Source organism: Vagococcus fessus (genome assembly GCF_003987565.1).
GTDB classification, from domain to species: domain Bacteria; phylum Bacillota; class Bacilli; order Lactobacillales; family Vagococcaceae; genus Vagococcus_D; species Vagococcus_D fessus.
This window is the reverse complement of sequence record NZ_NGJY01000002.1, coordinates 230686-461371: the sequence shown is the minus strand read 5'-3', so window position 1 is coordinate 461371 and position 230686 is coordinate 230686. Positions and strand designations below refer to the sequence as shown.

The 230686-nt window shown below is 35.6% G+C and carries 215 protein-coding genes, 2 tRNA genes, 1 riboswitch and 1 other annotated feature (2 of these 219 running past the window's edge); of the genes, 164 read left to right on the top strand and 53 right to left on the bottom strand.

What is annotated here, in order from left to right; genetic code table 11:
• The 4 genes from CBF31_RS11205 to pepI all read right to left on the bottom strand — a co-directional run.
• Positions 1–1159: the 5' portion of a hydroxymethylglutaryl-CoA reductase, degradative gene (locus CBF31_RS11205; RefSeq protein WP_126831574.1), read on the bottom strand. 122 nt of this gene lie to the left of the window's left edge; only the first 1159 of its 1281 coding nucleotides appear in the window; its start codon is at positions 1157–1159; its stop codon lies off the left edge, out of view.
• 9 nt (positions 1160–1168) lie between these two features.
• Complete coding sequence (locus tag CBF31_RS11200; protein WP_126831573.1) at positions 1169–2344, bottom strand: thiolase family protein; 1176 nt, start codon at positions 2342–2344, stop codon at positions 1169–1171.
• A gap of 17 nt (positions 2345–2361) precedes the next feature.
• Positions 2362–3534 carry a hydroxymethylglutaryl-CoA synthase gene (locus CBF31_RS06495; protein ID WP_126831572.1) on the bottom strand — a complete coding sequence of 391 codons (1173 nt, stop codon included), beginning with the start codon at positions 3532–3534 and terminating at the stop codon, positions 2362–2364.
• A 182-nt stretch (positions 3535–3716) separates the two neighbouring features.
• Positions 3717–4616, bottom strand: coding sequence for a proline iminopeptidase (pepI, locus tag CBF31_RS06490; RefSeq protein ID WP_126831571.1), 900 nt, complete (start codon positions 4614–4616; stop codon positions 3717–3719).
• 185 nt (positions 4617–4801) lie between these two features.
• On the opposite strand from pepI, the gene CBF31_RS06485 reads away from it, so the two are divergent.
• The 6 genes from CBF31_RS06485 to CBF31_RS06460 all read left to right on the top strand — a co-directional run bounded on the left by CBF31_RS06485 (position 4802) and on the right by CBF31_RS06460 (position 14117).
• Positions 4802–6310: a DUF1846 domain-containing protein gene (locus tag CBF31_RS06485; RefSeq protein ID WP_126831570.1), complete on the top strand. Its 1509-nt coding sequence runs from the start codon at positions 4802–4804 to the stop codon at positions 6308–6310.
• Between the two features lie 125 nt (positions 6311–6435).
• A complete protein-coding gene (locus CBF31_RS06480) occupies positions 6436–8154 on the top strand; it encodes an ABC transporter ATP-binding protein (RefSeq protein ID WP_126831569.1) in 1719 nt (572 codons plus the stop codon).
• Between the two features lie 337 nt (positions 8155–8491).
• Positions 8492–10183 carry a ribonuclease J gene (locus CBF31_RS06475; RefSeq protein ID WP_126831568.1) on the top strand — a complete coding sequence of 564 codons (1692 nt, stop codon included), beginning with the start codon at positions 8492–8494 and terminating at the stop codon, positions 10181–10183.
• A 79-nt stretch (positions 10184–10262) separates the two neighbouring features.
• Positions 10263–11684: an MFS transporter gene (locus CBF31_RS06470; RefSeq protein ID WP_245977936.1), complete on the top strand. Its 1422-nt coding sequence runs from the start codon at positions 10263–10265 to the stop codon at positions 11682–11684.
• 147 nt (positions 11685–11831) lie between these two features.
• A complete protein-coding gene (locus CBF31_RS06465; protein WP_126831567.1) occupies positions 11832–13154 on the top strand; it encodes a DRTGG domain-containing protein in 1323 nt (440 codons plus the stop codon).
• Positions 13155–13169: 15 nt separating this feature from the next.
• Positions 13170–14117 carry a DHH family phosphoesterase gene (locus CBF31_RS06460; RefSeq protein WP_126831566.1) on the top strand — a complete coding sequence of 316 codons (948 nt, stop codon included), beginning with the start codon at positions 13170–13172 and terminating at the stop codon, positions 14115–14117.
• Positions 14118–14149: 32 nt separating this feature from the next.
• Here CBF31_RS06460 and CBF31_RS06455 read toward each other — a convergent pair whose 3' ends face one another.
• Positions 14150–16105 (bottom strand): ABC-F family ATP-binding cassette domain-containing protein, encoded by a 1956-nt coding sequence (locus CBF31_RS06455; protein ID WP_126831565.1) that lies wholly within the window; start codon positions 16103–16105, stop codon positions 14150–14152.
• A 256-nt stretch (positions 16106–16361) separates the two neighbouring features.
• Here CBF31_RS06455 and CBF31_RS06450 point away from each other — a divergent pair, with 256 nt between their 5' ends.
• Positions 16362–17003 carry a redox-sensing transcriptional repressor Rex gene (locus CBF31_RS06450; protein ID WP_126831564.1) on the top strand — a complete coding sequence of 214 codons (642 nt, stop codon included), beginning with the start codon at positions 16362–16364 and terminating at the stop codon, positions 17001–17003.
• A 38-nt stretch (positions 17004–17041) separates the two neighbouring features.
• Here CBF31_RS06450 and CBF31_RS06445 read toward each other — a convergent pair whose 3' ends face one another.
• Positions 17042–17683 carry a CPBP family intramembrane glutamic endopeptidase gene (locus CBF31_RS06445; protein WP_126831563.1) on the bottom strand — a complete coding sequence of 214 codons (642 nt, stop codon included), beginning with the start codon at positions 17681–17683 and terminating at the stop codon, positions 17042–17044.
• 202 nt (positions 17684–17885) lie between these two features.
• Here CBF31_RS06445 and groES point away from each other — a divergent pair, with 202 nt between their 5' ends.
• Positions 17886–18170, top strand: a complete 285-nt coding sequence (gene groES / locus CBF31_RS06440; protein WP_126831562.1) for a co-chaperone GroES — start codon at positions 17886–17888, stop codon at positions 18168–18170.
• 61 nt (positions 18171–18231) lie between these two features.
• Positions 18232–19860: a chaperonin GroEL gene (gene groL, locus CBF31_RS06435; protein WP_126831561.1), complete on the top strand. Its 1629-nt coding sequence runs from the start codon at positions 18232–18234 to the stop codon at positions 19858–19860.
• Between the two features lie 39 nt (positions 19861–19899).
• On the opposite strand, the gene CBF31_RS06430 is transcribed toward groL, so the two are convergent.
• Positions 19900–20793, bottom strand: a complete 894-nt coding sequence (locus CBF31_RS06430) for a LysR family transcriptional regulator (protein WP_126831560.1) — start codon at positions 20791–20793, stop codon at positions 19900–19902.
• Positions 20794–20910: 117 nt separating this feature from the next.
• On the opposite strand from CBF31_RS06430, the gene CBF31_RS06425 reads away from it, so the two are divergent.
• From CBF31_RS06425 to pepF, 4 genes are all read left to right on the top strand, one after another.
• Positions 20911–21918, top strand: coding sequence for a YeiH family protein (locus CBF31_RS06425; RefSeq protein WP_126831559.1), 1008 nt, complete (start codon positions 20911–20913; stop codon positions 21916–21918).
• 169 nt (positions 21919–22087) lie between these two features.
• On the top strand, positions 22088–23353 hold the full coding sequence (locus CBF31_RS06420) for an NCS2 family permease (protein ID WP_342775174.1): 1266 nt from the start codon (positions 22088–22090) through the stop codon (positions 23351–23353).
• Positions 23354–23427: 74 nt separating this feature from the next.
• Positions 23428–24432, top strand: coding sequence for a competence protein CoiA (locus CBF31_RS06415; RefSeq protein ID WP_245977943.1), 1005 nt, complete (start codon positions 23428–23430; stop codon positions 24430–24432).
• Positions 24433–24615: 183 nt separating this feature from the next.
• Positions 24616–26436, top strand: coding sequence for an oligoendopeptidase F (gene pepF / locus CBF31_RS06410; protein WP_126831557.1), 1821 nt, complete (start codon positions 24616–24618; stop codon positions 26434–26436).
• A 38-nt stretch (positions 26437–26474) separates the two neighbouring features.
• Here pepF and CBF31_RS06405 read toward each other — a convergent pair whose 3' ends face one another.
• Together CBF31_RS06405 and CBF31_RS06400 are read right to left on the bottom strand one after the other, a co-directional pair.
• Positions 26475–27125, bottom strand: coding sequence for a DsbA family protein (locus tag CBF31_RS06405; protein WP_126831556.1), 651 nt, complete (start codon positions 27123–27125; stop codon positions 26475–26477).
• A 77-nt stretch (positions 27126–27202) separates the two neighbouring features.
• The gene (locus CBF31_RS06400; protein WP_126831555.1) at positions 27203–27793 is read right to left on the bottom strand and encodes a CYTH domain-containing protein; all 591 of its coding nucleotides are present in this window, start codon (positions 27791–27793) and stop codon (positions 27203–27205) included.
• Between the two features lie 176 nt (positions 27794–27969).
• Between CBF31_RS06400 and yjbM the strand changes: the two genes are divergently transcribed.
• Genes yjbM through mgtE form a run of 4 tightly spaced genes read left to right on the top strand, consistent with a single transcriptional unit; the run spans position 27970 to position 31802 of the window.
• A complete protein-coding gene (gene yjbM / locus CBF31_RS06395) occupies positions 27970–28680 on the top strand; it encodes a GTP diphosphokinase (RefSeq protein WP_126831554.1) in 711 nt (236 codons plus the stop codon).
• Position 28681: 1 nt separating this feature from the next.
• The gene (locus CBF31_RS06390; protein WP_126831553.1) at positions 28682–29506 is read left to right on the top strand and encodes an NAD kinase; all 825 of its coding nucleotides are present in this window, start codon (positions 28682–28684) and stop codon (positions 29504–29506) included.
• 13 nt (positions 29507–29519) lie between these two features.
• A complete protein-coding gene (locus tag CBF31_RS06385; protein ID WP_126831552.1) occupies positions 29520–30419 on the top strand; it encodes an RluA family pseudouridine synthase in 900 nt (299 codons plus the stop codon).
• Between the two features lie 21 nt (positions 30420–30440).
• The gene (gene mgtE, locus CBF31_RS06380; protein ID WP_126831551.1) at positions 30441–31802 is read left to right on the top strand and encodes a magnesium transporter; all 1362 of its coding nucleotides are present in this window, start codon (positions 30441–30443) and stop codon (positions 31800–31802) included.
• A 48-nt stretch (positions 31803–31850) separates the two neighbouring features.
• Here the strand turns inward: mgtE and CBF31_RS06375 are convergent, their stop codons facing one another.
• Positions 31851–32495, bottom strand: a complete 645-nt coding sequence (locus tag CBF31_RS06375) for a copper homeostasis protein CutC (protein WP_126831550.1) — start codon at positions 32493–32495, stop codon at positions 31851–31853.
• A 112-nt stretch (positions 32496–32607) separates the two neighbouring features.
• Here CBF31_RS06375 and CBF31_RS06370 point away from each other — a divergent pair, with 112 nt between their 5' ends.
• Complete coding sequence (locus CBF31_RS06370) at positions 32608–33453, top strand: methyltransferase domain-containing protein (protein ID WP_126831927.1); 846 nt, start codon at positions 32608–32610, stop codon at positions 33451–33453.
• Positions 33454–33669: 216 nt separating this feature from the next.
• Positions 33670–34176, top strand: a complete 507-nt coding sequence (trmL, locus tag CBF31_RS06365) for a tRNA (uridine(34)/cytosine(34)/5-carboxymethylaminomethyluridine(34)-2'-O)-methyltransferase TrmL (protein ID WP_126831549.1) — start codon at positions 33670–33672, stop codon at positions 34174–34176.
• Between the two features lie 24 nt (positions 34177–34200).
• Here the strand turns inward: trmL and CBF31_RS06360 are convergent, their stop codons facing one another.
• Entirely contained in the window at positions 34201–34776 is a 576-nt protein-coding gene (locus CBF31_RS06360) for an HD domain-containing protein (RefSeq protein WP_126831548.1), read from the bottom strand.
• A 151-nt stretch (positions 34777–34927) separates the two neighbouring features.
• On the opposite strand from CBF31_RS06360, the gene CBF31_RS06355 reads away from it, so the two are divergent.
• Positions 34928–35551 carry a CatA-like O-acetyltransferase gene (locus tag CBF31_RS06355; RefSeq protein WP_170167893.1) on the top strand — a complete coding sequence of 208 codons (624 nt, stop codon included), beginning with the start codon at positions 34928–34930 and terminating at the stop codon, positions 35549–35551.
• 31 nt (positions 35552–35582) lie between these two features.
• On the opposite strand, the gene CBF31_RS06350 is transcribed toward CBF31_RS06355, so the two are convergent.
• The 3 genes from CBF31_RS06350 to CBF31_RS06340 all read right to left on the bottom strand — a co-directional run bounded on the left by CBF31_RS06350 (position 35583) and on the right by CBF31_RS06340 (position 38070).
• Complete coding sequence (locus CBF31_RS06350; protein WP_126831546.1) at positions 35583–36389, bottom strand: MurR/RpiR family transcriptional regulator; 807 nt, start codon at positions 36387–36389, stop codon at positions 35583–35585.
• Between the two features lie 61 nt (positions 36390–36450).
• Positions 36451–37194: a sugar phosphate isomerase/epimerase gene (locus CBF31_RS06345; protein ID WP_126831545.1), complete on the bottom strand. Its 744-nt coding sequence runs from the start codon at positions 37192–37194 to the stop codon at positions 36451–36453.
• Between the two features lie 12 nt (positions 37195–37206).
• Positions 37207–38070, bottom strand: a complete 864-nt coding sequence (locus tag CBF31_RS06340) for an ROK family protein (protein WP_126831544.1) — start codon at positions 38068–38070, stop codon at positions 37207–37209.
• A 209-nt stretch (positions 38071–38279) separates the two neighbouring features.
• Between CBF31_RS06340 and CBF31_RS06335 the strand changes: the two genes are divergently transcribed.
• The 7 genes from CBF31_RS06335 (at position 38280) to recD2 (ending at position 46908) form a co-directional block, all read left to right on the top strand.
• On the top strand, positions 38280–38978 hold the full coding sequence (locus tag CBF31_RS06335; RefSeq protein WP_126831543.1) for an N-acetylmannosamine-6-phosphate 2-epimerase: 699 nt from the start codon (positions 38280–38282) through the stop codon (positions 38976–38978).
• 49 nt (positions 38979–39027) lie between these two features.
• Positions 39028–40002, top strand: coding sequence for an acetylxylan esterase (locus tag CBF31_RS06330; protein ID WP_170167892.1), 975 nt, complete (start codon positions 39028–39030; stop codon positions 40000–40002).
• A 70-nt stretch (positions 40003–40072) separates the two neighbouring features.
• The gene (locus CBF31_RS06325) at positions 40073–40957 is read left to right on the top strand and encodes a carbohydrate ABC transporter permease (protein WP_245977935.1); all 885 of its coding nucleotides are present in this window, start codon (positions 40073–40075) and stop codon (positions 40955–40957) included.
• Between the two features lie 11 nt (positions 40958–40968).
• Positions 40969–41811 (top strand): carbohydrate ABC transporter permease, encoded by an 843-nt coding sequence (locus CBF31_RS06320; RefSeq protein WP_245977934.1) that lies wholly within the window; start codon positions 40969–40971, stop codon positions 41809–41811.
• Between the two features lie 18 nt (positions 41812–41829).
• Positions 41830–43197 carry an ABC transporter substrate-binding protein gene (locus tag CBF31_RS06315; protein ID WP_211330823.1) on the top strand — a complete coding sequence of 456 codons (1368 nt, stop codon included), beginning with the start codon at positions 41830–41832 and terminating at the stop codon, positions 43195–43197.
• Between the two features lie 22 nt (positions 43198–43219).
• Positions 43220–44131 (top strand): dihydrodipicolinate synthase family protein, encoded by a 912-nt coding sequence (locus CBF31_RS06310; protein ID WP_170167891.1) that lies wholly within the window; start codon positions 43220–43222, stop codon positions 44129–44131.
• A gap of 161 nt (positions 44132–44292) precedes the next feature.
• Positions 44293–46908: an SF1B family DNA helicase RecD2 gene (gene recD2 / locus CBF31_RS06305; protein WP_126831541.1), complete on the top strand. Its 2616-nt coding sequence runs from the start codon at positions 44293–44295 to the stop codon at positions 46906–46908.
• A 36-nt stretch (positions 46909–46944) separates the two neighbouring features.
• Here recD2 and CBF31_RS06300 read toward each other — a convergent pair whose 3' ends face one another.
• The gene (locus CBF31_RS06300; protein WP_126831540.1) at positions 46945–47910 is read right to left on the bottom strand and encodes a diacylglycerol/lipid kinase family protein; all 966 of its coding nucleotides are present in this window, start codon (positions 47908–47910) and stop codon (positions 46945–46947) included.
• Between the two features lie 221 nt (positions 47911–48131).
• Here CBF31_RS06300 and CBF31_RS06295 point away from each other — a divergent pair, with 221 nt between their 5' ends.
• Positions 48132–48629: a QueT transporter family protein gene (locus tag CBF31_RS06295; protein WP_126831539.1), complete on the top strand. Its 498-nt coding sequence runs from the start codon at positions 48132–48134 to the stop codon at positions 48627–48629.
• A gap of 45 nt (positions 48630–48674) precedes the next feature.
• On the opposite strand, the gene argS is transcribed toward CBF31_RS06295, so the two are convergent.
• Positions 48675–50366, bottom strand: a complete 1692-nt coding sequence (gene argS / locus CBF31_RS06290; protein WP_126831538.1) for an arginine--tRNA ligase — start codon at positions 50364–50366, stop codon at positions 48675–48677.
• Positions 50367–50609: 243 nt separating this feature from the next.
• On the opposite strand from argS, the gene argR reads away from it, so the two are divergent.
• On the top strand, positions 50610–51062 hold the full coding sequence (gene argR / locus CBF31_RS06285) for an arginine repressor (RefSeq protein ID WP_126831537.1): 453 nt from the start codon (positions 50610–50612) through the stop codon (positions 51060–51062).
• 42 nt (positions 51063–51104) lie between these two features.
• On the opposite strand, the gene CBF31_RS06280 is transcribed toward argR, so the two are convergent.
• Positions 51105–51971 carry an RluA family pseudouridine synthase gene (locus CBF31_RS06280; RefSeq protein ID WP_126831536.1) on the bottom strand — a complete coding sequence of 289 codons (867 nt, stop codon included), beginning with the start codon at positions 51969–51971 and terminating at the stop codon, positions 51105–51107.
• A 206-nt stretch (positions 51972–52177) separates the two neighbouring features.
• Here CBF31_RS06280 and CBF31_RS06275 point away from each other — a divergent pair, with 206 nt between their 5' ends.
• From CBF31_RS06275 to CBF31_RS06255, 5 genes are all read left to right on the top strand, one after another.
• The gene (locus CBF31_RS06275) at positions 52178–54322 is read left to right on the top strand and encodes a PBP1A family penicillin-binding protein (RefSeq protein WP_126831535.1); all 2145 of its coding nucleotides are present in this window, start codon (positions 52178–52180) and stop codon (positions 54320–54322) included.
• 81 nt (positions 54323–54403) lie between these two features.
• Entirely contained in the window at positions 54404–54751 is a 348-nt protein-coding gene (locus CBF31_RS06270; protein WP_126831534.1) for a YlbF/YmcA family competence regulator, read from the top strand.
• Positions 54752–54846: 95 nt separating this feature from the next.
• On the top strand, positions 54847–56097 hold the full coding sequence (locus CBF31_RS06265) for a metallophosphoesterase family protein (RefSeq protein WP_126831533.1): 1251 nt from the start codon (positions 54847–54849) through the stop codon (positions 56095–56097).
• Positions 56087–58756: an ATP-binding protein gene (locus CBF31_RS06260; protein ID WP_126831532.1), complete on the top strand. Its 2670-nt coding sequence runs from the start codon at positions 56087–56089 to the stop codon at positions 58754–58756. The genes CBF31_RS06265 and CBF31_RS06260 overlap by 11 nt, the downstream gene beginning before the upstream one ends.
• Positions 58757–58768: 12 nt before the next feature.
• Complete coding sequence (locus tag CBF31_RS06255; protein WP_126831531.1) at positions 58769–59710, top strand: 3'-5' exoribonuclease YhaM family protein; 942 nt, start codon at positions 58769–58771, stop codon at positions 59708–59710.
• 37 nt (positions 59711–59747) lie between these two features.
• On the opposite strand, the gene ytpR is transcribed toward CBF31_RS06255, so the two are convergent.
• Genes ytpR through pepA form a run of 4 tightly spaced genes read right to left on the bottom strand, consistent with a single transcriptional unit; the run spans position 59748 to position 62284 of the window.
• On the bottom strand, positions 59748–60374 hold the full coding sequence (gene ytpR / locus CBF31_RS06250) for a YtpR family tRNA-binding protein (RefSeq protein WP_126831530.1): 627 nt from the start codon (positions 60372–60374) through the stop codon (positions 59748–59750).
• A gap of 28 nt (positions 60375–60402) precedes the next feature.
• Positions 60403–60858: a universal stress protein gene (locus tag CBF31_RS06245; protein ID WP_126831529.1), complete on the bottom strand. Its 456-nt coding sequence runs from the start codon at positions 60856–60858 to the stop codon at positions 60403–60405.
• Between the two features lie 22 nt (positions 60859–60880).
• Entirely contained in the window at positions 60881–61198 is a 318-nt protein-coding gene (locus tag CBF31_RS06240) for a thioredoxin family protein (protein ID WP_126831528.1), read from the bottom strand.
• Positions 61199–61207: 9 nt separating this feature from the next.
• Positions 61208–62284, bottom strand: coding sequence for a glutamyl aminopeptidase (gene pepA, locus CBF31_RS06235; protein WP_126831527.1), 1077 nt, complete (start codon positions 62282–62284; stop codon positions 61208–61210).
• Positions 62285–62418: 134 nt separating this feature from the next.
• On the opposite strand from pepA, the gene CBF31_RS06230 reads away from it, so the two are divergent.
• The gene (locus CBF31_RS06230) at positions 62419–62973 is read left to right on the top strand and encodes an NUDIX hydrolase (protein ID WP_170167890.1); all 555 of its coding nucleotides are present in this window, start codon (positions 62419–62421) and stop codon (positions 62971–62973) included.
• Between the two features lie 22 nt (positions 62974–62995).
• Positions 62996–63328: a PepSY domain-containing protein gene (locus CBF31_RS06225; RefSeq protein ID WP_126831525.1), complete on the top strand. Its 333-nt coding sequence runs from the start codon at positions 62996–62998 to the stop codon at positions 63326–63328.
• Positions 63329–63351: 23 nt separating this feature from the next.
• On the opposite strand, the gene trmB is transcribed toward CBF31_RS06225, so the two are convergent.
• The 4 genes from trmB to CBF31_RS06205 all read right to left on the bottom strand — a co-directional run bounded on the left by trmB (position 63352) and on the right by CBF31_RS06205 (position 66906).
• The gene (gene trmB / locus CBF31_RS06220; protein ID WP_126831524.1) at positions 63352–64005 is read right to left on the bottom strand and encodes a tRNA (guanosine(46)-N7)-methyltransferase TrmB; all 654 of its coding nucleotides are present in this window, start codon (positions 64003–64005) and stop codon (positions 63352–63354) included.
• A 61-nt stretch (positions 64006–64066) separates the two neighbouring features.
• Positions 64067–64849, bottom strand: a complete 783-nt coding sequence (locus tag CBF31_RS06215; RefSeq protein ID WP_126831523.1) for a phosphotransferase family protein — start codon at positions 64847–64849, stop codon at positions 64067–64069.
• A 99-nt stretch (positions 64850–64948) separates the two neighbouring features.
• A complete protein-coding gene (locus CBF31_RS06210) occupies positions 64949–66169 on the bottom strand; it encodes an ABC transporter permease (protein WP_126831522.1) in 1221 nt (406 codons plus the stop codon).
• Positions 66169–66906, bottom strand: coding sequence for an ABC transporter ATP-binding protein (locus CBF31_RS06205; protein ID WP_126831521.1), 738 nt, complete (start codon positions 66904–66906; stop codon positions 66169–66171). The genes CBF31_RS06210 and CBF31_RS06205 overlap by 1 nt, the downstream gene beginning before the upstream one ends.
• A 125-nt stretch (positions 66907–67031) precedes the next feature.
• Here CBF31_RS06205 and CBF31_RS06200 point away from each other — a divergent pair, with 125 nt between their 5' ends.
• The 15 genes from CBF31_RS06200 (at position 67032) to CBF31_RS06130 (ending at position 84003) form a co-directional block, all read left to right on the top strand.
• On the top strand, positions 67032–67457 hold the full coding sequence (locus CBF31_RS06200; protein ID WP_126831520.1) for an HIT family protein: 426 nt from the start codon (positions 67032–67034) through the stop codon (positions 67455–67457).
• A gap of 1 nt (position 67458) precedes the next feature.
• Positions 67459–67803: a YtxH domain-containing protein gene (locus CBF31_RS06195; RefSeq protein WP_126831519.1), complete on the top strand. Its 345-nt coding sequence runs from the start codon at positions 67459–67461 to the stop codon at positions 67801–67803.
• A gap of 135 nt (positions 67804–67938) precedes the next feature.
• Complete coding sequence (locus tag CBF31_RS06190) at positions 67939–68925, top strand: peptidylprolyl isomerase (protein WP_126831518.1); 987 nt, start codon at positions 67939–67941, stop codon at positions 68923–68925.
• Positions 68926–69048: 123 nt separating this feature from the next.
• Positions 69049–69318: an IreB family regulatory phosphoprotein gene (locus CBF31_RS06185; RefSeq protein WP_126831517.1), complete on the top strand. Its 270-nt coding sequence runs from the start codon at positions 69049–69051 to the stop codon at positions 69316–69318.
• Positions 69318–69740: a Holliday junction resolvase RuvX gene (gene ruvX / locus CBF31_RS06180; protein ID WP_126831516.1), complete on the top strand. Its 423-nt coding sequence runs from the start codon at positions 69318–69320 to the stop codon at positions 69738–69740. The genes CBF31_RS06185 and ruvX overlap by 1 nt, the downstream gene beginning before the upstream one ends.
• 31 nt (positions 69741–69771) lie before the next feature.
• On the top strand, positions 69772–70086 hold the full coding sequence (locus CBF31_RS06175) for a DUF1292 domain-containing protein (protein ID WP_126831515.1): 315 nt from the start codon (positions 69772–69774) through the stop codon (positions 70084–70086).
• 135 nt (positions 70087–70221) lie between these two features.
• The gene (locus tag CBF31_RS06170; RefSeq protein WP_126831514.1) at positions 70222–71388 is read left to right on the top strand and encodes an exonuclease SbcCD subunit D; all 1167 of its coding nucleotides are present in this window, start codon (positions 70222–70224) and stop codon (positions 71386–71388) included.
• Positions 71388–74576, top strand: a complete 3189-nt coding sequence (locus tag CBF31_RS06165; protein ID WP_126831513.1) for an AAA family ATPase — start codon at positions 71388–71390, stop codon at positions 74574–74576. Before CBF31_RS06170 ends, CBF31_RS06165 begins: the two co-directional genes overlap by 1 nt.
• Positions 74577–74738: 162 nt before the next feature.
• Positions 74739–76199 carry a catalase gene (locus CBF31_RS06160; RefSeq protein ID WP_126831512.1) on the top strand — a complete coding sequence of 487 codons (1461 nt, stop codon included), beginning with the start codon at positions 74739–74741 and terminating at the stop codon, positions 76197–76199.
• A gap of 134 nt (positions 76200–76333) precedes the next feature.
• Entirely contained in the window at positions 76334–77011 is a 678-nt protein-coding gene (locus tag CBF31_RS06155) for a beta/alpha barrel domain-containing protein (protein ID WP_126831511.1), read from the top strand.
• 76 nt (positions 77012–77087) lie between these two features.
• A riboswitch (Lysine riboswitch) is annotated at positions 77088–77260 on the top strand.
• A 101-nt stretch (positions 77261–77361) separates the two neighbouring features.
• A complete protein-coding gene (locus tag CBF31_RS06150) occupies positions 77362–78792 on the top strand; it encodes an amino acid permease (RefSeq protein ID WP_126831510.1) in 1431 nt (476 codons plus the stop codon).
• Between the two features lie 201 nt (positions 78793–78993).
• Complete coding sequence (locus tag CBF31_RS06145; protein ID WP_126831509.1) at positions 78994–81762, top strand: InlB B-repeat-containing protein; 2769 nt, start codon at positions 78994–78996, stop codon at positions 81760–81762.
• A gap of 13 nt (positions 81763–81775) precedes the next feature.
• Complete coding sequence (locus tag CBF31_RS06140; RefSeq protein ID WP_126831508.1) at positions 81776–82108, top strand: EF2685/EF0750 family sortase-dependent surface protein; 333 nt, start codon at positions 81776–81778, stop codon at positions 82106–82108.
• Positions 82109–82909 (top strand): WxL domain-containing protein, encoded by an 801-nt coding sequence (locus tag CBF31_RS06135; RefSeq protein ID WP_126831507.1) that lies wholly within the window; start codon positions 82109–82111, stop codon positions 82907–82909.
• A 38-nt stretch (positions 82910–82947) separates the two neighbouring features.
• Positions 82948–84003, top strand: a complete 1056-nt coding sequence (locus CBF31_RS06130) for a WxLIP family cell surface protein (RefSeq protein ID WP_170167889.1) — start codon at positions 82948–82950, stop codon at positions 84001–84003.
• Positions 84004–84063: 60 nt separating this feature from the next.
• On the opposite strand, the gene CBF31_RS06125 is transcribed toward CBF31_RS06130, so the two are convergent.
• Positions 84064–86706: a YfhO family protein gene (locus tag CBF31_RS06125; RefSeq protein ID WP_126831505.1), complete on the bottom strand. Its 2643-nt coding sequence runs from the start codon at positions 86704–86706 to the stop codon at positions 84064–84066.
• A gap of 554 nt (positions 86707–87260) precedes the next feature.
• Here CBF31_RS06125 and CBF31_RS06120 point away from each other — a divergent pair.
• The gene (locus tag CBF31_RS06120; RefSeq protein WP_126831504.1) at positions 87261–89330 is read left to right on the top strand and encodes a KUP/HAK/KT family potassium transporter; all 2070 of its coding nucleotides are present in this window, start codon (positions 87261–87263) and stop codon (positions 89328–89330) included.
• Positions 89331–89370: 40 nt separating this feature from the next.
• Here CBF31_RS06120 and atpE read toward each other — a convergent pair whose 3' ends face one another.
• From atpE to CBF31_RS06105, 3 genes are all read right to left on the bottom strand, one after another.
• Positions 89371–89568: an ATP synthase F0 subunit C gene (gene atpE / locus CBF31_RS06115; RefSeq protein WP_126831503.1), complete on the bottom strand. Its 198-nt coding sequence runs from the start codon at positions 89566–89568 to the stop codon at positions 89371–89373.
• Positions 89569–89830: 262 nt separating this feature from the next.
• Positions 89831–90805: a mannose-6-phosphate isomerase, class I gene (manA, locus tag CBF31_RS06110; protein WP_126831502.1), complete on the bottom strand. Its 975-nt coding sequence runs from the start codon at positions 90803–90805 to the stop codon at positions 89831–89833.
• A 40-nt stretch (positions 90806–90845) separates the two neighbouring features.
• Complete coding sequence (locus CBF31_RS06105) at positions 90846–91877, bottom strand: serine hydrolase domain-containing protein (protein ID WP_126831501.1); 1032 nt, start codon at positions 91875–91877, stop codon at positions 90846–90848.
• Between the two features lie 318 nt (positions 91878–92195).
• Here CBF31_RS06105 and CBF31_RS06100 point away from each other — a divergent pair, with 318 nt between their 5' ends.
• The 10 genes from CBF31_RS06100 to CBF31_RS06055 all read left to right on the top strand — a co-directional run bounded on the left by CBF31_RS06100 (position 92196) and on the right by CBF31_RS06055 (position 102991).
• Positions 92196–93368, top strand: a complete 1173-nt coding sequence (locus CBF31_RS06100) for an MFS transporter (protein ID WP_126831500.1) — start codon at positions 92196–92198, stop codon at positions 93366–93368.
• A gap of 162 nt (positions 93369–93530) precedes the next feature.
• Positions 93531–94736: an NAD(P)/FAD-dependent oxidoreductase gene (locus tag CBF31_RS06095; RefSeq protein ID WP_126831499.1), complete on the top strand. Its 1206-nt coding sequence runs from the start codon at positions 93531–93533 to the stop codon at positions 94734–94736.
• Between the two features lie 113 nt (positions 94737–94849).
• Positions 94850–95581 carry a DNA/RNA nuclease SfsA gene (sfsA, locus tag CBF31_RS06090; RefSeq protein WP_126831498.1) on the top strand — a complete coding sequence of 244 codons (732 nt, stop codon included), beginning with the start codon at positions 94850–94852 and terminating at the stop codon, positions 95579–95581.
• Positions 95582–95599: 18 nt separating this feature from the next.
• Entirely contained in the window at positions 95600–96601 is a 1002-nt protein-coding gene (locus tag CBF31_RS06085; RefSeq protein WP_126831497.1) for a Gfo/Idh/MocA family protein, read from the top strand.
• Positions 96602–96645: 44 nt separating this feature from the next.
• Positions 96646–97986, top strand: coding sequence for a DEAD/DEAH box helicase (locus CBF31_RS06080; protein WP_126831496.1), 1341 nt, complete (start codon positions 96646–96648; stop codon positions 97984–97986).
• A gap of 20 nt (positions 97987–98006) precedes the next feature.
• Positions 98007–100700 carry a sigma-54-dependent transcriptional regulator gene (locus tag CBF31_RS06075; protein WP_126831495.1) on the top strand — a complete coding sequence of 898 codons (2694 nt, stop codon included), beginning with the start codon at positions 98007–98009 and terminating at the stop codon, positions 100698–100700.
• A gap of 149 nt (positions 100701–100849) precedes the next feature.
• Positions 100850–101170 (top strand): PTS sugar transporter subunit IIB, encoded by a 321-nt coding sequence (locus CBF31_RS06070; protein ID WP_126831494.1) that lies wholly within the window; start codon positions 100850–100852, stop codon positions 101168–101170.
• 48 nt (positions 101171–101218) lie between these two features.
• Positions 101219–101536, top strand: coding sequence for a PTS lactose/cellobiose transporter subunit IIA (locus CBF31_RS06065; RefSeq protein WP_126831922.1), 318 nt, complete (start codon positions 101219–101221; stop codon positions 101534–101536).
• 19 nt (positions 101537–101555) lie between these two features.
• Positions 101556–102821 carry a PTS sugar transporter subunit IIC gene (locus CBF31_RS06060; protein ID WP_126831493.1) on the top strand — a complete coding sequence of 422 codons (1266 nt, stop codon included), beginning with the start codon at positions 101556–101558 and terminating at the stop codon, positions 102819–102821.
• Between the two features lie 96 nt (positions 102822–102917).
• Positions 102918–102991: transfer RNA gene (locus tag CBF31_RS06055), tRNA-Arg, on the top strand.
• A gap of 297 nt (positions 102992–103288) precedes the next feature.
• Here CBF31_RS06055 and CBF31_RS06050 read toward each other — a convergent pair.
• Positions 103289–104527, bottom strand: a complete 1239-nt coding sequence (locus tag CBF31_RS06050; protein WP_126831492.1) for an aminopeptidase — start codon at positions 104525–104527, stop codon at positions 103289–103291.
• A 218-nt stretch (positions 104528–104745) separates the two neighbouring features.
• Between CBF31_RS06050 and CBF31_RS06045 the strand changes: the two genes are divergently transcribed.
• Positions 104746–105315: a TetR/AcrR family transcriptional regulator gene (locus CBF31_RS06045; RefSeq protein WP_126831491.1), complete on the top strand. Its 570-nt coding sequence runs from the start codon at positions 104746–104748 to the stop codon at positions 105313–105315.
• Between the two features lie 33 nt (positions 105316–105348).
• Here CBF31_RS06045 and CBF31_RS06040 read toward each other — a convergent pair whose 3' ends face one another.
• Complete coding sequence (locus tag CBF31_RS06040) at positions 105349–105792, bottom strand: flavodoxin (RefSeq protein WP_126831490.1); 444 nt, start codon at positions 105790–105792, stop codon at positions 105349–105351.
• A gap of 185 nt (positions 105793–105977) precedes the next feature.
• Here CBF31_RS06040 and map point away from each other — a divergent pair, with 185 nt between their 5' ends.
• Positions 105978–106733, top strand: a complete 756-nt coding sequence (map, locus tag CBF31_RS06035; RefSeq protein ID WP_126831489.1) for a type I methionyl aminopeptidase — start codon at positions 105978–105980, stop codon at positions 106731–106733.
• Between the two features lie 30 nt (positions 106734–106763).
• The gene (locus CBF31_RS06030; protein WP_126831488.1) at positions 106764–107702 is read left to right on the top strand and encodes a YihY/virulence factor BrkB family protein; all 939 of its coding nucleotides are present in this window, start codon (positions 106764–106766) and stop codon (positions 107700–107702) included.
• A 6-nt stretch (positions 107703–107708) separates the two neighbouring features.
• Here the strand turns inward: CBF31_RS06030 and CBF31_RS06025 are convergent, their stop codons facing one another.
• On the bottom strand, positions 107709–108848 hold the full coding sequence (locus CBF31_RS06025; protein WP_126831487.1) for an MraY family glycosyltransferase: 1140 nt from the start codon (positions 108846–108848) through the stop codon (positions 107709–107711).
• Positions 108849–109012: 164 nt separating this feature from the next.
• Here CBF31_RS06025 and CBF31_RS06020 point away from each other — a divergent pair, with 164 nt between their 5' ends.
• From CBF31_RS06020 to CBF31_RS05895, 26 genes are all read left to right on the top strand, one after another.
• Positions 109013–110380, top strand: coding sequence for an LCP family protein (locus CBF31_RS06020; RefSeq protein ID WP_170167888.1), 1368 nt, complete (start codon positions 109013–109015; stop codon positions 110378–110380).
• Positions 110381–110507: 127 nt separating this feature from the next.
• Positions 110508–111620, top strand: coding sequence for an ABC transporter ATP-binding protein (locus tag CBF31_RS06015; protein WP_245977933.1), 1113 nt, complete (start codon positions 110508–110510; stop codon positions 111618–111620).
• Positions 111610–112764, top strand: a complete 1155-nt coding sequence (locus CBF31_RS06010; RefSeq protein WP_126831485.1) for a CDP-glycerol glycerophosphotransferase family protein — start codon at positions 111610–111612, stop codon at positions 112762–112764. The genes CBF31_RS06015 and CBF31_RS06010 overlap by 11 nt, the downstream gene beginning before the upstream one ends.
• A gap of 13 nt (positions 112765–112777) precedes the next feature.
• The gene (locus CBF31_RS06005; protein ID WP_126831484.1) at positions 112778–113509 is read left to right on the top strand and encodes a WecB/TagA/CpsF family glycosyltransferase; all 732 of its coding nucleotides are present in this window, start codon (positions 112778–112780) and stop codon (positions 113507–113509) included.
• A 50-nt stretch (positions 113510–113559) separates the two neighbouring features.
• Positions 113560–114378, top strand: a complete 819-nt coding sequence (locus CBF31_RS06000; RefSeq protein ID WP_126831483.1) for an ABC transporter permease — start codon at positions 113560–113562, stop codon at positions 114376–114378.
• 197 nt (positions 114379–114575) lie between these two features.
• Entirely contained in the window at positions 114576–114980 is a 405-nt protein-coding gene (tagD, locus tag CBF31_RS05995; RefSeq protein ID WP_126831482.1) for a glycerol-3-phosphate cytidylyltransferase, read from the top strand.
• 35 nt (positions 114981–115015) lie between these two features.
• Positions 115016–115957: an NAD-dependent epimerase/dehydratase family protein gene (locus tag CBF31_RS05990; RefSeq protein ID WP_126831481.1), complete on the top strand. Its 942-nt coding sequence runs from the start codon at positions 115016–115018 to the stop codon at positions 115955–115957.
• Between the two features lie 28 nt (positions 115958–115985).
• Positions 115986–116747 (top strand): YveK family protein, encoded by a 762-nt coding sequence (locus CBF31_RS05985; protein ID WP_126831480.1) that lies wholly within the window; start codon positions 115986–115988, stop codon positions 116745–116747.
• 6 nt (positions 116748–116753) lie between these two features.
• Positions 116754–117452, top strand: coding sequence for a CpsD/CapB family tyrosine-protein kinase (locus CBF31_RS05980; RefSeq protein ID WP_126831479.1), 699 nt, complete (start codon positions 116754–116756; stop codon positions 117450–117452).
• Between the two features lie 23 nt (positions 117453–117475).
• Entirely contained in the window at positions 117476–118240 is a 765-nt protein-coding gene (locus CBF31_RS05975) for a tyrosine-protein phosphatase (RefSeq protein WP_126831478.1), read from the top strand.
• Positions 118241–118265: 25 nt separating this feature from the next.
• Positions 118266–120083, top strand: coding sequence for a polysaccharide biosynthesis protein (locus tag CBF31_RS05970; protein WP_126831920.1), 1818 nt, complete (start codon positions 118266–118268; stop codon positions 120081–120083).
• A 12-nt stretch (positions 120084–120095) separates the two neighbouring features.
• Entirely contained in the window at positions 120096–121289 is a 1194-nt protein-coding gene (locus CBF31_RS05965; RefSeq protein ID WP_126831477.1) for a DegT/DnrJ/EryC1/StrS family aminotransferase, read from the top strand.
• 93 nt (positions 121290–121382) lie between these two features.
• Positions 121383–122426 (top strand): ATP-grasp domain-containing protein, encoded by a 1044-nt coding sequence (locus tag CBF31_RS05960; protein WP_211330822.1) that lies wholly within the window; start codon positions 121383–121385, stop codon positions 122424–122426.
• A gap of 10 nt (positions 122427–122436) precedes the next feature.
• Complete coding sequence (locus tag CBF31_RS05955; RefSeq protein WP_126831475.1) at positions 122437–123324, top strand: NAD-dependent epimerase/dehydratase family protein; 888 nt, start codon at positions 122437–122439, stop codon at positions 123322–123324.
• The gene (locus CBF31_RS05950; protein ID WP_126831474.1) at positions 123305–123892 is read left to right on the top strand and encodes a sugar transferase; all 588 of its coding nucleotides are present in this window, start codon (positions 123305–123307) and stop codon (positions 123890–123892) included. The genes CBF31_RS05955 and CBF31_RS05950 overlap by 20 nt, the downstream gene beginning before the upstream one ends.
• A gap of 26 nt (positions 123893–123918) precedes the next feature.
• A complete protein-coding gene (locus tag CBF31_RS05945) occupies positions 123919–125190 on the top strand; it encodes a glycosyltransferase (protein WP_126831473.1) in 1272 nt (423 codons plus the stop codon).
• Entirely contained in the window at positions 125190–126614 is a 1425-nt protein-coding gene (locus CBF31_RS05940) for an O-antigen polysaccharide polymerase Wzy family protein (protein WP_126831472.1), read from the top strand. The genes CBF31_RS05945 and CBF31_RS05940 overlap by 1 nt, the downstream gene beginning before the upstream one ends.
• Positions 126615–126632: 18 nt before the next feature.
• Positions 126633–128036 (top strand): MATE family efflux transporter, encoded by a 1404-nt coding sequence (locus tag CBF31_RS05935; protein WP_126831471.1) that lies wholly within the window; start codon positions 126633–126635, stop codon positions 128034–128036.
• 120 nt (positions 128037–128156) lie between these two features.
• A complete protein-coding gene (locus tag CBF31_RS05930; RefSeq protein WP_126831470.1) occupies positions 128157–129071 on the top strand; it encodes an LCP family glycopolymer transferase in 915 nt (304 codons plus the stop codon).
• A 523-nt stretch (positions 129072–129594) separates the two neighbouring features.
• Complete coding sequence (gene pdxA / locus CBF31_RS05925) at positions 129595–130626, top strand: 4-hydroxythreonine-4-phosphate dehydrogenase PdxA (protein ID WP_126831469.1); 1032 nt, start codon at positions 129595–129597, stop codon at positions 130624–130626.
• 3 nt (positions 130627–130629) lie between these two features.
• Positions 130630–131943, top strand: a complete 1314-nt coding sequence (locus CBF31_RS05920; protein WP_126831468.1) for a four-carbon acid sugar kinase family protein — start codon at positions 130630–130632, stop codon at positions 131941–131943.
• Entirely contained in the window at positions 131943–133304 is a 1362-nt protein-coding gene (locus CBF31_RS05915) for a GntP family permease (protein ID WP_126831467.1), read from the top strand. The genes CBF31_RS05920 and CBF31_RS05915 overlap by 1 nt, the downstream gene beginning before the upstream one ends.
• 608 nt (positions 133305–133912) lie before the next feature.
• Positions 133913–134776 carry an LPXTG cell wall anchor domain-containing protein gene (locus CBF31_RS05910; protein ID WP_126831466.1) on the top strand — a complete coding sequence of 288 codons (864 nt, stop codon included), beginning with the start codon at positions 133913–133915 and terminating at the stop codon, positions 134774–134776.
• A gap of 173 nt (positions 134777–134949) precedes the next feature.
• Positions 134950–136905 (top strand): fructose-1,6-bisphosphatase, encoded by a 1956-nt coding sequence (locus tag CBF31_RS05905; RefSeq protein WP_126831465.1) that lies wholly within the window; start codon positions 134950–134952, stop codon positions 136903–136905.
• A gap of 134 nt (positions 136906–137039) precedes the next feature.
• Complete coding sequence (locus tag CBF31_RS05900) at positions 137040–138983, top strand: PTS fructose transporter subunit IIABC (RefSeq protein WP_126831464.1); 1944 nt, start codon at positions 137040–137042, stop codon at positions 138981–138983.
• Between the two features lie 94 nt (positions 138984–139077).
• Positions 139078–141024 carry a BglG family transcription antiterminator gene (locus CBF31_RS05895; RefSeq protein WP_126831463.1) on the top strand — a complete coding sequence of 649 codons (1947 nt, stop codon included), beginning with the start codon at positions 139078–139080 and terminating at the stop codon, positions 141022–141024.
• A gap of 33 nt (positions 141025–141057) precedes the next feature.
• On the opposite strand, the gene CBF31_RS05890 is transcribed toward CBF31_RS05895, so the two are convergent.
• The 4 genes from CBF31_RS05890 to CBF31_RS05875 form a co-directional block, all read right to left on the bottom strand.
• Positions 141058–142416, bottom strand: a complete 1359-nt coding sequence (locus tag CBF31_RS05890; RefSeq protein WP_126831462.1) for a serine hydrolase domain-containing protein — start codon at positions 142414–142416, stop codon at positions 141058–141060.
• Between the two features lie 135 nt (positions 142417–142551).
• Positions 142552–142764, bottom strand: a complete 213-nt coding sequence (locus CBF31_RS05885) for a DUF2922 domain-containing protein (protein WP_126831461.1) — start codon at positions 142762–142764, stop codon at positions 142552–142554.
• An 18-nt stretch (positions 142765–142782) separates the two neighbouring features.
• Positions 142783–142992, bottom strand: coding sequence for a hypothetical protein (locus CBF31_RS05880; protein WP_126831460.1), 210 nt, complete (start codon positions 142990–142992; stop codon positions 142783–142785).
• 68 nt (positions 142993–143060) lie between these two features.
• Positions 143061–143597: a sigma-70 family RNA polymerase sigma factor gene (locus tag CBF31_RS05875; RefSeq protein ID WP_126831459.1), complete on the bottom strand. Its 537-nt coding sequence runs from the start codon at positions 143595–143597 to the stop codon at positions 143061–143063.
• A gap of 155 nt (positions 143598–143752) precedes the next feature.
• On the opposite strand from CBF31_RS05875, the gene CBF31_RS05870 reads away from it, so the two are divergent.
• Positions 143753–144532, top strand: a complete 780-nt coding sequence (locus CBF31_RS05870; RefSeq protein WP_126831458.1) for a hypothetical protein — start codon at positions 143753–143755, stop codon at positions 144530–144532.
• Between the two features lie 35 nt (positions 144533–144567).
• On the opposite strand, the gene rlmD is transcribed toward CBF31_RS05870, so the two are convergent.
• Complete coding sequence (rlmD, locus tag CBF31_RS05865) at positions 144568–145944, bottom strand: 23S rRNA (uracil(1939)-C(5))-methyltransferase RlmD (protein ID WP_415674430.1); 1377 nt, start codon at positions 145942–145944, stop codon at positions 144568–144570.
• A 176-nt stretch (positions 145945–146120) separates the two neighbouring features.
• On the opposite strand from rlmD, the gene recX reads away from it, so the two are divergent.
• The 7 genes from recX to CBF31_RS05830 all read left to right on the top strand — a co-directional run bounded on the left by recX (position 146121) and on the right by CBF31_RS05830 (position 153346).
• Positions 146121–146924, top strand: a complete 804-nt coding sequence (recX, locus tag CBF31_RS05860) for a recombination regulator RecX (protein WP_126831457.1) — start codon at positions 146121–146123, stop codon at positions 146922–146924.
• Entirely contained in the window at positions 146911–148098 is a 1188-nt protein-coding gene (mutY, locus tag CBF31_RS05855) for an A/G-specific adenine glycosylase (protein WP_126831456.1), read from the top strand. Before recX ends, mutY begins: the two co-directional genes overlap by 14 nt.
• A gap of 155 nt (positions 148099–148253) precedes the next feature.
• A complete protein-coding gene (gene ntdP, locus CBF31_RS05850; protein WP_126831918.1) occupies positions 148254–148790 on the top strand; it encodes a nucleoside tri-diphosphate phosphatase in 537 nt (178 codons plus the stop codon).
• 219 nt (positions 148791–149009) lie between these two features.
• Entirely contained in the window at positions 149010–149528 is a 519-nt protein-coding gene (locus CBF31_RS05845; RefSeq protein ID WP_245977932.1) for an RNA polymerase sigma factor, read from the top strand.
• A complete protein-coding gene (locus CBF31_RS05840) occupies positions 149521–150567 on the top strand; it encodes a DUF4179 domain-containing protein (protein ID WP_126831454.1) in 1047 nt (348 codons plus the stop codon). Before CBF31_RS05845 ends, CBF31_RS05840 begins: the two co-directional genes overlap by 8 nt.
• A gap of 173 nt (positions 150568–150740) precedes the next feature.
• A complete protein-coding gene (locus CBF31_RS05835) occupies positions 150741–151874 on the top strand; it encodes an AI-2E family transporter (RefSeq protein ID WP_126831453.1) in 1134 nt (377 codons plus the stop codon).
• Between the two features lie 92 nt (positions 151875–151966).
• Complete coding sequence (locus CBF31_RS05830; protein ID WP_126831452.1) at positions 151967–153346, top strand: hemolysin family protein; 1380 nt, start codon at positions 151967–151969, stop codon at positions 153344–153346.
• Positions 153347–153376: 30 nt separating this feature from the next.
• On the opposite strand, the gene menC is transcribed toward CBF31_RS05830, so the two are convergent.
• From menC to recQ, 5 genes are all read right to left on the bottom strand, one after another.
• Positions 153377–154486, bottom strand: a complete 1110-nt coding sequence (menC, locus tag CBF31_RS05825) for an o-succinylbenzoate synthase (RefSeq protein ID WP_126831451.1) — start codon at positions 154484–154486, stop codon at positions 153377–153379.
• Positions 154473–155306, bottom strand: a complete 834-nt coding sequence (menH, locus tag CBF31_RS05820) for a 2-succinyl-6-hydroxy-2,4-cyclohexadiene-1-carboxylate synthase (RefSeq protein WP_126831450.1) — start codon at positions 155304–155306, stop codon at positions 154473–154475. Before menH ends, menC begins: the two co-directional genes overlap by 14 nt.
• Positions 155296–157035, bottom strand: a complete 1740-nt coding sequence (menD, locus tag CBF31_RS05815; protein WP_126831449.1) for a 2-succinyl-5-enolpyruvyl-6-hydroxy-3-cyclohexene-1-carboxylic-acid synthase — start codon at positions 157033–157035, stop codon at positions 155296–155298. Before menD ends, menH begins: the two co-directional genes overlap by 11 nt.
• On the bottom strand, positions 157032–158387 hold the full coding sequence (locus tag CBF31_RS05810; protein WP_126831448.1) for an isochorismate synthase: 1356 nt from the start codon (positions 158385–158387) through the stop codon (positions 157032–157034). Before CBF31_RS05810 ends, menD begins: the two co-directional genes overlap by 4 nt.
• Before the next feature lie 160 nt (positions 158388–158547).
• Positions 158548–160374 (bottom strand): DNA helicase RecQ, encoded by a 1827-nt coding sequence (recQ, locus tag CBF31_RS05805; RefSeq protein WP_126831447.1) that lies wholly within the window; start codon positions 160372–160374, stop codon positions 158548–158550.
• 583 nt (positions 160375–160957) lie between these two features.
• Here recQ and CBF31_RS05800 point away from each other — a divergent pair.
• Positions 160958–162535, top strand: a complete 1578-nt coding sequence (locus tag CBF31_RS05800) for a peptide chain release factor 3 (protein ID WP_126831446.1) — start codon at positions 160958–160960, stop codon at positions 162533–162535.
• A gap of 75 nt (positions 162536–162610) precedes the next feature.
• Here the strand turns inward: CBF31_RS05800 and CBF31_RS05795 are convergent, their stop codons facing one another.
• A complete protein-coding gene (locus tag CBF31_RS05795; protein ID WP_342775172.1) occupies positions 162611–162919 on the bottom strand; it encodes a DUF1827 family protein in 309 nt (102 codons plus the stop codon).
• A 224-nt stretch (positions 162920–163143) separates the two neighbouring features.
• Here CBF31_RS05795 and CBF31_RS05790 point away from each other — a divergent pair, with 224 nt between their 5' ends.
• From CBF31_RS05790 to CBF31_RS05725, 14 genes are all read left to right on the top strand, one after another.
• Complete coding sequence (locus tag CBF31_RS05790; RefSeq protein WP_126831445.1) at positions 163144–163335, top strand: hypothetical protein; 192 nt, start codon at positions 163144–163146, stop codon at positions 163333–163335.
• A gap of 167 nt (positions 163336–163502) precedes the next feature.
• Positions 163503–163769 carry a phosphocarrier protein HPr gene (locus tag CBF31_RS05785; RefSeq protein ID WP_126831444.1) on the top strand — a complete coding sequence of 89 codons (267 nt, stop codon included), beginning with the start codon at positions 163503–163505 and terminating at the stop codon, positions 163767–163769.
• A complete protein-coding gene (ptsP, locus tag CBF31_RS05780; RefSeq protein ID WP_126831443.1) occupies positions 163769–165490 on the top strand; it encodes a phosphoenolpyruvate--protein phosphotransferase in 1722 nt (573 codons plus the stop codon). The genes CBF31_RS05785 and ptsP overlap by 1 nt, the downstream gene beginning before the upstream one ends.
• A gap of 123 nt (positions 165491–165613) precedes the next feature.
• Complete coding sequence (locus tag CBF31_RS05775; RefSeq protein WP_342775175.1) at positions 165614–166486, top strand: NAD(P)-dependent oxidoreductase; 873 nt, start codon at positions 165614–165616, stop codon at positions 166484–166486.
• Positions 166487–166623: 137 nt separating this feature from the next.
• The gene (locus CBF31_RS05770; protein ID WP_126831441.1) at positions 166624–166857 is read left to right on the top strand and encodes a YkuJ family protein; all 234 of its coding nucleotides are present in this window, start codon (positions 166624–166626) and stop codon (positions 166855–166857) included.
• A 101-nt stretch (positions 166858–166958) separates the two neighbouring features.
• Complete coding sequence (sppA, locus tag CBF31_RS05765; protein ID WP_126831440.1) at positions 166959–167963, top strand: signal peptide peptidase SppA; 1005 nt, start codon at positions 166959–166961, stop codon at positions 167961–167963.
• A gap of 1 nt (position 167964) precedes the next feature.
• Positions 167965–168762, top strand: a complete 798-nt coding sequence (locus CBF31_RS05760; RefSeq protein ID WP_245977931.1) for an RDD family protein — start codon at positions 167965–167967, stop codon at positions 168760–168762.
• Positions 168763–168785: 23 nt separating this feature from the next.
• Positions 168786–169733 (top strand): hypothetical protein, encoded by a 948-nt coding sequence (locus tag CBF31_RS05755; RefSeq protein WP_126831439.1) that lies wholly within the window; start codon positions 168786–168788, stop codon positions 169731–169733.
• A gap of 124 nt (positions 169734–169857) precedes the next feature.
• Positions 169858–171138 (top strand): trigger factor, encoded by a 1281-nt coding sequence (gene tig / locus CBF31_RS05750; protein WP_126831438.1) that lies wholly within the window; start codon positions 169858–169860, stop codon positions 171136–171138.
• Positions 171139–171288: 150 nt separating this feature from the next.
• On the top strand, positions 171289–172524 hold the full coding sequence (gene clpX / locus CBF31_RS05745; protein ID WP_126831437.1) for an ATP-dependent Clp protease ATP-binding subunit ClpX: 1236 nt from the start codon (positions 171289–171291) through the stop codon (positions 172522–172524).
• A gap of 139 nt (positions 172525–172663) precedes the next feature.
• Positions 172664–173254: a ribosome biogenesis GTP-binding protein YihA/YsxC gene (gene yihA, locus CBF31_RS05740; RefSeq protein ID WP_126831436.1), complete on the top strand. Its 591-nt coding sequence runs from the start codon at positions 172664–172666 to the stop codon at positions 173252–173254.
• Positions 173255–173280: 26 nt separating this feature from the next.
• Positions 173281–173583 carry a nucleoside triphosphate pyrophosphohydrolase family protein gene (locus tag CBF31_RS05735; protein WP_126831435.1) on the top strand — a complete coding sequence of 101 codons (303 nt, stop codon included), beginning with the start codon at positions 173281–173283 and terminating at the stop codon, positions 173581–173583.
• 19 nt (positions 173584–173602) lie between these two features.
• Positions 173603–174286, top strand: coding sequence for an O-methyltransferase (locus tag CBF31_RS05730; protein ID WP_126831434.1), 684 nt, complete (start codon positions 173603–173605; stop codon positions 174284–174286).
• Positions 174287–174439: 153 nt separating this feature from the next.
• Entirely contained in the window at positions 174440–174703 is a 264-nt protein-coding gene (locus tag CBF31_RS05725) for a hypothetical protein (RefSeq protein ID WP_126831433.1), read from the top strand.
• 90 nt (positions 174704–174793) lie between these two features.
• Here CBF31_RS05725 and CBF31_RS05720 read toward each other — a convergent pair.
• Positions 174794–174867 (bottom strand) — tRNA-Arg (locus CBF31_RS05720).
• A 265-nt stretch (positions 174868–175132) separates the two neighbouring features.
• Here CBF31_RS05720 and CBF31_RS05715 point away from each other — a divergent pair.
• The 15 genes from CBF31_RS05715 to recN all read left to right on the top strand — a co-directional run bounded on the left by CBF31_RS05715 (position 175133) and on the right by recN (position 186098).
• On the top strand, positions 175133–175741 hold the full coding sequence (locus tag CBF31_RS05715) for a TetR/AcrR family transcriptional regulator (protein WP_126831432.1): 609 nt from the start codon (positions 175133–175135) through the stop codon (positions 175739–175741).
• A gap of 97 nt (positions 175742–175838) precedes the next feature.
• Positions 175839–175914: a sequence feature (ribosomal protein L21 leader region), on the top strand.
• Between the two features lie 20 nt (positions 175915–175934).
• Positions 175935–176243 carry a 50S ribosomal protein L21 gene (gene rplU, locus CBF31_RS05710; RefSeq protein WP_126831431.1) on the top strand — a complete coding sequence of 103 codons (309 nt, stop codon included), beginning with the start codon at positions 175935–175937 and terminating at the stop codon, positions 176241–176243.
• 27 nt (positions 176244–176270) lie between these two features.
• On the top strand, positions 176271–176612 hold the full coding sequence (locus tag CBF31_RS05705; RefSeq protein ID WP_126831430.1) for a ribosomal-processing cysteine protease Prp: 342 nt from the start codon (positions 176271–176273) through the stop codon (positions 176610–176612).
• Between the two features lie 16 nt (positions 176613–176628).
• The gene (gene rpmA / locus CBF31_RS05700) at positions 176629–176913 is read left to right on the top strand and encodes a 50S ribosomal protein L27 (RefSeq protein WP_126831429.1); all 285 of its coding nucleotides are present in this window, start codon (positions 176629–176631) and stop codon (positions 176911–176913) included.
• A 130-nt stretch (positions 176914–177043) separates the two neighbouring features.
• A complete protein-coding gene (locus tag CBF31_RS05695; RefSeq protein WP_126831428.1) occupies positions 177044–178108 on the top strand; it encodes a M24 family metallopeptidase in 1065 nt (354 codons plus the stop codon).
• Positions 178109–178199: 91 nt separating this feature from the next.
• The gene (gene efp, locus CBF31_RS05690) at positions 178200–178757 is read left to right on the top strand and encodes an elongation factor P (RefSeq protein WP_126831427.1); all 558 of its coding nucleotides are present in this window, start codon (positions 178200–178202) and stop codon (positions 178755–178757) included.
• Between the two features lie 19 nt (positions 178758–178776).
• Entirely contained in the window at positions 178777–179199 is a 423-nt protein-coding gene (locus CBF31_RS05685; RefSeq protein ID WP_126831426.1) for an Asp23/Gls24 family envelope stress response protein, read from the top strand.
• Positions 179192–179641 (top strand): transcription antitermination factor NusB, encoded by a 450-nt coding sequence (gene nusB / locus CBF31_RS05680; protein ID WP_126831425.1) that lies wholly within the window; start codon positions 179192–179194, stop codon positions 179639–179641. Before CBF31_RS05685 ends, nusB begins: the two co-directional genes overlap by 8 nt.
• A 109-nt stretch (positions 179642–179750) precedes the next feature.
• Complete coding sequence (gene folD, locus CBF31_RS05675) at positions 179751–180581, top strand: bifunctional methylenetetrahydrofolate dehydrogenase/methenyltetrahydrofolate cyclohydrolase FolD (protein WP_126831424.1); 831 nt, start codon at positions 179751–179753, stop codon at positions 180579–180581.
• Between the two features lie 23 nt (positions 180582–180604).
• Positions 180605–181960 carry an exodeoxyribonuclease VII large subunit gene (gene xseA / locus CBF31_RS05670; protein ID WP_126831423.1) on the top strand — a complete coding sequence of 452 codons (1356 nt, stop codon included), beginning with the start codon at positions 180605–180607 and terminating at the stop codon, positions 181958–181960.
• The gene (locus tag CBF31_RS05665) at positions 181960–182190 is read left to right on the top strand and encodes an exodeoxyribonuclease VII small subunit (RefSeq protein ID WP_126831422.1); all 231 of its coding nucleotides are present in this window, start codon (positions 181960–181962) and stop codon (positions 182188–182190) included. The genes xseA and CBF31_RS05665 overlap by 1 nt, the downstream gene beginning before the upstream one ends.
• Positions 182191–183078, top strand: a complete 888-nt coding sequence (locus tag CBF31_RS05660; RefSeq protein WP_126831421.1) for a polyprenyl synthetase family protein — start codon at positions 182191–182193, stop codon at positions 183076–183078.
• A 16-nt stretch (positions 183079–183094) separates the two neighbouring features.
• Positions 183095–183934, top strand: a complete 840-nt coding sequence (locus tag CBF31_RS05655) for a TlyA family RNA methyltransferase (protein WP_126831420.1) — start codon at positions 183095–183097, stop codon at positions 183932–183934.
• A gap of 16 nt (positions 183935–183950) precedes the next feature.
• Positions 183951–184406, top strand: coding sequence for an arginine repressor (locus tag CBF31_RS05650; RefSeq protein ID WP_126831419.1), 456 nt, complete (start codon positions 183951–183953; stop codon positions 184404–184406).
• A gap of 15 nt (positions 184407–184421) precedes the next feature.
• On the top strand, positions 184422–186098 hold the full coding sequence (recN, locus tag CBF31_RS05645) for a DNA repair protein RecN (RefSeq protein ID WP_126831418.1): 1677 nt from the start codon (positions 184422–184424) through the stop codon (positions 186096–186098).
• Between the two features lie 31 nt (positions 186099–186129).
• Here the strand turns inward: recN and CBF31_RS05640 are convergent, their stop codons facing one another.
• Positions 186130–186243, bottom strand: coding sequence for a DUF4044 domain-containing protein (locus CBF31_RS05640; protein WP_126831417.1), 114 nt, complete (start codon positions 186241–186243; stop codon positions 186130–186132).
• Positions 186244–186335: 92 nt separating this feature from the next.
• Positions 186336–187289, bottom strand: a complete 954-nt coding sequence (locus tag CBF31_RS05635) for a magnesium transporter CorA family protein (RefSeq protein ID WP_126831416.1) — start codon at positions 187287–187289, stop codon at positions 186336–186338.
• Between the two features lie 232 nt (positions 187290–187521).
• Between CBF31_RS05635 and CBF31_RS05630 the strand changes: the two genes are divergently transcribed.
• From CBF31_RS05630 to ileS, 17 genes are all read left to right on the top strand, one after another.
• Positions 187522–187872 carry a DUF3397 domain-containing protein gene (locus CBF31_RS05630; protein ID WP_415674431.1) on the top strand — a complete coding sequence of 117 codons (351 nt, stop codon included), beginning with the start codon at positions 187522–187524 and terminating at the stop codon, positions 187870–187872.
• A 165-nt stretch (positions 187873–188037) separates the two neighbouring features.
• Positions 188038–188469, top strand: coding sequence for a division/cell wall cluster transcriptional repressor MraZ (gene mraZ, locus CBF31_RS05625; RefSeq protein ID WP_126831415.1), 432 nt, complete (start codon positions 188038–188040; stop codon positions 188467–188469).
• Positions 188470–188494: 25 nt separating this feature from the next.
• Complete coding sequence (gene rsmH / locus CBF31_RS05620; protein ID WP_126831914.1) at positions 188495–189445, top strand: 16S rRNA (cytosine(1402)-N(4))-methyltransferase RsmH; 951 nt, start codon at positions 188495–188497, stop codon at positions 189443–189445.
• An 18-nt stretch (positions 189446–189463) separates the two neighbouring features.
• The gene (locus CBF31_RS05615) at positions 189464–189844 is read left to right on the top strand and encodes a cell division protein FtsL (RefSeq protein WP_126831414.1); all 381 of its coding nucleotides are present in this window, start codon (positions 189464–189466) and stop codon (positions 189842–189844) included.
• Positions 189844–191760 (top strand): penicillin-binding transpeptidase domain-containing protein, encoded by a 1917-nt coding sequence (locus tag CBF31_RS05610; RefSeq protein WP_126831413.1) that lies wholly within the window; start codon positions 189844–189846, stop codon positions 191758–191760. The genes CBF31_RS05615 and CBF31_RS05610 overlap by 1 nt, the downstream gene beginning before the upstream one ends.
• A 5-nt stretch (positions 191761–191765) precedes the next feature.
• Positions 191766–192731 carry a phospho-N-acetylmuramoyl-pentapeptide-transferase gene (gene mraY / locus CBF31_RS05605; protein WP_126831412.1) on the top strand — a complete coding sequence of 322 codons (966 nt, stop codon included), beginning with the start codon at positions 191766–191768 and terminating at the stop codon, positions 192729–192731.
• Positions 192732–192746: 15 nt separating this feature from the next.
• A complete protein-coding gene (gene murD, locus CBF31_RS05600) occupies positions 192747–194123 on the top strand; it encodes a UDP-N-acetylmuramoyl-L-alanine--D-glutamate ligase (protein WP_126831411.1) in 1377 nt (458 codons plus the stop codon).
• Complete coding sequence (gene murG / locus CBF31_RS05595) at positions 194123–195217, top strand: undecaprenyldiphospho-muramoylpentapeptide beta-N-acetylglucosaminyltransferase (protein WP_126831410.1); 1095 nt, start codon at positions 194123–194125, stop codon at positions 195215–195217. The genes murD and murG overlap by 1 nt, the downstream gene beginning before the upstream one ends.
• Positions 195218–195235: 18 nt before the next feature.
• Positions 195236–196615 carry a cell division protein FtsQ/DivIB gene (locus tag CBF31_RS05590; protein WP_126831409.1) on the top strand — a complete coding sequence of 460 codons (1380 nt, stop codon included), beginning with the start codon at positions 195236–195238 and terminating at the stop codon, positions 196613–196615.
• 199 nt (positions 196616–196814) lie between these two features.
• Entirely contained in the window at positions 196815–198188 is a 1374-nt protein-coding gene (gene ftsA, locus CBF31_RS05585; RefSeq protein ID WP_126831408.1) for a cell division protein FtsA, read from the top strand.
• A gap of 20 nt (positions 198189–198208) precedes the next feature.
• Positions 198209–199480 (top strand): cell division protein FtsZ, encoded by a 1272-nt coding sequence (ftsZ, locus tag CBF31_RS05580; protein WP_126831407.1) that lies wholly within the window; start codon positions 198209–198211, stop codon positions 199478–199480.
• 12 nt (positions 199481–199492) lie between these two features.
• Positions 199493–200176 (top strand): YggS family pyridoxal phosphate-dependent enzyme, encoded by a 684-nt coding sequence (locus CBF31_RS05575; protein WP_126831406.1) that lies wholly within the window; start codon positions 199493–199495, stop codon positions 200174–200176.
• Positions 200177–200193: 17 nt separating this feature from the next.
• Positions 200194–200958, top strand: a complete 765-nt coding sequence (locus CBF31_RS05570) for a cell division protein SepF (protein ID WP_245977929.1) — start codon at positions 200194–200196, stop codon at positions 200956–200958.
• A 14-nt stretch (positions 200959–200972) separates the two neighbouring features.
• Complete coding sequence (locus tag CBF31_RS05565; protein ID WP_126831405.1) at positions 200973–201248, top strand: YggT family protein; 276 nt, start codon at positions 200973–200975, stop codon at positions 201246–201248.
• 35 nt (positions 201249–201283) lie between these two features.
• The gene (locus tag CBF31_RS05560) at positions 201284–202066 is read left to right on the top strand and encodes a YlmH family RNA-binding protein (protein ID WP_126831404.1); all 783 of its coding nucleotides are present in this window, start codon (positions 201284–201286) and stop codon (positions 202064–202066) included.
• Positions 202067–202084: 18 nt separating this feature from the next.
• Positions 202085–202924 carry a DivIVA domain-containing protein gene (locus tag CBF31_RS05555; protein ID WP_126831403.1) on the top strand — a complete coding sequence of 280 codons (840 nt, stop codon included), beginning with the start codon at positions 202085–202087 and terminating at the stop codon, positions 202922–202924.
• A gap of 262 nt (positions 202925–203186) precedes the next feature.
• Positions 203187–205973, top strand: coding sequence for an isoleucine--tRNA ligase (gene ileS, locus CBF31_RS05550; protein ID WP_126831402.1), 2787 nt, complete (start codon positions 203187–203189; stop codon positions 205971–205973).
• 47 nt (positions 205974–206020) lie between these two features.
• On the opposite strand, the gene zwf is transcribed toward ileS, so the two are convergent.
• Entirely contained in the window at positions 206021–207541 is a 1521-nt protein-coding gene (gene zwf / locus CBF31_RS05545) for a glucose-6-phosphate dehydrogenase (protein ID WP_126831401.1), read from the bottom strand.
• Positions 207542–207727: 186 nt separating this feature from the next.
• Positions 207728–208378 (bottom strand): metal-dependent transcriptional regulator, encoded by a 651-nt coding sequence (locus CBF31_RS05540; protein WP_126831400.1) that lies wholly within the window; start codon positions 208376–208378, stop codon positions 207728–207730.
• 178 nt (positions 208379–208556) lie between these two features.
• Here CBF31_RS05540 and CBF31_RS05535 point away from each other — a divergent pair, with 178 nt between their 5' ends.
• The 7 genes from CBF31_RS05535 (at position 208557) to nagA (ending at position 215426) form a co-directional block, all read left to right on the top strand.
• The gene (locus CBF31_RS05535) at positions 208557–209288 is read left to right on the top strand and encodes an acyl-[acyl-carrier-protein] thioesterase (RefSeq protein ID WP_126831399.1); all 732 of its coding nucleotides are present in this window, start codon (positions 208557–208559) and stop codon (positions 209286–209288) included.
• A gap of 133 nt (positions 209289–209421) precedes the next feature.
• Positions 209422–210573: a betaine/proline/choline family ABC transporter ATP-binding protein gene (locus CBF31_RS05530; RefSeq protein ID WP_126831398.1), complete on the top strand. Its 1152-nt coding sequence runs from the start codon at positions 209422–209424 to the stop codon at positions 210571–210573.
• Entirely contained in the window at positions 210573–211205 is a 633-nt protein-coding gene (locus CBF31_RS05525; RefSeq protein WP_126831397.1) for an ABC transporter permease, read from the top strand. Before CBF31_RS05530 ends, CBF31_RS05525 begins: the two co-directional genes overlap by 1 nt.
• 1 nt (position 211206) lies before the next feature.
• Complete coding sequence (locus CBF31_RS05520; RefSeq protein WP_126831396.1) at positions 211207–212142, top strand: osmoprotectant ABC transporter substrate-binding protein; 936 nt, start codon at positions 211207–211209, stop codon at positions 212140–212142.
• 3 nt (positions 212143–212145) lie between these two features.
• Entirely contained in the window at positions 212146–212814 is a 669-nt protein-coding gene (locus CBF31_RS05515) for an ABC transporter permease (RefSeq protein ID WP_126831395.1), read from the top strand.
• A 140-nt stretch (positions 212815–212954) separates the two neighbouring features.
• Complete coding sequence (locus CBF31_RS05510; protein ID WP_126831394.1) at positions 212955–214172, top strand: pyridoxal phosphate-dependent aminotransferase; 1218 nt, start codon at positions 212955–212957, stop codon at positions 214170–214172.
• 108 nt (positions 214173–214280) lie between these two features.
• Positions 214281–215426 carry an N-acetylglucosamine-6-phosphate deacetylase gene (gene nagA / locus CBF31_RS05505; protein WP_126831393.1) on the top strand — a complete coding sequence of 382 codons (1146 nt, stop codon included), beginning with the start codon at positions 214281–214283 and terminating at the stop codon, positions 215424–215426.
• 32 nt (positions 215427–215458) lie between these two features.
• On the opposite strand, the gene CBF31_RS05500 is transcribed toward nagA, so the two are convergent.
• Together CBF31_RS05500 and CBF31_RS05495 are read right to left on the bottom strand one after the other, a co-directional pair.
• The gene (locus tag CBF31_RS05500) at positions 215459–215851 is read right to left on the bottom strand and encodes a hypothetical protein (RefSeq protein ID WP_126831392.1); all 393 of its coding nucleotides are present in this window, start codon (positions 215849–215851) and stop codon (positions 215459–215461) included.
• Between the two features lie 10 nt (positions 215852–215861).
• A complete protein-coding gene (locus tag CBF31_RS05495) occupies positions 215862–216728 on the bottom strand; it encodes a DNA/RNA non-specific endonuclease (protein ID WP_170167887.1) in 867 nt (288 codons plus the stop codon).
• A 150-nt stretch (positions 216729–216878) separates the two neighbouring features.
• Here CBF31_RS05495 and CBF31_RS05490 point away from each other — a divergent pair, with 150 nt between their 5' ends.
• Positions 216879–217580, top strand: coding sequence for an ABC transporter ATP-binding protein (locus tag CBF31_RS05490; RefSeq protein ID WP_126831390.1), 702 nt, complete (start codon positions 216879–216881; stop codon positions 217578–217580).
• 10 nt (positions 217581–217590) lie between these two features.
• A complete protein-coding gene (locus CBF31_RS05485; RefSeq protein ID WP_170167886.1) occupies positions 217591–220317 on the top strand; it encodes an ABC transporter permease in 2727 nt (908 codons plus the stop codon).
• Positions 220318–220328: 11 nt separating this feature from the next.
• Here CBF31_RS05485 and CBF31_RS05480 read toward each other — a convergent pair whose 3' ends face one another.
• Together CBF31_RS05480 and CBF31_RS05475 are read right to left on the bottom strand one after the other, a co-directional pair.
• Positions 220329–220925 (bottom strand): FUSC family protein, encoded by a 597-nt coding sequence (locus tag CBF31_RS05480; protein ID WP_126831388.1) that lies wholly within the window; start codon positions 220923–220925, stop codon positions 220329–220331.
• Positions 220915–221556, bottom strand: coding sequence for a hypothetical protein (locus tag CBF31_RS05475; RefSeq protein WP_126831387.1), 642 nt, complete (start codon positions 221554–221556; stop codon positions 220915–220917). The genes CBF31_RS05480 and CBF31_RS05475 overlap by 11 nt, the downstream gene beginning before the upstream one ends.
• A gap of 129 nt (positions 221557–221685) precedes the next feature.
• Between CBF31_RS05475 and CBF31_RS05470 the strand changes: the two genes are divergently transcribed.
• On the top strand, positions 221686–222663 hold the full coding sequence (locus tag CBF31_RS05470) for an aromatic acid exporter family protein (RefSeq protein WP_126831386.1): 978 nt from the start codon (positions 221686–221688) through the stop codon (positions 222661–222663).
• 38 nt (positions 222664–222701) lie between these two features.
• Here the strand turns inward: CBF31_RS05470 and CBF31_RS05465 are convergent, their stop codons facing one another.
• Positions 222702–223661 (bottom strand): Gfo/Idh/MocA family protein, encoded by a 960-nt coding sequence (locus tag CBF31_RS05465; RefSeq protein WP_126831385.1) that lies wholly within the window; start codon positions 223659–223661, stop codon positions 222702–222704.
• 134 nt (positions 223662–223795) lie between these two features.
• Between CBF31_RS05465 and CBF31_RS05460 the strand changes: the two genes are divergently transcribed.
• From CBF31_RS05460 to CBF31_RS05425, 8 genes are all read left to right on the top strand, one after another.
• Positions 223796–224323 carry a hypothetical protein gene (locus CBF31_RS05460; protein ID WP_126831384.1) on the top strand — a complete coding sequence of 176 codons (528 nt, stop codon included), beginning with the start codon at positions 223796–223798 and terminating at the stop codon, positions 224321–224323.
• Positions 224324–224352: 29 nt separating this feature from the next.
• Positions 224353–225189, top strand: coding sequence for a M15 family metallopeptidase (locus CBF31_RS05455; RefSeq protein WP_126831383.1), 837 nt, complete (start codon positions 224353–224355; stop codon positions 225187–225189).
• Between the two features lie 12 nt (positions 225190–225201).
• On the top strand, positions 225202–225810 hold the full coding sequence (locus tag CBF31_RS05450; protein ID WP_126831382.1) for a glycoside hydrolase family 73 protein: 609 nt from the start codon (positions 225202–225204) through the stop codon (positions 225808–225810).
• A 143-nt stretch (positions 225811–225953) separates the two neighbouring features.
• A complete protein-coding gene (locus CBF31_RS05445; RefSeq protein WP_126831381.1) occupies positions 225954–226529 on the top strand; it encodes a xanthine phosphoribosyltransferase in 576 nt (191 codons plus the stop codon).
• A 172-nt stretch (positions 226530–226701) separates the two neighbouring features.
• A complete protein-coding gene (locus tag CBF31_RS05440) occupies positions 226702–227853 on the top strand; it encodes an ATP-grasp domain-containing protein (RefSeq protein WP_126831380.1) in 1152 nt (383 codons plus the stop codon).
• Complete coding sequence (purB, locus tag CBF31_RS05435) at positions 227854–229152, top strand: adenylosuccinate lyase (RefSeq protein ID WP_126831379.1); 1299 nt, start codon at positions 227854–227856, stop codon at positions 229150–229152.
• Between the two features lie 71 nt (positions 229153–229223).
• Positions 229224–229895, top strand: coding sequence for a GntR family transcriptional regulator (locus CBF31_RS05430; protein WP_126831378.1), 672 nt, complete (start codon positions 229224–229226; stop codon positions 229893–229895).
• A gap of 48 nt (positions 229896–229943) precedes the next feature.
• Positions 229944–230686, top strand: partial view of an aldo/keto reductase gene (locus tag CBF31_RS05425; RefSeq protein ID WP_126831377.1) — the 5' portion only. 178 nt of this gene lie beyond the right edge of the window; only the first 743 of its 921 coding nucleotides appear in the window; the start codon lies at positions 229944–229946; its stop codon lies off the right edge, out of view.

The following is a 230686-nucleotide window of genomic DNA, read 5'->3' as shown; positions in this document are numbered from 1 at the left end:
ACTTAGCATGAAGACTCATATGCCCACGTTGAATCCCTTCGCTGACTAAAGCTTTTAGAGCAGAGAAGTTTTGAGCCAATCCAACTGAAACAACCGCTTTAGCTAAATCGACAGCCGACTCAAGTTGTAATAGCTCTTGATTGATTTTAGCAAGTGGTAGAACGCTAATAGCGCCTCCTACAGAGCCGACAGGCATCGGTAGGGTTAATTCGCCGACAAGTTCTCTTTGTTCGTTAATCGTCCAATTAGACATACTTTGATAGCTACCAGTACGAGAAGCAAATGCATGTGCTCCGGCTGCAACAGCACGTGTATCATTACCAGTTGCGATAAGGACAGAGTCGATCCCATTCATTATTCCTTTATTATGAGTAGCTGCCCGGTAAGGATCAAGTTTAGCATAGCGCGTTGCCGCAACGATCCTTTTGGCAATCGTTTCCCCGTCCATATCGGAAGTAGCTAAGTCATCAAAGGATACACGACAATGACTTGTGACAAGTGAGTGGTCGTTATAATTACTTAAAATACTCATTAGGCAGTTGCCACCTAGCCACTCGTTGATTTGATTTTTAGTTCCTTCGAGTAGTGTATTGACGATGTTAGCACCCATTGCATCTTTCACATCCACAATAAGATGGATGGTTAAGAATTCAATGTCGCCAGATTCATTTTTAATAAAACGAGGTTCGATACTTAGTAGGCCACCACCACGAGCAACGATTGAAGGGTGGGCTTCTTTTGCTAATTCAAAAATGTCCTGTTCGTGACTTAAAATAGTAGCTTTAGCTTGTTCGAAATCCTCTAAATCACTAATAATAATTTGACCAATTAGGCCACGTTCCTTGACGGTAGTTTTGAAACCACCAAGAGGACGCATAAATTTAGCCCCGTTACTACATGCCGCAATAACAGAGGGTTCTTCTACAACCATAGGGACGACAATATCTTTACCGTCTACAATAAAATTAAGTGCAACGCCCATAGGTAGTGGGAATTGGCCAATTTGATTTTCGATTAAACTATTTGCGACAGTCTCTTCAAGAACGGTATTTGCTTCAATTAATTTAAGAGAGTCTGAGCTTAAAAAACCTTCTTCGTGGAGTTGGGCTAAACGTTCAGCTCTCGTTTTTTTATAAAATTTTGATAAGTTAGATGTCATGATAGCTCCTTATTTAGTTGGGCGTGAAACAGCAAGTGCTAAACCAATACCACCACCTACACAAAGTGAGGCAATCCCGTTTGTTTTGTTTTCACGTTCCATAGTATAAAGAAGTGTTGTTAAAATTCGAGCGCCAGATGCGCCTAATGGATGTCCTAAAGCTATTGCTCCGCCATTAATATTAACTTTTTCAGTTGGTAAGGCTAAGTCTTTTACGATAGCAAGTGATTGTGAAGCAAAAGCCTCATTAATTTCAAATAAGTCAATATCAGAAATATCACAATCCATTTTAGTCATTAATTGTTTTATAGCATAGTAAGGGGCATAACCCATGTAGTTAGGGTCATTTCCGATTTCTGAATAGGCACCAACTGTAGCCATATACGGAATATTCTTAGCATCCGCAACGTCTTTGGCCATTAGTAATAGAACCGAAGCGCCGTCGTTAATAGTCGATGCATTACCAGCTGTTACGGTGCCATCTTTTTGGAAAGCAGGTTTTAATGTCGCTAATTTTTCTTCCGAACTAGTTGGACGAATGCCTTGATCTTCTGAAATAACAGTTCCATCGGCTAGTGTGACAGGGACAATTTCATTTTCAAAATAACCAGCATCACGTGCTGCAGCAGCCTTTAATTGAGAATTATTTGCATAAGTATCTTGTTCCTGACGAGTAATCTGATACTTTTCCGCAACAGCTTCTGCGGTAGTTCCCATATGTTGGTGACTAAAAGCATCAGTTAAACCATCGCTAATCATTGAATCAACAAGTAAGCTTTCATCAAAGTGTTGGTCAGCTAGAGGACGGTGATGTAAAAGAGGTGAAAGTGACATATTTTCAATTCCTCCAACAATAACAGTATCCGCATCTCCAAGTTGAATGGCTTGCTTCCCTAAAATAACAGATTTTAATCCAGAACCGCAGACTTCATTAATGGTCATAGCGGGTGTCGTAGTAGGGATATCTGAATGAATAGCAACTTGACGAGCAGGATTTTGACCGATACCTGCTTGTAAAACATTTCCTAAAATAACTTGATCGATTGAAGTAGGGTCAACCTGACTGCGATTAAGTAACTCTTTGACTGCGCTCGTACCTAGTGAGACTGCAGAAGTGTTGTTAAAAGCCCCTTTAAATTTTCCAATTGGTGTGCGTACAGCACTAACAATAACAACTTCTCTCATGAGGATCCTCCAATAGTTTATTTTTTATGGTAGTAACGTTGATGATCTGTTATTTTTTCGATACAAATTGACGCAGGGTCTGCTTGAGTATCAAGTCTCATTTCAGAGCCATCTTGTGGTAATTTTTCTTTAAATAATGATTCGTATTCTGGAATAGTTAACGCTTGGCGTTCATTTAATAAGTTACGATGTGCTTCCGTTTGTAAATGGTCAGAGAAGCCAGGTACTAAACGACCTGTAAAGAATTCGCCAACAGCACCAGAACCGTAGCTGAATAAGCCTATCAACTGGTTGTCTTTTAAGTTAGGTTGGTTGTCAAGTAGTGAACATAGTCCTAAGTAAAGTGAACCTGTGTAAATGTTTCCGATAGCTTTAGTATGTAAAATACTGTGCTCGTAGTTGGTTAATAGTTTTTCTTTGATAGCATCAGTTGCCTCATCGTTTTCCAAAACTGGAAGCAATGCTTTTTTACCCATCTTAGAGTAAGGTAAGTGGAAGCATAGTGCTTCGAAATCGTCTAAAGAACGATTGGTACGTCGTTTATATTCTTCCCAAACAGTTGAAAAGAAATTAATGTAGGCTTCGTTTGAAAATTTACCGTCAACTAAGGCATTATCACTGTAAACCGGGCGCCAAAAATCAAAGATGTTGTCAGTATAGACAACAGATTCATCTTCTAATTCTAAGATTTTAGGATTTTCGCTAATGAGCATAGCAACAGCGCCTGCTCCTTGAGTAACTTCACCGCCAGTCGCTAGACCATAGCGGGCAATATCAGATGCAATAACTAATGCTTTTCTTCCAGGATGAGATGTAATGTAATCTTTAGCCATTAAAAGTCCTGCTGTTGCACCGTAGCACGCTTGTTTAATTTCAATGGCTCTAGCAAATGGCTGAACACCAAGAAGTTGGTGGATAACTGTCGCACCAGCTTTTGAATAGTCAATACCTGACTCAGTTCCTAAGATGACTAAATCAATAAGTTCTGCGTCTTCTTTTGAAACGATAGGTAATGCAGCATTAGCTCCCATTGAGATAGTATCTTGCGTAAGAGGTGGGAAGGCCATTTTTTCTTGTCCAATCCCGATCGTATATTTAGCTGGTTCTACCCCACGAGCTGTCGCAAGGTCAACTAGGTCAACGTAAAGATTCGGTGCAAAGAAATTTAATTTATCAATACCAATAGTCATAGTAGTTCCAACTTTCAATGTTATTTTTATAGTATTTCATCAACTCTGTGAAACATATCCTTATTGATTTTAACACACTGACGCAAATATAGTAGGAAGAAGAACGTCAATTTAATGTTTATTTAAAATTTACTACTCAATAGTAGAAAGTAAAAAATAAAAAAGCAGTTAGACGGGGATGTCTAGCTACTTTTTTGAGAGTCAATTTTATTAAGCCAAGTTTTAAGTAAGGCAATATAATCTTCGTTTTCTTCAACAAAAGGCATGTGTCGACTATAAGGGAACAGTGTCCATTCGGCATTAGGAATGCCATCTGCCATTGTCTTAGCAATAAGCGGAGTGGATAAGTCATTTGTCCCACTTGTGACAAGAGTTGGGATAGTGATAGTTGATAGCTTGTCACGGTAGTCCCAGTTGCTTAAATTACCATTAGGATGGAATTCATTTGGCCCCCAGGCTGTTATATAGGCTTCTTCACCGCTCGCTTTTTTACGACGAAGAGGTTCTGGAGACGTTTCATCAGGTGTATCTCCAGCGTGAAGTTGCATGAAAACATCATTTGCTTCAAGATATTCTGGTCGAGTGAAGTCATTATGTTCTTCAGCCCATTTGATTGCAGCTTGGTGTTCGTCGGACATGAGCTTGATTAAACGGTGTTGTTCTTGTGACCAAAGTTCTGATGAAGGGAGTGTGCTTGATAGGATAACACTAGAAATACCTTTTGGCGCATAGTCGCACAGGTATTCAATAGCTAACATGCCTCCCCATGATTGACCTAAGATATGACAGTCTTCAAGGTTTAAGAAATCTCGAAGTGCGATTAATTCTTCTATCCACGTTTTAGAACACCATAAATCAGCACGTGATGGTGTGGCAGAAAGCCCACAGCCGATTTGGTCATACATAACAAGTTGACGATTATCTTCTATTGCAAGTTTGTCTAGTAATTCAAAATAATTATGAGAGGAGCCAGGTCCTCCGTGTAATAAAATTAATGGTTTTTTTGTAGGATTAGGGTCACCTACAATTCGGTAATACGTTTGGTAACCTAAATAAGGCATATAGCCCTCAGAAATTTTCAAGATAAGCCCTCCTTAATTTTTAGGGGTTCGATACTATAATAACACAAAAAAAACGGAAGTTTAAATATATTAAATTGTAAGCCTTTTTTTTGAAAAAAGTGGCGAAAAAGCTTGTCAAATAGCGAATCTGGTCTATAATAAATGAATATGATTTTGAGAGAAAAGAAGATAGCGGAGGGCGAAGAATGAAGAAATTAGGTTTTGACCCACAGAAGTATATTGAAGAGCAAACGAAGTACATTTTAGAGAGAGTGAATAACTACGATAAATTGTATTTAGAGTTTGGTGGTAAGCTAATCGGAGATAAACATGCTAAACGTGTTCTTCCAGGTTTCGATGAAGATGCGAAGATTAAACTGTTGCACCGTTTGAAAGACCAAGCTGAGATTATTATTTGTGTCTATGCTGGCGATATCGAACGAAACAAAATTCGTGGTGATTATGGGATTACTTATGATATGGATATTTTACGCTCAATTGATGAGTTAACAGAATATGGCTTATCAGTAAATAGTGTTGTAATTACACGTTACAGTGGTCAACCGTCAACTAAGTTATTCATCAACAAATTAGAGCGTCGTGGTTTAAAAGTTTACACACATGAAGCGATTGAAGATTACCCATCAAACGTTGAAAAAATCGTAAGTGATGAAGGGTTTGGTAAAAATACATACGTTGAAACAACTAAGCCGATTGTTGTCGTAACAGCACCCGGTGCAGGTAGTGGTAAATTAGCAACGTGTTTAAATCAGTTGTATCATGAAAGTCGTCTAGGACGTTCAGCTGATTATTCAAAATTTGAAACATTCCCAGTATGGAACGTGCCATTAAAACATCCTTTAAATATTGCGTACGAAGCAGCAACAGTGGATCTAAAAGATGTTAATATGATTGATTCATTCCATTATGAAAAATACAAAGAAGTGGCTGTTAACTACAACCGTGATATCGAGACTTTCCCTGTTATTAAACGTATTATTGAGAAAATTACAGGAAAAGAATCAGTCTTCCAATCACCAACAGATATGGGTGTTAATCGTGTTGGTTTTGGGATTACAGATGATGCTGTGGTTCAAGAAGCATCAAAACAAGAGATTATTCGTCGTTACTTTTCAACTGCATGTGACTTTAAAAAAGGGATTGTGGACGAAGAAGTGTTACAACGTATGAAATTAATCATGGAAGAAGTTTTATTAAAACAAGAAGACCGTACAGCAGTTGTGCCTGCTCGTGAGTATGCAGAAAAACTGAAAGAAAATGATAATTCAAATGATAAAGTAGCAGTGATTGCGATTGAATTGCCAAATGGTGAAATTATCACAGGTCGTACAAGTGAGTTAATGGATTCATGTTCAGCAGCTCTATTAAATTCACTTAAGACACTTGCTAATATCTCAGATGAGAACTTCTTGTTATCACCCGTTATTCTTGAAACAATTCAAAAATTAAAAACAGAAGATTTAAATAGTAAATTGACAGCTCTTAATGCAAATGAAGTATTGATTGCTTTATCAATTAGTGCGGTTACTAACCCAACTGCTAAATTAGCTTACGATAAATTAAGTGAGTTGGAAGGTGCGCAAGCTCATTCTACTGTTATGTTAAACAAAGATGATGAACAAATTTTACGTAAACTTGGTATGGATGTAACATGTGATCCTTATTACCCATCATCAAACTTATATTATGTATAAGCTTTAAACTGTAAGGCTCCAAAGATAATTTTATCTTTGGAGCCTTTTATTGTGTGAGTATCTATTTACTTTACTTGCTTCCATAAGTTTGATTTAATTAAATACTTAAGGGAGGTAAGTGTTATATGTTAAAACGATTTTTTAGTTATTATAAGCCATACAAGAACTTATTTATTCTTGATTTTGGTTGTGCGACTATAGCGGCATTGTTGGAGTTAGCCTTTCCAATTGTGGTTAATCAAGTGATTGATAAAATCATGCCACAAAAAAATTGGCGATTAATTATAGTGGCCTGTTTATCGTTATTATTCTTTTATTTAGTCAATACGGTTCTGCAATATATTGTGGTTACATTTGGTCACAGATTAGGTGTTAATATTGAAACAGATATGCGCCGTGATTTATATGCTCATCTTCAAAAGCAATCATTTGAGTATTATGATAATCAAAAAACAGGTAAATTAATCAGTCGATTGACTACCGATTTATTTGAGATTTCAGAAGTAGCACATCATGGTCCAGAAGATATCTTTATTACGATTATGACCTTAGTAGGGGCATTCTTATTGATGATGCAAATTCATGTGAAGTTAGCCATTGCAACATCTATATTAATACCATTTATTACGATAGCTTTGATAGTCTTTAATAAAAAGATGACAAAAGTTAATACTGAAATATATGACAATTTAGGAGAATTCAATGCAGGTATTGAAGCATCTGTCAGTGGTATTCGTGTGGTTCAGTCCTTTACGAATGAAGCTTACGAACGCAAACGCTTTGAACGTTTAAACCAACTATACCGTCAGTCTAAGATTAAATTTTATAGCGTAATGGGAGTAAGTTCATCTTATAATTATTTCTTAATGCGTTTGATTAGTTTATTTGCTTTAATTTTTGGTTCATTTTATACCATTCGTGGTGAGATTACTTATGGACAATTTGTAGGGTTTATTTTATTATCAAATGTCTTTATTCGTCCAATTGAAAAAGTAAATAATATGATAGAGAGTTACCCTAAAGGAATTGCAGGGTTTAAACGTTTCATAACAGAAATAGATACACCGTCTGTTGTTCAAGATAAAGAAAGTGCGACTGAGTTAGCAAACGCTACAGGAACTATTTCTTACGAGAATGTGTCGTTTAATTATAGTGATGGGACACAAGTGTTGGATGATATTTCATTGACAATACCTAAAGGTGAAACGGTTGCTTTTGTTGGTCCGAGTGGAGCAGGGAAAACAACATTGTGTAACTTGTTGCCACGTTTTTATGATATTACTGCAGGTAGTATTAAAATTGGGGAGCAAGATATCAGAGAAGTGACCTTAGAGTCATTAAGAGAAAATATTGGGATCGTGCAGCAGGATGTTTTTCTATTTCCAGGAACGTTACGTGAAAATGTAGCTTATGGTAATTTAAAAGCGACTGATGAGGAAGTAAGAAGAGCGATTGAATTAGCGCACTTAGAAAAAGTTGTCGCTGATATGCCAGAAGGTCTTGAAACAGTAGTTGGCGAACGCGGTGTTAAATTATCAGGTGGTCAAAAACAACGAGTAGCTATTGCCCGTATGTTCTTAAAAAATCCGCCAATTTTAATCTTAGATGAAGCGACATCGGCACTAGATACTGAGACTGAGCAAGTCATTCAAGAATCGTTAGGTTTACTAGCAGAAGGAAGAACAACGTTAATCATTGCTCATAGACTTGCTACTATTCAAAATGCTACACGTATTGTGGTGGTTGATGAACAGGGAATTGTTGAAGAAGGGGCACATGACGAGTTGATGGTTCAAAATGGGGCATATAAAAAATTATATGAGGCACAGTTTAGAGAAGACTAAAAGTAGCGGGGTGTTCCCGTTGCTTTTTTTATTTGCTTTGTTATTTTATTAGAAAAGATAAGTGAACAGCTTAGACAATATTAAAGCAATCTTGTCTTCTTTATGGTAGAATATAGAGTGAATTAATTTAGAGATTATTAGCACGTGTTGAAACTGGTGTGTAAAAAACTACTTGCAACAGAACGAAAGCTATTAGCTAGAACAAATTTTATATTAGTTAAGTAATCGTTACGCAAGTGGCTGTTTAAGTCAGTTCAGGATGGCTAGTCAGATAAATCAATTAATAAGCATCAAGACGATGCTCAGAAAATAGAAAAAATTATAAGAGGTGGAAAATTTGAGTAATATCAAACTAATCCCACTTGGCGGTGTTCGAGAGAATGGTAAAAATTTATACATCGTAGAAGTGGACGAAGAAATATTTGTATTTGATTGTGGGTTAAAATACCCAGAAAATGATTTGTTAGGAATCGATATCGTTATTCCAGATTTCAGTTATTTAATTGAAAATAAAGACAAAGTAGCAGGTGTCTTTTTAACACATGGTCATGCGGATGCTATTGGAGCACTACCGTACTTACTTGAGAACATAGATGTTCCAGTATTTGGTACAGAATTAACAATTGCGTTAGCAAAAATCTATGTTGACGAGTACCCAGGGTCTAAGAAATTTAGTGATTTTCATGAAATTGATGAGTTTACTGAGATTGATTTTGAGGGTGGCACAGTAAGTTTCTTCAGAACAACTCATACTATTCCTGATTCAGTGGGGATTTCTCTTAAAACTAAAGAAGGTAACATCGTTTACACAGGTGACTTTAAATTTGATCATAGTGCTATTCCAATGTATCAAACAGACTTTGCTCGTTTAGCTGAAATTGGTAAAGAAGGCGTCTTAGCATTATTAAGTGACTCTACTAATTCAGAAAACCCGATGCAAGTGGCGTCAGAACGCGAAATTGCTGAGGAAGTTTATGATACATTACGTTACTGGGAAGGTCGCATTATTGTAGCCAGCGTGGCGAGCAATATTCAACGTATCCAACAAGTTTTAGATGCAGCTCACCGTTCACTTAGAAAAGTGGTGTTAACAGGTGAAGATTTAGAAAAAATTGTCCGTACAGCAATTAAAATTGGTAAAATCGAGTTGCCAAGTGAAGACTTAATTATTGATATGAAAGACATGTCTCAGTATCAACCGGAAGAATTACTAGTACTTGAAACAGGTAAAACTGGAGAGCCAATTAAAGCTCTACAACGCATGGCAAGTGCCCGCACAAGAGGCATTAATATTTCAGAAGGCGATTTAGTTTACTTAACAACAACACCGTCAATCGCAATGGAAACAACAGTTGCTAAGACAGAAGATATGATTTACCGTGCTGGTGGAACTGTAAAATCTATTTCAGATAACTTCCGTGTATCTGGTCATGCTAATCCAAATGATTTAAAATTAATGTTAAATCTTATGAAACCTAAGTACTTTATCCCGATTCAAGGGGAATACCGTACGCTAGCGGCACATGCTGATTTAGCTCACGAATTAGGTATAGATTATAAAAATATCTACATCACAGGACGTGGCGATATTCTAGAATATGCTAATGGTCGTATGCATATGGCTGGTTCGACAGATGCTGAGAATATCATGATTGATGGGTTAGGTGTAGGCGATATTGGTAATATCGTATTACGTGACCGTCGTATTTTATCAGAAGATGGTATCTTCATTGCGGTGACAACAATTAACCGTAAGCAACAGAAAATAGTATCTCGTCCACAAATTACGTCAAGAGGATTTGTTTATGTTAAAGAGAGCAAAGACTTGATGAAAGAGAGTGCAGCAATTGTAGAAGATATTATTGCTGAAAACCTTAAGAGTAATGATTTTGAATGGGCGAAGTTGAAACAAGACATTCGTGATCAATTAAGCCGTTATTTATTTGAACAAACAAAACGTAGACCTGTTATTTTACCAGTGATTATGGAGACAAGCCAACGTCAATATCAAAATAAAAAACAATCATAGTAGTGACAAAAAATCTTATTCAGCAGTGCGTGGATAAGATTTTTTGTTATATTATAATTAAAAAAAGGGGAAAGTTAACTTGGAAGAAAAACATAGCTATTATCACCATCGTTGGATTATTTTAACGGCGATTGGTTTATTTACCTTCATGTCTACATTAGACGGAAGTATCGTTAATGTCGCATTGCCGACTATTTCAGATGATTTAGGAGTGAAGATGAATCAATCGGAGTGGGTCGTATCGATTTACCTGATGACTGTTTGTGCGTGTCTGTTATTATTTGGTAAGATTGGTGACAGTAAAGGGAAAGTAAAAATTTTTAAATTAGGAACGGTTATCTTTGTAATAGGGTCGTTACTATGTGGGATTCCAGGTTCGTTAACATTGCTATTGGTTTCACGGATTGTTCAAGCTGTGGGAGCAAGTATGACGATGGCGACAGGAACAGGGATTATTACAGAGGTGTTTCCGCTTAGTGAACGAGGTAAAGCGCTTGGGTTAATGGGCTCATTCGTTTCTTTAGGGTCAATAACAGGGCCAGGTGTAGGTGGCATGATCTTGCATTCGCTACACTGGTCATACATCTTTTGGATCAATGTCCCAATTGGTATTATCACAATTTTAATTGGTCAAAAATATCTTCCTAAAGAATCTATAAAATCAGATAAAAAAATTGACATAGCTGGTTTTACAACATTTGCAACTTTTATCATGGCATTTTTTGGTGGTATTTTCATCGGACAAGAAATAGGGTTTAAGCACGTTTCGGTACTAGGACTAATTGCAATTTCTCTTGTAAGTTTAGGGCTATTTATCAAAATTGAAGGACGTGTAGAAAATCCATTAGTCAAGTTCTCTATATTTAAAAATAAAATGTTTACGATGAGCTTATTAACAGCCTCACTCATTTTTGTGAGTAACTTCTTTGCTAATGTGATAGTGCCCTTTTATTTACAAAATAATAGAGGGTTATCCCCTAGTAAAGCAGGAATGTTGATGATGGTCTTTCCATTGGTAATGGTTATCGTAGCACCGATTAGTGGGATGCTCTCTGATAAAGTAGGACCTATGATTCTGTGTTTAATAGGTTTAGGGATTTTAACAGTTTCGCAATTTTGTTATATGTTAATCGGAGAAACAACACCACTTGCACTTTTTGCGGTAATTCCAGCACTTATGGGCTTAGGAAATGCTCTTTTCCAAGCACCTAATAATGCAATTGTCATGAGTAGTGTTGAGGTGAAGGATTTAGGGATTGCAGGAAGTTTGAATTCACTTGCGCGTAACTTTGGAATGGTGGTAGGTATTTCGGTTTCAACAACGATCTTATATAGCTCGATGAGTTATAAGTATGGCTCTCGTGTGACAACCTATTTAACGGAACGTCCTGATATTTTTATTTATGGCTTGCGTGTAACCTATTTTGTTTCATTTGCGATTTGTTTACTTGCTTTCTTTATGACAGCTTGGCGCTACGTTAAAAATAAGAGGGATGCTTAGTTAATTGACACCTGATATTGTATAAGTGAAACCGATATTTTTTTGTTATTTAAGGCCACAACCTATATAATAGTATTGACGACTAGATAGCCAAATCACATCAAAGAAAGACAGGAACTGATGGCAATATAAAGGAGTGAGCGTCTGATGGCAACAAAGCACGATCAGATTTTAGAGTATATTGAAAGCCTACCTGTAGGAGAACGAATTTCTGTTAGAAGTATCGCTAAAAACTTAAGCGTTAGTGAGGGAACGGCCTACCGTGCCATTAAAGAGGCAGAAAGTACAGGTCTTGTTTCCACGATTCAACGTGTAGGAACGATTCGGATTGAACGCAAAATGAAGGGGAATTTTGAGCGTCTAACCTTTGGTGAAGTCGTAAAAATCATCGAAGGAAAAGTATTAGGCGGTGAAACAGGTTTAGAAAAAACATTATCTAAATTTGTGATAGGTGCCATGACAAAAGAAGCCATGAACCGTTATATAGAACCAGGATCGTTGATGATTGTGGGGAATAGGGAAGAAGTACAGGCTTTAGCATTAGAGAAAGGTTCTGCTGTTCTTATTACAGGTGGGTTTGAAACAACTCCGGAAATAGTAGCCTTAGCTAATGAAGTAGATATGCCGATCCTAAGCACAACCTATGATACATTTACAGTAGCGACAATGATAAATAGAGCGATGAGTGACCAACTTATCAAAAAAGATATTATGTTGGTGGGAGATATTTACACTAACTTAGAAAATACGCGTTACTTATATACAACAGATACCTTATCTGATTATCGTAACTTATCTGATAAAACGAATCATACAAGGTTCCCAGTAGTTAACAAAAGTTTACGCGTTTTAGGTGTTATTACGGCGAAAGATGTGATTGGAAAACAAGACAGTCAAACATTAGATAAAGTTATGACAAAAGAGCCAACTAGTGTAAAAAAACATATGAGTGTGGCCAGTGTGGGGCATTCAATGATTTGGGATGGCTTAGAGATGATGCCGGTTGTAGAAGATGATTTATCTTTACTAGGTATTATTTCACGACAAGATGTGATGAAAGCAATGCAAATGGCTCAACGTCAACCGCAAGTCGCTAATACAATTTCTGATGAAGTGTCTTCAGAAGTAACAACATTATCGACAGATATAACTAATAATAATGTGAGATTTGGCTTTACTGTTACGCCGCAAATGGTAAGTACAGTTGGAACGATTTCCTTTGGCGTATTGAGTGAGATTGTTAGTAATGTGTCACAACGTATGATGTATTTACATCACCGCCGTAATGTTGTAATAGAACAAGTGAATCTTCATTATTTCCGTTTGATTCAAATTGAAAGTGAACTGGATATTCGTCCTAGAATTTTGGAAATAGGACGACGTTCAGCTAAGTTAGATATAGAAGTTTATTTAGAAAATGCCATAGTTGCTAAAGCAATCGTTATATGTCAACTCATGGAAAAATCATAAGAAAAAGGTGCCATTATGACCATTCAAGAAGAAATATTAAAAAAGATAAAAGAGTATCAAAAAATTATTATACATCGTCACCAAAGTCCAGATCCAGACGCATTGGGTTCACAAGGTGGACTAGCTGAAATTTTAAAAGCGAGTTTTCCTGAAAAAACAATCCTAAAGGCCGGTGGCAGTGTTAATGATTTAGGGTTCTTAATTCATATGGATGAGGTACCTAAAGAAGAGTACGAAGGAGCTTTAGTTATCGTCACAGATACAGCCAATGCTCCGAGAATTAGTGGAGAGCTTTACGCTAATGGTGAAAAGTTGATTAAGATAGACCATCATCCTGATGATGAGCCGTATGGTGACTTATCATGGGTTAATACAGGGGCAAGTAGTTGTAGTGAAATTATCTACGATTTTTACGACCAGTTCCAATCAGAATTAACATTAACAGATGAAGGGGCTCGCTTGCTTTATGCAGGTATCGTTGGTGATACGGGACGCTTTATGTACCCTTCGACAACACCGCATACCCTGCAAGTTGCATCTAATCTGAGAGAGTACGATTTTGATGCACCATTATTGAATCGTCAAATTGCAGAGATGCCACTTAAAGTTGCGAAGTTATCTGGGTATGTTTTACAAAACCTTGAGATGGATGAGTCAGGTGCAGCCCGTATTGTTTTACCACAAAGTATTTTATTAGAAAATGATGTTTTAGATAGTGAAACATCTGCTTTGATTCCTTTAGCAGGTCAAATTGATAACGTAGTCGCATGGGGATTGTTCGTGGAACAGCCTGAAGGGAATTATCGTGCACGTTTAAGATCGAAAGGCCCAGTTATTAATACGATTGCTAAAAAGCACAATGGTGGCGGACACCCGTTAGCCAGTGGTGCTAAAGCAGTAGATTTAACTGAAGTAGATGCTATGTATCAAGAAATTATTGAAGCCGTAAAAGAATATAATTAAAAAAATGCTGAGACGCCTGTCTCAGCATTTTTTTAGTTTGTATGTTCTTCTAATTCAAGGCTAGCGTCTTCCCATTTTTCTAATAAACTTTCTTGCTCTGCCTCTAAGGCAGTAAGTTCTCTTTGGAGGTCCATTAGTTTTCCTGGGTCGTTGATGTGTTCAGGTGAACTCATGTTTTCTTGAACGGCTGTTGTTTTGTCTTCAATTGTAGCAAGTTGTGCCTCTATATCATCAATAACGCGTGTGATGCTTCTGATTTTACGTTGTTCTTCTTTTGATTGGTAGAAGGCGTTTTTTGAAGAAGAGGGTATTGAAGCTGTTTCAGGATTTTTTTTCGCTTCTTCAGCTAATTTTAATTGTGCGATTTCTTCTTCTTCTTTTTTCTTTTCAACGTAATAATCGTAGTCACCAAGATATAATTTACTTCCATTTTCTGATAACTCTACGACCTTCGTTGCAATGCGATTAATGAAATAACGGTCATGAGAAACAAAGAGTATGGTTCCTTCATAATCGATAAGTGCATTTTCAAGCACTTCTTTACTGTCGATATCCAGATGATTGGTTGGTTCATCGAGAATTAAGAAGTTTTCTTTATTCATCGCGAGTTTAGCTAGAGCAACACGTGCTTTCTCGCCACCGCTTAATTGAGGGACTGTTTTTTCTACATCTTCTCCTGAGAATAAAAAGCTTCCTAAAATTGAACGAATATCTTTTTCAGGTGTAGTAGGGTGTTCATCCCAAAGTTCTTGAAGAACTGTTTTATTAGAACGTAAATTAGCCTGTTCCTGGTCGTAGTAACCGATTGAGACATTTGTACCTAAGTTAACTTCACCATTAAGTAAGGGAAGTTCTTTAATGAGTGACTTAAGCAGAGTTGATTTTCCAATACCATTAGGTCCGACTAGAGCAATGGCTTCTTGTTTACGAATGTCGAGATTAACAGGTGAGCATAAAACAGTCTCATCGTAGCCGATAGCTACATCTTCGGCTTGTAAGACGATATTACCCGATTGCTTTTCAATAGAAAATAGGAAACGAGCCGATTTTTCATCTCCTAGAGGTTTATCCAATCGGTCCATTTTTTCTAATTGTTTACGACGACTTTGTGCGCGTTTAGTCGTGCTGGCACGCGCTAAGTTACGAGCGACGAAATCTTCTAGCTTATTAATTTCGGTTTGTTGTTTCTCAAATGCTTTTTGGTCAGAAAGAAGTTGTTCTTCTTTTAAGACTAAATAACGAGAATAGTTTCCTTTATAACGTGTTATCTTACGTCGCGATAAGTCATAGATTTCATTAACAATCTTATCTAGGAAATAACGGTCATGAGAGACGATTAAAATAGCACCACGATAATTTTGTAAATAGTTTTCTAACCACGCTAGAGTTTCTATATCTAGATGGTTAGTAGGCTCATCTAAAATCAGTAGTTGTGGTTTTTCTAATAAAAGTTTAGCAAGAGCTAAACGTGTTTTTTGACCACCAGAAAGACTAGCAATATCACGGTCATAGAAAGTTTCATCAAAACGAAAACCATTTAAAACAGCTTTGATTTCAGCTTCATAGCCATAACCATTTTGTTCGTTAAAATCATGTTGCAGTTGGTCATATTCTTTTAAAACACGGTCATAGGCATCGGAATCTTCCATAATGTCTGGATAACCAAGTTGTTCCTCTAAATGATGCAGCCTTTTTTCGACTTTTCTTAGGGCTTCGAAAGCGGTTAGCATCTCGTTCCAAATGGTTTGAGCGCTGTTAAGACCTGTATGTTGATCCAAATAGCCCATGCTTAAATTTTTAATTTTAGAAATGGTTCCTTCATCAGCAGGGTCAATTCCTGCAATGATTTTTAAAAGTGTTGATTTTCCAGCACCATTTCGTCCAACAAGAGCGATTCTGCTATTATCTTGTATTTCCATTTGTATGTTTTCAAAAAGTGTGTCGCCACCAAAATGACGAGCGACTTGATTAGCTTGTAGTAAAATCATAATATCTCCTCTTTGCTTCCTTATATGATATCTAGTCTAGCATATTTATCTGAAAAATTGTTGAATATGTACCACAGCTTAATAAAAAAAAATTCACAAGTTGAGACAACTAAATTGCTTTTATTACTATAATACTGGTATCATATTAAAGTAACAGTGTAGCTGTCACGTTTCTAGTGAAAATAAAGGCTTTGTTTGAAAGCAAACAAAGCATCGGAATATAGCAATAAGTGTTATATATTATAGGGGGATTATTATGAAGAACACAGTAATACCAAAAGCAACAGCAAAACGTTTGCCGCTTTATTATCGTTATTTAAAAGTGTTATTAGATTCAGGTAAAACAAAAGTATCATCTACAGAGTTAAGTGAAGCAGTAAAAGTGGACAGTGCAACAATTCGTCGTGATTTCTCGTATTTTGGAGAATTAGGTAAAAGAGGTTACGGTTATGATGTTGAAAGTTTGTTAGAATTCTTCTCAAAAACATTAAGTGAAGACCGTTTAACTAACGTTGTCTTAGTGGGTGTAGGGAACTTAGGGAATGCCTTATTAAAATATGGTTTCCATCATAATAATAATATTCGTATCAGTGCAGCATTTGATGTACGTGAAGATTTAGTAGGGCGTATTGTTGATGGGATTCCTGTTTATCCAATGAGTGATATGGAAGAGCAAATCAAACAACAGCAAATCGAGATTGCTATTTTAACAATTCCAGCTGAAAGTGCACAAGATACTGCGAATTTATTAATTGATGCGGGGATTAAAGGGATTATGAACTTTACACCTGTCAGATTAAATACACCATCAAATGTTCAAGTCCAAAGTATAGATCTTACTAATGAACTTCAAACATTGATTTATTTCTTAAATCATTATACAAAAGAAGAAGAATAAAAAAATGACTATCCTACAAGGATGGTCATTTTTTTGTATTAAATTAAAGCTAACTGGATAACGATAACAAGTGTATTCATGCAACAATGAGTGATGATAGACGTCCAAATGTTACCAGTCAATTGATACAAGTAGTACAGAGCCATTCCCATTGCAAAATAGACTAAGATATGACCATCTGCATGAGCGATAGCAAATAAAAATGAACTAAAGCAAGCGGCTAATAGTGGCGTGATATAGTTTGACAAGACCCCTGTAATAGCACGTCTGAAAATAAATTCTTCCATAATAGGGCCAGCAATACTAACAGTCAAGATGAAAATAGGAGACATTTTGATCATTTGCATAATGTTTTCTGTATTTTCAGACTCGGGTGTAGCTCCTATGAAGAGTTGTTCAATCATGCCAGCAATTGTTTGTGAAAAGAAGGCTAGGATAATCCCAATTAAACCAATTTTAATGACATGTTTAAGTGGTGTATTTTTGCCACGTTCGATAACAGGTAGTTCTGTTAATCGAGGACTTAAGTAAATCATGATACTTGCACCAATGACATAAGTCGCAGCAGAAAACATAATAACTTGTTGCGGATTAAATTTTAAAGGTAATGCAAGAAGTGGTGCGAAGAAAATTAAACAATACGTCAAAAGGTTGACGGTCAAATATTTTTTTAAACTCATAACTAACTCCTTTATTTCTAGTGATATGGGTTAGTATATCATAAAGGATTTAACGTGCGATTTATTTTTTTAAGATTATGACATAATACTTGCTAAACTTTAAAAAAATAGGTATGATAATAAAGGAGTTAGCACTCATGGGGTGTGAGTGCTAACTCAAAAAGAAAACACTTTAAAATTATTAAAACGGGAGGAATTGACAATGTTAAAACCATTAAGTGATCGCGTTGTAATCGAAGTATTACAAGAGGAAGAAGTGACAGCAGGAGGCTTAGTCTTAACATCTGCGGCAAAAGAAAGACCGCAAACAGGGACTGTTGTAGCAGTTGGCCCAGGACATTTACTTGAAAATGGCACTAGAGCAGCGCTTTCTGTTAAAGAAAATGATAAAGTGTTATTTGAAAAGTACGCAGGGGCTGACGTGAAACACGAAGGTAAAGATTACCTAATCGTTCACGAAAAAGATATCATTGCGATTGTTGACTAATTAAAACAAATTTAAATGAAACACAAACATAACTAAAAAATAATTATTGAGGTGAAGGAAAATGGCTAAAGATATTAAATTTTCAGTAGATGCACGTGCATCAATGGTTAAAGGTGTGGACACATTAGCAGATGTTGTAAAAGTAACTTTAGGACCTAAAGGACGTAACGTTGTTTTAGAGAAAGCATTTGGCTCACCACTTATTACTAACGATGGTGTGACGATTGCTAAAGAAATCGAATTAGAAGACCATTTTGAAAATATGGGTGCAAAACTAGTATCAGAAGTAGCATCTAAAACAAATGATATTGCAGGAGATGGAACAACGACTGCGACTGTCTTAACTCAAGCAATTGTTCGTGAAGGGCTTAAAAACGTAACAGCGGGTGCTAACCCAATCGGTATTCGTCGCGGGATTGAATTAGCAACTAAAGCTGCCGTTGAAGAATTACATGCTATCTCTAAACAAGTGGATTCTAAAGAATCAATTGCACAAGTAGCGGCAGTTTCTTCAGGTTCTGAAAAAATCGGAGAGTTGATCTCTGATGCAATGGACCGTGTTGGAAATGATGGTGTTATTACAATTGAAGAGTCTAAAGGAATTGAAACAGAATTAGATGTTGTAGAAGGTATGCAATTTGATCGTGGTTACTTATCACAATACATGGTGACAGATAATGATAAAATGGAAGCTGTTTTAGAAAATCCATATATCTTAATCACTGACAAAAAAATCTCTAACATTCAAGAGATTGTGCCATTATTAGAACAAATCTTACAACAAAATAAACCATTATTAATCATTGCTGATGATATTGATGGAGAAGCATTACCAACACTTGTCTTAAACAAAATCAGAGGAACATTCAATGTTGCAGCGGTTAAAGCTCCAGGCTTTGGTGACCGTCGTAAAGCAATGTTAGAAGATATCGCTGTTTTAACTGGTGGAACTGTTATTACTGAAGATTTAGGTTTAGAATTAAAAGATACGACACTAGAATCTTTAGGTACAGCTCGTACTGTAGTAGTTGATAAAGATAGCACAACAATCGTTGAAGGCGCTGGAGATAAAGATCAAATCGCGGAGCGCGTTAACTTCATTAAAATTCAAATGGCGGATACAACGTCAGAATTTGACCGTGAGAAATTACAAGAGCGTTTAGCTAAATTATCAGGTGGCGTGGCTGTAGTGAAAGTCGGAGCACCAACTGAAACAGAATTAAAAGAACAAAAATTACGTATTGAAGATGCATTAAATGCCACACGTGCCGCAGTAGAAGAAGGTATCGTATCTGGTGGTGGAACAGCCCTAGTAAATGTGATGAGTCGCGTTGCTTCTATTGAAGCAGATGGCGATGAAATGACAGGGGTTAATATCGTATTACGCGCATTAGAAGAGCCTGTACGCCAAATTGCAAACAATGCTGGACTAGAAGGTTCAGTTGTTGTAGACAAGCTTAAACAAGCTGAATTAGGCCAAGGATTCAATGCTGCGACAGGTGAATGGGTAGATATGATTGAATCAGGTATCGTAGACCCAACTAAAGTGACACGTTCAGCGTTACAAAATGCTGCAAGTGTTGCGTCACTTATCCTAACAACTGAAGCTGTTATTGCTAATAAACCAGCAAGTGACAGTCCAGCTGGCATGGGTATGGGCGGCATGGACCAAATGGGCGGTATGATGTAAGACTAAAAAAGCAAGGACCTCATGAGGCCCTTGCTTTTTTTATGACTTAAAGAGTGGTTTAAGTAGGGTGTAGAGAGAGGTATAGTGGTCATCGAAAAGGCTATCTTTTAAATAAATAAAATAAAAATTATGAGCAGTTTCGAGTGAACGCAGTGGAATACGTCTAAGTTTTTGTTTTTCTAAGTCTTCTCTCACGACCGTTTCATATAAAAAGGTAATACCATGATTTTCAGCAACCAAGTTTTTGGTTGTCGGTAAATCACCTACGGATAAAAGGCGTTTAAAATCATGTACCGTACTATTTTGTTCGGCTAGTAGATGTTCTAAAATAAGTCGAGAACCGGAACCTGTTTCTCTAATAATTAAAGGAAATTGATATAAGTCATCAATAGAGTAAGTTTGTGTAGTATCTAGCGAAAAGGAATTCCCACAAACACCGATAAAAGGTTCTGTACTTAGTTTGTGTGCCGTAAAAAGTTCTTTCGGAAAATTGCCTTCAACAAGCGCAAAATCAATCTCACCAGATTGGAGTTTTTTGATAATATGGTGAGTATTTTCAACATGACAGGCAATATCAGATTCAGGATATTCTGTAGTTAAGGTGGTCATAAGTTGTGGCAGATAGTAGTCACTGATGGAGAGTGTCACTGAAAAATTAAGAGGCACACTCATGGTATCGGATGTCGCAACTTCAAGTTCGATTTTTGAAATCTGTGCTTTAAGGTTAATAAGATAATCATAAAGTTTTTGACCACTTGGCGTTAAAGAGAGTTGTCGTTGGTGATAGCTCACTAATTTAGTGTCATATCGCTCTTCTAGCCATTTGATATGTTGGCTGACCGCAGGTTGTGTAATGAATAATTTTTCTGCTGTTTTAGTGTAATTTTTTTCATGACATAAGGTTAAGAATGTTTCGAATCGAGTATCTAACATAGTTCCTCCATAAGTTTAATTTATAGAACTATTATAATATATAATTTATTTTTATCAATAAATCATGCTAATCTAATAGTAGTTAAATTAACAAGGAGAAAGGTTAGAGGAACTATGATGAAGTTAGCAAAAGAAAATTGGCAAGGTGTAGCAGTTTGCGTGGGACTAGCCCTTGTTGCTCAGGAAATCGGAAAGCTATTTCCAAAAATCGGAGCAGCTTTATTTGCCATTATTTTAGGGATTATTTGTGGGAATACGATATTTAATAAGCCTACATTAGCGAAAGGCGTTAAATTTTCAGAGAGTAAGTTACTAGAAATTTCGATAGCTCTTACAGGGCTAACCTTGAATTTGACTGATGTGATGAGCGTTGGCGTGAGAGGTGTAGCTTTTATTGCCATACAGATGACAGGGACCATCTTTTTTACGTATCAGTTAGGAAAATTACTCGGCTTCAATCGTAAATTCACACTGTTGATGTCTGCGGGAAATGCAGTGTGTGGGTCATCAGCTATTGGGACAGTTAGTCCTATTGTTGGAAGTGATGAGAAGGATAAAGGAATTTCGATTACAATAGTTAACTTGACAGGGACTATTTTGATGGTTGGGCTGCCCGTTTTGACTAGTGTTCTCTATCAACATGATACGTTGCAAACTAGTGCGATGATCGGTGGTGTCTTGCAGTCAATAGGACAAGTTATTGCCTCAGGTAAGTTAGTAAATGATCCAGTGACAGAGATGGCGACTATTTTTAAAATTATTCGTATTATTTTCTTAGTTGTCGTAGCGCTTGTATTTGCTAAAATGAATACAAATGATGATACAGCACCATTATTTAGCAAAAATGAAGCTAAAAATCGGACAGGAAAAGTAGGGATTCCGTGGTTCATCAAAGTCTTTTTCTTAGCGTGTCTTTTAATGTCTTTAGCGGTCGTACCAGAGTCAGTCTCATTCGTTGCCAAAAAAATCAGCAATCAATTTGAAATTATTGCTTTAGCAGGTATTGGGATGCGTGTTAAATTTAAGGACTTAGTTAAAGAAGGACCAAAATCGATGGGCTATGGTTTGTTAGTTGGGACGTCACAAGTGATACTTGCCTATGTTTTAATAAAAATCCTCCTTTAATTATATAAACAAAAAGGAAACGCTTGCATTTTTGTGGGAATGGTGTTAGATTAGGAAGGTGTGAGAGAACTTATATAATTAAATAAAGAGCAGACTATATGTACAGGTGGGTGGGCTATACGCTATCCGTCTGTCTTTTTTTGTTTGTGAGATTAAAGGAGAGATTAGTTTGGAAGAAAAAGCAGTCAACATGAAGCAAGAGATTTTGGCAGGACTTACCGCTTTTTTTGCGGTATCCTATGTGATTATTGTTAATTCAATGATTTTAGCAGAAGCGGGTATTAGACCAGAGCTGAGTGTATTTGGTACTATTTTGATTTCAGTTATTGGGTGTCTAGCTATGGGATTTATTGGAAAAGTTCCGATTGTCTTAACAACAGGGATGGGAGTGAACTCGTTTTTCACCTATACATTGGTTTACTCATTAAAGTTAACATGGCAAGAAGCGCTAGCTGCGAGTTTCTGTGCGAGCTTGATTTACTTAGTAGTAGCTTGTACACCACTTGCTCAGATTTTAATAGAAGCTGTTCCAGAGAGTTTGAAACATGCGATTACAGCAGGGATCGGTATTTTCTTAGTATTAGTCGGCCTTGAAAATGGTGGCATAATTGTTCGTGGTGAGCATACCTTTATGGAGCTTAATTCGTTCCAATCACCGGTGTTACTTTTAACGTTAGCCTCACTTGTGATTACACTTATCTTACTATTGAAAAATGTTCAAGGTAGCTTTTTCATTGGGATTATCATTACAACGATTTTTGCTAATGTCTTTAATTTAGTGCCAAAGGCGGACAGTCTGTTTTCGTTATCAGCGATTAGTGAGTATCCTCAAATTGTTGCTAAAATGGATTTTTCGAGTATTCTTTCTACTAAATTTATTTTAGGGACGTTCTCTTTAGCAATGATTTTAATTTTTGAATCAATGGGATTATTTAATGGGTTATTACCTGATTTAAGCGATAAAGACTTCAAACGTGCCTTTAGAGTGAATGGTTTTGTTATGTTATTATCAAGTGTTCTTGGAACAAGCCCAACTATCCCTGCGGCGGAAAGTTCAACTGGGATTCAACAAGGTGGTAAAACAGGTCGTACTGCTATTACAGTAGGTATTCTGTTCATCGTTGCCTTCTTTGCAATTCCGTTATTAACCTTCATTCCAAGCTCAGCTTTAGCGCCAGTTATCATCATTACAGGTTGCTTGATGATGCAAAATATTCAACATCTTAATCTAAATGATTTATCTGATTGGTTCCCAGCCTTCTTGATGATTGTCTTAATGGCCTTCTCAATGAGTATTTCAGATGGTCTAGCATTTGGTTTTGTGTCTTACCCAATTGTAAAAGTGATTGTTGGCGAGGGTAAAAAGATTTCTAAACCAATGTGGATGATTTCATTCTTCTTCTTATGTTACTTAATTGCTAAAATATGGATTTAAATAAAAGAGTCTGTCTCAAAATGAGATAGACTCTTTTTTCGTATCTAGCTTTAAAGAGGAAAAAGGTGGAGAAGATGTTAAGTGTCGAAACAAAATTAGGTGAAAGAATATCTGTGCTTGATTACTCAAAAAATGAGTTAGAAGAAATGAGAAGGAGAACATTCTATTGTCCAGGTTGCCATCATGCTGTTCGTCTTAAAAATGGTCCAATTTTATCGGCTCACTTTGCTCATATTTCAGGTGAAATCTGTCAGTCCTTTTCAGAAGGAGAAACAGAAGAGCATTTGAAAGGTAAAAAATTAATCGCAGAGTGGTGTGAAAGGTCAAGCATCCCTTATGAGTTAGAGGCTTACTTGCCGGAATTAAAACAACGTCCTGATGTATTAATAAATGAAAAATTAGCGATAGAGTTCCAATGTAGTCCACTTTCTTTAGAGCGGTTTAAAGAACGAACAGAAGGCTACCTAGTAAATGGTTATGAAGTGATTTGGGTATTAGGAAGTCATTATTTTTTAGAAGAGCGCCTCTCTACATTGCAAAAAGCAGCACTGACTTACCGAGAGAAGATAGGTTTAGTTCTATGGCAATTAGATGTTCGTAGGCAAGAGTTACTCTGCCACTATGGTATTCAAAGACAACTGATTACAGGAGCCTTATATTATCAGAAAGAAGTTTTTGGTTTGGAAAAAGTACCACTCCAAAGCGTATTGAAAAGTATGGCTAATTTATCAAAAATTAATTATTACTTAGTTTCAAAATCAGATTTAAATTATGTGAGGTTGGAGCTTATCCGTAAATTAGTCCAAAAAGATGCGAGGTTGCTAAAAATTCAACAGGCATGTTATCGTGATTCTTTTTTACTCCAAACGCTGACAGATGACTATTTTTCTCCACTTGTAAGTTCTGTTGTAATAGGAGATGAGGTTCTTTATCTAAAAGGTATATCAGATGGGGTATTTAACAAAAGTGTTTGGCAGGAATGCATTGTAAATAGGCCAGAACTTTTAAAAAAACTAGAAGCATTTCCTAGCTTAGTCTTGCGTGATTTAAATGAAACCTATGATTATTTGGAATTCTAAAAAAAGTTTTATTAGTAAATGATTAGAAAGGTGGGCTGTTGTAAAAAGTGATGATTGAACTTTTAAAAGGACTAATTCCGTTTGTAATAGGCGATTTATGTAATGGTTATTACTTTAAAAAATAAAATAGTATGGTATGATAGAGTAGAAAAATGAGTAAACGATAAGAAAAGAGGGTGTCATATGGGTGAAATCAAACAATTACCAAAACGTTCAGAAGTAAGTGAAGAGTTAACGTGGGACTTGAGTTCTATTTTTAAGAGTGATGCGGAGTTTGATAAAAGTTATGAGGCATTAGAAGCAGAACTTTCTGAAGTTGCTTCTTTAAAAGGAAAATTAAAAGAAGGTCCATCACAGTTATTAAATACATTACAAAAAATGGATGAAGTATCTTCAAAATTTGAGGATTTATACGTCTATTCACATTTGAAAAATGACCAAGATACGGCTAATGCAACGTATCAAGCAATGCATGCTAAAGCGAGTAGTCTAGCTGCTCAATTAAATGAAGTTTTTTCGTGGTTTGAACCAGAATTATTAGAATTATCGGATGAAGAAATTTGGGCTTATTTTGATCAAGAATCAGACTTAGCCATTTACCGTCATTCTATTGAAGAGTTATTAAGTAGTCGTCCACATATTTTATCGGCAAAAGAAGAAAGTCTACTTGCCAGTGCAGGTGAGATTTTTGGGGCATCAAGCACGACTTTTTCTGTCTTAAATAATGCGGACTTTAAATTTCCAGTGGTTAAAGATGAGGAAGGAAATTCTGTTCAATTGACTCATGGCTCATATGGCCAATTATTAGAAAGTACAGATTCTTCAGTGCGTGAAGCAAGTTTCAAAGGATTGTACAGTGTTTATCAACAATTCCAACACACACTAGCAAGTACGTTGAGTGCGAATGTTAAAGTTCATAATTATAAAGCATCTGTAAGGAACTATAATTCAGCAAGAGAAGCGGCACTGTCAGCTAATCATATTCCGGAGTCAGTACATGATACGTTGATTCAAGTGGTAGACAAGCATTTACCGTTATTACACCGTTATGTAGGGTTAAGAAAAGAGTTACTAGGTGTTGAGAAATTACATATGTATGATATGTACACACCGATTTTAGGTGAAGCACCAATTCGTTATTCCTACGAAGAAGCGGTAGAAAAAGCCCTAGAAGCTTTACAACCGTTAGGTGAAGAATATATGGCAGTCGTGAAAGAAGCTTTCTCAGAACGTTGGATTGATGTGGTAGAAAACCAAGGGAAACGCAGTGGGGCCTATTCATCAGGAGCATATAATACAAAACCATTTATCTTAATGAATTGGCACGATAGCTTGGACCAATTGTATACATTAGTGCATGAAATGGGACACAGTGTTCATAGTTACTTTACACGCAGTAATCAACCGTATGTCTATGGAGATTATTCAATCTTTTTAGCAGAAATTGCCTCAACAACTAACGAAAACTTATTGACAGAGTATCTACTTAAAACGGAAACAAACCCTGAAGTAAGAGCGTATGTGTTGAATCGTTATCTAGATGGTTTTAAAGGAACTATTTTCCGTCAGACTCAGTTTGCGGAATTTGAACATTTTATTCATGAAGAAGATGCTAAGGGAGTACCACTAACAAGTGATTACTTAAATGAGTATTATGCAGACTTAAATAGTCGCTACTATGGTCCTGCGGTTGAAAAAGATGAAGAGATTGCAGTAGAGTGGTCACGTATCCCTCATTTCTATTACAATTACTATGTTTATCAATATTCAACAGGCTTCTCAGCTGCAACAGCTTTAGCAGAGGGAATTTTGACAGGCTCAGAAGAGAAGCTAGAAAATTATCTCGCTTACTTAAAAGCAGGTAACAGTGATTACCCAATCGAAGTGATGAAAAAAGCGGGAGTGGATATGACGGATGGTACATACATTGAAAAAGCAATGGCTGTCTTTGAAGCGCGCTTAGAAGAATTTGAAGAGTTGGTTAAAACATTAGATAAAAAATAAATAAAAAAAGCTTATCACCTGATCAGGTGATAAGCTTTTTAATTTTCTAATAAACGCAAATAGGTATCTGCTAAATTTTGATGTGTAATAACAGTGTTTTCTTTTGCTAGTGGTGCAATCGTTTCAGGTTGATCCATAGCAAGTAAGTCAGCTAAAATCTCATCTGTAGGATGTTCTTCTACTAAGATGCCATAATCCTGGTCACAAGTATAATTGAAATAGACCATGGAAGAAGCAAAGGAAACAGACATTTCTTTTGCTATAATTTGATCTGTTTCAAATGACTCTTTAACATTTTCAGACTGACGATCGTTAACAAACATCTCCCAGTCACCGTGTAAATCAATAACTGTTTGTTTGACAAGGTCTGCACTGTAGCTCTCATTATGTTGGACAGCTTCTTGTAAAGCCATAAGGAACTGTTGTCCTTTTTTCTTTCCTTGTAGTTGCATGGCTTTATAATCAAGAGCTGCGGAATAAGAATCTTGGAATAATTTATTTCTATCATTTAAATTACAGTCATGGTTGCAAGTAGTAGAAAGGTAACGTTGAAATGTTTGTAAGTTCAGTAAAGGCAGGAATTTAAATTGTATCTTTCTTTGCTCATTTTTTACCATCTGTAAAATGCGCTTTTCAGAAGCTAGGCACTCTGGACAGAGTGGGTGTACAAACAAATAGACTTCAATCATAGCAATCCCCCATATCTTTCTTTTTCTTTTCTATATATAATGTATCACTAAATTTCTTTTTTATGAAACAAAAGGGCTTATAAAGCCTTTTTTGCACGTATTGTTCGTGAAATCTTATTTTCAGTAGGAATATAAGTAATGCCATATTCCTTAATGAATTTCACAAAATAATCTTTTCCAGAAACTGCCTCTTTAACTTCCATTTCTAATTCGTAATCATGTTTTCCGTGGTACCAACTTTCATCTAATACTAGCAGATGTGATTCATCAAGTTTGTATTCTAAACGTTTAGTTTTTAGTTCGCCAATCAAATAAACGTCATTAGCATTAATGTTAAACTCTTGTAGTTTTTTAGCTACTTGACCAGTAACTAGGATGTTATTTTCATTAAGTAGTGCTTTCGCTTCTTCGTGAGTTAAGTAATCGGTTGTTTCAAGTAAACCTTCTTGATTTTCTAAAGGTGATTTTAAGGTCAACTCAGCCTTATCATCAAAAGTTCTAATACGAAGACCAAGTCTTTTTTCTTTAAGATCGCCCTGAGGGGTATCGAAGTAATAATTAGTTTGGGTAAAAGAATTAGCGTCAGATAACTCAAAAGTTGCACATAATTTTTTGTAATCTTTTTCGGTTAGTAACGATTTAAATTCAATTTCAATTTCTTGACTCATGGTATGCCCTCTTTCTAAAAAGCTCATTAAGAATATTCTCTCTAAAAAAATAAGAATAGTCAATCTTTTTTTAACAAATAGCCTATGTGCAACGCTAACTTTTTCATCATTTTTGTGATAAAATGAAACGTGAGTTATTGGGCAAGTAAAATAAAGTAAAAAAGAGGTTTGCTGAGATGGATAATTGGGAATTATTTATTGCACCTTATGAACAAGTGGTGTCAGAAATGAAAATCAAGTTAAAAGGGATACGAAAGCAATTTCGTGATAACAACCAACATGCGCCAATAGAGTTTGTTACCGGCCGTGTAAAGCCAGCAGATAGTATTAAAATAAAATCAAAGCTTAGAGGAATACCTTTAGACCGTTTAGAAACAGAAATGCAAGATATTGCAGGACTTAGAATTATGTGCCAATTTACAGATGATATTTATGAAGTGGTACGTCTAATTCGTTCGCGTAAAGACATGCGTGTTGTTCAAGAGCGTGATTATATAACCAATCAAAAAGAGAGTGGTTATCGGTCGTATCACCTAATTATTGAGTACCCGGTTCAATTAGTAACAGGTGAAAAGAAAATTTTTGCAGAAATTCAAATTAGAACCTTAGCGATGAACTTTTGGGCAACGATAGAACATTCACTTAACTATAAATATCAAGGTGAGTTTCCACAAGAAATAAATGAACGTTTGCGTAAAGCATCTGAAGCAGCGAGCTTATTGGATGAAGAAATGTCAGAAATTCGTGAAGAAATTCAAGAAGCCCAACATTTATTCTCTCATGGTCGTGGTAAAAAAGAGGATCATTATTACCAAGCATTCTTGAAAAAACGTGAGTTAGAACAAATAGAATTTGAAAAAAATAATCCAGAAGGTGACGTGACGTAACATGCTAACACCTGATAAGGTAAAAGTATCTATTATTGCAAATGACTCAATGAAGTCGCAAAAAGCACAAATCCGTTTAAAGCAACTATTAGCGGATAAAGAAATAAAGATAGATGAAAAAGAACCTGATATTGTGATTTCTATTGGAGGAGATGGAACGTTGTTGTCAGCGTTCCATCGTTACTCTCATCTGTTATCCAAAGTTAGATTTTTAGGGATTCATACGGGTCATTTAGGTTTTTATACTGATTGGCGTGATTATGAATTAGAAGAGTTAGTAGCAAGCTTATTAGCTGACGAGGGAGAAAGTGTCAGTTATCCACTTTTAGATGTATATATTGAGCATAAAGAAGCAGAGAAATCTCAACACTTCTTAGCTTTAAATGAATGTACCATTCGTCGTGTTAATAAAACGATGGTAGCAGATGTCTTCATTAAGGAAGACTTTTTTGAACGTTTTCGTGGAGATGGCCTTTCTGTTGCAACTCCAACGGGGTCAACTGCGTATAATAAAAGTATGGGTGGGGCGATTATTCATCCTCGAATCAATGCGTTGCAGTTGACGGAAATTGCCTCATTAAACAACCGAGTCTATAGAACGTTAGGCTCACCGCTAGTTATTGCAAGCAATGAGTGGATTTCGATGAAGTTGGATGAAGCGGATGATTATTTATTGTCAGTTGACCAGTTGTCTATTCCACAGTCTAGTGTCAAAGAGTTAACCTTTAGTGTGGCGAATGAACGCATTAAGTTTACGTCATACCGTCATACCCATTTTTGGCGTCGTGTGAAAGATGCCTTTATTGAAGAAAGTACAGAGGAATGAGGAAGTCAAAAAGATGATTTTTAGTTGGACCTATGCTGAGAGTGAACCCCAGCAAATAAAATATTTTTTAAAAGCGCAAGGTATTTCGAGAGGGTTGCTTGCAAAGGTAAAGTTTCAAGGTGGACATATTTCAGTAAATGGCACGACACAAAATGTGTTGTATTACTTACAACCAGATGAGGTCTTAGCTATTGAAATTCCTGATGAGAAAGAGCATGAGACTCTTCTCAGAGATGAAACCCCACTTGAAATCATATTTGAAGATGATCATTACTTGATTGTCAACAAACCCTATGATGTTGCCTCGATTCCAGCGCAATATCACCCAAATGGGACAATGGCCAATCGAGTAAAGCATTATATTTGTGAGCAAGGGTATAAGGACCAAGTTGTGCATGTTGTAACACGTCTTGACCGAGATACAACAGGATTGATGTTATTTGCTAAGCATGGTTTTGCTCATGCGATGCTAGATCAAGAATTACGAAATAAGCGTGTTGTTAAAAAATATCAAGCCCTTGTTGGAGGAGCGGTTGATAGTCTTAAAGAACATGACACGATTACATTAAAAATTGAACGTGAACCAGGTTCGATTTTGAAAAGACAGACAGGTCCGAATGGCTTAGAATCAAAAACAGAGTATTGGTTAATGGAAAAAACTAATAAAAGTGCCTTAGTAGATATTCAATTGCATACAGGAAGAACCCATCAGATTAGAGTTCATTTTGAAGCAATCGGATGTCCGTTACTGGGGGATGACATGTATCATGGTGACTTGTCACAAGGGATTGAACGACAAGCACTACATTGTGGGGAGTTAATTTTTACGCATCCTTTTACAAAAGAAGTGGTACATTGTCAATTGCCGTTAGCACCGGATATGTCAGTTGTTTATAATCAAATGGTAGAGTAAAGCACAAGGGAGAGAAGTAGGATGGATGGCCAAGGAACAATCGAAGAGCAGTATGAGTATTTATTGACCATTCTTCAAGGAGATCAATTAGTTGAATTTAGGGAGCAGTTCTTTGAGCTTCATATTTATGAGCAAGGGCAGTTTTATTTAACCCTTAATGAAGAAGAACGTCAACGTTTATACACGTATTTGTCACCAAAAGAGATGGCGGATATGTTTGATGTTATTGAAGAAGATGAAGAAGATGTTGAAGAGTATTTAAAAGAAATGAAACCAAGCTACGTGGCAGACATGTTATCTGAGATGTACACGGATAATGCAGTTGACACGCTTAATCAATTAGATAAAGCAAGTGTTTCTAAATACTTAAGTTTAATGGATTCAGAAAGTGCAAGCGAGATTAAAGAGCTACTTCATTATGAAGATGAAACAGCGGGTTCTATCATGACAACTGAATATGTTTCGATAGTTGCCAACCAAACGGTTCGTTCAGCAATGTACTTACTTAAAAATGAAGCCAAAGCAGCAGAAACGATTTATTATGTATTCGTAGTTGACAGTGAAAATACCTTGTTAGGTGTTATCTCATTGAGGGATTTAATTATTAATGAAGATGATGTCATGATTGGGGACATTATGAGTGAGCGTGTTATCTCTGTAAAAGTTGGAGATGATCAAGAAGACGTTGCCCGTACAATTCGTGACTATGATTTCTTAGCTGTACCCGTTACAGATTATGATGACCATTTAATGGGGATTGTTACCGTAGATGACATCATCGATGTTATTGATGAAGAAGCAGCTAGCGATTACTCAGGTTTAGCCGGGGTCGATGTTGAGGAATCAAGTGAGAATCCATTTAAAGCAGCATCAAAACGGTTGCCATGGTTGATTACGTTGTTATTCTTAGGGATGTCAACAGCAACTTTAATTGGTCGTTATGAGGAATTAGTAAGTGAAGCCAGCATCTTAGCTGTATTTATCTCGTTAATTACCGGAACAGCCGGTAATGCAGGGACACAGTCACTAGCCGTAGCTGTTCGTCGCCTAGCCATCCAAGATGACAAAGATAGCGGTTTTTTCCGTCTGATATTAAGTGAAGTTCTAACAGGTTTGATTACAGGAGCCATAACAGGTGTTACGATTTTCTTAGTTGTTGGGATTTGGAAACACAACTTCCCATTAGGGTTTGTTATTGGGATAGCAATGCTGTTTGCTATTACGGTTGCCAACTTAGCAGGTAGTTTAATTCCTATGGTGATGGATAAGCTAGGGTTTGATCCTGCGGTTGCCAGTGGACCGTTTATCACTACTTTAAGTGATTTAACTAGTGTCTTGATTTATTTTAATATTGCGAGCCTATTTATGGGTTACTTTGTATAAGAAAAAGCGTACTTTCCTGATTAGGAAGGCACGCTTTTTATCTTGAGTTTAAATGTCTAAAGGCACGATTTTTGTACCGTGGATTTCAGTAACGTTCAAGGCAGTTGCAACAGCCTCACAATTTTCGTGATTAATGCCGCCACCAGGTAAAATGATGACACGACCATCACTATAGTCAACTAATTTAGTAAGATGTTCAATGTTATCCATAATCGGTGTGCCAGCTTTTCCGCCATGAGTTAGAATACGTTGAACACCGTATTTAGCTAACCAATCAATAGCTTTGAACTGGTCGTCAATACTTAATTCATCGAAAGCCATATGAAAAGTAAGTTGTAGACCATCTGACAATTTGATAAATTCTAGCATCGCTTCTTCGTCAATCCAGTTGTCTTCTGTCAAACAACCGATAACGATCCCATCTGTTCCACGCTCTTTTGCCGTTGTTAAATCTTCAGCCATCATTTTTAGTTCAGTATCGTTGTAAACAAAGTTACCGCCACGAGGTCGAATGATACTCATAACTGTAATACCTTTTTCATGACAATAATCATATGTTTCAGACATAACACCTGGGCTGACCGTTGTACCACCGACAGTAAGGTTGTCACATAGTTCAATACGTTTTGCTCCATTATGGATGGCAGCGGGAATGTTTGTAAAGTTTTCTGCGCAAAATTCTTTGATTAACATAAAAAATCCTCTTTTCGTTCGTCATTAGTATTTCTGGCATAATTGTACCATATTCAGAGGTGTTATATGGTATGATTATATAGATAAAATCGGAAGGGAGCATGAGTTTATGCTGCTTAAAAAAATAGATCAAGGGAAACAATTTTTAGAAGAACACGGTGACTTATTCAGTTGCCCAAAATGTCGTAAAGCGATGATAAATAAAGATTACAGCTTAATTTGTCGTAAACAACATCGTTTTGACTTAGCAAAAAAAGGAACAATTAACTTTATTAATCATCAAATTAAAACAGACTATGACAAGGAAATGTTAAGTCATCGCCAAAAAATGATTCAAATTGGGTTATATGAGCCTCTAATCCAACGTATTTTAGAAGCAAGCCAAGACGTATCTGTAGAGAGTGTTGTTGATATTGGATGCGGAGAAGGCAGTTTTTTAAAAGAATTAACAGATAAAGGGTTAGAAGGGACTAAAATTGGTTTTGATATTTCCAAAGATGGGGTTGCGTTGGCAACAAGTCAAGATATTGATGCTTTTTGGTGTGTAGCGGATATTACAACATTGCCATTTGCGACTCATAGTATGACACATCTATTAAATATTTTTTCACCGAGTCATTACGAGGAATTTAGACGCGTCTTGAAACCTGGTGGACGCTTGATAAAAGTAGTACCTGAAGAAAATTATTTAAAAGAGATGAGAGAAGTCTTTTATCAAGACGATAAAGAAAAACAAACGTATAGTAATGAAAAAGTAGTAACGAAATTTAAAGAAGAGATGACCTTAATTTCACAAGAACGCTTAACCTACCAAGTCCCCGTTCCAACAGAACGTCAAGAAGATTTACTAGCGATGTCGCCACTAAAATGGGGAGCCTCTCCTGAGTCATTAAAGAAAGCGCAAGAAACTCCTATTGAGTTTATCACGGTAGATGTTTTAGTATTAATCGGGGAATAAAAACGTTTTCAATGGTAAAGACCTATTGCTTTTACATAGGGGCTTTGGTATAGTTGTTTTAAGATATTTTTCGATAGTTTTTATCAGAGTCCTGTTCTGATAAAAGTTAGTGAAAGATACTTCACTAACGTAGCGACTCGCAGTGAATTGACACCGAGGCGATACGTTCTTTTTTTTGTCAAAATAACGAGGCTATTATATATAGGAGGCAATACTTTGGCTAATCATATTGTATTATACGAACCAGTTATTCCCGCTAATACAGGGAATATCGCAAGAACATGTGCGGCAACAAACACACCTTTACATCTTATTGAACCACTAGGATTTTCAACAGATGACAAGCAGCTTAAACGAGCGGGCTTAGATTATTGGAATGATGTGGCCATCACTTATTATAAAGATTTAGCGGATTTTCTAGAGAAAAATCCTGACATTTCATTGCATTTGGTTACCAAATTTGGTCATGACGTCTATAGCGATGTAGATTATAATGACGGTAAGGATCATTATTTTATGTTCGGTAAAGAAACAACAGGCTTACCGGAAGACTTTATGCGTGAGAATGAAGAAAAGTGTATTCGAATTCCGATGAACGACGAACATGTTCGCTCATTAAATTTATCAAATACAGCAGCTTTGGTTGTTTATGAAGCATTACGCCAACAAAGCTTTCCTAACTTAGAATTAACACATCATTATGAAAATGATAAATTAGATTAAAAAGCAAAGAGACTAGATTATTTTCTAGTCTCTTTTTTTATCAGAATTACTTATTTTTTTAATAGTATCCGTTCTAATCTCTTCTCTTAATTCCGTTAAATAGTTAGAAAATCCTACCTTATCATCGGCGTAGACAAGATTTAAGTCAAATTCATTCTCGCTCCAAGCATCCAAGTCGGACAGATTATGTTGTATTAGGGCTTCTAGTGAGTCGAGAGCTTTATATGTTTTCGCTTCAGGAGTTTCACGTGCATTCATTTCATTAAAAAGTTGAGTTAAAGTTACATTTGTTTTTTGAGGAAGTGAATTGAGCCAGGCACTAAGCTGACGGTGTTCAATGGCTTCATGTTCTGCTGTTTTATCAAATGTCGGAATATCTCCAGTGAAACATTCACCAAGGTCATGTATAAGGCACATCTTGATGACTTTAGCCATGTCGATATCAGTGAGCTCATCTTCTAGTAATAAAGCCATAAGAGTCATCATCCAAGTATGTTCGGCGACACTTTCATGCCGACCTTGTGAGGTATAGCAGTGTCTTGTCGTGTCTTTCAAACGTTCAGCAACCTGTAGTATATCAAGCAATTCTCTGGAATTCATTATACGCCTCATTTCTTTGATCATAAGCGACATTACCTAATTAAAGAGTACTCTTTTAAAATAGTATTGTAAACGTTTTATATTTAACTTGTTATTTTGAGTAGAATTAGGCACAATAAAGGAGAGAGTAATGAGTGGAGGAGAGTGTGATATGAAAATAATCGATAAAGAAAAGTGGGATAGATTGGCTCATTTTAATGTACATTCGCAAAGGGACGTTCCGATTTATGGGATAACGGTGGACGTAGACGTTACCAATTTAAAGAAAGTGACGAAAGAAAAAGACATTTCCTTTTATTATGCGCTGGTTTACTTAGTAACCGAGAGCTTAGATAGTGTTGAAAATTTCAGATATAAAATTCAAGGAGAAGAGGTTGTCCTATATGACCGACTTATTCCTTCGTTTACAGATATGGGGAAAGGAGAGAGCTTGTATAAAGGGGTGACATTGGAAAAAGGAGAGGACGTAGTAGAGTTTTGTAGACGTGCTAAAAAGATGTCAACTGAACAAACCGAGTACTTTCCAGAGATTGATTTTCCTTTAGATCAGTTAATTCATTTTTCGATGGTCCCTTGGTTGAATTTCACTGCTTTTAAAAACCAGTTTTATATTGATAAAGACGATTCGATACCTAAAGTAACAATGGGTAAATACGTCGAGAAAGAAGGACGATTACAACTTCCTCTAAGTATAGAAGTAAATCACCGATTAGTAGATGGGTATCATTTAGGTTTATTTTATGACACGCTAGCCAAAAAAATAGCAGAATTGTAATAAAAAGAAGCTAACAAGAGTTAGCTTCTTTTTAATCGTTTAAATAGTCTTTATTAGTAAGAAGTGCTACCGTTTTATCAAAGGATGCCAGTAATGTTTCATCGGTTAATAATGACTCAGCGATACAGTCAATCAAGAAGATAAGTGATAACTGAAAATTGACAAAATATTTATTATTTAGTCGAATATCTGAAATGATTAGTTGATAGTTTGCTTCTTTGGCCAATTGACTATTAGGGTTTGAAGAAAGTGTCACCGTTGTACAATCTTTGTTTAGCAACGATTTCGCATGAATAATTTCATGTGATGTACCACTAATAGAGATGATAATGACAAGGTCATCTTCTGTTATTTGGGTAGCAGCAACAAGTAGCATATGTGGATCAGTTACTGATTTTACAAGTAAGCCCATCCGTAATAAGGTTTGCTCAAACTCACTAGCTGTACGACCAGAACTACCTAGGCCCCATATGTAGATTGTCTTTTTTGTTTTTATATCTAAAGTAAGTTGTTCTATCTTTTGTGGGTCAATCAATTCAACGGAATGTTGAATATTTTGTTTATAATAAGAAATAACTTTATCAACGACTCCACCAGCGGATGAGCTTTGGTTTACTGAGTTGGGTATAGACAATCTCAAGTCTGTAAAACCTTGGTAATTATTTTTATGACTAAAACGCGTGATAGTAGCAGTACTTACTTTACAATAGTCTGATAGTTCTTGAATAGAAAGACTTTTAACAATTTCTGGAGATTGTAATAAGGCATCTGCAATCTTTTTTTCTGATGTAGTGTAAAGTCCATAATTTTCATGTATTCTTGCATTTAATGATGGCATATAAAACGCTCCTAATTTAAATGATAGTTAATAATAGTTAGTATATCATGAAAATTAAATCTTAGTTTAAATAGGATTTAATAATATGAACTTCATCTTCGATATATTTTGGAGGGATTGGGTATTCTAAAACTACAGGGATTTCTGAGTCCAGTTGAGTTATTAAGTTTTTCCAAATGGAACTAGCATTATCAGAAAGTAAACGGCATTCTTTGTTTAAAATGTTCTTTAAATGAAAGAAGGTTATATAATTTTTCAAACGATACAGAGCTTCTTCAGGATCCTCAGAAATCCAGTGCCAATTTCCTGAATCGAAGGTATAGCCTATGGGAAGATTAGATTCTTTAATTTTCTTTAGAGAGTCTTCTATAAGATGTTGTTTACCAAAAGAGTTAGGTTGATTTTCAATAGTTAAATTAATATGTTCTGTTATTTTGATAAGTTGTGCTTTATCTTCTTTCGTTATTTCATTTAAGTCACCACAACTAACTTTAATTGAATCAAATGAAAGCTCTTGAATTTTTTTTATTTCAGAAAGTAATGATACATTTAAGATATTATTGCTGTATAGCTGTTTAGGAATAGAAAGCATGTAGACATAATTATACTTATTTAAGTAAGTTTTTATTGTGTGTAATTCATTTTTCATTTGGTGATAATCTTGAGGGAAGTACTCCATACGAAATTCAATACCGTTGATTTTTTTTAATATGGAGTTATTTAAATATTTTTTTATGCAGGTGAGTTGGCTTGCACCTTTTTTTATTTCAGATTCAAAAATAGCTGTATTTAGGATAAGTGTCATGAGAATACTCCTTTAATTTTTAGTTATAAAATATGGATACAGGGCACCCAATAAGGCGTTCTGGTTAAAGCTTGACGGTGTTGTAAATGATGTTTTTAAGAAATTAGGAGGTAGTAATACTTCTAATTCTTCTTCTAAAATAGGTATAATATAATCGTTTTGTTTTGATACACCACCACCGATAAGGATTAATGATGGATCAAATAATAAAATAATAGATGATATACCTTTAGCAATCTCATTTATCCATTGTCTTAGCTCAAAAATCATCTCTTTATTATTTTGTCGAGCTAATTCAAAAGCTTCAGGTACTGTGATATCATATTTTTCTTTTAGTTTTTTTTCTAAAGATATAGTAGAGGCTCGTTGTTCCCATGTTTTTCCAGTAGTAGAGTCAAAATTTAAATAACCAATGGAATTTTCAAAATCATTAGCCCCGTGGTAGAGTTGGTCATTAATAAAATATGCTCCACCTATACCCGTGCCGAGTGTAAGACAAAAAGTTTTATCGGGTAAAGTATTTTGAAGTGCTTCACCAAGAAGAGCGGCTTGAACATCATTTATAACATTTACTGGTAGCGAGAATTTTTTTTCAAGGTGCTCTTTTAAAGGAGTACCAATATAGTTAGGTATTAAGTCACTAGCATATCGAATACTGCCTCTTTCAGAATCAACAATCCCTGCGGTGCTGATGCCAATTGCTGTAATATGATGTACTTTTATGAGTTCTTCACAAATTTCTGAAATACTTTCCAGAATCGTTTTGGGTGTTGGGAAAACGTCATGAGTTAAAAACGTCATATCTTTAGTAATTAAAGAGTACTTTATAGTAGTTCCGCCAATATCGAATGCAAGATAAAGTTCTGTATTTGTCATATTAGATCATCCTTTCATGTAGTAATACAGTTTGATAATATCATTTATCTACAGTAGTTGTAAACGGTTACTGTAAAAAACTTTCATAAATAAAAGTATTGTGTAATTTTTTTACGTGTGATAGAATCATATTTGTAAGCGTTACCTATAGGGCGTTTTGAGGCTGGTTTTTCATCAGTGTAATCAGGTAGAAAGTAAAGGTGATAAAGATGTTAGAAGTGTCGGATGTAGAAAATAAAATAAAAAATGGTTTGATAGTTTCTTGTCAAGCTCTTGAAAATGAACCACTACACAGTCCTTATATAATGGGACGTATGGCGGTTGCTGCTGTTGAATCGGGTGCAATTGGTATCAGAGCTAATTCAGTAGTTGATATAAGAGAAATTAAATCAGTTGTTGACGTGCCTGTTATTGGTATTATGAAACAGGTTTATGAAGGAAGTACAGTGTTTATTACTCCTACATTAAAAGAAATGCGTGAGATTGCAGAAACAGGAGTTGAAGTTATAGCTTGTGATGCTACATTGAGAAAAAGACCAAATGGTGAAGATTTAAAAAAAATTATAACTACTATAAAAAATGAATATCCAAACATTTTATTAATGGCTGACTGTTCTACAGTTGAGGATGTGGAAAATGCTTGTAAAATTGGTTTTGATTTTATTGGTACGACATTACATGGATACACAGAAAATACTAAAGGGATGGACATTTCAAATAATGATTTTTCAGTTATGAAAGAAATTATTGAGGTATCAACCTTACCAGTTATAGCTGAAGGTAAAATTGATACCCCGGATAAAGCAAAAAGAGTTTTAGAATTAGGGTGTCATTCAGTAGTAGTTGGAGGAGCTATAACAAGACCACAAGAAATTACTAAAAAATTTATAGAAAAGATTGAGTCTTAAATTATTATCACTATAAAATAAAGAATATTTTTGACAAGGAGTGAATAGCTTGTTAGATAGTATGGATTATTTAGATATGAAGAAATATAAAGGTAAAGATGAGCCTCCAAGTAATTTTAAAATATTTTGGGAAGAACGGTTAAAGGAAGTTAACTCATTAGAATTATCATATAACATGGTTCTAAGAGGCATGAATATACCATTTGCAGAGTGTTATGACTTAACTTACAAAAGTATAGATGACTCAGATATTTATTCAAAAGTAATAATACCAAAGCAACGAGAAAAATGTCCTGTAATGTTTAAATTTCATGGTTATCAAGGTCGGTCATCTGATTGGTCTGAAGTATTTAAGTTCGCAGCGTCTGGAGTTGCAGTTGTAATGATGGATGTTAGAGGACAGGCAGGAAAATCTAATGATTGTGGTCATTATAAGGGCAATACGGTGAAAGGCCACATAGTTCGTGGTCTTCCAGGTGATCCTGAAGGGTTATTTTATACAAAAGTATACCAAGATATAGCCCTGTTGATTAGAATTATAAGTGAGTGCAACAAAATCGATACGTCTAATATGATGAGCTATGGTGAGTCGCAAGGGGGTGCTTTGGCACTAGTTGCAGCTGCCTTACAGCCTAAAATAAAAAAAGTATTTGCGACCTACCCATTTCTTTCTGATTTTAGAAGGGTTTTAGATTTAAAGTATGATACTGAAGCGTACGATGAACTTCATCGTTACTTTAAATTTGTTGATCCGTTTTATGATAACGAAGAGAATGTTTTTAAAAAGCTAGGATATATAGACGTAAAAAACTTTGCTTCAGATATCAATGCAGAAGTAATGATGGTTTGCGGTTTGCTTGATGATGTTTGCCCACCGTCAACTCAATACGCCATATATAATCGTCTGAATGCTAATAAAAAAATGTTAGTATTACCTGAATATGGTCACGAATCTATGAATGTAACATACCAAGATATGGTTTTTGATTGGGCTACAGGTAGTAATATAACCGGTCATAACTAAAATTATTTTTTTACCTCTTTAAGGAAGCGTTTTCTTAAAAGGGAGAACAAGTGATAAAGGAGAAAAGAGAGTGGAAAAGAAAAAGAAGAAGTTTAGAGGGATTGAAAATCCGTATTCGGGTTATTTATTTATTGCACCACAGTTATTATTATTTTTAGTATTTATCTTGTATCCAGTATTTGAAGGTTTTAGGATGAGTTTTTTCCAAAGTTCATATCAAGGTGAAACATTTGTTGGATTTGATAATTACAGACATTTAATAGCAGATCCGGTATTTTTAAAATCTATATTTAATACAGTTATTTTTGTGGTAGCTATAGTATTTTTAACAATCGCATTTGGCTTATTTGTAGCAACTGCAGTCTATGATAAAAGCTCAAAATATATATCGTTTATTAGAGGCAGTTTTTATCTACCCGTAATGGTTTCGATGGTTGTCATGAGTATGGTTTGGAATTTTCTATTAAATCCTGCCAATGGTTTAATTTCATATCTATTATCAAATATGGGAGTATCAGATGTTAATTTACTAGGGAGTAAAGTTTGGGTTATGCCTGTTATTATTTTTGTAACTTTCGTGGGAAATGTAGGTCAATCAATAATACTTTATATTGCATCTATGATTGGAATTCCTGAGGACTATTTCGAGGCAGCACAAATTGATGGTGCAACAAGATGGCAGCGTATTCGCAAAATATTAATCCCTTTAGTGAGACCAACAACACTGTATCTGACAGTTATTAATATTATTGCTGTACTTAAAATATTCGTAGTTATCCAACTGTTAACTGGTGGCGGACCAAATAATGCATCAGTAACAATGATGTATTATTTATATCAAAATGCATTCGTTTATAACAACACTGGTGTTGCTGCTGCTGTGGGTGTAATTATGTTTATTGTGGCTTTAGCATTATCAATGCCACAGTTCAAAACATTCGGAAAAGAAAAATAGGAGGATTGTTCATGAAACTTTTTAAAAGATTAGCTAAAATGGAAAAGGCTGACTTAATTGTTAATATCATTGTAACGCTATTAGCTATTTGTAGTTTACTACCGTTGTTTTGGTTAATTACCAATTCATTGAAATCGTCAACTGATATTTATAAAATGCCCCCAGACATCTTACCTAAAAGCTTATATTTAGATAACTACAAAGAGTTGTTTAAAAATCAACCAGCTTTAAGATGGACCTTTAATAGTTTCTTTGTATCATTTGTAACAACAGCTTTGACTGTTATTTTTTCTTCATTAGCAGCTTATGGCTTTGCTAAATTGAAGTTTAAAGGTAAAAACATTCTCTTTTCATTATTTATAGCATCATTAATGATACCTAAAGAAACATTTATAGTCCCTCTTTTTAAATTGGTTGTAGCATTTGATTGGGTTGATAGTTATCAAGCGTTGATTATTCCTAACTTGGCAACATGTTTTGGAGTATTTATGCTTAAATCGTTCTTTGAATCAATTCCAGATTCAATCAGAGAATCTGCTAAATTAGATGGTGCAAGTGAATGGACTATTTTTTGGAAATTGATGTTACCTATCGCTAAACCAGGAATTGGTGCGTTATTCATATTGAACTTTGTAACATTCTGGAATGATTATCTATGGCAATTGTTAATGGCCAGAAGTAAAGAAATGAATACATTGACAGTCGGCGTCGCTGGTTTAATGCAAGAAATTAATCCAAATATGGGATTAAAAGTTGCAGGAGCTGCGGTTGCTGCATTACCAATGATTGTTATTTTTATTATGTTCCAAAAATATTTCACTAAAGGAATTACAGCGGGAGCTGTTAAAGAATAAAAAATAGGAGTGATACAGATGAAAAAGTTGAACAAGATTATGTTAGGCAGTATGGCAGTTTTGGCATCGGTTGTTGTTTTATCTGGGTGTGGTAAAGGGAAAGAGGAAGCTTCAGGATCTAAATCAGACAAAGTAACCTTAGATATGTGGCTAACCCCTCAATGGAAAGGTATCTTTGATGATAAAGAAGAAGGTGCTGATTATGATAGTTTCTTTAAAGAGGCAGCTAAACGTTTTGAAGAAAAAAATCCAGGTGTAAAAATTAATGTTCAAGTTATTCCAGGAGAACAACGTGCGGATAAATTGAGTGTTGCTGTTCAAACTAAACAACTACCTGATATGTTCTTTGATTCAAGTTTTGCTTTGAGTGAATACGCTCATATGGGAATCTTAGCACCTCTAGATGATATTGTTGATGATGAAACGAAAAAGGATATTCCAGAATCAATTTGGGAAAATGTTCAAATTAAAGATAAAACTTATTTCTATCCATTTGCGCATAATCCAGGAACATTATCATATAATGCTGATATGTTTAAAGAAGCTGGTTTAGACAAATATATTGGAGGAGAACATGAAATAGTGAATTGGTCTCCAGAGGATTTAAAAACTATTGCAAAAACAATCAAAGATAAACAAAAAGATGTTGCGCCTTTTGGCTTATTTGCTAAAAATAATCAAGGGGATACTTGGAATATGTCGTATCTAAGAATGTTCGGTAATGAATTCTTTGATAAAAACGGCAAAATTGTTGTTAACGAAGAAAGTGGAGAAAAAGCTCTAAAATTTATCGATGATATGAGAAAAGATGGGCTAACAACCTCAGGTGCAGAGTCACTATCAAGTAATGATGTAAACGCTATGTTCCAAAACAAACAAACAGCAATCAACTTTACAAATAGCGTACTATTTAATGGTATTCAAAAGGATATGGAAAGCGGTAAAGTAGAGAAGTTTGACATGCGTTTAGCAAATATTCCAGGTGAAAAGAAACCTGTTTCATTTACATATGTAACAAGCTCCGTAGTATTTGATTCAGGTGATTCAGAGCGTGTAAAAGCTGCAAAAGATTTTGTTAAGTTTTATTCTACAGATAAAGAATTAGTAAAAGCTTCAAAAAATGCCTTACCAGTTAGAGATTCTGTAGCAAAAGAGTTTGAAAATGAAATGCCTTACCTTAAAGCATATACTGAGAACTCAGAAAATATAATCAATTTTTCAAATAATACACCAGGTTATGTAGAATTACGTAACGTGTTTTTCCCAGAACTACAAGCAGTGTACACAAATGATAAATCAGCAAAAGAGGCATTAGACTCATTCGCTGAAAATGGTAACCGAATTATTGAAGAGAATAAAAAGAAATCACTATTGTTAAATAAATAAAAACCACTAGGAGTGTTATATTATGAAAAACTTAGATAAATACAAAGGTATTATTCCAGCATTTTACGCATGTTACGATGACGAAGGTAACATTAGCCCAGAACGTATTCAAAAATTAGCATTACATTATTTAGAAAAAGGTGTTAAAGGGTTATATGTTGGCGGTAGTTCAGGTGAGTGTATCTATCAAACCGTTGAAGAACGTAAATTAGTATTAGAAAACGTGATGAAAGCAGTCGGCGGAAAAATGACAATTATTGCTCATATCGCTGCCCCATCTACACGTGATAGCGTTGAATTAGCTAAGCATGCTGAAAGTTTAGGCGTAGATGCTTTAGCAGCTATCCCACCAATTTACTTTGTACTTCCAGAAGCATCAATTGAAGCGTACTGGACAAGTATGATTGAAGCTACATCATTAGACTTCATTATTTACAACATTCCGCAAACAACAGGCTATGCATTATCTGTTGATTTATTCAAAAAAATGATGGAAAAAGATCAAGTTATTGGTGTTAAAAATTCATCTATGCCAGTAATGGATATCAATGTCTTCAAACTTAATTCAGAAAAAGAATCAATCATCTTTAATGGTCCAGATGAGCAATTCGTTGGTGGCCGTGTAATGGGTGCTGATGCAGGTATTGGTGGCACATATGGTGTGATGCCAGAATTATTCCTAGAAGCTGATAAATGCATTAAAGAGAAAAACATGGAAAAAGCATTTGAAATTCAAACAGCGATCAATGAAATTATTTTCAAAATGTTATCATATGGTGGAAACTTATATGATGTAATGAAACTTATTTTAGGTATGAATGGTGTAGAAGTAGGACGCGTACGTGGGCCATTATCACCAGTTGCGAAAGAACGTGAAGAAAGCGTAGTAGAAGCTAAAGAAATGATCGACGCTGCTATCTCAAAATTTTGTTAATTAGTGTTTAAACAAAAAAGAAGCTAACGAAAGTTAGTTTCTTTTTTATTTCTAACAACTCTCTATAATTAAGACTAGTTTACGTCTTTTTTTCTTGTTATTATAGATAGGAGATACTATGATAGTAAGATAGTAATTGGACAAATAAAGGAGGAAATGAAATGATAGATACGCTCGGAGATACTGAATTTAACCACCAAGAGAATTATGTTGTAGGTAAAGTCGCAGCGATCTTCTTTCAGAATCCTAGCAACTTTTATAAAGTAATGCTTATTAAGGTTGTAGATACAAATACATCATTCGAAGAGAGTGAGATAGTTGTTACAGGTAGTTTTGGCCAAATCCAAGAAGAAGAGAGTTACCGTTTTGTGGGTAAGTTGGTTGACCATGCTAAGTATGGTCAACAATTCCAAGTTGATAATTATCAACAAGAAAAACCGACATCTGGTAGTGGCTTAATTGCTTATTTATCGGGAAGTAAATTCCCGGGTATTGGGAAAAAGACGGCTGAAAATATGGTTGATTTACTAGGTGACAACGTGATTGACATTATTTTAGATGACCCGAAACGCTTAGAAGAAGTGACGTCATTAACAAAGAGTAAGCGGGAGATGATTTTAGAAACACTTCGTTTGAATTATGGGATGGAGCAAATCGTTATTGGTTTAAACCAGTATGGTTTTGGGAGTCAATTGGCGATGGCAATCTATCAAACCTATCAAGAGGAAACATTGAATGTGATTCAAGAAAATCCTTATCAGTTGACGGAAGACATTGAAGGGATTGGATTTAAAAAAGCAGATGCTATTGCGGAACAACTGGGTTACGCAGCTGATTCACCAAAACGCATCAGAGCAGCGATTACTCATGAACTGTTGAGTAGTTGTTTAGAGACAGGTGACACTTATATTGACGCTGAAGTATTATTAAAAAAAGCAATACGTACGCTAGAGATGAGTCGATCTTTTACAATTGCTCCTGATTTAGTAGCGCAAGAGATTATCGCTGCTGTGTCTGAAGGAAAGATGCAACAAGAAGGGACACACTTGTATGAGAACACACTATTCTTTTCAGAATGGGGTGTGGGGACGGCTATTCAACGATTATTAAGTCGTAAGAAGACTATTAAATATAACGATGATGATGTTACCTCTAATTTAGAAATGATTGAGAAGAACTTTGACATTAGTTACGGTGATTCTCAAATAAAAGCCATAAAAGAAGCAATCAAATCCCCATTGTTTATTCTAACGGGGGGACCAGGGACGGGTAAGACAACTGTTATTAACGGGATTGTGAACCTATTTGCGGAATTAAACGGGTTATCGCTAGATATTGATGATTATAAAAATGATATTTTTCCAATCTTACTTGCAGCACCAACGGGTCGAGCTGCTAAAAGGATGAATGAAACAACTGGTTTACCAGCAAGCACTATCCACCGTTTACTAGGTTTAAATGGGCGAGAAAAAAATGCTAGTCTAAGTGCGAAGGAATTAGAAGGTGGACTTTTAATTGTGGATGAGATGTCAATGGTTGACACGTGGTTGGCAAATACTTTATTAAAAGCAATACCAACTAATATGCAAGTTATTTTTGTAGGAGATAAAGACCAGTTGCCTTCTGTTGGTCCGGGTCAAGTGTTACATGATTTATTAGCAATTGAAGATATTCCAAGTTGTGAGTTGATTGACATCTACCGTCAAGAAAATGAGTCTAGTATTATTCCACTAGCACATGATATTAAAGATGGTAGGTTGCCAGTTGATTTTGCTCAAAATAAAAGTGACCGTTCATTTATAAGAGCAAGTGCTTATCAGATTGAAGAAGTGATTAGACAAGTAGTAACGAAGGCACAAGCCAAAGGTTTTACACCGACGGATATCCAAGTGCTTGCACCGATGTATCGAGGGGTTGCGGGGATTGATAATATTAATAATATGATGCAAGAGATTTTTAACCCGAACGAAACAGGTCAACGCAAGGAAGTAAAATGGAATGATAAAGTATTCCGCATAGGAGATAAGGTTCTTCATTTGGTCAATAGTCCAGAGTCAAATGTATTTAATGGTGATATGGGGAAAATTGTCGGGATTACTTTGGCGAAAGAATCAGATGATAAAGTTGATGAATTGACTATCGAATTTGATAGTAATGAGGTAACATATAAACGTAATGAGTGGAACAAAATTACACTATCGTACTGTTGTTCTATTCATAAATCTCAGGGTAGTGAGTTTAAAATGGTCATCTTACCTATGGTGAAGCAGTATCAACGTATGTTACAGCGTAATCTCTTTTATACAGGTTTGACGCGAAGTAAGGACTTACTTATTTTAGTTGGGGAACCAGAAGCGTTTGAACGATGTGTTCAAAATGAAGGTGACAACCGTCAGACAACCTTGCAAGAACGTATTATTTCTGCCGGGGATATATCGCTTACCGTTAGAACCCAACTTGAAGCATATGAGTCTGGTTTACTGGCAGAAGCAACTGAGGATATTGATGGCGGATTAGGTTCATATGATCCGATTCCGAAAGAAAAGCTAAAAGAACTGAAAGCTAAAGAATTAAAAAAAGAAAACGAAGTGGTAACTCGAGATGAAAAGCAAGTCAAAGAAGTCTCATTATTTGATGAAGTCATAGAGGATAAAGCTGTCATTTCAGAGCCTACTGAACCTGTTTCACTTGATTCTAAAGTGGAGATTTCAATCCAAGCAGGTAATGTTGATCCGATGATTGGAATGGAAAATGTAACACCTTATGATTTCATGTAAAAAATAACCTAATGCTATATTAGCATTAGGTTATTTTTATAGCCAAAAGAGACGTTTCTGGGTAGTAAAGGTAATATCAAATGGCTGATAACCCATTTCTTCACCATCAACTTGACCGTATTGTAAAGTTTTACTGATAAGTCTAGCCTCAGTTGTATGGTATTGATGCAAGTATTTAGAAGAAAGATGCTTTCTTCTAAGGAGTTGTGTAATCAAGCGAGCCAGTTTAGGAAATGCAATACGTTCGACTATCATGATGGTCATATCTTCTTTTTTAGGGTCAGCTAAGGGAGCAAGAGCAACACCTCCACCAAAATAAGGGTGGTTGGTTGTCGTACATAAAAAAGTGTTTTTGAATTCAGTGGTTTCATCATCAGTTATAAGTGTTAAAGGAAATCCTTTTTGTTTAAAAACGACACTAGTAGCAGCTGTTAGATAACTAAGTGAACCAAGTTTCAGTTTATTTAGTTGCTTCTTTGCAGTAGAATGATTAGCGGTTGCAACAATATTAGCATCAACACCAATTCCAATGTTATTAGAACAATAGTTTATATCACCAGTATTATTATCTTTATAGCAAAGAGTGTTATAAAAATCAGGTTCTTTGATACGTAAAAGGTGTTCAAGTGCTTCAATTGGTTTACGCTCTAAGTTGACACCACGAGCAAAATCATTACCAGAACCACAAGGAATATAGCCAATCGGGATATTCGAATGTGCTGCTAAAGCGTTAATAACTTCATGTAGTGTGCCATCTCCACCTAAAACAACAAGTAGTGGATAAGTTTTACTCTCTTCAGTAAGCGAGCTACTCCAGGATCTAAGAGTTGTAGAGAGGAGTTTTTTAGCAATCTCTATAGCATGTCCATGGTAGTTTGATGTATAGGTATCATAAGAAATATTATGAGTTGTGAGATAATTTTTAATTTGTTCAGCAGCTTTTTTACCAGAACCGCTGCCAGCTTTTTCGTTGATAAGTAAATGCAAGTATAAGTCTGTCATAAAAAACTCCCTTCATAGACGTTTATTATATCAAAAAAATGCGTGAGTTGTGAGTGAAGTTTTAATAAAATAAATTTGTTTAAAAGTTGGGTTGTAAGTTCAGACGTGTTAGCCTATAATGGAAAGCGGTTGCTTTGTTGAGGGGAGCAACCATAGGACAATGACCTCGACGCGGTTCATCAACCATCCCGCGTAATCAAAACTAGGAGGAGGAAAAGTAAATGACAACAACTAATAAAACGAAGTTCCTTGTAATCAATGGTGTGATTGCGGCAATGTATGTGGCGCTTTCAGTCCTATCACCTTTTTCTCAAGGTATCATTCAATTCAGAGTATCTGAAAGTTTAAACCATTTAGTCGTTTTTAATAAAAAACTAATGTGGGGTGTTGTAGGGGGCGTTGTTCTTTATAACTTATTATTTTCAGAACTTGTTTGGTTAGATGTTTTGTTCGGTGGCGGTCAAACCTTTATTGCACTTGGTTTAACGGCATTACTAACAAGATATGTTCCCAATATGCTGATGCGTATGATTTTGAATATCGTGTTCTTTACCATTAGTATGGTATTAATTGCCATTATGATTATCATTACTGCTGACGTACCAATCCCATTTTGGGCAACTTACGGTAGTCTTGCATTAAGTGAGTTAATTATTATGACGATTTCAGCACCGGTTATGTATGCAATCAACAAGTCTTTAAAGTTTGATAAAATGTAAAAAAAGCCAACACCCTTGATTAAGGATGTTGGCTTTTTGAGTGTTTTACATTTCTTCAGGTGCTTCTAAACCTAATAGACGTAAATCTTCTTTTAATACAACTTTAACAGCATGAACTAAAGCTAGACGTGCTTGTTGTTCGCTGTCATCATTGACAATTTTAGTGTGTGCATAATATTTATTGAAAGATTGAGCTAATTGAATCGCATGTTTAGCAATAACAGATGGCTCATATTTTTCAGAAGCACGGACAACTGTAGCAGGAAAAGCTTGAAGTAATTTAATAACTTCCCAACTTTCAGTATCGCCAAGAGAGTAATCAGCATCTTCTTGAGCTTCGAAGTTAGTTTTACGTAAAATAGAAGCACAACGAGTGTGAGTGTATTGTACGTAAGGTCCTGTTTCACCTTCGAATCGAACAACTTCTTCTAACGAGAAGTCAAAGTTATTTAGACGATCATTTTTAAGGTCGTGGAAGATAACAGCGCCAACTCCAACTTGATGAGCCACTTGATCTTTGTTAGCAAGATCAGGATTTTTAGCTTCGATTTGTGCCTTAGCTAAGTTGATTGCTTCATTAAGTACTTCTTCAAGTAAGACGATTTTACCTTTACGAGTTGATAATTTTTTACCATCTTTTGTGATTAAGCCGAAAGGTACGTGATGGATATCATTAGCCCAATCAAAACCTAATTCATTTAAGACTGCTTTTAATTGTTTAAAGTGAATAGATTGTTCATTCCCTACAACGTAGATAGATTGTGCGAAGTCGTAGTTTTCTTTACGGTAGAACGCAGCAGCTAAGTCACGTGTCATGTATAAAGTAGCACCATCAGACTTGCGGATAAGAGCAGGATTTAAGTCATATTTTTCTAAATCAACAATATCAGCACCTTGGCTTGATACTAATAGATTTTTTTCTTGTAAGACATCAATTACAGGTTGCATTTTATCGTTATAGAAAGCTTCACCGTTTAATGAATCAAATGTAATACCTAATAAGTCATAAACATGTTGGAATTCTTTTAATGATTCTTCACGGAACCATGTCCATAAGTTTGTAGCTTCTTCATCGCCATCTTCTAATTTCTTGAACCAAGCACGACCTTCATCTTCTAAACTAGAATCAGTTTCAGCATCTTCATGGAATTTTACATATAAACGCAAAAGTTCTTGAATAGGAGCAGCTTTAACAGCTTCTTCCGAACCCCATTTTTTATAAGCAACCATTAATTTACCAAATTGAGTTCCCCAATCACCTAAGTGATTGATACGGATTGACTCATAGCCAATTTTATCCATAATTTTCGCTAATGAATTCCCAATAACTGTTGAACGTAAGTGTCCCATTGACATTGGTTTAGCAATATTTGGTGAAGACATATCGATAGGGACTTTACGTCCTTCACCGATTGTTGTGTTACCGTAGTTAGCATCTTCTTTTACGATAGCTTGTAAAGTGTCGTTACTTACAAGACGTTTGTCTAAGAAGAAGTTGATATATGGTCCGACTACTTCAACTTTTTCAAATGCTTCAGTAGGGATGTTTTCTACGATTTCTACGGCAATAGCTTGAGGAGCTTTACGCATCACTTTAGCTAATGAGAAAACGGGAAAAGCCACATCCCCATGTTGGGCTGTTTTTGGGTTTTCTAATAAATTTAAAATGTCATCTACTGAAAGATGTTCGGATAGTGCTTGATTAAGGGCTGTTGCTACAACATTTCTTTCATTCATAATAGTAATCCTCCAATTAGTTTCTTCTGTAAACAATCTTCTGATAATAAAAAGCAGAATAAATGGACAGTCTACGAGATATATGTGGCTAATTATATCAAAAAAACAAGTGAAATACTATCAAAATTAAAGAATAGTCAGTGCATAAAAATTAATAAAATTAAGTATTTACACATAAATTATACATAATATTCAAAAAAATTGGTATACTATAAGCAAAGAACAAGGGATGAGGAGGAGACTATGAAGAAGAGCAGCCGCCAAGGAATTATAAAAAAAATCATTCAAGAGCAAGATATTGAGACACAGGAAGACTTACTGGAAGCTTTAATTAGTGAAGGTGTTCAAGCAACACAAGCTACTATCTCTAGAGATATTCGTGAATTGGGCATTGTAAAAGGAAGAAATTCGGAAGGTCGTACGAAATATGTGGTGAACACACAGGTGATTAATGATGGTGAAGAACGCTTGAAAGAAGTTGTTGAAGAGTCAGTTAAATCAATTAGCCAGGTACAATTTATGGTAGTCGTTCAAACTTATTTAGGAGCAGCAAATATCATTGGCGCTATTATAGATGATTTAGGATTAGAAAACGTTGCAGGTACATTGGCAGGAGCTAATACATTATCTATTATCACTACAAGTAATGAGGCTGCGGCAGAACTAGAAAAACAATTACAAGAGTATTTAAAATAAAAAAATCCCTTTCTCATTAGTTGAGAAGGGGATTTTTATTTATTAAGCCCACAATGAAGGTAAGGCTTGAACGGTAATGGCTTCTTGAGTTAGAGGATGTACTAGACTCAATTCATAAGCGTGTAGCATCAAGCGTGCGGCTCTATCTGGTTGTGGATGATAAAGTGGGTCACCCATGATAGGATGTCCCATGCTCGCTAAATGGACGCGTATTTGGTGAGTACGTCCAGTTTCTAATACGCAGTAGACATAAGAACAGTTTTCTCCAATATGGTCACATGTCACATGAGTGATAGCTTCTTGACCTGCTACATCAGAGACCATACGTTTACGACTATCATGTCTGTCTTTTGTAATACGTTTGTTGATGGTCATTTCTTTTTGTGTGATGGCACGACTAGCTACAGCTTGGTATGTACGTTTGATAGCTTTAGCTTCAAGCATACGACTTAAGATAGGAAGAATAAAGGGATTTTTAGCAAATAAAATCGCCCCACTTGTATCTCTATCTAAACGGTGAACAACATAAGGAATCGTATCAGTTTGAGCTAAGTAAGCTGCAACATGGTTGAGAAGTGTGCCTTCTTCGCCAGGGTCATTTGGATGAGTTTTCATGCCAACAGGTTTGTTAACAATAAGAAGGTGCTCATCTTCAAATAGAGGCGTGATTAATCCAGCATCACCGTGTTCAATTGAAGGTGTTGGGTAATTCCCATCATCAAAGGTTAAGCTGATTTTATCGCCACCAGTAGCGGTTTCGTGAAATTTCACTGTTTGATCGTTTACAGCAACATTTTGACCCGTACGCAAGAAATGACGTACTTTCTTTGGTACAAGCCATTGTTTTTCTAAAAGGGTGCTAACTTCTGTTTCTTTAAAATCACTTGGTAGTGTTATTTCAATTTTCATATAGGTCTCCATTATCTATTATCTATTTAAAGTCATAAAATTTACATAATTCTTAAGTATTGTATCATATAAATGAAATAACTTCATGATATGATAAACCTTATAATCAATAAACATCAGACTTTGGACTTAGGGTGTTTTAATGGTTCTGTGATAGAATAACAATAGGATGTAAGATTATAAATCCGACTAATAGAGGTGATGACATGGACTTTCAAAAAATAAAATCAATAGTAGGAACAAAAATAAAAACATTTTGGGCGTGGTTAAAGCCACATCTACAGACATTCCATCAATTTAGGAAGCGAATATGGAAGAAGTATCAAATCAATAAAATTTTAATTTTAATCGTGCTACTTATTTCATTAGGAACAAGTATTTACATGTTCTATTTGGCTAAAAGTGCGAATGTCGAGACGTTAAAGGCGAGTCTTGCACAAGTGACAACATTTTACGATAAGAATGATGAAGAGGCAGGAAATGGTTATGGTCAAAAAGGAACATTTGTTGATTTAAAAGAAATTTCACCAAACATAACAAATGCCTTACTTTCAACCGAGGATAAACGTTTCTATGAACATAAGGGATTTGATGTACGCGGGATTGCTCGTGCGGCAGTAGGTATTGTAACGAGTGGCCGTGTAACTGGTGGTGGGAGTACACTTACGCAACAACTTGCTAAAAATGCGTACCTAACATTAGATCAAACTTTAAATCGTAAAGCGAAAGAGTTATTCTTGGCGATTGAAATTGAGAAAAATTACTCTAAGGATGAAATATTAGAGATGTATTTAAATCACGCTTACTTTGCAAATAATGTGTGGGGTGTAGAAGATGCTTCTCATAAGTATTTTGGTAAAAGTGCAAAAGAAGTAACCATTGATGAAGCAGCAGTACTTGTCGGCATGTTAAAAGGACCATCGCTGTATAACCCGATTGACAACCATGAAAATGCAGTAAATCGAAGAGACACTGTGTTAGAGTTAATGGTAGCAAATGGCAAGTTGGATAGAGAGACAGCAGACAAGTTAGAAGCAGATGAACTTTATATAACAGATGACTATTGGGATACTAAAAAAGGCTACCAATACATGGATTACTTTGATGCAGTAGTCAATGAAGCAAGTAAAAAATATAAAATAAAAGATGATGAATTACTAACAAAAGGCTACAAGATTTATACAACTTTAGATCAACAATCACAGGTTGACATGGATGAAACCTTTAAACGTGATGAGTTGTTCCCACCAGATGCTAGTGATGGTGAAAAAGTTCAAGGTGCTTCAATTGCAATCAACCCTAAAACAGGAGGGGTTGAAGCTGTAATAGGTGGACGTGGTGAACGTACAAGTCGCGGTTTAAATCGTGCGACTCAATCATCATTGTCACCAGGCTCAACAATGAAGCCGCTGGCAGTATACACAACAGCTTTAGAAAATGGTTACAAACCAACAGATATGTTGCAAGATAAAAAATTAGATTTTTATGATGTTGAAAATTACGATCGTGTTTTCCGTGATGAAGTGACCATGTATCAAGCCGTAATTCAAAGTTTAAATGCACCAGCAGTGTGGTTGTTTGATAAGGTTGGCATGGACAACGGCATGAATAAAGTAGAAAAATTTGGCATTGATTTAGATAAAAAAGACCGTTACCCTGGTCTAGTGCTAGGTGGTATGACTAAAGGGACAACCCCTATGAAGATGGCAAGTGCTTATACTGTATTTGCTAATAATGGGAAACGTAAAGAGCCACACTTTATTCGTAAGATTGTAGATGCAACAGGTGCGGTCATTGTTGACAACGAAGAAGCAAAATCAAAACAAGTAACGACACCTGAAGTTTCGAAAAAAATGACAAGTATGTTAATGGGCGTCTTTTCTGAGGGAACAGGTGCTCCTGCAAAACCTGATGGTTACGTGATGGCAGGGAAAACTGGAACAACCGAAAGTGTCAACGTTGACGAACAATCAAAAGATCAGTGGATTATCGGTTACACACCAGATGTTGTTATAGCAACATGGATTGGTTTTGATGAAAGTAGTGACATTCATTACTTAGAAGGTTCAAGTACTCAAGGGATTTCTCCAATATTTAAAGATCAAGCTAATCGAATATTATCACATTCACCGGGAACATCATTTGATGTTGAAAATGAAAACGATGGGTCAATCAATGTAAAAGAAGCGAAAGAACAAGCCTCTAAAATTGGATCTCAAGTTAAAGATGGCTTATCTAAATTTGGTTCTAAAGTCAAAGAAGGTGCTGATTATTGGGGGGATCAAATCGGTGATGGTATGAGGAGCGTTAAGGATTCATTAGGTGCCCTTTGGGGAAAAGTGAGTCAATAAGTATTTGAGGTAGAAAATTAGTAAAAAACAAGGTAGAATGTTATACTGTATAGGACTTTAAAAAGAGAGAGGAAGTTAGTTATGACTGTTAATATTTATGATAGTGCGAACCAAATTGAAAAAGAAATCCGTGAATTACCAGAATTTTTAGCTTTAAGAGAAGCATTTGAAGGTGTTAAAGCTGACGAAGCAACTTTTAAATTATTTAAAGAATTCCAAACATTACAAATGGAATTACAACAAAAACAAATGCAAGGTCAAGAGTTCTCTGAAGACGATGCTAAATTAGCTCAAGAACTAGCTGAAAAAGTTCAAGAGTCTGACTTAATCAACGAATTAATGACAAAAGAACAAGGGTTCAGCATGATTATTAATGATTTAAATCGTGTCATTATGAAACCTATCCAAGAATTATACGCTGAAGTTTAAAACTTTCTCGAAGGCTCCCTGTAAAAGGTGGAGTCCTTCGTTTTTTTTTGTTAAAATAAGAACATACATTTGGTAGTTGGAAAGGAGGCGGTAGCATGAAAATCTTACATGTTGCAGATTTGCATATGGATCAGGCATTTGAAGGACTTGGGAAGTTACCAAGAAAAGTTAGGGAGAAATTAGCAAATGAGAACCTGAATGCTTGGAAAAATACAGTTGCTTTAGCTATAGAGAAAGACGTTGATTTAGTTGTAATAGTAGGTGACACCTTTCATCAATCCGTAATATCAGTTAACAGTCAGCATCACTTCATCAACGGTCTAAAAAGATTGGAACAATACGATATTCCAACTGTTCTTACGTTTGGTAATCATGATTATTACGCTCCTGAAAAGTATTGGTTTGACTTTCCGAATAATGTTCATATCATAATTAGTGAGGAAATTGAAACAGTTGACGTACGTCTAAAAACAGGTGAGTTAGTTTCTGTGAGTGGTTTTTCTTACCAATCAAAGTGGTTGTCGGACAATAAGGGAAAAAAATTCCCTGTAAAGAGTATAGATAGCACGTATCACATTGGTTTATATCATGGTCAACTTCAATCTGGAAATGTTGATACAGATAGATATGCACCGTTTAACTTAGCAGAATTAAAAGAAAAAGGTTATGACTATTGGGCGTTAGGTCACATTCATCAACCTCAATTTATAAGTGAGGAACCATTGATGGTTTACCCCGGATCGCCAATAGGACATACTAGAAAAGAAATAAACAGTCGAGGTGTAGTAATAGTTGGGATGACTGGAAAAGAGGTTTCGCTAGAGTGGTTACCAGTTGCTAAAATTGCTTGGCAGAAAGTTAGCATCAGCTTGAAATATGCAAGAACGCTAAGTGAGTGTTTAGTTGAGACAGAGGAACAATTTAACAACGTGAGTTGGAAAGGTGAGAATATAACCTTCGCACTCCTTGAATGGTGTGATATCCCTGAACAATTACGTCAGGAAATTAGCAAAGAGTTAGAGCAACTAGAAGTGTTAAGTTATTTACAAGAGCAATTATATAAGTTATCTAACGAACAAGTATGGCTTGTTAGCCTATCCCAAGAAACATTAATAGATAGGTTGACACTTCCATTAGGATTATCAGCACAAGCTATACAAGATGAAATTGTAGCATTCAATACAGAAGAGAAGTTTAATCAGACCGTGTTAGATTTATTAAAACAACCAGAGCTAAGACAAATTTTAGAGCAAGATAGTCGCTTTAAAGAAGCCGTTTTTTATGAAACTTATCAACAATTATTAAACGATTTAGGTGGAAGAGGTGCTGCTAAATATGAGAATTAGACGATTAGAAATAGTAGCCTTTGGACATTGGCGCAATAAAACCGTAACTATTTCACCAGACATGATGGTACTATACGGAGATAATGAAGCTGGTAAATCCACTCTGTATCACTTTATAAGAACCATGTTATTTGGCTTTTCTACACGTAATAAAAAGACTCAACTATACAAGCCTCATGATACCGATCAATTTGGAGGACGTTTATGGCTGACAGTGCCAGGGTATGGTGATGTGAAAATAGAACGATTTGAAGGAAGCCATAAAGGGAAAGCTAAGGTTTATTTTGAAGAAGGGATAGAGGGAGATGACCAAACGTTAAAAGAGTTACTTGCCCCTTTGACTTCAACATTATTTGATGAAATTTATAGCCTAGATCCTGAACAACTTTTTCAGTACAAAGGTCTTTCAGAAGAAGCCCTGCAACGGTCTCTACTTTCTATAGGTGCAACTGGGAGTCATCGCTTGATGCAACTAGCAGACGACTATAATAAAGAACGTCAAAAACTTTATAAAGTAAAAGGACGAGTACCAGAGCTTAATCAACAACTCGAAACATATCGAGACTTGAAACGATTGATTGCTCAGAAAGAAGCGAATGAAAAAAACTACCGTACACTGCTTACTAGTGAGAAACAAGCAACTAAAGAACTTCAAGAAAATCAAAAGAAGTGTCAATCTGTTGACGAAAGCCGACAACTTATTTCCAAACAAATAAAATCATACGATTTATATAAGGAATACCAAAGCCTTTTAAAGGATAAACTGCTGATGGGGTTTGATTTTGAAGAGTCTAAAAAGAAAGACCTTCAAGAGTTGTTAGTGAGATATGAGTATCTTCAAGATCAAAAAGAAACCTATCAATCAGCTCAGTTGGCATTGATCAATCAAGCAACAGTGTCACCAGCTGTAACGTTTTATATAGCAAATGAATCGGAATTAGAAGAAGCGAGTTTGCACTTTTCAGAGGTAGAGCAGGTTTTATTAAAAGAGTCGTGGATACGTGAAACTATTACAGAATTGGAACATGATTTGAAGCAAGTAACCGAAAAGTTAAATCAAACGGTAACTATAAACCATGCAGGAACATCGCGCCTTAAAATAACTGAAGATGCTCAAAAAGAAATTGAGCGTGTAGCGGAGCAAGAGCATGATTACGAAAAACTAGAAGTAGAATGGATACAAGCTGTTCAAGAAGAGCGTTCTAAAGAAAATTATTACCTAGCTCATTTGGAAAGTGAAAAAGCTCAGTTGCTAAAATGGTTGGTTGCTCCAATAGGAATACTAGGTATTGGGTTCTTACTCTTAATACTTTCTTACGCCAGTGTAGGGGTTTTTTTTGTACTGTTAGGTATAGTAACAATTGGGTTATGGTCATGGCGCTTTATGACAACTAAACAGTTACTAGCAGTTTCAAAAAAACGACAACTTAAAGAAGTGCTTCCGGAAGAATTAGTTAAAAGAAAAGAAAATCTTGAACAAATAAAGCAAGTACTTCTATATGAGAAGGAACAAGTTGCAAGGAAATATAACCTGAACGTCGATCAACCTGCAGAGAATTGGTGTAATGCTATTCCTTTACTTGTGCAAGAAGAAACTCTTATTCAAAGAATAGAAGACCAACAGATAGAGCTAGCCTCACTTGATGATCAATTTACACGATATCAAGAGAGAATGTCTTTCATGAAAGAATGGTTGCCACCTCATAAGTTCAGTAAAGAGAAGTGGTTGAGTGAGTTGCAACGATTTTATAATGAAGTAGGAGATAAGGCAAAACAACAACTTGAGTTAACCCAAACAGGTGAATCAGTTCATCAGGGGCTGACATTAGCAGAGCTAACCCAGCGTGAAACTGAACTTAAGCAAAACATGTTAGCATTGTCAGATGGACAGCTAAGAACCATAGAAGATGTCAAATTATGGTTAGCGGAATCAGAAGAGAAAAAAGAGAATGACAATCGATTATATTATCTAGAACAACAACTGTCAGGACTTTATGTTGGTGAAATAAACTATTCAGAAGAGAAGCTTAAAGAGAGCTATAGCAAATTGTCACAAGAGTTGGAACAATTGAAATTAGAACAAACGATGCTATCTAATAAGTTGCAGGAATATCGTTTTGATTTAAAACAACAAGAATCAGATGGTAGCTTAGCAGTCCTTTACCAAGAACAATCTGAGTTAGAGTCTGAGTTGACTAGACTGAGTGAACAATGGTCTACCTATAAACTTGGAGAAGAAGTTGTCACACAGTTATTAGAGCGTTTGACATCAGAACGACTAGGGAATTTGTTGGAATATGTTTCAGATATATTATCTGAATTAACAGATGAAAGATATGTGACATGCCTTTTGTCAGAAGGTCATTTAGTTATTTGTAATCAAGAGGGAGTATGTTATCATTTAGATGAATTATCAACAGGGACACGTGATCAGTTGATATTATCAGTAAGATTGGCTTTCATACTTTCTTATCAAGAAGAAATAAAAGCTCCATTAATCATTGATGATGCTTGGTTACATTATGACCAGCAACGTAAAATACAATTGTTTAATGTCTTACAAAAAATGAGCCAAGCTAACCAAGTGATTTGTTTAAGTTCTGATCAAGAACTGATGACTTACGCAGAAGTGAATGAGCTTAAAATGGATTATTTATAAAGGAGAAGAGAGATGAAAAAATTAAGAGAGCTTGCCCTAGATGAAACATTTGAAATTTTTGTATATGTTAAACAAGCAGATGTTCGAGTAGCAAAAAACGGTAAGAAATTTATCGCTTTTACGTTTCAAGATACTTCAGGATCAATTGATGGTAAATTTTGGGGAGCATCAGAAGAAGAAATTAGTCGCTTTGTTGCAGGTAGCGTTGTATCCTTATCAGGTAAGCGTGAGGTTTATCAAGGAAATGCTCAAATTAAAATCTTGCAATTGCGTCTAGCTGTAGAAGGTGAACCTAACGATCCGACTTTATATATGGAAAAATCACCAGTGAAGCAAGAAGAAATGGTTGAAGAAATAACAGAAACTATTTTTGAAATTACAAATGCAACCTGGAATCGTATTGTTCGTCATTTATTAACAGAATATCAAACGGAATTTTACGAGTTTCCAGCAGCTAAACGTAATCACCATGCATTTGCAGGTGGTTTAGCATATCATACGGTAAGTATGCTGCGTATTGCGAAAGCATTGTGTAAAGAGTATCCCGAATTAAATGCCTCATTACTTTACTCAGGTGTTATTTTACATGATTTAGGAAAAGTGATTGAATTATCTGGTCCGGTTTCCACAGAATACACACTAGCTGGAAATTTAATTGGTCATATTGTACTAGTTGACGAAGAAATTAGTAAAGCCTGTGTACAACTAAAAATTGATGAGCGTTCTGAAGATGTTATTTTATTAAAACATATGATTTTATCTCATCATGGTTTACTAGAATATGGTTCACCAGTAAGACCACGTATTATTGAAGCCGAAGTACTTCATCAAATTGACAACATGGATGCATCTATTCAAATGATGTTAGGCTCTGTAAAACAAGTAGGACCGGGTGAGTTTACAGAACGTATATTTGGAATGGACAACCGTAGTTTTTACCGTCCAAACGTATAAAAAAAGAGTTAACCTTCAAGAAGGTTAACTCTTTTTTTTATAGTTTGTATGATGCAGCGTCAAAAACTTCGCCGACTGTCATCGTTTCAGGTAATTCTAATATACCTTTAGCTTCAGGAGCATTTGGTACGTGTAATTCTTTAGCAGAGCAAATCATACCAAGACTTTCAACACCACGTAAAGCACCTGGCCAAATCATCATACCGTCAGGCATCATAGCACCAGGTTTTGCAACCACGACTGTTAAGCCTTGTTTGATGTTTGAAGCACCACATACGATTTGTAAAACCTCACCATTGTCAACTTCTGTTTGGGTAACAGATAGGTGATCTGAATCTGGATGAGCTTCACATTCTTTAACATAGCCAACAACAATCTTAGGACGACCGTCATCTTCTAATGTTTCAGAGAAACCTGCTTCTTTTAAAGCTGAGTTCAAAGCAGCAATCTCTTCAGTTGACGGATAAACTTGACCGTTACCAGTTAAGTTAGGTAGAAGTGAGCTTAGGTTGAAGAAATTCCACCCAACAGTTTCTTTTGTTTCTTCTACGAAAACACGTGTAATGTTTCCTTTTGATTCTGATGCGACAGGATTGCCTGCAGCATTTGCAACAGTGACTAAAAGTGTGTCACCAACATGTTCTTTGTTATAACTAAAAATCATGATAATCTCCTTTAAACCGTGATTAAGCTTATTTTTCTGGACGTACAACTAAAACGTCACATGGGGCATGACGAATGATATAATCACTGACACTTCCCATCATTAATTTTTCAACTGCACTTAGGCCAGACTGCCCAACCATTATTAAATCAGTTTTGTGAGCTGTTGGCAAGTCTTCCGCCATTAAGGTCTTAGGTGAGCCAAATGCTAAAATGGTTTCGACTTCATCGATACCTTTAGAATGAGCGTATTCTTTATATTCTTCTAAGACCTCTTTAGAGCGGTCTGTTTCTTGTTGAATTAAATCCGGGTTGACAAGTGAGTATCCCATGTTGCCATATAATCTGTTTTCAATAATATGAGCAACGAAAATTTTGGCTTTGTTTCTTTCAGCTACTGCAAGAGCTTTATCAAAAGCTTCGCGTGCTTGGTCACTACCATCTATTCCGACTAAAATACGTTGATATTCTTGTGTTTCTAACATGTGACTCACCTTCCTTAAGGGGTTATTTTATGGCATCATTTAAGAATGTAATAACTTGTTCTTTTGTCTTACGTTCTTTATTTACAAGACGGGCCACTTCTTTGCCTTTGCTTGTGACAACAAAACTAGGGATACCGAAGATCGCCCATTCTCCACATAAGTCGATAAATTCATCGCGATCAACTTGAATAAATTTGTAATCAGGGTACATTTCAGAAATTTCTGGCATAACTGGTTTAATAAAAACACAGTCGCCACACCATTCTGCTGTGAAGAAAAAGACGCAATTGTCATTCTCAACATAGTTTGCTAATTCTTCATATGAAGTTGGGATAATCAAAATAAAAGCCTACTTTCCGTAAATAATTTCGTTTACTTTGTCAGCATCTAATGTGTTCATAATTGTAAGAACCATTTCTTTAGCTGATTCGTAATCTTCGATATTAAACATAGTTTGGTGAGTATGGATATAACGTCCAGCCACACCGATAACAGCACTAGGAACACCATCATTAGCTAAGTGAGCCGCACCAGCATCAGTACCGCCTTTAGAAACAAAGTATTGGTGTTTAATATTGTTGCCTTCTGCAACGTCTAAGATAAAGTTACGCATACGACCTAAAGTAATCATGCCTGGATCGAAAATACGAACTAAGAATCCTTCACCTAAGTGACCATAAGTATCTTTTTTACCATTTAAATCATTAGCAGGTGAGCAGTCAACTGCGAAGAATAAATCTGGTTTAAATTTATTTGTAGAAGGTTTAGCTCCACGTAAGCCAACTTCTTCTTGAACGTTTGCTCCTGCGATTAATGTGAAGGGTAGTTCAACATCTTTAAGAGCTTCTAAAACTTCGATAACTAAGCTACAGCCGTAACGGTTATCCCAAGCTTTACTGATGATATTTTTGCCATTAGCAGTTTTAATTGTTGTAGATTCTGGAACAATACTGTCACCAGGACGTACGCCATAGCTTTCAGCTTCTTCTTTAGAATCGAAACCAGCATCGAATAAGATATCAGCAGCTTCAACTTTAGATTGTCCGTCAGTACCTCGTAATAAATGTGGTGGAACTGATGAAGAAATAACAGGGTAGTTACCTTTACGTGTTTTTAATGTGTAACGTTGTGCTGAGACAACGTATGGATTCCATCCGCCCAAAGGAACAACACGGAACATACCGTTATCTTGGATTTGTGCTAACATGAACCCAACTTCATCCATGTGAGCAGCTAACATAACGCGTGGTGCGTTTTCAGCTTTACTTTTTTTAATCCCGAATACGCCACCTAAACCATCGTATTCAATTTTGTCGACAAAAGGAGTCATTTCCTTAGTCATTACTTCACGTACGTCGTCTTCGAAACCGCTTGTGCCTTGAATTTCAGTCATTTTCTTGATTAATTGAAAAGTTTTTTCTTCCATAAATTTCTCTGCAAGTTGCAGAGCCCACCTCGCTTTCGTTTATTACCTACATTATAACGCATGAATTCGCTTTTTTATATGGTTGTTTTGAAAAAAGCTATGATACAATAGAGATTAAGAAGGAGTGAATGCCCATGAAGGAAATTCTGAAACATTACAGTCCGAGATGCGAGCAAGAGAAAGAAGCTCTGAAAAGGATTGACTCATTAGAAAATAATTTTGATAATCTTTTGTATCGAGAAAATGATTATGCTCATTATACAAGTTCAACTTTTATTATAAATAAAGATCGAACAAAAGTTTTATTCATCAACCATAAACTATATGATGCTTGGGGTTGGGTAGGTGGTCATATGGATGGAGAAGATGATTTTAGAGCAGTCGCTTTAAAAGAGGCTCAAGAAGAAACAGGTTTGAAAAATCTTGAGTTTTTATCAGAAGAGGTTGCAAGTGTAGATATACTACCTGTTGTAGGTCATTTAAAAAATAATAAATGGGTATCGCCTCATGTTCACTTGTCTCTATCATTTGTATTAATTGCAGATGAAAATGAAAAATTAGTTAAAAATGAGGAAGAGACTAATGGTGTTCAATGGTTTGAGATAAGCGAGTTAGATAAAGTAGTAAAAGAAGAGCATATGTTACCCATTTATAATAAACTAAAAGAGTTTAGCGAAGGTCAAAAATAAAATTATCGAAAGAGGGGATATAATGAAAAAAGAGTGGGAGAAATTAGGACTAACCGCAGGTGTGGGTTTAGCTTGTGGAATGGTGTTAGGTGGCGGATTAGCTTTAATGATAAACAAAGCTAAGACAAAGAGTGCAAGTGATGTATTAGAAGCTATCAAATTATCATTCTCAGAAGAAGGGCCAATTGAAGGGGCTTGGATTCAGATGAAAAAAGAAGAGCTGAGACGTTATGCAATTAAAACTAAAGTATATACAGGTGGTATTACTCGTCGAGAAGATGAAGTGCTCGTTCAGTATGAATTTATTGCAGATGCCTATACCGGAACTGTTATTGATATTTATAGATTAAATTAAAAAAGCTCGCCTACGCGAGCTTTTTATTTATCTTCTTTTGATGGAAAGTAAGCCTCAACACGATTGATTCTAAATCCTTTAGTTGAGAATTTTTCTTCATATTCCGTTTTGATATTACCTTCGAAGTTTGAGTTATGTAGATCTAACCAAACTTGATTGATAATCATGCCATACTGTGAAAAGCTTGCTAGAGAATATTCAAACAAACCTTGGTTATCAGTTTTAAAATGAATTTCTCCATTAGGAACTAAAATCTTTTCATAAGTTGCTAAAAATGTTTTATAAGTTAAACGACGTTTAGCATGGCGTGTTTTAGGCCAAGGGTCAGAAAAGTTTAAGTAAACCAAATCAACTTCAGCGTCATTGAAATATTCTGTTAAATCACGTCCATCAACTCTTAAAAGTTGCAAATTAGGTAATTCTTCCTCAATTAATTTTTCAAGGGCAGTAACGATAACGCTTGTTTCAATTTCAATCCCAATATAGTTAATCTCAGGATTAGCTTTAGCCATTTGATAAATAAATTGGCCTTTACCTGTTCCAACTTCGATATGAAGAGGTTGTTCTTTTCCAAAACGTTCTTGCCAACGTCCTTTCCAAATTTCAGGTTCATTTACAACGTATTGTGGGTATTCAGCAAGTTTGTCTTTAGCCCACGGCTTATTTTTAACGCGCATAAATCATTCTCCTTATTTTTTCAAATTAAAACTCTCTGACCATCTCGCATCAGAGAGCTTTTTAATAAATATATATTTCTTTTAGCAAAGCTATTTCGTGATTCATTAATTTAAAATTCTCATTTAAGTAAGCTTGCTTAATTCTTAAAAGGAAATTGATACCACAGTACCAATAAATTCGGTCCATATCATCTTTGTCTGGCTCAATGCCATAAACGAGTAACCAGTGATGCCAGTTATGGTGAGCAACATAGCGACCTAAAATAGTTCCTAAGTCACTAGCAGGATCAGCTAACATACTCGAGTCCCAGTCCACTAGATAAAGACGGCCTTCTTCTGATAGAAGCCAGTTATGATGGAGGGGATCTCCGTGACATGCTCTAGGTTCAACTGGTTCAGGTAAGTAGTTTTCTAAATAGCGGAAAACACTTTCGAGGTATTGATTGGTTCGAAGTGCTGTCGGCAAATCATCAACATAGGCACTTAGGAAGTCTAGAGCTGTTTGTTCTTCGCCTCCGACCTTTTTAAGCATACTTTTTAATGAGTCTGACTGATGTAAATGCTTCATGATTGTAATCACTTCGCGGCTGTTTCCGACAACTTCTGGAGAGAGTAAACTTCCTTCTAACCATTCTTGAGCTGTAAGGATATCGCCATTACCCGTTCGTTTGGTCCAAATTAATTTAGGAGCAATCCCTTCCCTTGATAATGCGGCTAGAAAAGGGGATGAGTTGCGTTTTATAAACACTTTTTCATCGCCAGAAATACCTAAATAAGTTTGTCCCGTTTCTCCTTTAATTGGTTGGAGAGTCCATTTTTTATCAAATTGAAAATCTGTAATCATTTCGTCTCCACCTTGTCTTTGGAATACACTTGTACCCTTCATTTTAAAACGTGAGGCTGATGTAGTCAATAGATAGTGACTAAAGGGTGAAAGAATGACTTAGAATCGTGTCATTTTTTGCAGTCGTTTAGGTAAATAAATAAAGTGAAAGACTAGTATTTCAACAATCAGAGCCAGAATAATGAGTCCAACTAATTTTTTATCTGGATAAAAAATTATGAGAGTTATTCCAATGATAACAGTTACAATACTCAGAATTTTTGTAACCAGATTTTTAAAATCTTGATTTTTCATCTGTGGAGTAAGGGGGTAGAGCTGTGTCATTGTCATATAATTAAATTGGTTAAATAACGGTATAAGTTGAAAACCAATTAAAAATAGTGATAATAGAGAAATACCTAATATGAGAGGCCACTCTTTTAATGACGCAATAATTAAAACGGCCACAACAGTGAGTCTGAAAACAAGCCCACTGTATTCTGCACCACGGATAAAGCTGCGAGCATATAAATAACGATAGGTATTAGTGTGAGTTCTAGCAATTCGTTTCAAAATGGGGTCGAATATCCGTCGACGTTTAACTTTACCTGTCATTCCTGGAACGTCTGTGAATAAATTGATAAATTGATAGATAGTCTTCATTCGTTGTTGTTCTAGCTCGACTAAACGTTGCCAATGAAGGGAAGCAGTGTGTAATTTCTTCTTTTCAACCAGTTGATCGTAAGCTGTAAGAACTAAAGCTAGGGCAAGCCCAACTAGTGGAGACACGTAGAGTGTCATAGTTAATGCTGAGAGACTTACAAAGCCCCAGATGATCAAACTACGCTTGAGTTGGCTAACATCAATTTGAAACGCATGTTGCAGCAAACGCATCATATGACTTGTTTTAAGCAACCAAAGAATAAGACAATATAGAATAAAATCAACTACGGTTGAACGGTTAACTGCAATTAACAAAGGCATTAAAACCCCTGTAGTAAGGAGAAGACTAGTAAATGGAAGCACTAAAGAATGCTTAAATGCTTGTTTTAGGTAGTCATGAAGTTGCTTTTCCTTAGGTAATAAAAATAATTGATCAGCTTCCTTTATAAGTGTTGCAAATTTTCCAGACAGTAAGACTAAAAACCAAATTAAGATAACAAAAGGTTTACCAATAAAAAAGTTGGGACTGAGTGTTTTGACAAAATCAGCATAGTAAAAGCCAAAACCACCAATTAAAAAGGTAGAAACTAATACAATGTGATCATTAAAAACATATTTTAAATAACGCATTAATTTAGTTTGGTGTTTGCTTAAACGGTCACGATAAAACTCTCTCATTAGTTCGCTCCTTCTTCTTGTGTTAGAGCAAGATAGATATCATCTAATGAAGAATCAGGAAGGTTAAACTCAGCACGTAATTCTTCGATTGTTCCTTGAGCACGAACTTTACCTTCATGTAAAACAACAAAACGATCACAGTATCTTTCAGCGGTAGCTAGAATGTGGGTGGACATTAAAATAGCAGCCCCTTGTTTTTTCATATCAGCCATTAATTCTAATAAAGCGTGAATCGCAAGTGGGTCTAAACCTAAGAAGGGTTCATCAATAATGTAAAGACTTGGTTCAATTAAAAAGGCACAAAGAACCATTACTTTTTGCTTCATTCCTTTTGAGAAGTGAGCTGGGAACCAGTCTAGACGTGAATCGAGTCTAAATGTTTTAAGAAGACTGTCAGCACGGTCCATTGCTACTTCTACAGGAATGTCATAAGCCATAGCTGTGATTTCAATATGCTCTCTTAATGTTAACTCATCATACAAGACAGGTGTTTCAGGGATATAACCTAATTTTTTGCGGTAAGTTTCAGGATTGGTCTGAATTGTTTCATCGTCGATAGAGATACGACCTTTTGTCGGTGTCAATAAACCGATGATTGATTTGATAGTAGTACTTTTTCCTGCACCATTTAAACCAATTAACCCAACCATTTCACCGTTTTTAACATCAAATGATACATCTTTTAGAACAGGAATATGGCCATAACCACCTGTAATTTTTTCTAGTTGTAAACTCATGATTATTCCTCCGATAATTTATTAGATTTATTATAACATAAGGTGATTTAAGCTGGTGAGTAAGCTTTGACAATCCGGACTTTTTTAGCGTATGATTAGAACAAAAGCGGTAAAGGAGATTTAAGATGGAAAACTGTATTTTTTGTAAGATTATAGAGGGAGATATTCCAAGTTATAAAGTATATGAAGATGAGCATGTTTACGCCTTTTTAGATATTACCCAAGTGACAAAAGGACATACCTTAGTTATTCCTAAAAAACATTTAAAAGATTTATTTGATTATAATGATGAAGACGCAGCACAAGTATTCGCTCGCTTGCCTAAAATAGCTAAAGCCTTAGAGAGAGCTTTTCCAGAGATGGAAGGTTTAAATATGGTCAATAATAATAAGGAATTAGCTTATCAAACGGTCTTTCACTCGCATATCCACTTGATTCCAAGATATTCTAAAGAAGATCAATTTAGTTTGTCATTTGGCAATGTTGAAAATACAAGAACCCCTGAAGAGATGACAGCTATTGCAGAAGCGATTGCAAAGAAGGTGAACTAGTATGTTTAAGAAGTTTGCAAAAGGGTTAGTAGTGGGATCAGTTGTTGGTGGCGGATTAGGCTTATTATTTGCTCCTAAAAAAGGAAAAGAGACACGTCAAGGTGTGATTGATAGCGTAGAGGATGCTACAACTACGACAACAGATTTAACTAAAAGTATCAAACGTTTCAACGAGTCGTTAGTCACACTTAAGAAAACGGCAGCTGAAGTTATTCCTACTTTTACTGAGGATATGACAGAAACAGTTGAGGACTTTAAATTTCAGGCAGAGCCAAGAATAAAAGAAATAACAAAACAAGTTGAAAAAATTCAAAATACTGTAGATAAAAAAACTAATGTCAAATAAGAAGTTTTTTAGATTTTTTCTTGAAATTACAAATAAGAAATAATAGATAGGTTTGTTTCTTGAAGCTAGTATGGTATAGTTATTTAGGAATTATTTCAAATAATTAATATAAAATATGAATGGAAGTGTAACTTAATGAAAAGTAAAAAAATAGCGTTAGCTTTAGTTGGTATGTGTGCGGCTTTCACATTAGCAGCTTGCTCGGGTGGGAAAGAATTAGTCACTATGAAAGGCGACAAAATCACGTTAGAAGAGTTCTTCGATGAAATTAAAACAGATCAACAAGTACAAGGTAAATTACAAAATGCGATTGTCTTTAAACTTGCTGAAAATGCATATGGCGATAAAGTAAACAAAAAAGAAGTTCAAGATATGTTTGACGAACAGAAAAAGAATTTAGGAGATTCTTTCCTACAACAGTTACAAGCATCAGGCTTTACTGAAGCAACATATAAAGAAGCGATTGCTCAAAACTTAGCTTTCAAAAAAATGCAAGAGTCACATGTTAAATTAACAGATAAAGACTTAAAAGAAACTTGGAAAACATTCCATCCAGAAGTTGAAGTTCAATTATTTGGAACAAGTGATGAAGAAAAAGCTAAAGAAGCCTTAAAAGATATTAAAGGCGGAAAAGACTTTGGTAAAATCGCTCGTGAAAAATCAGAAGATATTTCAAGCAAAGATAAAGGTGTTGTAAAATTTGATTCAAGCAGCATGGCTGTACCGAATGAAATTAAAGAAGATATCTACAAATTAAAAGATGGCGAAGTTTCAGAAGTATTAAGTGCTCAACAAATGGGTCAACAAGGTCCAATTACAACATATTACGTTGTGAAAATGGTTAAAAACAAAGAAAAAGGCAATGATATGAAGCCTTTCAAAAAAGAATTAAAACAAATCGCTACAGATGCTAAATTAGCAGATGCAACATTTGTTCAAAAAGTTATTGGCGAAGAAATGAAAAAAGCAAATGTTAAAATGAAAGATAAGAGCTTAGATGGTATTATCGCAAGCTTTATCACTGAACCAGAAAAACCAGTTAAAACAGATAAAAAAGCTGATGACAAAAAGTCAGACAAAAAAGATGACAAAAAAGAAGAGAAAAAAGACGACAAGAAATAGTTAGTGGAGACAAGCTGAAACTTAGTTTCGGCTTGTTTTTTTAAGAATGAATGATATTGTTTGAGGTTTTAACAAATATCTTGTAAAATGAATATGAATACTAGAGGAAAGAGGTGGAGATGAATGTCTTTTACAGATGAAACAGTCCAATTCAATGTGGATGAATTCGCAAAACAAACCGTAGGTGCAACTCTTAAAACGGTCTATCAAGCATTAGAAGAAAAAGGTTACAACCCAATTAATCAAATTGTGGGGTACTTATTATCAGGAGATCCAGCGTACATTCCGCGTTATAAGGATGCACGTAATTTAATTCGTCGCCATGAACGTGATGAGATTATGGAAGAATTAGTTCGTAATTACTTAACTAATAGTGGGTTAGACGTTAAATAATGAGAGCAATGGGATTAGATGTTGGTTCAAAAACAGTTGGTGTTGCAATTAGTGACCCACTAGGTTGGACAGCACAAGGAATTGAAATTATTAGAATTAATGAAGCTGAAGGCAATTTTGGTTATGAGCGTGTTCAAGAATTAGCAAAAGAATACCAAGTGAAACACTTGGTAGTTGGCTTGCCTAAAAATATGAATAACTCGATTGGACCTAGAGCAGAAGCCTCAATGGCATACGGAAAAGCAATTGAAGAATTGTGTCAGTTGCCAGTTACTTATCAAGATGAGCGTTTGACGACAGTTGAAGCAGAGCGTATGCTAGTAGAGCAAGGCAATGTTTCACGAGGTAAACGTAAAAAAGTGATTGATAAAGTAGCAGCAGTAATGATTTTACAAAATTATTTAGATAAACAGTCTAATTAAAATTTTAACTATATGAAAAGAGGCTATTAACATGACAGAAGAACACACACATGATCATGAACATGATTTTATTACATTAGTAGATGACGAAGGAAATGAAGCGTTATTCGAAATCTTGCTTACAATTGATGGCGAAGATGAATTTGCTAACAAACAATATGTATTATTATTCCCTGCTGGTGTAGAAGAAGACGACGAGCAAGTAGATGTTGAGTTATTAGCTTACCAATACATCGAAGGTGAAGATGGTACTGAAGGCGAACTTAAAAATATCGAAACAGATGCAGAGTGGGATATGATTGAAGAAGTATTCAACGCATTTGCTGAAGAAGAAGAACAAGCTTAAGCTTATTTGTAAGACCTCAAGTCTACTGACTTGAGGTCTTTTTCTATGGCAAATGAAAGTCGAGCATATGTTATAATAATAGACAAGAAAATCCTTAAATGAGTTTAAAAATAAGGAGAATAGGAGTGACAACAAATGAAATTTTTACATACAGCTGATTGGCACATTGGTAAAAAAATAAATGGGTTTGATTTGCTTGATGAGCAGTATCATGCTTTCAAAAAAATAGTAGAGATTGCCAAAGAAGAAGCGGTTGACGGGATTATTATTGCGGGAGATTTATATGATAGTGCGATCCCTTCGGTTGCTGCAGTGAAGGCCTTCGATGAGATGCTAATGACACTTAATATAGATGAGGAATTTCCTATATATGCAATTAGTGGAAATCATGATGGTGCCAACCGTTTGAATTTCGGTAACAGTTGGTTAGCTAAAAATGAATTGTATCTGCATACTAAACTATCAGAAGCCTTTACACCAATTGAAACTGAAGATACTCAGATTTTCTTATTACCTTTTTTTGATCCAATTGATGCTCGTATTTATTATGGTGATAAAGACAGCGTAGAGATGCGTTCTATCAATGAAGCTATGGCACGCATAGTCGAAGATATGGAGAAATTATTTAATCCAGCTAAGAAACAGATATTAGTAACTCATTTCCATGTGATTGGTCAAAAAAATCAAGAGTATGAATTGACAAGTGAAACAACCTCTACAGTTGGTGGTTTACGAGCAGTGAGTGGACAGTTGTTTGAGAATTTTGACTATGTGGCATTAGGGCATCTTCATTTATGGCAAGCAAGCCCGGATGAAATGATTCGTTACAGCGGGTCACCAATTAAATTTAATACAAAAGAAGCCAAAAATAAAAAAGGGGTTTACATTGTAGATCTAGATAATAAGGAAGAGCCAACTCGATTTATTGAGATTCCACCACACAAAGATTTAATAGTATTAAAAGGGACCTATGAAGAATTGATAGCTCCAGAATTTTATGAAAAGCAACCAGAGAAAGGGACAGCCTTTTTCAGTATTAAGTTGACAACTCGTCCAACTGAAAAAAATGTTCGCCAAGTCTTAAACTCAATTTATGGTGATATTTTAGAGTTACAGTATCATTTAGAATCTGTAGAAGGAAATTGGTCAGTTGACGCATTAAAAGAGCGCACCGTTATGAATGAAACAGAATTGATTGAGAGTTTTTATCAAGAAACAATGAGAGAAGAAGGGTTAACAGCTCGTCAAATGAAATGGGTGGAAGAGGTATTCACTGATATTAGAAAAGGGGAGGAAAAGTAATGAGACCTTTAAAATTAGAAATGAATTATTTTGGACCACACCGTGATGCGGTAATTGATTTTACTACTTTTACTGAGGGTGACAGTTCTCTTTTCTTAATTAGTGGAGATACAGGTGCAGGAAAGACAACCATTTTTGATGGCATGACTTATGCATTATTTGGCACAGGGACAAGTAGCCGTGAACCGGAAGCCATGCGTAGTGACTTTGCAACAGGTAAAGAAGAAACAAGTGTGAGTTTTACATTTGAGCACAATGGTAAAATTTACCGAGTGATGCGTAAACCAAAACAATGGTTGGAGACGCGTAAAAAGAACAGTGATAAATTGGTTGAAAGTAAAGGCGAGGTCAGTTTTAGTGAATTAGATAGTAGTACTGGTACGGAGATTGGTGAAGGATATAGTAAAAAAACAGAAGTTAACCGTGTCATCAACGAGTTACTTGGGTTGACACCAGAACAATTCAGACAAATTATTTTGTTACCACAAAATGATTTCAGAAAATTCTTGTCGGCTAAAAGCGACAGTAAAGAAGAAATTTTACGTAATTTATTTGGGACCGAACTATATGCCACATTTACAAACCAGTTGAAAGAGCGTCAAAGTCATTCAAAAAAAGAACGCGAAAATGTTGAAAAGAAACTGACAGGTCTATTAGATAATATTGCATGGGGTGAAGACTATGCAAGTAAGTTAGAAGAATGCCGTACGCAACTTGAACAAATTAATCTTTTGGATGAGAAGATAAAAGAAACTGAAATTCAGTTAGATCAGTCTCGTACAAGGTTTACAGAAGTAAAAAAAAGACAAGTCACTTTATCAGAACGTTACCAACAGGCAGAGTTAATAAAAGCTCAAGAAGAAGAATTATGTCAGTTGAAAGATAAGTTAACACGATTGAAGACGGAACAACCTGTTATCGAATCAGAACGTGAAAAATTAGAACAGCTTACTTTTGCACAAGGCATGCAAGAAACTGTTCAGCGAATAGAAGAGAATGGTGTTCGATTAGAAAAAATCAAAAAAGCTGTATCTGAAAAACGAGTGGTTGAAGGACAGTTGCAAGAAAAAAATGGATTATTAACAACCCAAGAAAAAGAACTTGCAACTCAAGAGATAACTAAAAGCAACTGGGAAAAAGAATTAGAAGAGTTAAAAATGAAATTAAAACCTGCAGCTCTTCAGAAAGTAGAATTAACGAATGACGTAACGAATACAACTCAAAAGTCTGCAGAAGTTAAAGATGCTATAGGGAAGTTGGAAGCAAGTTTAACTCACTATCACGATGAAGAAAAAGAGTTAAAAGACAAGCAACTAAACTTAGAAGGATGCCAAGAAAAACTTGTTGTACTGAAAGAACAGGAATTAAAATGGCATGAGGTCAACCAGTTGTTAGTCCAATTAGCTCAAGTTGACGATGAGAGTAAGGCATTAGAAAGTGAAATAAACTTACTTAAATCAGATAAAGAGCAAGCCGGCATTCGTCAAGATAAAGCTAACCAACTATTAAAAGAAAGACAATCTAAGCGCCAAGAGTTGATGATAGCGCAACTTCGCCATGAATTACATGAAGGAGAAGCTTGTTTAGTATGTGGTGCAACTGAACATCCTAATTTAGATAAAAAGGTTACGGAGTTGTCGGATGCAGACTTGAAACAAGCCTTTTTAGAACTTGAAATTGCTCAAGATGACGCTGGAAAGAAAGCGACAGAACTAACGTTATTGGAAACAAAAACATCAGAAAAAATAGCACAATTAGAAGAACTATCAGAAATGTATGCACAGAACATAACTAAATTAAATCAACGTTATGAACAGTTCAAAGAGGTATGGAATAGTCAGTTTAAAGAAGACATATTACCAGAACAAGCAAATGCTGAAAAAGTAAAAGCAATCTTCGAGACAGTGAGAATGAACTTAGAAAAAGATAGACTAGAGCATACAACTATTTCCAAGCGTTTAGATGAGTTGACGCTTAGTATTTCGAAAGTATCAACAGACCTGTCAACACTGAAAGGCGAGAAGAAAGGTATTGATGAAAAACAAGAAGAGCTTTCAACTAAGTTAACCACGCTTACAAAAGAATACCCATCACTACAGAGCTTAGAAGTGATTGAATCAAGAGAAAAAGAACTTGTGACGTTTATTGACAACTATAATCAATCAGTTGAAGAGTTAAAGGTAAAAAAACAAGCGGTATTAACAGAGTTGGCGAATATTTCAGGTGAATTAACATCGTTAGATATACAGTATAAGGAGTGCGAACTTGTAATTGAATCGGATGCTAATACGCTAGAAGAACAGCTTCAACAAAACAAGTTTAAATTAAATCGTGAGCAGCTATTAGAATTGATTCAAGCGCTTAAGCGAGGGGCGTTGACAGAATGTTCATCTCGTATTACTAAATATCAAACAGAATACGATGAAACATTGTCTCGAATAGAGGTGTTGGAAAAAGCGAAAGTTAACCGTGAATCCATTGATTTAGAAGTATTGACAGCACAAAAAGCAGAAGTAGATGCACAAGTTGAACAGTTGCTTAAAGAGACATCGAACTTAGAAACAGCGGTGTCAACGCTAAAAGGGAACCAAGAGAGACTGAATACTTTAATGAAACAATACGCTACTAAAGCAGAAGAGTATCAGGAATTAGATGAATTGGTATTAGCTGTGACGGGGAAAAATAAATTGAACCTGACGTTAGAACGTTATGTCCTACAATCGTTCCTAATGGAAGTACTACACTATGCAAATGACCATTACATTGGTCAACTGACAAATGGGCGTTACCAGTTCCAATTGAAACGAGAAAAAGCGAGTTTTGCTAACCGTACTGGTTTAGAGATTGATGTCTTTGATCAAGATACTAATGAAGCGCGTTCAACGGATACCTTGTCAGGTGGGGAGAGTTTTATTGCTGCATTGTCAATTGCGTTGTCACTAGCAGAAGTCGTTCAAGCTAAGTCTGGTGGGGTTAAAATCGATGCGTTATTTATTGATGAAGGATTTGGGTCACTTGACCAGGAAACTTTAGAAAAATCGATGACAGCATTAGAAGAAATTGGAAATACAGGACGAATGGTTGGTGTAATCTCTCACGTAACTGAAATGAAAACGCGTATACCACAACAGCTTCTTATCCAAAAAGAAGGAAACGGCCGTAGTCGTGTAACAACTAAATTAGCTTAATAGGTTTCCTGATGAGAGTTTTGTGCTCTCGTTAGGATTCTTTTTTTATTTAGAATTAGTGTTATTTAATAATTATTATAAGCATATCGTTCGCTTTAATTAAAATTAATGGGTATACTTAGCTCTTAAATTATAATAATTATAATCTAGGAGGGCAAAGATATGTTAGAAGAAAAAGGTAAGACGTTGACAACTGCTCAAGGTGCACCTGTAGGAGATAATCAAAATTCATTATCGGCTGGAGATTTAGGCCCTGTTTTAATACAAGATGTTCATTTGTTAGAAAAATTAGCTCATTTTAATCGTGAACGTGTACCCGAACGTGTTGTTCATGCGAAAGGTTTTGGAGCGCATGGATATTTCAAGGTAACCCATGATGTGTCTATGTATACAAAAGCTGATTTCTTATCAGAAGTAGGCAAAGAAACACCCATGTTTGCTCGTTTTTCAACAGTAGCGGGTGAAGCTGGTTCATCTGATACATTAAGAGATCCTCGTGGCTTTGCTTTAAAATTTTATACAGACGAAGGTAATTTTGACATGGTGGGGAATAATACGCCTGTTTTCTTCATTCGAGATGCTATAAAATTTCCTGATTTTATACATACACAAAAGCGTGACCCTAAAACACATCGCAAAAATGCGGATGCTGTTTGGGATTTTTGGTCACTTTCTCCTGAGTCGCTTCACCAAGTAACAGTGTTAATGAGTGACCGTGGTATTCCTGCAACTTTCCGTAATATGCACGGTTATGGTAGCCACACTTATATGTGGACGAACGAGAATAATGAGCAATTTTGGATTAAGTATCATTTCAGAACAAATCAAGGGATAAAAAATTTAGGGGCTGAATTAGCTGAAAAATTAGCAGGTGAAAATCCTGATTGTCATGGACAAGACCTATACAATGCTATTGAAGCAGGTGATTTCCCATCATGGACGCTGTCAGTTCAGGTTATTCCTTTTGAAGAGGGACTAAATTATAAGACCAATATCTTTGATGTGACACGTACAGTATCTCAAAAAGATTATCCGCTAATTGAGGTTGGACAAATGGTTCTGAACCGTAATCCTGAAAATTATTTTGCGGAAGTTGAACAAGCAACATTTTCACCAGGTAATTTTGTACCAGGTATCCAAGCTTCACCGGATAAACTATTACAAGGTCGTTTATTTGGGTATGGTGACGCCCATCGTCACCGTGTAGGGACAAATAGTGCTATTCTACCAATTAATAGTCCTAAATCAGGAGCAAATACCTATCAACGAGATGGTGCAATGCGTTCAGACGCTAATGGTGGATCAAGTGTTTATTATGAACCAAATAGTTTCAATGGACCGAAAGAAGAACCTGCGGCTAAGCAAGTTGGACATGATGTTACTGGGCAGATTGGTAACTATTCATATGATGATGATTTTTACAGTCAACCAGGTGATTTATACCGCCTACTACCAGCTGAAGAGCAACAAAATTTAGTAGATAATATCATCGCGAATATGTCAGGTGTGACTCAAGAGGCAATTAAAATTTGTCAGTTGGAACATTTTTACAAAGCTGACCCAAGCTATGGCGAACGAATTGCTAAAGGGTTAGGAATCGATATAGAAAAAATAAAAGACTAATTACTAAAGGACAGAACTTGAAAAAGTACTGTCTTTTTTTATTCAAAATGATAATTAAGTGCTTTTTCTATGGAAGTTGTTTAAAATAGAGATGAGCTACAAGTGATAATATATTGACCGAAAGGAATGATTTTATGACAGAAAAGTACGTGCCTGAAATAACAACAGCATTACGTCAAGATATTGTAAAAGTTCCTAAAGTGATTCAAGAAGCAAGTGGTATTCTTATTTTTGGTAAAAAAATAAGATCGATTATTTTCACAACAGATATTGCGATTATTCGTAATACCGACGCAGATGCAGTAATTGCGGTTTACCCGTTTACACCACACCCAGCTATTACTAAAAGTATTATTGAGTCAGCTGACATTCCTGTTTTTTCTGGTGTAGGGGGAGGACTAACGCAAGGTGAACGCTCAGCTTATATGAGTATGTTTGCAGAGTCCCAAGGTTCAATTGGCGTAGTTTTAAATGCGCCAACACCTGTTGAAACAGTTGAGATGGTAACGAATGTAGTTGATATTCCAGTTGTCAGTACGGTAACATCTATTCATACACAAATTGATGACAAACTTTTAGCCGGCATTAAGATGATTAATATTAGTGCAGGGAAAGATACAGCGAATACAGTTCATTATTTTAGAAAAAAATATCCAGGCTTACCAATTATAGCAACAGGTGGTCCGACTGAGGAAAGTATAAAAGAAACAATTGAGGCAGGGGCGAATGCTATCACCTTTACGCCGCCGTCTAATGGTGAGTTATTTAGCCGTAAAATGGAAAAATATCGTGAAGAAGAGCAAAAAAAGTAGAAAAGACCTATACCACTTGAGTTCGTGAAATGAATGAGGTATAATTAAAATCGTTAAATAATTAAATATAACTCTTTAGAGAGATAGAGGAGCAACATTCACAAGTATTGTAGTCGAGGATTAACGAGTCTGTTAACACTACAAAAAAAGGACTGTTGCCGAAGAGAAAATCTGTCGTTAAGGTTTTTATCTGGGCATACATTGAACAAGTGTATGACTGTCACGATTGTGTGGGGCGCTATCAGATAAAAGTGTGAATTATATAATTATATGCCACTCTTTATGTCCGATAGTATCGACATAAGGAGTGGTTTATTTATTTGATAATAACGAAGAATGTAGGAGAAGTTATGTCACAAGAAAACAATGAAATGAAAAGAAGTTTAGAAACACGTCACCTGTCCATGATCGCCATCGGCGGATCAATCGGTACAGGCTTATTCTTAGCTAGTGGATCAGCAATATCACAAGCAGGACCAGGAGGAGCGCTAGTTGCCTATGCTTTAATGGGAGCGATGGTATTCTTCTTAATGACTTCACTTGGTGAGATGGCAACCTATATGCCAGTATCTGGTTCATTTAGTACATATGCCACAAAATTTGTAGATCCAGCTTTTGGTTTTGCACTAGGTTGGAACTATTGGTTTAATTGGGCCATTACATTAGCAGTAGAAATTAATACAGCAGCTATTATTATGGAATACTGGTTACCAGATGTTCCGAGTTGGATGTTTAGTGTCTTTTTCTTAGCTGTTATTTTTACAATTAATGCCACATCAGGTAAATCCTTTGGAGAATCAGAATATTGGTTATCTATGATAAAAGTGATTACTGTTTTAGTCTTTATTGTAGTGGGACTATTAACTATTTTTGGAATTATGGGTGGACAAGGTCCAGTTGGATTCGAAAACTTTACAGTAGGTGAAGCGCCGTTTGTAGGTGGTATCCCAGCTTTACTAGGTGTGTTCGTTGTTGCAGGATTTTCTTTCCAAGGAACTGAATTAATTGGGATTACAGCAGGAGAGTCTGCTAATCCAGAAGAATCAATTCCTAAAGCAATTAAACAAGTATTCTGGCGTATTATTTTATTCTATATCGTTTCAATCTTTATTATTGCAATGTTAATACCTTATACATCACCAAACTTATTGGGTGGCGATGTTAGTGATGTGTCAACAAGTCCATTTACGCTTGTGTTTGAACGTGCAGGACTTGCTACAGCAGCCAGTGTTTTAAATGCTGTTATTCTTACGGCTGTTTTATCAGCGGGGAATTCAGGCTTATATGCGTCATCAAGAATGTTGCATTCTATGGCTCATAGTGGTCAAGCCCCTAAAGTATTCGGCAAAGTAAATAAACGTGGTGTACCAATCAATGCTGTTATTTTAACAACATTAGTAGGAGCTTTAGCCTTCCTAAGTTCAATCTTTGGAGATGGGTTCTATAATTTACTGTTAGCTGCATCAGGTTTAACAGGATTTATCGCATGGTTAGGGATAGCGATTAGTCACTTTAGATTCAGACGTGCTTTCAAAGCGCAAAATCATGACCTTTCAGAATTGAAATATAAAGCAAGATGGTTCCCATTCGGTCCAATCTTAGCTGTTATCCTATGTGTCTTAGTTATCGTAGGACAAGATATTCAAGCCTTCAAAGACTTTGATTTGAAAGCAATTTTAGTAACGTATATGAGTATTCCATTAGTTTTAGTTTTATATGTTTATTACAAAGTAAAACATAAAACGAAATTAATTCCATTAGAAGAAATTAAATTAAAATAAAGATTAAATAAGCTATAATATCCGTATTTGTCGGATTTTATAGCTTATTTTTTATTTAATAAACAAATGTACGTTAATTAGTAAAAAAAGAACAAAAAACGTTATGATGTTGAATAAAAGTGTGTCATAGTGTATCATTTTAGTTATACTACTAGTTTATATTAATTATAATTTAGTTAAAGGAAGGGAGGTAAAGAGAGGATGAGGGGAAAAAATAAGCGAAGGTTTATTCTTTGGATTAAGTTCTTAATCGTACTTTTCTCTGTTACTGTAAACATGTCTTTTAGTGAGGTGGTTAATGGTGATGAAATTGATAACAAACCATCAGAAGAGAAAAACATAGACCTTTTAAGTAGAGATTTATCGAATGAACCAATCTACTATGAAGTTTTAATAAATGATAAATCAATTCAATTAACTGATAACGAATATGAGTTATTGTTACCCGTTCTTGACGACTTTATTAGTGTTGAAGAGATTCAAGAGTATTTGGTAAAGACAAAATCACTTGATAATAATCAAGTTATAAATGCACTAGCAAGTAGGGCGTCTTTTACGTCAAGTGGTTACTTTAACTGGAATAACTGGCAAAATAACACTCCAGTAAGGATTACTAGTGTTGCTGATAATAATTTTTTTCCTAAAAAAATTTCTGGGACTAGATGGGAGATTAATGTTTCAACAATTACATATGTTGATGAGGTGAGGGATACAGTACCCATTATTGCTATTAAGAGACACGGAATTCATGTAGCGAACGCTACATCAATCTCAAATCCTCAATGGAATCTTAAATTTAATAAAGGAATAAATAAAGGTTACTATGATCTAAGTCGAAAAAAACCAGCACCTTTGGGTAATAGCCAAGGAGAGGCTGAGTATGAAGTGACACCCGTAAATAATATAAATAGACGTATGATTAACATGTACTTATTCAATAAGGAGAATATAAATTTTCAACCGAATGAGGCATCTGAAATTTCTGTAAAATCAACTGTTAGGTATAATACTCCCGCCTTAAATGGCATTAATAATAAACAAGGACAACCAGTATACTTGGTTAATTATGGCGTTCATCATCCGCAGGTAGTGAAAACAGTTCATGTTGATAAAACGACTGGTAAAGTTATACAAGGCGTTCGTGATTTCGGGCGTAAGGGATTTATGCATGATCCAATCAGAGTATCTAAACTTAATTTTTCTGGGTATAATTACGATTCATTTGAATTTTATGTTGATGGTCTACCAGATCATTCCTCATCTGCTGAATATTGGTCAGGAAATTTGTTTGCTAAAAAACAAGGAATCGTCTTTTTTTACACCCCAAAACCTAAGCGATATACGGTACAGTTTCAAACTAATGGAGGAAGTAAGATAGCCAATCAAACGATTGAACATGGTAACAGGTCAAGGAAACCATCAAATCCAACATACACAGGTAAAAATTTTGAAGGTTGGTATGCAGATAGCGGATTAAAAACACCGTTTAATTTCAATCAAGGTATCACTAAAAATACAACAGTGTATGCCAAGTGGAGTCCTAAAAAATACAATGTTAAATTTGAAACAAATGGTGGAACTAATGTAGGAAGTCAGACAGTTGAACATGGTAAAACATCCAGAAAACCATCAAATCCAACCTATACAGGTAAGAATTTTGAGGGTTGGTATGCAGATAGTGGACTAAAAACACGGTTTAATTTTAATCAAGGCATTACTAAAAATACAACAGTATATGCCAAGTGGAGCCCTAAAAAATACAATGTTAAATTTGAAACAAATGGCGGAACTAATGTAGGAAGTCAGACAGTTGAACATGGTAAAACATCCAGAAAACCATCAAATCCAACCTATACAGGTAAGAATTTTGAGGGTTGGTATGCAGATAGCGGACTAAAAACACCATTTAATTTTAATCAAGGTATTACAAAAGATACCACGGTATACGCGAAGTGGAGCGATAAAAAATATACGGTTCGATTTGAAACAAATGGTGGGGATAAAATAGAAAGTCAGACAGTTCAACATGGTAAAACGTCAACGGAACCTGTTCCCCCAACTTATGGTGATAAAGGATTTGAGGGTTGGTATGCAGATAGCAAGTTTGAAACAGTATTTGATTTTACTAAGCCAATTACTAAAGATACTGTCGTTTATGCAAAATGGCGTATACAAAAATATAAAGTTCAATTTGACACGAATGGTGGAAGTAAGGTCGATTCTCAAAGTGTAGAAGAAGGTAAGAAATCTACTAAACCAACAGATCCAACTTATCCTGCTAAGGAATTTAAAGGTTGGTATAAAACTAATGAGTTTATTGAGGAGTTTGATTTTGATCAACCCATAACAGAGGATATAACACTCTACGCGAAATGGAGAAGTAAAATTCTTGATCCTAAAGACGGAAAGACACCCGTTACACCGGTTGAAGGTGACAAGGAGAAACCTCAAAATAATACGTCAAAAGAATTAAGGATTCAGTACGTATCAGATTTTGATTTCGGCAAAGTTAAAAATAGTAGTTTAGCCTCACAAGAGTTATCTGACGGTGATAGTGTACTAACTGATCAAAATGAAAAGAAAGAAGTTCCCTCCTTCATTTCGATTATAGATGATCGTCCTAAAAATAAAGGTTCATGGTCGTTGTATTCTAAAGCTACCTCCTTTGTAAGTCAGACAGGACATGAAATGATGGGTGCAGAACTTATTCTTAAGGATTTGAATTATGCCAAAGAGATATCTAAAACACCATCGATAGAGGGAAACTCTATTAACTTATCCACTTCTGATTCACAATTGATTACGAAAAGTTCGAATGAAACAAGTAATGGCTCGTGGTCATTGGCATTTGGCAGTTTAAATTCAAAAAATAAATCTACGGGAGCTGTTTTAAGTATCCCTAGAAATACTATCAAAGCGAATACGGATTACCACTCAGTAATTGAATGGACATTAGTACCAGAAATCTAAGAGGAGTGAGTATATGAAAAAAATAATAATGGGGTTAACCCTAGTCGTTTTATCTTTTTCGGCGAACACTATCTCACTTGCTCAAGAATATGATGGTGCAGATAGGGCTAGAGGAAATGCTAGTATATCAATTATTGAGTCGAATGATAAAGATAAACCAACTTCTTATGATGGCAGTAGTTATCATGAACCATCTATAGAAAATGAAAGTAAAGGGAACAAAAGTCAACGATTGCCTAAAACGAACGATGTCAAAAATACAACATATGTATTTTTAGGAAGTATAGTCCTCGTCGTTTGTTGTTATATATTAGGAAAAAAACATTTGAAAAAGGAGAAGATTTAAATGAAAAAGAATATTATATTAGGGACAGTATTGGTGTCATCGATGGTATTAGGTTTAACAGCAGGTGCAGCTGAGTATCCAGATAGTACTCATGCGAATTCAAATGGTAAAGTGAAGTTTATTGAAGGGGATCCTGAAATTGTAGATCCAGGAAATCCGGATAAACCAGTTACACCAGAAAAACCAGTAAACCCAAATAAAGGCGATTTAATGATTCAATACGTGTCAGATTTTGATTTTGGTGTTCATAAAAAAACGGTAAATGGTGTCACAGCTAATTCAGTAGCAGATTTAGTAACTTATAACGATGTGAAAGATGGAACAAAAGAAGAAGTAGTACCATTTGTTTCAACATTAGATACTCGAACAGATCGTGAAGGCGGATGGAACTTAAGAGTGTCAGCAACTGAATTTGAAGGAAAAACAGAGAGTAAAAAGGATGTTAAGCTAAAAGGTGCTGAATTAATTTTTAGTAATGTTAATTATGCTAACCCAGTAACAGAAACACCGGTAGTAGAAGAAATCGCAGCTAAAAAATTAGAAGAAGGTGGCTTGAAATTAAATAGCAATCCTCAAAAAATAGCAACAGCAGATGAATCTAAAGTGGTATCTCAGGGGATGGGAACTTATTCATTAGCTCTAGGTTCTACGCTAATAAAACAAACAGATGATAATCCAGATACAGCTAAAGCAACTTACAATGTTACAGATGGCGTGACATTTAACTTACCAAAGAATGCGTCAGTATCAGTAGCAGATTACAATGCTACAATTAACTGGGAATTAGTTCCAGGTATTTAATGACGAGATAATGTTGTATGTAGAAAGGAACGTTGCCTTTGAAAAAGAATATAATAGTTATAGTGTTGAGTATTATGTTCTTGAATACTTTGTCCTTAGTTGAAGCAACTAGTGAGAATGGTAGTAACTTTGGTGTAAGTCCAATTTACCCAAGTACTCAAGATAAAACTGTAGGTGAAAGTGGCTACTTCAAGTTATATTTGAATCCCGGCCAAAAGGAAGAACTTAAAACAGAAATTAAAAATTATAGCGATAAAGATCTAACAATTTTAATGTCCACCGATAGAGCGGTGACGGCTAATTCAGGCCTAATTTTATATGATACCTCATTAAATAAGGGGTCAAAATTAAAAATAGATGACGAGGCCGATTTTGAAAAAATGATTAGTCGTAAGGCTGAAGAAATTAAGTTAGCACCCAAAGAAACTAAAACAGTTTCTTTGATGGTTGAAACACCGAAGAAAGAGTTAAACGGTGAGGTGTTAGGCGGACTTCATTTCAAAGAAAAAAGAGTGGAAACCAAAGAAAATAAAAAGATGGTAACGAATACTTTTTCTTATAGTATCCCTATAATTATCCAAGAAGATGAAAAAGTGATAGAAAATGAGTTGTCTTTATCAACAGTTGAACCAGCGTTAAGAAATTACCATCCCTTTATAGAAGCCAGAATAGAAAATAATACACCGACTATTATAAGAAACATGAGTGTAGATGGTGAGATTTATGAGACTAAGACTGAAGAAAAACGTTACACACATAATTTACAAAAACTTCAAATGGCACCTCATTCAGCCTTTGATTTTGGTTTCGATCTTCACGATACTGAAATCAGACCGGGTGATTATGAAGCTAAATTGGCAGTTAACGCTGATGGAAAAGAGTATCAGTTTAATCAAAAATTTTCAATTTCAAAAGAAGAAGCCGCTAAAAAGAATGAATCTGCAGTTCATATCCCTGATAAAGAAGATAATACGATGAAGTACATCTTGGCGGCAATAGGTGTGTTGGTATTAATTGGGGTTGCGGTTTGGCTTTATATTCGCAAGATGAAAAAGAAGATGAGGTTAGAAATGACCTTAACGAATGATGAGTAGCATGTATTAATGTAGAAGAAAAGAGACCTTAGATTTTTAATCTAAGGTCTCTTTATTTTGTTAGTGGCGTGTTTTTTTAGTACTTATTTTTATCCAATAAAGATAAAGAACGAAAAGACCAACACTAGCAATGAAGCAAATGACACCCATGATAAAGCCATATGGTAGGAATACAAATTCAATCTCATGTTGTCCTGGTTTTAAGTCGAGTGTAATAAAAGCTTTATCTAAAGGTTTTATTTTTGTTTTCTTACCGTCGACATAGGCTTTCCAACCTTTGTCGTATGGGATAGTTGTAAACAGAACTTCGCGGCCTTCTGGAACGTTGACAGTAGCTTTAGCTTTTCGACCTTTAACTTGAAATGGTACTTGGCTAGGTTTCATTTTATTGAATGCGTCGGCATACTCTTTGTTATTTAGGAAAATGACTTTTGGTGTGAAGACATCTAAATTAGCTGTTCCAAAGAAACTAACAGTAAATTCGATTGTTTTTGCTTCATCATAGAAACCTAAATCATAATATTGTCCAGTAGCGCTCATACGAGTTTTTTGTTTATGAGTACCAACCGTAATTTCAGCAGTTCCAGATTTCAAGTCAGCAAAGTTTGTAGGTTGTAAACTAAGATAAGCTTGTTTATTAGCTGGTACGGTCAATTTGTAAGTAATATCTTTTGCTTTATTAAACTCTAATTCTTTAAAGCTTGTTATATTATCTTTCTCTTCTATTTTAGTATTAGTTGTAGATACGACTTCTGGGAAGCTGTGAGTGAATAAATTAAGCTTGTTTCCAGATAGGGTACTTAGTAAAGAGGCTTGATTATCTAAAAAGGCATTCTCTTTTGGTTTATATTTATAAAGAGAACGAGGGGCCATCATGCCTAGTGAATTAGCATAATCATTTTGGTACATTTTTAAAGTGTTATTTTTATCGAATTCTTTAAATCCAAACTTCAAGGTTTTATTCTTGCTGATGTTATAACGAATTCCTAATAACGAATCCATAACTAACGTGTTATTGTCGTAACGAATATTTTGGTTAGTACCACGAGAGCGATAGCCTAATTCATTTAAAAATGAATTGGTATTTCTATTTCGAATAGATGTAAAGGTACTGACACCACTATATCCATAGTTGATACCATCGTTTGCAGTGACAGGTTCCATAGATTCCATACGGTAAAACGAATCTTCTTCCACTTTTTTAGTTTGTTTCACAAGCGAATTAATATCCGAATAAGGCCCACTGTAAAGTACTCTTGAAGCGTAGTTCCAATCTTTACGAATCCCTTCTATCATCCAGCTTGTATTTGCAACAGCTTCACTGAGCATAGCAAGAGCAAGAATAGCCATTATAAGATGTTGACGTCGTACATTTGAATGTTTTCGTGAACTCTTAAAGAAAAAATAGAACGTGATAAGATAGATACCTAAAAATAGCAGTGTTGCAACCAATTGATAAATCGTAATATAAGTATAGGCAGTTGGTCCTTTTGTAAAGTAGAAAACTAATACAAGAGTCATTAAACCAATGATAATCCGATTATAGAGATGGCTATCCGCTTTTGTTAAATGTTCTAGTCCATAGCCAGCTAAGACAATAACCATAAAGGAGAAGGTAAATGCAAAGCGGAACAAGAACATATTGGGTGCATGAAGACCATGCCAGAATAAATTCAGAGGATTAAAATAAAAGCTAATAATAATAAAAATCATGATAGACCCGTAAGCCAATTTATTTCGACGTGGAACTTTCTTGGTAAAGAAGTAGAAAAGACATAGAATAAGTGGAACCAACCCAATATAAATAAAAGGAATAGAGCCATACTTAGTGCCGTCATAAGACCCGACCATATTTTTTGCGATTAAATCCCAAAAAGCAGTGGCTTCAGTTTTGACCCAAGCAATTTTATTTAGTTTTTCACCATTCGATCTAATATCTAGAACAGTCGGTAAAATCATAACCATTGAAGCAATCCCGGCTAAAAAAGAAGTTATCAGATAACGAGGGATACTTTTCTTATAGGTTTTCCAGTTAGTAGAGGCTCTTGCCCAGAAATATAGAAATGATAAAAGGCCGACCATAAACCCAAAGTAGAAATTAGAAACAAATAATAAGAAATAAGAAACAAATAGTAGGGTTGGATTTTTACCCTCCATAATCTTATGAATACCTAAAAAGATAAGTGGTAAGTAGATAAAGGCATCTAACCACATGATTAATTCCGATTGAGCGGTAATGAAGGACATTAGAGCATAGCAATTTGAAAAAGCGACTTTTAAGACAGGATTGAAGCGGTAAGTATGTTTGGCAAAATACCAAAATGAAAGACCGGCTAGACCTATTTTAAGTAGAGTTAAAAAGTATAAGGCATCAGGAATTGCCTCATTTTTGAAAAAGAAAACGAGAGGGGTAAAAATCCCGCTAAGGTAGTATGAAATCAAGGCGTAGTAGTTTAGGCCTAGCGATGAGTTCCATGTATAAAAAATACTCTGTTTTCCATGCAACACATTATTGAAACTAGCATGGAAGTTTGAAAATTGAGCAAAAGCATCACTAGCAAGTAAACTGCGATCACTGCCCCAATAGATCCCTTGAGTGGCGTAAACACCTGCCATCACTGCAATCGGTATTAAAAAAGCGGCTAATGGATAAAGTGTCATTTTATTTTTATAAAATATTTTTTTTGTTTTAATTTCAGTCATATATATTATCTCCTAGTGTTATTAAAAAACTTCCCTTATTACAAATATAAGTATAGCTAATTTTATCATGATTAGAAGTAAATACAAGGGTTCTTCTATTGAGAGAGCGTTTTAATTTCAAAGATAGTTTAATTTATATTTTAATGTTATTTTTTGATGAAAAAATAAAAATCTAATTCTTTTTTTTACAAGAAAGAGATGAAAAGAGATTAAAACACTGTCTTATCAAGGTTAATTTATTGTGTTTTATATAAAAATATGGCCAGTAAGGTGTTTGTCAAAAAAACTTAAAAAATCGTGATTGACTTTTAGTTTTAAAGGAATATAATGAGCTACATCAGTAATTTAATAATGTAAAAAAACATAGGGGAGTAGCTGACATATCAATGGTTAGGCGTTGTTTCAAAAGAACGAAATTGATGTGTTTTTAGATCAACAGTTAGTACGTGTAGGCGTGCTGGTCTAAGATGAAATAGCGAGACTTGTGTATTGGGTGCAAACTCAATATGCAAGTCCATTTTTATGGCAGTAATTTGGTCCTCAGGAGGAAAACAATGAAAAAAGAAAAACAAAACCATCAATTAGACAAATTCAAAATTGGTGGTGCCTTGGTGGCGATGGGGGTTGTGTATGGGGATATTGGAACAAGTCCACTATATGTAATGAAGGCCATAATCGAAGGCAATGGTGGTTTAGCTAAAGTGTCAGAGGATTTTATTATTGGAGCGGTTTCGTTGATTGTTTGGACGCTTACCCTACTGACCACTGTTAAGTATGTGATGATAGCACTCAAAGCCGATAACCACGGCGAAGGTGGGATTTTTTCATTATATACACTGGTTAGAAAATGTAGTCGTTACCTGATTATTCCTGCGATGATAGGAGGGGCGGCCCTGCTTGCAGATGGTGTGTTAACACCAGCTGTTACAATTACCACAGCTATTGAAGGGTTGAGAGGTATACCGTCGTTTTATAACGTTTTTGGAAATAATCAAAATGTTATTATAGTTATTACGATTGCTATTATCTGTGTATTATTTATGATTCAACGTTTTGGAACGGAAAAAGTAGGGAAAGCATTTGGACCGGTGATGTTAGGTTGGTTCACATTTATCGGTGGAGTTGGTGTTTATAACTTCTTAGGTAATATGTCCGTGTTAAGAGCACTTAACCCATACTATGCGATTGAGTTACTATTTAGCCCAGAAAATAAAGCCGGTTTGTTTATCTTAGGAAGTGTTTTTCTTGCAACTACAGGGGCAGAAGCTCTTTATTCAGATATGGGACATGTAGGCCGTAAAAATATTTTAGGCAGCTGGCCATATATTAAAATTTGCTTGCTGTGTAATTATTTTGGACAAGCAGCTTGGATTTTATCTATTAAAGACAGTACGTATTATCAAAGTGTGGACATGTTAAATCCATTCTTCCGTATGATGCCAGCTAGCTTATCAGTTTTTGGTGTTATTTTTGCTACTTTAGCAGCAGTAATCGCATCACAAGCCTTGATTTCAGGTTCATACACATTGGTGTCAGAAGCAGTTAAATTAAAATTATTACCACGTTTCAGAATTATTTATCCGTCTAACCATAAAGGACAGTTATATATTCCAGTTGTAAATACTATTTTATTCGTAACGTGTATTATGATTGTTTTATTATTTAAAACATCAGCTAAAATGGAAGCAGCATATGGCTTAGCGATCACTGTTACCATGTTGATGACAACAGTATTATTGTTATTCTATTTATTACAACGCAATAAAATACCAAAAATCATGTCATTCGCTATTTTCTTATTCTTTGGAGCAATTGAGACAATCTTCTTTATTTCAAGCGCGACTAAGTTTTTCCACGGTGGATTCGTAGCAGTATTTATTGCGCTTGCGATTTTATTAGTTATGGTTATCTGGGAAAAAGGTTCGATGATTCAAGAGCGACACAACGAACGTGTTTCACTTTGCGATTACACGCAACAATTAAGTGATTTAAGTCATGATGAAAGTATTCAACTTTATCAAACGAACGTAGTATTTTTAACAAATAACCTCAAAGGACACAAAATCGGTCGTGAGATTATTTACTCAATCTTAGATAAAAAACCTAAGAGAGCAAAAGTGTACTGGTTTGTAAATGTGTTCGTTACCGATGAACCATTTACGAAAGAATATCATGTAGACATGATGGGAACAGATCATATTGTAAATATTCAATTACGTTTAGGTTTCCGAGTGAACCAAGATGTGAATCTATACCTAAGACGTATTGTTCATGATTTAATGGAACAAGGGAAATTACCAAAACAGCCTCAAAAATATACAATCTATCCAGGTCGTGAAGTAGGCGATTTCTGTTTTGTTCTTATTAAAGAAGAATTATCTCGTAAATCTGATTTAACTAACTTTGAACGTATGATTATGCAAGCAAAATTAGGGATTAAATCAATCACAACGTCACCTGCCCGATGGTTTGGGTTACAATTTAGCGATGTTATTAACGAAAGTGTGCCGTTAAATATTCCAAGTTACAACCAACACTTACAGTGCGACCAACTGAATCAAGTTCAAGTTGATGACTTTTCATCTGAAGACGATGAAGACGATGACGAATTAACTGAAGTATAAAAAAAGAACTTCCTTTGATAAGGAAGTTCTTTTTTTTTGTTTACATAAGCATAAATGAAATAACAATAGCGATAATAGCAAGTGATTCTGTTAAACCAATACCGATAAACATCATCCCTTTTATTGCACTTTCTCTAGCTGGTTGTCTGGCTATATTATTCATCGCAGCTGAAACAATTAAGCCATCGCCTATCGCAGCACCTAAAGCAGCTAAACCTGCAGCAATCCCTGAGCCCATTTGCAAGACCTCCTTTTGTTAATAGAATACTTATCACAAATGTATGATACCAATTAAGTGTAACTATTTTTCTTCAATCAAATGACGTTTGTTTGTTTAAAGTGTGTTTAAAGAACAGGTAAAGCGAACAAGTTTAGCATTTTTTTAGTTAAAAAAGAAGATAAAAGGCTTTTTTTCTTAATGATTTCTGAATAATAAAAACACTTGATTATCTGTAAAAAGATAACCAAGTGTTTGAATAACAGTATAGTTTTAGAGCTAATTAAGCTTCTTCACCAGGTTCTGAAGCGATGATTTGTAGTTCACCTTCAACACGCCAGTTTTTAATAGTGTTTGGTAAGATGAAATGCGTTCCTTTTTTGATAGAATAGTTTTCTTCTTCTTTTGATTCTTCGTCAATAATAACGATATTACCAGAGCCTTCAATGACGCTCACGATTGTATAAAGTGAATTTTGTGTGAAGTCTAGAATTCCTGAAATTTTCCATTCGTAAACGTTGAAGAATGGTGTTTTAACATATTCTGTCACACTAGATTCTCCGAAAGCTGTTTCTTTAATAGCAAGGGTAGGATCAATATGAGGAATAGTTGTCACATCAACTGATTGTTGAATGTGTAATTCTCTCGGTTTACCATCATCACCTTTACGATCATAGTCATAAACACGATAAGTTGTATCGCTACTTTGTTGTGTTTCTAAAATCATAATGCCAGCACCGATAGCATGGATAGTTCCACTTGGTACATGGAAGAAATCACCAGCTTTTACTTTGACACGACGTAATAGGTCATCCCAACGCCCTTCTTCAATCATCGTTTCTAATTCTTCTTTAGATTTAGCATGGTGGCCATAAATGATTTCTGCACCTTCATCAGCGGCAATAACATACCAGCATTCAGTTTTTCCTAATTCGCCTTCATGTTTCATACCATACGCATCATCTGGATGAACTTGTACAGATAAATCATCTGCAGCATCTAAAATTTTAGTAAGAAGTGGGAAGACATCGCCTTTAGCATTACCAAATAATTCACGGTGTTCTGCCCAAAGTGTGTCTAAACGTTGGCCTTTATAAGGGCCGTTTTCAACAGTACATGTCCCATTTGGATGAGCACTTACTGCCCAACATTCGCCTGTTTTGTCACTTGGTAAATCGTAACCGAAAACGGTGTTTAATTTTTCACCACCCCAGATTTTTTCTTGTAATACAGGTGTTAAAAATAATGGTTGTTCCATAAATAAAGTCCTCCTTAGTAATAATATCTTAATTATTATATCAGATTTTTGTTAGTGTGGCCTTCTCGTTTAAATATTCCTCTAATATGTGATCTCTTTTCTCTATATAGTTCGCTCTATTATCAACAGGATGAACCCGATTTGATAAAAAGATAAACGCACTTTTTTCTTTGGGATCAATAAGTAAAAAAGTACCGGTATAACCGGTATGGAAAAGTAGAGGTCGTTTTGAATCGACAGTCGTTTTTAAATCCCAACCTAAGGAACGGTTTAATGTCCCACTAGGAGTCCAATCTTGTAATAAAGAGGTGATGGTTTCTTCTTTTAAATAGGTCGAACCATCAGAAAGATTGCCACGACTAAGTATCATTTGACAAAAAGTAAGACAATCTTCTAACGTAGAGAATAAACCAGCACTTCCGCAATTTTCACCTAAAACAAAAGCTTTAGGATCGTGGACAGCGCCACGAATAACACCTCGTTTAGGATGATTTTCTGTAGCGGCGATAGAATCGGACAGGTCAGGTTTAAAAGTACTTTTATTAAGCCGAAGAGGACGTAAAACGTCTTCCTCTATAACGTGTTGCACGGGTTTGTTATATAATTTTTCAATTAAAAAGCCAAGTAAGAGCGTTCCAGTATCGGTGTAGGCTACTTTTGATCCGATATTAGGCCCTGATTTTAAAAGAAGAAGCGCTGCTCGTAACTCTTCTTTGTTTAAAGTGTCACGATCTTTTATAAAAGGATTGATATCAGAGGTGTGGGTGAGCAAGTGACGACTCGTTACCTTCTTATCGTGAAAAGCAGGTAAATAAAAAGTGATTGGCAAATCAATATCAAGCTGTTCGGTTTCGATTAATTTTAAAATAACACTGTTTGTACCGATTACTTTTGTAAGGGATGCGACATCAAAGAGAGTCGTGTCTAACATTGTTTCACGATTCGGTAAAAGTGAGGCATGACCATAAGAATGTGTCTCAATCGTGTTACCTTCAACAAAGGCAAAATTAGCACCTGGGAATATACCAGACTTTAATTGGGAAAGAATGGTTTGTGTTGTATTAGGATACATAAGTTAGCTCCTTTCAGACATAGGTTTCTTGTTTAAGTATAGCAAAAAACTCAGTATAAAAGCATGATTTTTTAGTGAAAGGTGACACAACCTTCGTTTAGGAATCCGACTTAAAAATTGTTATGAAAAAATTCGTCAGATTGCATATTGCCGACACAAATTTCATGTGATAGTATTAGGAAAAACAGGTGATAACCCTAGCGATTATATCAAAGGACCCTCGTGCATATGAGGGCCCTTTTTCTAAATATTTTTAAGTTGAAAATATAGGTAAAAGTAATGAAATAGGCCGCTATAGGTATCAGATTGGAGGAAAATATGAAAAATAAAGAAACACAAAAAATGATGTTGATTGTTATTGGTAATCTCTTCTTAGTATTCGTAGGGATTGGGTTAGTTATACCAGTAATGCCAACATTTAAAAGCGAGATGCATTTAAGTGGGCAAACAATGGGTTATTTAACCGCAGCCTATGCGATGTCACAATTAATCTGTTCACCAGTAGCAGGACGTTTATCAGATTTATTTGGTCGTAAACGGATGATTGTTATAGGTATGGTTATTTTCTCATTATCAGAATTTCTTTTTGGTATGGGGACAACAGTTCCAGCATTATATGTTTCAAGGATTTTAGGTGGCCTTAGTGCGGCTTTAATTTTCCCTTCAGTCATGGCTTTTGTGGCAGATATTACAACATTAGAAGAACGACCAAAAGCAATGGGCTGGGTATCAGGAGCGATTAGTGGAGGATTTATTATTGGACCTGGAATTGGTGGTTTCTTAGGTGATATCTCTATGCGTTTACCGTTTTATGTAGCGGGTATTTTAGGATTAGTAGGATTTTTGTTTGCATTGGTAATGCTTAAAGAACCGAAACGTATTGAAACAGTGACAGAAGATGGTCCGAAAACGAGCTTAAAAGAAGTTATTTTAATGCCAGCTTTAACATTCCCATTCTTCATTATTTTGATTAATGCATTTGGGTTAGCAGCATTTGAGTCTATTTATAGTATCTATGTGGATATCAACTATGGTTTCTCAGTAAGAGATATCGCGGTGGTTATTACAGTCAGTGGTGTTCTTGCCTTGATCGTTCAAATTGTTTTCTTTGATGCCATTGTTCGTAAGATAGGTGAAATTGGTCTGATTCGTTTATGTCTAGCCGTTAGTGCTGTTTTCGTGCTAGCGATTGTCTTTGCAAAAGGGTATTGGGGTGTCTTGACTAGTACATTCGTTATCTTCTTAGCCTTTGATTTGATTAGACCTGCTATTACGACCTTCTTATCCAAACACGCTGGTGAAAATCAAGGTTCTGTTAGTGGAGTCAACTCTGCACTTACAAGTGTGGGGAATATCGTAGGTCCTATTTTGTCTGGGACATTATTAGATGTTAATTCACATTATCCGTACTATGTTGTGGTTGTTATTTTGACGATCACCTTCATGTTAACGATGATTTGGAATAGCAAAGCAAAAGTAAAAACAAATTAATTCAAAACACGCCTTGGCGTGTTTTTTTATTTCTAAAAAATTAATTAGATTTACAAACAGATAATTTCCTATTTGGCGAAAAAAATGGTTTAATTAGAGATGAGAATAATTACAATTAGCACGGAATGTGCGAGTGTGATAAAAAACGGAGGAATAAAAAACATGACTAAAAAGAAAATTGTTGTCTTAGGGGCAGGATACGCAGGTCTTAGAACAGTAAAAGGCTTACAAAAAAAAGGTCTAGATGCTGAAATCACATTAATCAACAAAAACTCATATCACTATGAAGCGACTCAATTACACGAAGTTGCAGCAGGTACTGAGCCAGCTAAAAAAATTAGCTTTGAAATCAAAGATGTTATTGATGAATCAAAAGTTAACTTTATTCAAGATGAAGTGACAACGATTAATCATGAAGCGCAAGAAGTGTCATTAAAAGAAGGCGAAAAAGTAAGCTATGATTACTTAGTGGTTGCCTTAGGTTTCGAATCAGAATCATTTGGTATCCCAGGTGTTGACGAATTCGGATGGCCATTAGTTGATATCAAGACAGCTGAAGCGGCTAAAGCACAATTAGATAAAAACTTACAAAACTACAAAGTATCAAAAGACCCTAAAGATTTAAGCATTGTAGTTTGTGGTGCTGGTTTCACAAGTATCGAGTATTTAGGCGAAATCTCAAACCGTTTACCAAAATTAGCGGATAAATTTGATTTCCCAATGGATAAAGTGAAAGTAACATGTATCGAAGCAATGCCAAAATTATTACCAATGTTCTCAGAAAAATTAGCATCATACGGTATCGACGTATTAGAAAAACGTGGTGTTGAATTTATCGTAGGAACACCAATTAAAGAAATCAAAGAATCATCAGTTGTTTACGAACAAGATGGCGAATTAAAAGAAATCGAAGCAAGCACAATCATCTGGACTACAGGTGTACGTGGAAGCAGCGTTGTCGGAGCATCAGGCTTTGAAGAACGTCGTGGTCGCGTAATGGTAGAACCAGACTTAACAGTTAAAGGTCAACCAAACGTCTTCATGATTGGTGACGTTAGTGCGGTTATGGATGAAGCGTCAGGCCGTCCTTACCCAACTACAGCTCAAATTGCTCTAGTTCAAGCAGACTACGTTGTTGAAGCAATGGCAAATAAATTTTCTGGAACAGAACCAAATTTATTTGAATTCAAATCAGCAGGTACTGTTGCATCATTAGGTAACAATGATGGTATCGGTCATACAATGAACAAAGATTTCAAAGGCTATATTGCCTCTGTTATGAAAAAAGGAATTGTAGACAAATCATTATTACAAACAGGAACACCTTCTGTTTTACTTAAAAAAGGTCGTTTTGATTTCTACCACTAAGAATTTAACTTTTAAAACCTTGAATCTCTTTAGATTCAGGGTTTTTTATTTTAGCAATCAACCTCCTAAATAGTGTATAATAAATAGACATAGTTAGAAGTGGAGGCGTTAAGATGGTCTGTTATCCGAATATTCAAGTGGCAACATTAATTAATCGAGATAATCGTTTTATAGCAAGATGTTTACTGGAGTCTGGAGAAGAAGTTCGTGTCCATGTGAAAAATACAGGACGTTGTAAAGAATTGTTAATTCCAGGAGTAAATGTATCTCTTAGCTATCAAGCATCGCCGACACGAAAGACTGATTATGACTTAGTAGCTGTTGAGAAAAAAGGCAAGTGGATTAACATCGACAGTCAAGTTCCCAATCAACTGGCAGCAGAAGGAATCCAGTCTGGTGAGATTATCTTGCCATTTTTAAAAGGGAATATCACTGAAGTTAGACGTGAAGTAACATACGGAGCATCGAGGTTTGATATTTGTGTAACGACTGACCAAGATGAGAAAGCCTTTGTTGAAGTAAAAGGGATGACCTTAGAACACAATAAAAAAGCTGCTTTTCCAGATGCACCAAGTGAAAGAGCTCTAAAGCATGTGACTGAATTAAGTACAGCTAGAGCGGAAGGCTACCTAACTGCGGTGTTATTTATTATTCAGTTAGAAGAGGTTGAGTTAGCAACGATTCACGAAGAGCGTCAACCGAAATTGCAACAAGCGATTGAAGAAGGTCAGGGAAAAGGACTTGAAGTTTTAGCATACAATTGTAAAGTCACACCAGAAACAATCGAACTAAAAGAAAGTATACCAGTGGATTTAGCACATGATTTTGTTGAAGCGCTGGTTTAAATAGAGGAGAGAATAGCTATGTTGAATTTAGGAATTATTGGCACAAATTGGATTACAAAACAATTTATCGAAGCGGCAGAAGCATCAAAAGAGTACCGCTTAGCATTGGTTTATTCTAGAAAATTAGAAACAGCTCAGTCATTTGCAGCTGATTTTTCGTGCGAGGGTGTAACGGATAGCTTGGATGAGTTTTATCAGGCTGAGGGAATCGATGTGGTATATATTGCCTCACCAAATAGCTTGCACTTTGAACAAGCAAAAGCGAGTTTAGAAGCGGGTAAACATGTTATTGTTGAAAAACCAGCTGTATCAACATTAGCTGAGTGGCAACACCTATTAGCCGTAGCCAGTGAAAATGATCGCTTTATTTTTGAAGCAGCTCGTAATATTCATGAAGACAGCTTTAAAAAAGTATCAGAGTTATTAAGTAACTGTGAGGATGATGTGATTGGGGCGAATATTAGCTTTATGAAATACTCATCACGTTATGATGCTGTTCTTGCTGGTGAAGAGCCTAATATCTTCTCACTTGATTTTTCAGGTGGAGCGTTAATGGATTTAGGAGTATACGTTTTGTATGCTTCAGTGGCGTGGTTTGGTAAACCCGAATCAGTTCATTACTTTGCTAGAAAAATTAGAACAGGTGTTGATGGGATCGGTACAATGGTTTTACGTTATGAGAACTTTGACGTTAATATGATGACAGGTAAGATTGGCAATAGTTTCTTGCCAACAGAAATCTACACACCAACTCAAACGATTAGTTTAAATGCGATTAATAGCATCGATGATATTTCTGTTATTGATCAAAAAGGTAATGTGGAAAAAGTTTCATGTACAAGTTTAGACAATCCAATGATTGAAGAAGCAGTAGACTTTGCAAGTGTTATTAATAACCCAACATCAGAAACCTCAAAAGAAAATTATAGTAATTGGTGTGAGGTTGCATTAACCGTTCATGACATCATGGAAACATTACGTAAACAAGAAGGCATTTACTTTAAAGCCGATAAAAAATAAAATCAATTAGTTTAGAAACTGATAAAGAATATGAGGGAAAAAGAGTGACGACATTAGTAGAAAAATTACCAGAAGTGTGGCAAGCACAGTGGGGAAAATTAGGATTTACATCAGCTTCACCGATCCAAGATAAAGGGTATGAACCGTTGTTAGCAGGGGAAAACTTAGTAGGAGTATCTCCAACAGGATCAGGAAAAACATTAGCGTATTTATTACCATTACTACAAACGATTGAAAAAGGCGCAGGCAATCAATTGCTTATATTACTGCCTTCTCAAGAATTAGCTGTTCAAGTGGCGAGTGTGACAAAAGAGTGGGCTGATTTATTAGGCCTAAACTCTCAAGCACTTGTAGGTGGAGCTAACGTTAAACGCCAAATTGAAAAACTAAAAACAAAACCAGAAGTCCTAGTAGGGACACCTGGTCGTGTGATTGAATTAATCAAAGGTAAAAAAGTGAAAGCTCATTTGCTAAAAACACTAGTTTTGGATGAAGTGGATCAATTGATTGAAACAAGTGAATTAAATGCCTCAGCAACTATCTTAAAATCATTAGACCGTGACGCACAACTAGTCTGTGTATCAGCGACGGCTGTAGCAATTGAAGAGAAATTAGGCGAGCTAAATAAACGTGAAATGACTATTTTAGACGTAACGGATGAAGACCAATCAGCTGGAACAGTTGAACATGGTTATATCGTGACACCGCCAAGAAAACGTGTTGAAGTTTTACGTAAACTGTCACATATCAAAGGCTTTAAAGCAATTGTCTTCTTTAACGAAGTACAAGAGATGGGCTTTGTGTCAGAAAAATTAGAATTCTTAGGTGTAGCAAATGCAACGTTAGCATCAGATCAAAATAAAATGGAACGTCGTTTAGCGTTATCAGCTTTTGCTGATAATAAATTAAACTTACTGTTAACAACAGATATTGCGGCACGTGGGTTAGACTTTGATGCCCTGCCGTATGTTATTCATTATGACGTGCCTTATACATTAGAAAGTTATGTTCACCGTTCAGGACGTACAGGTCGTATGGGACATGATGGGCATATCTTGTCACTTGTTGATGATTATTCTATTCGCGATCTAAAGAAAATTGCGAAGCAAAAAGAATGGCCATTATCAGAGAAGACCGTTCACAGTAGTCAAATCGTGACACAAGAAAAACGTATTGTAACAGAGGACGAAACGAATGGAACTGATGGTGAGTCAGGAACATCAGATAAACCAGCTAGAAAGCCTAAAGGCGATGGCGAAGTGAAACGTTACAAAAAAATCAAAACACCAGCTGAAAAGAAATCGGCTAAGAAGAAAACCAAGACTAAGACTAAAAATAAAAAGAATGATAAGAATAAAGGGGCTCGTAAAAAGTCCGAGAAATAATGAACTAAAGGGTGGGGAAGATGTCGAATAGAAAAGAACAGATAATGGCAGTCTTGGAGGAAAATCCAACAGGCTTAACAGCAGCAGCTGTAGCCGACTTAATGGAGCTGGACCGAACAAATGTCAGTCGTTATTTAAATGAATTATCAAAAGAAGGACGAGTGGCACGTTCAACCGGCCGCCCTATCATATTTTCTATTTCGACAGCTGAAGAAATAGAAGAAGAGTCGTTTGAAGTGAGTTTTGATAGCTTAGTTGGAGCAGAAGAATCGTTGAAAGTTGTGATTCAGCAAGCGAAAGCGGCGATTCTTTACCCACCTAGAGGCTTACATACTACTATTTTTGGACAGACAGGGACAGGGAAATCACTTTTTGCAGAATGTATGTACCGTTTTGCAATTAGCTCTGAAACTCTTCCTAAAACAGCACCGTTTATTTCGTTTAATTGTGCTGACTATGCTCAAAATCCGCAACTTCTTTTTGCGCATATTTTTGGTGTGAAAAAAGGGGCTTACACGGGTGCGACAGAGGACCGTGAGGGGTTAATGTCTAAAGCAAATGGCGGCATCTTATTCTTAGACGAGATTCACCGCTTGCCACCAGAAGGTCAAGAGATGCTTTTTACCTTTATTGATAAAGGGGTCTACCGTCCGTTAGGTGAGAGTAGTAAGAGTCATGAAGCCAGCGTCCAGATTATCGGCGCGACGACCGAGTCTTCAAGTGCCTTTTTAAGTACTTTTAATCGTCGTATTCCGATGTCGATTACCTTACCATCTTTAACTGAGCGTACAATTGATGAGCGTTATGAAATTGTGACACGTTTTATTAAAGAAGAAGCGAATCGTCTGAATCGTCGAATCATAGTCGAACGTGATGCGATTTTAGCCTACATGCTCTATTATGCAGAAGGTAATATAGGACAAGTGAAGCGTGACTTGAAACTTGTTTGTGCAAAAGCTTTTCTATATAGTCGTACCAATCAGAAAGACTATCTTCAAATTAATCAGCAAGAACTACCGCTACATGTTCAAAAAGGACTACTTAAAGTCAAAGAAGCCCCTGAAAAGGTAGAGCGATTTGTCGATAAAAATAATCAGTACTTAACATTTGATCCAGGCATGAAAGAAGTGGTATGGTCGCTTGATCCAGCTAGAGACATGTCAGTATATAACGAAATAGAAGAGCGCGTATCTAGTATGACATCAGTAGATTTAGAAAATACGGACTTAGCTGAGTTGATTGAGACAGACGTAGATAAATATTTTGAAACCTACGTTGATGAATTGACGAGAAGTGATGTTCATAGAGAATTGATTTCGGATAAAATGTGGGACTTAACAAATAAAGTATATGACTTAGCCGAAGAGCGTTTAGATAGAAGTTATAATCAGAAAGCGCGTTTTACTTTTGCACTTCATCTACAAGGGACATTAGAACGAATTGAAAAGAATAGAAGTATTGTTCACCCGAATCTTAATGAAATCAGAATCAATTATAAAAAAGAATTTCAAGTTGCACTAGATATTTCCTCTTTAATAGAAGAAGAATATCAAATCGAAATACCGTTTGATGAAATAGGATTTATCACAATGTTCTTATCGCTTGATATCAGCGAAAAAGTAGAAAAGGCTGAAAGTAAAGTTTCCGTAGTTGTTTTGATGCATGGAAAATCAACAGCGAGTAGTATGCTAGAAGCAGTTCAAGAATTGTTAGGAACAGATACAGGTAAGGCGTTTAATATGCCACTTACGATGGAAGTGCAAGAGATGTATGACGAACTTAAAACATATGTTATGGATAATCGTGATGAGATGGAAAGTGGTATGCTGCTTTTAACTGATATGGGCTCGCTTAACACTTTTGGAGATATGATCTATGAAGAAACAGGTGTTAGAACAAAAGCTATTTCTATGGTTAGTACGATGATTGTTCTAGAAGCAGTGAGGACTGCTAGTATCGGCAGAAGTTTAAAAGACATCTACCAAAATATCCAACTATCACTAGAAAGTATTGTGAGAAATCAATTCAAACCGAAGCGTAAATTAGATAAGGCAGTTATCGTGACTTGCTTTACAGGTGAAGGTGTCTCTAAAAAACTGTATGAGCGAGTTTTACCAGTAGTCAACACTGAAGTGATTGAGATTATCCAATTACAATTTTTAGAAAAAGAGTCATTCAAAAAGCATATCGATGAACTGATTGAGCAGTATGAGATATTAGCGATTGTAGGGACGGTAGAGATAGATTATCAAAACATCCCATTCTTCTCAGCATTTGATATCTTTAGTAATGAAAAACTAAACGTGTTTAAACGAATTGTAGCAGACGAAGTTCCGATGGAACAGATGGTATCTTCTTTGGAAGGAACTATCAAGAGTGTCCCATCAGTATCAGTGCTATTGATGATGTTACAAAAGATTGTTCATCAGATGCAGACTGATTTACAAATTGTGGTCGAACCTGGCGTTGATGCGGGTGTGCTGATACATTTGGCTTTCTTAGTAGAAGCACTTAATAATGGGCAGGCAGCTAGACAATTCAAAGAGATTGATGAGTTTAAAGCAAGTCATCGTATGGAGATGAAGACAGTCCGTTCTAATCTAATGCCACTTGAAAAGCAATATAATGTTGAATTACCAGAGAGTGAAGTGGCTTATTTAACACAAATGATGATTGAGAACAAAATCGATCAAAATTTCGTAGATACACACTAATTGTAGTGTGTAAGGATATAATCTTTTGTGTAAACGTTATATTGTATGTTCAAAAAGCGTGTTATATCAACAAAAACCGTGCCAATAAAAGTTGGCACGGTTTTTGCTTTATATATAAGTGTAAAATACAAATAAGGGAGACGATAGATATGTCAAAGAAAACAATTATGTTAGTATGTTCAGCAGGAATGAGCACTAGTTTATTAGTAACAAAAATGGAAGCGGCAGCAGAAGCTCAAGGAATTGAATCAGATATCTTCGCAGTATCAGCATCAGATGCAGATTCACATCTAGCGAATAAAGATGTTAACGTTTTATTATTAGGCCCTCAAGTTCGTTTTATGCAAAAACAATTCGAAGAAAAATTAGCACCAATGAACATCCCTTCAGCAGTAATCGATATGAAAGATTACGGTATGATGAACGGTGAAAATGTATTAAAACAAGCGTTAACTTTAATTGGTGAATAAGTAATAAGGAGATCAAATTAATTTATGAGTATGAAAAGAGGAAAACAAATGGATGAAGCAAACTTAGAATCAATCATGGGACTTATCGTTAATGCAGGTAATGCAAAAAGCGATGCAATGGAAGCGATTCAAGCAGCAAAAGAAGGAAACTTCGATGAAGCAGCTGAAAAAATTAAAAGTGCAGAAGCGTCATTAGTAGAAGCGCATCATGCTCAAACAGGACTTTTAACTAAAGAAGCACAAGGTGATCATATGACAGTGACGTTATTAACAGTTCACAGCCAAGATCACTTGATGACAGCTATTGCTTTTACAGATATAGCTAAAGAATTAATCGACTTACACAAAAAGATTGATGAAAAATAATTTTTAGGGGGAAGATGAGATGGACAAATTTATTGCCTTTATGGATGCAAAATTCATCCCAGTAGCTTCAAAAATTGGAGCACAACGTCACTTGGTAGCAATCAGAGATTCATTCGTAGTTACGATGCCTTTAATGATTTTAGGGGCTTTCGCAGTATTAATTAACAACTTACCTATTCCAGCAGTTCAAAACTTTATGAACTCAATTTTCTCAAAACAAGTTGAAGATGGTGTTTACATCTGGACTAAGTTTGGTGGAAACGTATGGAATGGTACATTTGCAATACTTTCAGTATTAATTGCTTTCTTAGTAGCTTATAACTTAGCTAACTCATATGGCAAAAATGGTATCTCAGCTGGTACAACATCATTAGGAGCGTTCTTCGCTTTTGGTGGGGCTACAGGTATGTCTTCAAATGGATTATTTATTGCACTTATCGTTGGGTTAATCTCAGCTGAATTATTCTGTAAATTAGCAGGAAATGATAAATTAGTTATCAAAATGCCTGATGGTGTTCCGCCAGCAGTAGCAAACTCATTTGCAGCTTTAATGCCAGCAATGATTACTATTTCTTTATTCGGTTTAATTAATACATTCTTCATGGCATTCGGTATTATGGACGTAGTAGCATCATTCTACGCAGCAGTACAAGAACCATTCATGAAATTATCTAGCTCTTATCCATCAGCTTTATTATTAGCATTCTTAACACCATTCTTATGGTTCTTCGGTTTACACGGTGCCAACATGTTAGAGCCTTTAATGCAATCTATCAATGCGCCTTCTATTGAAGCGAATATCAAAGCGCTAGAAGCAGGTAAAGAATTACCATATATCGTTAACAAACCATTCTTTGATGCATTCGTAAACTTAGGTGGTACAGGTGCTACTTTAGGTTTAGTTATTGCAATTTTCTTAGTTGGTAAAAAACATAAACAATTCTCAGTTGTAGGTAAATTAGGAGCTGCTCCAAGTTTATTCAACATCAATGAGCCACTTACATTTGGTTTACCAATCGTACTGAATCCAATCTTATTCATTCCGTACATCGTAACACCAATGATTTTAGTAACAGTAGCTTACTTTGCAACATCAATGGGTCTAGTCCCAGCAGCTACAGGAATGCCACCATGGGTAACACCACCAGTAATTGGCGGTATCTTAGCTACAAATAGCCTATCAGGTGGAGTATTATCAGCAGTAAACTTAGTTATTTCAGTAATTATCTATGTTCCATTTATCAAAATGGCAACAATTCAAGAAATGAAAAAAGAAGCAGTTTAATACTAATTAGTAAAAGAAGCCAGATTCATTTGGCTTCTTTTTTTAATCAAATCCCTAGACAATCAAAATAATAAGTGAGAAAATAAGCATGTTGATGTTTCTGTAGCTCAGTAGGATAGAGCAATCGCCTCCTAAGCGATAGGCCGCTGGTTCGATTCCAGTCAGAAACGTAAAGGTGAGACTAAAATCGCTATGCTCCAAAAAACTGGAAGCCAGTTCTATGCCAAAGAGCAAAAAGGACTGGCTGAAGTTTTAAAGAGCAGATTTTAGAACCCGAGAAAAGGTGAGACTAATGGTGACCTGCTTCAAAGGAACTGGAAGATACTCTCAGGAAAAAATCCAGAAAGAGTATCTGAAGTTACAAAGAAGCAACCATTAGAACCCGAGGAAAAGGTGAGACTAATGGTGTCTTACATACAAAAAAAAGAAGCGATTCGTTAGAGTCGCTTCTTTTTTGATACCTATTTTTAAGCCCAGTCACCATTTCTGAATAATGGGACACGAGAACCGTCAGCACGAATGCCATCGATAGTCATCTTGTCTGATCCAATCATAAAGTCAACGTGGGTTGTACTACGGTTAAGACCGGCTTCAAGTAATTCATCTTCACTCATTTCAGTTCCACCTTGTAAGTTAAAGGCATAAGCAGAGCCAAGGGCCACATGATTTGAAGCATTCTCATCAAATAAAGTATTGTAGAATGTGATGCCTGATTGAGAAATAGGAGAAGGGTCTGGAACAAGAGCAACTTCACCTAAACGTTTAGAACCTTCGTCAGTCGCTACTAATTTCTTAAGAACATCTTCGCCTTGCTCAGCGGAGCAGTCAACAACCGCACCATCTTTAAATGTGAATGACATACCAGTAATAGTTGTACCAGCGTAACTTAAAGGTTTAGTACTAACCACTGTCCCATCAACACGATTGCGGTCAGGAGCAGTGAAGACTTCTTCAGTTGGCATGTTTGCCATGAATTTTTCCCCGCGAACGTTAAAGCTTCCAGCACCTTCCCAGCTATGGTTTTTAGGTAAACCGATAACTAAATCAGTTCCAGGAGCTGTATAGTGTAGTGAATCAAATTGTTCAGCATTTAATTCAGCAGCTTTTTTATTTAATAAAGCATCATGTTCTTCCCATGCTTTAATAGGGTCTTCTTGGTCTATGCGAGTCGCTTTGAAGATTGCATTCCATAAAGCTTCGACTTGCTCATCGTTGGTCGCTAAATCTGGGAATACCTTAGCTGCCCAGTCACGTCCAGCAGCAGCAACAACAGTCCAGCTGATTTTATTTGCTTGAGAAGCTTTGCGTAAAGCACCCATAGCTTTACCAGAAGCAGCTTGATAAGTCGCAACACGTTCTGGATCAGTACCAGCTAAGGCATCTGGATTTTGAGAAACAACACTAATACGGCTAGCGCCAGCGGCAACCCAAGCATCCATTTCTGCAACTTTATAATCGGGAATATCTGTTAATAATGACTCATCTGCATGTAAGAAAAACTCTTTTTGGACAACATCATCGCGCCATTGAACCATTACATTTTTTGCGCCATTAGCGTAAGCTTCTTTGACGATTAAACGAGCAAGGTCAACTTGTTCGACATCAATTAGTAAAACAACCGAGTGGCTTTTTTGAACGTTTACACCTGTTTTTACAATTAGTTTTGCATAAGATTCTAAGTTTTCTTGAAACAAAGTATTAGTCATATTTATTCCTCCTGAATATCGATTAGTTAAAAACTATAATACCATATATAATTTGAAATCACTAATTAAATACTATTTATATTTTAATGTTATGAAATAGTCTAAAAAAAAGTAAAAAGTCTGTTGTATCAAGGTTTTAAGACGAACAATTGAATGATACAATAACAGAAATAAGAGAAGTGTTGGGGTTAGGAATTATCAAAAGAAAGGAAAAGAAAATGCCTAGAAAAAAAATGGTGACACGATCAGATATTATTGAGGCGGGATTCATGCAACTGATAACCAAAGGACCAAAAGGATTTTCTTCGCGCAAGATAGCCCATAAATTAAATTGTTCGACTCAGCCTATTTATTTAGAATTTAAAAATATGGATGAGTTGCATGTTGCTGTATTAGGACAATTTGAAAAGATAATCAAACGTATTGATGAAATAGCTGTTGAGCATACTGACCCTTTGATTGCTGCAAATCTTAAAATTTTGAATTTTGCTAAAAATGAAGGCAAGATATTTAAAGCTTTGTTTTTAAGAGAAGATAAAATTGGAGAAGATTTAAAACGATTTTGTCGAAAAATAGTATTGTCACACATTGATGACTCTCAAAAATACAGAGAGGTGAGCAGTGAGATGAAAGAAACCTTATTTTCAAGTACGCTGTTACTTACTATGGGAGTAGCTACAATGAGGCTTAACGGTTCAAGCAATCTCGACAATGACAAAGTAGTTTCTCTTTTAGAAGCGATCGTAGACAATCGATTGGCAGAACCAGGTGAAAAAGTTTTACTATAAAATAAAAAAACGCCTAATGGCGTTTTTTTGTTATTATCCTAATTTAGCAGCGATTTCTTTAGCGAAAGCTTCTAACTTAACGATATCATCTTCTTCAGCAGCAAGGTCAACTTTGACTGCTGTTGCACCTTTTGTTGCACCAGTTTTTTCGAAAGCAGCTTCGAAATCATCAACTGATTGGCAGAATAGGTCGTAGAAAGTATCACCTGATCCAACTACTCCGTAAATCTTACCTTTTAAATCAACTTCTTGTAATTCTTCATAAAAATCGACGATTTCATCTGGTAATTCGCCGTCTCCATATGTATAAGTTGCAATAATACAAATATCAGCATCTGAAAAATCAGAAGCATCTACTTGAGAACACTCTTCTTGTTCCACTTCGATATCTAGATTTTCTAACGCTTCAGCAACGATATCAGCGATTTCTTCTGTATTACCCGTTAAACTTGCGTAAACTATTTTAGCTAATGCCATACTATTCATCCTTTCGCTATAAAACTTTAAATACTACTTAAAATTATAACAGAAAACAAGATTATTGAAACAAAAAAATAGTAACCGCAGTTATTTGGCTAGTGTCGGACATTGTGATAAAATATAGAGTGCAAAGTTACGATTCATAAAGAGAAAACGTGACGATTGAGAAGGGATGAGAAAATATGATTACATTAAAATCAGCAAGAGAAATAGAAGCAATGGATAAATCAGGAGAACTTTTAGCAGATGTTCACCGTCAATTAAGAACATTTATCAAACCGGGTATTACGAGTTGGGATATCGAAAAATTTGTTCACAAGTATATTGTGGACCACGGCGGGATTCCTGCTCAAATCGGATTTGAAGGCTATGAGTATGCGACATGTTGCAGTATTAACGATGAAATTTGTCATGGTTTTCCTCGTAAAGAAAAACTAAAAGATGGCGATTTAATCAAAGTAGATATGTGTATCGATCTTAATGGCGCAATGTCAGATTCATGTTGGACATACGTTGTTGGAGAGTCTAATCCAGAACTTGATAAATTAATGGAAGTGACTAAAAAAGCATTATACTTAGGGATTGAACAAGCGCAAGTTGGTAACCGTATTGGTGATATCGGACATGCTATCCAAACTTATGTTGAATCAGAAAACTTAAGTGTTGTCCGTGACTTTATCGGACATGGTATTGGGCCAACGATTCATGAAGCACCAATGGTTCCTCACTACGGTGAAGCGGGTAAAGGATTACGCCTAAAAGAAGGTATGGTTATCACGATTGAACCGATGGTTAATACCGGTACTTGGAAAATGAAAATGGATGACAACGGTTGGACTGCCCGTACTTTAGATGGTGGATTAAGTTGTCAATATGAGCATACGTTAGCGATTACTAAAGAAGGTCCTCAAATTTTAACCTCTCAAGGAGACCAATAATAGACGTCAAAACGTTATTAAAGGAGTCTTATGAAGTCAGTTGAAAGAATACTAAATAATCAAACGTATCGAAAATTAATAGGAACCATACAAGAGCGTTTTAAAGGAGCAGAAGTGGGTCTTTCAGCTGCTGCGATTGCGTATTATCTATTGTTATCTTTATTTCCATTAACGATAGCAATAGGTAATATTCTGCCTTTTCTAAATCTTGATCCTGAAATGGTTCTTCCTTATATATCTGCGATGGTTCCAGAAAGTATCTTTACTATGTTGGAAGGAACCATTCGTACGTTATTAAGTGTTTCAAATGGTGGTGTCTTATCTGTATCGGCGATAGCAACTTTATGGGCGAGTAGCCGAAGTATCAATGCACTTCAAATTACTCTTAATAAAGTATACGGAGTTGAACGTCGGGCCAATATGATTTTAACGCGTTTATTTTCATTTGGAGCGATTTTCTTATTCTTACTTTCTGTTATAGTTGTTGCTCTGTTGTTTAGTTTTGGTCAGCGAATATTAGACTATATTTTACCCATTTTAAACTTACCTATATCAATAGTAGATATCTTCCAAACGTTAAAATGGCCTGTTACGTTATTGGTTTTATTTGTAACGATGTGTGTTATTTATGCATTTTTACCGAATGCTAAAGTGAGGCTACGTTCGATATTACCAGGAGCTATTTTTGCATCGGTAGGCTGGATGATTTTAACTCAATTTTTTGGATTATATACACATTATTTTTCAAAAGGGTTTACGAGTTATGGGTTGATTGGTGGGTTTGTTGTCTTTATGTTGTGGCTTGATTTTGCGGCAACCGTTATTATTTTAGGCGGGTTGATCAATGCAGTCTTTGAAGAATTTATCAGCGGGTCGATTGAAACACGAAACAGTAGTTTAAATGTTCCGTTAAGAAAAATAGCACGTCAAGGTAAAAAATATACCATAAAAAATAAGCATTCTGAGTAATTAAACTTACTTAGAATGCTTATTTTTTTTCTTACGTTTTTCTAATCGTTCGTTACGATAAGCTCGATTTCCAATAAACTTCAATGTATTCATCAGAGGTTGACGTTCTGTACCGGTTAAGCCGATTAGTTCAACGAAAAGTTCAAGTCCGAATAACAGTGCGATAGTCATAATAATGTTGGCCCACATATCACTAAAGCTATACAGGATAGCGATGAATGAGAAGATAAATGCTAGCGCATAAATCATTAGGACAGCACCTCGATGTGTGAAACCAATCGAGAGTAAACGGTGATGCAAGTGCATTTTATCTGCAGATGAAATGGGCTGCTTATTAAGCAAGCGACGGATGATTGCGAAAAGAGTATCTGTAATTGGCACACCTAAAATAATGAGTGGCGTGATTAATGAAATAACAGTAGTATTCTTTAACCCTTGTAATGAAAGAATCGCTATCATGAAGCCTAAAAACAGTGCGCCGGTATCACCGAGATAGATTTTCGCGGGATAGAAGTTAAATGGTAAAAATCCGACCGTACAAGCTACCAATATAAATATCATGATAGGGACTTGGATAATCACACCATAACTAGCTACCGAAATATACCCAACAATCCCCATGGACATCAGTGCGATAATCGACACGCCAGAAGCAAGACCATCTAAACCATCGATAAGGTTGATCGCATTTGTTAAAGCAATAATCCAAATCAACGTTAAAGGCAAACTTAGAAAGCCTAAATTGATATCAAAGAAGGAGAAAAGACTGACGGTATTCATTCGGATATCAGCAATATAATAGGCCGCTAATGCGCCTAAAGCGATACCTAATAACTTTTGTTTAGGTGATAACTCAAAAATATCGTCTAAAACACCTGTTAGAACGACAATTCCACTAGCTAGGATGATTTTTAAAGCATAAGCTCTAGGAATGACATCGGGAAAAATGAAAAGTGTCGTAATAATGAAGGTCACATAAATAGTTAACCCACCAGCTGATGGCATTGGCTTTTTATTTAATCGACGAGCGTTTGGATAATCAACAGCCTTAATAAAAAGTGAAAAACGTCGACCGATTGGAGTTATTAGGTAAGCAATAGCAGCAACAAGAAGTAGCCGTAGTACTAAACTTACAATAAAATTCATAGTTATAAACCCACTTTCAGTATTCCAATCTATTATACAGTACAAGAGAATAACTGCCAACTTAAATAATATATTATGGAAAGTTTAAGACATATTAGCCGACTAGGTTTGTCATAAAAGATATGGTATAATAATTTGGATATTAATTAAGAAGGATGACACAAATGACTGATAAAAATAAAATTAAAGAGTCAAGTGAAACGAAACAAGTTAATACGAAACAACCAGATGAAACAGTAAAAGATGACGCAATAAAAAAAGACACTTCGAAAGAAGAAGTAGAGAAGATAAAACCTGGAAAAACAGAAGATCTACGAACGATATTATTAGAAGATGATTTAGTAGATGGGGCCATTTTTGATGAGATGCGCGAGAAATTAGAAGTAGCGACCGGTGAATCGGAGCCAGACGTTGACGATACGGATGCTATATTAGAAGAGGCCATCAAAGATTATCAACTCAAGGGTGTAAAACGCAAAGAAATTACGAAGGCAACGACGTTAGAAAAGAGGAAGAAAAGAAATCGGATCTTGATTATTGGGTTTCTCGTGTTACTGTTGGGTATAATTGCTTACAGTGCTAACGTTTTTACCACGGTCAATGGCTTTCTCAATGATTCGTATAAACCGTTGAATAGAAATACCACAATTAATGATAATATTGATCCACTCAAGGATCCCATTTCTATTTTAGTACTTGGGATAGATAACAATGACGAGCGTAATTTAGAAGCAACACGAACGGATGCCATGTTACTTGTAACAGTTAGCCCTAAAAATGGAAAAATTAGTCAGGTAAGCATCCCTCGTGATACCTATACTCAGATTAATTCAGAAAAGTATACAGGTAAAGGAAAGATTAATGCAGCCTATGCTTACGGAGATATCGAAGCAACTGTTGATGCCGTAGAAAATCTGATGAATGTTCCGATTAATCATTATGTGACGATTGACTTCCAAGCGTTCGAGCAGATTATTGATGCGTTTGATGGCGTTGAGGTAGACGTCCCTTATGATTACACAGAGCAAAATGCTAAAGGGAAGTTCAAAGTGAAACTGAAGAAAGGACGTCATGTTTTAAATGGTGAAGAAGCCTTAGCTTTTGCTAGAACACGTAAAGCTGATGATGATGTTAAGCGAGGCAGTCGTCAGCAAGAAGTTATGCAAGCTTTATTGAAAAAAGCAATGGGATTAGGTTCAATTACTAAATTCCAAGATGTGATTAAGGCGTTAAGAGGCCATTTTTGGACGGATATGACGATGCCGACGATGTTAGCTGTGGCTCAATCAGGTCTTACACATAGTTATGATTTTGATTCTTATGTTTTCTCTTGGATGAGTTATACTTATTATGGTGAGAGTATGGTAGGGCTTCACCAAGATAGCTTAGATTATATTAGCCATCGTATGCGTTATAATTTAGGATTAGATGAGCCAGATGAAAGAGATGTGGAAGGCTTTAAGTTGGAATCAAATGGAGTTGTGGCACTAGACACATTCCCTGAAGATGGCATGGCCATAATAGATGATTAATGTTAGGTATCAGGGATAATTGTTTCTTAATTATCCCTATTATTATTTTATAAGTATAAAAAGATATTTTAAGAACCACTGATAAAAAAAGGTGTTCTAAAACAATTAGAGTAAGGTGGCGTTAAGTTTGACTCAAGAAAATAGACAAGTTAAAGTTCGGATGGAAATGATCACAAAAGAATATGACTTATATAAGAAAAAGTCGGATAAAGTGAAGGCCCTTTTCAAGTTTTCACAAAAAGATATCCCTCATTTTTGGGCACTTAAAGGTGTTGACCTTGAGGTGTATTCTGGAGAGGCTATCGGTTTAATCGGGATTAACGGATCAGGGAAATCGACCTTGTCCAATATATTAGCTGGTATTATCCCACAAACGAGTGGTGTTCTTGAAATTAACGGTGAGACCTCTATTATTGCTATCGGTGCAGGGTTAAAAGGACAACTAACCGGTTTAGAAAATATTCGCTTAAAATGTTTGATGACAGGACTAACGAATGAGCAAATTGATGTTATTTTAGATGATATTATTGCCTTTGCTGATTTGGGTGCGTTTATTGACCAGCCTGTAAAAAATTATTCAAGTGGGATGAAGTCACGTTTGGGCTTTGCAATTGCGGTCCATAACAACCCAGATATTTTAATTATTGATGAGGCCTTATCGGTTGGAGATGATACGTTCTATCAAAAATGTGTCGAGCGTATTGAACAATTTAAATCAGAAGGTAAGACCATCTTCTTTGTCAGTCATTCGTTAACTCAAATCGAAAAACTATGTACACGTGTCTTATGGATGCATTACGGTGAAGTGAAAATGTTTGGTGAAACAGCAGAAGTTGTTAAAGAATATAAAGATTTTACTGCATGGTTTAGAAAACAGTCACCAAAAGAAAAAAAAGCTTATCAAGATGGTTACAAGAATCAACAGACAGCTTTCAATGAAGAAAAGTTAGCAGCGGATGCTAAAGAAAAAAATAAAGACCCAGAAGTGCTAAAAGGTCCTCCAATTGGGAAAATGACAGGCTTTACAAAGCTGATGTTAGGTGTGGCAATACTAGCGCTTGTCTTTTTAGGAGCGGTCAATATTAATGGCCGTGCCCTGACTACAGTAATGAAACAACCGACAGTCTTATTTGAAAAGCCGGTTCCGATAAAACAACTTGATCCTAAAACTGGGAAGCCGATTGTACAAAAGAAAAATGTAAAAAAAGTACCAGTTAAAGGTAAAGGCCATGAAGGTTAAAGAGCAACTGAACCAATGGGCTAAATCGGCCTATATGACTTTGGTTAAACTAAAGTCAAAAAGAGCGAAACAGCAAGATAGATGTCAGGGTGTCGCGTACTTACTTAGTTTTCCAGGAAATGATCGCGGTCTGATAGAGCGACTGTCTCAAGAAAAAGAATTAGGTACTGTGACAGTCTATTACACCAAGGCCTGTGAAAATGAGGTAGAAGTCTACCGAAATATGGGGCTTGCATGTTACAACTTAGATGAGCCCTCTTCTTTTTTTAAAGAGTGTATTGCTAGGATTAGTAACGCCCGCTATATTATCTGTGATAATTACTTTGCCTTTATGGGAGCGTTAGAACTATCAGATGAGACGACTGTTTTTCAAATCTGGCATGCCAATGGTGCGATTAAAACATTTGGCTGGCAAGATAAAGCAACAGCTAGTCGGACGAAAGCGGATCATAAGCGATTTCAAGCGGTCTACGAGGCCTGTGATTATTACGTTGTGGGGTCGGATAAGATGGGAAACGTCTTCCAAGAGAGTTATCAGATTGCCGAAACGAAGGTGCTTAAAACAGGGTACCCTCGAACAGATTATTATTTTGAAGAGGGACGTAACGTCCAAGCACAAGAAAAATTTCGTCGTGCATTTCCTGATGTACAAGAGGAACGCGTGGTACTATATGTCCCGACTTATCGTCCATATGAAACCAGTGAGATAGAAACGATGCTTAATCAACTAAGTTTACCCGAGGGAATGCTTGGATTCGGACATTTGCATCCTCATATGGCAGAGTATCGAACTGACGGACCGCTTAATTTTGATCTTAGAGGTCTAACGTTAGAAGAGTTACTCTATAATGTAGACATTTTGATTACGGACTACTCATCGGTCCTTTTTGACTATAGCTTGATTAAGCCAGAAGGACGCCTTGTCTTTTACTGTCCGGACTTAGAAATCTATGAGCAGCAAGTAGGCCTTCAGCCAGGATTTGTGGAAGAAGCAAGTGCTGCGTTAGTCCAGAATATAGACCTGTTACAACAAAAACTAGAAGAGTCTGAAGGGGTTTTAGCTGCTGATTATGGGGCAAGCTGGCAAGAATATAATGATGGACAAGCCAGTGAACGTTTAATTGATTTTATGAAAACGAAATGAAGGGATGACTAACATGGAAAAGGAAGTCATACTAGGTCTACCAGTTACAGTTGCGACCTTAGATGAGATTATCGCTGAATTGCCAGGGCGTTTGCAACAGGAGGACAAAACACTTTATCTAAGTATTAATCCCCAAATTGCCCTGCATGCTCATAAGTATCCTGAGATTGTTGCGTTAGCTAACCATGCGACTTATGGTATTGCAGACGGTATAGGGATTGTCAAAGCCTCAAAACAACAAGGTGGCAAGATAAAAGAGCGGGTAACGGGAATTGATTTGATGTACCGCTTATTAGCTTTTGCTAATGATACAAAGGAGTCGATCTTTTTGTACGGTGCGAAACCAGAAGTGTTAGACGATACGGTTAAAGCCATCACGAGTGATTACCCGAATATTAAGATTGCAGGATCTATCGATGGTTATACGACACTATCAGGTAAGCAAGTAGCAGCCGAGATAAGCAAAGTGAAGCCGACATTTGTTTTCGTAGCATTAGGATTTCCAAGGCAAGAGCAATGGCTAGCAGAACACTATGAAAAATGTGATGCGACGGTCTTTCAAGATGTGGGAGGCAGCTTTGATGTGATAAGTGGTCATGTAAAGCGAGCACCCGATTTCTTTATAAAATGCCGACTGGAGTGGCTATACCGCTCACTAAGTAGTCCTAAACGGTTATATAGAATAGCAGAATTACCACTTTTTATGTTTCAGGCTAAAAAATGGCATAAAGCAAACGTAAAATAGAAATGATGAAGACAAAATAAGCGAGTGAAGTCTTAAAGGAGTTTGACATTATGAATGATGTAAAATTAGTTTTAAAAGAACAACTAGAAAACGTCGGAATTATCCGTCGAATCTCTAAATACGAAGAAAAAGCAACGTATCAAAGTCATTACTTAGGGTTAGTGTGGCAGTTTTTAAATCCAGCCATTCAGATTGGGATTTACTATCTAGTCTTCGGATTAGGTGTTAATCAAGGGAAAAAAGTAGATGGTGTGCCGTTTATCATTTGGATGATTATCGGAATAATCGCTTGGTTCTTTATTAGCAGCTCAATCTTAGGTGCTTCAAATAGTATTTACCGTCAAGTGGGACTAGTGTCCAAAATGAAGTTTCCGGTAAGTATCTTGCCATCAGTTAATATTACGAGTAATTTTGTAAGCTACCGTGCGATGATGGTGCTCTTGCTTATCTCAATGTTAGCAGGTGGTGTTACACCAACGATTTATTGGTTACAGTACATTTATTATTTTATCTGTATGATCGCTTTCCTTTTTTCATTCGGTATATTGAATGCGACGATCAGTGTCTTGGTTCGTGATTATCATATAATGTTACAGTCGATCTTACGCTTACTTTTCTACCTATCAGGGCCAATCTGGAATATCGAAACAGCTGCGCAGTTTGCAGGTAAAGATTTATTAATTCGTATCTTACAACTTAATCCCATCTACTATATTATTAACGGATTTAGAGATTCGTTTTTATCTAAAGAGTGGTTCTGGGAAAAAGGAACGCAAACTTTATTTTTCTGGTTAATTGTAGGTGTCCTATTAACTTTAGGTTCGCACTTACATATGAAGTTCAGAGCTCGTTTTGTGGACTTTATTTAAGTTAAAAAAATAATACTGTAAGAGGTATTATTTTTTTTTTTGAAAAAAAAGACTATTTAATAAAATAAATTAAAAGAATTGTTTAAATGTAAAAAAAAAATCCATTAATATGGTAGAATGTAAAGTATCGTGGCTTATTCTGTATTATATAGGTAGAGAATAAGTACTCAATCAAATAAGAAGAGGGATTAACTATTATGAAAAAAGTAATTACGTATGGCACATTTGATTTGTTACATAAGGGTCATGTGAACATTTTAAAACGTGCGAGAGAGCTGGGAGACCATTTGACTGTTGTCGTGTCTTCTGACGAATTTAACGCGTTAAAGGGCAAGAAAGCGTACACGTCTTATGAAGATCGTAAGTATATCTTAGAGGCCATCAAGTATGTAGATGTAGTCTTACCGGAATTTACTTGGGAACAAAAAGTAGACGATGTTAAAGATAACGACATCGATGTCTTTGTTATGGGGGACGACTGGGAAGGGAAATTTGATTTCCTTAAAGAACACTGTGAGGTTGTATACTTACCGAGAACAGAAGGAGTCTCAACGACGAAGATAAAAGAAGATTTAAAGGATCAGTTGTTAAAAAAACAATAGATTAGTAATAAAGTGATCCTTGGAGGAGACGTAGAATGGAAACATTTCTTATTACAGGTGGAGCGGGGTTTATTGGCTCTAATTTGGTAAACTATTTGTTAAGTGAAAATAAAGTTGTGGTTGTTGATGACCTTTCGATGGGCAAACAAGAAAATTTGAATTCTTCAGCAAACTTAACGTTTATAAAAGGTGATGTAACGGACAGGAAATTGATGAAGGAGATAATTACTACTAATGAGTTTGATTATATTTTTCACTTAGCAGCTATAGCGAGTGTGGCAGATTCTGTTGAGCGACCAATAGAAACGCATCAAGTTAATTTTGATAGTGTTTTAATTCTGCTTGAATTAGTAAGAGAACATCAAAAGAAATTAAAAAGGCTTGTTTTTTCATCATCCGCAGCAGTATACGGTGATGAACCGACTTTACCTAAAACAGAAGAGTCAATTATTAGACCATTAACACCTTATGCGATTGATAAATTCGCTGCAGAGCGTTTTGTTTTAACATATAGTAAACTTTATAATGTTCCAACTAGTGCAGTAAGGTTTTTCAATGTGTTTGGTCCTAATCAAAATCCTAAATCCCCCTATTCAGGTGTTATTTCTATATTGGTGGATCAGTTCAAAAGACAACTCAAAGATGAAGAAACACTTTTTAGTGTGTACGGGGATGGCAAACAATCAAGAGATTTTATTTATGTAGATGATGTGGTTCAAGCGTTATTGTTAGTTTCTAAAAGTATGATATCGGTAGGAGAGGTTTATAATGTCGGTACAGGAACTGAAACTGATTTAAATGACCTCATTATGATGATCTCAGAAATTCTAGAAATAGAGTTGCCAGTGAGTTATGAAAAAGCAAGGGTAGGCGATATTCCTAAATCACTAGCTGATATTACAAAGCTTAAGTCGATAGATTTTAATTCTAATTATAGTGTAAAAGATGGTTTAGAAGACTATTTAAAAAATATATAAAAAAAGTGTTTATAATATGGAGGTTCCAATGGAAGAGACGTTTAGTTTAGAAGAAATTTTTAGTTTAATTAAAAAGAAAATGGCATTAATTTTATCAATGATGTTAGTAGGGATTGGTCTAGCGTCATTAATAACTTTTTTCATAATAACTCCCAAATATAGTTCGTCAGCACAGTTGTTAGCTAAAATGGCTCAGAGTGAAAATAATAGTGTGAATGTAAATGATGTTAATGCTAATCTAATGTTAATTAATACCTATAAAGATGTTATTAAATCAAATGTTGTGATTGATGAGTCTTATGAAAAGTTAGTGAAAGAACTAGATTTTAAAGGCGATGAATCAGAATTAAGAGACATGATAACAGTCGAACAATCTCAAAATTCTCAAATGTTTACTGTAAAGGCTACATCTAAAAATCCAGATGAAGCTCAAGCTATAGCGAATAGTATTTCTAAAGTGTTCCAAAAGAAAGCAAAAGATTTAATTGATGTAGATAAAGTATCAATTATTGCGGAAGCTCCTTTAAACGAAAAACCTGTGTCACCCAACAATAAATTAAATATCCTAATTGGTTCAATTTTGGGATTATTTGTCGGGTTTGTGATAGCGTTACTTAGTCAGTTAATGGATAAAACAATCAAAGAAGATAAATTCATTACGGATCAACTAGGTTTCAGAATTTTAGGGACAGTACCTGAAATGACAGCAAAAGAGTTGAGTGCTAAGGCAGATATGACAGTGACAGAAAATTCAAATGATTTAACAACACGTTCACGTAGGAAAGGGTAGAAAAAAATGGCTAAAAAACCTAAATTAAGTAATGTAACAAAGGCAGTGAGTTTAATATCATTAGCAGATAAAAGTTCACCAGTATCAGAACAGTACCGTACAATTAGAACCAACATTCAATTTGCAATGGTAGATAATGATTTGAAATCATTTGTCGTGACCTCATCGGGACCAGGTGAAGGAAAATCAACTACTTCAGCTAACTTAGCTGTTGTATTTGCAAACTCGGGGTTAAAAACACTAATCGTAGATGCTGATTTAAGAAAGCCAACAGTAGCAAAAACATTTAGCTTGAAAAATACTATTGGATTCAGTAATTTATTAAGTGATAGAAGTTTGAGTGTAACTGAAGTGACTCAATCTTCAGGAGTTCCTGGCTTATCAGTCTTAACAAGTGGTCCTAAACCACCAAACCCATCAGAATTATTGGGGTCAAGACGTATGGAAGAGTTAATAAAAGAGATGGAAGAAGAGTTTGATTTGGTTATTTTCGATATGCCACCTGTAGTTGCGGTAACCGATGCCCAAATTATGTCATCTAAAGTGGATGGTACAATCTTGGTTGTTAGAGAGCAAATTTCAAATAAATCTGCTTTATTAAAAGCTAAGAACTTATTAGAAATGGTTAATGCAAATGTTTTAGGCGTAGTATATAACGGGTCGACACGTACGAAAGACCAAGGTTATTACTATTACGGCGCGTAGTTTATCAGATAAGGAGTAGTGCTATGATTGATTTACATTGTCATATATTACCAGGTATTGATGATGGAGCACAAACGTTAGAGGATTCCTTAGCGATGGCAGAAGTTGCCGTTGCTAATGGAATTACTCATATTTTGTGTACACCTCATCATAATAATGGACGTTTTGAAAATCCTAAATATGAAGTAATGGAACATGTCTCAAGATTACAAGAAGAATTAGATAAACGTGACATTCCTCTGACGCTATTTGAAGGTCAAGAAGTTCGTCTGACTGGAGAAACTATCCCAGATTTATTAAATGATAAATTATTGACGGTTGATAGTGAGGATAGATACTTGCTAATCGAGTTTCCAAGTAGTGATGTGCCGTCTTTTTCAGAACAAGTTGTTTTTGAATTGGTAAGTAAGGGGATTACGCCAATTATTGTTCACCCAGAGCGCAATGCTGTTTTTTTAGAAGATCCTAATTTGTTAATCCCGTTTTTAGAGATGGGTTGTTTAGCTCAGTTAACAGCGCCTAGTTATATAGGCGTCTTTGGTAAGAAAATCCAAAAAATGGCTAAGCTGATGATTAAGCATAATATGGTACATATGATTGCGACAGATGCTCATAATGTAAATAAGCGAACATTTTGTTTGAAAGAGGCTTACAAACGATTGGGGAAAGAGTTTGGCAAAGGAAAAGTTCAATCCTTTCAACAAGTAGCACGTGATTTAATCAATGGGGAGCAAGTCGAAGTGGAGCAATATAGTGAAGTGGAACAGAAGAGAGGTTTATTTTCTTAATTCCACGCTAAATATTGAAAGAAGGTTGTTTTTGTTGAGTAGAAAAGTCAAAGTTTTTACACTAGTTACTATTGATTCGCTATTAATTACGATAGCGAATTTTTTCGCATATCTATATATGGGTCCATTTGTAAGGATAACACAAGAAATGATGGTTAATGCATTAATTCTTCAATTGATTTTGTATCTAATTTTTGGTTTTTTCTTTAAAGTCTTTGTAAGGATTAATCGATATACAAATTTAAAAGAAATGATTGCTATTTTTTCGACAATTATTTTATCGTATCTAATAGAAAGTATTTACTTTTTTATGAACCATGATAGATATAGCCAACGTTATATTTTATTAACTTCATTAATAGCATTACTGTTAATTATTATCAGCAGAATAGCATGGCGCTTAATTGTTGAATATGATGTTAAACGACGAAACGTCGATCCTAAATCGCACCGTATAATTCTTGTTGGAGCCGGAGCAGGGGCTTCGATGTTATTGAATACTTTAAAAAACTCTACAAAAGCACAAGGTGAGATTGTGGGTGTTGTAGACGATGATCGTAACAAACAAGGAACAGTATTTTGTGGTCAAAAAGTATTAGGGACAATTGAAGACTTACCACATCTGATTGAAGAAAAACAGGCTGATATGATTACAGTAGCCATTCCATCTTTACCTGCTAAACAATATGAGGAAATTTTAGATTTAGTAAAAGATAAGAAGGTGAAAATAAATACAGTTCCTTCTTTAGAGGAAATTGTTCATGGTGACGTCAGTGTAAGTAAGTTAAGAGAAGTAGATGTGGTTGATTTACTAGGAAGAGAAGAAGTCCAATTAGATATGGATACTTTAGCAGCTCAATTGACAAATGAAGTTATTTTAGTGACAGGAGCGGGGGGGTCTATTGGCTCTGAAATATGTCGTCAATTAATGCGTTTTACCCCTAAAAAATTATTACTCGTAGGTCATGGTGAAAATTCGATTTATTTAATTGAAAAAGAGTTAAGAAATAAGTTTAGTAATAAAAATACTGAGATTCTTCCAATCATTGCAGACGTACAAGATAGAAAGAGAATGTTTGAATTAATGGAAAAATACCATCCAGCTATTGTTTATCATGCAGCGGCACATAAACATGTACCTATGATGGAGTATAATCCAACAGAAGCAATCAAGAATAATATATATGGCACAAAGAATATTGCAGAAGCAGCTAAAGCTGCGGATGTTAAATCATTCGTAATGGTATCAACTGATAAAGCAAATAATCCACCAAATGTCATGGGAGCTACAAAACGTGTAGCAGAAATGATTGTTACTGGTTTAAACGAAGAAGGAAAAACAAAATTTTCGGCGACGCGTTTTGGTAATGTTTTAGGCAGTCGTGGGAGTGTTGTGCCGTTATTTAAAGAACAAATTGCTGCAGGTGGTCCTGTAACGGTTACAGATATGCGTATGACTCGTTACTTTATGACAATACCAGAAGCCAGTCGTTTAGTTATTCAGTCTGGAGTATTGGCAAAAGGCGGCGAAGTATTTATCCTAGACATGGGCGAACCTGTTAAGATTAGTGATCTAGCTAAGAAAATTATTAAATTAAGTGGTTTTTCTGAGGATGAGATCCCTGTTGTTGAAACAGGGATTAGACCGGGCGAAAAATTATATGAAGAATTATTAGTAGATAAAGAAAAATCACCAGAACAAATTTATGATAAAATATTTGTTGGTAATGTTTCAGCATATCCGTTAAATGAAGTGATGAGTTTTGTAGAAAACTTGTCTAAAGATGAAGAGGAACTTGCTAAACAAATTGTGGCTTACGCCAATCAATCAAGTAAAGAATAGAGGAGTTTTCAAATGAACAATATACCATTCTCACCACCAGATATAACAGAAGAAGAGATAGCAGAAGTTGTTGATACACTTAAGAGTGGTTGGATAACAACAGGACCTAAAACTAAACTCTTTGAAAATAAAATTGCAGAATTTTGCGGAACAAATAAAGCAGTAGCTTTAAACTCAGCTACTGCATGTATGGAGATGACATTAAGAGTTTTGGGAGTAGGACCAGGTGATGAAGTAATCACATCTGCATATACTTATACTGCTTCAGCAAGTGTTATTAATCATGTTGGTGCAAAAATAGTTATGGTTGACTCAGGGAAAGATTCATTTGAGATTGATTATAATGCAATTTCAGATGCGATTACTGAAAAAACTAAAGTAATCATTCCAGTTGATATAGCAGGTGTTATGTGTGATTATGATAAACTACATGAGATAGTTGAAAGTAAAAAACACCTATTTAATCCAACTAATATACTACAAGAGAAAATTAATCGAGTAACAATAATGGCTGATGGAGCACATTCTTTTGGTGCGGAACAAAAAGGTGTTAAAAGTGGAGCCAGAGCCGATTTCACAGCGTTTTCTTTTCATGCGGTGAAAAATTTAACTACAGGTGAAGGTGGAGCAGTTACTTGGAAAGATATTCCAGGGATAAGTAACGAAGATATTTATAAAGAATATATGTTACTTACTCTACACGGACAATCTAAAGATGCACTTGAAAAAACTAAGCTAGGATCATGGGAATATGATATATTGGCACCAAATTTCAAATGTAACATGACAGATATTATGGCTTCAATTGGCTTAATTCAGCTTAATAGATATGATGAGTTGCTGAAAAGAAGAGAAGAAATTATTAAAAAATATAATGATGGTTTTGAGAATAGTAAAGTGTCGCCTTTAAAACATTACACTCATGAAAATAAATCAAGTGGACATTTATATTTAACTAGAATTAAAGACATATCAGAGGAAACTAGAAATACATTAATTATGAAATTAGCTGAAAAAGGGATCTCGAGTAATGTACATTACAAACCCTTACCTATGTTAACTGCATATAAGAATTTGGGATTTGATATCGAAGACTTTCCTAATGCATTTAATCAGTATAAAAATGAAATCACCTTACCTTTACATACATTATTAACAAATTCAGAAGTAGAATACGTAATTGATGAGTTCAAAAAAATAGTTTAATACAAGGAGAAGTTAAATATGACTGCAAAAAAAAGTATACTAATATTAGGCGTAGCATCAGTACAAAGAGACGCCTTAGTTGAACTAAAAAAAATGGGTTACGAAACACATGCATGCGCAATGGCACCAGATGGACCAGGTGTAGAAGTCGCAGATTATTTTGTAGAAATTAACATTCTTCATAGACAAGAAATTATTGAGTATATAAAAAAACATAATATTGACATTGTTTATTCAGTTGGTTCAGATATGGCTATGCCAATTGCATGTTCAATTAGTGAAGAATTAAATATGCCACATTTTGTTTCAGAGAAGACAGCAAGAATATGTAATAATAAAGATTTAATGCGTCAAACACTAGGAACGGGATTTGAAGGAAATTTAAATTTCCAAATAATCGAGAATAGTGATGAAAAATTAGAATTAGATTTTCCTTTTATCATGAAACCAACAGACTCACAAGGTCAAAGAGGTGTTCTTTTAATTCATTCAGAAGAAGAATTTCTAAAAAATTATGAAGATGTTAAATCGTATTCTAGATCAGGATTGGTTATTTTAGAGCAATATATTACCGGACCAGAATTATCAGTTAATGGCTATATCGTAGACGGAAAGATTAAATTTTTAGAAGAGTCAGATAGAGAAACGTGGCCAGATTATACTGGATTAATCCATAGACACGTCATTCCATCGAAAGAGCTGCCTAGTTCACAAAGAGAAAAATTACACGAAATAATCGAAAAAACATGTAATAAATTAGAGATACTTAATGGTCCATTTTACGTTCAAATGAAATTAGAAGGTACGATGCCTTACATTATTGAAATTACACCAAGATTAGATGGTTGTCATATGTGGAATTTGTTAAATAATTATTGTGAAACAAACTTATTGACTACTACATTTAATCATTTATTAGAAAATAATACGGAATCTTTGTCTAGTTATAGTCCTAAAGATGAAACCTATTATTTAGAGTTTATTTGTCAGGTACCAAAGACGAAAGCAGATTATTCTAATTTTAAAACAGAATTAAAAGACAGTTTAGATTCCTTTTTATATTATGAACAGGATCAAATAATTAGACCTGTAAATGGAAAATTTGATAAAATTGGATATTTTATTAATAAGAAGTAAGGGGAAAAATATGAAAGTTGCAATAACGGGAGGAACAGGTTTTTTAGGTAAATATGTTTCTGAACTATTAGAAGAAAACAATGTTAAAGTAGTAAAATTTTCTCGTAAAGAAAGTAATGATGCTATCCAGACAGATTATTCGTACAAAGACTTGATAGAAAAGCTTAAAGGAATAGATGCAGTTGTTCATCTGGCTGCTAAAAGAGGTAGCCAAGGACTGATATCCGAATTTCACGATAATGAAATTATGACACAAAATCTATATGAAGCGTGTCATGAATTAAAAATTAAGAATATAATTTTTGCCTCAACTATTTCAGTCTATTCAGATGATAGAAGAGTACCTTGGGATGAAACTGAAGTTCCTTCACCAGAGTTGATGTATGGAGTGAGCAAGTTAACTTGTGAACAGATTGGGAATATTTATAACAATAAATTTGGAATGAATATAAAAAATTACAGATTAGCTCATATTTTTGGGTTTAACGAGAAAAATAATTATATGATTAATAAATTTATAAGACAAGGTTATTTAGGGAAAAATATTATATTAAATAGTCAAAGTTATGCTAAACGTGAATTTTTATATGCAAGAGATGCTGCAGAAGCAATATACTTAGGTATTCAAGCTGAAAATTTAAAAGGTACTTTTAATATAGGTAGTGAGGAAGCATTGACAAATTATGAAGTAGCTAAAACTATCAATAAAGTGTTTTCACCTAGTAAAAAATTAGTAACAGTTATTGACAATTCACCTGAAAATATTCATGGTTCACTTATGAAATCAAGTAGGTCTAGAGAATTATTAGGAAATTATTCCAACCATACATTTGAAGAAGCATTAATTGAAATAAGTTCGTTGATGGAGGATTTAGAAAATGTACCAGAATTATATTAAAAGGTTTCTAGATATTATAATTTCTTTAATAGCATTACCATTTGTTTTAATAACATTGATCCCTGTTGCTATTTGTATCTATATAGAGGATAGAGGACCGATTTTTTATAATGCACCACGTCTAGGTAAGGGTATGAAAGAATTTAAAATGTTTAAGTATCGTACGATGAAGGTAAACGCTCCAGATATAAGAAATGAAGACGGGACAACCTTTAACTCGGAAAGTGATATTAGAGTAACAAAAGTAGGTAGTTTTTTAAGAAAAACAAGTATAGACGAACTACCACAATTTTTTAATGTGTTAGTTGGAAACATGAGTTTAATTGGTCCAAGACCGAGCCCATTAGGCTCTAAAGATATGTATCCAAAGGAATTTTTTAAAAAATATGAAGTAAAACCTGGTGTAACAGGATTGAATCAAGCTACATTAAGAAATAGTGCTACAATGGAGCAGCGAATAAAAAATGATGGTTATTATAGTGATAATATTTCGTTTAAATTAGATTGTACTATATTGATTAAAACATTTAGTAGTGTAATTTTAAGAAAAAATATAAATAATCACTGATATTTTTTATTTAAGGAGATGATGTAATGAAAACATTGGTGTTATTAACGAATTATTTTCCTTATTATAAAGGGGAAGAATATTTAGAAACTGAGATAAAGTATTTATCCAAAGAGTTTAAAAAAATAGTTCTTATTCCTACAATGATTAGTTCTGAAATGAAATTGACAAGAGAAGTACCAGCAAATGTTCAGGTGGTAGTTCCTGAAGTTAATTTATCAAGTTTAAATAAAGTAATGTTTAGTTTAAAATACTTTATTCCAATAATTTCAGACACAGAAAAAAGACAAAATATAAGTAATGATTCTGAAGGTAAATTAAAAAATAAATTGTTTTCGTATTATTTTGAAGCAAGAGCAATATATACTTTAAAAAAAGTGTTAGAAAAGTTAAAAGAAAAAAATGTTGAAATTTCAGGAGATGTTGTTATTTATAGTTATTGGCTATTTATAACAGCTAATTTAGCAATAAAATTTAAAGAATATTTACAACAAAAATATTCTTCAATAAATGTTTTGAAAGTAATATCACGAGCACATGGCTATGACATTAATGAACATGCAAATAGTTTGAATTATTTACCATGTAGAAGGTATTTTATCAGTCATTTGGATAATATATATCCGGTTTCTGATTGTGGGACACAATTTTTGAAAGATAAATATTCAAAAAATAATAATTCTATTCAGACCAAATACCTAGGAATAACTCCTCAAAAAGGATTTATAAGGTATCAGACCAATGAATTTCATATTGTTACATGCTCTGCTATAAGAAAATTAAAGAGACTAGATATTCTAATAGATGCCTTGAAAATAGTTTCGGAAACTTATTGTATAAGATGGACTCATTTAGGAAATGGTATTGATGAGAATGAGATTAAAGACTATGCTTCAAAACAATTGAAAAGTGAAATTTATCATTTCCAGGGATATGTGAAGAATAAAGAAATCATACCTTGGTATATCGAAAATAATGTAACAATTTTGGTAAATACTTCTGAATCTGAAGGTTTACCAGTATCAATTATTGAGGCAATGTCTATAGGCATACCTGTTATTGCAACAAATGTTGGTGGCACAAAAGAAATAGTAAATAGTGAAAATGGGTATTTATTAAGCAAGGATGTCACGCCAAAACAATTAGCAGAAAAATTAATCGAGTTTATTAAACTAGATAATAATTCTTATGAAAATATGAGTAATAATGCATATATGACATGGAAAACAAAATTTAATTCTGAGAATGTGTATAAAGAATTTATAGAGACTTGCTTGAATGTTAGTGAGGTAGATTAATGAAAAGTAAATTGAATTATATATTAATGTTTTTGGCTATCTTTATTTTTTTGATTGGTATTTTTATTGAAAATATTACTACAATTTTAATTGGTGTATTGATATTATGGTTATCAAATATTGTATATTCATTTTTTGATATCAAAAATAGAATAGTTTTTCTTATGTTCAATGCTACTTTTTTTATTTTTTTACTAGGTAGGATAACAGTAACTGGAATTTTTAAATATAAAGAAGGATATACTGGAATATTAGGAACAGCGTTTAATGACTATGAAGTTATTTATACAATGCTATTAGTTTTATTTCTATCTTTATTATTCTTGTATATTGGTAATCATTTTTTTGAAATGATTAAAAATAATAGAAAAAAAACAGTTGTTAATTTGTGCCAAAATGAGGAGCAGTACCGCAGTACTTTAAGAGGTTGGTCAAAGTTTATATTTCTAACATCTATATTATTAAAATATATTTATATAGTTGAAATGATAAACGTTTCGACTACACAGGGCTATTATGAAACTTTTGCCGTATTTAAATCATCCTTACCCTCAATAATTGTCATTTATTCTAATTTCTTCGAAATAGCATTTTTTGCTTTACTAGCAACTTTACCTTCAAAAAAAGAATCAATACCATTTATCGGTTTATATCTTTTAGAAGGAATTTTAATGCTTCTTTCAGGAAGAAGATCAGAGATCATGTTGAATTTATTAATTGTATTTATCTACATTATATTTAGACACAGTTTAAATAGTAATGAGAAGTGGTTAAAGAAAAAATATATAGTCTATGTAGCCGCTATGGTACCAATAATGTTGATTTTGTTAACATCAGTAGAAGTAATTCGAGGGAATAAAATAGATACCAATACGAGTCTATTAGAAAAAATCCAAGAATTCTTTTATTCTCAAGGAATAAGTGTAAATTTAATTGGTTATTCAAAAGTGTTTAAGCATTCAATTTTACAAAATAATAATTATACATTCGGACCAGTTATTGAGTTCTATTTGACTAAGATTAGCAGAGAATATACATTTTTTGGGCAAACAGTTGATAGAGCTGTTAACGGTCATTTGTTTTCACATACAATTTCATATCTAATTATGCCAGATTTATATTTAAGAGGTGTGGGGTATGGAAGTAGTTTCGTAGCTGAAATGTATTCAGATTTCTCGTATGTAGGTGTTATTGTAGGTAGTTTTGTATATGGCTTGTTATTGAATATTATTAATAGACTTTATTATTATAAAAATGTATTATTTGTTACTTTAGCTTTTATGATTACTCGTGAATTATTATTTACGCCACGAGCAACTACTTTGTATTTTTTAGTGAATGTCTTTAGCCCAACTAAAATACTAGGTGGGGGGGTAGTCTTTTTTGGAGCGTACATACTATTTAAGTCACTCAAAAGTAAATAGCTCAAAAAAAGTATGTTTATGAATAAAAAAAGTATATTAAAAAATTTTTCATATACATTTATTGCTAATATGGTTTCGTTATTAGTCTCTCTATTATTAATAATTTTTGTACCAAAATTTATTGGTGTTAAAGAATATGGTTATTGGCAGCTTTATGTATTTTATACAACTTATGTATCATATATGTCGTTTGGTATTTCTGATGGTTTTTATCTAAGACATGGAGGACGAGAATATGATGAGTTAGATAAAGAAAGCTTGTCTTTTCAATACTGGTTCATGGTTATATATAATGTAATATTAGATATTGCTTTTGTTTTAACTTATATGACATTGTTTACAGATGCAAATAAGCTATATATAATTATTTCAGTATGTGTAGTTGGAGTTATGGTAGTTCCAAAATCATTGATTGCTTATTCTCTGCAAGGGAGTAATAGAATTAAAGAATTTGCTATAATGTTGATTATTGAAAAAATGTTGTATTTTATTTTAGTTGTATTACTTTTAGTATCAGGTAAGGTAGATTTTCAATATTATATAATTGCAGATATAATAGGTAAATTAGTTTCAGTTATTTATGGTATTTTCAAAACTTCAGATTTTGTATTTTATAAATTTAAAATGTCTAGAAAAAATTGGTTTGAACTAGTTTCTAATTTTAAAGTCGGGATATTAATGTTAATTTCTAATTTATCAAGCCTACTAATAGTAGGTATAGTTAGAATGTTTATTGAAAAAAAATGGGGAATTGAAGAATTTGGAAAGGTATCTCTAACGTTAAGTATTACTAATATGATGATGGTATTTGTGAGTGCAATTTCAGTAGTTCTATTTCCAATTCTTCGGAAATTAAATGTTGATCAAATAAAAAAAATATATGCTGTATTGAGAGATATTATTACCATACCACTATTGGGTGCTATGCTATTTTATTTCCCATTTAAATCAGTTTTAGTAGCGTATTTACCTGCATATAAAGTAAGTGTAGAGTACATGGCATTAATATTACCTATAATCGTTTTTGAAAGTAAATCAATGATGTTGATTGTGACTTATTTAAAAACATTACGTGAAGAAAAAGCGTTATTGGTAATTAATGTATTTATGGCTATCTTAAGTTTAGTTTCTACTATAACGTTAACTAACTATTTTCATAGCATAGAACTTATGATAGTTCTTATTACAGTTCTACTTATGATAAGGTGTTTATTGTTGGAAGTTTATCTTTCTAAGGTAATATCTTGTTCGATAGTATATAATAATTTTCTGATTTTATTGGTATCAATTATTTTTATTTATTCATCATATTTTATTAAAGGTTATAAAGGTTTTTTTATCTTCCTAATAACATATTCAATTTATTTAGTAATTAATCGTAAGAACATAAATAGTGCTTGGAAATTTATAAAACATAAATAATTATTAAGTATCTATTATAATTATAACTATTTATTGTTTTAAAAATTATTTAATGCCAAAATAGAAACAGTTGATTTGCTTTCAAGCATCACTAAAAAAAATTTAAAGGTGTTGACTAATATGTTGAAGAAATTACTCAAAGTGTTATTAAGTATTATCCTTATCCTTATGTTAGGTATTGTAGGATATAGTGCGAAAGTTTATTTCGATGTAAAAAATACAGCTAAAGATATGCATGAAACAATTGATAGACCTAAGTCAGAAAAAAGAGAAAAAGCCGTTAATATTGATGGTGGAGAGCCATTCTCAGTATTATTATTAGGTCTTGATACAGGCGATTTAGGGCGTGATGAACAAGGGCGTTCTGATTCTATGATGATTGCGACAGTGAGTCCTAAAACGAATAAAACAACGATTACAAGCTTGCCACGTGATACACGTGCGGAAATCGTAGGACACGGTACAACAGATAAAATTAACCACGCGTATGCGTTTGGTGGTGTTCCAATGTCAATGGATACAGTAGAAAATTTATTAGATATTCCAGTTGACCACTATGTGTCAATCAACATGAAAGGTCTAAAAGAGTTAGTAGATGCTGTTGGTGGGATTGATGTAAATAACACATTAGACTTTAGCCAAGATGGGACACATTTCCCAGTAGGTAACGTACACTTGACTGGTGAAACAGCCTTATCATTTTCTCGTATGCGTTACGAAGATCCAAATGGTGATTATGGTCGTCAAGGACGTCAACGTCAAATCATCGAAGGTGTTATTAAAAAAGCTCTAAGTATTAAATCAGTAACGAACTACAAAAACATTTTAGATGCTTTAGCAGATAACATGAAAACAGATTTAAATTGGGATGACATGATGGATATCCAATCTAAATATAGATCTGCGTTCGGTGTAATTGAAGAAGGTAATCTTCAAGGTGATGGACAAATGATTGATGGGGTATCTTATCAAATCGTTTCTGACGGAGAATTAGACCGTGTCCAAACAATGTTAAAAGAACAATTAGCTGAATAATCTATCTCACAAAAAGCTGGCGGATTCGTCAGCTTTTTTCTGTTATTTTATAACCAAAAGCCCCTACCTTAATAACACAAGGTTGGGGCTTTTAGTCTCTATAAAATTCATCATCAAGGAAAATTTTCCTTGACTATTCGTATCTTCTCGTCATACAATGACGTCAGATAAGGATAAATTAAATAAATCGGCACTCTACAGATTGGCGGGAACCTTTCCGTAGAGTCTTGAACAGATAATCAAAACACAAAAAATCTGACCAAGTTGCCATAGTTAATGCTATCATTAATCAGTATTTTTGTAAACGTTTCAAAATAAAGGGAAACCTTATTTGACGTTACTTTTATTGAGTTTAAGATAAGTTTATTAAGCTATGTCAGAGGGGTTGGACAATCGTCCAATCCCTCTTTTTGTTTGATCTAGACAAACAAGTAAGTCGGAATTTATCTTTGTTGTATTAAGAATGTTGATAGAGTCGCTATTCACCTGTCCGTTTCTTTGTTTACATAAAGGAGTGTGTCTAATGAAAAAAGAATATGTCGTCGTAACAATGGGAGATCCTGCTGGTGTGGGTCCTGAGATAGTGGTCAAATCTTTAACAAAAAAAAGTATAAATGATGTAGCCAATATAGTAGTAGTTGGGAACAAAGGGAGCATCGCAAGAGCATGTGATTTATTAGCTTTACCTGTAGAAATCAACTGTATCGAGCATCCTTCAGAAGGAAACTATTACGAAGGGATTATCAATTTAATTAATATCGATAATCTATCACAAGAAGTATTTGAATACGGAAAAGTCTCTGCTGAGTGTGGTCAAGCGGCCTATGATTACATCAAAAAAGCCAATGACCTATGTGTTTCTGGTGAGGCAGCAGCTATGGCAACAACAACGATTAATAAAGAGTCGTTACAAGCAGCTGGGATTAAAACACTAGGGCATACTGATATTCTATCTGAGCTAACAGGAGTTAATGACCCGCTAACAATGTTCCAAGTTCATGGGTTAAGAACGTTCTTTTATTCGAAACATGTCTCACTTAGACAAGCTTGCGATATGATTAATAAAGAAGGGCTAAAAGAGTTTACACATTTGATGATTGAAGCCTTAGAAAAAATGGGAGTGGAAAATCCTAAAATTGCAGTCGCTGGACTTAACCCACATAGTGGCGAGCATGGACTATTTGGTGATGAAGAAGTTAATCATATCATTCCAGCAGTAGAAGAATTACAAGCCGAAGGGGTTAATGTTATTGGCCCAATTGGAGCAGATTCTGTTTTCTATCAAGCATTAAGAGGGAAGTATGACGGTGTTTTATCGTTGTATCATGACCAAGGTCATATTGCGACAAAGACAGTTGACCCTGATTTAACGATTTCTTTCACACATAACTTACCTTATCTGAGAACATCAGTTGACCACGGTACTGCTTTTGACATTGCAGGAAAAGGAATTGCGAGAGAAACAAGTTTGGACGAGGCCATTCGTTTAGCTGCTCAGTATGCCTCAAGTTTTAGAGCTCATGCTTTAAGTCAACTAAAGATAAGTGAGGGCTAAATAATGAGAACTGTGATTGTAGCGGATGATATAACGGGTGCAAATGTATCCAATTCATTACTAGCCAAAGCAGGATTCAAGGTGGGAACCCTTGAAATAACGTCTTCACTAGAAGAGTATAAAGACTATGATGCTCTTGCCATTTCAACAGCAAGTCGCTCGGTGTCTGCTAAAGAAGCTTACGCTAGTGTCCTTAAAGTAATGGGAAATCTTATTAAAAATAAAGTATCACTTGATTTTTACAGTAAAAGAATTGACTCTACACTACGTGGAAATTTGGGAGCTGAAATTGATGCTATGTTAGAGATGCTCCCTCGTGAAACATTGGCAATAGTTGTCCCTGCTTTTCCGACGTCTAAGAAAATTGTGATTGGTGATTATTTGTTAGTTGACGATATTCCTTTAGAACAAACAGATGTCAAAAATGACCCGACAACTCCAGTTTTAAGTTCACGAGTGACTGAGTTAATAGCAAAACAATCAAAACATCCCATCGTGCATTTATCGCTAGATACAGTTTTAAAGGGAAAGGATGCCATTATAACAAGATTGACAGAAATTAAACAACAACCGGCTGGTATTGTGGTATGTGACAGTTGCACAGCAACTGATTTAGAAAGTTTAAGTGACGCTTTAATTGAGATGAAACAAGCTTTTTTAGCAGTAGATCCTGGTCCTTTTACTCAGTCATTAGTTAGTACTTTTGATAAAAAAAGTAAGAAAGCGGGAGTAAAAGATAACATCTTAATGCTTATGGGGAGTGCTAGCCCTATAGCGATAGAGCAACTGAATCATTTAAAGGAAAATCTAAATCCTTATATTATTAGGGTAGATGTTAAAAAAATATGTCAGTTTTCGAATCGATTAGAAGAGATGGAAAGGGTTGTAAAAGAAGCTGTTTTACATAATGCTGATTCTCGAATTTTAGTAATAAGTACTATGGTTACGTTAGAAGATAAAAAATCATTAGAAGAGCTTGCTGTTAGTTTGAATCAAACGAAAGAGCAAGTATCTAGTGCAATTAGTTCAGGTTTAGCTGAAATTGGAAAGTTTTTAGTTGAATCTAAAAAGGTAGATTTTTCAGCTTATTACACTTCAGGTGGCGATGTTACACAATCTTTTTTAGAGGCACTATCAGCAAATGGAATTCAGATTAAAGCTGAAATTAGCCCACTCTCTGTATATGGAAAAATGAAGGGTGGACCATTGGCAGGTAAAGCTTTGATAACAAAAGGTGGATTAGTTGGGGACAAAACAACGATAACGGAATGCATTAATTACGCCTTAGAACGTTTAGCGAAAGAAGGTGTGCGCTAATGAGTCATACAACTCAGGTATTAGTTGCGTTAGGGATTTCATTAGTCGTTCTTATATTTTTATTGATTAAGACTCGGTTAAACCCCTTTTTAGCTTTATTAATCGGTGCGGTTTTAACTGGTGTTTTAGGCGGTATGAATCCAGTTGATGTAGCTGAAGCAGTTAAGACTGGCTTTGGTAATACTATGGCAAGTCTAGGAATTCTAATTGGCTTTGGTGTTATGATTGGTAAAATTTTAGAAGTATCAGGAGCTGCAAAATCGATGGGAAATAGCTTTCTTAAACTAATGGGAGAGGGTCGCGAAGTTATTGCATTGGTCATCACTGGATTTTTAACCTCTTTAGCTATTTTTTGTATTCCAGCTTTTTTGATTTTATTTCCATTAGCCAAGGATATTTCTAGGCGAACAGGAATCAGTATTAACACATTAGGCATTGCTTTAGCGGGCGGGTGTTTATGGAGTCATGAATTAGTACCACCAGCAACTGGTCCGATAGGTGGTGCAGGAATATTTAATGCTGATATCGCACAAACTATGATGTGGGGATTTGTCTTTGGTTTACCGATGGTCATAGGCGTTGTGATTTACTCTAAATGGATTGGTAAAAAATATTATCGATATGTCGGTCAAGATGGTGTGTCATTTGAAACGGATAAAAGTAAAGTTGTGAGACGAAAATTAGATGAAGAAGAAATAGAAGAAGGTCCAGCAGCTATTTTTGCGATTATTCCTATTATTGTTCCAGTCTTGCTAATTTTAATTAATGCTATTTTAGGAACACTTCATTATAAAGGGAGTTTAAGTCCTGTTATCGGTTTCTTTGGTTCACCTATTATTGCTTTAGGAATAGGTTTACTTTTAGCTGTATATCTATTAAATCGGCACGTTGCTAAGAAAGAAGCAATAGGTATTATGGATGATGGGATTGCCAGTGGGTCTAAAATTTTGATGCTGATTGGTACAGGTGGTGCTTTAGGGAATGTCGTTAACCAAAGTGGTGTAGGTGAAGTGATTGCCAATGCAGTAGCACGTACAAGTTTACCTGCTATCATGATTCCTTTTATTATTGCAACATTAATAAGAGCAATTCAAGGTTCGGGAACGGTTGCTATCTTAACGACTGCTTCTATTACAGCGCCTATAATGCAGACATTAGGTGTTGATCCTGTACAAGCCAATATGGCAGCTTGTATTGGTGCTATGTTCTTCTCATACTTTAATGATGGTTACTTCTGGACAATTACTGAGTCGATTGGTGCTACACAAACAAAAGAGCAGATAATGTCTTGGTCTGTACCGACAACGATTTGTTGGGCAATTGGGGGAATAGAACTTTTATTAGTAGGGATGATTTTCTAATATAATAAAAAGACAACCTAATCAAAATATGATTAGGTTGTCTTTTTTGGAGAATTCTGTGACTTGGCCTTTCTGGAGAGGAAAGCCAAGTCGTACTACAAATAGAGTTGAGATAATAAATGTAGTACTAATGACCAATAAATTGTTGATGTTTTTCAAACCAGTCTATAGAGTTGTGACAGCGTAAGAAACAACTCTATGAAGGTAATGCTATCACTCTGTATTGTGGAAGTAAATAGGCTAAGTCGTGGAGAATTTAAATCCAAAAAGTTATTTGGCAGAAAATTTTAAAAATAAAAAAATTCGGTAAGTCAGTATCAATTTTGAGTTGCTATAATAATTAACCTAGAATCCTTTTATAGTGCTTATTTGCCAGGTAAGAGGTATAGACTTATCATCAAAAATGACAAAATTAGTAAATAGTATTATGAACTAAATCAATACAAAAATAAGTATGTTTTACACGTCATATATGGTAGTGGGCATTGACTGTTCGTGTTTTTAAGGCATACAATGGCATCAAATGGAAAGGCTTTCATATTTTCTGTTTGATTGTGTCTCTTATAATCACGTGTCCTATTGCTTAGGTTTAAAATAGGAGGAATTGTATGAAAAAATATTATTTTTTAGCTGCTGTATGTGCCACGACATTATTAGCCGTCGCTCCGATGACGAGTCATGCCAGTGAAGATGTGAGTCCGTCATCTGAGTTGCCACTTAATCCTGAGATAAGCAGTCAACCGAGCGTCACTTTAAATGATGTAGAAACGGATACCCAAACAACACAACCAACACCATCATCAGAGTTGCCAATCGATCCCGAAGTAGTCGGACAAATGGAAGATGAGCTTAATAATGCTTTAAATGATGTCCAAAATGGTGTTCAACCGGATATAATTGCTGAAAAAGAAGATGAACTTAACAATGCCCTTAATGATGTTGAAAATGGCATCCAACCAGAACTTACTGTGCCAACGCCTAAGCCTTCTACTGATTTGCCTATTACACCTGAATTCGTTGATGAACTTGAACATGCAGTGAACAATAAATTAAATGAAATGGAACAAGATGGTGGTATTCAACCTCATCTAAATATCATTGGTGAACCTGCAACTCCTGAATTACCAAGTGTACCAAATGTTGCCGATCCAATGCCAATGCCACTAGAACCTGAAACAAATATGCCGATGTTGCCATCAGTACCAGGTCAACCACTTGTTGAGTTAGAGGACGCTAATTCTCTTACGGATCAATTAGCTTTAGGTGACAGTCAAACAAACACGCCATTTGTTAATTTGGCTGCAAGCTTAAAAAACAATGATCTTAAAACTGAAAAGGCTCTAGATGAAACAGCTAAGGGAGAAAAAACATTCCCTCAGACTGGTGAACGTAGTAGCCGTTCGCTTGTAGCGACTGGGATTGTAACAGTATTTGCCGCTCTTGGTACTATCATTTTAAAAAAATTTAGATAAGTTAAAAGACAAGAAGTCCCATCTTCTTGTCTTTTTTTATCGTACAATTTAAATTGGTCTATACTTATATGAGGTTTTTTATAAGCATTATTCCGTTATGAATACTTGTTTTATGTTATTATGATGGAGTGAGGTTTGTTTAAAACAAAAAATTGGTATAGGTTGGTGAGAACGTGGAAGATGTTAAGTTTTTATCCTTATTAGCGAAAGAATTTCCAAACAAACAAAGTGTGGTAACAGAGATCATTAATTTGAAAGCGATTTTATCATTACCGAAAGGAACAGAGCATTTTGTTAGTGACTTGCACGGTGAGTATGATGCCTTTCAACATGTGTTACGAAATGGTTCAGGTAAAATTAAAAATAAGATTAGTGAAGTCTTAGGGGAAGAGTTGACTGCAGAGGAACAGCGGACTTTAGCGAGTTTGATTTATTATCCTAAGGAAAAGTTAGCTCTAAAAAAAGCGGAGTGGCAAACGGATGAAGAAGCAAAAACGTGGTATGCCTCTAATTTAAAAGCGTTAGTAATGTTGTGTCAGGATATCTCATCTAAGTACAGTCGTTCGAAAGTCCGCAAGGCTATCCCGAAAGAGTTTAGTTATATTATCGAGGAGTTATTGTTTACACCTAGTAAGCACAAAACGCAGTCGGGCTATTATCAAAGTATCATTAAAAATGTCATTGAGTTAGAGATGGCGGATGCGTTTATTAGAGAGTTGTGTTTCTTGATTCAGCATTTGACTGTTGACCATCTACACGTGGTAGGAGATATTTATGATAGAGGACCCTATCCAGATAAGATTATCAATCATCTTCAAAAGCAAAGTTCGGTTGACGTCCAGTGGGGTAACCATGATATCTTGTGGATGGGAGCAGCTTGGGGATCAGCAGTCTGTATTGCCAATGTGATTCGGATTGCCTCTCGTTATAATAATCTTGAAGTGCTTGAAGAAGGATATGGGATCTCTCTTCGTAATATGGTTAACTTTGCGGAGAAGACCTATCATAGTGCCAACCAGCAATTCTTGCCACGGTTAACCAAAGAAGATCAGGATGTATCTGTGTATGAGAAAGAACAGATGGGGAAAATCCAACAAGCGATTGCGATCATCCAGTTTAAATTAGAAGGAGAGATTATCAAACGTCGTCCTGAGTTTGAGATGGAAAATCGTCTAGTATTAGAGAAGATTAACTACGATGACTTGACGATAGAGTTGGAAGGGCAACGCTATTTCTTAGATCAAGCAAGTTTTCCAACGATTGACCCTGATGAGCCGTATAAGCTAACTGATGAAGAGCAGGAGTTAGTTGACGCTCTAGTGAGGGTATTTACTGGTAGTGAGAAATTACAGGCTCATATCGACTATCTGATGCAGGTGGGGAGTATGTCTTTAGTCTATAATGGCAACTTGCTGTATCACGGGTGTGTGCCAATGACTGAAGATGGCGAGTTTCAATCCTTTGAGATTGATGGGCAAGCCTATTCTGGGAAAGGGTTATTTGACCGCTTTGAAAAAGTTTTGCGTCAAGCTCATACAGATAAGGAAGTGCCGTCACGTTATCTTGATTATGTTTGGTATTTATGGACAGGCAAGTACTCACCTTTATTTGGTAAGACGAAGATGACAACCTTTGAACGTTACTATATCTTGGAAAAAGAAACCCATGAAGAGTATAAAAATAGTTATTACCGTTTGCGTGAGACGGAAGAAGGGTGTCATGCGATTCTCAAAGAGTTTGGCTTAGAACCTGGTCACTCACATATAATCAATGGTCATACACCCGTCAAAGAAAAGAAAGGCGAAAATCCGATTAAAGGAAACAGTGCCATGATTGTCATAGACGGCGGCTATTCTAAACCGTATCAATCGGCTACAGGGATTGCAGGGTATACCTTGATTTATAATTCATACGGGATGGAGTTAGCGGTTCACGAACCGTTCTGCGGGGCGGAGTTGAGTGTGAAAAGTGAACGAGATTTAGTGTCGACTAGACGTTTAGTTTTTAAAGAAGACAAACGTCAATATGTGGCGGAGACAGATATTGGTCGCGCTCTTCAAAAGCAAATTGATGATTTAGTATTATTAAAGACTTACTATGAAACCAAACAATTAATTGAGCGCTATTAAATAAAAGAGATGTGGCAAAGTCAGATTAGTTAATCTAACTTTGCCACATCTTTTTGCAAAAAATACGTTTAAGTCTTGCAATAGGAGTTGATAAACTGATAAGGTAGAAAAATTATATAAGAGGAGAGATACAAATGGCAGAAAAAACAATTGTTGCTATTACGTCTTGTCCAGTAGGGATTGCTCATACTTATATGGCAGCCGAAACATTGGAGAAGAAAGGGAAAGAACTTGGCGTTAACGTTAAAGTTGAAACCCACGGATCAATCGGTATTGAAAACAAATTATCAGCTACCGAAATTGCAAATGCTGAAGGTGTTATTATCGCAGCGGATACAGCAGTCGATATGTCACGTTTTGCTGGCAAACAAGTTGTAAAAGTTGGCGTACAAGATGGGATTCATAAAGCAACTGAACTTATTAATAAAATTTTAAACGGCGAAGGCCAAATCCAATCTGGTACAGTCGGCCAAGCATCTGAAGATGGCGAAGCTAAAAAAGCAAGTGTTGGTCAAGTGATGTATAAGAGTTTAATGAATGGTGTATCATACATGGTACCATTCGTTGTAACAGGTGGATTATTAATCGCCATCGCGTTATCACTAGGTGGTGTTCCAGGACCAAACGGAATTGCGATTCCAGAAGGTAGTATCTGGGCAACAATTAACTCAATCGGTGGGTTAGCAATGGGAATGATGGTTCCTGTCCTTTCAGCATTTATCGCTCAAAGTATTGCAGACCGTCCTGGTTTAGTTCCTGGTTTTGTTGGTGGTTTAATTGCGACTAACGGAGCATTATATAACAGTGAAGCAGGAGCAGGATTCTTAGGTGGTATCTTAGCCGGTTTCCTTGCAGGTTTTGTGGCATTAGGCATTAAGAAATTAAAAGTTCCTAAAGTGATTCAATCAATCATGCCAATCATTATTATTCCAGTTATTTCAACATTAGTTGTAGGATTTGCATTCATTTATGTTATTGGTAAACCAGTAGCGTTATTATTCTCAAGCTTATCTGATTTCTTAGCAGGTATGCAAGGTGGAAGCCAAATCGTCTTAGCCCTAATCTTAGGTGCGATGATTGCCGTTGATATGGGTGGTCCATTCAACAAAGTGGCGTTCTTATTCGGTTCAGGTATGATCGAAAAAGGAAACTTCAGTATCATGGGACCCATTGCGGTTGCCATCTGTGTGCCACCGTTAGCTTTAGGTGTGGCAACATTCGTTCTTAAAAACAAATTTACACAACCAGAAAAAGAAGCAGGTAAAGCCTCATTCGCGATGGGATTATTCGGGATTACAGAGGGTGCGATTCCTTTCGCCTCAACAGATCCATTACGTGTTATTCCAAGTATTGTAGCGGGTTCAATGGCTGGTAGTGTTATGGCGATGTTATTCGGCGTGACTGACCACGTTGCTCATGGTGGTCCAATCGTAGCAGTTTTAGGTGCGGTTGATAATGTACTTATGTTCTTCGTATCAGTAGCAGTAGGGATTGCTGTAACAGTATTCTGTTTATCATTCTTAAAGAAACCTGTTAATGCAGCACCAGTAGCAGCAACAGAAACAGCTGCACCAGTTAAAGAAGCAGTAGCAACACCAGAAGTAAAAGATGATGTAGAATTTGAAAAATTAACAGACATCGTAACAGAAGATGCTCTAATCTTAGATGTTAAAGGTGATACAAAATTAGATGTAATGGATGAGTTAATTGCTAAATTTGCAGACTTAGGTAAAATTACATCAGCAGAAGAATTTAAAAAAGCAATCTTAAAACGTGAATCTGAAAGTACTACAGGAATTGGGATGTCAGTAGCAATCCCTCATGGTAAATCAGATGCCGTTATCGAACCAAGTGTTGTCTTTGGTCGTGCACCAAAAGGAATTGACTGGGAAAGTTTAGACGGCGAGCCTGCTAAATTAGTCTTCATGATTGCAGTTCCAGCTGGCAACAAGACAGACGCTCATTTAAAAATCTTACAAATGTTATCACGTAAATTAATGGATGACGATTTCCGTCAATCCTTATTAGAAGCTGATACAAACGTTGATGTTATGGCGTTATTAGATACAGTTCGTTAAGCAACAGTTAGAATTTAAGGCACTGCCTATGTTATAATTTTATAGCAAAGGGAGTGTCTTTTCTTTTGGTGAAAAATAGGGAGGGAAATCAGAAATGAATGTGAGACAAAAACAGTTACTCGAGCATCTACTCGACATGGGTGAAAATCCAGTGACATTAAAAAGTTTAGCCTCTTTTGTAGGGTGTTCGGAGCGCACCGTTCGCAATGACTTCAATCAATTGACAGCCTATTTTGAAAAAGAAAACTATGAGGCACACCTAGTGAAGAAACCAGGAGTTGGCATTCATCTTGACGTTGGCCTTTATGAAAAGCAAAAATTACAGAGTATCTTGTTAAAAAATAAAATACCCATGCAATACAGTCGAGAGATGCAACAACGTTATATTTTAGTGGCGTTATTAATGGCGCAAGAACCATTATCTCTAGATGAACTAGCAGATCGCTTCTTTGTAAATCGTTCAGTAATCAGAGAAGACTTAGAGCATGTGAAAGAGCAAGTTGCTGGTTTTCAGTTGGAGTTAGTGAGCAAGCCAGGTCAAGGAACGTTTGTCGTCGCTTCAGAACGTGTTAGACGAGAGATATTAGCCAAACTTATGCGAGAGATTAATGCCGAAGAACAACATGGTAAAAAACTGTCTGAATTCTTCTCACCTCAGTCTATTTCTATTGTTAATGAAGCATTGCAGGTTCTTGTAAATGAAACCGATATCGTGATAAAAGATAACCCGATGAATAGTATAGCGATTCATATTTTATTTATGATTGAGCGGATTAAAACAAATGAATCCTTAACATTATCAGATGGCGAGTGGGATTTAATCAAATATTCTAAAGCTTTAACTTATAGTGAACAAATCACTGATTATTTGCATCAAAAATTAAACATTTATTTTCCAAAAGATGAAATAGGCTACTTGGCCTTACGTATTTCAAGTTTTAACATCCATCATAGTGGCGATGAAGACAGTTATTATCAAGAAATTTCTAAAGAGGTAGAGAAGATTATAGCCGTTTTAATTGCTGAAATTCATCATCTGCTAGGGATAGATTTATCTGAAGACCACATACTTTTAGATAATCTGAAACAACATTTAGAGTCCACTTTTACTCGTATTAATAGTGGTTTCCATATTGCGAATCCCCTAAAAGACGAAATTAGACGAACGTATACGCAGTTATTTTTAATCGTTCAAACGATAGTCGATGAGTTCTTTAAAGCGACAGATATTACAGTTCCTGAAGAAGAGGTGGCGTATTTAACGGTTCACCTTCAAGGGGCATTAGAACGTCAAAAAAAAGCAGCAGAAATGACGTATCACACGGTAATTGTGTGTGAATATGGTATGGGAGTCTCAGCCTTTTTAGAAGCTAAAATTAATAGGCATTTCCCAAATATAGTAGTTGAAAAATTAGTGTCTGTTCAAGAGTTTTCTACGTATTCAGAAAGGGAGCAATTGGATTTTGCGATTACGACTGTGCCGTGTCAGGCAGGTGAATTACCGGTATTGGAAGTTTCACCGCTACTATCAGAAGCAGATTTGGCTGTCCTTCATTCTTTTTTACTTGAATTCAAACCAAATCGGGTATCTAAACAATTTGATATCACACGATTTAGCCAACCCTTTTTAGTAGAAACTCAAATGAAGGCAACAGAAAAAGAAACGGTCATCTCTGAGATGGTAAAAAAATTAGTAGCCCAAAACTATGTAGCGGAAGGTTATTTAGACACAGTACTGGCGAGAGAGTCTAACTCGAGTACGAGAATTGGAAGTTTAATCGCCTTGCCTCATGGTGATCCTCAACAAGTGATGACGTCTAGCATTAGTTTAGCCACACTAGAAACACCTCTATCTTGGGGGAATGGCGATGTGCAGTTAGTCGCTCTCTTGGCCTTAAAAAAAGAAGATATGGGTCAAAAAGAATTAAAAAATTTCTTTAGTATCCTACATTATATTAATGAATCACCTGAATTGCTGCATCAAATTATTGAAGAAAAAGATAGGTTGAAAGTATTGAGTTATTTTAAGTATTATAGCTAAAAAAAGAGTCCCTACAGGTGTAGGGGCTCTTTTTTAATAATAAACTTGTTCGTCTCCAGTTGCTTGGTAATTGTTATCATTGAACTGACCGTCAGGAACGTTGTTGTTCACTTGTTGATTAGGATCAACAGGAGTGTTTGCTTCTTCCTCTGGAGCGGTGATTTTTTTGAAAAGTTCTGTAATAAGATCTTTATTCATATGCTCAATATTATATGAATTTCCCATAAATATGATTCCTGATGATCCATCATTTGTCAGTAGAGCAGTCGGTTCAAAGCCCATAAATACACCATGTGCAAGGAAATAACCATCACGATTGTAGACGCCACTAGCATAAGTATAATTGAAGTACATTAAATCATGAGTCATTAGAGATTCTAAGTTATTTTTACGAAGAATATGACCGTCGATAAGTGCTTGAAAATACGTAAGTAAATCAGATGGAGTCGTATAGATATTACCAGTACCAATCTCAGAAGCATACTTAGTTTCTGAAATTGTATATGGCATACTATAAGGATCCTCTAAAGTACTCTTATAAGACTTGGTTCTATCTTCTTTTTTCAGTAGTTTATCGTAAAATCCTGTATTTTTTAAACGAAGTGGCTTAATAATTTCATCAGTGATGAAATCTTGATAACTGTGACCACTAACTTTTCTTATAATGCCAGCTAAAATAGTATAGTTAACAGTAGAATACTCCCATCCATTGTATAAGGGTTGATAATAAATATTCGGAAGTATTTCATTGAGTACCTCTTCCTCTTCTATTGCATTTTTCTCATAGTCAGCTAAGAAAAGTCCGCTCGTCATATCTAATAAATTTCGAATAGTGATGTAGTCACTATTTGGAATTTGAGGGAAGAATTGTGACAGAGGTGTATAAAGGGTTAACTTGTTATCTTCTACTAAACGCATAATAGCAGCAGCGGTAAATGATTTTTGGATAGAAGCTAACATATATTCTGACTTATCAGTCAGTTTTTTATCCGCTTCTTTATCACTGTAGCCTATAGAGCTGTTAACAATTAATTTATCATCTTTAATGGCAATAACAGAACCACTATAGTTCTCCTCTTTTAATGATTTTAAGATTTCTTTTTTTAATTCAGGATAGTCTGATTTTTTTAGTTTTGAAAAATCAAGACGTGGTTTCATATTTTTTTCATAAATTTTGAAGGCAGCATCTTTATCCTTCTTTTCCTGATTCTTTTTCGCAGCTAGAACTGCTTGACGTTGCTCATCGATATTTTTATTGGTAAGTCGGGCAGCATATAGGGCCAGTGAAATAACTAATACAAATAACAGTCCTAATAACGTCCATTTGTTGAACAATATAGCTTTGAACGAACTCTTTTTTTGTTGCGAATTGTTGCGGTAACGTCTAGTCATAGTGCCTCCTTAAGGTAAATAGTTTCTCTATTAGAATAACACATTTGACCGTAAGGAAAAATACTTTTCACTTTTTTTTACAAAAAAAGACACCTTATTATAAAATAAAGTGTCGGTAGTTTATTTGACGGTTACTTAAAAAATATCTGTACGGATTGTTTCACTATAATAGGCACTACTTGCATGTTGAAATTTTTGAATGCCATTTTTTTCAAATACATTAAGAGCAATAAGCTGTGTCATAAAAGTTTGGACTTCTTCTTCTGAAAGAGTATCCTTAGCAAGAGAGGGAATCAAGGTTGTTGTTTTTCCTTCGCCATTTAAAAATAGTAAGTGTAATTTTTTCATGTTGTGTTCTCCTTTCTTTTACATAGCGTAATAGCGTGTTCGTGTTACTAAGACAGTTGAATCATAAGTGCTAACTTTAGGTGTAATGGTTTCTAAAAGTTTGCCTAGTTGATCAAGTTGTTCGGGAGTAGCTGTCAATTGTAAGTCAGTCATCATTTCTCTTTGTTGTTTCAGTTCACCAGCAACGTTAAAGTAAAGTTCTGCTTTGACAGATTCTAATGTATTCATGAGTGGTTCCTCCTTTTGATATGACGTGTAAGCTCGCGATGCTTATACTCTAGTAACGAAATTTAGGTTTAAAAGGGGTCATCATTTTCATTAAGTTCTAGAAAAACTTTTTTTATATGTTGTCGCTGACGGTAAAGTGTACTTTTAGATAAAGTAAAATGTTCTTGATAATCACGTCCTGTTGTCTGATGAGTTAGACGCCAAAGCAGTAGGCGTTGTTCAGCAGACGGTAGATGTTTTAAGAGTAGTGAGAACAGTTCTTGGTTTTCTAAGCGTTCAAGTGGAGAGTCTTCAGGTGTTTCAGTCGTATCATAAGTCAGCTGTTCTTCCGTTAAGAGTGGGTGTCGTCCAGCTCTCAACCGTTCTTTTTTTAAGTCATCTAAAAGGTGCCAATAGATATTTTGGAAAAGGTAGCCTCTATTTTTAGGATGCTCCAGTGAAAAATCAACAGGCAGTTGTTGAAGACATAAGATAAAACGCAGTCGAGCAAGTTGTAGGTAGTCATCGTAATTTGAATCTGTTGGTTTAAGATGGCACCGTCTGACAATCGAGTGAAAGAAACGATCGTAGTTTTTTAACAGTGTCGAATAGTCACGAGTAGTCATAAAGTATATCCTTTCTTAATAAGTAAGAGTTGGCCAACACCAGTAGTATAGTAGGTGTAACGTTATTAAGCGGAAGGGAAATTAACCAAATGTGTCCAAAACTATCACTATGAAATTAAAGGGGAATAAATCAATGAGGTAGGGGAGTCTTGGATATGAGACGATTTTATTTGAAAGGGCACAATAAAAGACATGAAACATTTAAGACAATTGATTTTGAGCATCTTGAAGAAAGCATACCGAGTTGTCAATTAAGAGAAGATTATGTTATTTCCTCTGATACACTGTTATTACTCGATTTGTCACAAATTGGATATGAGTATACGAATAAGACCTTAATAGTGGAAAGAGGGGAAGTACCTTTCCTTATAAAAACAGAGATGGCGCATGTATTGGAACGAAATTACACCAGTACTTTTTACAGTCAGCGAGAAAAAGAGCAAGTGTTAACACGTTTTCTAGGCAAACGTTACCGCTATCCTCATTTTTCAACAGAAGGAATTTTTATACCATTTAATAAAGAGGATGGAAAGGTAGTAGCATGGTTCAATTTATTGCATGTTAAAGCTTTAAAAGGGGTAACGACTAGTGAGGTATTTTTTTCTGGTTGTCAGATTGAATTTTTAACGGGTTTGGTCATACAAGTTCCAAAAAGTAGGCGAGCAGTTAAGCGAACGATGTCCCTAGATATTAAATATAGTTATTTGTATTATTATTTTATTTATTGGAGTGTAGGCTTCCGAGTTGAGGATAATGAAATTGTTAAAGGTTTAAATAGGGTTGTAAAGAATTTGGAGCTAGAGGTTCCAATTATTTATGATAGTACTCTTTTTAAACAGATGGGTTTTTATTTTTCCTTTTTAAAAATTGCTCATTCACTTATTGAAAATGACAATTGGACAGTTGAAGAGTTAGAATCTTTTTTGAAATTATAAAAAAGCGAGCCCTTTTTATAGGTCTCGCTTTTAGTTTATTTTAAGGTTAATTTAACAACCACTTCAGCACGAGCTGTTTGTGGGAACATGTCAACTGATTGTAAGTAATCAACATGGTAAGTATGACTTAGCTGTACTAAGTCACGAGCTAGAGTTGAAGGGTTACATGACACGTAGACTAATGTCTCAGTTGGGTAATCAATTAAGGCTTTGATTAAGGTGTCATCTAAGCCAGTACGAGGTGGATCGACCACAATCCCGTTTGGTTTAAAGCCATCAGCTAACCATTTAGGGAGTAATTCTTCAGCAGTCCCGACTTCGTAATGACTGTTTGTAATACCTAAGCGTTTAGCATTGCGGTTGGCATCCTCAATAGCAGCAGGAATTGTATCCATCCCGCGAACTTCTTTAACATGTTTCGCTAGGCTTAGTCCGATTGTACCGACACCACAGTAAGCATCGACAATTGTATCAGTCTCTTTAGCATCTAATGCCTTACGCGCTTCTTCGTATAAAACAGCTGTTTGTTCTGGGTTTAATTGGAAGAACGCACGAGGGGATAAGTCAAAGACTAAATCTTCTAAATGTTCTTCGATACTTTCTTTACCCCATAGATGAACGGTTTCGTCCCCCATCACAAGCGATGTTTTTTTACTTTGAATGTTTTGCATGATAGATACTACTTCAGGTAATTCTTCTTGGATATCTGAAATCAACGCTTGCTTCTTAGGTAATTTAGGACTGTTCGTTACAAAGACAACTTGCACTTCGCCAGTAGCAATCCCCACACGAACCATAACAGTTTTAACAATGCCACTATTTTTCGCTTCATTGTATATAGGAAGGTTATGCTTTTCGATAAGAGCAACCACAGCATTTAGGACTTTCATTGTCGCGGGTTGTTGCACTAGGCAGTCGTCAATATCCACAAGGTAATGACTGTCTGGTTGGTAAAGACCTGAAATCACTTCGTCATGTTGGTTGAGACGAACTTGGAATTGTAATTTGTTACGGTAATGCCAAGGGTTCTCCATGCCAATTGTTTCTTTTAAGTCGTACTGTTGGTAACCAGCAGGCTTGAATTTCGCTAAGGCTTGTTTGACTACATCTTTTTTAAAGTTTAATTGTGATGAGTAAGCTAAGTGTTGGAGTTGACAACCGCCACATTCTTCATATAAATGACAATCTGGTGTGACGCGGTCTTTTGCGCGTATATTTAATTTCATTAAGCGAGCTTCAACGAAACGAGGGGCAACTGTTGTTATTTTAGCCGTAACAGTTTCGTTAGGTAAGGCACCAGGGACGAAAACGATTGTTTTTTTATAGTAGCCAATTCCCTCGCCGTTTATTCCTAGGCGTTTGATAGGTAGTGTTATTGTTTGATCTTTGATTAGGTTATGTTTGATTTCCATAATGACTCCTTTAGTCTCCATTAACTGAACTGGTTTCAGTTTTGCTTGTTAAGTGTAGCATAAACCTAGGCGAAATCCTAGATGTCACGGGTATCTGATTAGGCGAAGCGTTAACGAAACGAGTGAAATTATGGTATAGTAATGAAGGAAAAAGTAATCAGAAAAGAGGAACAGAAATGGAAGTAGTAGAAAGTATTGCAAAAGAAAAAGTGAATTATTATAAAGTGACACTGACTTCAGGACGCCATTTTTTTGTTTCAGAAGATATTTTAGTTCGGTATCGTCTGCTAAAAGGCACAGAGTTATCTGATGAAGATATTCAAACAGTCAAAAAGCAAACCCAACTGGACTATGGGTATCAGCAAGCTCTTAACTATTTGAGTTATCAATTGCGTTCTAAAAAGGAGATACGTGATTACTTGAAAAAACAAGAGATTGATGGTGCAAGTTCCGATGAGATTATTAAACGACTAGAAGGTTTAAATTTAGTAGATGACTTGGTTTATGCCGAGAGTTATGTCAGAACGCAAATGCGGTTGTCGGATAAAGGGCCTCGTGTCCTTCGTGATAAATTAAAACAACGTGGTATTCCAGAGATGACCATCGAACAAGCGATGGAACTCTATACCTTTGACGGTCAGTTAGATGTGGCAGTAGCCGTGGCTACGAAAGCAGCTAGAAAATATAAAGCTCATAGTTTTAGTGAGAAAAATCAAAAAATACGTCAGTACTTAATGACCAAAGGTTTTTCAGGTGATTGTATTACCGAAGCACTGGCGGCCTTAGAGTTAGAAAAAGATGAAGAAGTTGAGGCAGATATATTGGTAATACAAGGTGATAAATTATGGCGTAAAAACCAACGCTTTGATGCTAAAAAACGCAAACAAAAAGTAACGCAGTCCTTGTTTCAAAAAGGCTTTAGCTTTGATGCGATTAACGAGTATATTGCCCAGAAAGAGATGGAAGATGAAGACGAGTAAAGTAGAGTCCCTTTTCCCTGATGTGACAGCATTATGGGGCGAAGACAAAATAACCGCTTTTCAAATGGAGTTTTTAGAGTGGTATGAAAGAACACGTCGTGATTTACCTTGGCGTGAAAATAGTGACCCTTACCGTGTGTGGGTGTCAGAAATTATGTTACAGCAAACCCAAGTGGTGACGGTTATTCCTTATTTTTATCGTTTTATGGAGTGGTTTCCAACTATTGCTGACCTTGCCGAAGCGGAAGAAGAAAAATTACTCAAAGCCTGGGAAGGGCTAGGGTACTATTCACGTGTCCGCAATATGCAAAAAGCAGCCCAACAACTTGTAGCGGATTATGATGGAAAAATGCCGAATACAATAGAAGAAATAAGTGAACTTAAAGGGATTGGGCCTTACACAGCAGGGGCGATAAGTAGTATTGCCTTTGGACTACCAGAACCTGCCATTGATGGGAATGTGATGCGTGTCTTTAGCCGTTTGTTTGAATTAGATGCTGATATCGCAAAACCAAGTTCTCGTAAAGTATTTGACCATGTGGTAAGACAAGTGATGCCTCACCAAGACCCAAGTAGTTTTAACCAAGCAATTATGGATTTAGGTGCGACGGTGTGTATGCCTAAAACACCTACTTGTGAGAGTTGTCCGCTGTCAGCCTATTGTCAAAGTTATGAAAAAGGGACGATGCTTAATTTCCCTGTGAAGAGCAAAAAGGTTAAAAGTAAACCAGTTTACTATGTGGCACATGTTATTAAAAATAACAGTGGGGAGTATGTGTTAGAACAACGTCCCGAGACGGGATTGTTAGCCAATCTATGGACATTCCCTTTAGTAGAAGTGACCAAAGAAGCATACGATAAGTTGAACGTAGAGGCTACTAAAGAGTCTAGGCAACTTGAATTGATAGCCGAAGATAGCCCCTCTTATATTAGTGTGTTAAAAGAACAAGAAACGTGCCCGACTGTGTGGCAAACGAAGCCAGTAGGCGAAGTGACGCACATCTTTAGTCATTTGAAGTGGCACATTTCTATAGGGTATGGGCAAGTTGAAAGAGCTGATTATAGCTTAACTGATAGACAAAAATGGGTGCCGGCTGACCAGTTTTCTGAGTATCCCTTCCCGAAACCACAACAAAAAATGGTAGAGCTTCTAAGTGGGACTGGCTATTTGTAGTAAGTGTGTACAAGCAACGTGTTTGAGTATTTTCTAGAACTTTATGGATAAAAATAACTATCTTTAGGAAAATCTGTGCTATAATATTAACGATGCCGGTGTCCAAGACACCCTTGAAAGAAATGGCGATTCATTTCATAGAAAGTAGGGTTCTTATGCGTGTTCCTAAAGAAGGGGAATTTATAACCATTCAGAGCTACAAGCATGATGGCAATTTGCACAGAACCTGGCGAGATACCATGGTCTTAAAAACGAGTGAACACTCGGTAATTGGGGTCAATGATCATACCTTAGTAACAGAATCTGATGGACGAAGATGGGTGACTAGAGAACCCGCTATTGTTTATTTTCACACGAAATATTGGTTTAATATTATCGCGATGATCAGAGAAAAAGGTGTATCATATTATTGTAATTTAGCGTCTCCTTATCTGTTAGATGAGGAAGCTCTTAAATACATTGACTATGATCTCGATATTAAAGTGTTCCCAGATGGGGAAAAAAGACTGTTAGATGTGGATGAGTATGAAGATCATCGACGTCAAATGGATTATCCACCTGAAATTGACTTCATTTTAAAAGAAAATGTTAAAATTTTAGTTGAGTGGATAAACGAAGGCAAAGGTCCTTTTTCACCAGAGTATGTTGAGTTATGGTACGAACGTTACAAGCAATTGTCGCGCAAGCAGTAGCCTGATCAACCAAACAAAAAACTTTCCACATTGTTGGGAAGTTTTTTTGTTTGGTGTGGATGAAAATAATGTCGAATGAAACATGTCTTATAAGACCTCAAACTACTAGTCACTTTGTCTAATAGTTGAGGTCTTTTTAGTTTATGTAAGTGGATGCAACCTTTTGTTATGATTGTCACTCTAATAGATGTAAGGCCAGAAGGAAGGAGGTTAGTATTCTTGATTAAGAAACTGTTATTAGTTAGACAAGCAAAGCGAGGAAATCATGAGGCTTTTATTAAGTTAATACAAGACTATGAAGGTGTTTTATATAATACGGCCTATCGTTTTTTGAGGAATGAAGAAGATGTTGCTGATGTGTTACAGGAAACGATTATGATAGCCTTTGAGAAAATTAAACAAGTTAAAGATGATCGCTATTTCAATACATGGCTCTGTAAAATACTTATTAATCAATGTCAAAAGGTAGTGAGGAACCGTCAATTTTTTTATGAGTTAGACAATGTCACGATTGAGGTGAACGAAAAGGAGTCGAATAAATTATTCTTAGATGATTTACTTATTAATTTAGATGAGCCACATAGTATTGTGTTAATGCTTTATTATTATCAAGGCTTTTCTATAAAAGAAATTAGTAAGATATTGGATGAACCGATAGGCACGATAAAATCAAGACTTTCTAGAGGACGCCAACAGTTAAAGGATAAAAAATTAAAGGAGGAATTAAGACATGACTAAAAAACATATCAAAAACAACAAGCAAGTTTCTTCCCAAGCCAGAAAATCATTTGATAAAAGCTATCAACTGATTCGTGAACAAGAGAGCCATAAGACTCCCTCTCCTAATAAGTGGCTTCCGTCACGTGGTCTTAAGATGAGTATGATTGTGATTCTGAGTTTTATTGTAGTAGGTACGCCGATCGGATTGGCGGTAGGGAAGTATTTGGGGTTTGATAAGTTTGAATCGTTAACTTTGAAGAAGGAAGGCTTTATACTGCCTCAACATGCAGTAGCTCAAGACCAAGGTATTAAACTAGAGTTAGCAGATTTTTATGCAGATAATAACGAGACGGGAATTCATTTGAAAGCGACACTTCCTAATGATACACCGTTGTTGAAAGAAGGGTTGGAGACGCCGAAAATAAGCCTTGTTATAAAGGATAAAAAAGGGCAGGATATTTCAGAGTATCTATCAGGTAAGAAATTGTCATATTTAGATAGAGAGTCGAAAGTATTAGATTTCTTTTATATCTTGGATAATAGCAATAAAAAAGATGATCTCGTAGAAAAGTTATCTGAAGCCAAGTTAGAGGTTTATCGCATTGGTGGGATATATGAGGGTCAAAAGAAAACTCTTAAAGTGGGTCTTAATCAATTAAAAGGAGAGTCCGTTGAGGGCAAGTGGCTATTACCACTAGATACAACTAAACTCAAAAGATTTGAGTCTTTGGAATATACCCCTAGTGAAAAACAAACCTTACCTATCTATAAGTTTTTAATTACACCAACAAAAATTATGATTTCATTTGATACTAAGGATTGGGAAACGAGTGGTATTACATTTAATAATAATGAAGCAGGTGGCAGTAATCCTGTATTAACAGGCTATAGAGGGGATACTAAAAAGGTGATTCCTTTTGAAAGTGCTACTAGTCTAGCTTATGAAACGGATACGTCTTATCCTCAACTTCTTTTTGATTTTGGTGGCTATGATACTTATGATCGATTTGTTTTAGATTTAGATGGGCATGAGCCGATTGAGTTTATTAAGAAGTAGGAATTTATAGTAAAATAGCCTCTGCTAAAATTTAATTTTGCAGAGGCTATTTTTATTGTCATTTTCTATCTACTATAATTTTTATCTTTGATTGTTTGGAGTATTATAAAATAACATTTCAAGGTATAATCAAGAGTATATAACCTTATAAAGTAAGTAGGAGGAAAAATAAAGTGATGAATAGATTTAAAAACTCAAAATTATTATTTTGGTCAGTTGAGTTACTTGTTATTGCAACGCTTATTATGGTATCGTCGCAAATTAATTTTATGTTTAAACCCATTGCGACGTTCTTTTCAACATTATTTGCCCCAATTCTAATCGGTGGCTTTTTGTATTACATGTTGAATCCATTAGTTGAGATTCTTAGAAACAAAGCAAAGTTAAAGAAAAATACAGCAGTAGCGCTTGTTATGCTGTTACTTGTCGGGATTATTGCCTTATTAATTGGAACTGTAATTCCGAACTTAGCGAAACAGGTCGCACAATTAGCGAATAATTTACCTGATTTTGTGAAGAGTATGGAAACTTGGGCGAAAGGCGCTCTAGAGCACCCATTCTTTAAAACGTTTGATTATCAGGAATATGTTGATAAGCTTGATCTATCATTTGGTGATATTATCAAAAATGTGGTGAATGGTTTATCAAATAGTGTGGGTTCAATCGTATCGTCGATTGCGAGTACAACGATGTTGATTGTAACGGTTCCGTTCATTCTATTTTATATGTTAAAAGATGGCGACCGTTTTGTCCCGTCTATAGAACGTTATTTACCAGCTAACCACAAAGATGAGATTATTAAATTACTTCATAAAATGAGTAATACGATTTCATCTTATATTAGTGGTCAAGCGTTAGAATGTTTATTTGTAGGAGTGTCAACCTTTATCGGCTATCAACTAATCGGTGTCCAATATGCCTTCTTATTCGGCTGTATTGCTGGTGCGACAAACATGATTCCTTACTTAGGACCATACATCGGTCTGGCGCCAGCTGTTATGGTGACGGTGTTTGATTCACCAATGAAAGCCATTTTCGCTTGTATTGTTGTTTTAATTGTTCAACAAATCGATGGAAATATTATTTACCCACTTGTTATCGGTAAGAGTCTGAATATCCATCCACTAACTATTATTTTAATTTTATTAGTAGCAGGTAATTTAGCTGGCTTACTAGGTATGATTTTAGGTGTACCATTTTATGCTGTGTGTAAGACCGTCTTTATTCATATTTTTGATATTGTACAGCTTAATAAAAAGAATAAAATCCAAGCAAGCCTTGATATCACGCTAAGTGACAGGGAGTAATATTGTCAAAATGACGTAATTATGATACGATTTTATCGTATTAACTATAAAACGGGATGCCTTAAAAGGTATCTATAAGGAGAGAATAGCGTATGAATGCTGACCCAGAGAGTCAGTCGTTAATAGGACAGATAGTAATTTTAGTCGTATTAACATTGTTAAATGCCTTTTTTGCAGCCGCAGAAATTGCAGTAGTATCACTTAACAAAAATCGTGTAGAGCAAAAAGCAGAACAAGGGGATCGAAAAGCGAAAAAATTGTTTAAGTTATTAGGCAATTCAAGTCACTTTTTATCTACAATTCAAGTAGGAATTACCTTGGTTAATATTTTAGCCGGAGCATCTCTAGCAGATTCTTTTGCCAAACGTTTAGCCCCTGTTTTTGGAGACGCAACGTGGGCAATGCAATTATCGAAAGTGATTATTTTAGTGTTATTAACTTACATTTCGATTGTGTTTGGGGAGTTATATCCAAAACGTATTGCATTAAACAAATCAGAAGAAGTAGCACGTTTTGCGATTGGACCTATTCAAGCGATAGGAGTTATTGCTAAACCGTTTGTGTGGTTATTATCTGCTTCAACTGACTTACTAAGTCGTTTAACACCGATGAAATTTGATGATACGGATAACAAAATGACCCGTGATGAGATGCGTTATATGCTTGAAAAAGAAGGCGTACTTGAATCAGAAGAATTGGAGATGGTTCAGGGTGTATTTTCACTAGACACGACAGTTGCTCGTGAAGTGATGGTACCGAGAACAGACTCATTTATGATTGACTTAAATGATCCGATGGCAGAAAATTTGGAGTTGATTTTAAATAACAGTTTTTCAAGAATACCAGTATATGATGATGACAAAGACCGGGTAATCGGTGTCTTACATCTGAAACGCTTATTAAAAGAAGCCCATCAAAAAGGCTTTGACAATATAGATTTACTTTCAATTTTACAAGAGCCGTTATTCGTTCCAGAAACGATTTTTACTGATGACTTGTTGTATGAATTAAAACGCACGCAAAACGCTATGGCAATCTTACTTGATGAGTATGGTGGTATGGTTGGAATTGTGACGTTAGAAGATTTATTAGAAGAAATCGTAGGTGAAATCGAAGACGAATCAGATGAAGTTGAAAAATTATACTCGCAAATTGAAGAGAATGTTTACTACGTTCAAGGTAGAATGTTGATTAGCGAATTTAATGAAGAGTTTAATAAAAACTTAGAGATGAAAGATGTCGATACGATGGCAGGCTACTTGATTACTGCTTTAGGCACGATACCTGATGAAGATCAGAAGCTAAGTTATGAAGTTGAAAATACAGTCTTAATTTCTGAAGAGATGGAAGGCTCTCGTTTACTTCTATTAAAAGTTATTTTTAATGAAGTAGAAGAAGAGACAGACGAAGAAGAAGAAAAATCATTCTTCGGCTCATTAAAAGAGAAGAAATCATCAGACGAAGACGAATAAAAAGCAGGGCGCAATTCAGCGTCCTGCTTTTTATTTTGTCCATAATACGTTATGATGTCCGTATTTTTCGAGTGCGTGTTGTGAAAGCTCGACTCCTAAACCATTCTCCTTAGGAATAGGAAGTTTTCCGTTTGTTATAACGTGAGCAGTAGTGATAATGTCCTCATAAAAATAACGGTCAGAAGCAGATAAGTCACCAGGGAAGGTAAAATAATCTTGAGCTGCAAAGGCTAAATTTAAAGCACGACCAATACCAGATTCATACATGCCACCCAACCAAACCATGAGGTCATGGCTCTTACAAAAGTTTAGTATATCCAGAGCAGGCGTAATGCCGCCTACACGAGGGATTTTCAAATTGACACTTTGACAGCTGCCTAACGTGTAAGCCGTCTCTAAATCTTCGATAGAACGAATCGTTTCATCTAGACAAATAGGGGTTGTCATACGAGCTTGTAGCTTAGCATGCCCCACGTAATCACGGTCTGAAAAAGGTTGTTCAATCATTGCAAGTCCAAGGTCATCAAGTCGAATTAGGTCTTCACTTTGAGTTAGCTGATAGGAAGAATTGGCATCTGCCATCAAGATTAAAGCTGGAAAAGCTTGGCGAATAGCAGTTAAAGGTTCGCTGTCATAACCAGGCTTAATTTTAAGCTTAATTCGTGTGTAGCCTTGTTCGTGATAATAGTTGACTATTTCAACTAATTTAGCAAGGTCAGGTTCGATACCTAGACTTACGCCAACTTCCAGCTGTTCTTTTTTGACGTTAAATAATGTTTTAAAGGAGCAGTTTTGTTGTTTGGCATAGAGGTCCCAGATGGCTGTTTCGAGAGCGGATTTTGCCATATAGTTTCCTTTAATCGAAGCGAAAATCTGACTGACTTCTTTAGGGTGCGTTATGTTGCGAGAAACAAGTAAAGGAATAAGAAACTGGTTGATAGTAGTTTGAGCACCTGATAATGTTTCTTCAATATAGTCTGGCGTTTCAAGTGCTGTCAATTCTCCATACCCTTGATTGCCCCGATCATCAGTGATAACTAGGATGTCGCAAGCTTTTTCAGCAAGTTCACCGTAGCTTGTTTTAAAAGGGCTTTTTAAAGGTAAACGAAGAGAGTAGCAGTCGATTTTAGTAAGATTCATCCTGTTCCTCCTTTAAAAAATCGGTGACGGCTTTATAAAATAATGCCGGCTGTTCGACATGTGGACAGTGTCCGGCTTTGTCGATTAGTATATAGGTCATATTAGGAGTAAGCTGAGTCATCTCTTTGCCAATTCCTTTGAATTTTTCATCAAGACTCCCAACAGCATAGAGAGTAGGGATATCCAGTGAAGATAAGTTTGCCCAATTGCTAGATTGACTCCCCGTTCCTGCCCTACGCAAACTTTGAGCAAGCCCTTTGGGATGTTGAGAAAGGCGCTGCTCTCTAATAGTCTGTTGGATAGACGGTGCAAGGGAGCGTTGTGAGTCAAATAAAGGAAGTGATTCCCAATAGTTGACGAAAGCAACTATCCCTTCAGCTTCGATTTTATTAGCTAACTGGTTATCCTTTTTTTGACGTGCTTCTCGTTCCTCAGTTGTTTTTAGTCCTGGGGAGCTGCTTTCTAATAGCAGTCGATTGACACGATCAGGGTGATTTAGAGCAAACGATAAGGCAAGGCGTCCGCCCATTGAATAGCCCAACAGGTCAACCGTATCTAAGTTCAAATGAGTAAGTAATGCTGCTATGTCTTGGCAACTTTCCTCAAAAGTATAACGAGTCACAGGTAAATCATAGTCGGTTAACCCGTGTCCTAGTAAATCTATAACAAGGCTATTATGGCTTGTTATATAGTGAGTGGCTTCGGCAAAGGTTGCACCAGTTCCTGTAAAACCATGGAGACAAAGGAGCGTCGGTTTAGTCTTATCATAGGGAGTCAGCCACTGATAATGGTAATGACAGCCTCGGATATTAACAGTCATTTTGACGTGCTCCTAAGTGTTGTTTCAAGTCCTCTAAAAATGTTTCGTATAATACCACGGGTTCAGGTTGGTTGCCGCCGATTTCAATTAATTTAAAAGTAGGGTGTGCCATACTTTTTGTCACTTCTTCTTGGAACTCATTTAAGTTAGTCGGTTTAACATACTCTGCACCATATAGAGTGGCCACTGTTTCAAAATCAAGATTAAGAGGTGTTCCGAATAAGGGTTCGAAATCAGTTGGCTTAAGTTGACGTTGTGATAAGAAGGAGAAAACTCCCCCACCATTGTTATTTAATAAGATAATAGTTAACGGTAAATTATAGGCTTTAGCCATCTGTAAACCATTCATATCATGGAATAAGGTAAGGTCACCTACTAGTAAAAAGTTAGCTTTTTCAGGGTTAGCTGCCGTAACACCTAGAGCTGTTGAGATAATCCCGTCAATGCCATTCACTCCACGATTGCCATAGGATTGATAGCCGTTAGTGTTTTTTAAAGCAAAGCGATCAGCAAAACGAATCGCGTTACTATTAGCTAAGAAAAGGGTCGAATGGTCATCGAGGGTATTGAATAAAGTAAAACTCGCAGCTGTTTCTGATAGCTCAGTTAGCAGTGGCGTTGTTTTAATCAACTCTTCGGAGACAGTTTGATAGTGTGTCCATGCTTCTATCCAGCCGTTAGAAATTGGCGTAGGAGATTCATTTACAATAGCTTCCGCTAACCATTTAGCTGAGATAGGTAAGACCAGTTGACTGTTATGTAAAGTATCATGCCATTGTCCATGTTCATCTACGAGAATTGTTTCGCAGTTTTCTTTTGAAACTCTCTTTAACCAAATGCCGACATTTTTTGATAATGGAAGCTTGCCGATACGTAAGACAATTTCTGGTTGTAACGTTTCATCTGAATAAGGTAAGAAACTATCAGCCTGACGCATCAAGTGTACGATCTCACCGCCAGTAGAGGTCAAGTTAGTCAAAGGGTCTCCGATAATCGGCCAGTTTAAAGTTTTAGCAAGCTCTAAATAAAGTTGAGCGTCTTGTCTAGAGTGTTGCTCACCAAGAACAATCACGCCTTTTTTATTTGTCAGCTTCGTTAGGACAGTCGATAGTGCGGTACTGTCTAAAGTAGAGTGGTGCTCTAGCATGGTTGTCGTATGAGTAAATTCAAAATCAGATTCTAAATCGGGCAGTAAGGGTTCTCTAACTGGAATATTGATATGAACGGGACCTGCTGGTTTTTGAGTGGCCAAGTACCCGTTTTTCATAGCATGAAAGTAGCTGTATTGACGCATGTCAGGTGTATCTTCTGGTAAGGCTAATTCTGTAAAGTGTTTGACATGGCCTCGGTATAATTCTTGCTGGTTCATCGTTTGAGGTGCGCCAACCTCTCTTAATTCTGCTGGGCGGTCAGTCGTTAAAATCACAAGTGGGATATGGCTAGCTTCTGCTTCACAAATAGCAGGGTAGTAGTTAGACGCGGCACTTCCAGAGGTACAGACTAAGGCAACTGGGCGTGAGTGCGCTTGAGATAGTCCGAGAGCAAAGAAACCGGCAGAGCGTTCGTCAACATCAATATAGGTTGTCATCTCCTCATCACGGTGGATAAGTAAGGCAAGTGGGGTTGAACGAGAACCAGGACTAATGACAACTTCTCTAATACCAGATGCTTTAAGTCCTTGAATAAAGGCTTTTAAATAATGGGTCATAATACGTTGTTGTGTGGTCATTTTGTTAGCACTCCTCTTAACATAGGTTGAAATTTTACAGCTGTTTCTTCAAATTCTGATTGGGCATTAGAAGCAGAGATGATACCGCACCCTGCATACAATAAGCCCTCATTATCACGAAAGACACCAGAGCGAATCGCGACGGCAAATTCTCCGATATCTTGGGTTAGATTTAACCAGCCAATCGGAGCGCCGTATAACCCCCGACCGATAAATTCTTCATTAGCAATCCATTCCATAGCCAGTTCTTTAGGCTCACCGCCAAGGGCTGGAGTAGGATGTAGATGATAAATCGCATCGCTAAACGATAGATTTTCTTTTCGCTTAGCAGTTAGTGGTAAGTACAGGTGCTGTATGTCGCGATTTTTTAGCAAGCTAACCGTATCATTTGTTAAAAACTCAGTGGTTAGGGGACGTAATTCTTTATAAAGACGGTCAACAACCAATTGATGTTCAAGACGGTTTTTAGGGTCATTAAGCAGCGCATTACCAAGTGCTAAGTCTTCTTCTTCAGTTTTGCCACGTGGGGTAGAACCTGCTACTGCTACGGTTTGGAAAGTAGTCTCATCGGCTGAAAGTAATCGTTCAGGTGTAGCCCCAAGGAAGGTTGTCCCTTCTTTTTCAAGATAAAAAAGGTAAGTATTGGGTTGTTGTTTGGCTAGATTTTCTAAAATTAAATGGGTTGGATAGTTTCTTTCAGCTGATACTGATAGATGTCTAGCCAACACAATTTTCTCTAAAGGATTATCTGATTTTAAGTGGTCGATTGTTTTGTCTACAAGTTCTACCCATTCGTTTGGTTTAACATCTTCCTGTTTTACAGTAGTAGGAAGAGAGTCGGTTTTATATTTTATTGTAGTTAGGTCTAAGAGCATCCCTTGAGCAGCAGCCCAAGCTTTATTTAATTCCTCGACAGTAGTCGCTTGAAAGTTAAAGGCAACAGTCGTTCCTTTTTTTGACGTGTGAATAAGGACTTTGGGTAAGAATAAATACCCATCTGCAAGTTCACCCCAAAGTGGCTCTTCCGTATGAATGTGGCTGAAAGGCAAACCTCCGCAAAGAGTAGGTCTATCAGTTTTATTTGTATAGAGTTTAGTTTTTAAGTGATTAAATTTTGTGGTTAACGAGCGCGGTGTCGTCTCCTTTCCAGTAAAAGCAAGGAGTGTATCAAACGCAACGATTGAATTATCCTTTGTCGGTGTTTGAAAGTAGAAACGTGTATCCAACTCAATGTTTTGAGAGTGTTGTAAATAATCCCAAGGTGTTAGAGTTGAGTGGAGAGTTTGGCTCCAACTAAAAAGTGTTTTGCCTTTATTTAAGGCAGATAGAAGTGGTTCTGGTAATGTCATCATAGTAAGAATACCTCATTATCTAGATTTTGAATTCGGCTAATACCGACTCAAGTTTCGTCATTAGTATACCATCCATACACTAAAAGTGAGGCTGGAATGCTTCACTTAAAATCAGAAAAAACAGAAGCAAGGCAAGTGCTAAAACTCACCTTGTTCCTGTTTAGTTTTCATCTGTAAATTGTTTAATAGCACCTAAGAAATCATCGCCATATTTTTCAAGTTTGGCTTCACCAATACCAGGAATTGCCAAGAATTCCTCTTCAGTTTGTGGTAAGCGGCTTGTCATTTCACGAAGTGAGGCGTCTGTAAAGACGACGTAAGCCGGAACGCGTTGTTCGTCGGCATGACGTCGACGTAATACTTGCAACTCTGCAAATAGTGCAGGATTTTCCACGTCGTCTTTGACCTGTGTTGATTTTTTCTTCGGTAAGTCTTGTTCTTTAATAAGGTTCATCTTAAGCGAGGCTTCTGGTTGTAGTAAATCATAGGCTCTAAAGCCAAGTTTTAAGACAGGGTATTTATCGCCATCTTGTTCCAGATAGCCCTCTGCTAACATGAACTCAATCATTTGTCGGATTTGATTCTCTGATGTGTCTTTCATCAATCCATATGTAGATAAATGGTCCAGTTTTAAATCAATAATACGTTTTTGCTTGCTGCCACGAAGGACATCAATGACGACTTTAACACCAAAGTTTTCACGGAGGCGTTTAACACAAGAGATAATTTTTTGAGCTGGGATAGTAACATCTATTTTTTCAAAATTATTTAGACAATTGCTACAGTTGCCACAGTAATGAGGACTCTTTTCACCAAAATAATTCAAAATATAGTTACGTAAACAATCTTGTGTGAAACAGTAGAAACTCATCCGTTTTAATCGTTCTTGTTCATGCTTTTTAAAGACTTCGCGTTCTTCTTCGGATAACTTGTCGTTGTCTGCATTGTTATCAATGAAATACTGATTAGTTACCACATCCCGGCCACTATAGAGTAAGATACACTGTGAATCAGAACCGTCTCGACCAGCACGACCTGCTTCTTGGTAATAGCTTTCCATATTTTTCGGCATATTGTAGTGGATAACATAAGTGACGTTTGATTTATCTATCCCCATACCAAAGGCATTCGTCGCCACCATGATTTTTTTCTCATCGTTAACGAATAGGTCTTGATTACGTTTGCGTTCATCAGAAGATAACCCAGCATGGTAACGTGTGGCTTCAAAATCTAATTCATTTAAACGGTCACAAACATCTTCCACATTTTTTCGAGACTGGCAATAAATAACACCGCTCTCGGTATGATGTTTATCCACAAAGACGCGGACATACTCAAATTTATCTTTAGGTTTAGTCACAGTAAAACTTAGATTTTTACGGTCAAAGCCTGTTGTGACTTCATAAGGTGATTGTAATTGTAAAAGTTGGCTAATATCATGCTTCACGACTTCGGTTGCAGTCGCTGTAAAAGCCCCAACTATTGGACGCTTAGGAAGTTGTTGGATATACTCATGGATTTGTAGATAACCTGGTCTAAAATCTTGTCCCCATTGTGAGACGCAGTGAGCTTCATCCACACTAATAAAATCAACATCGACTGAGCGAGAGAAGTTTAAAAAGCGATCAGTTGTTAATTGTTCTGGTGCGACATACATGATTTTATATTGACCAAGACGAGCATTTTCTAGCACTTGGTATTGTTGTGTCGACGTTAGCGAACTATTTAAATAAGCGGCAGGAATGCCTACTTGAGTAAGCGCGGCTACTTGATCTTTCATAAGAGAAATAAGAGGGGAGATAACAAGGGTAATCCCATCAAATAACAATGCAGGGATTTGGTAACAGATTGATTTACCAGCTCCGGTTGGCATAATGGCTAAAACGTCTTGTTTAGCAAGTAAGGCATCAATAATTCCTTCTTGTCCCTCACGGTAGGAATCGTAACCGAAGTAGTGTTTCAGTAGGGTATATTTATTTTCTGACATGCCACAAAAACCTCATTTCTATACTAAATTCAATTCTTTTATTATAGCATAGTTTGAGAGTTTGAATGAGCGGTGAGGTTTAAATTGGTTGGGGATAAGTCATTAAAAAATGATTAACTGATGGATTTATAAGTAAATTGTGCATAACTATTTATTATTTTGAGAAATAAAGAGGGTTGTGGAGGAAATTACCCACAAAATAAGGCATTTATACAGAGGTGGGTATAAGTTTGTGTGTAAAAGGGTGATTTTGTTAGTAAGTTTAAAAGCTATCCACAATAAAAAGGCATTTTTCGTTCTATAGGTCATCAGATAATTAGTTACTACCTATTTAATAATAGTTTGGTGTATATGTGAAAATAGCTTGCTTCATAGAATAATAATAGTTGAAATAATTAAAAATCAAGAGACTATATCTTTATTCCGATTAGCTATCATGCTATACTTATGAAATAAATGAAGACCATAGTGTCTTTTTTTTTGAGAGTTAGTAGTTAGATGACCATAAGTTCCTGATAGTGAGAGGGACGCTAAATAAATAGATTAGCACTTAATTAAGTGTTTAAATAAGAGGAGCAAACTAATGAGTTTAAATTTAAAAGAAGCGGTAGATAGTCGTCGTACCTTTGCGATCATTTCCCATCCCGATGCGGGGAAAACAACCATTACAGAACAATTACTTTTATTCGGTGGCGCGATTCGTCAAGCCGGCACAGTAAAAGGTAAAAAAACAGGTAACTTTGCTAAATCAGATTGGATGGAAATTGAGAAGCAACGTGGTATCTCTGTAACAAGTTCAGTGATGCAATTTGATTACGATGGCAAACGCGTAAACATCTTGGATACACCAGGACATGAGGATTTCTCAGAAGATACTTACCGTACGCTTATGGCCGTTGATGCTGCTGTCATGGTAGTCGATAGTGCTAAAGGTATCGAGGCGCAAACGAAGAAATTATTCCAAGTTTGTCGCATGCGCGGTATTCCAATTTTTACATTTATGAATAAACTAGACCGTGATGGTCGCGAGCCATTAGATTTACTAGCTGAATTAGAAGAAGTTCTTGAGATTGAATCTTATCCAATGAACTGGCCTATCGGTATGGGTAAAGGACTAGAAGGGTTATACGATGTCTATCACAAACGTGTAGAATTACACCGTCCTGATAAATATGACGGCGAACGTTTCATTGAATTAAATGAAGATGGTGATATCCCAACAGATCATCCTTTACATAAAGACAGTGTTTATACTCAAGCTATGGAAGATGTTGAATTATTAACAGAAGCGGGAAATGAATTTTCTGAAGAACGTATTGCAGAAGGAAAATTAACACCTGTATTCTTTGGTTCAGCCTTAACGAACTTTGGGGTTCAAACATTCTTAGAAACATTCTTACAGTTTGCACCAAAACCATCAGCACATAAAACGATGGCTGAAGAAACAGTTAGTCCTTATGAAGAAGAATTTTCAGGTTTTGTTTTCAAAATTCAAGCCAACATGAATCCAGCTCACCGAGATCGTATTGCGTTTATTCGTGTGTGTTCAGGTGAATTTGAACGTGGTATGGATGTATTCTTAGAGCGTACTGGTAAAAAATTCAAATTAACAAATTCAACTCAGTTTATGGCAGATAGTCGTGAAACAGTTGAAAGTGCTGTAGCAGGAGATATTATCGGTCTTTATGATACAGGTAACTATCAAATTGGTGATACGTTATATTCTGGTAAAATGAAAGTCGCTTATGAAGAGCTACCACAATTTACACCAGAGTTGTTTATGAAAGTAACAGCTAAAAATGTGATGAAACAAAAATCATTCCACAAAGGGATGGATCAATTGGTTCAAGAAGGTGCCATTCAACTTTATAAAACAATTCTAACCGAAGATTATATTATTGGTGCGGTAGGTCAACTTCAATTCGAAGTCTTCCAACACCGTATGTTAAATGAATACAACACTGAAGTTATTTTAACGCCAATGGGGAACAAAACAGCACGTTGGATTAACGAAGAAGATTTAGATGAACGTATGAGTTCAAGTCGTAATATCTTGGTTAAAGACCGTTACGATCAGCCTCTATTCTTATTTGAAAATCAATTTGCAATGCGTTGGTTTGCTGATAAGTATCCAGAGGTTGAACTAAAAGCATTATTATAAGAAAAAAGACCTTCCACCGGGAAGGTCTTTTTATAAATTTTTAATTGAATTAATCTAAAATAAAGTAACCTCTAGTTATGAAACTACAGCAGAATCTGGTGTAACCGGGATAGACATTTCTACAATCCCATGTAGTTTAATCATATTTAAGTTTTGACGGTCATTTACGTCTTTTACTAAGCGACGTAAAACAGTGTCAATTTCTGATTGGTTAATATTACGAGTTCGGTTCGTAATAAGGATTTCCTTATGTCGTGGTGCTTCTGTGTAAATTACTGAAGTTTTTCCAATACTGTAGACCTTGATAAAGTTGGCATCTGTATTTGCAAGTTGTTGGCTAACTAAATCAGGATAGCTGTTTGTTACGTCAATCAATTTCATCATGCTCACCTCACGAAAGTATTTACTAATCACTTGTAGATTGTGATTAAAAATTCTTGTTATTTTATAATTAAAGTATAACGCTTTCTTAAAGAAACTTCAAAGAATATACTTGATTTAGACAATTAAAATTCACAATTTTTAAAAGGGACATTTTACTCAGTAAAATAACTAAAGTATGGTAATATGACAGTGTAGTAAAAAGAGATAGAAGAGGAGGGTATAACTTGGATTATCAAGCGGAGATAGACCGATTAGTTTCTGGAGAAATAAAAGAGTTGGTCATTGATCGAGATCATTTTTTACTGTGCAGAACGGCATGGTTAGCACATCCGAAACGCAAAGAAATAGTAGGAGAAGCGTGTTTAGGAGGCAGTGTTATTTATAGATATATACCTAATCCTACAGGTGAAAAATAAAGTTTCATTTAACATATGGCGCTTTGAATATAAAACTGTTGTAAGAATCAAAAAAAAATGGTAATCTTTATTGGAGAAAGAGTACCCTAACTTTAATTTGTCTATGGTCAAATAACTGTTATGGAAACTCTGATTCATTAAAAAACACTCAAGGGAGAATGATAATTATGGAAACAAAAAACTTTAACATTATTGCTGATACTGGGATCCACGCTCGTCCTGCAACTTTATTAGTTCAAACAGCTAGCAAATTTAACTCTGATATTAACTTAGAGTACAAAGGTAAATCAGTTAACCTTAAATCTATCATGGGCGTTATGTCTTTAGGTGTTGGCCAAGGTGCTGACGTAACTATCACTACTGAAGGTGCTGACGAAGCAGAAGCTATGACAGCGATTGCTGACACAATGACTAAAGAAGGTCTGTCTGCATAATGTCAGAATTATTAAAAGGGATTGCAGCAAGTGATGGCGTAGCGGTTGCCAAAGCTTATATGCTTGTACAACCTGATTTAACATTCGCAAAAAAAACCGTTGAAGATTCAGAAGGTGAAGTAGCTCGTCTTGCAGATGCGCTTGCTAAATCTACTGAAGAACTTCAAGCTATTCGTAATAAAGCAGCTGAAACATTAGGTGAAGAAGAAGCGCAAGTTTTTGACGCACATTTAATGGTTTTATCTGATCCAGAAATGATTGGTAGTATCGAATCAAGTATTCGTGATAACAAAATCAATGCTGAATCAGGTTTAAAAGAAGTAACGGATATGTTTATCGGTATGTTCGAAGCTATGGAAGATAATCCTTACATGCAAGAACGTGCTGCTGATATTAAAGATGTAACTAAACGTGTATTAAGTCATTTATTAGGCGTTAAATTGCCTAACCCATCAATGATTGATGAAGAAGTTGTTGTTGTGGCTCATGACTTAACACCAAGTGACACGGCTCAATTAGACCGTCGTTATGTTAAAGCGTTTGTTACTGATATTGGGGGACGTACGTCTCACTCTGCTATTATGGCTCGTTCTCTTGAAATTCCAGCAATTGTTGGAACAATGGAGATTACTTCAAAAGTTGAAGATGGAACAATGTTAGCTGTCAATGGTATTGACGGTGAAACATTCATCAACCCAACGGATGAAGAAAAAGCTGCAGTAGCTAAAAAAGGTGAAGAATTTGCCGCTCTTAAAGCTGAATGGGATAAGTTGAAAGACGCTCAAACAGTGACAGCAGATGGTAAACACATCGAATTAGCTGCTAATATTGGAACTCCAAAAGATTTAGATGGTGTTAACGGAAATGGCGCTGAAGCTGTTGGGTTATACCGTACTGAATTCTTATACATGGATTCTCCAGACTTCCCTACGGAAGATGCACAATACGAAGCTTATAAAGCTGTTTTAGAAGGTATGAATGGAAAACCTGTTGTTGTTCGTACAATGGACATCGGTGGGGATAAAGAATTACCTTACTTAACATTACCGCATGAAATGAATCCATTCCTTGGATACCGTGCGATTCGTATCTGTTTAGCTGAAGATGCTATGTTCCGTACACAGTTACGTGCGTTATTACGTGCGTCTGTTCATGGTCAATTACGCATCATGTTCCCTATGATTGCAACACTTCCTGAATTCAGAAGTGCTAAAGCAATGTTAGAAGAAGAAAAAGCTAAATTAGTATCAGAAGGCGTTGCTGTTGCTGAAGATATTCAAGTAGGTATCATGATCGAGATTCCAGCTGCTGCTGTAATCGCGGACAAATTCGCTAAAGAAGTTGACTTCTTCAGTGTTGGTACGAACGATTTAATTCAATATACAATGGCTGCTGACCGTATGAACGAACGCGTTTCATACTTATACCAACCTTATAACCCAGCGATTTTACGTTTACTTAAAAACGTTATCGATGCAGCGCATGCTGAAGGTAAATGGGCAGGTATGTGTGGCGAGATGGCCGGCGACCAAACTGCAGTTCCACTGTTAGTTGGTTTAGGGTTAGATGAGTTCTCAATGAGCGCAACAAGTGTTCTTAAGACTCGTAGCTTAATGAAACGTTTAGATTCAGCTAAAATGGCTGAATTAGCAGATAAAGCAATCAATGAATGTGATACTGCTGATGAAGTTGTTGCTTTAGTTGAAGCATACACTAAATAATACTTTTAAACACACCTGAGATTTCTTAGGTGTGTTTTTATTTTTCGAAAAATGAACATAAGGTTTGGGGATTGAGAGGCAAAAAGGGTATAATTGACTCAATACTAAAAGAAAGTTGGAGGGATAGAGATGAAGAAAATTGGATTTATTGGAACAGGCGTTATGGGTGCATCAATAGTTAAGTATTTACTGAAAGCAGACTACACTGTAACGGTATATAATCGTACTAAGAGTAAAACTGATGAGTTAGTGGCGTTAGGTGCAACATGGGCAGAAACACCTCAAGAAGTAACTGAAAAAAGTGACCTTATTTTTTCAATGGTAGGCTATCCCTCAGATGTAGAAGAAATTTACTTTGGCGAAATGGGTATTTTTAAGTCAGAGGTTAAAGGTAAAATAATTGTAGACATGACAACAAGCACACCGGCTCTAGCTAAAAAAATAGCGGAGTATGCAGCAAAAGAAGATGCAGTAGCATTAGACGCACCAGTTTCAGGTGGCGATTTGGGAGCTAAAAATGGTACCCTGACAATTATGGTGGGTGGCGATGCAAAAGCCTATGATGAAATAGAAGAAGTCCTTTCTGTCTTTGGTGCTAAAGTTAACTTGCAAGGCGAAGCTGGAGCGGGACAACACACAAAAATGGCGAATCAAATTATGATTGCAGGAACAATGACAGGTATGACTGAATTGCTTGTATATGCTAAAGAAGCGGGGTTAGACCTTGAAAAAGTATTGGATACTGTTGGTGGCGGGAGTGCTGCAAACTGGTCGCTTACCAATTATGCCCCGCGTATCCTAAAAGAAGACTATTCAGCTGGTTTTTTTGTTAAGCATTTTGTAAAAGATTTAAAAATTGCGTTAGATGAAGCAGACAAGATGGGGATTTCATTACCTGCAACAGAAAAAGCGAAGGAACTATATGAAAAACTGATGGCTGAAGGACATGAAAATGATGGAACGCAAGCCTTAATAAAGCTGTGGTGGGATAAATAAAACCTGTTTGTAAGGTATCGGACTTAATCGTAAAAAAAGTTAATAAAAAATAACTTAAAATTCACATTTTTTCGGTGCATGTTATCTAATTGTCTGATACAATATAACAGGAAGTGATATTGAAGGAGGCTTGCCCTATGAAAAACTCACAATTAGTGGCTATTATTAAAAGATTAGAAGCTATGACTGAAGCAACAGACAATGAAATTCAAGTACGTCGTTTCGAGCGAGAAGGCAACGAACGTTGTACTGTAACTTTTGATTCATCTGCTGAGATGTTCGAACTAACTGAGACTGATACTCGTCAAGTATACCAATTTGATGATATTGATTTAGTTGGGATGGAAATATACGAATTATTACAAGCTTAAAGTGAACAACTGTCTAAAGATGGATGGTTAATAATTTGTTAAAGGATCTGAAGTAAATCTTCAGGTCCTTTTTTTGAAATTAATAAAAGTGAGGGAAAAGTATGACAAAGAAAAGATGGGTAGCCATGGGAATAGCACTAGCACTTTTAGTTGTAAGTGTCTTTCCGTTTGGTTCAAATGATGACACAGTCAAAAATGTTTTAGCTGAAGATGGTGTAGCAGAAGTTGTAGTAAAGGAGCGCTCTTTGGATAGAAAAATTGCACGCCTTAAAGTAGAGGGAGAAATAGGACCTTCAGAAGATTCTGGACTTTTTGGGAGTGAAGGGTATAACCATGAGGTCTTTATGGCTGCCTTAAAGAAAATAGAAGAAGATGACAGTGTTAAAGGTATTTTGTTAGAAGTTAATTCTCCAGGTGGAGGCGTTTATGAAAGTGCGGAAATTTCTCGTGCGTTAACTCATCTGCAAAAAGAACGCAAATTGCCAGTGTATGTTTCGATGAAAAATATGGCAGCAAGTGGTGGTTATTATATCTCCGCTAAGGCAGATAAAATATTTGCAACAGAAGAAACAATGACGGGCTCAATTGGGGTTATTATGTCAGGCTTAAACATGTCAGGTTTGCTTGATAAGCTAGGTGTTAAAGATGAATCAGTTAAAAGTGGTGAGTTAAAAGATATAGGGTCATCTACACGAAAATGGACAGAGAAAGACCGCGATGTACTGCAAGGGATGGTAGACACCTCTTACAATCGTTTTGTTAATTTGATTTCTGAAGGACGAGGCATGTCTGTTGAAGACGTGAAGAAAATTGCTGACGGACGTATTTATGATGGGACGCAAGCGTTAGAAAATGGTTTAGTAGATGAAATTGGTTTTCCAGATCAAGCGTTAGAAGCGTTACGTCAAGATAAAAAACTAAAGGATGCTTCGGTTGTTGAATATGAGGCATCGAGTAATTTATTACCAAGCTATCTAAATAAAAATTGGTTAGGTGCAAGTGTTAAAAAGTTTTTTGTTAATCAAAAAGTAGATATGGGTTCATTAGTTAAAAATAGTAGTGCAGCAGAAGCACCTCGCTTGATGTACCAGTACGGAGGTGAGTAGGTTGACTGATAAACATGATGAGTTTCAAGAAGAAAAAAAATCGTCATTGCCTGACTTTCCATCAGAACAAGATTTAGAAACGTGGAAACAAGAACAAGAGATGAAAAAAGAAGAAGTGGCGGAACAGTCTTCTAAAGAAGAATTGGACGAGATGAGTCTAGATACTACTAAAATCATTGAACAATCAGAACCGAAAAAAACGTTTCAAAAGAGTGAAGCAACAGATTTTTTTATTCATAATCATAACGATGAGAAAAGTGAAACGGAATTATCTGAATTAAGAAAAGAAAATGGTAATGAGTGGGGGCATCTTACTCAATCGGAAGAGGAGCAAGAACCTATACGTCAGTATCATGATTTTCCTCTTTATTTTTACGCTGGATTTTGGATGAGATTTTGGGCATTTTGCGTAGATACGATGTGTATTGGGAGTATAACAAGTCTTATTTTAGGTGTACTATCGACAGTCGTGGCTTTAAATGCTATGATGGTCGGCTTTGTATCTGGAGTTATTTATCTCGCTTATTTTGTACTAATGACAAAGTACACCAACGGTCAAACTATCGGAAAGATGATATTTGGTTTGAAAGTTGTAAGTTTTACCGAAAAAGAGTTGAGCTGGTCGACAATTATAGTTAGGGAAGGCGCTTGTCGTTTTATTTTGCAAATAGGACCATTAATGTTAGGCTATATAGTAGCGGCATTTACATCAAGAAAGCAACATATTGGTGATTTGTTCAGTGATACTAGTGTTGTAACGATAAATACATTAAAGGCTTATAATGGCCAAATTAAATAGGATGTTTGGAAGGATGAACAATTATGGGAGACAGGATAGAATTCCCGAAAAATTTTGAAGGTTATATGACAATGGCAAAAGATGCTGAAGAGACAGGTAAAAAAGATGAGGCACTTACTTTATATGAAGAGGCTTATAATTTACAACCTGATTTTGAAGCTAATACTAAAATAGTAAATTTACTGATGGCTGAAGGCAAGTTTCAAGAGGCGTTAGGGATCTGCGAAGAGATGCTCCAAGGGTACTTTGAAGAAGATGAGCTTTTTGAAACTTATATCAAATTATTATTAGGCAATCAGGAGTTTATCAAGAGTCGTAAAATGATTAAGAAAAATAGAACACGTATAGCAAATGAAGATGAGTTGTTGAGATTAGTGAGTACAAGTGAAGAGCAATATAGTATGTTTAATCCAGATAAGATAACTGCGTATAAAGCAGAGGGGCGTGACATAAAAGTCCAACCTTTTTATCAACAAATGGGAACTTTGAAGTTATTAGAGAAACTACCTAAAGCAGATTATATAGATGTGGTTAAAGAGTTATTGATTAACGATGAACTACCTTTACTTTTAAGGCAATCACTTTTAGAATCTGTTGTTGCTATTTGTGCAGCGGAAGAGTATGAAATTATTACGATTTTCGGCGAACAGTGTACAGTCGATATTAGTGAACTAACAGCACCTGGTGAGCAAGCGACTTATCTCCAAGCAAAAGAATTGTTAAGTAAGCAATTAGAAGAGTATGAAGAAGTCTTTCAAACGCAAATGATGGAAGAGTTAAGAGTGAACTTTAGTGTGATGTATCCTTTTGCAGATGCTTGGATAACGGATGTATCCTTGTGGGTGAAACAACTATTAGCTAGCTATTTAGAAGTTGAATTTACAGAAGAAGAGCAAACGAGTGAGGCTTTTGATAAAAATAAAGAGTTGTTAGAGTTGATTCAAAAAGAATTAGTGAAAATCATGCAATAACCCCTTGTTTTTAGGGAGTATTTGTTGTAATATTGTTTACTTTTACCCTACAATAGTGTACTATTGTGGGGTATGCAATTGATAGAATTGTGAATAAGAAAAAATTTCTGGAGGGTAATATAATATGACTGCCAAGTTTGAAAAGAAAGGCACCAACGATGGTGTATTAACATTTGAAATTGAAAAAGAATTAGTAGCACAAGAATTAACTAACACATTTAATAAAGTTAAGAAAAACATCTCAGCGCCTGGTTTCCGTAAAGGTAAAATCTCTCGCCAAATGTTTAACAAAATGTATGGTGAAGCATCATTATACGAAGATACATTAAATGCTTTATTACCAGCAGCTTACGAAAAAGCTATCGCTGAAGCAGGTGTTGAACCAGTTGTTCAACCACAAATCAACATCGAAAAAATGGAAGCTGACTCTAACTGGGTTATCTCAGCTGTTGTAACGATGAAACCTGAAGTTAAATTAGGTGAATACAAAAACTTAACAGTTGAAAAACAAAATACTGAAGTAACTGACGCTGAAGTTGATGAAGCTATCGCTTCTAAACAAGCTGGTTTAGCTGAATTAGTTTTAAAAGAAACTGCAGCAGCTAATGGCGATACTGTTGTTATCGACTACAAAGGTATGAAAGACGGCGTTGCATTTGACGGCGGATCTGCTGAAAACTACTCATTAGAGTTAGGTTCATCATCATTCATCCCAGGTTTCGAAGAACAATTAGTTGGCGCTAAAGCTGGCGAATCAGTAGAAGTTAAAGTAACTTTCCCTGAAGAATATCATTCAGCTGATTTAGCTGGAGCAGAAGCTGTCTTTGAAGTTACTGTTCACGAAGTTAAATCAAAAGAATTACCAAAATTAGATGACGAATTTGCTAAAGATGTTGATGATTCAGTTGAAACATTAGCTGACTTAAAAGCTAAAATCCGTACTGATTTAGAAGTAAGCAAATTAAATGCTGCTAAAGAAGCTGTTCAAGAATTAGCTATCCAACAAGCTGTTGATAACGCTGAAATCGTTGACCTACCAGGTGAAATGATTCATGCTGAAGTACACCGCGCTATGGAAGAATTCTTAAACAACATGCAACGTCAAGGTATCCAACCAGAAATGTACTACCAATTAACTGGTACTACTGAAGCTGACTTACATAAACAATTTGAAGGTGAAGCTGAAGTTCGTGTTAAAACTAACTTAGTTATCGAAGCAATCGCTGCTGCTGAAAAATTTGAAGCTAACGAAGAAGATCTAGCTAAAGAAATTTCAACATTAGCTGAAACTTACGCAATGGAAGAAGATGCTGTTCGTAAAGTTTTATCAGACGACATGTTAAAACATGATATCGTATTGAAAAAAGCTTTAGACGTGATCACTGAAACTGCTAAAGAAGCTTAATAATCAAAACTAGTAAGAGCGAAGGTATCCCCTTTGCTCTTTTTTATCTTAAATTGCATAAAACTAAAACTATTTTTAGTTTTATGTTAAAATTAATCAAATGGAAATAGTGATCAAGAATGCTGTTTTCTGATAGGTAGGAGGGTAACAATGTACGATAATACAGACGAAGCAGGAACTGTTAGATGTTCATTTTGTGGTAAAAATCAAGATGAAGTGAAGAAAGTTGTAGCAGGTCCTGGTATTTATATTTGTAATGAATGTATTGACTTATGTAAAGAAATTATTGATGAAGAGTTTCGTGAAGAGTCCATTCCAGAAGATTTAGATGTACTTAAACCTAATGAAATCGTTAATGCATTAAATGATTATGTGGTCGGTCAAGATAGAGCTAAAAAGACTTTATCAGTTGCAGTATATAATCACTACAAACGTGTAAGCAGTGAAGAAGTGTCAGAAGATGGTGTAGAACTTCAAAAAAGTAATATTTGTTTGATTGGACCAACAGGTTCAGGTAAAACATTTCTAGCTCAAACCTTAGCACGTACGTTAAATGTGCCGTTTGCGATTGCGGATGCGACAAGTTTAACTGAAGCGGGTTATGTTGGAGAAGATGTTGAAAATATCTTACTTAAACTTTTACAATCAGCTGACTTTAATGTTGAACGTGCTCAAAAAGGTATCATTTACATCGATGAAATTGATAAGATTGCTCGTAAGGGTGAAAATGTTTCAATTACTCGTGATGTATCTGGTGAAGGTGTGCAACAAGCTTTGCTTAAAATTTTAGAAGGTACTGTTGCTAGCGTACCACCTCAAGGCGGACGTAAGCACCCGCAACAAGAGTTAATTCAAATTGATACGACTAATATCTTATTCATCGTAGGTGGCGCTTTTGACGGTATTGAAACGATCGTTAAAGAACGTTTAGGTGAAAAAGTAATTGGTTTCGGAACAAGCAATACTAAGCTTGATGAAGAAGAAAGTATCATGCAGGCTATTATTCCAGAAGACTTATTGAAATTTGGACTTATTCCAGAATTTATTGGTCGCTTACCTGTAATGACAGCTTTAGAAAAATTAACGGTAGCTGATCTAGTTCGTATTTTAACAGAGCCTAAAAATGCTCTTGTTAAACAATATAAAAAATTATTGTCATTAGATGAGACTGAATTAGAATTCAAACCTGAAGCATTAGAATTAATTGCTAAACAAGCAATTGAACGTAATACAGGGGCTCGTGGTTTACGCTCTATTATTGAGCATATCATGCTTGATATTATGTATGAAATTCCGATGCGTGATGATATTGAAAAAGTAATTATCACAGAACATACGGTTGAAACGGGAGAAAATCCTGAACTGATCTTAAAAGATAAAAAATAAACAGGGAGCTAGCTCTCTGTTTTTTTATTTGTTACATCAGTAGTGTGAGCGTTATAAGTATGCTAAAATAGATAAAGATTTAGAAAAGGAACCTGTTCAAAAGTTAGATTGTAAAGAACGGGTCACAAGGAGTGTCATAATGAAAGTACATAATGCAGATATCGTGATTAGTGCCGTTGCACCAAAACAATACCCGGAAGTCGATATTCCGGAAATCGCCTTAGCGGGTCGTTCGAATGTTGGTAAATCTTCTTTTATCAATACATTAATTAACAGAAAAAATTTAGCTAGAACATCTAGTAAACCAGGAAAAACACAGACGTTAAACTTCTATATTATTGAAGATAAATTTCATTTTGTAGATGTTCCAGGTTATGGCTATGCTAAAGTATCAAAAACTGAACGTGCCAAATGGGGCGCGATGATTGAAACATATCTAACGCAAAGAGATCAGCTACAAGCTGTTATTTGTTTAGTAGATATTCGTCATAAACCTAGTGTTGAGGATGTTCAAATGTATCAGTTTTTAAAATTCTACGATATCCCAGCTATTGTTGTTGCAACGAAAGCAGATAAGGTGCCAAAAGGTAAGTGGAATAAGCATGAGTCTATTGTCAAAAAAGCGTTAGATTTTGATAATAACGATGACTTTATTTTGTTCTCATCTGAGACAAAAAAAGGTAAGGAAGAAGCTTGGGAAGTTATTGAAAAATATTTAGACTTAGATTAATTTTATAAGATAAGGATGAGTCAGTTATGGAATTTAATGAGTATCAAGGGTTAGCTAATCAATCGTTAGCGGGAGATGAGCAAGTTTTAACTAAATGTGCATTAGGTTTAGCTAGTGAGACAGGAGAAGTTTTAGAACTAATTCAAAAATATACATTTGACCATTATGATTTAACTAAAGAGGCTTTGATAAAAGAGATGGGTGATGTTTTATGGTATCTTTCTCAAATTTCTGAGTGGGCTGATATTCCATTTGAAGAGGTTGCAAAGCAAAATATAACAATGTTACAAGAAAGATATCCTGAACGCTTTGAAAAAAAGAGAGATTAGTATAGGAGTTTGAGAATAAATGCAAAATAGAATGATGAATATGCCTGTTGTTAAACAAGAGGTTATTGATTTTATGCGTAAAGGTCAAAAACAGTTAACTGGTCCTGTAGGAGATCTTCAAAAAGTTGCAAATGAAAATGGTGTACCTGTTATTCCTCATGAAACAGTTGTATTTATGCAGTTTTTGTTAGGTCAATTAAAACCAAAAAATATTTTAGAAATCGGGACAGCGATTGGTTTCTCAGCTAGTTTAATGAACGAATTTGTTGGTGATGATGGTCATGTTACAACGATTGATCGTTTTGATGTCATGATTGAAAAAGCAAAAGCTAATTTTGAAAAGCAAGGTATTACTGATAAAGTAACGTTGCTTGAAGGTCAAGCGGCTGATATTTTACCTACTTTAGAAGGGCCATATGATTTTATTTTTATGGACAGTGCTAAATCAAAATACATCGAATTTTTACCAGACTGTTTACGTGTTTTAAAAACAGGTGGTGTTATTATGATTGATGATGTTCTTCAAGGTGGAACAATTTTTCAACCGATTGAAGAAATTCATAGAAGTCAACGTGCGATACACCGAAAATTAAATGAACTATTTGACCGTGTTATGGCTTCGCCAGATCTAACTGCGAGTCTAGTCCCATTGGGTGATGGCGTGTTATTAATTACTAAAGATAACGAAAAGGTTTCCTTGTAAAAGGCAACCTTTTTTTTTGAAAATGTGATTATTTAATGACTGTTTGACTAGCTTGTGAAGCTTATTTGAAACAATAGTGAGTTCTATTGTGCTGTAAGGATTAGTGTTATACCATAAACATGTAATAAAAAAGTGTAAAGAGGAGCTAAGTGTATGAAAAAAATAGTTATTCTAGGTGTATCAGTAGTAGTTGGCTTAGCAGCTTTTGCTGTAGTAAGTTCAGCGAGCAGTTTTAATTCGGGAGAATCAGACTTTGATGGTGGTGTTGGTCAACATCACGAAAGATATTGTGGCAGAACATCTAATGATGAGTGGTCATTAAATAGAGAGAAACGTGTATCAAGAAGAGGTCAAATGATGAATAATAATGCTGTAGGTGATATAAAAAATAATAGAGGTGGAAATTGTTATAGATAAGGTGTATCATCGCATCTTATCTTTTTTTATTGATTTTAAGTACAAAAAAAGAGTAAGTAATCTAGAGATTACTTACTCTTTTTAACGTTATGTCACAGGAGGGATTCGAACCCCCGACCGTCCGCTTAGAAGGCGGATGCTCTATCCGGCTGAGCTACTATGACGTTTTTTACCGAACAAACTTATTATATAAGTATATAGTGTATAAGTCAATAGCTTGAATAAAAAAAGTTGCTTTTATCCACTAGTTAGAATTAATATGTTTTTTATTCTAAAAAATTAGGGTTAATAGGCAAATTTTAAATAAATAGTAGTCTAGACAAATAAAAAAATTCAAGCTATACTGATTTTATTATAAAAAAATAATATTATACGAACATTAAATGAAAATAAAGTATACATACATATTGAAAGAAGGAATATAAACTAATGACTAAAATAGACCCTCGTGTACTAAAGACTAAAAGAAAATTAAAGTCAGCATTTTTTACGCTGATTGCAAATGGTAAGCTTAATAGTATCAATGTAAAAGATTTAACAGAAACAGCTCAAGTGACAAGAGGGACTTTTTATCTTCATTTTAAAGATAAAGAAACTTTTGTTAAAGCGATGATGACAGAATTGGTTAATGAATTCTTTGAACGGTCTATTATTGAACGAGAGTTGCCAGATGGTAATATTCAACCACGTCTATTTTTAACTAATGTATTCGAGTATGTGGATGAGCGACCAGATTTCTTCACTGTACTACTTAAAGAAGATGATGCGGCAGAGTATCAAAGAATGTTAAGTGATAAATTACATAGCTATATCGAAGTGTACAATGAAACGACTAATCAAAAAACGGATCATAATATCCCTAAACCGTTGCTAATGAACTTTATGATATATGGCGTACTAGGTTATATTGACCAATGGTTGAGAGATGGAAAAATATATGCGACACATTATATGGCAGATAATCTACAAAAATTATTAGATTCCGCTGTCATTAGAGAAGCTGATTTAACAGGTTTCTTTGTCACAACAGAAGTGTAGTATTCACTACTATAAAATAAGTTAGGTGTTTTAATAATTAAACACCTTGACTTTTTTTTTTATATTTGATAAAATGTTAATGTTGTAATTGTGGGCACCACAACTACAACCGCACAAAGTAAGTAATTAAGAATCTTGAGTGATCGCTTACGCTGGCGAGTCTAAGTTAAAAAATAAGGAGGTGCTTAACAGCATGTACGCAATTGTTAAAACAGGTGGTAAGCAAGTAAAAGTAGAAGTAGGTCAAGCAATTTACGTTGAGAAATTAGACGTAGAAGCAGGACAAAAAGTTGTCTTTGATGAAGTTATCTTAGTTGGCGGAGAAACAACAAAAGTTGGAACTCCTACAGTTAAAGGTGCTACAGTAGAAGGAACTGTTGAAAAACAAGGTAAACAAAAGAAAGTTGTTACTTTCAAATACAAACCTAAAAAACACACTCACCGTAAACAAGGTCACCGTCAACCGTATACTAAAGTTGTCATTGACTCAATCAACGCGTAAGGTTAGCTAACGAAAGAGGGATTAAGGATGATTGAAGCGACATTTAAGCGAAGAGCAACAGGTCAGATTGTTTCATTTGAACTTTCAGGTCATGCTAATAGCGGTCCTTATGGTAGTGATATTGTATGTGCAGGTGTTTCGGCATTAGCATTTAATACGGTTAATAGTATTGACGCTTTGGCTGGATTTACTCCTATTGTAGAAGTAGATGCAGTGGATGAAGGGTATTTATACTTAGAAACGTATGATGATATTACTGACGAACAATCAGCTAAATCACAACTTTTATTAGAAAGTCTTGTGTTGGGTTTACAAGGGTTACAAGAAGAATATGCAGACTTTATTAGTCTTAAAACTATTAACAATTAATAGGAGGTGCAACACTATGTTGAAAATGAATTTACAATTCTTCGCGACGAAAAAAGGTGGTGGTTCTACTGCCAATGGTCGTGATTCACAATCAAAACGTCTAGGCGCTAAACGTGCTGACGGCCAAACTGTTACAGGTGGTTCAATTTTATACCGTCAACGCGGAACTAGAATTTACCCAGGTGTAAACGTTGGTAAAGGTGGCGACGATACTTTATTTGCTAAATGTGATGGCGTGGTACGTTTCGAACGTAAAGGCCGTGACAAAAAACAAGTTTCAGTATACCCAGTTGCTCAATAATAACTATTTAAACCGTTTCTCTTTTGAAGAGAAGCGGTTTTTTTTGTATGCTCTAGGTGGTTTAGTTTTAAAAATGTTATTGTTTTGCTATAATGCTAGTAATACTATAAAAAGAAAGAGGGCTACTTTTATGATGAATCGAATTGAGAAATTGAGAGTTAAGATGCAAGAGGCGGAATTAGAGTCATTTTTAATAACAAGTCCATATAATTTGAGATATTTAACTGGATTTACAGGGACTACAGGTTTAGCTGTTATTACAAAAAAAGAGGCTTACTTTGTAAGTGATTTTAGATATGCAGAACAAGTTGCAAAACAATGTCCTGATTATACATTTATTCAAAATATGGGCCCGATTTTTGATGAAGTAGCCAAAATTATAAAATCTGATGATTTGATGAATATGGCTTTCGAAGAAGAGCATATGTCATTTTCAACGTATACAACGTTAGCTGAAATGCTTGAAACAGGATTAGTTCCTGTAGCGGGTATGATTGAAGAGCTTAGAGAAGTTAAAGAAGAATCGGAAATGAAAATTATTCGTAAGGCTTGTGAGATTGCGGACAGTGCCTTCAAACATATTTTAGATTACATTAAGCCGGGTATGACTGAGATTCAAGTAGCAAATGAACTTGATTTCTATATGCGTTCATTAGGGGCGACTAGTGTGTCGTTTGAAACGATTGTTGCGAGTGGTGTTCGTTCGGCTATGCCTCATGGTGTTGCTAGTGATAAAGTGATTGAACAAGGCGATATGATTACAATTGACTTCGGATGTTACTATGAAGGGTATGTCTCTGATATGACGCGTACGATTGCCTTGGGAGATCCTGGTGAAGAACTTAAAGAAATTCACCAACGTGTCTTAGACGCTCAATTAAAGGTTACGGAAGCTGCTAAACCAGGTATGTCTGGTGTTGAGCTGGATGCAGTTGCCCGAGACTATTTCGCAACACTAGGTTGTGCAGAAGCGTTTGGTCATTCAACAGGTCATGGGATTGGTTTGGAAATTCATGAAGGCCCGAATGTTTCTCGTATGGCTGAAAAGAAATTTGTTCCAGGTAATGTAATAACGAACGAACCAGGATTGTACTATCCAGGTGTTGGTGGAGTTAGAATTGAAGATGATATGTTAGTTACGGAAGAGGGAGTAGAAATTTTGACTCACTCACCTAGAGCTTTAATTATTATTTAGGTCTAAACCAACTATTTTACTGATATTCCTAATGACAACACGCCTAGTTTAATGATAAACTAGGGGAGAGTATTTAATTAGGAGGCAGTGTATGATTTCAGTAAATGATTTTAAAACAGGTTTAACAATTGAAGTAGACGGCGGTATTTGGCGTGTAATGGATTTCCAACATGTAAAACCAGGTAAAGGAGCAGCGTTTGTTCGCTCAAAATTAAAAAATTTACGTACTGGTGCAATGCAAGAGAAAACATTCCGTGGTGGCGAAAAAGTTGCCAAAGCTCAAATTGATAACCGTAAAATGCAGTATTTATATGAAAGTGGTGGCAACCATGTCTTTATGGATACTGAAAACTACGAGCAAATCGAATTGCCGGAAGAACAAATTAAAGATGAGTTAAAATATTTATTAGAAAATAGCATGTGTAATATTGTCATGTACGGTAGCGAAACTATTGGTGTTGATTTACCAAATACAGTGACTTTAGCAGTTAAAGAAACAGAACCTGGGATTAAAGGTGATACTTCTTCAGGTGGCTCTAAGCCAGCTATTATGGAGACAGGTTTAGTCGTTCAAGTCCCATTCTTTGTTAATGCAGAGGATAAATTAATTATTAACACGGTAGAGGGATCTTACGTATCACGTGCTTAATCAAAAAGGAGGAGTTCTCATGTCTGAAGAAACATTTGTAATTAATAATGATACTGAAGCGATGGGTGGCGATATTGTTATTGCACCTGAAGTTATCGAAGTGATTATTGGTATTGCAGCATCAAAAGTCGAAGGTGTATACGGTATGCGCGGTAACTTAGCGTCTAACGTTACGGAACTTTTCGGTAGAGCGTCACATGGTAAAGGTGTCTTCTTAAAAAATGACGAAGATGGCTTGAAAGTAGAATTGTACTGCTACTTAAATTATGGCGTGACTGTTCCTAAGGTAGCGCTAGCGATGCAAGAAGCAGTTAAACAACAAGTCTTATACATGACAGATATTGACCTTACAGAAGTTAATATCCATGTTGTTGGGGTTGTACCTGAGAAATTAGAAGGCCCAAATTTTGACGAATTATTTGATTCAGAAGAGGATGAGTAGAGTGGAATTTACAAGACATGAAATAAGAGAAAAAGCATTACAAGCGTTGTACCCTTTTGATTTTTCTAACGAAACAACAAAAGAAGACGCCATTGCTTATGCTTTAGAATACAATAACGCTGAGCTAGTTAGTGAAGAAGGCGATATGTTTATTCCGACTTACTTAGACCAACTTGTTGAAGGGGTTTGCTCTCATAAAGAAGAGTTAGATACTTTAATTCAAGATAATTTAAAAAAATGGACATTAGCTCGTATTGCTAAACCAGATTTAATCATCATGCGTATTGCTATTTTTGAAATGAAATATAGTCAAGATATTCCGGCGAAGGTTGCGCTAAATGAAGCACTGGAATTAACTAAAAAATACAGTGATGATGATTCACGTAAATTTGTAAATGGTGTTTTATCAAATATTATTAAGAAAGAAAACTTAGAGGGATAGTCTCTAAGTTTTCTTTTTTTTATTCTAGTGAGACAGTCTGTCCTTGCTTTATCGAATGGATTGTTTGTGATAAAATGATAGGAAAGACTAATTTGAAAAGAGGACTAAAATGGGAATGATTATGAATGGCCGTGAACTTGCGGATGAACTGCAATTAGAGATGATTGAAGAAGTAAAAAAGATGCCAGTCAAACCTGGTTTAGTCGTAATGATAGTAGGAGAAAATTCTGCAAGCCAAACCTATGTGAAGAATAAAGAACGAGCTGCTGAAAAAATAGGCATTAATTCTAAAATTGAACGCTTGCCAGAATCAGTTACTGAAAAAGAGTTATTAGATTTAATTTCTAAATATAATGAGGATAATGCCTACCATGGTATCCTTGTCCAATTGCCTTTACCGGCTCATATTGATGAAGAAAAAGTATTATTAGCAATTGATGCAAAAAAAGATGTAGATGGTTTTCACCCTCTTAATATAGGTAAAATGATGTCAGGTGATGCCGACTTAATACCTTGTACACCTTACGGAATTATGATGCTATTGAAAAAATATAATGTACCGTTAGCAGGTAAAAATGCAGTTGTTGTTGGGAGAAGTAATATTGTAGGGAAACCGATGGCTCATCTGCTATTACAAGAAGATGCGACGGTGACAATTACACATTCTAAAACAACAGACTTACAAGAAGTAACTAAACGAGCTGATGTATTAGTTGTGGCAATTGGTAAAGGACATTTTATCAACAGTAGTCATGTTAAAGAAGGTGCTGTTGTAATAGATGTTGGGATGAATAGAAGTCCAGAAGGTAAGTTAATTGGGGATGTGGATTTCGACGATGTTATCGAAAAAGTGTCACTAATTACTCCTGTACCTAAAGGAGTAGGTCCTATGACGATTACGATGTTAATGCGTCAGACGATAGATAATGCAAAAAAATAAAGAATAAGTGAAGGGGTCATCTTGTGGCGGAAAAGTATTTATCAGTTACAGCGTTAACTAAATATATTAAACGAAAATTTGAAGTCGATCCGCATTTAGGTCGTGTCTATTTGACTGGCGAAATTTCAAATTTTAGACCTCGTCCTAATGCGCATCAATATTTTAGTTTGAAGGATGATAAGGCTAAGATTGGCGCTGTGATGTTTAAAGGGGCTTATCAAAAACTAAAGTTTCAACCCAAAGAAGGAATGAAGGTTTTAGTAGTTGGACGTGTTTCTGTTTACGAAGCTAGTGGTAACTACCAAATTACGATTGAACATATGGAGCCAGATGGTGTAGGTGCATTGTATCAAGCGTTAGCAGAATTACGTGAGAAGCTCGAGAGAGAAGGGTTATTTTCATTACCTAAAAAAGAGCTTACACGTTATCCTAAACGTGTGGCAGTGGTAACTAGTCCTAGTGGGGCTGTTATACGTGATATTATGACGACGGTTAAGCGTCGTTATCCCATCGCGCAGTTGGTATTATTTCCGACCTTAGTTCAAGGGGATAAGGCCGCTCAAAATATTTGTGATAATTTAGATAGAATAGAAGAGATGGGGAATTTTGATACCGTTATCGTTGCCCGTGGTGGTGGTTCTATTGAAGATTTGTGGCCTTTCAATGAAGAGAATGTAGCACGTAAGATTGTCTCTATGAGTTTACCTGTTATTTCATCAGTTGGTCATGAGACAGATACAACCATCGCTGATTTAGTAGCAGATGTTAGGGCTGCAACACCAACAGCTGCAGCTGAATTAGCTGTGCCTGTGTTATCAGATGAGTTACTTAAAATAAAAGAAAAAGAAAATAGACTTGTAAAAAGTTATGTGTACCAATTAGAGAGACAAAAGCAACGCTTTACCCGAACTCAAGAGTCGTTTGTATTTAAACAACCAGAACGTTTGTATGAAGGATTCAGCGTTAAATTGGATATGCTAGTTAGACGATTCCAACAAGAGGGATTAGCGATTGTATCGGGTAAGAAAGAGCATATGATAGAGGTTATAAACAAACTTTATCTACAAAATCCAAGTCGCAAAGTAGAGCAAGCGTCACAACAGCTGACTCATAATCAAAGTCAGTTAGAACAAGCGATGAAGGCTTATATGAAACAAAAAGAGATTGATTTAGGTAGACAAATCCAATCGTTGGATATTCTAAGTCCGCTCAAAACGATGAGTAGAGGGTATACTTATGTCACAACCCCAGATAAGTTATTGACTTCAGTTACCAACCTACAACAAGATGAAGTGGTGACCTTGCACTTTAGTGATGGTGAAGCCGACGTAGCAGTAAATGAGATAAGAAGTAAGACGAATGAAAGTGAGGAAAAATAATGGCTAAAAAAGAAGAAATGACATTTGAAGAGTCTATGATGGCATTGGAATCGATTGTAAGAGAATTAGAACAAGGTGATGTTCCTTTAGAACAAGCTCTGGCTCATTTTCAAAAGGGAATTGAATTAAGTAAAGTTTGCCAAGAGACGTTAACGAATGCAGAAACGACTTTAACTAAAATTATGACAGAAACGAATGATGAAGTCGTATTTGATGAGAGTGGTAACTAAATGACCAAGGAAATTTTTGCGAAAGAGTACTTACCTTATGTGATGAAAGAAATGGCGAGTGTCTTAGAAACGAATGCGTCAGAAAAGTTATTATTTGATAGTATGTCTTATTCACTAGAAGCAGGTGGCAAGCGTTTAAGACCGTTGCTATTATTAGCGACGATTGATTTCTTTGGGGAAAAACTTTCGAAAGGTCATTTTCAGATAGCGGGAGCGTTAGAGATGATTCACACGTATTCTTTAATTCACGATGACTTACCAGCGATGGATAATGATGAATTAAGACGTGGCAAGCCAACTAATCATATGGTTTACGGTGAGGCTCTTGCTATTCTAGCTGGTGATGGACTTCTTACAGAAGCCTTACATTTGGTTGCTGTAAGCGAGTTGTCTAGCGCCCAAAGAGTGTGGGTGATGACAGAGTTGACGAAAGCATCTGGGGCAAAAGGAATGATTGGTGGTCAAGTTGGGGATATCGAAGGTGAAAAAACAACGTTAACTTTAGAAGAGCTACAAGCTGTTCATGAGAAAAAGACAGGAGCTTTAATTCGTTTTGCTGTAGAAACAGGCTGCTATCTAACAGCTCAACCAGAGTCTATAATGACAGAGATGATGACCTATGCTGATAATTTTGGTGTGGCGTTTCAGATTAAGGATGATTTACTTGATGTATTGGGTGATGAAGCTGAGATTGGGAAGCGTACAGGTATGGACGAAGCTTTAAATAAAAGTACCTATACCTCACTTTTGGGTGTTGAAGGAGCGCAAAAAGCGTTGTCAGAGCATTATAATAAAGCGGTGACTGCTTTAACGACTGTTAAAAAACAGTTAGGAAAAACTGAAGAAGTAACGATTTTAGAAGAATTAATTCAAACCTTAATGGGGTAGAGAGTGGTAGAAAATTATGAAAAAAGAGCGTGTAGATGTCTTAGCTTTTAATCAGGGCTTATGTGAAACAAGAGAAAAAGCGAAGCGAGCAGTTATGGCTGGTTTGGTTTACGATATAAACAATGAACGTATGGATAAACCTGGAGAAAAAATTGATGCTGAAATGGAGCTTCATTTAAAAGGTGAAGGTCTTAAATATGTATCACGTGGTGGTTTGAAATTAGAGAAAGCCCTAGACGTTTTTGGAATTGATATTAAGGGGAAACAGTTACTTGATATAGGTTCTTCAACAGGAGGGTTTACAGATGTGGCGCTACAAAATGGTGCGGTGATGAGCTATGCCTTGGATGTCGGCTACAATCAATTAGCTTGGAAATTACGTCAAGACGAACGTGTTGTGGTGATGGAACGCACTAACTTTAGATATTCTAAGCCTGAAGATTTTGAAAAAGGGTTACCTGATATTGCGAGTATTGATGTGTCATTCATTTCGCTAAAATTGATTTTACCAGTATTAAAATCTATTTTAAAAGCAAATGGAGAAGTTGTCGCTTTGATTAAACCACAATTTGAAGCGGGGAAAGCTTTGGTTGGGAAAAATGGTGTCATAAGAGAAGCGAGTACACATCGTTTAGTCTTAGAAAAGATGTTAACCTTTATGAATGAAGAAGGGTATCAGATTGCTGGCTTAGATTACTCACCGATTAAAGGTGGTGAAGGTAATATTGAGTTTTTAGCGTACTTAAAATGGCCTGGTTTAGGGCAAGAAAAAGTAGAAGAACTTGATATTGAAAAAATGGCAGCAGATATTGTTGAAAAAGCTCATACTGAGTTAAAGGTAAAAGCTGAAGGTTAAATGTAAGGAGGCTAATATGAAAAAGATAGAACGCCAACGATTACTAAGACAATTGATAAAGGAACATCGTATTCAAAAACAAGAAGAATTTGTCGATTTGCTCAATGATCAAGGGGTTGAGGTGACTCAAGCAACTGTTTCAAGAGATATCAAAGAGATGAATTTGATAAAAGTTAGCCAAGCTGATGGGAGTTTTTTTTATAGCTTACGAGAAGATGTCGGTGAGCCGGATAGACAGCGTTTGAACAAAATGCTTAAGCAATCGGTTATCTCTGTTTCTAGAATGGATAAGTATATTTCTCTAAAAATCGTACCGGGAAGTGCAGTAGCGCTTGGAATTGTCTTAGAAAATATTTACGATAAAGCTCTTTTTACGCTGTTAACAACAGATGATAAAGTATTGATGATTTTTTATGAAGAAGAAAAAGCTGCGGATGTTTCCTCGGAAATTAAGACGTGGTTATACGGATAAGAGGTGTATAGAGAGATGTTACAAGAACTAGCAATTGAAAACTTTGCGATTATTTCAGAATTGAATGTATCTTTTAATGAAGGGATGACCGTTTTAACTGGTGAAACTGGAGCCGGTAAGTCTATTATTATTGATGCTGTAGGCTTATTAGTTGGTGGTAGAGGCTCTGCCGATTACATAAGGCAGGGAGCGACAAAGTGTTTACTAGAAGGGCAATTTTTTGTTAAACGTAATGATAAATTAAGCGTGTTATTAGATGAGCTAGCTATTGAAGCGTCAGATGATACCTTGATTTTATCTCGTGAGATTACTCAAAGCGGTAAAAATACTTGTCGTGTCAACGGCCGTTTAGTTAATACTGCTAAATTACGTGAAATAGGAAGTTATTTAGTTGATATTCATGGTCAGAACGAACATCAAGAATTGATGCAAGCAGATACTCACTTAGGGTTGCTTGATCATTACGGGGCGGATTCATTATCTGGTGTAAAGGCAGACTATCAAGCTGTATATGAACGTTATCAAGATGTTCGTAAAAAATTGAAGAATAAACAAACAACTGAGAAAGAGTTTGCTCAGCGTATGGATATGTTGGAGTTTCAATCACAAGAAATAGAGGCTGCAGAATTAGTAGTGGGTGAAGAAGAAACGTTGTTAGCGGAACGTGCTCGTCTTGTTAATTTTCATAAAGTAGTAAGTGCTTTAAAGAATACCTACGAAGCCCTTGCGGGTGGTGAAACGAGCAGTCTGGATGGTATTGGTTATGCTATGAACGAGATGATAGAAATCGAAAGTCTGGACGATGATTATTTAGAAATTTCAGAAACCGTTAAGAATAGTTATTATCAAATTCAAGAAGCGTCCAACAGTGCCCTACGTTTAGTTGATAACTTAGAAATAGATGAAGGTAGAATCGATGAAGTAGAGCAACGTTTGGATTTAATTAGACAGTTGAAGCGTAAATATGGTGAGTCGGAAGAATTGATTCTTAACTACCTTGAAGAGATAACTAAAGAGATTCGCGAATCTCAGGCGTTTGAATCTAAAAATGAACAGTTAGAGGCAGAGTTAAAGCAATATGAAACTGACTTAACAAATCTAGCTGATCAATTGACAAAATTGAGAAAAAAAGCAGCTCTTGAATTAGAGAAAGCAATACTAGTTGAACTAGGTGGCTTGTATATGGATAAGACTGTTTTTGAAGTTAGGTTCAAAGAGACGTCCGGTGATTATATGGCGGCAGGGAAAGATGATGTTGAATTTTACATTACAACAAATCCTGGAGAACCGTTGAAGCCATTGGTTAAGGTAGTTTCAGGTGGTGAATTATCTCGTGTTATGCTTGCGCTTAAAACCATATTCTCTAAATCACAAGAATTAACGAGTATTGTGTTTGATGAAGTGGATACAGGAGTGAGTGGTCGAGTAGCACAAGGGATAGCCAATAAAATTCATCAAATTTCAAGTCAATCTCAAGTGTTATGTATTACTCATTTACCACAAGTGGCTGCAGTTGCTGATACGCAGTATTTTATTGAAAAGGTAGTGAATGATGAACGAACGACAACGTCACTTAGAGAGTTATCGAGTGAAGAGCGTGTGATGGAAATTGCAAGGATGCTTGCTGGCGATGAAATAACTGATTTAACTAAAGAACATGCAAGAGAACTATTGATGTTAGCTTCGAAATAAAAAACATTCCCTAGGGAATGTTTTTTATTTTTTATAGTACGGACATTACAGCGCCTAATATTGCTGAACCGACCATTGCGATTAGCATGATCCAGATTACAACTTTAGTGATTTTAGCAAAAGTACTTGTTTTTTTCTTTTCCAAAAAAATTACACCTCGTTTACCAGTTAAATGTGACGTTTAAAAAACGCTCTCGCAAGTAGTTTACACCTTTTTAAGAGTAGAGTGCAAGCGTATTAGAAAAATTTCTTTTTCTTTAATATCCAAATTGTAGCGATGCTGCTGATAACGATGAGAAACATAAGAATCCAGAAAGCATTAGTATCATTTGAAAAGGGTAAACGTACGTTCATACCGTAGATTCCACCTACTAAGGTTGGAATTGTCAAGATGATAGTTATGACAGTCAGTAGCTTCATGACGATGTTCATATTATTCCCGACGATTGCAGAGAACATGCTACCTAGTTGACCTAGTAACTCTGCTTGAATTTTCCCAGAAGCTAAAGCTTGTTTTGTTTCAATGATAATATCATATAGAGCGACTGACCCTTCTTTTGTTGTCATGATAATTTTAGAATCATAAGTACGTTGTAAAACAGACAAGTTTTGTTCAAGAGCTGAATCAAAGTAAACTAGACTTTTCTGCATGTCCATTAATTCGAACAATTGCTTGTTTTCTGTAGCAAGATGCAGTTCACTCTCGAGACGATCTGTTTCATATTTAATACCTTTAATATGATGGTTAAATAAATCAGAAAAAGACCAAGCGAGTTGTATCGCTATTTTTTCTGTAGTAGGCAGTGGTGAGTTAAAAGCTCGACCTTTTTCAAGTTCGTGTCTGAAATCAAACTCTCCTTTACAACTAGTAATAAGTAAGTTAGGTGTTAGTATGATACTAAATGGTAAGGCTTCAAATTGAACAAAACCACTAGGGCTTGTAATTTCTTTAGGGTATTGCAGTAAAAGCAAGATGGGTTTTATTAACTCATCTTGTATGGGTGCCTCGTAACGTGAAATTTCCTGATTATCGAGTACAGCAGAAAGATAGTCTTGTGGAAATTCGTATTCTTTTGATAGTGAAGCGATTTCTTCTGGTGTTGGATTTTGGACATGTATCCAATGGAGTGGTGTTGTTTCATTTGCTTCCAAAATTTTATTATTTGGTGTTACATAGAGCGATTCTATCATGTATTATTATCCTTTCTAGTACAATCTCTTACTTACCATACTACACAAATACTGTTATTCAAGCAAATCAAAGTCCAAGGTATATCTTTAATTTGCTATAGTAAGCATTGAAATTTTGTAGTACAATAACAATCGTGAAGTCGGAGTGCTGTGTGCACAAAGCTAATAGTTTTTGGCGCGTCGTTAATAATGAAAAAAGAAAGGAATTTTTTGTATGAATGGAATGCCTTTTATGGTTATATTCTGGTATATATTTCCAGTAGTATTGCTGTTTGCAAGCAATTTTATAGTTCAAACGTTATCCTTAACGAGACGGTTTAATATTAAATCACCAGATATCGCAACCCCCTTCTTATTAATGGGAATTCAAGCGTTGTCATTAGATACTTATCAAAAGTCTGCTGTACCATATGTTGTGATATTGATGTTGTTGGTCGGAATTAGTGTTGCATTAGGACACGCTTATTATTATGGTGATATTCAGTATAAACGCTTCTTTAAGATCTTTTGGAGAATTGTTTTTCTCCTAACGTTTGTCCTGTATTTCTTATTAATTCTATTAAACATATTTAGTTATTTATAAGAGAAAAAACTCCTATTCCTCATTTGAGGAATAGGAGTTTTTTTGTAATATGAATGATAACTATTCTACAGTAGAGAAAAGTGTGTTTTTTTTGAGGAATTGTGGTAGAAAGTGGGGGAATGTGGTAGACTATTAATATTAAGTGGGTAAGTGGGGTAATCTATCATGTTTATGGGTGAATTCAAACATAATATAGATCCAAAAGGTCGACTGATCATGCCTTCGAAATTTCGTGAAGAACTTGGCGAAAAATTCGTTGTAACGCGTGGGATGGACGGCTGCTTATTTGGCTACCCTCAAGACGAGTGGGTTCAATTCCAAGAAAAAATACAACAAATGCCCATTGGTAGAAAAGAAGCAAGAACTTTCACGCGCTTCTTTTATTCAGCAGCGACAGAATGTGAACTTGATAAACAAGGTCGTATTAATTTACCACAAACACTAAGAGCGCACGGTGATTTAGAGAAAGAGTGTGTCATTATTGGTGTTGCAAATCGTATTGAGATTTGGGCGCAAGAAAAATGGGAAGAATTTTCAAGCGAAGCTGAAGAGAATTTTGATGAAATAGCTGAAACAATGATAGATTTCGGTTTTTAAAAGATAGAAAGGAGGGATAAAGATGATGAAAGAATTTAATCACACGACTGTTTTATTAAATGAAACAGTAGATATGTTAGATATCAAAGAAGATGGAATTTACATAGACTGTACATTAGGTGGTGCAGGTCACAGTAGCTATTTATTGTCGCAATTATCGGAAGAAGGTCATCTTTATGCCTTCGATCAAGATCAAATTGCAATTGATAATGCCAAAGTTAAATTAGCGGAGTATGTTGAAAAAGGGATGGTTACTTTTGTGAAGTCCAATTTCAGATACCTTGAACAAGAGATGGCTTCGTTAGGAGTTAGTGAGGTTGATGGGATTCTGTATGATTTGGGAGTCTCATCACCGCAATTAGATGAAGCTGAACGAGGCTTTAGTTATCATCAAGATGCCCCTCTAGATATGAGAATGGATCAAGACAGTCCATTGACGGCGCGAGATTTGATTAATGAGTATGATTACCACGAATTAGTTAAAATCTTCTATCGTTACGGGGAAGAAAAATTTTCTAAACAAATTGCAAGAGAAATTGAACGCGTTAGACAAATTAAACCTATTGAGACTACTGGTGAACTGGTTGAGATTATTAAAGATGTCATACCGGCACCCGCTAGACGTAAAGGTGGGCATCCCGCTAAGCGAGTTTTCCAAGCAGTGAGAATAGCTGTTAATGATGAACTAGCAGTTGTAGAAGAGTCTTTGGAGCAAGCGATCAGAATTTTAGGGAAAGATGGACGTATTAGTGTTATTACGTTCCATTCTTTAGAGGATCGTATTGTAAAAACTATATTCAAGGAATATAGTCAACCGAAAGATACCCCTCCTGGTCTACCTATTATTCCAGATGAGTTTCAACCTATATTAAAATTAGTAAATAGAAAACCTGTATTACCTTCTGATGAAGAATTAGAAGCAAATAATAGAGCCAGAAGTGCGAAATTAAGAGTGGCGGAAAAAAATAGAGTATGAAAGGGAGGGGAAATCGAAATGGCAGAATTAAAAGAGTTTAGTCATCTGGAAATGGAACGCGTTCTAGATGTTGCTGTGGAAGAAAGTAACCTAACTTCACCTGTTGTCACGAAATCTAAAGCTACGTTGAAAAATATTTCACGTATAGAGAAATTTGCAGTGTCATTATTACTGATTGCTGTTCTGGGGTTGGCTGTTGTTACAGTGAAACTGACCACAACTATTTCTCAAGCAGAAGAAGATATTTCTGTAATGCAACTTGATATTAACGACAAGACAGAAAAAATTACTAAGCTAGAGCAGAAAAAAAATGAAATGTCACGCACAGATAAAATTAAAGCTGCTGCTGAAAAAGCAGGTTTAGTGATTAATGATGAAAATATAAGGAATGTTGACTAATGAATTTAAAAAAATGGCGAGCTTTTATCGATAGCAAGTGGTTAGAACCAAGAGCGAATCGGCGTAAGTTTGGCTCATTATTATTTTTCTTAACTATTATTGTATTTTCTGTATTTATAGTACGTTTTATGTATATTGTAGGTGCTGGTAAAGTAGGTAAGACTTCTTTAGAAACTAAAACTCAAGAACTGTACCAAGGCAGTAGCGTCGTTCAGGCAAAACGAGGCACCATTTATGATAGAAATGGTGACGCGATTGCAGAAGACGCTACTTCTTATTCTTTATACGCCGTTATGGATAAAAAGTACTTAGGTCTAGAGAATCCTAAGACCGGTAAAAGAGAAAAGTTATATGTAGAAGAGAAAAATAAAGCTGATATTGCAAAGATTCTAGCTGAATATACAAAGTTAGAAGAAAAAGAAATACTTGAAAGGTTAGTACCTAAGAAAAATAAACAAGGGAATTTAATCAAGCAAGTTGAATTTGGTTATGATGGTAAAAAAATAACGCTTGAAACCAAGGAAAAAATAGAGAAAGAACTTCAAAAAAAAGGTATAAAAGGGATTTATTTTGAAAAACATCCAGCTCGAATGTATCCAAAAGGGGTGTTTTCACCTTACATTATCGGGTATGCATCTTTAGCTGATGAAGATAATGATGCTAAGGGACTCGTAGGTAAAATGGGAATTGAGAAATCTTATGATAAAATTCTTGCTGGTACGAATGGTAAAATAAGATATCAAAAAGATAGGTATCAACAGCCGCTTCCTGGAACAACGGTTGTAGAAAAAGAAACTGAAGATGGCAAAGACATATATACGACATTAGATGCTCAACTTCAATCACGTCTAGAAGATTTAATGACACAATCTTATGAAGAATATGGATCAGAAGACATTACTGCTATCTTAGCAGATGCTAAAACGGGTAGTATTGTAGCTGCTTCACAAAGACCAGCTTTTAATCCAGAAGGTTTGGTTGGACTAGATAAAGGCGAGGATTCTCCTTGGCTTAACTTATTAATTGAACAACCATATGAACCAGGGTCAACAATGAAAGTTTTTACGGTTGCTGCGGCAATCGAAACGGGTGTATTTAAAGAAAATGATACATTTAGGACCGGATCGATTCAGGTTGAAGATAAGAAGATTAATGATCATATTCCAGAAGGTGTGGGAACTATCACGTATCGACAAGCGTTAGCATGGTCTAGTAACGTAGGGATGGTTCACTTACAGCAAATGATGGATATGAGGTGGGTTGATTATATTAAAAAATTTGGATTTGGTGAATCGACTGAATCAGGCCTATACGGTGAGTTACCCGGAACGGTTAATGATAAAAACGTAGTAGATATCGCAATGTCAGCTTATGGTCAAGCAATTGCAGTAACACCTTTTCAAATGATTCAGGCGTACACAGCAATATCAAATGATGGTAAGATGATGAAACCAAATTACATTAGTAAAATTGTGGATCAAAAAGGAAATGAAACAATCAAAAAACCTGAAATGATATCTAAACCTATCAAAGCCTCTACTGCTAAAAAAGTAAGAGAGATGATGGTTGATGTGACTGAAGATGAAGTCTATGGAACGGGTAAGAAGTTCTATAAAATAGATGGTTACCATGTAGCTGCTAAAACCGGAACAGCTCAGATATTTGAAAATGGTGGTTTGGTTCAGGATCAGTATTTATATTCTGTTGTTCAGATGGCACCAGCTGATGATCCGAAATATATTATGTATGTCACAATGAGAAAACCGCCGTTAGGTGTAGTGGCTGAAGAACTGATTTCGAAAATATCTAATCCGTTATTAAAACGTGCCTTAGATTTCGATGAAGGTGAAGCAGCAAATAAAGCAAAAGAAGCTTCTAAAGAAGAAGCGGCTAAAAAAGAACAAACAGGAGAATAATTATTATGGAATGGACACAAGTATTTTTACCAATTGCACTTAGTTTTGCAGTAACAGTTTCAATTATGCCGTTATTCATTGGGTATTTCCAAATGAAGAAACACGGTCAATCAATTCGTGAAGAAGGACCAACATGGCATAATCAAAAAGCTGGAACACCAACAATGGGTGGCTTAGTTTTCTTAATCGCCATTGTTATTACATCGTTAATTTTTGCGATTTGGAAAGGTGCATTTACTGCATCATTTGTTATTTTACTTTTCATTTTGATTTTATACGGGGCGTTAGGATTCTTAGATGATTTCATTAAAGTCTTTAAGAAAAGAAATATGGGGTTAAATTCAAAACAAAAATTAATAGGTCAAATTGTGGGTGGTCTAGTATTTTATAGCGTTTACCGTTATCAAGGTTTTTCAAATACATTAACGATACCAGGTGTTGGTAGCCTTAATTTAGGAATTTTGTTTGGTTTGTTTGTATTAGTATGGTTGGTTGGCTTTTCAAATGCAGTTAATCTAACCGATGGTCTAGATGGACTTGTTTCTGGTTTAGGGATGATTTCTTTCGGGACGTATGCGATTATCGCTTGGAATCAAAATCAATTAGATATTCTAATTGTATGTTTAACTACAATGGGTGGTTTACTAGGGTTCTTTTTATATAATAAAAAACCAGCGAAAATATTCATGGGTGATGTGGGATCGCTTGCTTTAGGTGGTATGTTAGCAGCCATTTCAATCCTACTTCATCAAGAATGGACATTATTATTAGTTGGTCTAGTTTATGTTTTAGAAACATTAAGCGTAATGATGCAAGTAACTTCATTCAAATTGACAGGAAAACGTATTTTTAAAATGAGTCCGATCCATCATCATTTTGAAATGTCGGGTTGGTCAGAATGGAAAATAGATATTGTTTTTTGGATAATAGGATTAGTAATGTCAGCCATTACTTTAATGATTTTATATTAAGGAGATATCAATAGGATGAAAAAAGTAAATAAGTATGAAAACCAAAAAGTATTAGTATTAGGTCTTGCAAGAAGCGGCATGAGTGCGGCTTCTTTGTTGCATGATTTAGGTGCTTTAGTAACAGTGAATGATGGGAAAAGCTTTGACGACAATCCTGAAGCCCAAGAACTATTAGCTAAAGGTATTCGTGTTATTGCTGGAAGTCATCCTGTTGAGTTGTTAGATGAGGATTTTACCCTGGTTGTTAAAAACCCGGGTATTCCTTATTCTAATCCCATTCTCGAAAAAGCAATCGAAAAGGAAATACCGATTATTACAGAGGTGGAGTTAGCTTATCAAATTTCTGAAGCAAAAATTGTTGGAATCACGGGTACGAATGGTAAAACAACGACAACGACAATGATTGGTGAAATTTTAAATTCAGGTTTACCAAAAGGTGAAGCGCGTTTAGCTGGGAATATTGGTATGCCAGCAAGTGGTGTTGCTCAAGAAGTGACAGTTGATGATGTGATGGTTACAGAATTATCAAGCTTTCAATTGATGGGTATTCAAGAATTCAAACCTGCAATAGGGATTATTGTTAATTTATATGAAGCCCATTTAGATTATCATGGGAGTCGTGAAGGCTATGTGAAAGCGAAATGGGAGCTTCAAAAAAATATGACAAGTTCGGATATCTTGATTTTAAATGGAAACCAAGAGGAACTTGTTAAATTGGCTCAATCAACAAAAGCTAAAGTGCTATTTTTCTCAACAGAGAAAGAATTAGCAGAAGGGGCTTATTGTCTAGATGGTCATATGTATTATAATGGTGAATTTATTATGGAATCTTCAGAAATAGGAGTTCCAGGAGGACACAATATAGAAAATGCGTTAGCATCAATTTGTGTGGCTAAGTTATTAGGTGTTGAAAATCAAGCTATTAAAGAAGCTATTGCTGCTTTCGGTGGTGTTGAACATCGCACGGAATATGTAGGCGAAATTGATGGTCGTAAATACTACAATGATTCAAAAGCGACTAATATGTTGGCCACTGAAAAAGCGTTAAGTGGTTTTGATAACAGTAAAGTTATTCTTTTAGCAGGGGGATTAGATAGAGGTAATTCTTTTGATGAGTTTATCCCAACTATCACAGGCTTAAAAGGTATAGTACTGTTTGGAGAAAGTAAATTTAAGATTGAAGAAGCAGCAATTGAAGCAGGCATTGAATCGATTAAAGTAGTTGATACTCTGGAGGAAGCGGTTTTTGAAGCTGAGAAGTTGAGTCAACAAGGTGACTCCGTATTATTATCACCAGCTTGTGCAAGTTGGGATCAGTATAAGAACTTTGAAATTAGAGGGACTGTTTTCAAAGAGGAAGTAAAAAAAATAAAAGATAGAAGTGAGAGATAATGAAGATATTAGTGTCAGGTGGAGGTACTGGAGGCCATATATATCCAGCCTTGTCTTTAGTTAAGCAACTTAGAGCAGAACATCCAAATGCAGAGTTTATGTATGTAGGTACCGAACGTGGATTGGAAAGTAAAATTGTTCCGAAAGAAGATATCCCTTTTAGCACGATTAAAATTCAAGGATTTAAACGTTCGTTGAGTTTAGATAATTTTAAGACTGTTTATTTATTTCTTAAGAGTATTAAAGATTCGAAAAAAATTATCAAAGAATTTAAACCAGATGTTGTGATGGGGACAGGTGGATATGTTTCAGCTGCTGTCGTATACGCAGCTCATAAATTAAAAATACCTACTATTGTTCATGAACAAAATAGTGTGCCAGGAGTAACGAACAAATTTTTATCAAAATATGTTGATAAAGTTGCAATCTGTTTCCCAGATGCAGCCGGATTTTTCCCTAAAGAAAAAGTGGTATTAACAGGAAATCCTCGTGGTCAAGAAGTTGTCCGAGTAACAGCTACAGATAGTTTGACACAATTTGGTTTAGATAATAATAAAAAAACAGCACTTATTTTTGGTGGAAGTCAAGGTGCATGGACATTAAACCAAGCGATGACAGATATCTTATCAGAATTAAGTCAAAAAGAGTATCAAATTCTTTTTGCAACAGGTGAACGTTACTTTGAAACAATCGATGCTAAATTAAAAGAAGAAGGAGTAGCTTCTAACAATCTAGTAGTTGTACCTTATATTTCTAACATGGAAACAGTATTAAGAAATGTCGATTTAGTTGTAAGTAGAGCAGGAGCGACTACTTTATCGGAGTTAACTGCACTAGGACTGGCTTCTATTTTGATCCCAAGTCCTAACGTAACGAATGATCACCAAACTAAAAATGCAATGAGTTTAGTAAAAGTAGGAGCATCTCGTTTACTTAAAGATACAGATTTGTCAGGTGCTAATTTATTGAAAGAACTAGATAGCATCATGCTTGATGATACTGTACTTAAGCAAATGGGTGATAAAGCAAAAGAGCAAGGGATTCCAGATGCAACAGATCGTTTAGTAACGTTAGTTGATGAATTAATTAAATAGTGTGAAGGAGGCTAGTCTGTGGATAAGGATGAACCAAATAATAAACTACCTTCTGAAATTGAAGAAGAATTAACGCCGTGGCAAATAGAAAATCAAAAATATTTAGAGTCACTAAAGGAAGAAGTCGTGGATGAATCTGAACAAGATGGGGCCTCAAATAAAGATCAACAACCCATTGATTCGGAAAATGATAATGAAGAATCAGATCAAGTAAATAACAAATCTAAATTGAAACTAGTTCTCAATAGAAAAGCCAAAAAAGTAAAAATAAAAGAACAAGAGCAGTCAGAGGAACCGGATGAAAATGAGAGTTCTATCAAGGAACTACCAAAGTCAGTTTCATTTGCAGACCGCTTACCTAAAATGAAAGAAACTAGACAAAAACGCTTAAAACGTCGCCTTGTTGCGATAGTTGGTGTTTTTGGAATTGGTGCACTGAGTTTGATGTATTATATTTCACCATTAAGTAAGGTGAGCAAAGTCTATGTAACGGGGACTAGATTGGCGTCTAAAGATAAAGTGGTGTCATCTTTGAATCTTTCGAGCTCTGATTTTATTTGGGAAGTTTATGGCGATAAGAGATTGGAGAAAAAGATAAAAGAGAGTAATCCTAGAATAAAAAATGTTGAGAAATCATTAAAAGGGATTAATAGTATTAAGTTAGAGGTTGAAGAGTTTGAAGAAGTAGCTTATTTGAAAGAAGGGAAAGAACTTTATCCTATTCTTGAAAATGGAACGATAATTAAAGATAAAGATCAAGGGCTACAAAAGTCATTTCCAATTTTAATTGGGTTTAAAGAAGGCAATGCCCTTGTAGAATTTATTAAAAATTATCAAAAGGTACCGATGGATGTCAAAGAAAAGATTGTAGATATAACATCAGCACCGACTAAAGATAATGAGTATTTATTGATGATTAACATGAATGATAAGAATAAAGTGGTTGCATCATCACAAGATTTTCATAAGAAAATTAAATATTATAATGGTGTAGCCAAGGAAATAACAGAACCGAGCTTGATTGATATGGAAGCAGGTATATTCTCACGAAGTTTTGATTCAATTGCTAAAGAAGAAGCAGAAAAAGAGGCGGCATCTGGGGAGCAGCCTGTTGAGGGGAAAGTATCAGCAGATGAACAAGAACCAGTGTTTGATGAAAATGGTAATGTTATTCCACAAGAAAATCTTCCGAAAACTGAAAAAACTCTAGTTGAAGGAGAAGTAGAGGGTCAACAACCTAAAAAAGAGGACACACCTGCTAACCAATCTATTGAAAAGATGGTGTATGAGGATTGGTTAAACGACTTGAAGGAAAATGGTGCTGGTGAACTAATTGAGGAAGATGATTCTGAAAATTCAATAGCTGAATACAACGAAGGCGCCGCTCTAGATGAATAAACAAAGTTTTGAGTTAGTAACTGAACTATAAAATATCAACCTATAATAATAAATTAAGTAATATCATAGAATCTTCTTTTGAAATGCGAGCTTTTTATGGTAAAATTATAGGAAGATGGGTTAAAATCTCAGTAAATAATAGATAAATAATAAAAATGACTTGTATAAGAAAAGAAGTTAATAGGAGGGACGACCTATCATGGCAAAAACAGGTATTTATGTTGGTCTTGATATAGGTACTACATCAGTTAAGGTTGTAGTTGCTGAATACATAGAAGGACAAATTAATATAATTGGTGTAGGTAACGCAAAATCAGAAGGTTTGAGCAGAGGGATAGTGACAGATATTGACAATGCAGCAGCATCAATAACTCGAGCAATTTCACAAGCTGAAGAAAAATCAGGGATTAAGATTAGAAATGTAAATGTAGGCTTACCAGCTAATTTATTACAAGTAGAATCATGCGAAGGTATGATTGCAGTTAATACAGAAGCAAAAGAAATTACAGATGAAGATGTAAGAAAAGTATCAGCAGCAGCAATTGTACGTTCAACTCCGCCAGAAAGACAAATTGTGGCTATCGTACCTAAAGAATTTAAAGTAGATGGTTTTGAAGGAATTAAAGATCCTCGTGGCATGATTGGTGTACGTCTGGACATGAGTGGTGTTGTTTATACAGGACCTAAGACGATTGTTCATAACATACGTAAGTGTGTTGAAAAAGCTGGTCTTCAAATTGCTGAACTTGTCATTACACCACTTGCTTTGACAGAGTCAATTCTATCAGATGGTGAAAAAGACTTTGGAACAATTGTAATTGACATGGGTGGCGGTCAGACAACGACAGCTGTTATTTATGATCATGATTTGAAATTTGCACACGTTGAACAAGAAGGTGGCGAATTTATTTCAAAAGATATCTCAGTTGTATTGAATACATCACTTAATAATGCAGAAGCTTTAAAAATTAATTATGGTGATGCTTATCCAGAACGTACATCTGAACAAGAAGAATTCCCAGTAGATGTTATTGGAAAAAGTGAAGCTGTTAAAGTAGACGAACGTTACTTATCAGAAATCATCGAAGCAAGAATGGAACAAATCTTCAGCAAATCTAAAGATATGTTAGAGCAAATTGAAGCGTTGAACTTACCAGGTGGTATTGTTTTAACGGGAGGTAATGCTGGAATTCCTGGTGTTGTAGAATTGGCTACAGATATTTTTGATCGTCAAGTGAGATTGTATGTGCCAAATCATATGGGTTTAAGAAATCCAATATTTTCAAATGCTATAAGCATTGTTGAGTATGGTTCAAGACTAAGTGAAATTCACCGTTTAGCTAACTCTGCAATCATGGGTGAAAGACGTCCAGTCATGGCAACCCCTGATGTTAGACCAGTTATTCAGAAAGCTCAACCAGCTCAGCAGTCACAACAAATACAACAAGCTGCACCTGTTCAAGAGTATAGTGAATACAATCAGACAGATGAAGAGTTTTTAGGTAATACTGAAACCAAAGGTGACAACGTAAAAGAGAAGTTAAAAGGTTTCCTTTCAAATATTTTTGACTAAGAATTAGGAGGATTTTAAATATGGAATTTTCAATAGATAGCACTATGGATAGTGGTGCAGTAATCAAAGTAATAGGTGTCGGTGGTGGCGGTGGTAACGCTGTTAATCGTATGATCGAAGAAAATGTTAAAGGTGTTGAGTTCATCGTTGCTAATACTGATGTTCAAGCGCTTAAAGATAGTAAAGCAGAAACAGTTATTCAATTAGGACCTAAGTATACGAGGGGGTTAGGAGCAGGTTCGCAGCCTGAAATTGGTAAAAAAGCTGCCGAAGAAAGTGAAACAATGTTACAAGATGCCTTAAGCGGAGCAGATATGATTTTTATCACTGCTGGTATGGGTGGTGGTACTGGTACTGGAGCTGCTCCAGAGGTTGCTCGTATCGCTAAAGAATTAGGTGCTTTAACAGTAGGTGTTGTGACACGTCCATTTAGTTTTGAAGGACCAAAACGTGGTCGCTATGCTGCCGAAGGTATTTCAGATTTAAAAGAAAATGTGGATACATTACTAATTATTTCAAACAACCGTTTATTAGAAGTAGTAGATAAAAAAACTCCTATTTTAGAAGCTTTCAGAGAAGCTGATAATGTATTAAGACAAGGGGTTCAAGGGATTTCAGATTTAATTACAGCACCTGGTTACGTAAACCTGGATTTTGCTGATGTAAAAACTGTTATGGAAAACCAAGGAACTGCTCTTATGGGTATTGGTTCTGCAACAGGTGAAGATCGTGTTATTCAAGCGACTAAACAAGCTATTTCTTCACCATTATTAGAAACATCAATAGCTGGCGCAGAGCAAGTGTTATTAAATATCACGGGTGGATTAGATATGACATTATTCGAAGCGCAAGATGCGTCTGATATTGTAACGCATGCTGCTGATGGTGATGTAAATATTATCCTAGGTACATCTATCAATGAAGATCTTAAAGATGAAATTGTTGTAACAGTTATCGCTACAGGAATCGACCCAACAAGAAGAGAATCTAAAAGCACTCGTACTCAAACACGTCAAACAACACCATTAACACAATCAACAACTAATTCATCAGTCACTGAGCCACTATCAAGACCAACAGTTTCAATGGATCCGGTAGTGCCTGATGCACATGAAGAAGAAAAAAGTGCCTTTGGTGATTGGGATATCAGACGTGAACCAAATCATAGAGGTCGTGTAGAAGAACCTCAAAACGAAAAAATAGAAAAAAAAGAATTTGATAGTTTTTCTAAAGCATCAGAACAAGATGATGAAGAATTAAACACACCAGCATTTTTCCGTAGAAAAAGATAGGAGTTGACTGAATTGAGTAAGCTTGAGAAAAACGTCGGCAGTATTCAGAAGACTATAGATCAAGCGTGCCAATCAGTTGGTCGTAATACCAAAGACGTGGCAATGCTTGCAGTGACTAAATCTGTTAGTTCTGAAGTTGCGGCACCATTGCTAGAGCTAGGTGTTAATAAATTTGCAGAGAATAGGGTAGACAGTTTATTAGAAAAACAACTTTATTTTCAAGAGAATAAGATTGAATGGCATTTAATTGGAACGCTACAACGTAGAAAAGTAAAGAAAGTAATCAACTCAATTGATTACTTTCATGCTTTGGATAGTTTGAAATTAGCAGAAGAAATTCAAAAACACGCAACGCAAACAATTAAGTGTTTTGTTCAAGTGAACGTGTCAAATGAAGAGTCGAAACATGGATTAATCATAGAAGATACAATTAAGTTTATCAAAAGTATTGAAAAGTATGATAAAATTAAAATTGTTGGTTTAATGACAATGGCTCCTAAAGATGCTACAGAAGTTGAAATTAAATACTATTTTGACGAATTAGCTTTAAAATGCAACGAAATCAGAGAATTGGAATTAGACCATGCCCCTTGTACTGAATTAAGTATGGGGATGAGCAATGATTATGAGCTTGCAATAAAATCAGGTTCAACTTATGTTAGAATAGGAACAGCTTTTTTCAAAGACTATATATAAAGTAGAGGGAAATATAAATGACATTTGTGACAGTAGCGAAGGAGAAGTTTCAGAAAATGACGGATTTCTTTGGTCTTGCTGAAGATCAAGAAATGCAAACAAATCCGCAATTTAACCACCGCCAAATTCCAGAAAATAGACAGCAACAAACAACAAATATTGTAGCTGAAAATACACGTATTCCAGTTCCAAATGCCGAAGCTCCAGTTAGAGAAGAAGCGATTAGAGAGACGAGAATGTCACGTATTAGTCAGGCTGCAAAAGGTAAACAAAAGAATACCAAACCGGTAAAAACAGCACCAGTTTACCAAGATGACGTTTTGAGAGAGAATGTAAGACTACCTCAAGAGGGTGTTCAAGCACAAGCTACTCAAGAAACTCCTGTTCAACCAACACGATCTGCTAGAGTTGAAGAAACATATGAAAATGTACGTGTTGATTCAGTTAAATCAGAAAGACCAGCTATGGCTAAAAAAACTCAATCAGAGGCATCGGGTGACAATATTGTGAAAAAAGTATCTATTTTAGAACCAAGAACATATACAGAATCAAAAACTATTGCTCAATGTATTTTCAGAAATGAAATTGCGATTGTAAACTTCCATTTAGTTGATGAGAGTCAAGCTAGAAGGATTGTTGACTTCCTTACAGGTGCAGTATTTGCTTTAGATGGTGACATTCAACGTTTGGGCGGCGAAATATTTATTTGTACACCGCCAAATACAGAAATTGATAGTGCAACAGCTAAGAGCTTATTAGAAACACAATTTAAAGAGTATTAGAAGGAAGTGGTTGCATGATTATCAATTTGATTAGTTTTATTCGTCTAGTTTCTGAATTATATTCAGGAGCACTTGTTATTTATGCTCTATTATCCTGGTTTCCTGGAGCCTATGATTCATCATTAGGACGATTTTTATCTAAAATATGTGATCCATATTTACGTATTTTTGACCGTCTTAACTTGAATTTCGGAGGTATAAGCTTTTCTATCATGGTTGCCTTGTTAGCATTAAATTTCGGGACAGAGTTTGTCGTAAGATTAATTGTGAAACTATACTATATTTTTTAAGGTGTTATAATTAAACTATGAAAGGGTGTGACTCTATGAATGTTAATGTGTACCAGCATTTTCGTAAAGATGAACATCCTTTTGTTGATATGGTAGGCAACTGGATTGAACAGGTAGATAGTCAGTATACGCCATACTTAACTGATTTTTTAGATCCAAGACAGGCATTCATTCTTGAAACTCTTGTTAAAGCAAGAGGTGAATTAGAATTAATGTTTTATGGAGGGTATGAAACAGCAGAGAGAAGACGTGTTTTGATTTACCCTAATTATTATGAAGCAACAAATGATGATTTTGATATTGAACTTTATGAAATAAGTTATCCAACAAAATTTGGTAGTTTATCACATGGTAAAATATTGGGAACATTAATAAGTACAGGATTGAAACGTGAATTTTTTGGAGATATTATCTCTGATGGTGCGAGATGGCAACTTTTTATAAAAAAAGAAATGGCTCATTATGTGACATCACAATTAGATAAAATCGGGAAACTATCAGTCAAACTTAAAGAATGCGACTACACACAAATGGTTGAACCTAAGGATAGTTGGGAAATAGAAATGATGACAGTGACATCTATGAGATTAGATACAGTTATTGCATCAGCATTCAACATTTCCAGACAACGTTCTAAACTTTTAATTGAAAGTGGAAAAGTAAAAATTAATTGGACAGAAATAAGTAGAATTGATTTTCTTTTAGAGCATTTGGATATAGTATCTATTAGGGGATTTGGTAGGATTCAGATCCGAGAAATAGAAGGTAAAACTAAAAAAGAACGTATAAGATTACAAGTAGGAATGTTAAGAAAATAAAATATGAGGTGAAGTAATATGGCATTAAGTCCAATCGATATTAAAAATAAAACTTTTTCAAACAAAATGCGTGGTTATAATCAAGATGAAGTAGATGATTTCCTAGATCAAATCATTGAAGATTTTGAAGCAACGTTAAGAGAAAAGAAAGAAACTGAAAAAGCATTAAAACATGCTAACGAGAAATTAACTTATTTCAACGAATTAAAAGATGCATTAAACCAATCAATCATTGTTGCACAAGATACTGCTGATAAATTAAAAGATTCAGCAGAAAAAGAATCAGAATTAACTTTAAATACAGCTAATTCAACATCAGCTGAAATTTTACGTCGTTCAAATGAAGAAGCTGAAACGACAGTTTCTGAAGCTAAACGTAAAGCAAATGAAATTATTACAAATGCTCAAACAAGAGCAACTGTTTTAGCTAAAGAAACAGATGAATTAAAAACAAAAACTAAAGAATTCCACCGTAAATTGTCTCTAATGTTAGAGTCTCAGTTAGAGATTGTTAATGCTAAAGATTGGGATAGTTTATTATTACCATTCTCAGCTTACATTGGTGAGGACCACCAAGAAGTAAAAAAAGTTTTAGATAATGAAGCCAAACAAACTGAGAATAAAGCGCCAGAAACAGCTGCTGAAGCAGTTCTAACTGAAGAAAAAGTTGAAGTTAAAGATAATGCAACTAAAGAAGTTGAAGTGAAAGCTGACAAAGTTGTAGAAACTGTTAAAGAAGAAATAAAAACAGACTCTACAAAAGAAGAAGTTAAAGAAGAAGAAAAAAAAGAAGTTAAAGGTTCTAAAGCAATGCAAGAAGCTATGAACTTGAATCGTAAAAACCGTAAAAAGGTTTAAAGTAAAACAGAAAAGCTAATAGGTATTCTTAAAGCGAGTTGCAGATAGTGAAAGTGCAATAGACCCTACCTCTTAGAAAGATCCTTTACTAGATTTAATCATGAACTAGAGTAGTGATTAACGTGTTATTCTCGTTACGAATAACTTGAGGGAAAGATTAGTATTAATCTTTCTAAATCTGGGTGGTAACACGAGCACTTCGTCCCTTTATGGGGCGGAGTGTTTTTTTCATAGATAAAATTTGAGAGGGAGTTGGAAAAAAATGAAATTAAAAGAAACATTACAACTGGGTAAAACAGACTTTCCGATGCGCGGTAATTTACCAGTAAGAGAAGAATCGTGGCAAGCTGAGTGGGAAGAAAATCAAATGTACCAACAACGCCAAAAATTGAATGAGGGTAAACCAACTTTCGTATTACATGATGGACCTCCTTATGCAAATGGTAACATTCACTTAGGTCATGCTTTAAATAAAATTAGTAAAGATATTATCATCCGTTCAAAATCAATGTCAGGTTTCCGTGCACCGTACGTTCCTGGTTGGGATACACATGGTCTTCCAATTGAACAAGCGTTAACTAAAAAAGGTATCAAACGTAAAGAAATGTCACGTGCTGACTACTTAACGTTATGTGAAGAATACGCTATGGAACAAGTCAATACACAGCGTAATGACTTCAAACGTTTAGGCGTTACTGGTGAGTGGGATAAACCTTACATCACGTTACAACCTGAATATGTAGCAGAACAAATTCGTGTATTCGGAAAAATGGCTGAAAAAGGCTATATCTATAAAGGTCAAAAACCAGTTTACTGGTCACCATCAAGTGAATCCTCATTAGCTGAAGCTGAGATTGAATACCAAGATGTTAAATCTGCTTCTATCTATGTTGCTTTCCCAGTTAAAGATGGTAAAGGCTTAATCGATACTGACACATCATTTGTAATCTGGACAACAACTCCTTGGACGTTACCTGCTAACTTAGGTATCTCAGTAAATGGTGAGTATGTGTATAACATTGTGGAAGCTGACGGACGTAAATTTGTTGTGGCTAAAGAATTGTTAGAAACTGTGACAGAACAAATTGGTTGGGAAACAGTGACTGTCTTATCTGAAATTAAAGGTAGCGACATGGATATGATGACAGCACAACATCCATTCTACGACCGTGAGTCATTAGTAATGGTTGGGGATCATGTTACACTTGATGCTGGTACTGGTTTAGTTCATACGGCACCAGGTCATGGTGATGACGATTACCAAATTGGTAAAAAATATGGGTTAGAAATCTTATCACCAGTCGATGCTCGTGGGTGTTATACAGATGAAGCGCCTGGTTTCGAAGGAATTTTCTACGATAAAGCTAATCCAATGGTTACTGAGTTATTAACAGAAAAAAATGCTTTATTAAAATTAGAATTCTTTACCCATAGTTATCCACATGATTGGAGAACTAAAAAACCAGTTATCTTTAGAGCAACACCACAATGGTTTGCTTCAATTGATAAATTCAGAGACGAAATTTTAAGTGAAGTAGAAAAAGTTGATTGGGTATTACCTTGGGGTAAAACTCGTCTTTATAACATGGTTCGTGACCGTGGCGATTGGGTTATTTCTCGTCAACGTGCGTGGGGTGTACCACTTCCAATTTTCTATGCTGAAAATGAAGAAGCTATCTTAACTCCTGAAACTGTAGAACATGTAGCGCAAATCTTTGCTAAAGAAGGTATCAATAGCTGGTATGAGCGTGATATTAAAGAGTTATTACCAGAAGGCTTTACTCATCCAGGTAGCCCAAATGGTATCTTTACAAAAGAAAATGATATCATGGATGTTTGGTTTGATTCAGGCTCATCACATGAAGCTGTTTTACGTCAACGTGACGATTTAACATTCCCTGCTGATTTATACTTAGAAGGTTCTGACCAATATCGTGGTTGGTTCAATTCAAGTATTACAACAAGTGTTGCTATCAATGGTGTGGCTCCTTATAAACAAGTCTTATCACAAGGCTTTATCATGGACCAAAAAGGCCGTAAACAAAGTAAATCATTAGGTAACACAATTGAACCTAATAAAGTTATCAAGCAAATGGGTGCCGATATTATCCGTCTATGGGTAGCCAGTGTCGATGCTGAGTCTGATGTACGTGTTGATATGGATAACTTAAATCAAGTTTCTGAAGTGTATCGTAAAATCAGAAATACAATGCGTTTCTTATTAGCGAACACAAATGATTTTGAACCAAACTCTCATGCAGTATCATACGATGAGTTACGTTCTGTGGATAAATACTTGATGGTTCGTTTAAATGAGTTAGTTAAAACGATTAGAGAAGAAGGGTATGAAAACTACTCATTCCCAACTGTGTATAAAGCAATCGTTAATTTCTGTACCAATGAATTATCAGCTTTCTACTTAGACTTTGCTAAAGATGTTGTTTATATTGAAGCAGAGGATAACTATGAGCGTCGTTGCATGCAAACTGTATTCTACGAAACATTAGTGACATTAACTAAATTAATGACACCGATCTTAGTTCATACATCTGAAGAAATTTGGAGCCATTTGAAAGAGGAAGAGAGCTATGTTCAGTTAGCAGAAATGCCTGAGTATCAAGAATTCCCTAATCAAGATGTTTTAATGAGTAACTGGGCTGAGTTTATGACATTACGTGACAATGCGCTTAAAGCGTTAGAAGAAGCGCGTAATGCTAAATTAATCGGTAAATCATTTGAAGCGAAATTAACAATTTTCCCAAGTGAACCGACGGCAATGTTAATTAAAGCAATCGATTCTAACTTAGAGCAATTATTAATTGTTTCTCAATTAGAGGTAGCTGATGTGACGGCAGAAGTTCCAGCTGAAGCAATTCAATTTGAAGGTATGTCTATCTTAGTTGAAAAAGCTGCGGGTGAAACATGTGCCCGTTGTCGTGCCGTTAAAGAAGATGTAGGTTCACATGAGAAATTAGAAACATTATGTGACCGTTGTGCAACAATTGTGGAAGAAAACTTTCCAGAAGCTGTCGAAGTTGGATTTGAATAAAAGATAAAATAAAAAACTTGGAAGAATTTCTTCCAAGTTTTTTTATTTTATAATTTACCTTGTTTTCGGTACCAGTCATCAGGTGTCCAGACCCAGTTGAAACCGTCTTTTTCAAGTAAATCAAAAGCGGATTGGGGTCCCATTGTTCCACTAGCGTAGTTAGGGAAGTCTGGTGTTTCGTTATCCCATGTTTGGCGAATAACGTCCACAATACGCCATGATTGAGCGACTTCGTCCCAATGTGAGAAGTTAGTCCCATCACCTTTAAGACAGTCTAAGATAAGCTTTTCGTAAGCCTCAGGACTATTGTCTAATGCTTCAGCTGAATGACGGTAGTCTAATTTGATTGGGTCGATGTTAAACCCATCACCAATTTCTTTGCCGTTCATTGTTAATGAGAAGCCTTCAGTAGGTTGGATATAAATAGTTAAAACGTTAGGAGGCATTGTTTCTGCTTCACAGGCTGTTTCATTTTCAGAACGGAAGACATTAATGGGTGTTGGTTTGAATACAACATTAATACGTGTTCCTTTTTCTGTTAACTGTTTTCCTGAACGAACGTAGAAAGGCACACCGCGCCATCTAAAGTTATCAACCATTAATTTACCTGCAACAAATGTTTCAGTTTCAGATTCTGGATTAACGTTGATTTCATCGCGGTAAGGGATAAATGATTGACCATCTAATGTCCCGGCACCGTATTGGCCGCGAACAAAGTTTTCTTTTACTTCGTCTTTTGAATAAATACGGATAGAATTTAGTGCTTTGACTTTTTCTTCACGAATATTTTTTTCTGTGAATACAGCAGGGGGTTCCATTGCTAAAAGTGAAACGACTTGCATGGTATGATTTTGAATCATATCTTTTAAAGCACCGCTTGTATCGTAATAGCCGCCACGTTCTTCGACACCTAGTGACTCGGCTAAGGTAATTTGAATATTGTCGATGTATTTATTGTTCCAAAGTGATTCAAAAATATTATTACCAAAACGGATTGCAGAGATATTTTGAATCATCTCTTTACCTAAGTAATGGTCAATACGGAAGATTTGTTCTTCTTCAAATGCTTCTCGAATTTCGTTATTTAATTGATTAGCAGATTCAAAATCAGTCCCAAATGGTTTTTCAATAATTAAATGATTGAAGCCATTTTCAGTTACAATATTTTCTGATTTTAAATGACTTGTAATAGTACCAAAGAAGTTTGGTGCCATAGCTAGATAGAAAATACGATTTTGTTTTAAGTCGTAACGTGTATCCAGTTCGTCAGCTAATTTTTTTAAGTTTGTATAGTGTTCTGTATCTGTCACGTTGTGTGATTGATAGTAGAAGTGGCTAGTGAATTGAACAAGCTCGTCTTCTGTCGGATTAAATGATGCAATACTTTGAGAGACGATGTTACGGTAATACTCGTCAGTCCATTCACGACGGGCAGTTCCTATTACTGCAAAGTGTTCTTTTAGATACCCTTTACGGTAAAGTCTAAAAAGTGATGGGTATAATTTACGTTGTGCTAAATCTCCTGTGCCTCCAAAAATGGTGAATAAGGCAATTTGTTCGTTCGACATACCTAACTCCTAACTGAAAATAAAATTTTTCGAATAGTAAACTGAGTGAGTTTTAACTATCCACAATAACTTCATTCTAGCGTTTTCAGTTTCTGAACGCAAGGTAAAGGAACCGATTTTTCATAAAAAAAATAACCTTTCTCAAATTGCGAGAAAGGTTGATATTTAGGTGTTTTCTACCTATATTTAGCAAGGGCTAACAAAGATGTTGTTTGCTGCCTTATAGCTAATGTGTATTTTTTTGTCATCTTGTGTTATTAGAGTCAAAGGACCTTCATAGGCACCGATTGTTTTAATTGTTACAATATCATGAATGTTAAGACCAGCACTTGCTAAGTAGTCAAGTAATTCAGTTTCATCGATAACGCGCTCAATCTTGACTTGAGTATTAACCTCAAAATCATTAAGTGATTTTAATTTCAGTTCTTGGATAACTTGGTTTTCTCCTGGTATGATGCCGCCATGAGGGCATACGGTAGGATGGTCTAAGAATGTTTCTAATCGAGTGGCAAGTTCTGATGAGGTAACATGCTCTAAAACTTCTGCTTCAACGTGAACTTCATTCCATGAATAGCCTAGGTGTTCAACTAAAAAAACTTCCCATAAACGGTGTTTTCTAACAAGTGAGCTAGCATGTTTTAAGCCTTCATCTGTTAATTGGACACCTTGATAAGGGGAATGTTTTACAAAGCCATTTTTTTCTAATTTTGAAATCATTTCACTGACGGAAGCCGCAGAAACATTAAGTCCAGCAACGATTGATTTATTATTAATCTTTTTTTCATAGCCGCCTAATTCAAAAATTAGTTTTAGGTAATCTTCTTTATTTGGAGTCATTATATTCGGCCTCGCTTTCACTCTCTATTCTATCAGAAATACGCCAGCTATCGCAATGTAAATGACAAGAAATAACGGGATGAAAACGAATTAATTTTTTTTATTACAAGTAGTATAGCTTGTCACTAGCAACTGTTTGTTCTAAAATAGTAAATAAACAAAAGATTAGGGTGGTTTGATGGCAAATAAATTTACAGAAGAACATGAGATTAAGTTTTATGAATGTGATGTGTTAGGACGATTGACCTTACCAATGTTACTAAATGTTGTAATAAAGACATCGGAATCTCAAAGTGATGCTTTAGATCGTGGGACAGATTATGTGACACAATTAGGACTAGGTTGGGTCATTACACAGCACGAGATTAAGATTAATCGTTTGCCACTTGTAAGTGAAAAGGTTAAAGTGACGACACAAGCCACAAGTTATAATAAATATTTTTGTTATCGTGATTTTTGGATTCATGATGCGAATGGGAATGAGTGTCTAACAGTGAGCTCAACATTTGTATTAATGGACCTAGAGACCCGCAAGATGACAAGTGTTCCAGAAGAGCTTATAGCGCCTTATGAGTGTGAGAAAATCAAAAAAATTAAACGAGGCACTCCAATTGAAGCCCCTGGGGATGATCGACTTGTACGCCCCTATCGCGTACGTTTTTCAGATATTGACAGCAATCGCCATGTTAATAATGCTAGATACTTAGACTGGATGGTTGATGGTTTGGGCTATGACTTTTTAATTAATCATGAACCAACAGCAGTTAATATTAAGTTTGATAAAGAAGTGGCTTATGGTGACGAAATAAATTGTGAGACGACTCTAATAAATAACGATGAGTTAAATTCGAATCATTTGGTAACACTGGACGGAAATTCATGTTCTGCCTGTAATATTCACTGGAAATAACTATAAAAAAGACACTTTTTAGGAAGTGTCTTTTTTGTTTGATTAGAAAATAATGAGCATATAATTTGTAAAATACACCCGTTTAACATTATAATGTTTATATAGACAAGTTTTTTGTGAAGGGGATGTTTGTATGATCGAATATAAGAATGTGTCGAAAGTGTTTAAAGGAGGTAAGGTAGCGGTTGATAACGTATCGCTGTCTTTTAATAAAGGTGAATTTGTTTGCTTTATTGGAACAAGTGGAAGTGGTAAAACAACAACAATGAGAATGCTTAATCGGATGATTGAACCGTCATCTGGTCAGATTTTAATAGATGGTGTGGATATTCAAACCAAAGATGCGGTTGAATTAAGACGTGAGATTGGTTATGTTATCCAAAATATTGGGCTAATGCCTCATATGACGATTAGAGAAAATATTGTGTTAGTGCCTAAATTACTTAAATGGCCAGAAGAAGAGCGTAATCGCATTGCAGATAAATTGATTGATTTAGTGGAGCTACCACGAGAGATGCTAGACCGTTATCCTAATCAATTATCAGGTGGGCAACAACAACGTATAGGGGTTGTCAGAGCCTTAGCAGCAGACCAAGATTTGATTTTAATGGATGAACCGTTTGGAGCGCTTGACCCAATTACACGTGAGTCATTACAAGATTTAGTTAAAGAGTTACAAGTTAAGATGGGCAAAACGTTTGTTTTCGTTACTCATGATATGGATGAAGCTCTTAAATTAGCGAACCGCATTTTAATTATGGATGAAGGTAAGGTAGTTCAATTTGATACACCGGAAAATATTTTAGAAAATCCGGCTAATGAGTTTGTGGAAAACTTATTAGGCGAAGAACGCTTGATGCAAGCACGTCAAGATGAAACTACAGTTGAGCAAGTGATGCTTAAGTCAGCGATTTCAATTACACCAGAAAAATCTATATCAGAGGGTATCGGTCTGATGAGAGAAAAACGTGTTGATACGTTATTAGTAGTAGATGGTAGTGGGGTCTTAAAAGGATTTGTTGATGTAGAAGATATTAACAAGAACCGTAAGACTGCCACAAGTATGGGAGATATTTTAAATAAAGAAGTCTTCTTTGTTAGAAAGGATACGTTACTTCGAGATACAATGCAGCGCATTTTAAAACGTGGATTGAAATATGTCCCAGTAGTTGACGATGACAATCGTTTGGTTGGAATCGTGACACGGTCATCTCTTGTTGATATCGTCTACGATGCAGTTTGGGGTATTGAAGAGCCAACTCCGATTGTGAAGGAGGAAGCCTAATGAATAATTTCATATTAGAACATGGCCAAGAATTGGTCGTCAAAACAGGGGAACATCTTTTTATATCAGCACTAGCGTTGATTTTAGGGATTGTGGTAGCAGTACCGTTAGGCATTGCCTTAACTCGTACCCCTAAAATTTCAGGATTTGTGATTGGATTGGCAAGTTTACTGCAAACTATTCCGTCATTAGCCCTTTTAGCTTTAATGGTGCCACTACTTGGCGTAGGTAAATTACCAGCAGTCATTGCCTTGTTCATTTACAGTTTATTACCAATCTTAAGAAATACGTTTATTGGAATGGATAATGTAGATCCAGATTTAAAAGATGCGGCTAAAGGCATGGGGATGACAAACATGCAGTCGATTTTATCGGTTGAATTGCCAGCGGCGTTGCCAACGATCATGTCAGGTGTTAAGTTGTCAGCTGTTTATGTTATTGCGTGGGCGACATTAGCCTCATATATCGGTGGAGGTGGTTTAGGCGACTTCATCTTTAGTGGCCTTAACAACTATTTACCAGAATTAATTATCGGTGGGACAATTCCAGTAACACTATTAGCATTATTAGTTGATTTTCTTTTCAGTAAATTGGAAGACAAATTGACGCCTGTAACAGAAAGGGGCGAATAGGATGAGAGGATTAAAAAAATTAAAAGCGATGGCCTTAGTCATGAGTTCCCTTTTACTTTTAAGTGCTTGTTCGTTACCAGGTTTACCAAGTAATAAAAGTAGTAATACAGTATCTGTAGGAAGCATGTCGACATCAGAGTCTCAACTTTTAGCCGGCATGGTTAAAGCCATGATTGAACATGATACAGATATTAATGTTAGTGTGGTCAATAATTTGGGAACCTCTACAGTCATGCATCAAGCGATGATTAATGACGATGTGGATATTTCTGCTTCAAGATATACTGGGACAGATTTAGCAGGAGTCTTGAAAGAAGAACCAGAAAAAGACCCAGCAAAAGCTTTAGGGATTGTTCAAACAGAATTTAAAAAACAATTTAACCAAAAATGGTATGACTCATATGGTTTTGCTAACAGTTATGCCTTTATGGTAAGTAAAGAGACAGCGGAAAAATATAATTTAAAAACAATAAGTGATTTGAAGGCCGTCGCAGACAAATTAACGGCAGGTGTGGATACGTCGTGGCTAGATCGTAAAGGGGATGGCTATAAAGGATTTACTCAAACATATGGTTTTGATTTTGGAAAAGTTTTCCCTATGCAAATCGGCTTGGTTTATGATGCGGTTAATGCGGGTAAGATGGACGTTGTTCTTGGGTATTCAACAGACGGTCGTATTGCCAGTTATGATTTAGTAGTCTTAGAGGATGACTTACAGTTTTTCCCACCTTATGATGCGTCAATTGTAGCGGATGAAGGATTATTTGAACGTTACCCAGAATTGGATGAGGTTTTGAGTAAGTTAGTTGGAAAAGTAGATACTAAAACAATGCAAGAGTTGAACTACGAAGTTGATAACAATTTATTGGAACCAGAAGTTGTAGCAGAGCGATTTTTACAAGAACATCAGTATTTTGAAGAAAAAGGGGGAAACTAGCCAATGGAAAATATGTCAGTCTTTCAACAATTCATTTATTATTTCCAAGAAAATGGTAGCTATGTGTTAAGTCAGTTTACCCGTCATTTCTTAATTTCAGTATACGGTGTACTATTTGCTGCGATTGTAGGGATTCCAGTAGGGATTATGATTTCACGTAAGAAGAAAATGGCCAAATGGGTCTTAGGTGCTGCTAATGTTATTCAAACGATTCCATCGCTTGCGATGTTATCTATCTTGATGTTGGGACTAGGATTAGGGGTCAATACAGTTATTGTAACGGTGTTCCTTTACTCATTACTACCTATTATCGCCAACACTTACACTGGGATGTCACAAGTTGACCCAACCATCTTAGATGTAGGTAAAGGTATGGGAATGACTCGTGCTGAGTTATTATTTCAAGTAGAACTGCCTCTTTCATTATCTGTCATAATGGCAGGGATCCGTAATGCTCTTGTTGTAGCTATTGGAGTGACAGCAATTGGGTCATTCGTCGGAGCAGGCGGTTTAGGAGATATAATCACACGGGGAACAAATGCGACTAACGGAACTGCGCTTATCTTAGTAGGAGCTTTACCGACCGCTTTAATGGCGATTATGGTGGATTGGTTATTAGGTTTATTAGAACGTAAATTAGACCCAACACGTAAGTTAAAGGGGAATAAATAAAAAGGGACGACTGAGGTCGTTTCTTTTTTTATTAAAATTATTTAAAACAGTTGCAATTTTTTTTCAGTAAGTGTAATTTTATTATGAAAGATTAAAAATAGATTAGAGTAGGTCTGACTAGAAGAAAGTAGGAGCGCAAGATGAGAGAGTTTTTAAAATCAAGCAAACTAGATAATGTAAGTTATGACGTGAGAGGACCGGTTCTAGATGAAGCGGATAGAATGATTGAAGAAGGTATTAATATTTTAAAATTAAATACCGGTAACCCGGCCACGTTTGGTTTCGATGCGCCCAATGAAATTGTCAGAGATTTAATTATGAATGTTAGAGAATCTGAAGGGTATTCAGATTCAAGAGGTATTTTTTCAGCCCGTAAAGCAATTGAACAGTATTGCCAATTAAAAGGATTTCCTAATGTGGGAATTAATGATATTTATACAGGGAATGGTGTGAGTGAGTTAATCACAATGAGTATGCAAGGACTACTTGATAATGGCGATGAGGTCTTAATTCCAATGCCAGACTATCCACTATGGACAGCTTCTGTGTCACTTGCTGGTGGGACACCTATTCATTATGTATGTGATGAGCAAGCGGAATGGAACCCTGATTTAGCAGATATTCGTAAAAAAGTAACACCACGTACGAAAGCAATTGTTATTATTAATCCTAACAATCCGACAGGTGCCTTGTATCCTCGTGAGATTTTAGAAGGTATTGCACAGATTGCACGTGAATTTAATCTGATTATTTATGCAGATGAAATTTATGATCGTCTTGTTATGGATGGATTAGAGCATATCCCGATGGCGACGATTGCGCCAGATTTATTCGTTGTGTCGTTTAATGGGTTATCTAAATCACATCGTGTCGCTGGTTTCCGTTGTGGCTGGATGGTGTTGAGTGGAGAAAAGCGTCATGTTCAAGGTTACATTGAAGGTTTAAATATGTTAGCATCGATGCGATTATGCTCAAATGTATTGTCACAACAAATTATTCAAACGGCATTGGGAGGCTACCAAAGTAGTGATGAGTTGCTTCTTCCTGGAGGACGTATCTATGAGCAACGTGAGTTTATTACTAATGCTTTAAATGACATTCCAGGTATTACAGCGGTTAAACCTAAAGCAGCCTTCTATATTTTCCCTAAAATTGATGTGAAGAAATTCAATATTAAGAATGATGAACAATTTGTTTTAGATTTCTTACATGAACATAAGATTTTAATGGTTCATGGTGGTGGCTTTAACTGGAATCAACCGGATCATTTCCGTGTCGTTTATCTGCCTAAAGTAGATGAACTAGAAAAAATGACCACGTCAATGGCTGAATTTTTAAGTACGTACAAGCAAAGATAGACAATAGTCTATCTTTTTTTGTTAAGGTATACACCAATCTTGACAATTGATTCAAATGAGCGTAATTTATATAGATGAGAACGTTATCTTAAGAAAGAAGGATTAATAATGACACAATATATTAAAGCAGACAAATTCTTTTTAAAAAGTGGTCAAGTCGGCCCAGGATTTTTGGAAATTAGTAATGGTAAATTTGGTTCATTCACAAAAGAAGTACCAGCTAATGCTGATGTAATCGATCATTCAGGTAAATGGATTGCTCCAGGTTTAGTAGACACACATATTCATGGTTATATGAATCATGATGTGATGGATAATGATGCAGAAGGTATTAAAATCATGTCAGAAGCATTACTATCATGTGGTGTAACGTCATTCTTACCAACAACTTTAACATCATCACGTGTGTTATTAACAAAAGTAGCACGTACGATTGGTGACGTTCATAAAGACGTTGAAGGGGCTAAAATTCAAGGGATTTATTTTGAAGGACCTTTCTTTACTGAAAAATACAAAGGGGCTCAAAATCCAGGTTATTTCTCAGACCCAAGTTTAGAAATCTTCAATGAATGGCAAGATGCTTCAGGCGGACTTATTAAAAAAATTGCTTTAGCACCAGAACGCGAAGGCGTTTCAGAATTCGTTAAAGAAGTGACAAGTCAAGGTGTGGTTGTCGCTTTAGGCCACAGTGATGCGACGTTAGAAGAAGCACAAAAAGCTGTCGAAGCAGGAGCTAGTGTTTTTGTTCATGCGTTTAACGGAATGCGTGGGTTACACCATAGAGAACCTGGTATGGTAGGGGCTACGATGACGTTACATGATGTGTATGCAGAGTTAATCTGTGATGGTCACCACGTTCACCATAAAGCAATGGATGTCTTAGTTAAAACAAAAGGGCATGACCATATTGCGTTAATTACAGATTGTATGATGGCAGGCGGAATGCCGGATGGTGAATATATGTTAGGTGAATTCCCAGTAGTTGTAGCTGAAGGAACAGCTCGTATGAAAGAAGGAAATCTAGCAGGTAGTATCTTAAAACTTAAAGAAGCTCTTAAAAATGTAGTAGATTGGGGAATGGCAACACCAGAACAAGCTGTGATGATGGCCAGTCTTATTCCTGCAGTGAGCTGTAATATTGATGATAAATGCGGTATGATTGCTACTGGCAGAGATGCTGACTTTATCGTATTAACACCAGAATTAGAATTAGAAGCGACATACCTTGATGGAGCATGTCGTTACGAAGCATAACAAAAAAGAAGCCTCTACAGGCTTCTTTTTTGTTAGTCATTTTTAATATCAGGTAAGATATCTGATGCTAGGAATCCTTGTTCGAACGCTACGAAGAACTCGATAGCAGATAAGTCGTAAACTTCTACGTCATCAGCTATTAATCCTTTTTCCATAACATAAATTTCAGTATCACTAGCTAAAATAAAATCGCCATCGATAGTCATCGCAACGACATGAATATCATCAGTGAAAAAGTCAGGATCAATAGTTAAGTCACTGTCCATAGCTTGTAGAGATGATAAAAAACGACGATTAATAACGTCTTGATCGAAAATAAAAAAATCCTCATCGGTTGTTTTATTTTCTAATTTCATAAAATTAATAAAAGTATGAACTGTTGAATCGGGTATAAAATCTGCGAGTTGTTTAAAAGTTAATGTCATATGAAGTCTCCTATTTGGTGTTTAAAATTTTGATGTTGAAGTTAATAAGTTTTCCGTTACCAATACTTTGAGCTTCCATTAGAATTTCAGTTGGAATGGGTTCCTGTTTATCGTAAACAGGGATAACGCGGTAGCGAACAGTATCGCCTTTACCAACTGCCCAGCGAATCATATTTTCATAATCAGTCATAAGAGGACTGTTAACAGGCTCTTGATACATAGTAACTAAGTTTTTCATATCATCGCCACTCCCACCAAATTGACGACCAATTAAATGACCTCTAGAGTGACCATAAGGTTCTAGACCGGATTTAAATCCAGGCGGGCGAACTTTAGGATTTGCTTTTGTACCAGTGTTAATCATCTCTTTATTGATAACTGCTTCAGCTTTAGTAGCACGACCTTGTTTATCTAATGGTTCGTAGTTAACCCAACCTTTTTTTACAAAATTTAATTCATCTTTTGTAAATGTTGCTTTGCCGAGTTCGATGATACCAGGATTATCCCCCATAACAGTCCCGTCATTTGAATGGTCAAAAGGAGGTTGTTCTTTATTGTAGTCGTGACGAACCCAATCGTTATTTTTGTTATTAGATTTTTGTTGGCTTGAATTATTTTTCTTATAATTATCATTTTTACGATAAGATTGTTTATGTGATGAATTATTAGATTGACGTTGTTCTTGTTTAGGTTTGAATGTATCTTGAATAAAATCAGTTGAACTAATACCGGCAGCCCCTAAAGCAAGTGCTAAAGCAGTAGCAAATGTTTTTGATCGAGTGACTTTTTTATAGTCAAACTTTCGAGGTTGTTGTTTATTGTCCTTATTTGGACGATTATGTTGCTTGTTATTATTTGAATTATTTTGATGTGTCATAGTTTCCCTCATTTCTGTTTACTTATTATACGTGAGATTCAAAGAGAACTCAAAGAAAAAATAAAAGAGTATTTGAACAAAAAACTTCTTTTTTTCAGTTATATGGTAAAATGTAGGTGACAGAATAGACTGTGTTAAGGAGTGAAGCAGATGAGTTATGTACAATTAAAGGAGGTTTCTAAGTATTACGAAATGGGAGAAACCACAATAACAGCAAATGATGCGATTACTTTTTCAATTGAAAAAGGCGAATTTGTGGTAATTTTGGGCCCAAGTGGTGCTGGAAAATCAACAACGTTAAATATTTTAGGTGGTATGGATAGCTGTGATGAAGGTGAAATAATTGTAGATGGGACAGATATAGCGTCATTTTCTGAAAAAGAATTAACAACATACCGTCGTTTAGATGTAGGATTTGTGTTTCAATTCTATAATTTAGTTCCCAATCTAACAGCGAAAGAGAATGTGGAATTAGCGTCACAAATTTCACCGAAAGCCTTAGATGTAGATTTGGTTTTGGAACAAGTGGGTCTGATGAATCGTAAAGATAACTTTCCAGCGCAATTATCAGGTGGGGAACAACAACGTGTAGCGATTGCTAGAGCTTTAGCTAAAAATCCCAAGTTACTTTTATGTGATGAACCAACAGGGGCGCTAGATTATGAAACAGGTAAACAAATTTTAAAATTATTACAAGATAGTTGCCGAGATACGGGAACTACCGTGGTTGTAATTACGCATAATTCGGCGATTGCTCCAATGGCTGACCGTGTCATTAGGATTAATGATGCTCAAGTTCGTTCAGTGGAACTGAATACAACACCTCAGCGTGTAGAAGATATTGAGTGGTAGGAGTGAGATGATGAAGAAAAAAGCATTATATAAATCTATTTTTCGAGAAATCAGGTCATCAAAAGCACGATTTTTTTCTATTTTAGGTATTATTTTATTAGGGGTTTGTTTTTATGCAGGTATTAAAGCAACAGGTCCTAATATGCTTAAAACAGCGGATAAGTATTATACAGACCAACAGTTGATGGATCAGCATATCGTGTCTACTCTAGGGTTAGATAAGGCTGATGAAGAGATAATCAAAAAAATACCGGAAGTAAAAGAGTATTCGTTTGAGTATACAAAAGATTTAAGTGTTGCTTCGGTCAATCGTGTTATCAAATTCCAGTCACTAATGGATGAAAAAAATAAGGGCTTAAATAAGTATCGGATTATGTCTGGTCGTTTACCTGAACAAGACGGTGAGGTAGCTCTTGATGATTTAGCACGTCTTTTAGGTGATTATCAATTAGGTGATAAAGTCGTTTTAAATGATGATGACGGAACAACTGATGCTATTAAATTTAAAGAACTAAAAGTAGTTGGGTTTGTTAATTCACCGCTATACGTAGAAAATGCTTCAAGAGGGAATACAACCGTTGGAAAAGGGGCAGTCGATTATTTTGCAGTCCTACCTAAAACGAGTTTTAGCATGGAAAATTATACCGACTTATTTGTAAGATATCGTGATACTGATAAGAAGAAAGCATATAGTGATGACTATGATAAGGAATTTAAGTCAGCTCAAAAAATAATAAAAAAACAATTTTCTAAACGTCCAGCAGAACGTTTAAAAGAAGTTAAATCAAAAGTTGAAAAACCATTACTTGATAATCAAAAGAAAGTCGATAAAGGAAAAAAAGACTTATCAGATGCCAAGTCTAAAGTTGCAGAAGGCGAATCAATTTTGAAACAATTAAAAGCAAGTGGCTTACCTGATACAGCGATTCAACTTGTGAGTCTTGAAAAAAATCTAGCTAAAAATAAAGAAGTTATTGCTCGAGAAGAGAAAAAAATTGTTAAAGCAGAAAAAAGCCTAGATGAAAATCAAAAGAAATTAGACGAGATGAAAGAACCGGATTATTTCTTTTGGACTCGTGATGAAAATCCAGGATATACAGAATATCAAGAAAATGCGAAGCGAATTTCATCAATCGCAACAATTTTCCCAGTATTCTTTTTCCTAATTGCAGCTTTAGTCAGTCTAACAACAATGACACGAATGGTGGATGAGAAACGTGGCGAGATTGGAACATTAAAAGCTCTAGGGTATCGTAATCATGAGATTGCTTTAAAATATATTGTGTATGCGACACTTGCCAGTTTAATCGGAAGTGGACTTGGGTTAGTGATTGGATTTAACATCTTCCCTAAAGTCATAATTGATGCATACGGAGCACTTTATAACTTACCATCAGCAGAAGTGACTTATTATTTAGGGTATTCGATACAGTCAGTTTGTGTGGCATTAATTTGTACATTAGTCTCATCGTTACTTGTTTTACGCTATGACTTATTCAGCTCACCAGCAAGTTTAATGAGACCGAAAGCACCAAAAGCAGGGCAACGAATTTTACTTGAACGTCTATCATTTATATGGCGTCGTTTTAATTTCAATCAAAAAGTGACAGCTCGTAATTTATTTAGATATAAACAACGTATGTTTATGACAATTTTTGGTATTGCAGGTTGTATGGCCTTGATTATCACAGGATTTGGCTTAAGGGATTCTATTTCTGATATTGTGTCGTTACAGTTTAATAAATTGTGGCATTATCAAGGCATTGTATCATATGCTGAGAATCCATCAAAAAAAGCAGCAGAAGAACTTGAACAAACACTTGCAGATTTACCTGAAATTAGTGATCGCTTGATCGTTAGTCAACAATCGTTTGAAGCTAAAAAAGAAGGAATAGCCACTCAAAAAGTAACCTTAGATGTTCCTAAAGAATTAAGTAAGATACCTGAATTTATGTTATTTAATGACCGACTTTCAGGTGAAACTTATACATTAGGAAATAAAGGGGTTATAGTTAATGAAAAATTAGCTAAGATGTTAGGCCTAAAAGCTGGTGACACCTTAGAATTATCGGATAGCAAAAACAAACGTTATCCTCTGAAAATACAAGCAGTAGTAGAGAACTACGCCATGCATTTTGTTTATATTAGTCCAGAGTATTACACAGAGGTGTTTGGTAAGAAGCCTGTCTACAACTCTGAGTTGTTATTATTCAAGGAAAAACCTACGCAAAAAATGGAAGATAAAGTCTCAGAAACCTTGATGAAAAATGAAAAAGTTGTGAATGTCAGCTTTTTAAGTCAAACAAGTAGTGCTATGGATGATACGATTTCTAGTTTAAATGTTGTAGTGTGGGTATTGATTATTTCAGCGGCACTTTTAGCGTTTATTGTGTTATATAATTTAACTAATATTAATATTTCTGAGCGTATTAGAGAACTCTCAACCATTAAAGTTTTAGGCTTCTACAATAAAGAGGTTACGATGTATGTGTACCGTGAAAATAATATTTTGACGATCCTAGGTATAGCAGTAGGGTGTCTAGTCGGCAAGCTACTTCATGGGTTTGTACTCAATACAGCAGAAGTCGATATGGTTATGTTTTCACCAACGATACATGTTATCAGTTATGTGTATTCAGCTTTGTTAACGTTGCTATTTTCAACACTAGTGATGTGGGCGATGCACCGAAAATTGAAACATGTTGATATGATAGAAGCACTTAAATCAACAGAATAAAAAGAAACTCCCTAATCATTTAGGGAGTTTTTTAGGTCGTCATTTTCTTTTTTTAGCTGAGCAAGTTGCTTAGCTTGTTCGTCCAATTGCTGCTGCAAATTTGCTTCTTTTGATGCTGAAATCTCCAAAGGTTCTGGAGGCTTCACAAAACGATTCACTAGTAGAGCGATACAGGTGCCTATCATAGTGTCCACAACTCGGTCAATCGCATAACCAATCGTTTGATATTCAGGAATCGTCATGACGATAATTAAAAAAGTGGCAGACGCTCCGATAATAGCTTTGTTTAAATTAATTGCGTCAGCTGATGTAATAAGAATAGTAAGTAAAACAGGTATCGCAAGTAATTCAACTAGAAAGTTGTAATTGAAGTAAGCATATAAGTAAAAATAAAAAACACCAAGCAATCCACCCATTAGATTGCCTAAGATACGTGAAGAACCAAAACTTATCGATTTGGTTACATCTTCACGCATAGAAAAGACAGCTGCTAAAGAGGCGATCATTGGTGTTGGTCGGTCTAACAAATGAAAGAGTAAAATACAAATCATCACTGCCAAAGACGTTTTAAGTGTTCGGTAGCCAAGGCGTACAGAACTAATTGTCATCAGAGGTCACCTTACTTTTTTTTGCATTTTTTTCAAACGTTGTAATTAGGTCTGTTGTATATTTGATATTGGCTTGCCCCTCATCAGTAACGAGATAGATAGCACCGTAGTTACGTTCTAAAAGAGCCAGTTTAGAATCTAATTTTTCGGGTAAGTCTGAATAAAATTCTTCTTCTTTATTAAACGTTGTGTCACAATAATTTTTTAATGATTTATAATTATTATCAATGATATCCAGGCTGTCCGAGATGAGTTTTAATTCATCGTTATTAACATCAGCCGCATTTTGTTTAATAATTTTTTCTAAGTTTTTTTTCAAAGTGATGATAGACTTCTGTTGATCTGTAATCTTATCTTCTAATGTTAAGCGGTATTGGTAGTTTTCGAAGACCAGTCCTTCTTCATCAGGGAAAAGTCCTGTTTGGGGTTTGTCATTCAAGTCCGACTCAAGTGCGTCGTTGATACGTGTAATTCGACTGCCCATTTCTTTAAAATGCTCACTTTGCGTTTTCAAAGCAATTTTTAACTCAGCTACATTACTTTTGGCTTGATCAAGTTCTTCTGTAATACCGCAGCTTGTTAAAATAAAAAGACAACTCATTAAAAGAGCCATTACTATTTTTTTCATCATTCTATTTTACCTCCTAAAATACGTAACTCTATCATAACACAAAAAAATTAGTGGTAAAAATGACAAACAAAAAATTCGGAAAAAAAATAAAATTCATGTTATCCTATCTAAAGAACTGGGGGAATTGAAATGAGAATTTCTATTGGAATGAGAACAATAAAAACAGCGGTAGGATCTGCCATTGCGATTATGTTGGCTCAACTCTTTAATCTTGCAAGTCCAACAGCTGCAGGTATTATAACTTTGTTAAGTGTAACAAATACAAAGAGGTCATCATTTGAAACAGGTTTATTTCGAATTGCATCCTTAGCATTAGCATGTGCAATCAGTTTCTTATGTTTCACGTTAATAGGCTATAATGCTATTGCGTTTGGTTTTTATCTTTTATTTTTTATTCCACTAGCAGTTAAAGGGAAAATGTCAGATGGTATACCGGTTAGCTCTGTTTTGGTTACTCATTTTTTAATTGCAAAAGAGATGACAATCGGATTATTAATAAATGCTTTCTTACTATTGTTCATTGGAGTAGGGATAGCTTGGCTTGCTAATTTATTTATGCCTGATGTGACTAAGGAATTAAAAGAAGGCCAAAATATTATTGATGATAAAATTAGGCAATTACTTGTAGGGATGAGTTTTTATTTAAGTGATAAGGATACTGTTGTAGATTGTGATAACTTATTAGATAAATTGAAAGTCGCTTTGAAACAATCAGAAACTAAAGCAAGGTTACATGACGAGAATCAGTTGTTCTCGGAAGATTCGTACTACTTAGATTATTTTACTATGAGACGATTGCAAGTTAATATATTGTCTAAAATGAACCAAGTTATTAAAGAGATTGAAGTTGAGGATAGTCGAATGGTTGTAACAGGGGTTGAGCAGTTGTTATTAAAAACAGCCAGTTATTTTTCTGAGGATAATGATGCGAAACAATTATCGCAAGAGCTTACTGCTGTTCTTGTGGCCTATAGAGAAGCCGATTTACCTCGAACTAGAGATGAGTTTGAGCATCGTGCTAAATTATATCAATTACTCAATGAGTTTGAACGCTTTTTAGAATTGAAAACCAATTTCTCTGAAAAACATCCACCACGTCGGTTATAAAAAAGAAACAGCCCGTAGACAGGGCTGTTTCTTTTGCTTTAGTTGTGAGAAGCCCACTGATTAGACATCGTATCTAAGAGTGACATAACATCTTGGGTTAAATCTAGAGATGTATTTGGTTTCTTCTCTTCGATATAGTCTATCATATCGGAAACTTCATAGGCTAACGCGTCTTGAGTGTTACCTACTTTAATAGTATCAGTATGTCCATCTACATACGTAAGTGTTGCAGTATCTGCACGCGGGTAGTCTGTTACTGTTATATAAGCTTTTTCTAACGCAATAATGCATTGTTTAGGCATTTTAGCTTGGAATGTCAGGGCAACTGTTGCCATTTCATTTTGATTATTTTTAAAAATAGTAACAGATTGTTCATCAACGCCAGTTTTGAACGGAGACATTAAAGAGTGAATGTCGTTAGGTTGTTCTGATAAAAAGTAACGAACAAACGAAACAGCGTAGGTTCCAATATCAAGTAAAGCGCCACCAGCTAAGTCTGGGTTGAAAAATCTATTAGTAGGATCAGCTTCCTTATAGCTACCAAAAGAGGCTTGTATCATTTTTAATTTGCCGAACTCACCATTGTCCATGCGTTGTTTTAGTTTTTCAAAAAGTGGCATATGGAAAATAGTCATGGCTTCTGCTAGAATCAGTTTTTTCTTTTTGGCTAAAGAGACTGCTTCTTCAAGTTCTGTTCCATTTAAAGTAATGGCTTTTTCACACAAGACATGTTTACCATGATTAAGTGCGCTTAATATAGAGTCAATATGGTGATTATGAGGTGTTGCAATATATATAATATCAATAGAGTCATCGCTGAAAAGCTCATCGTATGAACCATAAGCTTTTTCAATGTCATGTTGTTTGGCAAACTGTTGTGCTTTTTCAAGCGAACGAGAAGCCGCTGCTTTGAGTGTTGCATTTGGATGAGAAAAGTTTTCTGTGAATTGTTCGGCCATTGCTCCAAGACCTAAAATTGCCCAATTATAATGTGTCATATTGTACCTCCTTATGTGTATAGTAAAATTATAACAGAGTTTATGATACAGAGATGCTACAAAAATATTAAAATTCTATGTAAAGGATGCAATTTCATTTCATTAGATGTAAAATATAGGTTGAGGTGAGGAATATGCATCAAGCAATGGTAGATATTATGACTGATCGTATTTTGAATCAATTTTCATCAGAAGCATTTTTTTGTGAGCATGTTTTAAAGATTGAGCAAATAGAGTGGGACGCGTGGAAATTTCACCAGACACCGCTAAAGGCTGAGGATATGCAAAAGTTAATGAGTTTATTTTCAGATTATGAGTGGATGTTGATTCAAAAACTAATGAGACAGACGTGTCTGTTTCCAGAGAAAAGACATTATGTTGTGTCGGAGTACAAACGAGTTAAAACTTTAATTGCCAAAAAGTGGTTACAAGAAGGTAATGCTCGTATTGAATTAATCAATCGAACGGATCAAAGTCAATCGGAAGGTCCACAAGGCTATAAAGAAATATTTATTTTAAAAGTCTTTCTCCAATACGAGGTGTGGGGATATGATGATTGTTTAGAATTTTGTTTGCCTGCAACTGTTCAAGATCAGATAAAGGATTCTTCAAAAGGTCTTTTGGAATGGGTGAATGAAAATTTAGAAGAAGAATACATGTAGAAAATGCAAGTCAGAAGTGAGGATATGTAGTGAAGACATTTGTAAAAAGAAATAAAAAAAATATTTTGGGTATAGGCTCAATCTTAATGGTTATCTTTATGGTGATATCGTTTATAAAAACACCAAGCCCATCTAATGTTTATGAAGATGAGCCAGTTGAGGATAAAACGACAGGGTTCAAACCAACTAATGAGGCAAGTAAGCCGAAGGCGTCGAAAGATAAAGGGAATGATAAAGAAGCAAAAAAAGAGATACCTAAAGATCTTCCAAATGCGAAATCATCGGATTGGCAATTGGACTTGGTGAATGCAGAAAATCCCATAAAAGAAGAATGTCAAACGTTAACAGTGATGCCAAATGGTTTCGAGATTGATAAACGGATTGCTCAGGATTATTATGCACTGGAAAATGAAGCAAGAAAAGCCGGACATCAGATGGTGGTAGTTTCAAGTTTCAGATCAGTTGCTCAGCAAGAGAAAGTGAAAAAAGATGATATTGCAAAATACATGGCGCAAGGATTCTCAGAAAAAGAATCCAAACAAAAATCGGATGAATATGTCACAATACCTGGAACAAGCGAACACCATACTGGTTTAGCATTGGATGTTATCGATGCACCTTGGTCAGATGGTGGCAACGGTCTTGAAGAAGCTTTTTATAATACACCAGGTGGAAAATGGTTAGATGAGAATGTCGAGAAATTTGGTTTTGTTATTAGATACCCTAAGCATAAAGAAGATATCACACACATTAATTATGAACCTTGGCATATCCGCTATGTAGGCAAAGAAAATGCTAAGTATATGACTGACAAAGATTTAACATTAGAAGAATATGTGGAAATTTTAAAAGAAGCTAAGAAGTAAGGTGATCACTAGATGACAAAGTCAAATAAACGCCGTTCAAAGCCTTTAAATCAACGAATTTCTTTTTGGATTATGATAACATTAGTAATGGGAGTGGCATTTTTTGGAGCATTAGCTCTAATCGCTACTCCTTTTAGAAATTTTCAAGCCCCTGTTGATCACACGAAGGAAGAATTTATTGAAAGGTTGGCTCCCTATGCTCAGACCATTCAACAACGTGAAGGTGTACTTCCTTCAATCATTTTAGGTCAGGCTATTTTGGAATCAGATTGGGGACAGAGTGGTTTGAGCCAATCCTATAATAATCTTTTTGGTGTTAAAGCTGGACCGGGCGAACCATCCGTTGATTTAGCTACTAAAGAATTTGTAGATGGTAAATGGTTTGATATCAATGCTCCATTTAAGGTGTATCAAGATTGGGAATCCTCTATGGACGACCATGCTAAATTATTTAAAAATGGTGTAACGTGGAATACGGATATCTATAAAGAAGTATTAGCATCTAAAAATTATAAAGAAGCAGCTAAACAGCTTCAGTTAGCAGGATATGCTACTGATCCGGATTATCAAAATAAGATTATAACTGTTATTGAGGCATATGAGTTATATCAATATGATTAGGCCAAAAAGACTGGGGAAAACCCAGTCTTTTTATTTTTCTGAAAACTTACTTGAAAAAGCTCGTACAATAGTGGATAATATATAAAAAGCCTAGCCAAGATAAGTGATAATTTGGGGCTAAATTATAGGGGGATGTCGTTGACATGCAAATTTTGAGAGACCGTATTATGAAAGATGGAACAGTAATTGGAGATGGTGTATTAAAAGTAGATAACTTTTTAACACACCAAGTAGATCCTGTTTTAATGCAACAAATAGGTGATCACTTTGCGGAAATTTTCAAAGATGAAAAGATTACTAAAGTCGTTACAATTGAAGCATCAGGAATTGCTCCAGCAGTATTTACTGGATTATCAATGGGAGTGCCCGCTATTTTTGCTCGTAAGTCAAAAAGTTTAACGATGAATGAAGAGCTATTAACAGCTGAAGTTTATTCATTTACCAAACAAGTTACAAGTCATATTTCAATTTCACAAAAGTTCTTATCAAAAGATGACCGTGTGTTAATCATCGATGATTTCTTGGCTAATGGTCAAGCCGCATTAGGATTAAGCGAACTTTGTCACCAAGCAGGGGCAACAGTTGTAGGTATTGGGATTATGATTGAAAAATCATTCCAAGATGGTCGTCAATTATTAATTGATGAAGGATACCGTGTTGAATCATTAGCACGTGTGGCCTCGTTAGAAAATAACGAAGTTAAATTTGTTGAAGAATAAAATTTTTGATCCAAGGCACTCATTTTAATTAATGGGTGTCTTTTTTACTTATTAAGGATGAAAAAAAGCGTTTAAAGCTTTGACACTGGTGGATTCCCTTGTTAAACTAAATAGAGCAACTTTATATAAATTTAATCATTATTACTAGATATAAAAGGAAGAAGGGGAAAAAATGTCAGATTTATTTATACCTGGTCAAACAGTGGGCATTATAGGTGGAGGATATCAAGCACGTTTGCTAGGATTAGCGGCGAAGACAATGGGATATCACGTTGGCATATTAGCAGCTGAAAATGATTGTTTGGCGTCTGACATTGCAGATTGGCAAGTAGTTGCCGATGTAAATGATGAGATGGGTTTGTTTACCTTGGCAGAAAAAAGTGACGTCATAACTACAACTACACCAATTGTAACCCCAGCTCTCTTAGAAGGGCTAGATGAATATGTTTCTATTCCAGAGTCGATTGAACTTTTTAAATTCTCACAGGATCGTTTATTAAAACGACTTTTTTTAGAAGAAGCAAATGTAAATATTCCACCCTATAATGTTATTACGAAGATGACTGATTTAGAGGCGACAGTAGACTCTATTGGATTTCCTTGTGTACTAAAAACAGTTAGCCCACTTGAAAATGAAGAGGATGAACTTGTTTTAAATAAAATGGCTGATTTGCGTTATGCTATGGAGATGGTTTCGAAACAGACTTGTATTTTAGAGGCTATGATTCCGTTTGAAAAGGAAATTATTGTATCGATTGCAGGGAATGGTAATGGAGAATATACGATTTTCCCACTAGTAGATGTGAGTTTAAATTCAGATAATAGAACATTTAGAAGTATTGTTCCAGCAGGAATTGCGGGAGAAATTAAAACAGAGATTAAACGAGTTGTTCAATTAATTGCAGAAACGTTAAGCTTGCAAGGTCTATTGACAGTTGAATTATTAATAACAGAGCATGGCTTGATTTATGTTCATGATTTACAGCATGGCCCACATCATGGTGGCAATTATACGTTAGAGGGAACCAACTTATCTCAGTATGAAGCACATTTACGCGGGCTATTTGGTTGGAAACTACCAGAAATTGAGTTAATTAAACCTGCGGTATCACAAGAAATTATTGGAGATAAGATGGTGGATACGATTAGTTGCATCCCATTTTATGCTAATTGGTATCATCATTATTATGGACGTAGCAGTTTTAATCCAAATGAAATTGTCGGACATGTTACGATATTAACAGATAGCATTTCAACAACGCTTGAAGAACTAAATAAAACACAAATTTGGGATAAACCGTTTCAAATTAAAGGAGAAAATTAAATGATTGATCGTTATACACGCCCTGAAATGGGAAAGATTTGGACAGATGAAAACCGCTATGATGCGTGGCTAGAAGTTGAGATTTTAGCAAGTGAAGCATGGGCAGAGATGGGCGAAATCCCAAAAGAAGACGTTGAAAAAATCCGTCAAAATGCGAGCTTCTCAGTACCTCGTATTTTAGAAATTGAACAAGAAACACGTCATGATGTTGTAGCATTTACACGTACAGTATCAGAATCATTAGGGAATGAAAGTAAATGGATTCATTATGGTTTAACAAGTACAGATGTTGTAGATACAGCTTATGGCTACTTATTAAAACAAGCAAATGATATTTTACGTGCTGACTTACAACGTTTTACTGATATTATTGGTGAAAAAGCGAAAGAACATAAATACACTGTTATGATGGGACGTACGCATGGTGTTCATGCAGAGCCAACAACATTAGGCTTAAAATTAGCGTTATGGTATTCAGAAATGACACGTAACATTGAGCGTTTTGAACATGCTGCTAAAGGTGTTGAAGCTGGTAAAATCAGTGGTGCTGTTGGAACTTTTGCTAATACTCCTCCAACAGTGGAAGCTTATGTTTGTGATAAATTAGGTCTACGCGCTCAAGATATCTCGACACAAGTATTACCACGTGATTTACATGCAGAATATGTGTCAGGAATGGCGCTTATTGCGACAAGTATTGAAAAATTTGCTACAGAAATTCGTGGGCTACAAAAATCAGAGACACGTGAAGTAGAAGAGTTCTTTGCTAAAGGACAAAAAGGATCATCAGCAATGCCGCATAAACGTAATCCAATCGGTTCTGAAAATATGACAGGACTTGCCCGTGTTATTCGTGGTCATGTGATTACTGCAATGGATAATATGGTATTATGGCATGAACGTGACATTTCACATTCGTCTGCTGAACGTATCATTATTCCAGATACAACTATTTTATTAAACTACATGTTAAATCGTTTTGGTAATTTAGTTAAGAACTTAACGGTATTCCCAGAAAATATGAAACGTAATATGGATGCAACATATGGTTTAATCTATAGCCAACGTGTTCTTCTTAAATTAATTGATAAAGGAATGACTCGTGAGGAGGCTTATGATTTAGTTCAACCTAAAACAGCTTACGCATGGGACAATCAAACACAATTCCGTCCATTACTTGAAGCAGACGAAAAAATCACATCAGTATTAGAACCAAGTGAATTAGATGAAGCCTTTGATTACAATTGGCACATGAAACACGTTGATACATTATTTGACCGTGTTGGTCTTGGAAAATAAATTTATTTAAAAACACCTTTTTCGTATGAATAAGGTGTTTTTTTAAGAATGATTTGGAAGGATGAGTCAGTTTGAAAACAAATAAAACAGCACGTTTAGTTCAAGATAAAATAAGGCATCAAATCGAACTTGGGATTTTAAAACCGGGAAGTCGTATTATTGAAACAGATATTGCAACCGAATTTAAGGTAAGTCGATCTCCAGTCAGAGCAGCTTGTGATTTGTTAGTAGAAGAAGGGATCTTAACCAAAATTCCTTATCGTGGATTAATCGTCAATTTACCTAAGATAACAGAAAAAGAGTTTGTGGATAGACTGGATGTTTTTGAGTTATTGATGATTCAATATTTTTTCTATTTAGAAAGGCAATTAATTGAGCTTCCTGTTTCTACGATAGATGAGCAATTTGAAGTCCTAAAAGAAGTGAAACAATCAGGGGACATAACTGATATCATAAAACGAGAATTATTATTTTTCCAAGTCATAGTATCAAGTCATAAAAATATCTACTATCAAAAATTATTAACAACGTTATTAGATGAGTTATTAAACTCAGATCCGTTATTCTATAGACAAGATAGTGACCGTCTTTCTTTAGTATATTTTAATTATTTTACAGATATTTGGGAAAGTTTGAAGAGAAAAGATTATCCTAAAGCAAGGCGAGATGTCCGCTTGTTTATCAATGATGCTAAATTAAATGTTTTAGACCAACAAGAAATTATGGCAAAGTATCGTAATTAAGAGTAAATAAGATTATAATGGAAGTATATTAAAGGAGGGATTTAAGCTATGAATTATTTGAATTTAGGTGGAAACTCAGACTTAAAAGTATCACAAGTGGCATTAGGCTGTATGAGAATGACAAGTTTAAATGAAAAAGAAGCAACCTCATTATTAGAAACAACTGTATCAGAAGGGATTAATTTTTTTGATCATGCAGATATATATGGTGGAGGAGAGTGCGAAACACTTTTTGGGAAGGCATTAAAAGCTAGCTCAATAAATCGTGATTCTATCTTTGTTCAATCGAAATGTGGAATTAGAGAAGGGTCATTTGATTTTTCAAAAGAACACATTATTAACGCAGTTGATGGAAGTCTAGCTCGTTTAGGAGTTGACTACTTAGATGTTTTAGCACTTCATAGACCAGATACATTGGTTGAACCAGAAGAAGTTGCGGCAGCATTTGATTACTTGGAACAAAGTGGGAAAGTTCGTCATTTTGGCGTTAGCAATCAAAAACCAATGCAAATTGAGTTATTAAAAAAATCAGTGAAACAACCCTTATTAGTGAATCAATTACAGTTCGGTGTGAAAGCATCAGGCCTAGTTGATCAAGGATTCAATGTTAACATGAAAAATGAAGCAAGTTTTGAACATGATGGTAGTGTTTTAGATTACTCTCGTTTACATGATATGACGATTCAAGCGTGGTCACCTTACCAATATGGTTTCTTTGAGGGTGTTTTCTTAGGCAATGATAAATTCCCTAAGTTAAATGCGACAATAGATAAAATTGCAGCCAAATATGG

What these genes read in the sequence shown, in the direction of transcription:
- folD (WP_126831424.1), top strand. Translation starts at nt 179,751, where the DNA reads ATGGGAATGATTATGAATGGCCGTGAACTTGCGGATGAACTGCAATTA.
- CBF31_RS06295 (WP_126831539.1), top strand. Translation starts at nt 48,132, where the DNA reads ATGACAACAACTAATAAAACGAAGTTCCTTGTAATCAATGGTGTGATT.
- nusB (WP_126831425.1), top strand. Translation starts at nt 179,192, where the DNA reads ATGAGTAGAGTGGAATTTACAAGACATGAAATAAGAGAAAAAGCATTA.
- CBF31_RS06335 (WP_126831543.1), top strand. Translation starts at nt 38,280, where the DNA reads ATGTTAGAAGTGTCGGATGTAGAAAATAAAATAAAAAATGGTTTGATA.
- groES (WP_126831562.1), top strand. Translation starts at nt 17,886, where the DNA reads ATGTTAAAACCATTAAGTGATCGCGTTGTAATCGAAGTATTACAAGAG.
- CBF31_RS05515 (WP_126831395.1), top strand. Translation starts at nt 212,146, where the DNA reads ATGGAAAATATGTCAGTCTTTCAACAATTCATTTATTATTTCCAAGAA.
- CBF31_RS06340 (WP_126831544.1), bottom strand. Translation starts at nt 38,070, where the DNA reads ATGACAAATACAGAACTTTATCTTGCATTCGATATTGGCGGAACTACT.
- CBF31_RS06355 (WP_170167893.1), top strand. Translation starts at nt 34,928, where the DNA reads ATGAAAATAATCGATAAAGAAAAGTGGGATAGATTGGCTCATTTTAAT.
- recN (WP_126831418.1), top strand. Translation starts at nt 184,422, where the DNA reads ATGTTACAAGAACTAGCAATTGAAAACTTTGCGATTATTTCAGAATTG.
- CBF31_RS05940 (WP_126831472.1), top strand. Translation starts at nt 125,190, where the DNA reads ATGAAAAGTAAATTGAATTATATATTAATGTTTTTGGCTATCTTTATT.
- ftsZ (WP_126831407.1), top strand. Translation starts at nt 198,209, where the DNA reads ATGGAATTTTCAATAGATAGCACTATGGATAGTGGTGCAGTAATCAAA.
- trmB (WP_126831524.1), bottom strand. Translation starts at nt 64,005, where the DNA reads ATGCGCGTTAAAAATAAGCCGTGGGCTAAAGACAAACTTGCTGAATAC.
- CBF31_RS06215 (WP_126831523.1), bottom strand. Translation starts at nt 64,849, where the DNA reads ATGATTACAGATTTTCAATTTGATAAAAAATGGACTCTCCAACCAATT.
- CBF31_RS06045 (WP_126831491.1), top strand. Translation starts at nt 104,746, where the DNA reads ATGCCTAGAAAAAAAATGGTGACACGATCAGATATTATTGAGGCGGGA.
- tagD (WP_126831482.1), top strand. Translation starts at nt 114,576, where the DNA reads ATGAAAAAAGTAATTACGTATGGCACATTTGATTTGTTACATAAGGGT.
- CBF31_RS05695 (WP_126831428.1), top strand. Translation starts at nt 177,044, where the DNA reads ATGATGAATCGAATTGAGAAATTGAGAGTTAAGATGCAAGAGGCGGAA.
- CBF31_RS05840 (WP_126831454.1), top strand. Translation starts at nt 149,521, where the DNA reads ATGACTAAAAAACATATCAAAAACAACAAGCAAGTTTCTTCCCAAGCC.
- CBF31_RS06025 (WP_126831487.1), bottom strand. Translation starts at nt 108,848, where the DNA reads ATGAATTTTATTGTAAGTTTAGTACTACGGCTACTTCTTGTTGCTGCT.
- CBF31_RS06170 (WP_126831514.1), top strand. Translation starts at nt 70,222, where the DNA reads ATGAAATTTTTACATACAGCTGATTGGCACATTGGTAAAAAAATAAAT.
- CBF31_RS06455 (WP_126831565.1), bottom strand. Translation starts at nt 16,105, where the DNA reads ATGATTTTACTACAAGCTAATCAAGTCGCTCGTCATTTTGGTGGCGAC.
- CBF31_RS06120 (WP_126831504.1), top strand. Translation starts at nt 87,261, where the DNA reads ATGAAAAAAGAAAAACAAAACCATCAATTAGACAAATTCAAAATTGGT.
- CBF31_RS06145 (WP_126831509.1), top strand. Translation starts at nt 78,994, where the DNA reads ATGAGGGGAAAAAATAAGCGAAGGTTTATTCTTTGGATTAAGTTCTTA.
- CBF31_RS06375 (WP_126831550.1), bottom strand. Translation starts at nt 32,495, where the DNA reads ATGTTAATCAAAGAATTTTGCGCAGAAAACTTTACAAACATTCCCGCT.
- CBF31_RS06185 (WP_126831517.1), top strand. Translation starts at nt 69,049, where the DNA reads ATGTCTTTTACAGATGAAACAGTCCAATTCAATGTGGATGAATTCGCA.
- CBF31_RS05770 (WP_126831441.1), top strand. Translation starts at nt 166,624, where the DNA reads ATGAAAAACTCACAATTAGTGGCTATTATTAAAAGATTAGAAGCTATG.
- CBF31_RS06345 (WP_126831545.1), bottom strand. Translation starts at nt 37,194, where the DNA reads ATGACACTTATCCTAAATACAGCTATTTTTGAATCTGAAATAAAAAAA.
- CBF31_RS05665 (WP_126831422.1), top strand. Translation starts at nt 181,960, where the DNA reads ATGGCTAAAAAAGAAGAAATGACATTTGAAGAGTCTATGATGGCATTG.
- CBF31_RS06460 (WP_126831566.1), top strand. Translation starts at nt 13,170, where the DNA reads ATGACCATTCAAGAAGAAATATTAAAAAAGATAAAAGAGTATCAAAAA.
- CBF31_RS05915 (WP_126831467.1), top strand. Translation starts at nt 131,943, where the DNA reads ATGAGTCATACAACTCAGGTATTAGTTGCGTTAGGGATTTCATTAGTC.
- rpmA (WP_126831429.1), top strand. Translation starts at nt 176,629, where the DNA reads ATGTTGAAAATGAATTTACAATTCTTCGCGACGAAAAAAGGTGGTGGT.
- CBF31_RS06000 (WP_126831483.1), top strand. Translation starts at nt 113,560, where the DNA reads ATGAATGATGTAAAATTAGTTTTAAAAGAACAACTAGAAAACGTCGGA.
- menD (WP_126831449.1), bottom strand. Translation starts at nt 157,035, where the DNA reads ATGACCACACAACAACGTATTATGACCCATTATTTAAAAGCCTTTATT.
- CBF31_RS05735 (WP_126831435.1), top strand. Translation starts at nt 173,281, where the DNA reads ATGGAATTTAATGAGTATCAAGGGTTAGCTAATCAATCGTTAGCGGGA.
- CBF31_RS05930 (WP_126831470.1), top strand. Translation starts at nt 128,157, where the DNA reads ATGTTGAAGAAATTACTCAAAGTGTTATTAAGTATTATCCTTATCCTT.
- murD (WP_126831411.1), top strand. Translation starts at nt 192,747, where the DNA reads ATGAAAAAAGTAAATAAGTATGAAAACCAAAAAGTATTAGTATTAGGT.
- CBF31_RS06350 (WP_126831546.1), bottom strand. Translation starts at nt 36,389, where the DNA reads ATGCCATCATTAAATGCAAGAATACATGAAAATTATGGACTTTACACT.
- CBF31_RS06450 (WP_126831564.1), top strand. Translation starts at nt 16,362, where the DNA reads ATGAAGAACACAGTAATACCAAAAGCAACAGCAAAACGTTTGCCGCTT.
- zwf (WP_126831401.1), bottom strand. Translation starts at nt 207,541, where the DNA reads ATGTCGAACGAACAAATTGCCTTATTCACCATTTTTGGAGGCACAGGA.
- CBF31_RS05985 (WP_126831480.1), top strand. Translation starts at nt 115,986, where the DNA reads ATGGAAGAGACGTTTAGTTTAGAAGAAATTTTTAGTTTAATTAAAAAG.
- CBF31_RS06175 (WP_126831515.1), top strand. Translation starts at nt 69,772, where the DNA reads ATGACAGAAGAACACACACATGATCATGAACATGATTTTATTACATTA.
- menH (WP_126831450.1), bottom strand. Translation starts at nt 155,306, where the DNA reads ATGACTGTTAATATCCGAGGCTGTCATTACCATTATCAGTGGCTGACT.
- yihA (WP_126831436.1), top strand. Translation starts at nt 172,664, where the DNA reads ATGAAAGTACATAATGCAGATATCGTGATTAGTGCCGTTGCACCAAAA.
- CBF31_RS06310 (WP_170167891.1), top strand. Translation starts at nt 43,220, where the DNA reads ATGAAAAACTTAGATAAATACAAAGGTATTATTCCAGCATTTTACGCA.
- CBF31_RS05960 (WP_211330822.1), top strand. Translation starts at nt 121,383, where the DNA reads ATGGGTTACGAAACACATGCATGCGCAATGGCACCAGATGGACCAGGT.
- CBF31_RS06485 (WP_126831570.1), top strand. Translation starts at nt 4,802, where the DNA reads ATGAAGAAATTAGGTTTTGACCCACAGAAGTATATTGAAGAGCAAACG.
- CBF31_RS05610 (WP_126831413.1), top strand. Translation starts at nt 189,844, where the DNA reads ATGAATTTAAAAAAATGGCGAGCTTTTATCGATAGCAAGTGGTTAGAA.
- murG (WP_126831410.1), top strand. Translation starts at nt 194,123, where the DNA reads ATGAAGATATTAGTGTCAGGTGGAGGTACTGGAGGCCATATATATCCA.
- CBF31_RS06275 (WP_126831535.1), top strand. Translation starts at nt 52,178, where the DNA reads ATGGACTTTCAAAAAATAAAATCAATAGTAGGAACAAAAATAAAAACA.
- CBF31_RS05870 (WP_126831458.1), top strand. Translation starts at nt 143,753, where the DNA reads ATGAGACGATTTTATTTGAAAGGGCACAATAAAAGACATGAAACATTT.
- CBF31_RS06465 (WP_126831567.1), top strand. Translation starts at nt 11,832, where the DNA reads ATGGCAACAAAGCACGATCAGATTTTAGAGTATATTGAAAGCCTACCT.
- ftsA (WP_126831408.1), top strand. Translation starts at nt 196,815, where the DNA reads ATGGCAAAAACAGGTATTTATGTTGGTCTTGATATAGGTACTACATCA.
- CBF31_RS06210 (WP_126831522.1), bottom strand. Translation starts at nt 66,169, where the DNA reads ATGAGAGAGTTTTATCGTGACCGTTTAAGCAAACACCAAACTAAATTA.
- CBF31_RS05655 (WP_126831420.1), top strand. Translation starts at nt 183,095, where the DNA reads ATGAAAAAAGAGCGTGTAGATGTCTTAGCTTTTAATCAGGGCTTATGT.
- CBF31_RS06280 (WP_126831536.1), bottom strand. Translation starts at nt 51,971, where the DNA reads ATGAAAATTGAAATAACACTACCAAGTGATTTTAAAGAAACAGAAGTT.
- CBF31_RS05570 (WP_245977929.1), top strand. Translation starts at nt 200,194, where the DNA reads ATGACATTTGTGACAGTAGCGAAGGAGAAGTTTCAGAAAATGACGGAT.
- clpX (WP_126831437.1), top strand. Translation starts at nt 171,289, where the DNA reads ATGTACGATAATACAGACGAAGCAGGAACTGTTAGATGTTCATTTTGT.
- CBF31_RS05885 (WP_126831461.1), bottom strand. Translation starts at nt 142,764, where the DNA reads ATGAAAAAATTACACTTACTATTTTTAAATGGCGAAGGAAAAACAACA.
- CBF31_RS05560 (WP_126831404.1), top strand. Translation starts at nt 201,284, where the DNA reads ATGAATGTTAATGTGTACCAGCATTTTCGTAAAGATGAACATCCTTTT.
- CBF31_RS05460 (WP_126831384.1), top strand. Translation starts at nt 223,796, where the DNA reads ATGCATCAAGCAATGGTAGATATTATGACTGATCGTATTTTGAATCAA.
- CBF31_RS06030 (WP_126831488.1), top strand. Translation starts at nt 106,764, where the DNA reads ATGAAGTCAGTTGAAAGAATACTAAATAATCAAACGTATCGAAAATTA.
- CBF31_RS05910 (WP_126831466.1), top strand. Translation starts at nt 133,913, where the DNA reads ATGAAAAAATATTATTTTTTAGCTGCTGTATGTGCCACGACATTATTA.
- ileS (WP_126831402.1), top strand. Translation starts at nt 203,187, where the DNA reads ATGAAATTAAAAGAAACATTACAACTGGGTAAAACAGACTTTCCGATG.
- CBF31_RS05890 (WP_126831462.1), bottom strand. Translation starts at nt 142,416, where the DNA reads ATGACTAGACGTTACCGCAACAATTCGCAACAAAAAAAGAGTTCGTTC.
- sppA (WP_126831440.1), top strand. Translation starts at nt 166,959, where the DNA reads ATGACAAAGAAAAGATGGGTAGCCATGGGAATAGCACTAGCACTTTTA.
- CBF31_RS05685 (WP_126831426.1), top strand. Translation starts at nt 178,777, where the DNA reads ATGTCTGAAGAAACATTTGTAATTAATAATGATACTGAAGCGATGGGT.
- CBF31_RS05785 (WP_126831444.1), top strand. Translation starts at nt 163,503, where the DNA reads ATGGAAACAAAAAACTTTAACATTATTGCTGATACTGGGATCCACGCT.
- CBF31_RS06415 (WP_245977943.1), top strand. Translation starts at nt 23,428, where the DNA reads ATGTTAAGTGTCGAAACAAAATTAGGTGAAAGAATATCTGTGCTTGAT.
- CBF31_RS06265 (WP_126831533.1), top strand. Translation starts at nt 54,847, where the DNA reads ATGAAAATCTTACATGTTGCAGATTTGCATATGGATCAGGCATTTGAA.
- recQ (WP_126831447.1), bottom strand. Translation starts at nt 160,374, where the DNA reads ATGTCAGAAAATAAATATACCCTACTGAAACACTACTTCGGTTACGAT.
- CBF31_RS05495 (WP_170167887.1), bottom strand. Translation starts at nt 216,728, where the DNA reads ATGACACATCAAAATAATTCAAATAATAACAAGCAACATAATCGTCCA.
- CBF31_RS05650 (WP_126831419.1), top strand. Translation starts at nt 183,951, where the DNA reads ATGAAAAAGATAGAACGCCAACGATTACTAAGACAATTGATAAAGGAA.
- CBF31_RS05980 (WP_126831479.1), top strand. Translation starts at nt 116,754, where the DNA reads ATGGCTAAAAAACCTAAATTAAGTAATGTAACAAAGGCAGTGAGTTTA.
- CBF31_RS06405 (WP_126831556.1), bottom strand. Translation starts at nt 27,125, where the DNA reads ATGATTGAAGTCTATTTGTTTGTACACCCACTCTGTCCAGAGTGCCTA.
- pdxA (WP_126831469.1), top strand. Translation starts at nt 129,595, where the DNA reads ATGAAAAAAGAATATGTCGTCGTAACAATGGGAGATCCTGCTGGTGTG.
- CBF31_RS06245 (WP_126831529.1), bottom strand. Translation starts at nt 60,858, where the DNA reads ATGTTAGAAACACAAGAATATCAACGTATTTTAGTCGGAATAGATGGT.
- manA (WP_126831502.1), bottom strand. Translation starts at nt 90,805, where the DNA reads ATGGAACAACCATTATTTTTAACACCTGTATTACAAGAAAAAATCTGG.
- CBF31_RS06390 (WP_126831553.1), top strand. Translation starts at nt 28,682, where the DNA reads ATGCTAACACCTGATAAGGTAAAAGTATCTATTATTGCAAATGACTCA.
- nagA (WP_126831393.1), top strand. Translation starts at nt 214,281, where the DNA reads ATGACACAATATATTAAAGCAGACAAATTCTTTTTAAAAAGTGGTCAA.
- CBF31_RS05565 (WP_126831405.1), top strand. Translation starts at nt 200,973, where the DNA reads ATGATTATCAATTTGATTAGTTTTATTCGTCTAGTTTCTGAATTATAT.
- CBF31_RS06195 (WP_126831519.1), top strand. Translation starts at nt 67,459, where the DNA reads ATGTTTAAGAAGTTTGCAAAAGGGTTAGTAGTGGGATCAGTTGTTGGT.
- CBF31_RS06445 (WP_126831563.1), bottom strand. Translation starts at nt 17,683, where the DNA reads ATGAGTTTAAAAAAATATTTGACCGTCAACCTTTTGACGTATTGTTTA.
- recD2 (WP_126831541.1), top strand. Translation starts at nt 44,293, where the DNA reads ATGATAGATACGCTCGGAGATACTGAATTTAACCACCAAGAGAATTAT.
- CBF31_RS06360 (WP_126831548.1), bottom strand. Translation starts at nt 34,776, where the DNA reads ATGAATTCCAGAGAATTGCTTGATATACTACAGGTTGCTGAACGTTTG.
- CBF31_RS06480 (WP_126831569.1), top strand. Translation starts at nt 6,436, where the DNA reads ATGTTAAAACGATTTTTTAGTTATTATAAGCCATACAAGAACTTATTT.
- CBF31_RS06095 (WP_126831499.1), top strand. Translation starts at nt 93,531, where the DNA reads ATGACTAAAAAGAAAATTGTTGTCTTAGGGGCAGGATACGCAGGTCTT.
- ytpR (WP_126831530.1), bottom strand. Translation starts at nt 60,374, where the DNA reads ATGATTTTTAGTTATAACAAAGAACATGTTGGTGACACACTTTTAGTC.
- CBF31_RS05795 (WP_342775172.1), bottom strand. Translation starts at nt 162,919, where the DNA reads ATGATGAAATTGATTGACGTAACAAACAGCTATCCTGATTTAGTTAGC.
- CBF31_RS05800 (WP_126831446.1), top strand. Translation starts at nt 160,958, where the DNA reads ATGAGTTTAAATTTAAAAGAAGCGGTAGATAGTCGTCGTACCTTTGCG.
- rsmH (WP_126831914.1), top strand. Translation starts at nt 188,495, where the DNA reads ATGAAAGAATTTAATCACACGACTGTTTTATTAAATGAAACAGTAGAT.
- CBF31_RS06070 (WP_126831494.1), top strand. Translation starts at nt 100,850, where the DNA reads ATGTCAAAGAAAACAATTATGTTAGTATGTTCAGCAGGAATGAGCACT.
- CBF31_RS06200 (WP_126831520.1), top strand. Translation starts at nt 67,032, where the DNA reads ATGGAAAACTGTATTTTTTGTAAGATTATAGAGGGAGATATTCCAAGT.
- CBF31_RS05955 (WP_126831475.1), top strand. Translation starts at nt 122,437, where the DNA reads ATGAAAGTTGCAATAACGGGAGGAACAGGTTTTTTAGGTAAATATGTT.
- CBF31_RS06065 (WP_126831922.1), top strand. Translation starts at nt 101,219, where the DNA reads ATGGATGAAGCAAACTTAGAATCAATCATGGGACTTATCGTTAATGCA.
- CBF31_RS06040 (WP_126831490.1), bottom strand. Translation starts at nt 105,792, where the DNA reads ATGGCATTAGCTAAAATAGTTTACGCAAGTTTAACGGGTAATACAGAA.
- menC (WP_126831451.1), bottom strand. Translation starts at nt 154,486, where the DNA reads ATGAATCTTACTAAAATCGACTGCTACTCTCTTCGTTTACCTTTAAAA.
- ruvX (WP_126831516.1), top strand. Translation starts at nt 69,318, where the DNA reads ATGAGAGCAATGGGATTAGATGTTGGTTCAAAAACAGTTGGTGTTGCA.
- groL (WP_126831561.1), top strand. Translation starts at nt 18,232, where the DNA reads ATGGCTAAAGATATTAAATTTTCAGTAGATGCACGTGCATCAATGGTT.
- mutY (WP_126831456.1), top strand. Translation starts at nt 146,911, where the DNA reads ATGAAGACGAGTAAAGTAGAGTCCCTTTTCCCTGATGTGACAGCATTA.
- CBF31_RS05660 (WP_126831421.1), top strand. Translation starts at nt 182,191, where the DNA reads ATGACCAAGGAAATTTTTGCGAAAGAGTACTTACCTTATGTGATGAAA.
- CBF31_RS06425 (WP_126831559.1), top strand. Translation starts at nt 20,911, where the DNA reads ATGAAGTTAGCAAAAGAAAATTGGCAAGGTGTAGCAGTTTGCGTGGGA.
- CBF31_RS05530 (WP_126831398.1), top strand. Translation starts at nt 209,422, where the DNA reads ATGATCGAATATAAGAATGTGTCGAAAGTGTTTAAAGGAGGTAAGGTA.
- mraZ (WP_126831415.1), top strand. Translation starts at nt 188,038, where the DNA reads ATGTTTATGGGTGAATTCAAACATAATATAGATCCAAAAGGTCGACTG.
- CBF31_RS06300 (WP_126831540.1), bottom strand. Translation starts at nt 47,910, where the DNA reads ATGACAGACTTATACTTGCATTTACTTATCAACGAAAAAGCTGGCAGC.
- tig (WP_126831438.1), top strand. Translation starts at nt 169,858, where the DNA reads ATGACTGCCAAGTTTGAAAAGAAAGGCACCAACGATGGTGTATTAACA.
- purB (WP_126831379.1), top strand. Translation starts at nt 227,854, where the DNA reads ATGATTGATCGTTATACACGCCCTGAAATGGGAAAGATTTGGACAGAT.
- CBF31_RS05635 (WP_126831416.1), bottom strand. Translation starts at nt 187,289, where the DNA reads ATGATAGAATCGCTCTATGTAACACCAAATAATAAAATTTTGGAAGCA.
- CBF31_RS06060 (WP_126831493.1), top strand. Translation starts at nt 101,556, where the DNA reads ATGGACAAATTTATTGCCTTTATGGATGCAAAATTCATCCCAGTAGCT.
- CBF31_RS06230 (WP_170167890.1), top strand. Translation starts at nt 62,419, where the DNA reads ATGAAGGAAATTCTGAAACATTACAGTCCGAGATGCGAGCAAGAGAAA.
- mraY (WP_126831412.1), top strand. Translation starts at nt 191,766, where the DNA reads ATGGAATGGACACAAGTATTTTTACCAATTGCACTTAGTTTTGCAGTA.
- CBF31_RS06430 (WP_126831560.1), bottom strand. Translation starts at nt 20,793, where the DNA reads ATGTTAGATACTCGATTCGAAACATTCTTAACCTTATGTCATGAAAAA.
- CBF31_RS06105 (WP_126831501.1), bottom strand. Translation starts at nt 91,877, where the DNA reads ATGTATCCTAATACAACACAAACCATTCTTTCCCAATTAAAGTCTGGT.
- CBF31_RS05475 (WP_126831387.1), bottom strand. Translation starts at nt 221,556, where the DNA reads ATGATGAAAAAAATAGTAATGGCTCTTTTAATGAGTTGTCTTTTTATT.
- CBF31_RS05810 (WP_126831448.1), bottom strand. Translation starts at nt 158,387, where the DNA reads ATGATGACATTACCAGAACCACTTCTATCTGCCTTAAATAAAGGCAAA.
- CBF31_RS06135 (WP_126831507.1), top strand. Translation starts at nt 82,109, where the DNA reads ATGAAAAAGAATATTATATTAGGGACAGTATTGGTGTCATCGATGGTA.
- CBF31_RS06005 (WP_126831484.1), top strand. Translation starts at nt 112,778, where the DNA reads ATGGAAAAGGAAGTCATACTAGGTCTACCAGTTACAGTTGCGACCTTA.
- CBF31_RS05705 (WP_126831430.1), top strand. Translation starts at nt 176,271, where the DNA reads ATGATTGAAGCGACATTTAAGCGAAGAGCAACAGGTCAGATTGTTTCA.
- rlmD (WP_415674430.1), bottom strand. Translation starts at nt 145,944, where the DNA reads ATGGAAATCAAACATAACCTAATCAAAGATCAAACAATAACACTACCT.
- CBF31_RS05730 (WP_126831434.1), top strand. Translation starts at nt 173,603, where the DNA reads ATGCAAAATAGAATGATGAATATGCCTGTTGTTAAACAAGAGGTTATT.
- CBF31_RS05630 (WP_415674431.1), top strand. Translation starts at nt 187,522, where the DNA reads ATGGTTATATTCTGGTATATATTTCCAGTAGTATTGCTGTTTGCAAGC.
- CBF31_RS06190 (WP_126831518.1), top strand. Translation starts at nt 67,939, where the DNA reads ATGAAAAGTAAAAAAATAGCGTTAGCTTTAGTTGGTATGTGTGCGGCT.
- CBF31_RS06320 (WP_245977934.1), top strand. Translation starts at nt 40,969, where the DNA reads ATGAAACTTTTTAAAAGATTAGCTAAAATGGAAAAGGCTGACTTAATT.
- CBF31_RS05480 (WP_126831388.1), bottom strand. Translation starts at nt 220,925, where the DNA reads ATGACAATTAGTTCTGTACGCCTTGGCTACCGAACACTTAAAACGTCT.
- CBF31_RS06270 (WP_126831534.1), top strand. Translation starts at nt 54,404, where the DNA reads ATGACTGTTAATATTTATGATAGTGCGAACCAAATTGAAAAAGAAATC.
- CBF31_RS06225 (WP_126831525.1), top strand. Translation starts at nt 62,996, where the DNA reads ATGAAAAAAGAGTGGGAGAAATTAGGACTAACCGCAGGTGTGGGTTTA.
- mgtE (WP_126831551.1), top strand. Translation starts at nt 30,441, where the DNA reads ATGGATGGCCAAGGAACAATCGAAGAGCAGTATGAGTATTTATTGACC.
- CBF31_RS05490 (WP_126831390.1), top strand. Translation starts at nt 216,879, where the DNA reads ATGAGTTATGTACAATTAAAGGAGGTTTCTAAGTATTACGAAATGGGA.
- CBF31_RS05540 (WP_126831400.1), bottom strand. Translation starts at nt 208,378, where the DNA reads ATGACTCCAAATAAAGAAGATTACCTAAAACTAATTTTTGAATTAGGC.
- argS (WP_126831538.1), bottom strand. Translation starts at nt 50,366, where the DNA reads ATGAATGAAAGAAATGTTGTAGCAACAGCCCTTAATCAAGCACTATCC.
- efp (WP_126831427.1), top strand. Translation starts at nt 178,200, where the DNA reads ATGATTTCAGTAAATGATTTTAAAACAGGTTTAACAATTGAAGTAGAC.
- map (WP_126831489.1), top strand. Translation starts at nt 105,978, where the DNA reads ATGATTACATTAAAATCAGCAAGAGAAATAGAAGCAATGGATAAATCA.
- ptsP (WP_126831443.1), top strand. Translation starts at nt 163,769, where the DNA reads ATGTCAGAATTATTAAAAGGGATTGCAGCAAGTGATGGCGTAGCGGTT.
- CBF31_RS06075 (WP_126831495.1), top strand. Translation starts at nt 98,007, where the DNA reads ATGTCGAATAGAAAAGAACAGATAATGGCAGTCTTGGAGGAAAATCCA.
- CBF31_RS05725 (WP_126831433.1), top strand. Translation starts at nt 174,440, where the DNA reads ATGAAAAAAATAGTTATTCTAGGTGTATCAGTAGTAGTTGGCTTAGCA.
- CBF31_RS05445 (WP_126831381.1), top strand. Translation starts at nt 225,954, where the DNA reads ATGCAAATTTTGAGAGACCGTATTATGAAAGATGGAACAGTAATTGGA.
- CBF31_RS05500 (WP_126831392.1), bottom strand. Translation starts at nt 215,851, where the DNA reads ATGACATTAACTTTTAAACAACTCGCAGATTTTATACCCGATTCAACA.
- CBF31_RS06155 (WP_126831511.1), top strand. Translation starts at nt 76,334, where the DNA reads ATGACAGAAAAGTACGTGCCTGAAATAACAACAGCATTACGTCAAGAT.
- CBF31_RS05450 (WP_126831382.1), top strand. Translation starts at nt 225,202, where the DNA reads ATGACAAAGTCAAATAAACGCCGTTCAAAGCCTTTAAATCAACGAATT.
- CBF31_RS05465 (WP_126831385.1), bottom strand. Translation starts at nt 223,661, where the DNA reads ATGACACATTATAATTGGGCAATTTTAGGTCTTGGAGCAATGGCCGAA.
- CBF31_RS05990 (WP_126831481.1), top strand. Translation starts at nt 115,016, where the DNA reads ATGGAAACATTTCTTATTACAGGTGGAGCGGGGTTTATTGGCTCTAAT.
- CBF31_RS05615 (WP_126831414.1), top strand. Translation starts at nt 189,464, where the DNA reads ATGGCAGAATTAAAAGAGTTTAGTCATCTGGAAATGGAACGCGTTCTA.
- CBF31_RS05965 (WP_126831477.1), top strand. Translation starts at nt 120,096, where the DNA reads ATGAACAATATACCATTCTCACCACCAGATATAACAGAAGAAGAGATA.
- rplU (WP_126831431.1), top strand. Translation starts at nt 175,935, where the DNA reads ATGTACGCAATTGTTAAAACAGGTGGTAAGCAAGTAAAAGTAGAAGTA.
- CBF31_RS06255 (WP_126831531.1), top strand. Translation starts at nt 58,769, where the DNA reads ATGAAAAAATTAAGAGAGCTTGCCCTAGATGAAACATTTGAAATTTTT.
- CBF31_RS05950 (WP_126831474.1), top strand. Translation starts at nt 123,305, where the DNA reads ATGTACCAGAATTATATTAAAAGGTTTCTAGATATTATAATTTCTTTA.
- CBF31_RS05555 (WP_126831403.1), top strand. Translation starts at nt 202,085, where the DNA reads ATGGCATTAAGTCCAATCGATATTAAAAATAAAACTTTTTCAAACAAA.
- CBF31_RS11200 (WP_126831573.1), bottom strand. Translation starts at nt 2,344, where the DNA reads ATGAGAGAAGTTGTTATTGTTAGTGCTGTACGCACACCAATTGGAAAA.
- CBF31_RS05485 (WP_170167886.1), top strand. Translation starts at nt 217,591, where the DNA reads ATGAAGAAAAAAGCATTATATAAATCTATTTTTCGAGAAATCAGGTCA.
- CBF31_RS06385 (WP_126831552.1), top strand. Translation starts at nt 29,520, where the DNA reads ATGATTTTTAGTTGGACCTATGCTGAGAGTGAACCCCAGCAAATAAAA.
- CBF31_RS05895 (WP_126831463.1), top strand. Translation starts at nt 139,078, where the DNA reads ATGAATGTGAGACAAAAACAGTTACTCGAGCATCTACTCGACATGGGT.
- CBF31_RS05440 (WP_126831380.1), top strand. Translation starts at nt 226,702, where the DNA reads ATGTCAGATTTATTTATACCTGGTCAAACAGTGGGCATTATAGGTGGA.
- CBF31_RS06100 (WP_126831500.1), top strand. Translation starts at nt 92,196, where the DNA reads ATGAAAAATAAAGAAACACAAAAAATGATGTTGATTGTTATTGGTAAT.
- CBF31_RS05945 (WP_126831473.1), top strand. Translation starts at nt 123,919, where the DNA reads ATGAAAACATTGGTGTTATTAACGAATTATTTTCCTTATTATAAAGGG.
- CBF31_RS06010 (WP_126831485.1), top strand. Translation starts at nt 111,610, where the DNA reads ATGAAGGTTAAAGAGCAACTGAACCAATGGGCTAAATCGGCCTATATG.
- CBF31_RS06085 (WP_126831497.1), top strand. Translation starts at nt 95,600, where the DNA reads ATGTTGAATTTAGGAATTATTGGCACAAATTGGATTACAAAACAATTT.
- CBF31_RS05975 (WP_126831478.1), top strand. Translation starts at nt 117,476, where the DNA reads ATGATTGATTTACATTGTCATATATTACCAGGTATTGATGATGGAGCA.
- CBF31_RS05525 (WP_126831397.1), top strand. Translation starts at nt 210,573, where the DNA reads ATGAATAATTTCATATTAGAACATGGCCAAGAATTGGTCGTCAAAACA.
- CBF31_RS05715 (WP_126831432.1), top strand. Translation starts at nt 175,133, where the DNA reads ATGACTAAAATAGACCCTCGTGTACTAAAGACTAAAAGAAAATTAAAG.
- CBF31_RS06205 (WP_126831521.1), bottom strand. Translation starts at nt 66,906, where the DNA reads ATGAGTTTACAACTAGAAAAAATTACAGGTGGTTATGGCCATATTCCT.
- CBF31_RS05935 (WP_126831471.1), top strand. Translation starts at nt 126,633, where the DNA reads ATGAATAAAAAAAGTATATTAAAAAATTTTTCATATACATTTATTGCT.
- CBF31_RS05520 (WP_126831396.1), top strand. Translation starts at nt 211,207, where the DNA reads ATGAGAGGATTAAAAAAATTAAAAGCGATGGCCTTAGTCATGAGTTCC.
- CBF31_RS05880 (WP_126831460.1), bottom strand. Translation starts at nt 142,992, where the DNA reads ATGAATACATTAGAATCTGTCAAAGCAGAACTTTACTTTAACGTTGCT.
- pepA (WP_126831527.1), bottom strand. Translation starts at nt 62,284, where the DNA reads ATGGAAGAAAAAACTTTTCAATTAATCAAGAAAATGACTGAAATTCAA.
- CBF31_RS05875 (WP_126831459.1), bottom strand. Translation starts at nt 143,597, where the DNA reads ATGACTACTCGTGACTATTCGACACTGTTAAAAAACTACGATCGTTTC.
- CBF31_RS06315 (WP_211330823.1), top strand. Translation starts at nt 41,830, where the DNA reads ATGAAAAAGTTGAACAAGATTATGTTAGGCAGTATGGCAGTTTTGGCA.
- CBF31_RS05755 (WP_126831439.1), top strand. Translation starts at nt 168,786, where the DNA reads ATGGGAGACAGGATAGAATTCCCGAAAAATTTTGAAGGTTATATGACA.
- CBF31_RS05830 (WP_126831452.1), top strand. Translation starts at nt 151,967, where the DNA reads ATGAATGCTGACCCAGAGAGTCAGTCGTTAATAGGACAGATAGTAATT.
- sfsA (WP_126831498.1), top strand. Translation starts at nt 94,850, where the DNA reads ATGGTCTGTTATCCGAATATTCAAGTGGCAACATTAATTAATCGAGAT.
- CBF31_RS06020 (WP_170167888.1), top strand. Translation starts at nt 109,013, where the DNA reads ATGACTGATAAAAATAAAATTAAAGAGTCAAGTGAAACGAAACAAGTT.
- CBF31_RS06140 (WP_126831508.1), top strand. Translation starts at nt 81,776, where the DNA reads ATGAAAAAAATAATAATGGGGTTAACCCTAGTCGTTTTATCTTTTTCG.
- CBF31_RS06165 (WP_126831513.1), top strand. Translation starts at nt 71,388, where the DNA reads ATGAGACCTTTAAAATTAGAAATGAATTATTTTGGACCACACCGTGAT.
- CBF31_RS06400 (WP_126831555.1), bottom strand. Translation starts at nt 27,793, where the DNA reads ATGAGTCAAGAAATTGAAATTGAATTTAAATCGTTACTAACCGAAAAA.
- CBF31_RS05510 (WP_126831394.1), top strand. Translation starts at nt 212,955, where the DNA reads ATGAGAGAGTTTTTAAAATCAAGCAAACTAGATAATGTAAGTTATGAC.
- CBF31_RS06495 (WP_126831572.1), bottom strand. Translation starts at nt 3,534, where the DNA reads ATGACTATTGGTATTGATAAATTAAATTTCTTTGCACCGAATCTTTAC.
- ntdP (WP_126831918.1), top strand. Translation starts at nt 148,254, where the DNA reads ATGCGTGTTCCTAAAGAAGGGGAATTTATAACCATTCAGAGCTACAAG.
- CBF31_RS05920 (WP_126831468.1), top strand. Translation starts at nt 130,630, where the DNA reads ATGAGAACTGTGATTGTAGCGGATGATATAACGGGTGCAAATGTATCC.
- CBF31_RS06160 (WP_126831512.1), top strand. Translation starts at nt 74,739, where the DNA reads ATGTTAGAAGAAAAAGGTAAGACGTTGACAACTGCTCAAGGTGCACCT.
- CBF31_RS05535 (WP_126831399.1), top strand. Translation starts at nt 208,557, where the DNA reads ATGGCAAATAAATTTACAGAAGAACATGAGATTAAGTTTTATGAATGT.
- CBF31_RS06125 (WP_126831505.1), bottom strand. Translation starts at nt 86,706, where the DNA reads ATGACTGAAATTAAAACAAAAAAAATATTTTATAAAAATAAAATGACA.
- atpE (WP_126831503.1), bottom strand. Translation starts at nt 89,568, where the DNA reads ATGGGCTCAGGGATTGCTGCAGGTTTAGCTGCTTTAGGTGCTGCGATA.
- argR (WP_126831537.1), top strand. Translation starts at nt 50,610, where the DNA reads ATGAAGAAGAGCAGCCGCCAAGGAATTATAAAAAAAATCATTCAAGAG.
- yjbM (WP_126831554.1), top strand. Translation starts at nt 27,970, where the DNA reads ATGGATAATTGGGAATTATTTATTGCACCTTATGAACAAGTGGTGTCA.
- pepF (WP_126831557.1), top strand. Translation starts at nt 24,616, where the DNA reads ATGGGTGAAATCAAACAATTACCAAAACGTTCAGAAGTAAGTGAAGAG.
- recX (WP_126831457.1), top strand. Translation starts at nt 146,121, where the DNA reads ATGGAAGTAGTAGAAAGTATTGCAAAAGAAAAAGTGAATTATTATAAA.
- CBF31_RS06150 (WP_126831510.1), top strand. Translation starts at nt 77,362, where the DNA reads ATGTCACAAGAAAACAATGAAATGAAAAGAAGTTTAGAAACACGTCAC.
- CBF31_RS06260 (WP_126831532.1), top strand. Translation starts at nt 56,087, where the DNA reads ATGAGAATTAGACGATTAGAAATAGTAGCCTTTGGACATTGGCGCAAT.
- CBF31_RS05900 (WP_126831464.1), top strand. Translation starts at nt 137,040, where the DNA reads ATGGCAGAAAAAACAATTGTTGCTATTACGTCTTGTCCAGTAGGGATT.
- CBF31_RS05470 (WP_126831386.1), top strand. Translation starts at nt 221,686, where the DNA reads ATGAGAATTTCTATTGGAATGAGAACAATAAAAACAGCGGTAGGATCT.
- CBF31_RS06050 (WP_126831492.1), bottom strand. Translation starts at nt 104,527, where the DNA reads ATGACTAATACTTTGTTTCAAGAAAACTTAGAATCTTATGCAAAACTA.